Annotated in this window: 217 protein-coding genes, 2 tRNA genes, 22 pseudogenes and 1 other annotated feature; of the genes and pseudogenes, 146 read left to right on the forward strand and 95 right to left on the reverse strand. The window is 63.7% G+C overall.

The window, feature by feature from the left end:
- Positions 1-166: 166 nt before the first annotated feature.
- Positions 167-1,297, reverse strand: coding sequence for a trans-sulfuration enzyme family protein (locus tag JHW40_RS08045; RefSeq protein ID WP_090617414.1), 1,131 nt, complete (start codon positions 1,295-1,297; stop codon positions 167-169).
- Positions 1,298-1,396: 99 nt separating this feature from the next.
- On the opposite strand from JHW40_RS08045, the gene JHW40_RS08050 reads away from it, so the two are divergent.
- Complete coding sequence (locus JHW40_RS08050; RefSeq protein WP_090617416.1) at positions 1,397-1,999, forward strand: helix-turn-helix domain-containing protein; 603 nt, start codon at positions 1,397-1,399, stop codon at positions 1,997-1,999.
- Positions 2,000-2,032: 33 nt separating this feature from the next.
- On the opposite strand, the gene JHW40_RS08055 is transcribed toward JHW40_RS08050, so the two are convergent.
- From JHW40_RS08055 to JHW40_RS08075, 5 genes and pseudogenes are all read right to left on the reverse strand, one after another.
- Entirely contained in the window at positions 2,033-2,452 is a 420-nt protein-coding gene (locus JHW40_RS08055; RefSeq protein WP_090617418.1) for an L-lactate permease, read from the reverse strand.
- A 312-nt stretch (positions 2,453-2,764) separates the two neighbouring features.
- Positions 2,765-3,661, reverse strand: coding sequence for a dihydrodipicolinate synthase family protein (locus tag JHW40_RS08060; RefSeq protein ID WP_090617421.1), 897 nt, complete (start codon positions 3,659-3,661; stop codon positions 2,765-2,767).
- A gap of 13 nt (positions 3,662-3,674) precedes the next feature.
- Complete coding sequence (locus JHW40_RS08065; RefSeq protein WP_090617424.1) at positions 3,675-4,076, reverse strand: carbohydrate kinase family protein; 402 nt, start codon at positions 4,074-4,076, stop codon at positions 3,675-3,677.
- A gap of 47 nt (positions 4,077-4,123) precedes the next feature.
- Positions 4,124-4,519, reverse strand: a pseudogene (locus JHW40_RS08070) (fumarylacetoacetate hydrolase family protein); the annotation flags it as partial.
- A 115-nt stretch (positions 4,520-4,634) separates the two neighbouring features.
- Positions 4,635-5,579, reverse strand: a complete 945-nt coding sequence (locus JHW40_RS08075) for a LysR family transcriptional regulator (protein ID WP_272849088.1) — start codon at positions 5,577-5,579, stop codon at positions 4,635-4,637.
- Between the two features lie 180 nt (positions 5,580-5,759).
- On the opposite strand from JHW40_RS08075, the gene JHW40_RS08080 reads away from it, so the two are divergent.
- The 9 genes from JHW40_RS08080 to pcaD all read left to right on the forward strand — a co-directional run bounded on the left by JHW40_RS08080 (position 5,760) and on the right by pcaD (position 14,298).
- On the forward strand, positions 5,760-6,950 hold the full coding sequence (locus tag JHW40_RS08080; RefSeq protein ID WP_090617428.1) for a muconate/chloromuconate family cycloisomerase: 1,191 nt from the start codon (positions 5,760-5,762) through the stop codon (positions 6,948-6,950).
- Positions 6,951-6,952: 2 nt separating this feature from the next.
- On the forward strand, positions 6,953-7,243 hold the full coding sequence (gene catC / locus JHW40_RS08085) for a muconolactone Delta-isomerase (RefSeq protein WP_090617430.1): 291 nt from the start codon (positions 6,953-6,955) through the stop codon (positions 7,241-7,243).
- A gap of 69 nt (positions 7,244-7,312) precedes the next feature.
- Positions 7,313-8,251 carry a catechol 1,2-dioxygenase gene (gene catA / locus JHW40_RS08090; protein WP_090617432.1) on the forward strand — a complete coding sequence of 313 codons (939 nt, stop codon included), beginning with the start codon at positions 7,313-7,315 and terminating at the stop codon, positions 8,249-8,251.
- Between the two features lie 111 nt (positions 8,252-8,362).
- The gene (locus JHW40_RS08095; protein WP_090617435.1) at positions 8,363-9,715 is read left to right on the forward strand and encodes a Rieske 2Fe-2S domain-containing protein; all 1,353 of its coding nucleotides are present in this window, start codon (positions 8,363-8,365) and stop codon (positions 9,713-9,715) included.
- A complete protein-coding gene (gene benB / locus JHW40_RS08100) occupies positions 9,712-10,221 on the forward strand; it encodes a benzoate 1,2-dioxygenase small subunit (protein WP_090617437.1) in 510 nt (169 codons plus the stop codon). Before JHW40_RS08095 ends, benB begins: the two co-directional genes overlap by 4 nt.
- Before the next feature lie 39 nt (positions 10,222-10,260).
- Positions 10,261-11,289, forward strand: a complete 1,029-nt coding sequence (benC, locus tag JHW40_RS08105) for a benzoate 1,2-dioxygenase electron transfer component BenC (protein WP_090617439.1) — start codon at positions 10,261-10,263, stop codon at positions 11,287-11,289.
- Positions 11,286-12,071, forward strand: coding sequence for a benzoate diol dehydrogenase BenD (benD, locus tag JHW40_RS08110; RefSeq protein ID WP_090617441.1), 786 nt, complete (start codon positions 11,286-11,288; stop codon positions 12,069-12,071). The genes benC and benD overlap by 4 nt, the downstream gene beginning before the upstream one ends.
- 36 nt (positions 12,072-12,107) lie before the next feature.
- Positions 12,108-13,439, forward strand: coding sequence for an MFS transporter (locus JHW40_RS08115; protein ID WP_090617444.1), 1,332 nt, complete (start codon positions 12,108-12,110; stop codon positions 13,437-13,439).
- 61 nt (positions 13,440-13,500) lie between these two features.
- Positions 13,501-14,298 (forward strand): 3-oxoadipate enol-lactonase, encoded by a 798-nt coding sequence (gene pcaD, locus JHW40_RS08120; RefSeq protein ID WP_090617447.1) that lies wholly within the window; start codon positions 13,501-13,503, stop codon positions 14,296-14,298.
- A gap of 114 nt (positions 14,299-14,412) precedes the next feature.
- Here pcaD and JHW40_RS08125 read toward each other — a convergent pair.
- The 3 genes and pseudogenes from JHW40_RS08125 to JHW40_RS08135 all read right to left on the reverse strand — a co-directional run.
- Positions 14,413-15,003, reverse strand: a pseudogene (locus JHW40_RS08125) (Mu transposase domain-containing protein); the annotation flags it as partial.
- Positions 14,993-15,343: pseudogene (locus JHW40_RS08130) on the reverse strand (transposase); the annotation flags it as partial. The pseudogenes JHW40_RS08125 and JHW40_RS08130, both read right to left, overlap by 11 nt.
- Before the next feature lie 201 nt (positions 15,344-15,544).
- Positions 15,545-16,558: an IS110 family RNA-guided transposase gene (locus tag JHW40_RS08135; RefSeq protein WP_272849105.1), complete on the reverse strand. Its 1,014-nt coding sequence runs from the start codon at positions 16,556-16,558 to the stop codon at positions 15,545-15,547.
- Between the two features lie 200 nt (positions 16,559-16,758).
- Here JHW40_RS08135 and JHW40_RS08140 point away from each other — a divergent pair.
- The 3 genes and pseudogenes from JHW40_RS08140 to JHW40_RS08150 all read left to right on the forward strand — a co-directional run bounded on the left by JHW40_RS08140 (position 16,759) and on the right by JHW40_RS08150 (position 19,177).
- Positions 16,759-17,786 (forward strand): annotated as a pseudogene (locus JHW40_RS08140) (IS110 family RNA-guided transposase).
- Positions 17,787-18,032: 246 nt separating this feature from the next.
- Positions 18,033-18,173: pseudogene (locus JHW40_RS08145) on the forward strand (IS5/IS1182 family transposase); the annotation flags it as partial.
- Between the two features lie 116 nt (positions 18,174-18,289).
- Positions 18,290-19,177 carry a DMT family transporter gene (locus tag JHW40_RS08150; protein ID WP_090616940.1) on the forward strand — a complete coding sequence of 296 codons (888 nt, stop codon included), beginning with the start codon at positions 18,290-18,292 and terminating at the stop codon, positions 19,175-19,177.
- 8 nt (positions 19,178-19,185) lie between these two features.
- Here the strand turns inward: JHW40_RS08150 and JHW40_RS08155 are convergent, their stop codons facing one another.
- Positions 19,186-19,524, reverse strand: coding sequence for an ArsR/SmtB family transcription factor (locus JHW40_RS08155; protein WP_090616942.1), 339 nt, complete (start codon positions 19,522-19,524; stop codon positions 19,186-19,188).
- A 209-nt stretch (positions 19,525-19,733) separates the two neighbouring features.
- Positions 19,734-19,889, reverse strand: a complete 156-nt coding sequence (locus JHW40_RS08160; RefSeq protein WP_170851945.1) for a hypothetical protein — start codon at positions 19,887-19,889, stop codon at positions 19,734-19,736.
- Positions 19,890-19,963: 74 nt separating this feature from the next.
- On the opposite strand from JHW40_RS08160, the gene copM reads away from it, so the two are divergent.
- The 3 genes and pseudogenes from copM (at position 19,964) to cueR (ending at position 21,563) form a co-directional block, all read left to right on the forward strand.
- Positions 19,964-20,179 carry a CopM family metallochaperone gene (gene copM, locus JHW40_RS08165; protein WP_336390109.1) on the forward strand — a complete coding sequence of 72 codons (216 nt, stop codon included), beginning with the start codon at positions 19,964-19,966 and terminating at the stop codon, positions 20,177-20,179.
- A 197-nt stretch (positions 20,180-20,376) separates the two neighbouring features.
- Positions 20,377-21,113, forward strand: a pseudogene (locus JHW40_RS08170) (MauE/DoxX family redox-associated membrane protein).
- 15 nt (positions 21,114-21,128) lie between these two features.
- The gene (cueR, locus tag JHW40_RS08175; protein ID WP_090616946.1) at positions 21,129-21,563 is read left to right on the forward strand and encodes a Cu(I)-responsive transcriptional regulator; all 435 of its coding nucleotides are present in this window, start codon (positions 21,129-21,131) and stop codon (positions 21,561-21,563) included.
- 148 nt (positions 21,564-21,711) lie between these two features.
- On the opposite strand, the gene JHW40_RS08180 is transcribed toward cueR, so the two are convergent.
- Positions 21,712-22,029 carry a c-type cytochrome gene (locus tag JHW40_RS08180; RefSeq protein ID WP_170851946.1) on the reverse strand — a complete coding sequence of 106 codons (318 nt, stop codon included), beginning with the start codon at positions 22,027-22,029 and terminating at the stop codon, positions 21,712-21,714.
- Between the two features lie 388 nt (positions 22,030-22,417).
- Here JHW40_RS08180 and JHW40_RS08185 point away from each other — a divergent pair, with 388 nt between their 5' ends.
- Together JHW40_RS08185 and JHW40_RS08190 are read left to right on the forward strand one after the other, a co-directional pair.
- Complete coding sequence (locus JHW40_RS08185) at positions 22,418-22,702, forward strand: hypothetical protein (protein ID WP_211657410.1); 285 nt, start codon at positions 22,418-22,420, stop codon at positions 22,700-22,702.
- Positions 22,642-23,343 carry an MFS transporter gene (locus JHW40_RS08190; RefSeq protein ID WP_211657411.1) on the forward strand — a complete coding sequence of 234 codons (702 nt, stop codon included), beginning with the start codon at positions 22,642-22,644 and terminating at the stop codon, positions 23,341-23,343. Before JHW40_RS08185 ends, JHW40_RS08190 begins: the two co-directional genes overlap by 61 nt.
- Positions 23,344-23,454: 111 nt before the next feature.
- On the opposite strand, the gene JHW40_RS08195 is transcribed toward JHW40_RS08190, so the two are convergent.
- Positions 23,455-24,099 (reverse strand): DsbA family protein, encoded by a 645-nt coding sequence (locus tag JHW40_RS08195; RefSeq protein ID WP_090616950.1) that lies wholly within the window; start codon positions 24,097-24,099, stop codon positions 23,455-23,457.
- Positions 24,100-24,263: 164 nt separating this feature from the next.
- Here JHW40_RS08195 and JHW40_RS08200 point away from each other — a divergent pair, with 164 nt between their 5' ends.
- The gene (locus tag JHW40_RS08200; protein WP_090616952.1) at positions 24,264-24,965 is read left to right on the forward strand and encodes a L,D-transpeptidase; all 702 of its coding nucleotides are present in this window, start codon (positions 24,264-24,266) and stop codon (positions 24,963-24,965) included.
- 207 nt (positions 24,966-25,172) lie between these two features.
- Here the strand turns inward: JHW40_RS08200 and JHW40_RS08205 are convergent, their stop codons facing one another.
- Together JHW40_RS08205 and JHW40_RS08210 are read right to left on the reverse strand one after the other, a co-directional pair.
- Positions 25,173-26,546, reverse strand: coding sequence for a sensor histidine kinase (locus JHW40_RS08205; RefSeq protein ID WP_090616953.1), 1,374 nt, complete (start codon positions 26,544-26,546; stop codon positions 25,173-25,175).
- Complete coding sequence (locus JHW40_RS08210) at positions 26,543-27,214, reverse strand: winged helix-turn-helix domain-containing protein (protein WP_090616956.1); 672 nt, start codon at positions 27,212-27,214, stop codon at positions 26,543-26,545. Before JHW40_RS08210 ends, JHW40_RS08205 begins: the two co-directional genes overlap by 4 nt.
- Positions 27,215-27,311: 97 nt before the next feature.
- On the opposite strand from JHW40_RS08210, the gene dsbD reads away from it, so the two are divergent.
- From dsbD to JHW40_RS08230, 4 genes are read left to right on the forward strand one after another with little or no spacing between them, the layout of a single operon-like run.
- A complete protein-coding gene (gene dsbD / locus JHW40_RS08215; protein ID WP_090616958.1) occupies positions 27,312-29,084 on the forward strand; it encodes a protein-disulfide reductase DsbD in 1,773 nt (590 codons plus the stop codon).
- Positions 29,081-29,881, forward strand: a complete 801-nt coding sequence (locus JHW40_RS08220) for a TlpA disulfide reductase family protein (protein WP_090616960.1) — start codon at positions 29,081-29,083, stop codon at positions 29,879-29,881. Before dsbD ends, JHW40_RS08220 begins: the two co-directional genes overlap by 4 nt.
- A 2-nt stretch (positions 29,882-29,883) precedes the next feature.
- Positions 29,884-30,609 carry a L,D-transpeptidase gene (locus JHW40_RS08225; RefSeq protein ID WP_244519352.1) on the forward strand — a complete coding sequence of 242 codons (726 nt, stop codon included), beginning with the start codon at positions 29,884-29,886 and terminating at the stop codon, positions 30,607-30,609.
- A 14-nt stretch (positions 30,610-30,623) separates the two neighbouring features.
- Positions 30,624-31,262, forward strand: coding sequence for a DsbA family protein (locus JHW40_RS08230; protein WP_090616964.1), 639 nt, complete (start codon positions 30,624-30,626; stop codon positions 31,260-31,262).
- A 437-nt stretch (positions 31,263-31,699) separates the two neighbouring features.
- Here JHW40_RS08230 and JHW40_RS08235 read toward each other — a convergent pair whose 3' ends face one another.
- The 3 genes from JHW40_RS08235 to JHW40_RS08245 form a co-directional block, all read right to left on the reverse strand.
- Entirely contained in the window at positions 31,700-33,637 is a 1,938-nt protein-coding gene (locus JHW40_RS08235) for an ABC transporter permease (protein WP_090616974.1), read from the reverse strand.
- Positions 33,638-33,657: 20 nt separating this feature from the next.
- A complete protein-coding gene (locus JHW40_RS08240) occupies positions 33,658-34,617 on the reverse strand; it encodes a quaternary amine ABC transporter ATP-binding protein (RefSeq protein ID WP_419182464.1) in 960 nt (319 codons plus the stop codon).
- A gap of 159 nt (positions 34,618-34,776) precedes the next feature.
- Entirely contained in the window at positions 34,777-35,721 is a 945-nt protein-coding gene (locus JHW40_RS08245; RefSeq protein ID WP_090616965.1) for an ABC transporter substrate-binding protein, read from the reverse strand.
- 207 nt (positions 35,722-35,928) lie between these two features.
- Between JHW40_RS08245 and JHW40_RS08250 the strand changes: the two genes are divergently transcribed.
- The gene (locus JHW40_RS08250; protein WP_090616967.1) at positions 35,929-36,636 is read left to right on the forward strand and encodes a response regulator; all 708 of its coding nucleotides are present in this window, start codon (positions 35,929-35,931) and stop codon (positions 36,634-36,636) included.
- Here the strand turns inward: JHW40_RS08250 and JHW40_RS08255 are convergent.
- Entirely contained in the window at positions 36,617-39,484 is a 2,868-nt protein-coding gene (locus tag JHW40_RS08255; protein WP_170851947.1) for a response regulator, read from the reverse strand. The two genes, JHW40_RS08250 and JHW40_RS08255, sit on opposite strands and share 20 nt — an antisense overlap.
- 137 nt (positions 39,485-39,621) lie before the next feature.
- Between JHW40_RS08255 and torT the strand changes: the two genes are divergently transcribed.
- On the forward strand, positions 39,622-40,623 hold the full coding sequence (gene torT / locus JHW40_RS08260) for a TMAO reductase system periplasmic protein TorT (protein WP_272849089.1): 1,002 nt from the start codon (positions 39,622-39,624) through the stop codon (positions 40,621-40,623).
- A 45-nt stretch (positions 40,624-40,668) separates the two neighbouring features.
- Here the strand turns inward: torT and JHW40_RS24160 are convergent, their stop codons facing one another.
- The gene (locus JHW40_RS24160; RefSeq protein ID WP_139208255.1) at positions 40,669-41,040 is read right to left on the reverse strand and encodes a hypothetical protein; all 372 of its coding nucleotides are present in this window, start codon (positions 41,038-41,040) and stop codon (positions 40,669-40,671) included.
- A gap of 66 nt (positions 41,041-41,106) precedes the next feature.
- Positions 41,107-42,507, reverse strand: a pseudogene (locus tag JHW40_RS08270) (transposase).
- Between the two features lie 67 nt (positions 42,508-42,574).
- Between JHW40_RS08270 and JHW40_RS08275 the strand changes: the two are divergent.
- Positions 42,575-43,028: pseudogene (locus tag JHW40_RS08275) on the forward strand (transposase); the annotation flags it as partial.
- A gap of 67 nt (positions 43,029-43,095) precedes the next feature.
- Here the strand turns inward: JHW40_RS08275 and JHW40_RS08280 are convergent.
- Positions 43,096-43,521, reverse strand: a complete 426-nt coding sequence (locus tag JHW40_RS08280) for an FAD/NAD(P)-binding protein (protein WP_090618178.1) — start codon at positions 43,519-43,521, stop codon at positions 43,096-43,098.
- 354 nt (positions 43,522-43,875) lie between these two features.
- On the reverse strand, positions 43,876-44,889 hold the full coding sequence (locus JHW40_RS08285; protein ID WP_272848955.1) for an IS110 family RNA-guided transposase: 1,014 nt from the start codon (positions 44,887-44,889) through the stop codon (positions 43,876-43,878).
- 179 nt (positions 44,890-45,068) lie between these two features.
- On the opposite strand from JHW40_RS08285, the gene JHW40_RS08290 reads away from it, so the two are divergent.
- On the forward strand, positions 45,069-45,620 hold the full coding sequence (locus JHW40_RS08290) for a transposase (protein ID WP_272849090.1): 552 nt from the start codon (positions 45,069-45,071) through the stop codon (positions 45,618-45,620).
- Between the two features lie 62 nt (positions 45,621-45,682).
- Positions 45,683-46,240, forward strand: coding sequence for a transposase (locus JHW40_RS08295; protein WP_272849091.1), 558 nt, complete (start codon positions 45,683-45,685; stop codon positions 46,238-46,240).
- Between the two features lie 228 nt (positions 46,241-46,468).
- Here the strand turns inward: JHW40_RS08295 and JHW40_RS08300 are convergent.
- Positions 46,469-46,723, reverse strand: a pseudogene (locus JHW40_RS08300) (nuclear transport factor 2 family protein); the annotation flags it as partial.
- A gap of 210 nt (positions 46,724-46,933) precedes the next feature.
- Here JHW40_RS08300 and JHW40_RS08305 point away from each other — a divergent pair.
- The 3 genes from JHW40_RS08305 to JHW40_RS08315 all read left to right on the forward strand — a co-directional run bounded on the left by JHW40_RS08305 (position 46,934) and on the right by JHW40_RS08315 (position 50,432).
- Positions 46,934-47,950 carry a DUF4123 domain-containing protein gene (locus tag JHW40_RS08305; RefSeq protein WP_090616858.1) on the forward strand — a complete coding sequence of 339 codons (1,017 nt, stop codon included), beginning with the start codon at positions 46,934-46,936 and terminating at the stop codon, positions 47,948-47,950.
- Positions 47,947-49,323 (forward strand): DUF2515 family protein, encoded by a 1,377-nt coding sequence (locus JHW40_RS08310; RefSeq protein WP_090616857.1) that lies wholly within the window; start codon positions 47,947-47,949, stop codon positions 49,321-49,323. The genes JHW40_RS08305 and JHW40_RS08310 overlap by 4 nt, the downstream gene beginning before the upstream one ends.
- An 89-nt stretch (positions 49,324-49,412) precedes the next feature.
- Positions 49,413-50,432: a hypothetical protein gene (locus JHW40_RS08315; protein ID WP_090616855.1), complete on the forward strand. Its 1,020-nt coding sequence runs from the start codon at positions 49,413-49,415 to the stop codon at positions 50,430-50,432.
- 97 nt (positions 50,433-50,529) lie between these two features.
- On the opposite strand, the gene JHW40_RS08320 is transcribed toward JHW40_RS08315, so the two are convergent.
- Positions 50,530-51,375: a hypothetical protein gene (locus JHW40_RS08320; RefSeq protein WP_139208250.1), complete on the reverse strand. Its 846-nt coding sequence runs from the start codon at positions 51,373-51,375 to the stop codon at positions 50,530-50,532.
- Positions 51,376-51,396: 21 nt separating this feature from the next.
- Positions 51,397-52,134 (reverse strand): sulfite exporter TauE/SafE family protein, encoded by a 738-nt coding sequence (locus JHW40_RS08325; RefSeq protein ID WP_090616852.1) that lies wholly within the window; start codon positions 52,132-52,134, stop codon positions 51,397-51,399.
- Positions 52,135-52,231: 97 nt separating this feature from the next.
- On the opposite strand from JHW40_RS08325, the gene JHW40_RS08330 reads away from it, so the two are divergent.
- Complete coding sequence (locus JHW40_RS08330; RefSeq protein ID WP_090616850.1) at positions 52,232-53,125, forward strand: LysR family transcriptional regulator; 894 nt, start codon at positions 52,232-52,234, stop codon at positions 53,123-53,125.
- On the opposite strand, the gene JHW40_RS08335 is transcribed toward JHW40_RS08330, so the two are convergent.
- Positions 53,049-53,408, reverse strand: coding sequence for a hypothetical protein (locus JHW40_RS08335; protein WP_272849092.1), 360 nt, complete (start codon positions 53,406-53,408; stop codon positions 53,049-53,051). The two genes, JHW40_RS08330 and JHW40_RS08335, sit on opposite strands and share 77 nt — an antisense overlap.
- A gap of 115 nt (positions 53,409-53,523) precedes the next feature.
- Here JHW40_RS08335 and JHW40_RS08340 point away from each other — a divergent pair, with 115 nt between their 5' ends.
- From JHW40_RS08340 to JHW40_RS08365, 6 genes are all read left to right on the forward strand, one after another.
- Positions 53,524-54,309: a 3-ketoacyl-ACP reductase gene (locus JHW40_RS08340; RefSeq protein ID WP_090616849.1), complete on the forward strand. Its 786-nt coding sequence runs from the start codon at positions 53,524-53,526 to the stop codon at positions 54,307-54,309.
- Position 54,310: 1 nt separating this feature from the next.
- A complete protein-coding gene (locus JHW40_RS08345) occupies positions 54,311-55,102 on the forward strand; it encodes a shikimate dehydrogenase family protein (protein ID WP_170851941.1) in 792 nt (263 codons plus the stop codon).
- 37 nt (positions 55,103-55,139) lie between these two features.
- Positions 55,140-56,108, forward strand: coding sequence for a TRAP transporter substrate-binding protein (locus JHW40_RS08350; protein ID WP_090616845.1), 969 nt, complete (start codon positions 55,140-55,142; stop codon positions 56,106-56,108).
- A gap of 63 nt (positions 56,109-56,171) precedes the next feature.
- Entirely contained in the window at positions 56,172-56,672 is a 501-nt protein-coding gene (locus JHW40_RS08355; RefSeq protein ID WP_139208249.1) for a TRAP transporter small permease, read from the forward strand.
- 9 nt (positions 56,673-56,681) lie between these two features.
- Complete coding sequence (locus tag JHW40_RS08360) at positions 56,682-57,950, forward strand: TRAP transporter large permease (protein WP_090616842.1); 1,269 nt, start codon at positions 56,682-56,684, stop codon at positions 57,948-57,950.
- A 2-nt stretch (positions 57,951-57,952) separates the two neighbouring features.
- Positions 57,953-58,399 (forward strand): GlcG/HbpS family heme-binding protein, encoded by a 447-nt coding sequence (locus JHW40_RS08365; RefSeq protein ID WP_170851940.1) that lies wholly within the window; start codon positions 57,953-57,955, stop codon positions 58,397-58,399.
- Between the two features lie 6 nt (positions 58,400-58,405).
- On the opposite strand, the gene JHW40_RS08370 is transcribed toward JHW40_RS08365, so the two are convergent.
- The gene (locus JHW40_RS08370; protein ID WP_090616838.1) at positions 58,406-59,059 is read right to left on the reverse strand and encodes a TetR/AcrR family transcriptional regulator; all 654 of its coding nucleotides are present in this window, start codon (positions 59,057-59,059) and stop codon (positions 58,406-58,408) included.
- Positions 59,060-59,285: 226 nt separating this feature from the next.
- Here JHW40_RS08370 and JHW40_RS08375 point away from each other — a divergent pair, with 226 nt between their 5' ends.
- The 7 genes from JHW40_RS08375 (at position 59,286) to JHW40_RS08405 (ending at position 68,084) form a co-directional block, all read left to right on the forward strand.
- On the forward strand, positions 59,286-60,398 hold the full coding sequence (locus tag JHW40_RS08375; RefSeq protein ID WP_170851939.1) for a sugar ABC transporter substrate-binding protein: 1,113 nt from the start codon (positions 59,286-59,288) through the stop codon (positions 60,396-60,398).
- Between the two features lie 88 nt (positions 60,399-60,486).
- Complete coding sequence (locus tag JHW40_RS08380) at positions 60,487-61,452, forward strand: ABC transporter permease (RefSeq protein ID WP_090616834.1); 966 nt, start codon at positions 60,487-60,489, stop codon at positions 61,450-61,452.
- 7 nt (positions 61,453-61,459) lie between these two features.
- Complete coding sequence (locus tag JHW40_RS08385; protein WP_090616832.1) at positions 61,460-62,968, forward strand: sugar ABC transporter ATP-binding protein; 1,509 nt, start codon at positions 61,460-61,462, stop codon at positions 62,966-62,968.
- Between the two features lie 7 nt (positions 62,969-62,975).
- Positions 62,976-63,917: an ABC transporter permease gene (locus tag JHW40_RS08390; protein ID WP_090616830.1), complete on the forward strand. Its 942-nt coding sequence runs from the start codon at positions 62,976-62,978 to the stop codon at positions 63,915-63,917.
- A 7-nt stretch (positions 63,918-63,924) separates the two neighbouring features.
- A complete protein-coding gene (locus JHW40_RS08395; RefSeq protein ID WP_244519344.1) occupies positions 63,925-64,956 on the forward strand; it encodes a zinc-dependent alcohol dehydrogenase in 1,032 nt (343 codons plus the stop codon).
- A 30-nt stretch (positions 64,957-64,986) separates the two neighbouring features.
- Positions 64,987-66,483 carry an aldehyde dehydrogenase family protein gene (locus tag JHW40_RS08400; RefSeq protein WP_090616826.1) on the forward strand — a complete coding sequence of 499 codons (1,497 nt, stop codon included), beginning with the start codon at positions 64,987-64,989 and terminating at the stop codon, positions 66,481-66,483.
- A complete protein-coding gene (locus JHW40_RS08405) occupies positions 66,483-68,084 on the forward strand; it encodes a GMC family oxidoreductase (protein ID WP_170851938.1) in 1,602 nt (533 codons plus the stop codon). The genes JHW40_RS08400 and JHW40_RS08405 overlap by 1 nt, the downstream gene beginning before the upstream one ends.
- Before the next feature lie 33 nt (positions 68,085-68,117).
- On the opposite strand, the gene JHW40_RS08410 is transcribed toward JHW40_RS08405, so the two are convergent.
- A complete protein-coding gene (locus tag JHW40_RS08410; protein WP_244519343.1) occupies positions 68,118-68,939 on the reverse strand; it encodes an aldo/keto reductase in 822 nt (273 codons plus the stop codon).
- 123 nt (positions 68,940-69,062) lie between these two features.
- On the opposite strand from JHW40_RS08410, the gene JHW40_RS08415 reads away from it, so the two are divergent.
- From JHW40_RS08415 to JHW40_RS08425, 3 genes are read left to right on the forward strand one after another with little or no spacing between them, the layout of a single operon-like run.
- On the forward strand, positions 69,063-70,634 hold the full coding sequence (locus JHW40_RS08415) for an acyl CoA:acetate/3-ketoacid CoA transferase (RefSeq protein ID WP_090616822.1): 1,572 nt from the start codon (positions 69,063-69,065) through the stop codon (positions 70,632-70,634).
- Positions 70,631-71,425, forward strand: a complete 795-nt coding sequence (locus tag JHW40_RS08420; RefSeq protein ID WP_090616820.1) for an enoyl-CoA hydratase/isomerase family protein — start codon at positions 70,631-70,633, stop codon at positions 71,423-71,425. The genes JHW40_RS08415 and JHW40_RS08420 overlap by 4 nt, the downstream gene beginning before the upstream one ends.
- Positions 71,426-71,449: 24 nt before the next feature.
- On the forward strand, positions 71,450-72,709 hold the full coding sequence (locus tag JHW40_RS08425) for a glycerate kinase type-2 family protein (RefSeq protein ID WP_090616819.1): 1,260 nt from the start codon (positions 71,450-71,452) through the stop codon (positions 72,707-72,709).
- 45 nt (positions 72,710-72,754) lie between these two features.
- On the opposite strand, the gene JHW40_RS08430 is transcribed toward JHW40_RS08425, so the two are convergent.
- Positions 72,755-73,771, reverse strand: coding sequence for an aldo/keto reductase (locus tag JHW40_RS08430; RefSeq protein WP_090616817.1), 1,017 nt, complete (start codon positions 73,769-73,771; stop codon positions 72,755-72,757).
- Positions 73,772-73,929: 158 nt separating this feature from the next.
- Between JHW40_RS08430 and JHW40_RS08435 the strand changes: the two genes are divergently transcribed.
- The 10 genes from JHW40_RS08435 to JHW40_RS08480 all read left to right on the forward strand — a co-directional run bounded on the left by JHW40_RS08435 (position 73,930) and on the right by JHW40_RS08480 (position 83,326).
- Positions 73,930-75,072 carry an acyl-CoA dehydrogenase family protein gene (locus JHW40_RS08435; RefSeq protein ID WP_090616815.1) on the forward strand — a complete coding sequence of 381 codons (1,143 nt, stop codon included), beginning with the start codon at positions 73,930-73,932 and terminating at the stop codon, positions 75,070-75,072.
- Positions 75,069-75,836 (forward strand): 3-ketoacyl-ACP reductase, encoded by a 768-nt coding sequence (locus tag JHW40_RS08440; protein ID WP_090616814.1) that lies wholly within the window; start codon positions 75,069-75,071, stop codon positions 75,834-75,836. Before JHW40_RS08435 ends, JHW40_RS08440 begins: the two co-directional genes overlap by 4 nt.
- An 11-nt stretch (positions 75,837-75,847) precedes the next feature.
- Positions 75,848-76,996 carry a dihydrodipicolinate synthase family protein gene (locus tag JHW40_RS08445; protein WP_090616812.1) on the forward strand — a complete coding sequence of 383 codons (1,149 nt, stop codon included), beginning with the start codon at positions 75,848-75,850 and terminating at the stop codon, positions 76,994-76,996.
- 3 nt (positions 76,997-76,999) lie between these two features.
- Positions 77,000-77,857 (forward strand): sugar phosphate isomerase/epimerase family protein, encoded by an 858-nt coding sequence (locus tag JHW40_RS08450; RefSeq protein ID WP_272849093.1) that lies wholly within the window; start codon positions 77,000-77,002, stop codon positions 77,855-77,857.
- A gap of 19 nt (positions 77,858-77,876) precedes the next feature.
- On the forward strand, positions 77,877-78,635 hold the full coding sequence (locus JHW40_RS08455) for an electron transfer flavoprotein subunit beta/FixA family protein (RefSeq protein ID WP_272849007.1): 759 nt from the start codon (positions 77,877-77,879) through the stop codon (positions 78,633-78,635).
- Positions 78,635-79,561, forward strand: a complete 927-nt coding sequence (locus JHW40_RS08460) for an electron transfer flavoprotein subunit alpha/FixB family protein (protein WP_090610920.1) — start codon at positions 78,635-78,637, stop codon at positions 79,559-79,561. The genes JHW40_RS08455 and JHW40_RS08460 overlap by 1 nt, the downstream gene beginning before the upstream one ends.
- Before the next feature lie 251 nt (positions 79,562-79,812).
- On the forward strand, positions 79,813-80,037 hold the full coding sequence (locus JHW40_RS08465) for a hypothetical protein (RefSeq protein ID WP_211657445.1): 225 nt from the start codon (positions 79,813-79,815) through the stop codon (positions 80,035-80,037).
- A gap of 290 nt (positions 80,038-80,327) precedes the next feature.
- Positions 80,328-80,606: an SH3 domain-containing protein gene (locus JHW40_RS08470; protein WP_090617660.1), complete on the forward strand. Its 279-nt coding sequence runs from the start codon at positions 80,328-80,330 to the stop codon at positions 80,604-80,606.
- Positions 80,607-81,275: 669 nt separating this feature from the next.
- Positions 81,276-81,704: a hypothetical protein gene (locus tag JHW40_RS08475; protein ID WP_090617659.1), complete on the forward strand. Its 429-nt coding sequence runs from the start codon at positions 81,276-81,278 to the stop codon at positions 81,702-81,704.
- A 185-nt stretch (positions 81,705-81,889) separates the two neighbouring features.
- Complete coding sequence (locus JHW40_RS08480) at positions 81,890-83,326, forward strand: DUF6880 family protein (RefSeq protein ID WP_090617657.1); 1,437 nt, start codon at positions 81,890-81,892, stop codon at positions 83,324-83,326.
- 106 nt (positions 83,327-83,432) lie between these two features.
- Here the strand turns inward: JHW40_RS08480 and JHW40_RS08485 are convergent, their stop codons facing one another.
- Both JHW40_RS08485 and JHW40_RS08490 read right to left on the reverse strand, forming a co-directional pair.
- The gene (locus tag JHW40_RS08485) at positions 83,433-84,212 is read right to left on the reverse strand and encodes an SDR family oxidoreductase (RefSeq protein WP_090617655.1); all 780 of its coding nucleotides are present in this window, start codon (positions 84,210-84,212) and stop codon (positions 83,433-83,435) included.
- Positions 84,212-84,532, reverse strand: a complete 321-nt coding sequence (locus JHW40_RS08490) for a nuclear transport factor 2 family protein (protein WP_090617653.1) — start codon at positions 84,530-84,532, stop codon at positions 84,212-84,214. The genes JHW40_RS08485 and JHW40_RS08490 overlap by 1 nt, the downstream gene beginning before the upstream one ends.
- Before the next feature lie 101 nt (positions 84,533-84,633).
- On the opposite strand from JHW40_RS08490, the gene JHW40_RS08495 reads away from it, so the two are divergent.
- Complete coding sequence (locus tag JHW40_RS08495; protein WP_170851979.1) at positions 84,634-85,539, forward strand: LysR family transcriptional regulator; 906 nt, start codon at positions 84,634-84,636, stop codon at positions 85,537-85,539.
- Positions 85,540-85,554: 15 nt separating this feature from the next.
- On the opposite strand, the gene JHW40_RS08500 is transcribed toward JHW40_RS08495, so the two are convergent.
- On the reverse strand, positions 85,555-86,292 hold the full coding sequence (locus JHW40_RS08500; RefSeq protein ID WP_090617651.1) for an SDR family oxidoreductase: 738 nt from the start codon (positions 86,290-86,292) through the stop codon (positions 85,555-85,557).
- 99 nt (positions 86,293-86,391) lie between these two features.
- On the opposite strand from JHW40_RS08500, the gene JHW40_RS08505 reads away from it, so the two are divergent.
- Positions 86,392-87,297 (forward strand): AraC family transcriptional regulator, encoded by a 906-nt coding sequence (locus JHW40_RS08505; protein WP_090617649.1) that lies wholly within the window; start codon positions 86,392-86,394, stop codon positions 87,295-87,297.
- Positions 87,298-87,448: 151 nt separating this feature from the next.
- Positions 87,449-89,401, forward strand: coding sequence for a TniQ family protein (locus JHW40_RS08510; protein ID WP_090617648.1), 1,953 nt, complete (start codon positions 87,449-87,451; stop codon positions 89,399-89,401).
- A 420-nt stretch (positions 89,402-89,821) separates the two neighbouring features.
- Here the strand turns inward: JHW40_RS08510 and JHW40_RS08515 are convergent, their stop codons facing one another.
- From JHW40_RS08515 to JHW40_RS08570, 12 genes and pseudogenes are all read right to left on the reverse strand, one after another.
- Positions 89,822-91,117 carry a Hint domain-containing protein gene (locus JHW40_RS08515; RefSeq protein WP_244519389.1) on the reverse strand — a complete coding sequence of 432 codons (1,296 nt, stop codon included), beginning with the start codon at positions 91,115-91,117 and terminating at the stop codon, positions 89,822-89,824.
- Positions 91,118-91,478: 361 nt separating this feature from the next.
- Positions 91,479-91,838: a hypothetical protein gene (locus JHW40_RS08520; RefSeq protein ID WP_090617646.1), complete on the reverse strand. Its 360-nt coding sequence runs from the start codon at positions 91,836-91,838 to the stop codon at positions 91,479-91,481.
- 27 nt (positions 91,839-91,865) lie between these two features.
- A complete protein-coding gene (locus JHW40_RS08525) occupies positions 91,866-92,525 on the reverse strand; it encodes a peptidoglycan recognition protein family protein (RefSeq protein WP_090617644.1) in 660 nt (219 codons plus the stop codon).
- A gap of 72 nt (positions 92,526-92,597) precedes the next feature.
- Positions 92,598-92,849 (reverse strand): hypothetical protein, encoded by a 252-nt coding sequence (locus JHW40_RS08530; protein ID WP_090617642.1) that lies wholly within the window; start codon positions 92,847-92,849, stop codon positions 92,598-92,600.
- 123 nt (positions 92,850-92,972) lie between these two features.
- Positions 92,973-94,223 carry an IS256 family transposase gene (locus JHW40_RS08535; RefSeq protein WP_090618171.1) on the reverse strand — a complete coding sequence of 417 codons (1,251 nt, stop codon included), beginning with the start codon at positions 94,221-94,223 and terminating at the stop codon, positions 92,973-92,975.
- A complete protein-coding gene (locus JHW40_RS08540; RefSeq protein ID WP_272849094.1) occupies positions 94,163-95,986 on the reverse strand; it encodes a hypothetical protein in 1,824 nt (607 codons plus the stop codon). The genes JHW40_RS08535 and JHW40_RS08540 overlap by 61 nt, the downstream gene beginning before the upstream one ends.
- Entirely contained in the window at positions 95,986-96,222 is a 237-nt protein-coding gene (locus JHW40_RS08545; RefSeq protein WP_090613771.1) for a hypothetical protein, read from the reverse strand. Before JHW40_RS08545 ends, JHW40_RS08540 begins: the two co-directional genes overlap by 1 nt.
- A gap of 701 nt (positions 96,223-96,923) precedes the next feature.
- Complete coding sequence (locus tag JHW40_RS08550) at positions 96,924-97,367, reverse strand: hypothetical protein (protein WP_090617966.1); 444 nt, start codon at positions 97,365-97,367, stop codon at positions 96,924-96,926.
- Positions 97,360-97,692 carry a hypothetical protein gene (locus tag JHW40_RS08555; RefSeq protein ID WP_090617964.1) on the reverse strand — a complete coding sequence of 111 codons (333 nt, stop codon included), beginning with the start codon at positions 97,690-97,692 and terminating at the stop codon, positions 97,360-97,362. Before JHW40_RS08555 ends, JHW40_RS08550 begins: the two co-directional genes overlap by 8 nt.
- A 696-nt stretch (positions 97,693-98,388) precedes the next feature.
- A pseudogene (locus JHW40_RS24165) lies at positions 98,389-98,539 on the reverse strand (DapH/DapD/GlmU-related protein); the annotation flags it as partial.
- Positions 98,540-99,029: 490 nt separating this feature from the next.
- Positions 99,030-99,740, reverse strand: a complete 711-nt coding sequence (locus JHW40_RS08565; protein ID WP_090617960.1) for a hypothetical protein — start codon at positions 99,738-99,740, stop codon at positions 99,030-99,032.
- A 156-nt stretch (positions 99,741-99,896) separates the two neighbouring features.
- Positions 99,897-100,046, reverse strand: coding sequence for a hypothetical protein (locus JHW40_RS08570; protein WP_170851997.1), 150 nt, complete (start codon positions 100,044-100,046; stop codon positions 99,897-99,899).
- Between the two features lie 78 nt (positions 100,047-100,124).
- Here JHW40_RS08570 and JHW40_RS08575 point away from each other — a divergent pair.
- The 9 genes and pseudogenes from JHW40_RS08575 to JHW40_RS08615 form a co-directional block, all read left to right on the forward strand.
- Positions 100,125-100,906, forward strand: a protein-coding gene (locus tag JHW40_RS08575; protein ID WP_090617958.1) for an IS5-like element ISPpa6 family transposase whose coding sequence is annotated in 2 segments (ribosomal slippage) — positions 100,125-100,467 and positions 100,467-100,906 — 783 coding nt in all. Because the reading frame shifts where the segments join, the coding sequence is not laid out codon by codon here.
- 71 nt (positions 100,907-100,977) lie between these two features.
- Complete coding sequence (locus tag JHW40_RS08580; RefSeq protein WP_139208308.1) at positions 100,978-102,174, forward strand: IS701 family transposase; 1,197 nt, start codon at positions 100,978-100,980, stop codon at positions 102,172-102,174.
- A gap of 248 nt (positions 102,175-102,422) precedes the next feature.
- Positions 102,423-103,709 (forward strand): calcium-binding protein, encoded by a 1,287-nt coding sequence (locus JHW40_RS08585; protein WP_139208338.1) that lies wholly within the window; start codon positions 102,423-102,425, stop codon positions 103,707-103,709.
- A gap of 159 nt (positions 103,710-103,868) precedes the next feature.
- Positions 103,869-104,024 (forward strand): annotated as a pseudogene (locus JHW40_RS08590) (IS3 family transposase); the annotation flags it as partial.
- Positions 104,025-104,097: 73 nt separating this feature from the next.
- Positions 104,098-104,283, forward strand: a pseudogene (locus JHW40_RS08595) (transposase); the annotation flags it as partial.
- Between the two features lie 87 nt (positions 104,284-104,370).
- A complete protein-coding gene (locus tag JHW40_RS08600; RefSeq protein WP_272849106.1) occupies positions 104,371-105,384 on the forward strand; it encodes an IS110 family RNA-guided transposase in 1,014 nt (337 codons plus the stop codon).
- A gap of 325 nt (positions 105,385-105,709) precedes the next feature.
- On the forward strand, positions 105,710-106,144 hold the full coding sequence (locus JHW40_RS08605) for a transposase (protein ID WP_272849095.1): 435 nt from the start codon (positions 105,710-105,712) through the stop codon (positions 106,142-106,144).
- A gap of 79 nt (positions 106,145-106,223) precedes the next feature.
- Positions 106,224-107,162, forward strand: coding sequence for an IS110 family RNA-guided transposase (locus tag JHW40_RS08610; RefSeq protein WP_090618144.1), 939 nt, complete (start codon positions 106,224-106,226; stop codon positions 107,160-107,162).
- Positions 107,154-107,269 (forward strand) — a sequence feature (AL1L pseudoknot). Its footprint overlaps the gene before it by 9 nt.
- A pseudogene (locus JHW40_RS08615) lies at positions 107,177-108,100 on the forward strand (IS3 family transposase); the annotation flags it as partial. It overlaps the preceding feature by 93 nt.
- 316 nt (positions 108,101-108,416) lie before the next feature.
- On the opposite strand, the gene JHW40_RS08620 reads toward JHW40_RS08615, so the two are convergent.
- Positions 108,417-109,430: an IS110 family RNA-guided transposase gene (locus JHW40_RS08620; RefSeq protein ID WP_272849107.1), complete on the reverse strand. Its 1,014-nt coding sequence runs from the start codon at positions 109,428-109,430 to the stop codon at positions 108,417-108,419.
- Between JHW40_RS08620 and JHW40_RS08625 the strand changes: the two genes are divergently transcribed.
- Positions 109,414-109,782: a hypothetical protein gene (locus JHW40_RS08625; protein ID WP_244519398.1), complete on the forward strand. Its 369-nt coding sequence runs from the start codon at positions 109,414-109,416 to the stop codon at positions 109,780-109,782. The genes JHW40_RS08620 and JHW40_RS08625 overlap by 17 nt on opposite strands.
- A gap of 669 nt (positions 109,783-110,451) precedes the next feature.
- Positions 110,452-110,937, forward strand: a complete 486-nt coding sequence (locus JHW40_RS08630; protein ID WP_090617789.1) for a fasciclin domain-containing protein — start codon at positions 110,452-110,454, stop codon at positions 110,935-110,937.
- Between the two features lie 75 nt (positions 110,938-111,012).
- Here the strand turns inward: JHW40_RS08630 and JHW40_RS08635 are convergent, their stop codons facing one another.
- Genes JHW40_RS08635 through JHW40_RS08655 form a run of 5 tightly spaced genes read right to left on the reverse strand, consistent with a single transcriptional unit; the run spans position 111,013 to position 116,381 of the window.
- Complete coding sequence (locus JHW40_RS08635) at positions 111,013-111,723, reverse strand: hypothetical protein (RefSeq protein ID WP_090617786.1); 711 nt, start codon at positions 111,721-111,723, stop codon at positions 111,013-111,015.
- 1 nt (position 111,724) lies between these two features.
- A complete protein-coding gene (locus JHW40_RS08640) occupies positions 111,725-113,158 on the reverse strand; it encodes a cryptochrome/photolyase family protein (protein WP_090617784.1) in 1,434 nt (477 codons plus the stop codon).
- Positions 113,159-114,325, reverse strand: coding sequence for an SAM-dependent methyltransferase (locus JHW40_RS08645; RefSeq protein WP_090617782.1), 1,167 nt, complete (start codon positions 114,323-114,325; stop codon positions 113,159-113,161).
- Entirely contained in the window at positions 114,322-115,101 is a 780-nt protein-coding gene (locus JHW40_RS08650) for a DUF1365 domain-containing protein (protein WP_090617780.1), read from the reverse strand. Before JHW40_RS08650 ends, JHW40_RS08645 begins: the two co-directional genes overlap by 4 nt.
- Entirely contained in the window at positions 115,098-116,381 is a 1,284-nt protein-coding gene (locus JHW40_RS08655) for an NAD(P)/FAD-dependent oxidoreductase (protein WP_090617778.1), read from the reverse strand. The genes JHW40_RS08650 and JHW40_RS08655 overlap by 4 nt, the downstream gene beginning before the upstream one ends.
- A 169-nt stretch (positions 116,382-116,550) precedes the next feature.
- On the opposite strand from JHW40_RS08655, the gene JHW40_RS08660 reads away from it, so the two are divergent.
- The 3 genes from JHW40_RS08660 to JHW40_RS08670 are packed head-to-tail and all read left to right on the forward strand — an operon-like array spanning position 116,551 to position 118,526.
- Positions 116,551-117,159 carry a sigma-70 family RNA polymerase sigma factor gene (locus tag JHW40_RS08660; protein ID WP_244519397.1) on the forward strand — a complete coding sequence of 203 codons (609 nt, stop codon included), beginning with the start codon at positions 116,551-116,553 and terminating at the stop codon, positions 117,157-117,159.
- Positions 117,156-117,788 carry a ChrR family anti-sigma-E factor gene (locus tag JHW40_RS08665; RefSeq protein WP_090617774.1) on the forward strand — a complete coding sequence of 211 codons (633 nt, stop codon included), beginning with the start codon at positions 117,156-117,158 and terminating at the stop codon, positions 117,786-117,788. Before JHW40_RS08660 ends, JHW40_RS08665 begins: the two co-directional genes overlap by 4 nt.
- A 3-nt stretch (positions 117,789-117,791) precedes the next feature.
- Entirely contained in the window at positions 117,792-118,526 is a 735-nt protein-coding gene (locus JHW40_RS08670) for an SDR family NAD(P)-dependent oxidoreductase (RefSeq protein WP_062563581.1), read from the forward strand.
- Between the two features lie 4 nt (positions 118,527-118,530).
- Here JHW40_RS08670 and JHW40_RS08675 read toward each other — a convergent pair whose 3' ends face one another.
- The 5 genes from JHW40_RS08675 to istA all read right to left on the reverse strand — a co-directional run bounded on the left by JHW40_RS08675 (position 118,531) and on the right by istA (position 122,936).
- Positions 118,531-119,115, reverse strand: coding sequence for a DUF2177 family protein (locus tag JHW40_RS08675; protein WP_336390111.1), 585 nt, complete (start codon positions 119,113-119,115; stop codon positions 118,531-118,533).
- 126 nt (positions 119,116-119,241) lie between these two features.
- Positions 119,242-119,637 carry a DNA polymerase ligase N-terminal domain-containing protein gene (locus tag JHW40_RS08680; RefSeq protein ID WP_211657452.1) on the reverse strand — a complete coding sequence of 132 codons (396 nt, stop codon included), beginning with the start codon at positions 119,635-119,637 and terminating at the stop codon, positions 119,242-119,244.
- Between the two features lie 2 nt (positions 119,638-119,639).
- Positions 119,640-120,485: a non-homologous end joining protein Ku gene (gene ku, locus JHW40_RS08685; protein ID WP_272849096.1), complete on the reverse strand. Its 846-nt coding sequence runs from the start codon at positions 120,483-120,485 to the stop codon at positions 119,640-119,642.
- A 223-nt stretch (positions 120,486-120,708) separates the two neighbouring features.
- A complete protein-coding gene (gene istB / locus JHW40_RS08690) occupies positions 120,709-121,440 on the reverse strand; it encodes an IS21-like element helper ATPase IstB (protein ID WP_272849097.1) in 732 nt (243 codons plus the stop codon).
- Positions 121,437-122,936, reverse strand: coding sequence for an IS21 family transposase (istA, locus tag JHW40_RS08695; protein WP_139208278.1), 1,500 nt, complete (start codon positions 122,934-122,936; stop codon positions 121,437-121,439). The genes istB and istA overlap by 4 nt, the downstream gene beginning before the upstream one ends.
- Positions 122,937-123,055: 119 nt before the next feature.
- Between istA and JHW40_RS08700 the strand changes: the two genes are divergently transcribed.
- Complete coding sequence (locus JHW40_RS08700) at positions 123,056-123,763, forward strand: LysR substrate-binding domain-containing protein (RefSeq protein WP_090617506.1); 708 nt, start codon at positions 123,056-123,058, stop codon at positions 123,761-123,763.
- A gap of 287 nt (positions 123,764-124,050) precedes the next feature.
- On the opposite strand, the gene JHW40_RS08705 is transcribed toward JHW40_RS08700, so the two are convergent.
- From JHW40_RS08705 to JHW40_RS08725, 5 genes are read right to left on the reverse strand one after another with little or no spacing between them, the layout of a single operon-like run.
- Positions 124,051-124,980, reverse strand: coding sequence for a fumarylacetoacetate hydrolase family protein (locus tag JHW40_RS08705; protein WP_090617508.1), 930 nt, complete (start codon positions 124,978-124,980; stop codon positions 124,051-124,053).
- Positions 124,981-125,036: 56 nt separating this feature from the next.
- On the reverse strand, positions 125,037-126,188 hold the full coding sequence (locus JHW40_RS08710; RefSeq protein ID WP_090617510.1) for a mandelate racemase/muconate lactonizing enzyme family protein: 1,152 nt from the start codon (positions 126,186-126,188) through the stop codon (positions 125,037-125,039).
- A 37-nt stretch (positions 126,189-126,225) separates the two neighbouring features.
- Positions 126,226-127,704 (reverse strand): NAD-dependent succinate-semialdehyde dehydrogenase, encoded by a 1,479-nt coding sequence (locus JHW40_RS08715; RefSeq protein ID WP_090617513.1) that lies wholly within the window; start codon positions 127,702-127,704, stop codon positions 126,226-126,228.
- Positions 127,701-128,957: an iron-containing alcohol dehydrogenase gene (locus JHW40_RS08720; protein ID WP_090617515.1), complete on the reverse strand. Its 1,257-nt coding sequence runs from the start codon at positions 128,955-128,957 to the stop codon at positions 127,701-127,703. The genes JHW40_RS08715 and JHW40_RS08720 overlap by 4 nt, the downstream gene beginning before the upstream one ends.
- A gap of 25 nt (positions 128,958-128,982) precedes the next feature.
- A complete protein-coding gene (locus JHW40_RS08725; RefSeq protein WP_244519381.1) occupies positions 128,983-129,978 on the reverse strand; it encodes an Ldh family oxidoreductase in 996 nt (331 codons plus the stop codon).
- 92 nt (positions 129,979-130,070) lie between these two features.
- Between JHW40_RS08725 and JHW40_RS08730 the strand changes: the two genes are divergently transcribed.
- The 11 genes and pseudogenes from JHW40_RS08730 (at position 130,071) to tnpC (ending at position 139,248) form a co-directional block, all read left to right on the forward strand.
- A complete protein-coding gene (locus tag JHW40_RS08730) occupies positions 130,071-130,757 on the forward strand; it encodes a GntR family transcriptional regulator (RefSeq protein WP_090617520.1) in 687 nt (228 codons plus the stop codon).
- 80 nt (positions 130,758-130,837) lie between these two features.
- Positions 130,838-132,427 (forward strand): ABC transporter substrate-binding protein, encoded by a 1,590-nt coding sequence (locus tag JHW40_RS08735; protein ID WP_090617521.1) that lies wholly within the window; start codon positions 130,838-130,840, stop codon positions 132,425-132,427.
- A 17-nt stretch (positions 132,428-132,444) separates the two neighbouring features.
- Positions 132,445-133,380: an ABC transporter permease gene (locus JHW40_RS08740; protein WP_090617523.1), complete on the forward strand. Its 936-nt coding sequence runs from the start codon at positions 132,445-132,447 to the stop codon at positions 133,378-133,380.
- A complete protein-coding gene (locus JHW40_RS08745; RefSeq protein ID WP_090617526.1) occupies positions 133,380-134,252 on the forward strand; it encodes an ABC transporter permease in 873 nt (290 codons plus the stop codon). The genes JHW40_RS08740 and JHW40_RS08745 overlap by 1 nt, the downstream gene beginning before the upstream one ends.
- Entirely contained in the window at positions 134,252-135,250 is a 999-nt protein-coding gene (locus JHW40_RS08750) for an ABC transporter ATP-binding protein (protein ID WP_090617527.1), read from the forward strand. Before JHW40_RS08745 ends, JHW40_RS08750 begins: the two co-directional genes overlap by 1 nt.
- Entirely contained in the window at positions 135,247-136,236 is a 990-nt protein-coding gene (locus JHW40_RS08755; RefSeq protein ID WP_090617528.1) for an ABC transporter ATP-binding protein, read from the forward strand. Before JHW40_RS08750 ends, JHW40_RS08755 begins: the two co-directional genes overlap by 4 nt.
- A 7-nt stretch (positions 136,237-136,243) precedes the next feature.
- Positions 136,244-136,435: pseudogene (locus tag JHW40_RS08760) on the forward strand (transposase); the annotation flags it as partial.
- Between the two features lie 88 nt (positions 136,436-136,523).
- Positions 136,524-136,757, forward strand: a pseudogene (locus JHW40_RS08765) (transposase); the annotation flags it as partial.
- 87 nt (positions 136,758-136,844) lie between these two features.
- The gene (gene tnpA / locus JHW40_RS08770; protein WP_119752218.1) at positions 136,845-137,261 is read left to right on the forward strand and encodes an IS66-like element accessory protein TnpA; all 417 of its coding nucleotides are present in this window, start codon (positions 136,845-136,847) and stop codon (positions 137,259-137,261) included.
- Positions 137,261-137,614 (forward strand): IS66 family insertion sequence element accessory protein TnpB, encoded by a 354-nt coding sequence (tnpB, locus tag JHW40_RS08775; protein ID WP_119752217.1) that lies wholly within the window; start codon positions 137,261-137,263, stop codon positions 137,612-137,614. Before tnpA ends, tnpB begins: the two co-directional genes overlap by 1 nt.
- Before the next feature lie 68 nt (positions 137,615-137,682).
- Positions 137,683-139,248: an IS66 family transposase gene (gene tnpC, locus JHW40_RS08780; RefSeq protein WP_272848971.1), complete on the forward strand. Its 1,566-nt coding sequence runs from the start codon at positions 137,683-137,685 to the stop codon at positions 139,246-139,248.
- A 366-nt stretch (positions 139,249-139,614) separates the two neighbouring features.
- Here the strand turns inward: tnpC and JHW40_RS08785 are convergent, their stop codons facing one another.
- A complete protein-coding gene (locus JHW40_RS08785) occupies positions 139,615-141,033 on the reverse strand; it encodes a calcium-binding protein (RefSeq protein WP_090618131.1) in 1,419 nt (472 codons plus the stop codon).
- Between the two features lie 145 nt (positions 141,034-141,178).
- On the opposite strand from JHW40_RS08785, the gene JHW40_RS08790 reads away from it, so the two are divergent.
- From JHW40_RS08790 to JHW40_RS08800, 3 genes are all read left to right on the forward strand, one after another.
- Positions 141,179-141,484 carry a hypothetical protein gene (locus tag JHW40_RS08790; RefSeq protein ID WP_139208329.1) on the forward strand — a complete coding sequence of 102 codons (306 nt, stop codon included), beginning with the start codon at positions 141,179-141,181 and terminating at the stop codon, positions 141,482-141,484.
- A 255-nt stretch (positions 141,485-141,739) separates the two neighbouring features.
- Complete coding sequence (locus JHW40_RS08795) at positions 141,740-142,042, forward strand: ATP-binding protein (RefSeq protein ID WP_272849098.1); 303 nt, start codon at positions 141,740-141,742, stop codon at positions 142,040-142,042.
- A gap of 39 nt (positions 142,043-142,081) precedes the next feature.
- Entirely contained in the window at positions 142,082-143,014 is a 933-nt protein-coding gene (locus tag JHW40_RS08800) for an IS5 family transposase (RefSeq protein WP_272849099.1), read from the forward strand.
- A gap of 59 nt (positions 143,015-143,073) precedes the next feature.
- Here the strand turns inward: JHW40_RS08800 and JHW40_RS08805 are convergent.
- Positions 143,074-143,316, reverse strand: a pseudogene (locus JHW40_RS08805) (transposase); the annotation flags it as partial.
- A gap of 186 nt (positions 143,317-143,502) precedes the next feature.
- Positions 143,503-143,658: pseudogene (locus JHW40_RS08810) on the reverse strand (IS5/IS1182 family transposase); the annotation flags it as partial.
- 162 nt (positions 143,659-143,820) lie between these two features.
- Here JHW40_RS08810 and JHW40_RS08815 point away from each other — a divergent pair.
- A pseudogene (locus tag JHW40_RS08815) lies at positions 143,821-143,943 on the forward strand (IS5/IS1182 family transposase); the annotation flags it as partial.
- 24 nt (positions 143,944-143,967) lie between these two features.
- Here JHW40_RS08815 and JHW40_RS08820 read toward each other — a convergent pair.
- The gene (locus tag JHW40_RS08820; RefSeq protein ID WP_090617843.1) at positions 143,968-144,885 is read right to left on the reverse strand and encodes a LysR substrate-binding domain-containing protein; all 918 of its coding nucleotides are present in this window, start codon (positions 144,883-144,885) and stop codon (positions 143,968-143,970) included.
- A gap of 407 nt (positions 144,886-145,292) precedes the next feature.
- Here JHW40_RS08820 and JHW40_RS08825 point away from each other — a divergent pair, with 407 nt between their 5' ends.
- From JHW40_RS08825 to JHW40_RS08860, 8 genes are all read left to right on the forward strand, one after another.
- On the forward strand, positions 145,293-146,324 hold the full coding sequence (locus JHW40_RS08825; RefSeq protein WP_090617841.1) for an ABC transporter substrate-binding protein: 1,032 nt from the start codon (positions 145,293-145,295) through the stop codon (positions 146,322-146,324).
- 63 nt (positions 146,325-146,387) lie between these two features.
- The gene (locus JHW40_RS08830) at positions 146,388-147,458 is read left to right on the forward strand and encodes an ABC transporter ATP-binding protein (RefSeq protein WP_090617839.1); all 1,071 of its coding nucleotides are present in this window, start codon (positions 146,388-146,390) and stop codon (positions 147,456-147,458) included.
- Entirely contained in the window at positions 147,451-148,320 is an 870-nt protein-coding gene (locus tag JHW40_RS08835) for an ABC transporter permease (RefSeq protein ID WP_090617837.1), read from the forward strand. The genes JHW40_RS08830 and JHW40_RS08835 overlap by 8 nt, the downstream gene beginning before the upstream one ends.
- Complete coding sequence (locus JHW40_RS08840) at positions 148,317-149,126, forward strand: ABC transporter permease (RefSeq protein ID WP_090617836.1); 810 nt, start codon at positions 148,317-148,319, stop codon at positions 149,124-149,126. The genes JHW40_RS08835 and JHW40_RS08840 overlap by 4 nt, the downstream gene beginning before the upstream one ends.
- A 92-nt stretch (positions 149,127-149,218) precedes the next feature.
- Complete coding sequence (locus JHW40_RS08845) at positions 149,219-150,355, forward strand: NAD(P)/FAD-dependent oxidoreductase (RefSeq protein ID WP_090617845.1); 1,137 nt, start codon at positions 149,219-149,221, stop codon at positions 150,353-150,355.
- Positions 150,356-150,392: 37 nt separating this feature from the next.
- Positions 150,393-150,683 (forward strand): (2Fe-2S)-binding protein, encoded by a 291-nt coding sequence (locus JHW40_RS08850; protein ID WP_119899753.1) that lies wholly within the window; start codon positions 150,393-150,395, stop codon positions 150,681-150,683.
- On the forward strand, positions 150,673-152,034 hold the full coding sequence (locus JHW40_RS08855) for an FAD/NAD(P)-dependent oxidoreductase (protein ID WP_090617832.1): 1,362 nt from the start codon (positions 150,673-150,675) through the stop codon (positions 152,032-152,034). The genes JHW40_RS08850 and JHW40_RS08855 overlap by 11 nt, the downstream gene beginning before the upstream one ends.
- Before the next feature lie 29 nt (positions 152,035-152,063).
- Complete coding sequence (locus tag JHW40_RS08860) at positions 152,064-152,423, forward strand: RidA family protein (RefSeq protein ID WP_090617830.1); 360 nt, start codon at positions 152,064-152,066, stop codon at positions 152,421-152,423.
- A 418-nt stretch (positions 152,424-152,841) separates the two neighbouring features.
- Here JHW40_RS08860 and JHW40_RS08865 read toward each other — a convergent pair.
- Positions 152,842-153,273, reverse strand: a pseudogene (locus tag JHW40_RS08865) (integrase core domain-containing protein); the annotation flags it as partial.
- Between JHW40_RS08865 and JHW40_RS08870 the strand changes: the two are divergent.
- The gene (locus tag JHW40_RS08870; RefSeq protein WP_139208219.1) at positions 153,266-154,012 is read left to right on the forward strand and encodes a hypothetical protein; all 747 of its coding nucleotides are present in this window, start codon (positions 153,266-153,268) and stop codon (positions 154,010-154,012) included. The pseudogene JHW40_RS08865 and the gene JHW40_RS08870 overlap by 8 nt on opposite strands.
- 176 nt (positions 154,013-154,188) lie before the next feature.
- Here JHW40_RS08870 and JHW40_RS08875 read toward each other — a convergent pair.
- Positions 154,189-154,265, reverse strand: a tRNA-Arg gene (locus tag JHW40_RS08875).
- A gap of 103 nt (positions 154,266-154,368) precedes the next feature.
- On the opposite strand from JHW40_RS08875, the gene JHW40_RS08880 reads away from it, so the two are divergent.
- From JHW40_RS08880 to miaB, 14 genes are all read left to right on the forward strand, one after another.
- Positions 154,369-155,394, forward strand: coding sequence for a LacI family DNA-binding transcriptional regulator (locus JHW40_RS08880; protein ID WP_090615424.1), 1,026 nt, complete (start codon positions 154,369-154,371; stop codon positions 155,392-155,394).
- A gap of 45 nt (positions 155,395-155,439) precedes the next feature.
- Positions 155,440-156,234, forward strand: coding sequence for a S49 family peptidase (locus JHW40_RS08885; RefSeq protein ID WP_090615421.1), 795 nt, complete (start codon positions 155,440-155,442; stop codon positions 156,232-156,234).
- A 165-nt stretch (positions 156,235-156,399) separates the two neighbouring features.
- Entirely contained in the window at positions 156,400-157,125 is a 726-nt protein-coding gene (locus JHW40_RS08890) for an SDR family oxidoreductase (protein WP_244519304.1), read from the forward strand.
- A gap of 300 nt (positions 157,126-157,425) precedes the next feature.
- Positions 157,426-159,288 carry an excinuclease ABC subunit UvrC gene (gene uvrC, locus JHW40_RS08895; RefSeq protein WP_090615417.1) on the forward strand — a complete coding sequence of 621 codons (1,863 nt, stop codon included), beginning with the start codon at positions 157,426-157,428 and terminating at the stop codon, positions 159,286-159,288.
- A 313-nt stretch (positions 159,289-159,601) separates the two neighbouring features.
- Entirely contained in the window at positions 159,602-159,979 is a 378-nt protein-coding gene (locus tag JHW40_RS08900) for a hypothetical protein (protein ID WP_090615414.1), read from the forward strand.
- A 190-nt stretch (positions 159,980-160,169) separates the two neighbouring features.
- On the forward strand, positions 160,170-160,553 hold the full coding sequence (locus JHW40_RS08905) for a hypothetical protein (protein ID WP_090615409.1): 384 nt from the start codon (positions 160,170-160,172) through the stop codon (positions 160,551-160,553).
- A gap of 74 nt (positions 160,554-160,627) precedes the next feature.
- Positions 160,628-161,263: a CDP-diacylglycerol--glycerol-3-phosphate 3-phosphatidyltransferase gene (pgsA, locus tag JHW40_RS08910; RefSeq protein WP_090615405.1), complete on the forward strand. Its 636-nt coding sequence runs from the start codon at positions 160,628-160,630 to the stop codon at positions 161,261-161,263.
- Entirely contained in the window at positions 161,259-161,504 is a 246-nt protein-coding gene (gene moaD / locus JHW40_RS08915) for a molybdopterin converting factor subunit 1 (protein WP_170851903.1), read from the forward strand. The genes pgsA and moaD overlap by 5 nt, the downstream gene beginning before the upstream one ends.
- Before the next feature lie 3 nt (positions 161,505-161,507).
- A complete protein-coding gene (locus tag JHW40_RS08920; protein WP_090615401.1) occupies positions 161,508-161,942 on the forward strand; it encodes a molybdenum cofactor biosynthesis protein MoaE in 435 nt (144 codons plus the stop codon).
- 43 nt (positions 161,943-161,985) lie between these two features.
- Positions 161,986-162,492 (forward strand): hypothetical protein, encoded by a 507-nt coding sequence (locus tag JHW40_RS08925; protein ID WP_090615397.1) that lies wholly within the window; start codon positions 161,986-161,988, stop codon positions 162,490-162,492.
- A 71-nt stretch (positions 162,493-162,563) separates the two neighbouring features.
- Entirely contained in the window at positions 162,564-163,934 is a 1,371-nt protein-coding gene (locus JHW40_RS08930) for a glutamate--cysteine ligase (RefSeq protein ID WP_090615394.1), read from the forward strand.
- 64 nt (positions 163,935-163,998) lie between these two features.
- Positions 163,999-164,256, forward strand: coding sequence for a hypothetical protein (locus tag JHW40_RS08935; protein ID WP_090615391.1), 258 nt, complete (start codon positions 163,999-164,001; stop codon positions 164,254-164,256).
- A gap of 123 nt (positions 164,257-164,379) precedes the next feature.
- Positions 164,380-164,757 (forward strand): hypothetical protein, encoded by a 378-nt coding sequence (locus JHW40_RS08940; protein WP_139208218.1) that lies wholly within the window; start codon positions 164,380-164,382, stop codon positions 164,755-164,757.
- A gap of 87 nt (positions 164,758-164,844) precedes the next feature.
- Positions 164,845-166,203 (forward strand): tRNA (N6-isopentenyl adenosine(37)-C2)-methylthiotransferase MiaB, encoded by a 1,359-nt coding sequence (gene miaB / locus JHW40_RS08945; protein WP_090615385.1) that lies wholly within the window; start codon positions 164,845-164,847, stop codon positions 166,201-166,203.
- A 258-nt stretch (positions 166,204-166,461) separates the two neighbouring features.
- Here miaB and ccoP read toward each other — a convergent pair whose 3' ends face one another.
- From ccoP to ccoN, 4 genes are all read right to left on the reverse strand, one after another.
- Positions 166,462-167,340: a cytochrome-c oxidase, cbb3-type subunit III gene (gene ccoP, locus JHW40_RS08950; protein WP_244519303.1), complete on the reverse strand. Its 879-nt coding sequence runs from the start codon at positions 167,338-167,340 to the stop codon at positions 166,462-166,464.
- A 176-nt stretch (positions 167,341-167,516) separates the two neighbouring features.
- Entirely contained in the window at positions 167,517-167,705 is a 189-nt protein-coding gene (locus JHW40_RS08955) for a cbb3-type cytochrome c oxidase subunit 3 (RefSeq protein ID WP_090615378.1), read from the reverse strand.
- 18 nt (positions 167,706-167,723) lie between these two features.
- Positions 167,724-168,449, reverse strand: a complete 726-nt coding sequence (gene ccoO, locus JHW40_RS08960; RefSeq protein WP_090615374.1) for a cytochrome-c oxidase, cbb3-type subunit II — start codon at positions 168,447-168,449, stop codon at positions 167,724-167,726.
- Positions 168,450-168,461: 12 nt separating this feature from the next.
- Complete coding sequence (ccoN, locus tag JHW40_RS08965; RefSeq protein ID WP_090615371.1) at positions 168,462-170,066, reverse strand: cytochrome-c oxidase, cbb3-type subunit I; 1,605 nt, start codon at positions 170,064-170,066, stop codon at positions 168,462-168,464.
- A gap of 209 nt (positions 170,067-170,275) precedes the next feature.
- Here ccoN and JHW40_RS08970 point away from each other — a divergent pair, with 209 nt between their 5' ends.
- Positions 170,276-171,115 carry a universal stress protein gene (locus JHW40_RS08970; protein WP_090615367.1) on the forward strand — a complete coding sequence of 280 codons (840 nt, stop codon included), beginning with the start codon at positions 170,276-170,278 and terminating at the stop codon, positions 171,113-171,115.
- 27 nt (positions 171,116-171,142) lie between these two features.
- Here the strand turns inward: JHW40_RS08970 and fnrL are convergent, their stop codons facing one another.
- Entirely contained in the window at positions 171,143-171,859 is a 717-nt protein-coding gene (gene fnrL / locus JHW40_RS08975) for a transcriptional regulator FnrL (protein WP_090615452.1), read from the reverse strand.
- 80 nt (positions 171,860-171,939) lie between these two features.
- Between fnrL and hemN the strand changes: the two genes are divergently transcribed.
- Complete coding sequence (gene hemN / locus JHW40_RS08980; protein ID WP_090615363.1) at positions 171,940-173,292, forward strand: oxygen-independent coproporphyrinogen III oxidase; 1,353 nt, start codon at positions 171,940-171,942, stop codon at positions 173,290-173,292.
- Between the two features lie 5 nt (positions 173,293-173,297).
- On the opposite strand, the gene JHW40_RS08985 is transcribed toward hemN, so the two are convergent.
- The 5 genes from JHW40_RS08985 to JHW40_RS09005 form a co-directional block, all read right to left on the reverse strand.
- Positions 173,298-174,227: a cation diffusion facilitator family transporter gene (locus tag JHW40_RS08985; protein ID WP_090615359.1), complete on the reverse strand. Its 930-nt coding sequence runs from the start codon at positions 174,225-174,227 to the stop codon at positions 173,298-173,300.
- Positions 174,227-177,028, reverse strand: a complete 2,802-nt coding sequence (gene polA / locus JHW40_RS08990) for a DNA polymerase I (RefSeq protein WP_090615356.1) — start codon at positions 177,026-177,028, stop codon at positions 174,227-174,229. Before polA ends, JHW40_RS08985 begins: the two co-directional genes overlap by 1 nt.
- Positions 177,029-177,175: 147 nt before the next feature.
- Positions 177,176-178,915, reverse strand: a complete 1,740-nt coding sequence (gene recJ / locus JHW40_RS08995) for a single-stranded-DNA-specific exonuclease RecJ (RefSeq protein ID WP_090615353.1) — start codon at positions 178,913-178,915, stop codon at positions 177,176-177,178.
- Positions 178,916-179,005: 90 nt separating this feature from the next.
- Positions 179,006-179,971 (reverse strand): class II fructose-bisphosphatase, encoded by a 966-nt coding sequence (gene glpX, locus JHW40_RS09000; RefSeq protein ID WP_090615348.1) that lies wholly within the window; start codon positions 179,969-179,971, stop codon positions 179,006-179,008.
- Positions 179,972-180,054: 83 nt separating this feature from the next.
- Positions 180,055-180,306, reverse strand: a complete 252-nt coding sequence (locus tag JHW40_RS09005; RefSeq protein WP_090615345.1) for a BolA family protein — start codon at positions 180,304-180,306, stop codon at positions 180,055-180,057.
- A 78-nt stretch (positions 180,307-180,384) separates the two neighbouring features.
- Between JHW40_RS09005 and JHW40_RS09010 the strand changes: the two genes are divergently transcribed.
- Complete coding sequence (locus JHW40_RS09010; RefSeq protein WP_090615340.1) at positions 180,385-181,011, forward strand: J domain-containing protein; 627 nt, start codon at positions 180,385-180,387, stop codon at positions 181,009-181,011.
- A gap of 210 nt (positions 181,012-181,221) precedes the next feature.
- On the opposite strand, the gene lnt is transcribed toward JHW40_RS09010, so the two are convergent.
- Together lnt and JHW40_RS09020 are read right to left on the reverse strand one after the other, a co-directional pair.
- Positions 181,222-182,769, reverse strand: a complete 1,548-nt coding sequence (lnt, locus tag JHW40_RS09015) for an apolipoprotein N-acyltransferase (RefSeq protein WP_244519301.1) — start codon at positions 182,767-182,769, stop codon at positions 181,222-181,224.
- An 11-nt stretch (positions 182,770-182,780) separates the two neighbouring features.
- A complete protein-coding gene (locus JHW40_RS09020; RefSeq protein WP_090615336.1) occupies positions 182,781-184,913 on the reverse strand; it encodes a DEAD/DEAH box helicase in 2,133 nt (710 codons plus the stop codon).
- Between the two features lie 286 nt (positions 184,914-185,199).
- On the opposite strand from JHW40_RS09020, the gene argS reads away from it, so the two are divergent.
- From argS to JHW40_RS09055, 7 genes are all read left to right on the forward strand, one after another.
- On the forward strand, positions 185,200-186,942 hold the full coding sequence (gene argS, locus JHW40_RS09025; protein ID WP_090615444.1) for an arginine--tRNA ligase: 1,743 nt from the start codon (positions 185,200-185,202) through the stop codon (positions 186,940-186,942).
- A 73-nt stretch (positions 186,943-187,015) separates the two neighbouring features.
- Entirely contained in the window at positions 187,016-188,191 is a 1,176-nt protein-coding gene (locus JHW40_RS09030; protein ID WP_090615333.1) for an SPOR domain-containing protein, read from the forward strand.
- Between the two features lie 15 nt (positions 188,192-188,206).
- Complete coding sequence (locus tag JHW40_RS09035) at positions 188,207-189,196, forward strand: glycoside hydrolase family 3 N-terminal domain-containing protein (RefSeq protein ID WP_090615329.1); 990 nt, start codon at positions 188,207-188,209, stop codon at positions 189,194-189,196.
- 171 nt (positions 189,197-189,367) lie between these two features.
- Positions 189,368-190,180: a segregation and condensation protein A gene (locus tag JHW40_RS09040; RefSeq protein ID WP_090615441.1), complete on the forward strand. Its 813-nt coding sequence runs from the start codon at positions 189,368-189,370 to the stop codon at positions 190,178-190,180.
- Positions 190,173-190,871, forward strand: coding sequence for an SMC-Scp complex subunit ScpB (scpB, locus tag JHW40_RS09045; RefSeq protein WP_419182465.1), 699 nt, complete (start codon positions 190,173-190,175; stop codon positions 190,869-190,871). The genes JHW40_RS09040 and scpB overlap by 8 nt, the downstream gene beginning before the upstream one ends.
- Before the next feature lie 9 nt (positions 190,872-190,880).
- On the forward strand, positions 190,881-191,084 hold the full coding sequence (locus JHW40_RS09050) for a hypothetical protein (RefSeq protein WP_090615326.1): 204 nt from the start codon (positions 190,881-190,883) through the stop codon (positions 191,082-191,084).
- 42 nt (positions 191,085-191,126) lie between these two features.
- On the forward strand, positions 191,127-192,227 hold the full coding sequence (locus tag JHW40_RS09055) for a THUMP domain-containing class I SAM-dependent RNA methyltransferase (protein WP_090615323.1): 1,101 nt from the start codon (positions 191,127-191,129) through the stop codon (positions 192,225-192,227).
- Between the two features lie 80 nt (positions 192,228-192,307).
- On the opposite strand, the gene JHW40_RS09060 is transcribed toward JHW40_RS09055, so the two are convergent.
- From JHW40_RS09060 to ihfA, 4 genes are all read right to left on the reverse strand, one after another.
- Complete coding sequence (locus JHW40_RS09060; protein WP_090615319.1) at positions 192,308-193,375, reverse strand: 2'-deoxycytidine 5'-triphosphate deaminase; 1,068 nt, start codon at positions 193,373-193,375, stop codon at positions 192,308-192,310.
- A gap of 62 nt (positions 193,376-193,437) precedes the next feature.
- Positions 193,438-193,515: transfer RNA gene (locus JHW40_RS09065), tRNA-Pro, on the reverse strand.
- 79 nt (positions 193,516-193,594) lie between these two features.
- Positions 193,595-194,263: a MerR family transcriptional regulator gene (locus JHW40_RS09070; RefSeq protein ID WP_090615315.1), complete on the reverse strand. Its 669-nt coding sequence runs from the start codon at positions 194,261-194,263 to the stop codon at positions 193,595-193,597.
- A gap of 15 nt (positions 194,264-194,278) precedes the next feature.
- On the reverse strand, positions 194,279-194,581 hold the full coding sequence (gene ihfA, locus JHW40_RS09075) for an integration host factor subunit alpha (RefSeq protein ID WP_090615310.1): 303 nt from the start codon (positions 194,579-194,581) through the stop codon (positions 194,279-194,281).
- Between the two features lie 192 nt (positions 194,582-194,773).
- On the opposite strand from ihfA, the gene JHW40_RS09080 reads away from it, so the two are divergent.
- On the forward strand, positions 194,774-195,052 hold the full coding sequence (locus JHW40_RS09080; protein ID WP_090615307.1) for a DksA/TraR family C4-type zinc finger protein: 279 nt from the start codon (positions 194,774-194,776) through the stop codon (positions 195,050-195,052).
- Between the two features lie 58 nt (positions 195,053-195,110).
- Here the strand turns inward: JHW40_RS09080 and JHW40_RS09085 are convergent, their stop codons facing one another.
- The 4 genes from JHW40_RS09085 to JHW40_RS09100 form a co-directional block, all read right to left on the reverse strand.
- Entirely contained in the window at positions 195,111-196,079 is a 969-nt protein-coding gene (locus tag JHW40_RS09085) for a beta-ketoacyl-ACP synthase III (protein WP_090615302.1), read from the reverse strand.
- Positions 196,076-197,185, reverse strand: coding sequence for a phosphate acyltransferase PlsX (plsX, locus tag JHW40_RS09090; RefSeq protein ID WP_090615298.1), 1,110 nt, complete (start codon positions 197,183-197,185; stop codon positions 196,076-196,078). Before plsX ends, JHW40_RS09085 begins: the two co-directional genes overlap by 4 nt.
- A gap of 22 nt (positions 197,186-197,207) precedes the next feature.
- Complete coding sequence (gene rpmF / locus JHW40_RS09095; RefSeq protein WP_090615292.1) at positions 197,208-197,414, reverse strand: 50S ribosomal protein L32; 207 nt, start codon at positions 197,412-197,414, stop codon at positions 197,208-197,210.
- A gap of 250 nt (positions 197,415-197,664) precedes the next feature.
- Positions 197,665-198,189, reverse strand: coding sequence for a YceD family protein (locus JHW40_RS09100; protein ID WP_090615288.1), 525 nt, complete (start codon positions 198,187-198,189; stop codon positions 197,665-197,667).
- A 139-nt stretch (positions 198,190-198,328) separates the two neighbouring features.
- Here JHW40_RS09100 and JHW40_RS09105 point away from each other — a divergent pair, with 139 nt between their 5' ends.
- A complete protein-coding gene (locus tag JHW40_RS09105) occupies positions 198,329-198,784 on the forward strand; it encodes an outer membrane protein assembly factor BamE (RefSeq protein WP_090615284.1) in 456 nt (151 codons plus the stop codon).
- Positions 198,785-198,800: 16 nt separating this feature from the next.
- Here the strand turns inward: JHW40_RS09105 and JHW40_RS09110 are convergent, their stop codons facing one another.
- Entirely contained in the window at positions 198,801-199,796 is a 996-nt protein-coding gene (locus JHW40_RS09110) for a serine hydrolase domain-containing protein (RefSeq protein ID WP_090615281.1), read from the reverse strand.
- A 111-nt stretch (positions 199,797-199,907) separates the two neighbouring features.
- Here JHW40_RS09110 and JHW40_RS09115 point away from each other — a divergent pair, with 111 nt between their 5' ends.
- The 5 genes and pseudogenes from JHW40_RS09115 to JHW40_RS09135 all read left to right on the forward strand — a co-directional run.
- A complete protein-coding gene (locus JHW40_RS09115) occupies positions 199,908-200,705 on the forward strand; it encodes an SseB family protein (RefSeq protein ID WP_244519300.1) in 798 nt (265 codons plus the stop codon).
- A gap of 48 nt (positions 200,706-200,753) precedes the next feature.
- Positions 200,754-201,446 carry a CDP-alcohol phosphatidyltransferase family protein gene (locus JHW40_RS09120; RefSeq protein ID WP_090615277.1) on the forward strand — a complete coding sequence of 231 codons (693 nt, stop codon included), beginning with the start codon at positions 200,754-200,756 and terminating at the stop codon, positions 201,444-201,446.
- Between the two features lie 42 nt (positions 201,447-201,488).
- Positions 201,489-202,955, forward strand: a complete 1,467-nt coding sequence (locus JHW40_RS09125; RefSeq protein ID WP_090615275.1) for an ABC transporter substrate-binding protein — start codon at positions 201,489-201,491, stop codon at positions 202,953-202,955.
- A gap of 329 nt (positions 202,956-203,284) precedes the next feature.
- A protein-coding gene (locus JHW40_RS09130; RefSeq protein WP_272848946.1) for an IS630 family transposase occupies positions 203,285-204,243 on the forward strand; the annotation gives its coding sequence in 2 pieces (ribosomal slippage) (positions 203,285-203,626 and positions 203,629-204,243; 957 coding nt in all).
- 72 nt (positions 204,244-204,315) lie between these two features.
- Positions 204,316-204,534 (forward strand): annotated as a pseudogene (locus tag JHW40_RS09135) (IS481 family transposase); the annotation flags it as partial.
- A gap of 72 nt (positions 204,535-204,606) precedes the next feature.
- Here the strand turns inward: JHW40_RS09135 and JHW40_RS09140 are convergent.
- Entirely contained in the window at positions 204,607-205,539 is a 933-nt protein-coding gene (locus JHW40_RS09140) for an IS5 family transposase (RefSeq protein ID WP_272848947.1), read from the reverse strand.
- Positions 205,540-205,856: 317 nt separating this feature from the next.
- Positions 205,857-206,885, reverse strand: coding sequence for an IS110 family RNA-guided transposase (locus JHW40_RS09145; RefSeq protein ID WP_090618173.1), 1,029 nt, complete (start codon positions 206,883-206,885; stop codon positions 205,857-205,859).
- 80 nt (positions 206,886-206,965) lie between these two features.
- On the opposite strand from JHW40_RS09145, the pseudogene JHW40_RS09150 reads away from it, so the two are divergent.
- Together JHW40_RS09150 and JHW40_RS09155 are read left to right on the forward strand one after the other, a co-directional pair.
- A pseudogene (locus tag JHW40_RS09150) lies at positions 206,966-207,371 on the forward strand (IS5/IS1182 family transposase); the annotation flags it as partial.
- Between the two features lie 221 nt (positions 207,372-207,592).
- Positions 207,593-209,551, forward strand: a complete 1,959-nt coding sequence (locus JHW40_RS09155) for a protein meaA (RefSeq protein ID WP_090612552.1) — start codon at positions 207,593-207,595, stop codon at positions 209,549-209,551.
- Positions 209,552-209,597: 46 nt separating this feature from the next.
- Here JHW40_RS09155 and JHW40_RS09160 read toward each other — a convergent pair whose 3' ends face one another.
- Positions 209,598-209,981 (reverse strand): baeRF12 domain-containing protein, encoded by a 384-nt coding sequence (locus tag JHW40_RS09160; protein WP_170851820.1) that lies wholly within the window; start codon positions 209,979-209,981, stop codon positions 209,598-209,600.
- Positions 209,982-210,034: 53 nt separating this feature from the next.
- Positions 210,035-211,237 carry a pyridoxal phosphate-dependent aminotransferase gene (locus JHW40_RS09165; protein WP_090612708.1) on the reverse strand — a complete coding sequence of 401 codons (1,203 nt, stop codon included), beginning with the start codon at positions 211,235-211,237 and terminating at the stop codon, positions 210,035-210,037.
- Here JHW40_RS09165 and JHW40_RS09170 point away from each other — a divergent pair.
- Together JHW40_RS09170 and JHW40_RS09175 are read left to right on the forward strand one after the other, a co-directional pair.
- Complete coding sequence (locus JHW40_RS09170; RefSeq protein ID WP_419182434.1) at positions 211,236-211,625, forward strand: FAD assembly factor SdhE; 390 nt, start codon at positions 211,236-211,238, stop codon at positions 211,623-211,625. The genes JHW40_RS09165 and JHW40_RS09170 overlap by 2 nt on opposite strands.
- 215 nt (positions 211,626-211,840) lie before the next feature.
- The gene (locus JHW40_RS09175) at positions 211,841-212,254 is read left to right on the forward strand and encodes a MarR family winged helix-turn-helix transcriptional regulator (protein ID WP_244519207.1); all 414 of its coding nucleotides are present in this window, start codon (positions 211,841-211,843) and stop codon (positions 212,252-212,254) included.
- A gap of 161 nt (positions 212,255-212,415) precedes the next feature.
- On the opposite strand, the gene JHW40_RS09180 is transcribed toward JHW40_RS09175, so the two are convergent.
- Positions 212,416-212,844 (reverse strand): VOC family protein, encoded by a 429-nt coding sequence (locus JHW40_RS09180; protein ID WP_090612561.1) that lies wholly within the window; start codon positions 212,842-212,844, stop codon positions 212,416-212,418.
- A gap of 128 nt (positions 212,845-212,972) precedes the next feature.
- On the opposite strand from JHW40_RS09180, the gene thyX reads away from it, so the two are divergent.
- From thyX to JHW40_RS09210, 6 genes and pseudogenes are all read left to right on the forward strand, one after another.
- On the forward strand, positions 212,973-213,881 hold the full coding sequence (thyX, locus tag JHW40_RS09185; protein WP_090612563.1) for an FAD-dependent thymidylate synthase: 909 nt from the start codon (positions 212,973-212,975) through the stop codon (positions 213,879-213,881).
- A 174-nt stretch (positions 213,882-214,055) separates the two neighbouring features.
- The gene (locus JHW40_RS09190; RefSeq protein WP_272848948.1) at positions 214,056-214,349 is read left to right on the forward strand and encodes an ATP-binding cassette domain-containing protein; all 294 of its coding nucleotides are present in this window, start codon (positions 214,056-214,058) and stop codon (positions 214,347-214,349) included.
- Between the two features lie 82 nt (positions 214,350-214,431).
- Positions 214,432-214,488, forward strand: a pseudogene (locus JHW40_RS09195) (hypothetical protein); the annotation flags it as partial.
- Positions 214,489-214,494: 6 nt separating this feature from the next.
- Complete coding sequence (locus JHW40_RS09200) at positions 214,495-214,863, forward strand: hypothetical protein (protein ID WP_244519209.1); 369 nt, start codon at positions 214,495-214,497, stop codon at positions 214,861-214,863.
- Positions 214,863-215,648: an ABC transporter permease gene (locus JHW40_RS09205; RefSeq protein WP_090612565.1), complete on the forward strand. Its 786-nt coding sequence runs from the start codon at positions 214,863-214,865 to the stop codon at positions 215,646-215,648. The genes JHW40_RS09200 and JHW40_RS09205 overlap by 1 nt, the downstream gene beginning before the upstream one ends.
- A gap of 24 nt (positions 215,649-215,672) precedes the next feature.
- Positions 215,673-216,668 (forward strand): ABC transporter substrate-binding protein, encoded by a 996-nt coding sequence (locus JHW40_RS09210; protein ID WP_090612568.1) that lies wholly within the window; start codon positions 215,673-215,675, stop codon positions 216,666-216,668.
- Between the two features lie 46 nt (positions 216,669-216,714).
- Here JHW40_RS09210 and JHW40_RS09215 read toward each other — a convergent pair whose 3' ends face one another.
- Complete coding sequence (locus JHW40_RS09215) at positions 216,715-217,581, reverse strand: glycosyltransferase family 2 protein (protein ID WP_090612571.1); 867 nt, start codon at positions 217,579-217,581, stop codon at positions 216,715-216,717.
- The gene (locus tag JHW40_RS09220; RefSeq protein ID WP_211657303.1) at positions 217,578-218,273 is read right to left on the reverse strand and encodes a hypothetical protein; all 696 of its coding nucleotides are present in this window, start codon (positions 218,271-218,273) and stop codon (positions 217,578-217,580) included. Before JHW40_RS09220 ends, JHW40_RS09215 begins: the two co-directional genes overlap by 4 nt.
- 278 nt (positions 218,274-218,551) lie before the next feature.
- Here JHW40_RS09220 and infC point away from each other — a divergent pair, with 278 nt between their 5' ends.
- From infC to JHW40_RS09245, 5 genes are all read left to right on the forward strand, one after another.
- Positions 218,552-219,022, forward strand: coding sequence for a translation initiation factor IF-3 (gene infC, locus JHW40_RS09225; RefSeq protein WP_244519199.1), 471 nt, complete (start codon positions 218,552-218,554; stop codon positions 219,020-219,022).
- Between the two features lie 110 nt (positions 219,023-219,132).
- A complete protein-coding gene (dut, locus tag JHW40_RS09230) occupies positions 219,133-219,621 on the forward strand; it encodes a dUTP diphosphatase (protein ID WP_090612712.1) in 489 nt (162 codons plus the stop codon).
- Complete coding sequence (locus JHW40_RS09235) at positions 219,621-220,649, forward strand: HesA/MoeB/ThiF family protein (RefSeq protein WP_090612575.1); 1,029 nt, start codon at positions 219,621-219,623, stop codon at positions 220,647-220,649. The genes dut and JHW40_RS09235 overlap by 1 nt, the downstream gene beginning before the upstream one ends.
- A gap of 57 nt (positions 220,650-220,706) precedes the next feature.
- The gene (locus JHW40_RS09240; protein WP_090612578.1) at positions 220,707-222,731 is read left to right on the forward strand and encodes a M3 family metallopeptidase; all 2,025 of its coding nucleotides are present in this window, start codon (positions 220,707-220,709) and stop codon (positions 222,729-222,731) included.
- Positions 222,732-222,763: 32 nt separating this feature from the next.
- Positions 222,764-223,150, forward strand: coding sequence for a hypothetical protein (locus tag JHW40_RS09245; protein ID WP_090612581.1), 387 nt, complete (start codon positions 222,764-222,766; stop codon positions 223,148-223,150).
- Positions 223,151-223,239 lie beyond the last annotated feature (89 nt).

Here is a 223,239-nt window from a genome sequence, read left to right on the forward strand (position 1 = left end):
ACAGGCCGCCCCCGGGGATTGCCTGCGGCGGCCGCTCGTTCTGCCGAAAGATTGCCCGAATACTGGCGTGGCAGAAAGAACCAGTTGCGCGGAAAACACCCATTCCAGTTGGCTGCACTTTCCAGCTCCCGTCGACTGGTGAAGCGGTCGGGGGCCGGACATGGTTTTACGCCAGTCCGTCCAGAGCCTGGGTCAGGTCGTCGATGATGTCCTGAGGATGCTCCAGTCCGACCGATACGCGCAGCAGCCCCGCCGGCGCCATCGACTTCGGCCCCTCCACCGAGGCGCGATGCTCGATCAGGGAATGCGCCCCGCCGAGGCTGGTGGCCCGGACGATCAGGCGCAGCCGGCCGGCGACGGCCATCGCCGCCTCGGCCCCGCCCGCGACGATGAAGGAGAGCATGGCACCGTAACCGCTCATCTGGCGGGTGGCAAGCGCATGACCGGGATCATCCGGCAGGCCGGGGAACAGCACCTGTTTCACATGCCGATGCGCGTTCAGGGCATCAGCCACCTTGCGCGCGCCCTCGCAATGGGCCTCCATCCGCAGCGGCAGGGTTTGCAGCCCGCGCAACGCCAACCAGCAGTCGAACGGGGCCGCCACGCTGCCCTTGTGCCGCTGGATCATCCGCAGCGGCCGCTCCAGCGGCGAGCCTTCGGGAGTGACGACGACACCCGCCATCAGGTCGGAATGGCCGCCGATGTATTTCGTGGCCGAGTGCATGACCGCATCCGCGCCGAATTCCAGCGGGCGCTGGAGCACCGGCGTCGCCCAGGTATTGTCGACCACGGCCAGCGCCCCGGCCTCATTGGCGATCTGGCAGGCGGCGGCAATATCGACAACCCGGATCAACGGGTTGGAGGGGGTTTCGATCCAGACCAGGCCCGTATCCGCCCCGGTCACCGCGGTGTGCAGCGCATCCAGATCGCGCATGTCGACCGGCACGAAGTCGAAGCGGCGCCCAATGTCGGTCTCGTCCATCAGCGAGCGGATACCGAAATACATGTCATCCGGCACGACGATACGGCCCCTTGAGGGATGCCCCTCGATCACCGCCGAGATCGCCGCCATGCCGGAGGAAAAAGCGATGGCCTGATGCCCGCCTTCAAGGGCAGCCATCGCGGCCTCGAAGGCGTTGCGCGTCGGGTTGGCGTCGCGGGTGTACTCGAACCCCGACGGGAAGGCGCCGTCGGCCCCACGCTCGAAGGTCGTGCTGGTGTGAAGGGGGATCGAGACGGCTCCGGTCGAAGGATCGACGCCGCGCCCGATATGGATCGCTTTGGTCTGAAGACGCATTGGTAAGCTCGATGCCGTGGGGGTTGGCGCCGAAGGATTGCAGCCTGTTGCGCCGGTCATTATAGTGACCATATCCGGACCAGCGATAAAGTCAATATAATGACCGACACGACACTCCTTGCCGATGCCGAGCGGGAACTGGGCCTGACGCTGGCCTCGCATATCCGGGACATCCGGCAGAGGCAGAAGCTGAGCCTAGACGGCCTGGCCCGGCGCAGCGGGTTGTCGAAGGGCACCGTGGTCGCCCTCGAACAGGGCAAGGCCAACCCGAGCATCGGCATCCTGTGCCGGCTGGCTGCGGCCTTCTCGCTCTCGGTCACCGACCTGCTGGGTGATCCGCCCACTGGCGTCTCGGACAGCCCGATCGAGCGGACGGCTTCCAAGACCCTTTGGGAGAGCGCCGGCGGCAGCTTTGCGCGGCTGCACGCCTCTACCTCGGGCCGCACCATGTTCGAGTTGTGGTCGTGGAGGCTGATGCCGGGCGACGTGTTTCATTCGGATGCGCACAGCCCGGATACGCGCGAGCTGATTACTGTCGTGGAAGGCCGCCTTCAGATCACCGTCGGCAGCGAGACGCTGGTCCTCGCCGCGGGAGAAAGCGCGCGGCTCGTCACGGATCAGGCCCATTCCTACGCCGCCGCGGCGGACCAGCCTGCCGTCTTTAACATGTCCGTCTTGGAGCGTGGGGCAGCTTTGGGCTGAAACCGCCCTCGACCGCATAGTTGTTGAATCGGGTCAGATCACGCCGGAAATGATGAGAATTGCCGCTGCGAACAGGACGCCGACCACCACCATGGCGAAGGGCAGCATCACGCGATACATCTCGCGCTCGCGTCCGGGTGTTCCGGCCAGTCCGCAGACGATCGACATGCGGACCGGCCCGACCATGTTCAGCGAGAGCGCCGCAGCATGTTGCAGGGCGATGACCGCGGGGACGCTGAACCCCGCCTCGACCGCCAGGCTGACCTGGGAGGCCATGAACAAGCCGTTCGCCGCGTTTCCGCTGTTCGCCAGCGCGCCGAATACGGCCGAGAGCTGCGGTGTCAGAAGGATGGCCCAGTCCCCCATGGCTGCGAAGATCCCGACAGCCAGGCCATTCGCGATGCCCGAGCCGGACAGGAGTTCGGCCATCATCGAGAAGATGATGATGGACAAGACGGCGAGCTTTCCGGGTTTTCCAGGCGGTGCGGATCTCGGGTCCCAATGCCCGGGTGTGGGGTACCGTGCGCAGAGCCACGATCAGCGCCAGTCCGAGGCCGATGATCGAGGCTGCCAGTGTTCCCGCCTTGCCGGTGGCGATGACTCCGATGACGGCAAGCGCAGGCAGGGTCCAGATCAGGTATTGCAAGGTCTTTCCATTCTTGCCGTCGATTATCGAAAGGGGACCGGCGAGATGGAAAAGCCCTGTCCTGACATCCGCTTCATGGCGCTGACCGATCCGGGCGCGGGACCGGTCGGAAGCCTGGCTTACTTCGCCATGCCGGCCGGGAGACCGCGCAGCACGGCCGCTATGTCCTGTTTCCCCGCTTCGCAGACAGGCAGGATGGGGCGCGGCGGTTCCGCGTCGGAAAGCCCGAGCTGCCGGATGATCTCGTAGACCGTGCGCTGGCTGGTATATTTGCGGAACAGGCCCCAGACCGGCGCAAGCGCGGTATCGAGCCTCTGCGCCTCCACGAGGTCTTCCGCTTGGGCGGCTCGGGTGATGGCCAGACAGACCTTCGGGAGGGTTCCACCCAGCACACCATACCAGCAGTCGGCGCCGACCATCAGGGCCGTGGGGCAACACCAGTCGTCGCTGTAGCCGATGGAAAAGCCATCCGCCGTTCCCGACCGCTGATCCCGCAAATGCCGGACCATCTCGCCCTCGGGCGGCGGATTCTTGATGCCGACGATCCCCGGTACGCGCGACAGGCGAGACACCAGCTCGGGCATGAACGTGAAATGCGTGGTGCCGGGATTGTCATAGATGCAGATCGGCAGCCCGCTTTCCCGCGCCACCGCCGAGAAATGCTCGAACACCTCGTCCTGGCTCAGAGGCGCATAGGACACCGGAGAGAGCAGGCCGACCGCGGCTCCCATGGCCTTGGCATCCTGCGCGAGGCGGGCCGCATCACCGGTGCGCAGGGCGCCGACGCCGACCACCAACGGGGTCTTGCCGCATTGTTCCTGGGCGGCCTCCATTGCCCGACGCCGCTCCTCGCGGGTCAGATACATGTAGATGCCGGTGCTGCCCAGAAGGCCGATGGAGTCGACCCCCGCCGCCGTGAGCCGGTCGATCAGCCGGCGCTGCGCCACGGTATCGACGCGGCCCGCGGCATCGGCTGGAGTGATCGGAAAGGCGGAAAGCCCTTTGAGCGGGGACATGATCTGGCTCATGTCAGGGGGGCGAGGTGAAGGGGAAGCCGGCAAGCCGCATTTCCTCGGTACCAGCGGCTTCGGTGCGTGTGAGAACGGCATGGATTTCTGCGGTGGCCCGGGCTGCGGCCTTTGCCAGCGGAACACCCGCCGCCAGACGGGCCGCCAGCAGGCCGGTGAACAGATCGCCGGTGCCGCAGGGTCGAATGGGCAGGCGTTCGACCGTCGTGCGGGTGATTTCTCCGGCAGCGCAGGCGATGGTTTCCCCATGGCCGAGGGCGGTGTCCTCCAGCAAGCAGCCCGTCACTGCTGCGTCGATCTCCGGGCCGATGCCGCGGATCGCCGCGACATGCTCTTCGGGATTGCCGTCGGCCATCTCGATCGCGACGCGACTGTGACGACGGGCATAGGTACCTAGGTTCATTGCGCTTCCGAGAATTGCTGCATCCCGAGTTCGAGTGCTCGCGGTTGCTATCTGGTTTTGCCGATCCGGATCGTTTCAATCTTTTGGCTATGGGTTCGTCGGCTTCTCGCACATCTTTCCTCTGTGCCGGGTGACGATGCCCGCACCACCCTCCATCTCTGCTCGCCAAGCCCGGCCCCGCCCAAACTGACCTTATTGCCTTCGTGCAAATAGCAAGGGGGGCTCTGCGCGACACCGATCCCGGCGGGGGTTCCGGTCTGGATCACATCTCCCGGTTCCAGTGCCATATAGTCCGAGATATGCGCGATCAGTTCCGCGACCGGCCAGAGCATGTCGGAGGTCGATGCCTGCTGGATGCGTATGCCGTCGATCTCAAGCCACAGACCGATGTCTTGCGGATCAGGGATTTCGTCGGCGGTCACTATCCACGGACCCAACCGCGCAAAACCATCATGTCCCCGGCCCTTGACGCTTTCGCCGCCGTGGTGACGTTGGTGGTCACGTTCCTCGTTTCATGTAACAACATATGTTACGATTCGGCGGAGATGTCAAGACCGATCATCTTTCCGGTGGGTCCGGGTCTTGTTGCCCGCCAATGGGGGCGCGGAGGTTGTTGGCCTCGAGCCAAGCCGGGTTTTCGGCATACATGTCGCGGATCAGTTGCTTGACCAGAGCAAGATAGCGCGAAGCGTCGCCTGCGCGGTGATTGAGGATGACCGGCGAGATCGCCCGCGGGCTGTCGATCACTCGATATCTGACGTCTGAACGCATCTGCCGGGCCGATGAAGGGATGATGCAGATGCCCGAATCCGCCGCGACCAGCCCCAGCGCCGTCTGGATTTCGCGCACATCCAGCACATCAGAGGGGCGCACGTTTTCGTCTTGCAGCAGGCTCAGGACATGGTCGGCATAGCTGGGGCGAGGCTCCTTGGGATAGACGATCAGCTTCTGTCCGGCCAGCGCCGCCAGCGGCAGCGGTGCGGAATCACGCGCCAGAGGCGTGTCCAGAGGCAGGGCGGCCACAAGCCGTTCCTCGCGCAGGACGGTGCTGACGACATTCGGATCGCTGTGCCTGAGGCGGCCAAAGCCGACGTCGATCCGCCCCTCCTTCAGCGCGGGGATCTGCTGGATCGACAGCATTTCAAGCAGCTGGATGTCCAGGTCGGGCACATTCTGGCGCAGCTTCCGGACCAGCACCGGCAGGCCACCGTAAAGGGTCGATGCCACGAAACCGATGGACAGCACCGGGTTCCGGTTCAACCCGACCCGGCGCGTCGCCTCCTTCATCTGATCGACGCGCCCCAGCACCTGAAGCGCCTGTTCATAGAACAACCGCCCCGCATCGGTTAGCCTGATGGGGCGGGTCTTGCGCAGGATCAGGGTGACGCCCAGTTCTTCCTCCAGCAGCTGTATCTGGCGGCTGAGGGGTGGCTGGGCGATGTTCAGGGTCTCGGCCGCGCGGGTAAAGTTCCGCTCGCGCGCGACGGCGGTAAAATAGCGCAACTGTCGCAAATCCATCCTGATCCCCGGCTTGCAAGACCAAAATCAACGTTTGTTCTGGGTATTCTGCGGCGTAACAAGTGGCTGATGCGTCGGTTTTTCTCAGGTATAATACCCTCAGGGTATTCTTGTAAACCGAAACGGTGTTGGACAGACAAGGGTGCCCCGACGCAGATTTATGACATGAACCAGTCATTCGCCCCTCTCGCCCCGGTCACCGATATCCGCCCTGTCGTCTCGAAGGTGGAAACCGTGATCGTCGATCTTCCGACCATCCGGCCGCACAAACTGTCGGTCGCAACGATGAACGGGCAGGTGCTGATGCTTGTCCGCGTCCATTGCAGCGACGGGATCGTGGGCATCGGCGAGGGCACGACCATCGGCGGCCTCGCCTATGGCGGCGAAAGCCCGGAAAGCATGAAGACCAATATCGACAGCTGGTTTGCGCCGGTAATGGTCGGTCAGGATGCAACGCGGGTGCAGGCGCTGATGGCGCGCATCGGCAAGATGGTGCGCGAGAACCGCTTTGCCAAATCGGCGGTGGAAACGGCGCTGCTGGACGCGCAGGGCAAGCGGGTCGGTCTGCCGGTCAGCGAGCTTCTGGGCGGGCGTCGGCGCGACCGGCTGCCGGTGGCCTGGACGCTGGCCTCGGGCGACACCGCACGCGACATCGCCGAGGCCGAACAGATGCTGGATCTGCGCCGCCACCGCGTCTTCAAGCTGAAGATCGGCGCGCGCGGGATCCGTGACGACATCGCCCATGTGGCCGCGATCAAGGCCGCGCTTGGCGACCGCGCCGCGGTGCGGGTGGACGTGAACATGGCCTGGTCCGAGGGCGAGGCCGCATGGGGCATGGCGGCGCTGGCGGATGCGGGCTGCGAACTGGTGGAACAGCCTGTGGCGCAGGTCGCGGCCCTGATGCGGCTGGTGCGGCGTTTCCCTGTGGCGCTGATGGCAGATGAATCGCTGACCGGCCCCGAAAGCGCGTTCGAGATTGCCCGCGTGCAGGGTGCAGATGTCTTTGCCGTCAAGCTGGAGCAAAGCGGCGGCGCCTTCAACGCGCTGCGCGTCGCGGCCATCGCTGATGCCGCCGGGATCGGGCTTTACGGCGGCACCATGCTGGAAGGCGCTGTGGGGACCGCGATTTCGGCCCATGCGTTTTCCACCTTCGCCAATCTGCAATGGGGAACCGAGCTGTTCGGCCCATTGCTGCTGACCGAGGAAATCCAGACCGAGCCGCTGGATTACAGCGAATTCGAACTGACCGTCCCCAATGGCCCCGGCCTTGGCGTGACGCTAGACGAGGATCGCGTGGCCTTCTTCGCCCGCGACGGGATCCGCAAGACAATCAGCCTGCCCGGCGGAAAGGTGTGACAATGCTTTATCATGTGTTCATGGATGTGAAGATCCCGCGCGATCTGCCAGCCGAGGAAGCGGCAGAGATCATCGCCCGCGAAAAGGCCTATTCGCAGGATCTTCAGCGCAGCGGCAAGTGGCGCCATATCTGGCGGGTCGCGGGGCAATACGCAAATATCAGCATCTTCGATGTGCGCGACAATGCCGAGCTGCACGAGATCCTGTCGGGCCTGCCCTTGTTCCCGTTCATGGACATCAAGGTCACGCCGCTTTTGCGCCATCCGTCGGCTGTCAGGGAAGACGACAGCTGACCCAACACCCACGGGCAGGCGGAGGGGCCGGCCCAACCCAGTTTCCAAGTGAATCCAGGAGGAGAGACAATGACCGTCAAGATTTTCGACCGACCCGATACGCAGGCGTTCCTGAAAGAGCTGAGCGGGCTGAACAGCGACAGCGGCAGCCCCCGCGTCAAGGCGCTGATTCACCGGATCGTCTCGGACCTGTTCCGCACCATCGACGAGATGAACGTGACGCCGGACGAATACTGGACCGCCGTCGCATGGCTGAATGACATCGGCGCGGCAGGGCAGGCCGGGCTGATCTCGCCGGGTCTGGGCTTCGATCACTTCATCGACGAGCGGCTGGATGCCATCGACGATGCGCTGGGGATCGACAACCCGACGCCGCGCACCATCGAAGGCCCGCTCTATGTGGCAGGGGCCCCGGAATCGGTGAGCTTCGCGCGGCTGGATGATGGCACCGATGCGGACGGCCATACGCTGATCATGCACGGCACGGTTCACGGATCGGACGGCAAGCCGCTGCCCGGTGCCAAGGTCGAGGTGTGGCATTGCGACACCCGCGGCTTCTATTCGCATTTCGATCCGACCGGCAAGCAGGCGCCGTTCAACATGCGCCGCAGCATCATCGCGGACGAGAATGGCCGCTATAAATTCCAGAGCATCCTGCCCAGTGGCTATGGCGTGCCCCCCGGCAGCCCGACCGAGGCGCTGTTGTCGGCGCTTGGCCGCCATGGCCAGCGTCCGGCGCATATCCATTTCTTCGTCAGCGCCGACGACCACCGCAAGCTGACCACGCAGATCAACATCGAAGGCGATCCGCTGATCAACGACGACTTCGCCTATGCGACCCGCGAAGGGCTGGTGCCTTCGGTTATCGAGTGCACCGACGAGGCAAGCATCCACGGCAACAATCTCAACGGTCCCTTCGCCGAGATCGCCTTTGACATCCATCTGACCCCGCTGGTCGATGGCATCGACAATCAGGTCAACGAACAGCGCCGCCGCGCCGTCGCCTGATCTGCATCTCCGGGCGGCCCCGAGAAAGCCGCCGCCCGGCCCCAACCTTTCATCACCGACATCTGGCAGGGGGCTTGCCCGCGAAAGGCGCATCCCCCGGGGAGGAGACTTATGTCCGCGATTATCGAAAAGGCCCGTGATCTGGATCATCTGCTGGCAATCGCCGTGCAGGACGACAAGGAGGCCGAACTGTTCCGCTGCCGCCGCGACATCTTCACCAACGAGGATCTGTTCGCGCTGGAAATGAAACACATCTTCGAAAGCAACTGGGTCTATCTGGCGCATGAAAGCCAGATCCCGGAAAACAACGACTATTACACGACCTTCATCGGCCGCCAGCCGATCGTCATCACCCGCGACAAGACCGGCACGCTGAACGCCGTCATCAACGCCTGCGCCCACAAGGGCGCCATGCTGTGCCGCCGCAAGCAGGGCAACAAGGGCAGCTTCACCTGTCCGTTTCACGGCTGGACCTTCTCGAACACCGGCAAGCTGCTGAAGGTCAAGGATGCCAAAACCACGCAATATCCCGACCAGTTCGGCAAGGACGGATCGCACGACCTGACCCGCGTGGCGCGGTTCGAGTCCTATCGCGGCTTCCTGTTCGGCAGCCTGAACGCCGATGTGGCGCCGCTGGAGGAGTTTCTGGGTGAGACCAAGGTCATCATCGACCAGATCGTCGATCAGGCCCCCGAGGGGCTGGAGGTGCTGCGCGGCAACTCCTCCTACATCTATGACGGCAACTGGAAGTTGCAGATGGAGAACGGCTGCGACGGCTATCACGTCAGTTCGGTCCACTGGAACTATGCCACGACCATGGAGCGGCGCAGCGAGACCGGCACCAAGGCGGTGGACGCCAACAGCTGGAGCAAGTCGGTCGCCGGCGTCTATGGCTTCGAGAACGGCCATATCCTGCTGTGGACCAACACGAAAAACCCCGAGGTGCGTCCGGTCTGGAACCGACGCGAGGAAATCGCCGCCCGCGTGGGCGAGGAAAAGGCGGGTTTCATCGTCAACCAGACGCGCAATCTGGGCATCTATCCGAACGTGTTCCTGATGGACCAGTTCAGCACCCAGATCCGCGTCATCCGCCCGCTGGACGTGGGCAGGACCGAGGTCACCATTTTCTGCTTTGCCCCCAAGGGTGAAAGCGCCGAGGACCGCGCGCATCGCATCCGCCAATACGAGGATTTCTTCAACGTATCCGGCATGGGCACCTCGGACGATCTGGAAGAGTTCCGCGCCTGCCAGACCGCTTATTCCGCGCCCCTGTGGAACGACATGTCGCGCGGCGCACCCTTGTGGATCGAAGGGCCGGACGACAACGCCCGCCGCATGGGGCTGAACCCGCTTCTGTCGGGGGAACGCAGCGAGGATGAGGGTCTGTTCGTCTGCCAGCACGAATTCTGGGCCAAGTCGGTGCGCGATGCGCTTGCCGCCGAAAAGAAGGGAGAAGCAGCATGAGCCTTGATCATAACACCACTGGTCTGGATTACGCCGCCATCTGTGCCTTTCTCTATCGCGAGGCACGCCTGCTGGATGACCGGCAATGGGACGAATGGCTGACCTGCTATGCCCCGGATGTCACCTATTGGATGCCCGCCTGGGACGACAACGACCAGATCACCGAGGACCCGCAGTCGGAAATCTCGCTGATCTACTATCCCAGCCGCGAGGGGCTGGAAGACCGGGTATTCCGCATCAAGACCGAACGTTCGGGCGCATCCACGCCCGAGCCGCGGACCAGCCACACCGTCAGCAATGTCGAGGTGGTCGAGGATCGCGGGACCGAGGTGGATATCCGTTACAACTTCCACACGCTGAACCACCGCTACAAGGTCACCGACCAGTTTTTTGGAACCATGTTCGTGACCCTGCGCCGGACGGATGACGCTCTGCTGATCGCCAGCAAGAAGATCGTCCTGAAGAACGATTACATCCGGCAGGTCATCGACGTCTATCACGTCTGAGGCCGCCGGACCCAGCACAACCGCAAGGAGGAAGCGACCATGTGCTACAGGATCGCACTGAATTTCGAGGACGGGGTGACCCGCTTCGTCGATTGCAAGGCGGGCGAAAAGGTTCTCGATGCCGCGTTCCGCGGCAAGATCAACCTGCCGATGGATTGCTCGGACGGGGTCTGCGGCACCTGCAAGTGCCGTGCGGAAAGCGGCGCCTATGACATGGGCGACGATTACATCGAGGACGCCCTGACCGAGGATGAGGCCGCCGGGGGCCTCGTCCTGACCTGCCAGATGGTGCCGTCATCCGACTGCGTGCTGTCGGTGCCGGTCACGGCGGCGTCCTGCAAGACCGGCCAGCAGACATTCGCCGCCACCGTGACCCGGATCGAGCCGCACCATGATGCGGCCGTGGTTCTGGAACTGGCGGTGGATGATGGCGACGCCGCGCCCGCCTTCCTGCCCGGCCAATATGTCAATATCGACGTGCCGGGCAGCGGCGATCACCGGTCCTATTCCTTCAGCACCGCGCCGGGGGAACGGCAACTGGGCTTTCTGATCAAGAAGATCCCCGACGGGCTGATGGGCGGTTGGCTGGCGGGCGCGAAACCGGGCGACCGGCTGGAACTGACCGGGCCGATGGGCAGCTTCTATCTGCGCGACGGCGAAGGCCCGCTGCTGTTTCTGGCGGGCGGCACCGCTCTGGCACCATTCCTGTCAATGCTGGAGGTTCTGGCCCGCGCCGATTCGCAACGCCAGATCCATCTGATCTATGGCGTGACGCGCGATCTGGATCTGGTGCTGGTCGACGAGATCGCTGCCTATGCCGCCCGCCTGCCGAACTTTACTTTTGCGACTGTCGTGGCGGATCAGGCCTCGGACCATCCGCGCAAGGGCTGGGTCACGCAGCACATGCCCGAGGACATGCTGTCGGCGGGCGGGTTTGATGTCTACCTGTGCGGCCCGCCGCCGATGGTCGATGCCGTGCGCCATTATCTGGACGATCAGGGCATTCAGGCCGCCAGCTTCCATTACGAGAAGTTCACGCCGAACGTGCCGTTGAAGGCCATCGCATGACCGGGGCGGTTTTCGCGGGTCGCTTTTCCGGCAAGGTGCTGGTGGTGACCGGGGCGGCGCAGGGCATCGGCCGCGCCGTGGCCCTGCGCGCGGCGGCCGAGGGCGGCAAGGTGCTGTTCGTAGACCGGGCCGATTTCGTGACCGAGGTGGCGGCTGAGGCCGAAGGCGATACCGCCGCCTTTACCGCCGATCTGGAAAGCTGGGACGGCGCAGACGCCGCGATGCGCCATGCCGTGCAGACCTTTGGCGGCATCGACATCCTGATCAACAATGTCGGCGGCGCCATCCGCATGCGGCCCTTTGCCGAGTTCGAACCGACCCAGATCGACGCCGAGATCCGGCGGTCGCTGATGCCGACGCTCTATTGCTGCCGCGCCGTTCTGCCACATCTGACGACGCGCGGCGGCGGCACCATCGTCAACGTGTCCTCGAACGCGACGCGCGGCATCCACCGCGTGCCCTATTCGGCGGCCAAGGGGGGCGTCAACGCGCTGACCCAATCACTGGCGATGGAACTGGCCGCGCAGAACATCCGCGTGGTCGCCACCGCGCCCGGCGGAACCGAAGCGCCACCGCGCCGTATTCCGCGCAATACCGAAGGCGACAGCGCCACCGAGAAAGCCTGGATGGCCGAGGTCGTGGATCAGGTGACGCAATCGGCCTTCATGAAACGCTACGGCACCATCGGGGAACAGGCCGCGCCGATCCTGTTTCTGGCCTCGGACGAGGCCTCCTACATCACCGGCACCGTCCTGCCCGTCGCGGGAGGCGACACGGGCTGACCGGGCCTTCAGGCAAAAAACAAGGGAGGAACGACAATGCGAAACATAGACGTAAGCGAGGCGATAGATCAGGGCCCCTTCGGCAGCTTTCAATGGATGGTGGTCGCGCTGTGCGGTACGCTGCTGGTCGTTGACGGTTACGACGTATTCGTGGCGGGGACGGTTCTGCCGACGCTGATCACGGAATGGGGATTGACCAAGCCGCAGGCCGGCGCGCTTCAGGCCTGGGCACTGTTCGGGATGATGTTCGGGGCGCTGGTCTTGGGCCCGCTGGCCGACAAGATCGGCCGCAAGAAGGGCGTCGCCATCAGCTTCGTGCTGTTCACCTCGGCGACCGTTCTGACCGGCTTTGCCAATTCACCCGAGCAGTTCAAGACCTTCCGCTTTATCGCCGGTCTGGGCTGTGGCGGGCTGATGCCGAATGCGGTGGCGCTGATGAACGAATATGCGCCCAAACGGCTGCGCGGCACCATGGTCGCGCTGATGTTCTCGGGCTATTCGATCGGCGGCATGGTCGCAGCGGGGCTGGGGGTCGGGCTTATCCCCAGCTTTGGCTGGAAGCCGATGTTCTTCCTTGCTGCTGTGCCGTTGCTACTGCTGCCGCTGGTGCTGTGGAAGCTGCCGGAATCTCTGGGTTTTCTGATCCGTCAGGACAGGCAGGACGAGGCAAGGCGCATCTTTGCCAGAATCAGCCCCTCGACGCCGCTGGCCGCCGATGACCGGCTGGTCTTCAGCGAAACCAAGGGCGCCTCGGCCTCGGTCGCGGAACTGTTTCGCCACAATCGCACCCTGCGCACGCTGATGCTGTGGGTGTCGTTCTTTTGCTGCCTGCTGCTGGTCTATCTGCTGTCCTCCTGGCTGCCCAAGGTGCTGCAAGAGGCCGGTTATGCCGAACGCGCCAGCCTTCTTTCGCTGTTCTCGCTGAACTTCGGCGGCATGGCGGGGGCCATCGCCGGAGGGTGGATGGGCGACCGGTTCGGGCTGCCGAAGGTGGTGGTCGCCTTCTTCGCGGCGGCGGCGGCATCCATTGCGCTGATCGGCTTCAACCCGGCGCCCGGCCTGCTATTCCTGCTGGTCTTTGTCGCCGGCGCCACGACCATCGGCACGCAGATCCTGCTTTATGCAAGCGTGGCGCAGCTTTACAATCTGTCGGTCCGCTCGACCGGACTTGGCTGGGCTTCGGGCGTAGGACGGATCGGCGCGATCGTCGGGCCGACATTTGGCGGGGTGCTGCTGGCGCGGGAACTGCCGCTGGAGCAGAACTTCCTGATCTTCGCAATCCCGGCGGTGATTTCGGCCCTGGCGATGCTGGTCTTTGCGCTCAGCAACGCCGACAGGCGCGACACGGCGCGGCTTGCCGCCGCCTGAGAACCACAGCAACAAGGCGCGCGGCCGCAGTCGCGCGTCCCATCGTCATGAAAGGCCTGCCATGCCCTGTCTGGACCTGCCCACCCACCGCCTTCACTATCGCATCGACGGCGATTCCGAGGAAAAGCCGTGGCTGACCTTCTGCAATTCCCTGGGCACCGACATGCATATGTGGGACGCGCAGATCGCTGGTCTTTCAGACGACTTCCGGATCCTGCGCTATGATCGCCGCGGGCATGGCACGTCCGGAACCCCGACGCCGCCTTACAGCATGGCCGATCTGGGCGGCGACGTGATCGCGCTGTGGGATGCGCTGAGGATCGAGCGCACCCATTTCTGCGGGTTGTCCATTGGCGGGCTGACCGGGCAATGGCTGGCCATCCATGCCGGGGCACGTCTGGACCGTATCGCGCTCTGCGCCACTGCCGCCCGGATTGGCACCCCCGAAAGCTGGAGCGTCCGCATCGGCGAGGTCAGGGCAAACGGTCTGAACAGTCTGGTGCCCGCGACTGCGGAACGCTGGTTCACGCCCGCGTTTCGCACAGCCCGGCCGGATGTCGCGGGCGCGATCCTGACCAGCTTCGCCGCGACCTCGGTCGATGGCTATGCGGGGTGCTGCGCCGCGCTTGCCGGGACGGACCTGCGGGACCGGCTGCATCAGATCGCCATCCCGCTGCTGGCGATTTCCGGCGATGACGATCCGGTCTGCCCGCCCGACCAACTGAAAGCCATCGCGGATGGTGTACAATACGGACGTCACATATGCCTGCCGGGGCGGCATATCGTGAATCTGGAATCCGCCCCGCAGTTCAATACTGTTCTCAGGGACTTCCTGACCGATGCGTCTCCTTGCGCCTGAGGGGTTGTCCGGTAGCGCGTCGCGCCTCGCGTGACGCCCAGAAGAACAAGGCCAACCCTGCGGTCGATGCGGGCCAGGACATCAGGTATTTTCGGGCTTGAAGCGCAGCAGGCGCAGCGCGTTCAGGGTCTGGACCATTTGCCGGTCGCCGGTCGGCACCTTGCCCAGCTTGCGCTGAACGCGCCTGATCGCTGGCGGCAGTTCCCATTCCTTGAAGGGAGCTCCGTTCCGGAGTGCGTCGGGCTTGCGGGCCAGGACCGGAATGTAGTGCAGCGGATCGTAGATGGCCTTGTCGCGACCGAAGGCGCGTTCGTGCTGCCCGACGATCTTGCCGTCCTGCCAGAACTCGACGCGCTCGGCATAGGCGCGGATCTCAACCGGGCGGCCGACGGCACGCCCGTCGACCGAGTAGCGGTTCTTATCGAAGCGCACGAGACAGGTCTTGGAGACCGAGGCCGGCACGGCATGGAAGCCGTCGAAGGGACCGACATAGGGCACCAGACTCGGCCGCTCGTCCTGGAATACCTCCCAGATGGTGCGCTCGCGCAGCTCGGGATGCCGATGGGACTTCGCCCATGCGACACAGCGGTCCTCGAGCCAGACGTTGAGCTCCTCGTAGCTCTTGAACCGCGGACGTGGGACGAAGAACCGCCGCCGGACAACACCAACCTGGTTCTCGACTTGTCCCTTCTCCCACGGCCTGCACACGGCCATCTGCCATGCGATGCCGGTGGCCATCAGCGATGCGGACGCGGGTTGCGGCGAACTGGCAAGTCAGCCTGCCTTTGGTCCCGCGCCGCCAACTGACCTTCCGCCATTTTTCGTCCCCCAGCATCTGCTCGGCGGAAACGGCAACGCGATCGGGGAGGTGATATTTGCGGCGCCGACCGCGCCCGGCCTGGGGAAAGACCAGCCCGACATCTGCCGGATAGACGTTCTGGCGCCGCGACAGGCCGGCAGCCCAGGCGAGGCCCCGCGCGCTCAGAGCCTGGCGGAAAGGCCCGCTCGATTCGTAACCCGCATCGGCCAGCACACAGCTGAAGCGAAGCGCCACCTGCGGCGCCAAGGCCATGTCGTCGGGCGCAAGCGGGTGTGGGTTCACATCGGTTCAGAGAGCTGCATGCGCTCGAGCCCCGGGACTGAATCTTCCTGCCTTGAACTTCGAAGTCCGTGTCGCCTACTCCTCGTCGATCGCTCACCCCGGCCTTTCGGCCATGCCGTGCCGTCGCCCCTTTCCGGGCTCGGGTCACGCCATTCTGTAATCCTGTTCTTTTGTCGTCAGCGCCCAGATCATCCGGGCCATCTTGTTCGCCAGCGCAACGGCCGCGACCATCTTCGGCTTGCGCATCACCAGCGCGGCCAGCCAACGGTTCGCGCTGCCCCCCTTGCGGACGACCCAGCGGATCACACTCATGGCGCCGACGATCAGCAGGCGGCGGATATCGGTCTGCCCCATTTTGCTGACCGAACCCAGTCTGGTTTTTCCACCCGTCGACCTCTGTCTCGGCACCAGGCCGAGCCAAGCGGCGAAGTTGCGCCCACTGTCGAACGTGGCAAGATCCGGTGCGAATGCCGCAACAGCTCCGGCGGTGACCGGGCCGATCCCGGGGATGGTGCACAGCCGACGAAGTTGCGTATCTGTCCTTGATGCGGCCTCGAGCTCCTCCGCCAGTCGTCCGATCACCTCTGTCAGCCTCGCGATCTGCTCGACGTAGATCGCGCCCATCTCCCGGACAGGACTTGGCACATCGCTGGCCGGATCTGCCAGTGCATTCTCCAGAACCTTCAGGCTCGCGGGCCCCTTCGGCGCCACCAGCCCGAACTCGGCCAGATGTCCGCGGAGGGCGTTGATGAGCTGCGTGCGCTGCCTGACCAAGCATTGATGCGTCCGAAACGCCACTGCGCGGCCCTGCGTCTCGGCACTCTTCACGGCCACGAACCGCATGGTCGGGCGCGACGCGGCCTCGGCGATGGCTTCGGCATCCGCCTTGTCGTTTTTCTGTCGTTTCACGAACGGTTTCACATACACCGCTGGCACCAGACGCACCTCGTGACCGTGGGACTGCGCCACCCGGCCCCAGTAATGCGACGTGGCGCAGGCCTCCATCGCCACCACGCAGGCCGACTGTTCGGCAAGGAGATTCGTCAGACGGGTCCGCGACAGCACACGGTTATATAGAACCGCCCCATCCAGCCCGATCGCGCAGACCTGGAAACTGCCCTTCGCCAAGTCGATCGCCAACATGCTGATCGTTGTCATCATTGATGTGCCCTCCGTTCGGTTTCGATGCAACCATCATGGCATAAGAGATGCCGATGGGTGGGGACATCCACATGGAGTAATCGCGGGAGCGATTCGCCCTTGATCAAGTTGTGTTTTGGGGGTGGCTGCTCCCCGATAGGATGGAAATACGGGCTCACGACTGGACGCCGGGCCCACACATCGAATGGAGAACAGCCATGGAAGAATATATCGGTCTGGACGTGTCCATGAAAGAGACGGCGGTGTCGATCCGCCGTGATGGCAAGCGCGTCTGGCGTGGGAAATGCGCCTCTGACCCAAAAGTCATTGCCAACGTGATCCGCAAGCGAGCGCCGGTCGCAAAGCGCGTGGTGTTCGAGACCGGCCCCATGTCGATTTGGTTCTATCATGCGCTTTGTGCCGAAGGGTTGCCCGCGATCTGCATTGATGCCCGGCATGCCAAAGCGGCACTCGACATGGCACCGAACAAGACGGATGCGAATGACGCCGATGGTCTGGCCCATCTCGCTGAGGCGGGATTTTATCGTGAAGTGCGTGTAAAGGAGTTCGACAGCATGCTGACGCGCTCGCTCGTCGCCGCGCGCAGTCGGCTGGTTCGTATCATTACCGAGCTTTCCAACCATATCCGCGGGGTGATGAAAACATTCGGCCTGCTCGTTCCCGCTGGAAAAGGAAGCACATTCGAGAACAATGTACGAAACCTGCTTGACGATCATGCGCCCCTTGCCGGCATTATCTTGCCGCTTCTGGACAGCTGGCTGATCATTCGCAGACGTATGGCGGAACTGGGGCGTCGGTTGGTCCTGCATGCGCAGCAAAACCAGGCTTGCCGTATCCTCATGTCAATTCCCGGCATCGGCGCAATCACGGCCACCTCTTTCGCCGCAGCGATCGAAGATCCGGGCAACTTCAGAAAATCACGGTCTGTGGGTGCTTGGATAGGGCTGACGACGCGCCGCTACCAATCTGGAGAAGTGGATTATGACGGCCATATATCTCGACGCGGCGACAATCATCTGCGGGGACTGCTCTATGAAGCAGCGGCGGTCATTCTGACACGTAGCGCAACCGACAGCAGCTTGCGCAGATGGGGTCTCGGGCTGCGAGAGAGAGAGTTGGCTTCAAACGAGCTGCAGTGGCGGTGGCACGCAAACTGGCGGTGATCATGCATACGATGCTCAAGACCGGCGAACTCTTCGATCCGAAGGCGGGACAGGCATTGTGACATCTACGGGATAGCGTTCAGTGTCTGAGCGCTAGAGGCGTCCCGACCGGGACGTGGGCAGAGCCATTCCGTTGATGCGGTTGCACCGTCGATCCGGCGAAGTGCGTCATCCACATTGAAGGCTCGGTCGCGAAGCTCCATCATGCGGCGACCGATGTCGACCGCGAAGACAACCATGCAGCCGGTCGTGTCGTTTTAAAAGAGCCGCCGCTTGACGCAACGCTTGCGATTAGACAACCGCATCAGTACACCCTGCTCTGCGCCTGCGGTCACAACATCCGAAAGATCCTCGCCCATATCAGGGCTCTTTGGGCCGTCGTCATCCGCTTCATCCGCGCCATCGTTGAGCGAACAGACGGATCCCTCCGGGGACTCACCGCAGCATAACCGCCTTGTTCAGCGGCGACTCTATGAGGCGGCGGCCTTCCAATCCTTCGCGCAACGTCGCAAGGTATGCCCCGGGCCAAGATGCCTGCCCTGGTTTCCGCTTCCCGAGAACGATCATGACCAATACGCCGGATTTGCTACGACTGATCGCGACAGTCTTCATCGCGGTGACCTGCGTGGTCATCGGAGATACGGCGGGAAAACTGCTGACCGGCGGCGGGGTGGATCCCTTTATCGTGGCATGGTCGCGATTTTTCCTGGCCGCGCTGATGCTGCTTCCGTTCAGCGGATTGACCCGGCAGGAATTGCCCGCCTTGCTGGACTGGCGCGTCCTGCTGCGGGCGGGGCTTATCGCCAGCGGCATATGCTGCATCCTGACGGCCCTAAAGACGGAACCCATCGCCAATGTCTTCGGCGCCTTCTTCGTCGGCCCGGTCGTGTCCTATGTTCTGGCGATCCTGTTTCTGGGCGAGAGGCCATCGTTACAAAGAAGTCTCTTGCTGGGACTTGGCTTCGCGGGCGTGATGCTGGTGGTCAAACCCGGTTTCGGCAGTTCCGCCGGCATGGGCTTCGCCCTGGCGGCGGGAACGTTCTACGGCGCCTATCTGGTCATGACCCGTACCCTGGCGGGAACATTCCGGCCGCGATTCCTGCTGATCTCGCAACTGCTGATCGGGGCCGTGGTCTTGACGCCCCTCGGGTTGCAAGCCTATTTTCCCCTGCCGGACATGTCCTTGCTGGTGCTGCTTCTGGTCAGCGCCGTCGGTTCGGCCTTGGGCAACTTCCTGCTGGTCATGGCCAGCAGGAAGGCCGAGGCCAGCCTGATCGCGCCTCTGGTCTACAGCCAGCTGATTTCGGCCACGGCGCTGGGGATCGTCGTCTTCGGCGAATGGCCCGATCTGGTTTCGCTGGCCGGTCTGGCGCTGATCGCGGTATCGGGACTGGGCTCGCTGCTGGTTCACCAGCGTGCGGGCAAGGCGCGGCTGTCCGGGACGGGCGCCTAGATCCGCGCTCAGCTTTCGTGATCCTCTTCGGCGATATGGGTGGCCATGTCCCGCAGGACATGGCTGACATGGTGGTCGGCGATCTCGTAGAAGATCTGCCTGGATTGCCGTAGCCCCTTTACCAGCCGCGCGCCGCGCAGCAGGCGCAGATGGTGGCTGACCAGCGAGACCGACAGGTCAAGCCGTTCGCCGATATCGCTGACTGGGATCGGCCCGTCCAGGCAGCACAGCACGATCCGCAGCCGCGACGGATCGCCCAGCAGGCGAAAGGTCTCGGCCAGGATCGTCACCTCGTTCCGGGACAGTGAGACGGGCCGGTTGCAGTCAGGCCCTGTGGCGGCGTCCATGTTTCACATGCTTTTGATCGCGTGGGTAAAGGAAATCTAGCGATGGTGAAGGCAAAGCGCAATGAAGTCGAACTTCCATTGCGGTTATGCATATGATTTCCAATGGAATCTGTCCTTGCACCAGAGCGAGCGGCTTCGGCCATACCTGTCTTTCCCGGCGCCTCGCGTTTCCGGCCGCTGACCCCTTGGCCTTCCAACGGTGGGAAGCCCTACATCAGGAACCTGAAACGCAAATCAGGAGGGTTTTTCATGAAATTCCACGTTTCCGACATGGCCTGCGGCGGCTGCGCGCGCTCGGTCGCCGCGGCCATCGCCGTGCTGGACGCGCAGGCGAAGGTCAAGGCGGATACCGCATTGCGGACCATCTGGTCGACACCACACCGGCACCAGCGGGGCCGACAGCCCCTCGACCGTTACCTATGTCGAGGGGATGGAGAAGATGCACCAGGAAATGATGATCGACTATACCGGCGATGCCGATGTCGATTTCATGCGTGGCATGATCCCGCATCATCAGGGCGCCATCGACATGGCGCGAATCGGATTGGAGCATGGCACGGACCCGCAGGTGCGCCAACTGGCCGAGGAGGTGATCGAGGCACGGGAGGCCGAAATCGCCATGATGCGCAAATGGCTGGCGGATCGCGGACAATAGGCGCGAACCAGACGGGGCCGGCTTGCAGGGCCGACCATTCCTGCCCGCGGGTGAGCATCTGGGAAACCGCTTCCCGCCGGACCGATTGTCTTTGGACGAGGGGCCGCTCACCCGAACATGATCGCCAGCCTGCCGCGCGGCGATCCTGAAAGGAGAAGATCATGGCAGAGACCCCGAAACGCGCCGAACTTTACCGGATGGTGACCGCGGAACATACCTGCCCCTTCGGGCTGAAATCGCTCGACCTGCTGAAGCGCGAGGGCTACGAGGTTGAGGATCACTACCTGACCGACCGGGCTGCGAGGGACGCCTTCAAGGCGCAACATGGTGTCGAGACCACGCCCCAGAGTTTCATCGACGGAAAACGCATCGGCGGCTATGACGACCTTCTGGCCTTCTTCGGCAAGCAGGTGCAGGACAAGGGCGCCCCGACCTACCGGCCGGTGATCGCGCTTCTCGCGATGGCCGCGGTGATGGCGTTGGCGACAAGCTGGGCCGCTCTCGGCAGCCTGGTGACGGTGCAGGCGGCGGAATGGTTCGTCGCCATCGCCATGTGCCTGCTGGCGCTGCAGAAGCTGAAGGATGTCGAGGGCTTCTCGACCATGTTCTTGAACTACCACCTGCTGGCGCAGCGATGGGTGCGCTATGGCTATGTCTATCCCTTCGCCGAGGCGCTGGCGGGCATCCTGATGGTCGCGGGCGCGATGATGTGGCTGTCTGGCTGTCGATCCCGGTCGCGCTGTTCATCGGCACGGTGGGTGCGGTATCGGTTTTCAAGGCGGTCTATATCGACAAGCGCGAGTTGAAATGCGCCTGTGTCGGTGGCGACAGCAACGTGCCTTTGGGCTTCGTGTCGCTGACCGAGAACCTGATGATGGTCGCCATGGCGCTGTGGATGCTGCTCAAGCCGATGGGCGTCGGACTGGGTCATTAGGGAAGAAATGGCAGGATGAATATCAGTCAGGCGGCGAAAGCCTCGGGCGTATCGGCCAAGATGATCCGCTATTACGAGCAGACCGGTCTGATCCCCCCGGCGGATCGCACCGTCTCGGGCTATCGCGACTATTCCGGCAAGGACGTGCATATGCTGCGCTTCATCCGCCGGGCGCGCGACCTCGGTTTTTCCGTGGCAGAGATCGACGGATTGCTGGGCCTCTGGTGCGACAAGTCACGCCAAAACAGCGAGGTCAAGAGCATCGCCCGCGACCATATCGCCGCGCGGGTGAGCAATATCCGCAACCTCCAGGAGATGACGGGAACGCTGAAGGACCTCGTCCGCTCCTGCCGGGGCGATCACCGCCCGGACTGCCCGATCCTCGAACGACTGGAGACGGATCAGCCGGATGAAGACCTGACCATCCGCCCACGAAGCGGCGCCGTCTGAACGACTGCGGTGTCGGGGTTGCCTGAACCTTCTTCCGGTCGCGCCACGGGGCAGGGCAGGCGAACCGGTTGGCCCGGATGCTGGTCACGCTGACCCACCGGCAAGGCGGACAGGCGCAATAAGTTGAAAGGCGGATGATGCGGTTCCTCTAGCCATTTGTGTCGGGTGCCGGATTCTTCAGGAATTCGATCATCGGCCCGATATCTTCGTCGGCCAGCCCCTCGAACCTCATGCGCGAGCCGGGCACAACCCCGTATGGATCGGCCAGGAAGTCGCGAAGCGTCGCTTCGTCCCAGGTCAACCCGCTGTCCCGCATCGCCTGGGAATAGGGGTAATCCGTGCTTGCCACGGGCTTGCCGACGATCCCGGTCAGCTGTGGTCCAGAGGTGGCGCGCGCGCCCTCGCCGACCTGATGGCAATGGGCGCAAGGCTCGAATATCCGGGCGAAGGTTTCCGGCGGGGGCAACCCCGGTGCCGCCGTCGCCTGCGCGGTTTCCGGCCGGGTTTCGGCGGCGCTGTTATGCGCGGCCGAAACCCGGTGACGATCAGCGCGATCCCCGCGCCGAGAATGGCCACAGCGGCGATCCCAAGCAGCAATTTTCGCAAAGCCACGTCTTCCGTGTTCCTGTCATTCTTGCCGAGGCACTTCTTCTAACGGATGACATGCAGCCGGCCAACCGCCGCAAGCGACAAAAACCCTGTTGATATCGACAGCTTGTCGATGGGGATCAAACCCACGGCCAAACCGGAAACCACCGCCAGTCCGGGCTTGACCTTCCAATCGTATTACACCCGCCGGGATTTGGCGCGATTCGCCCCCTTGGCCATCGCGAGACAGCAAAAGGAATCCGTTCATGTCCACGGAGACACAGCCCAAAACCGAAGGGCTCGGCCTGCCGCTGGCCGTCATCGCGACGGCCCAGCTTATGGTCGCGCTTGACGATACGATCGCTAATATCGTCCTGCCCACGATCCAGAACGACCTTGATATTTCGGCGGCGAACCTGCCCTGGGTCAGCAACGCATATATCTTGGCCTTAGCGATCTCTATGGCCGGCGGCGCATCCTGCAGGCCGGCATGGCGATCTTCACCATCGGCTCGCTTCTGGTCGGATTGGCGCAGGACGCGGTCAGCGTGATCGGCGCGCGCGGGTTGCAAGGGGTGGGCGCGGCCCTGACCTCGCCCAATGCGCTGGCCCTGATCGCCACGACATTCCGCGAGGGCAAGGCGCGCAACGGCGCCATGGCCGTCTATGGCGCGATGTCTGGCCTGGGGATCGTCGCGGGGCTGATCCTGGGCGGATTGCCGACCGGATTGCTGGGCTGGCGCTGGGCCTTCTATATCAACATTCCCATCGGCCTTGCGGTGCTGGCGGGGTCCAGGACGCTGGTCGAAGCCGAACTGCACACGGGCCGCATCGACCTTCCCGGCGCCGTCACCAGCATCGGCGGCATAGCCGCGCTGGTCTATGTGATCACCAGCGGCGGCGAACATGGCTGGACCGACGGCATTACTCTGGCTGCCTTCTTCGTCGCCGCCATCCTGCTGCCGTCGTTCCTGATCATTCAGTCCCGCAGTCAGGATCCGCTTTTGCCCCTGTATCTGTTCGGCGACCGCAATCGGGCCGGATCCTACCTGTCCATATTGCTTCTGGGCTTTGGTCCGATGGGGATGCTGTATCTGCTGACGCTCTATCTGCAGCATGTTTTGGGCTATGATCCGATCACGACCGCGCTGGTGAATGCCCGCAGGGGCCAGGTGCCGGCACCGGCGCACTGATGGAATGCGCAGGGCTCGGGTGCCGGTCGGTGCCACGCGGTTGGGCCTGCGCGCCATGCCCAACCGCGCGCTAATCATTATGCTGATGGCGATGTCGAACCTTGCGATGAGCTACGAACGGCTTCGGCGCACCGCTGCGATCATCGAGCGAAGCTCGTCCAGCGATTGCTTGCCGAATGCGCCGAAGTCCCCGGCGATGAAGGTGGGCGTGCCGGCCAGCCCCATTTTCTCGGCCAGAATCCAGGAATGTTCGATCTGCCGGGCGATCACGATGCCCTCCATATCCGCGCGCAGGCGGTTCCTGTCCAGCCCGACGACTTCGGCGACAGCAAGGGCGCTCTTGTCATCCGCCTGGCCCTCGATGCCCATCAGCCCCGCATGGAACTGCCAGAACTTCTGCTGCCGCAACGACGCCAGCGAGGCGCGGGCGCAGTAAAGCGATGCTGCGCCCAAGACCGGCCATTCCCGTAACACGACCCGCAGGCGCGGATCTTCCCAGATCAGCTGGCGGATATCGGGGACCGAGGCGCGGCAATAGGGGCAGTTGTAATCGAAGAACTCGGTCAGCGTGACGTCGCCCGAGGGGTTGCCCAGGACCGCGCCAAGCTGTTCCTGCTCCAGGGCCTGCCGCAGGTCCGGGGGCATCGGATTGTCCTGCGCACGCGCGGATATCCCGCCGGCTGCCAGGATGCTTGCGGCGATGCCGGTCCGCAGGAAACGCCGGCGGGCGGGATCGGGTCTGTTGCTCTGTGCCATGGACCTGTCCTTTTTCGGATCTGCCGCGCGTCGATAGGCGCCAGAGCTTAACCCAACCTTAAGAGACTGTCCTGTCTGCGCCCGCACGCCCTTAAGCTGCGCTTAAGCTTGGCCGGCCATCCGGGATGCGGGGTAATGCCCCTGAACGACTGGAGCATGAAACTATGGACCAATCTTGTCATCCACGCCTGTCCGGGCCGCGCAAACAGGCTGACGCTTCCGGCGGCGGAACGGGCAGGCGCGCTTTTCTGGGCGGATTGCTGGCCGGCGGACTGGCGCTGCCGCGCATCGCATCGGCGCAGGCGGTCGACCCTACCATCGGGCACGCCCTCTACGGCGCATCGGCTGCGGGGCAGGCTCCCGATATGAGCGTCGATCAGATCAATCCGGCGCAAGACGCACGGCGAAACATATCGTCCTTCAGGGGCCTCGACTGGCGGGATTTCTATCCGACGCCGGGCAAGGGCGTTATCCTGGCGGATGTGACGTCGCGCACGCTGCATTTCTGGTCGGGCGACGAAAACACCTATCTGGTTTTCCCGTCCTCGATCCCGGTTTCGGAGGAACTGACCAAGCGCGGCAAGACCGAGGTCGTGCGCAAGGCGGAGCGTCCATCCTGGACCCCGACCCCCAGCATGCGGGAACGCGACCCGACCTTGCCGCAACGGGTCGAAGGCGGGGCCGCGGACAACCCCCTGGGCGTCTACGCGCTTTACCTTTCGTGGCCCGCCTACCTGATCCACGGCACCCATAACACGCGCAAGATAGGGCGCAAGTCGTCCAGCGGCTGCTACGGGCTTTACAACGAACATATCGCCCGTCTTTACCCGCTGGTTGAGGTGGGAACGCAGGTGACCATCTTCTGAGGGGCGTGGGGCGTGGGGCGTGGGGCGTGGGGCGGCTGGCGGACCGGCGCCCTGCTGTCTTGTGCTCTGCGCTGGACCGAGCCGCGATTGAAGCGCGTGATGGGGGTGGTCTGCCTCGCTAATGCCGGTGCCTGGGGCGGTTCTGCGTCTGACAGAACGGCCGGCCGCCGGGTGGCAGCATATCCCAGCCTGAACAGCCCCCGCCTCTCACGAAGGTGAGGCCTGCGCCTCGCCCGGCAGGATGATTTCGGCCCGTTCGCCGCCGCCTTCACGGGGGGTGAGGGACAGTTCCCCGCCCATCGCCTTGACGGCTGCGGCGGTGATCGACAGGCCCAGTCCGCTGCCGCCGCCCGAGGGGCTGGCCGCGCCGCGATAGAAGCGCTCGGTGACATGGGGGCGGTCGGTCTCGCTGATGCCGGGGCCGCGGTCCAGCACGCTGAAGCGGATCCTGCCTTCGTCGCGCGCCAGCCGCGCCTCGACGGTGGTGCCCATGGGCGAGGCGAGGATGGCGTTTTCCAGCAGGTTGCGCAGGGCCGGGGCCAGCAGCGCCGCCTGCGTGCTGCGCCATTCGGTCTCGCCGGTTTCCAGCCGCAGGGTGACGCCGCGCGACCCGGCCAGCCCGCCAAGCGCCCCGGCCACATCGGCGAGGATCTTCGCGCCATCCTCGGGCGGGGCGGCGCTGTCGATGGGGTTCTCGGTCGCGGTCATGTCCAGAAGCTGGCGCACCATGCGGTCGGTGCGGTCCACGCCCTGCGCGATCTGCGCCAGCGCCCGGTCGCGGGTCGCGGCATCGGGGGAGAGCGTCGCGATCTGCGCCTGCGTTTTCAGCCCGGCCAGCGGAGTCTTCAGCTCATGCGCGGCAAAGGCGGTGAAGCTGCGCTCGCGCTCGCGCAACCCCTCGACGCGGTGAAACAGCCCGTTCAGCGCCTCGATCATCGGGCGCAGTTCCGCGGGCGCACGGGTTTCTCCCAGCGGGCTGAGGTCGGTCGCCGGGCGGCGCGACAGCGCCTGGGCCAGCCGGTCCAGCGGCGCCAGCCCGCCGCGCACCGCCAGCCAGATCAACGCGGCCAGCAGCGGCAGGACCAGCATGGCCGGGGCCAGAAGCCCCATCGCCACCCCATGCACCAGCCGCTCGCGCATGAAACGCGCATCGCCGACCATGACGCGGATGCCCAACTCCGTGTCGACATGGGTATAGACGCGCCAGACCTCACCATCGACCTCGCGCTCACTGAAGCCTTCCTGGTCGGCGAGTTGCCCGGACGGTGCGCCGTCGGATTCGCTTTTCAACTGGCCGTCGAAGCCCCAGACTTGGCAGATCAGCTGGCGGGCGACGTCGTGGCGGCCGGTATTGGGCGAGGCGGGGGCGTCACCCACCAGCGATGCCGCGTCCGGCCCGGCGATGCCGCCGTTGCGCCGGATCAGCGAGGCGACCATCTGCGCCGATTCCTGCAAGCGCCGGTCCAGCACATGGCCGACCTCGGTGCGGGTCGAATGCTGGATCCAGATCACGGCGAAGAGCCAGATCGCCCCGGTTCCGGCCAGCAGGATGATGAGCAGCCGCCTGCGGATCGAACTCATGCCTCGCGCCCCCTGTCCTCCAGCCGGTATCCCGCCCCGCGCAGGGTCTGGATGAAGTCCCGGCCCAGCTTGGCGCGCAGGTGGTGGATATGAACCTCGACGGTATTGCTTTCGACGTCCTCCTGCCAGCCGTAAAGCCGTTCCTCAAGTTGCGTCTTGGACAGGATGCGGCCCGGATGTTCGGCCAGCGCATGCAGGACGGCGAATTCGCGGCGCGAAAAGCGCAACTCGCGGTCCTCGATGCGCCCGGACTGCGTTGCTGGGTCCAGCCGCAGCCCGTTCCATTCGATCACCGCCGCGGCGCGGCCTTCCTGCCGGCGCAGTATGGCGCGGATACGGGCGGCGAGTTCCTCCAGATCGAAGGGCTTGCCCAGGTAGTCGTCCGCCCCCGCGTTCAGCCCCGACACTCGGTCGCGCACCCGGTCGCGGGCGGTCAGCAGCAGCACCGGCAGCTGCGATCCCGTCCCGCGCAAATCGGCCAGCAGGTCAAGGCCCGAGCCATCGGGCAGCATGATGTCCAGCACCATGCCCGCAAAGCCGCCGCCCTCCAGCGCCGCGCGGGCATCGGCCAGCGTGCCCACCGCATCGGCGGTGAAGCCCGACAGGCCCAGCCCGACGGCGATCCCATCGGACAGGACCGGGTCGTCCTCGACAATCAGCAGGCGCATGGCGTGTTCCTTTCGGCCTTGTCGATCACGCTTTCGTCGATGAAGCTTAAGCTGGGCTTAAGGTGGCGTCTCTAGCAAGCCCGGCATGATGACGAGAATGTTTGCCGCCCTGATCTTTGCCCTGCTGCTGCTTGCCGGTTTCCTGACGGCAGCGCAGGCGCAGCCCCTGCAACCCGAGGACGCTTTCGCCCTGACTGTCAGCCAAGGCGAGGGTGATGCGCTGGTCCTGAACTGGCGCATCGCCGATGGCTATTACCTCTATCGCAGCAGCTTCGCGGCAGAGGTGGACGGCCAGAGCCTGCCGCTGTCCCTGCCCGAGGGCGAGGTCTACGAGGATCCCTATTTCGGCGAGGGGCAGATCTATCGCGGTGCGGTCACGGCAAGGCTTGAGAACCTGGGCAAGCCGGTCATCCTGCATTGGCAGGGCTGCCAGCAGGACGGCATCTGCTATGCCCCGCAAAGCGTCCGGCTGGACGGCGACGGCGCGGTGCTGGCGGATGACACCGCCGCCAGCGGGTGGAGCCCGCAGCCGCAGGACGCGTCCGGTCCAGCCGATGCGGCGCAGACCGGATTGACGCTGGCGCAGGATCAGGGGGTGGTGCAGGGGCTGGCCGCGCGTGGCGGCGGGGCGCTGGTGATCGCGGGATTCCTCGGCTTCGGGCTGCTGCTGGCCTTTACGCCTTGCGTCTTTCCGATGTTCCCCATCGTCGCCGGAATGCTGGCCTGGCAGGGGCAGTCCCTGACCGCCAGGCGCGGCCTGGCCCTGACGGGCGCCTATGTGCTGGCGATGGCCGCCGCCTTCGGCCTGCTGGGTATCGCCGCGGCATGGTCGGGGGCGAATTTGCAGATGGCATTGCAATCGCCCATCGCCATCGGCCTGATCGCGGTGATTTTCGTCGCGCTGGCCCTGTCTATGTTCGGCTTCTACGAATTGCAGATGCCGATGGCCCTGCAGGCCCGGCTTGGGCGTATCGGCGGCAGGCGCGGATCGGTCGGCGGTTCGATGGTGCTGGGCTTTACCTCGGCGCTGATCGTCGGGCCCTGCGTGACCGCGCCGCTGGCCGGGGCGCTGCTCTATATCGCGCAGACCGGCGACGTGATGCTGGGGGCGGCGGCGCTGTTCGCGCTGGGGCAGGGGCAGGGGGTGCCGCTGCTGGCCATCGGGGTCTTCGGCCCGCGCATCTTGCCCCCCAGCGGCGGCTGGATGGAGGTCGCGAAGCGCGCCTTCGGCGTGATCTTCCTCGGTTTCGCGATCTGGCTGGCGGGGCGGGTGCTGCCGGGGCCGGTCACGCTGACGCTGTGGGCCGCGCTGCTGGTGGGGACGGCGGTGTTCCTGGGCGCGCTGGACCGGCTGGAGCGCGATGCGACCCGCAACCGCCGCCTTGGCGCGGCGCTTGGCGTGCTGCTGCTGTTCGCCGGGCTGTTGCAGGGCTTCGGCGCGGCGCTTGGCGCGCATGATCCGCTGCGGCCGCTGGCGCCGCTGGCAAGCGGCGCGGGACCCGCGCAGCCGCAGGCGCAATTCGCCGAGGTGACCACGCGCGAGGGACTGGACCGGGCGCTGGCCTCGGCTGAGGGCAGGTCGGCGCTGCTCTATCTGACCGCTGACTGGTGCGTGACCTGCCGTGCCATCGAGCGCGGTCCGCTGACCGACCCGGCGGTCCATGCCGCGCTGGCCGATATGGCTGCGATCAAACTGGATGTGAGCGATTTCAACGCCGAGGCGCAGGCGCTGATGCAGGATCTGGCCGCCGCCGGTCCGCCGACGATGATCTTCCTCGACGCGGCCCGCGCCGAGGCAGCCGGCAGCCGGCTGATCGGCGACCTGGACAGCGCGGCGCTCCTGGCCTCGATCGGCAAGGTCAGCCCATGAACGCGGTCTCGATCGGCCCGCTGGTATTCGACGGCACGCGCTTCGCCGCCGTCGTTGGCCTGCTCTCGTTCTTCGCCGTGGCCGAGATCATGGCGCGGCTGCAAAAGAGCGATGCGGCGCGATGGGCGGGATTCGCCGTGCTGGCCTGGATCGCCGCCGCGCGCGTGGGTTTCGTGGCCGCGAACTGGCCCGCCTTCGCCGCCCATCCGCTGGACGCGTTGAAGCTGTGGCAAAGCGGTTTCCTACCCGCCGCGGGCTGGGCGGGCGGCATTGCCGTCCTGCTGGCGGCACTGCTGCGCAGGGCACGGGCCGCGGTTCTGCCGCTGGCGCTTGGCGGCGTGGCGGCGCTGGCCGCGCATCAGGCCGTCACTGCCGCGCTGACGCGCCCGGCGGTCACGATTCCCGACATGCAGCTGATCGCGCTGGACGGCAGCGCGGTGCAACTGGCCGGGCGCGACTGGCCGGTGGTGCTGAACCTCTGGGCGACATGGTGCCCGCCCTGCCGGCGCGAGATGCCGATGATGACCGAACTGGCCGCCAATACGCCCGGCGTGGATTTCGTCTTCGCCAATCAGGGCGAGGATGCCGGACAGGTCCTGGCCTTTCTGGAGGCCGAGGGCCTGCCCGCCGAGGGCATGATCCGCGATCCGCGCAACCGGCTGATGGCGGAACTGGACGCCATCGGCCTGCCCGCGACGCTGGTTTTTGATGCGAAGGGCCGGATGGTCGCGGCGCATACGGGCGAGATCTCGCGCGCCGCCCTGACCCGGATGATCGCGCAAGCGACAGGAGAATGACGATGAACCCGATACGAACCACATTGGCGGGTGCGGCGCTGCTGACGCTGGCGGCCTGCGCCTCGACCGAACCGGCGGCCCCCGCCGATCCGCCCCCGCCTGCCGCCAGCCCAGAGGTCGCCGCGATGTATGGCGCGATGGACGATAACGGCCACCATATCCCCGCTGTCGATCCCAACCTTCTGACCGGGGACAAGGCGCGGCGGGTGGTGGATTACTGGACGGATGAGAGGCCGGGCACGATCATCGTCGATCCCCATGCGCGCTACCTTTATCAGGTGCAGCGTGGCAACAAGGCGATGCGCTATACCGTGGCGGTGGGTGCGGCAGGCTACGGCTTCACCGGCGAGGCGCATATCCCCTATCAGCGCGACTGGCCAAGCTGGAAGCCTACCGACAACATGGTCGCGACCCAGCCCGAGCTTTACGGCCCGGTCGAGGCCGGGCTGGAAGGCGGTCCCGACAACCCAATGGGCGCCCGCGCGCTTTATCTGCATAACAGCGGGGGCGATACCTTCTATCGCATCCACGGCACGATGGACCCGGCCTCGATCGGGCGCTCGGACACGGCGGGCTGCATTCGCCTCTTCAATCAGGACATCATCCACTTGGCCGAACAGACCGGCAGCATGACCAAGGTGATCGTGCTGAGCGAGGCGGAATCGGGCAAGGGCACCGTGCCGCCCCGCCAGCCGCTGCCACAACCAGCCATGATGGCCGCCAGCTAGACAGGAGGAATGATATGAGCATCACCCGACGCGAGATTCTTGCCCTTACCGCCGGGGCCGGGCTTGCGGGAATCGCAGGTGGGGCTGTCCTGTGGACCAGGGGCCGCGGAACCGAGACGGCCGGCCTGACCATCGAGGACGTGCTGCACGACCCCGACAACCCGGTCCTGGGCAACCCCGAGGGCGCGCTGACCATCGTCGAATATTTCGACTACCAATGCCCTTACTGCAAGATGGGCCATTCGATGTTGACCGGGGCGGTGGCCGAGGATGGCGATATCCGGCTGGTGATGAAGGACTGGCCGATCTTCGGCGAGCCCTCCGTTCGTGCCAGCCAGTTAGTTTTCGGGGCGGCATCATTGGGGGCTTACGAACAGGCCCATGAGGCGCTGATGGCGACCCGGGCGCGGCTGACCGAGGATGAGGTCCGGCAGGTCTTGGGGGACGGCGGCATCGACACCGATGCGGCGCTGGCCGCCTATCGCGCCGAACGCGGCAAATGGGACGGGCTTCTGGGCCGCAATTCGGCGCAGGCCGCCGAACTGGGCTTGCAGGGCACGCCCGCCTTCATCATCGGCGCCCGCATCCATCCCGGCGCGCTGGACGAAACCCGCTTGCGTGCGGCTATCGCCGAGGTCCGGCAAGCGTCGTGAGCCCTTTTCCAGCAGCACCACGGAAAGCTCGGGGTTCACCTGCTTGAGCCGGATCGCCCCCTACGATCACCACGTCGTAATCCATCGACTCGCCTTCTGGCTGGTCGAGCATGGTCCAGCCTCCGTCAGATCCCGAGATCACGATAGGCGTTTGCCACCTCTTCGATCACCAGCACATAGCCGGCACGGCGAAGCGATCCCCTGACCGGCTGCATTATCCTGCGGGGCCGGATGCCGTCGCACTGGCCCGGCCCGGATGACCTGTCGGCTGGCGACAGGCGGTCAATCACCTGCGCGATGTCAGCCGGGTTGCCTGACGAACGGGCTGAGATCGTTGCATCTGTCGAGCACTGAGTCAGATGCATCGCTTTTCGCTCCAGCCTCGGCTTGGAAGCGAAAATCCAATGGGGTGCGCCGCCGCACGCGAACAACTGAAATCAGTGGACTTCTGCCTGTTTCCGGTTTTGTGCCCAGGTCGTGATAAGATGATCGACCATCAGACCCATTGCGGCGACCGCGCCTCCCAGCACGAAGCCTTTGCCGACATCAGCCACGGACAGGGCGCGTTGCATTTCCTGACCCAGATCCTGCGTTCCGATAAATGCCGCGATGATCACCATGAACAGCGAGAACATGACTGACTGGTTCACGCCAACCATGATTGTGGGCAGGGCTGTCGGGATCGCTACGTGGCGCAGAATCTGCCGCTGTGTCGCACCGCTCATTTGTGCGGCTTCGATAAGCTCGGGGCTGACGTTGCGCAGGCCTTCTATCGTATAGCGCACCAGCGGCACCGCGGCAAAAACGACGACGGCAGAGATCACGGCGACATCGTTGACGCCGAAAAGCATGATGACCGGGATGAGATAGATGAAACTTGGGAAGGTTTGCAGCGAATCGCAGATCAACAGGGCTTTTTGCGACCGCGCCCCGGTCCCGGCACCCCAGATGCCAAGGGGAAAACCGACAAGGCAGGCGACAAAGACCGAGAAACCGACCATATAGACGGTGATCATCGCGCGATCCCACCAGCCGGACAGGGCGATAAACCCGAAATAGCCCAGACAGATGAGGGCCGAGCGGCGCCCGCCGATGGCCCAGCCGAGTGCGGCAAGGCCAAGCAGCACCGTCGCATAAGGCAGTGAAAGCGTGAAGTCCCGCAGCGGGATCAGCACCCAGGAGATCAGGAACCATCGCAGGAACTGCGTCACCGGCGACAGCACCGTAATGAGTCCGTCCATCAGGTGGTCCAGAGGGCCCGCGATGCTCAGGGCCTGACTGCGCGGGACGATGTGAAGGTAAGGAAAATATGCCGCAAGTGCTGCCGCAACCGCGACCGATGCCACCCAGATCAGCAGCAGGCGATGGCGCTTGCCCCATGTCATGCCAAGGTCGTCATGCGTGGGCAGCCTGGTGGCCCAGGCCTTGGAGAGCCGGTCCATCATCACCGCCAGCAGGACGATGGTGATGCCGATCTCGATCGACAGGCCAATTCGCAGCGATTGCAGAAGTTGCAGCAGTTTCTGGCCCAACCCCGGCATGCCGATGAAACTGGCCAGAACCACCATCGCAAGGCATTGCATGATGACCTGGTTGACGCCGATCAGAATCTCGGTCCGGGCGGTGGGCAGGCGGACACGGGTCAGAAGCTGCCAGCGGTCGGCACCGCTCATCCTGCCGCTTTCGATGACCTCGGGCGGGACCTTCTTCAGACCCAGCAGCGTCATGCGGACCATCGGGGGGACCGAGAATATGATGGTCACGATGGCGCCCGCTTTTGGTCCGACGCCGATGAACACCACGACGGGGATCATATAGGTGAAATGCGGCAGCGACTGGGCGATGTTTAGCATTGGGTTCAGAACGCGCTCGAACCGTTCCCAGCGCCAGGCCAGAATGCCGGTGACGAGACCAAGCAGCACCGAAACCGGGGCCGCGACGATGATGACCGACAGGGTCTCCATGGCCCATTGCCATTGTCCCATCAAGGCGATCCACGCGAATGTGCCGCCCCCGAGCAATGCCAGCCGCAACCCGCCAAGCGCATAGCCCGCCATGGCGGCGCTGACGGCGATCACGCTCCAGGGGATGGGGCCGAGCCGTGGCCAGCGCACCTTGCCGTAAAGCAGGTTGGCGGTCACATCGAGACACCACTGGACCATATCGGCAAACGCACGGGTCAGGGCCATCAGGCCAAGATCGTCGCGAACAAAGGCGAAAGCGGAATTGATCCAGCCGGCAAAGGGAAGGACCGCCCAATCCGGAGGACGTATCAGGCCAGCGGGCAAAAGCCCTTTGCCAAGGGCCAGTGCGGCGGCGACCGCCAGCAAAAGCCATGCGGTCTGCCGGGCGGTGATGGCGGTCCGGGATGTCATAACGGGGCGGGCGGCATCGGTCACGTCGCCCCTCCCAGCAATATGTCCAGGGCCTTTTCGCGATCCATGACACCCAGCAACCGGCCGTCGCTTCCGGCGACGGGGATTTCGGCGCGGGTGTCGGTCACGATCTGCCGTCCCAGATCGCGGACGGTTTTCGTTCCGGCGACGGCCTCACCGTCCGGCAGGGCGCCGCTTGGCGGCCGGGCAATGCCGGCAGCACGCACTACACGGGCGCGATCTATATCGGCGGTGAACCTGGCCACATATTCGGTCGCCGGATGCAGCACGATGCGGTCGGGGGTATCGCATTGCTCGATCGCGCCGTTTTTCATGATCGCGATGCGGTCTGCCAGCCGCAAGGCCTCGTCGAAATCATGTGTGATGAAGACGATGGTCTTGTTCAGCAGGCCCTTGAGCCGCAGAAATTCGTCCTGCATTTCGCGGCGGATCAGCGGGTCCAGCGCAGAGAAGGGTTCGTCCAGAAACCAGATGTCGGGTTCGATCACCAGAGAACGGGCAATACCGACGCGTTGCTGCTGTCCGCCTGACAATTCGCGCGGGAAATAACCCTCGCGGCCCTTGAGCCCGACCAGTTCCAGCATTTCGCCCGCGCGGGCATAGCGAGCCCTGCGATCCTGCCCCCGCATCTCCAGCGGGAAGGCCACATTGTCCAGAATGGTGCGATGCGGCAGAAGTCCGAAGCTTTGAAAGACCATGCCCATCTTGCGGCGGCGCAGTTCGATCAGGCCGGTCTCGTCCAGCGTGCCGATGTCGCGACCCTCGACGCTGACCGTACCGCCGGTTATCCGGATCAGCCGCGACAGGCAACGCACCAGTGTCGATTTGCCTGAACCCGAAAGCCCCATGATGACCAGCATCTCGCCCGGTGCGATGTCCAGCGTCACATCGCGCACTGCGGTGACGTGCTGGTCGCGTTGCGCGGGGTCGGGCAGGGCACCGTTCTTTTGGTCGGCCATATGTTGCGCGGGGTTGGGGCCAAAGATCTTCCAGACGTTCCGGCATGAAATAACAGGACTTGATATGGTCACGGGACAGTCCTCATCAGAGAATTTCATATCTGCGATTCCCCATCCGGACAGGGCCGGATGGGGACGGGAAACAAGACAGGGCCGCGATTACTCGGTCCAGGGTTTCCAGATATCGGGATGCGTTTCTATCCAGACGGCAGCCGCGTCTTCCGGTTCCATCCCGTCGATATCGACCAGCTTGGCCATTTCGGAAATCAACGGATTGGGGATGTCCACCTTTGACAGCACCTCATAGGCGCGGGGCCATTTCTCCTGCATGCCGTCCCAGGCCGCGATTTTCAGATAGCCATCGGCCGGATTTCCGCAATCGTAAACCTTGTCGGGGATGGGGCCGACGGCGGGATCGGTGTCGCACCCCTCGACCCATTCGGGAAATTCGACGAATTCACCTTCCCAGACGGCTTCGGCGAAGTTCGGCGTCCAGTTGAACAGAACGATCGGAGTTTCGTTTCTTTCGGCAGCCGCCAGTTCCGCCCAGAGCGCGGCAGCCGAGCCTGCGTTCACGACCACGAAATTCATGTCCAGCGCGTCAACCTTTTCGGCGTCATGCTTCAGCCAGTCCACCGGACCGCCCAGAAAGCGCCCCTTGTCGCCGGTCTCGGGCGTGGCGAAAACGGCGGCACAGTCGTTCAGTGCCTGCCAGTCGGGCAGTCCGGGGCAGGCATTCTTGGTCCACATCGGATACCACCAGTCTTCGCGAGTGACGGCATCATGGCTGCCCGCTTCGTGAATCCCACCCTTTGCAACCGCGGCATCGAAGGACGCGCCAAAGGCGCCTTCCCACACCTCGACCTCCAGCGTGGCATCGCCCAGGCGGATCGCCTCATAGACGGCCTGGCTGTCGGTCGAAACATATTCCACGGAATTGCCAAGGGATTCAAATATCTGGCCAACAACATGACTCATCACGATCTGGCTGGACCAGTTGTGAATGGGGATCACGATCGGGTCGGAGGAATCCTGTGCCCAGCCCTGTGCCGCGATCATCGTAAGCGCCGTCGCGCCGAAAAGAAGCTTTCCGGTATTGTTCATGTGATGTTCCCTGTTGTCGCCCCGCGATATGGGGGCTGTCAGCGGAAAGTCGTCTGCTTTCCTGCAATCCAGTCTATGAGCAGGTTGTGAATGAGTAAGGTCCCGACCATGAACAGATTGAACTAAGTTATGAAAAAATGTTAACTGTGAGGAATATTCCGCACTGAAATAGCCCGCCTGTTCCCTTGACCTGTCGAAAGCCGCGCTGTGAACCTCAGGCCAGCCCATATCCTTCTGATCGAAGACGAGCCAGTCACGCGAATGACGCTGGCCACCTATCTCGAGTCGTTCGGCTATCGCGTTTCGGAATGTGATACGGCAGCCGAAGCCGAAAAGCTGTTGTCGGAACAGGAAGCGGATCTGCTGATCGTCGATATCAATCTGGCGGGCAAGGACGGGCTGGAGATTACGCGCGAACAGCGTGCGCGCTCGGAGATCGGCATCATCCTGCTCAGCGGGCGAACGGATGATGTTGACCGGATCGTCGGGCTGGAACTGGGGGCGGACGATTATGTCTGCAAGCCCTTCAACCGCCGCGAGCTGCTGGCGCGCGTCAAGAATTTACTGCGCCGCACATTGGCGATGAAGCATCTCAGCCGACGTGTCTTCCTTTTCAGCGGCTTCAGTTTCGACGTTCCGCAGCGCAGCCTTGTGGGGCCGGATGGCGAAGCGATCGCGCTGACCCGGGCCGAGTTCGAACTGTTGCGGGTTTTCGTCGTCAATCCCGGCGTGGTCATGGATCGCGAGCGGCTGACGCAGGCGATCACCCATCGCAACGGCGCCGCCGCAAATCCGCGAACCATAGATGTTCTGGTGCGCCGGTTGCGCCGCAAGCTGGGGGATGATTCACGGCAGAAGCGTATTTTTTCGACATCGCACGGCGAAGGATATGTATTCACTGCGATGCTGGAATAACCTCGCTTTCCTCGATCACCGCCAGCGCGGCGGCCAGATCTTCGCGCGCGACAGCCGCAATCTTCTCCAGTCGCGAGATGTCCCGACAGCACGCCGCCCGGTCCTGCCGGTCAGCCGCAACCTCAAGGCTGCGCAGGCAAGAGACCAGCGAAGCCAGATCAAGGTTCCCGGCGGCGCCTTTCATCCGGTGGGCGGCCCGATGCGTGGCTTGAAAATCATGCGAGGCATGGGCCTGGGTGATCTCTGCCAGATCGGTCTGCATCTGCTGCATGAAGATGCGCCCGATGGCGAGGCCGCGCTCGGCGCCGATATCGGCCAGCATGGATCGCAGCGGATTGCGTGCTTCAGGCCGGGCGGGCAGCGTTGACAATGCGGAACTCAGGCGTTCGGGGGTCAGGGGCTTGGCCAGCACCACGGACATGCCCGCATTCAGGTTTTCAGCGACATGCGTTTCCTGCACATGGGCGGAAATGCCGATAATCGGCACCGATGCCTGTTGCCTGTCGGGCAGGTTGCGAATCTGGCGGGTGGCCTCTGTTCCCGACAATCCGGGCAGGTTCACATCCATCAGGACGACATCGAAATTCCCTGCCGCCACCTTCGCCACTGCGGCTTCTCCCGTTTCTGCGATCTGCCAGTTGTGACCCGCATGTTCCAGATAGGATTCAACCACCATACGGTTGATCGCGTGATCCTCGACGATCAGAACCGAAAGAGGGCGGACCGGCCCAAGGTCATCGACCCCTGACCCCGGCAGATCTTCGACCCGACCGGGTCTGAAACTGATGGCCAGCGTGAATACCGAACCGATTCCGGGCCTGCTTTCAACGCTGAGGTCGGCGCCCAGCACCGCCGCGAAACCACGGCAGATCGCCAGTCCCAACCCGGTGCCGCCATATTGGCGGGCGGTGGCGGGGCTTTCCTGTTCGAAAACCTCGAAGATGCGTTCGCGTGCCTGTTCGGAAATTCCCCTGCCTGTATCCTGAACGCTGATGTTGAAAGGATACCCGCCATCTTGCATCGATCCGGCCTCGACGCGCAAAACCACCTCGCCTATGGCGGTGAATTTCAGCGCATTCCCCACAAGGTTGAACAGGATCTGACGCAGCTTGGCCATATCGCCCTGAACAGCCGGGGGTAGATCGTCGGGAAGGTCGAGACGAAAGGCCAGACCCTTTTCGTGGGCGATGGGCGACATGAGAAAGCCGATATCCTGTATCAGCCCGGCCAGAGAAAACGTGGTGACGGTATTCACGATCCGCCCGGATTCGCTCAGCGGAAAAAAGAGGATGTCGTTCAGGATCGCCATCAGCCCATTGCCCGAGGTCTGCGCTGCCCGCAGGCAGGATCGCTGACGCTCGGTCAGGTCGTCGCGCTCCAGACTGCGCAGCATCCCCAGCACCCCGTTCATCGGTGTGCGCAACTCATGGCTCATCATCGCCAGAAATTCGGACTTCGCATGATCGGCGGCTTCGGCGCGGCTGCGGGCCTCGGCATGGGCCGCCACTTCGCCGCGAAGTTGTTCGGTCTGATCGTCCACAAGTTGCTGCAGCTGATTGCGATGCTGGCTGAGTTCTTCCAGATGACGGGTGCGCTCTTGCTCAAGCTGGCGGTTCTCGATGGCCTGCTGGCGGAATATCTCGACCGCGCTTTCCATGCGTGCGATTTCGTCATTGCCTGTCGGAAGGACGGGTTCCTGAGTGTCTCCCCCCGCCAGCCGGGCCATGGTTACGGACAGCGCATCCAGCCGCCGCGTGATATTGCCACGAACGTAAAACCACAGAACGGCCAGAGAAATGACAAGCGCCGCCACGACCCCAAGTGTTGTCAGCTGCCGGGCAAACCGGATGGTTGCGCTGCCTTCGGCGCCCGAAACCACGGCACTGGCATGGATCTCGTTGGCAAGGGCTTCGGCTTCCCTGTCCATCTGCGTGGCGGCGACCCGGACGGCGGCCTCGACCGAGGCGATCCTTGCATTCATCTCCAATACGCGCGCCGACACGGCATACAGATCGTTGCCCGCATCGGATACCGGCGCAATCAGGTTCAGCAGACGCAGGGCATGCTGTGCGCGGACGGGATCCTGAACCGAACGGATGCGGCGGGCGATGATATTGCTGCGGCGTTCCAGATCCTGCTGCGCCGATTGCAGCACCTCTGCGGATTCCGCCGCTGCCATGCGCGACAGGGTCAGCCCGATTTCGGCCGTATGGGCGCGAAGCTCGAACATCAGCCCCAGTTGGAACAGATCCACCTCCAGAAGTTTGTCGAGGGCTTCGAACCGCTCTTGCCGGGACGCCGGTTCGGTTCCGAAATCGTAAAGATTGGTGATGACGGCCGAGGTCCCCATTTCCGCGTTGGCGACCAGCGTGTCGGCGATATCCAGCAACTCGGCCGTCGCCGCCAATCCCGCCTCATGCTGGCGCCGCCGATCGTTCAGCGCCATGATCCGCCGCTGGACCAGCACATCCAGCACGCCGATATTGTTGCGCATATCCATCAGGGTGCGCGACAGTCCATAGGGTGGGCTGTTGTCGTGCTGACGGTGCCGTTCCAGCCGCTGGTGAAGGGTATCGACCTGCCCCAACAGAAAGGCGGCGCGGCGGGCGCGGTCAGGCTCTCGCGTGACGGCGGCGAATTCCGGGGCCATGGCGGCCACGCGGCTGCTGACTTCCGTAAAGCCGCGCACGTCGATGATCGCGGGCAGCGTCCGGTTGATCAGCCCATCCTGATTGCGCGCGACGTCGGCAAGTTTGACCCATCCCCACAGCCCGGTCAGCGCGGGAAGTCCCGCGATGACCAGAAAGGCCAGCAGAAGCCTGCGCCCGAGGCTGGAGCCATATGCCATATCCTGCTTGCCCTTCCCCCTCGTCTGGCGCCAGATTGATCTACCTATAGCCGAGTCGAGGAGGCAGCGGAACGCGGATGAACACGCTGACGGGATTGCTGCGGGCCATTGCGCTGATCCTGGCAGCATCGCCTGCCATGGCCGAGGAATGGTTGCTTGAAAAGCACAGCCAACCCTTTGACGACAGCAGCCCGACCGAAACGATCACCTATCGTCCTGTTGACCACGCCAGCCGCCCGCTGCGGTTCTGCGTGCTCTATCCCCATCTCAAGGACGCTTACTGGCTCAGCGTCAATTACGGCATGGTCGAGGAGGCGCACCGGCTGGGGGTGGGGTTCGAACTGTTCGAGGCAGGCGGCTATCCCAATCAATCCCGGCAGGCGGAACAGATCGAAAGTTGTGGTGAGGGCGGTTTCGACGCCATGATCATCGGCACGGTCTCTTACGACGGATTGACCCCGTTGATCCGCAAGGTGGCGAAAAACATCCCGGTTATCGCGGTGGTGAACGACATCCACCCCGATGGCATCACCGCGAAGGCCAGCGTATCCTGGCGCAACATGGCGGCGGATGCCGGTCGTTTTCTTGCCGAACGGCACCCAAAAGGCAGTCCGCCTGTAAAGGTGGCGTGGTTTCCCGGCCCGGAAAACGCGGGATGGGTCAGTTTTGTTGAAGACGGTTTCCAAGAGGCCATCCGCGACAGTTCCGCCGAAATCGTTGTGACAAGATATGGGGATACGGGCCGCGAAGAGCAGGTACTGCTGATCGAGGAGGTCCTGGACGAGTTCGAGGATATCGACTATTTCGTCGGCAATGGTCCAATGGCCGAGGCTGCCGTATCCATCACGCGTGCGCACGGACTGACAGACCGGATCGGCGTGATTTCGACCTATATGACGCACGGCGTCTTTCGCGGAATCTGGCGCGGGCGCATCCTTGCCGCCCCCAATGATTTCCCGGTCCTGCAGGGAAGGCTGGCGATAGAGCAGGCAGTGCGGGCGGTCGAGGGGCAATTGGACATACCACATGCCGGTCCGATGGTTGTCGTCATGACGCCAAAGACCATCGGGCGCTATGGTGTCAGTAATTCGCTGACACCTGCCAGTTTCATCCCGTACTTTGAGGTCTCCGGGAAATAGTTTCCCTATGGAAGAACGTAGAGTCAGTTCCTATAAGTTTCTGTTTTATGCCAGCGTGTTGAGTATTTCACGCTGGTCATGAGCATGAGAGACCAGCGACCCTTCCGGCTGAGTGCGCGACAGATGCAACGACTTCGGCCTTTCTTTCCCAAGGTGCTGGGCTGAGCGCGATCCGACGACTGCAAGGTGCTGAGCGGGATCATCTGGGTCAAGCGCCATTGGCTGCGATGGCAGGATGCGCTTTCTGTCAAGACGCTCTATAACCGGTTTGCCCGCTGGTCCTGGCTGGGCAATTTCGCCCGGATATTTCAGGAGCTGACACAGCCCGGCGGCCAGGGCGACACGCTGATGATCGACATCGAGCCGATCCTGCCCCATCGGTTCGAGCAGGACCGGCGAGGGTTCATGAAAACGCAACGCAGCAAGCCTTTGAGAGTCCGAGCATCAGGAAACGATCCGGTGGGGGCTGTTGAAAAAGTTGTTTCAGGCTGCCGCCGGGTTTGGTCGGACTGCGCGGATTTCGATGATCGAACAGAGCAACAGCATCATTGCGGCTGCCAGTTTCTTGAGGTTCATGGCGATGGCCGTCAGAAGGGCCTGCATCCTCATGTTCTCGAGCCCCCTGCGGATGGCTCTGGCAAGTTCGTGGAGCGTCTTGGCGGTGCCGTGGGTGCCTTCGACGCGCCAGCGATGCCGGGTGTATATCGCATGGCCGTCCTTTCCCCATGCCAGGCGTTTGCGTCGAGCGCGCAAGATGGCCGCGTGGTTTGTCACGATATGCACCCTGCGGGATGGCGCGCCCCGGGGCAGGCATTGCGCCTTGAGAGGACAGCGCGCGCAGTCATGCCGGTCGGCGCGATACCATTGCCCGGATTTTGTGACGTTTCTCGGGGTCAGCCGCCTCCTCGCCGGACAGCGGACCACATCATGATGGGGATCGAACTTGAACCGCTCGGTCGGAAAGCCCTGCGCCCCCTTGCGACGGGGGGCACGAAGAGGCGGGATGACGGCTGCTATCCTGCGGTCTTCAAGGGCGGCGTAAATCCGGCCAATGCCATAGAGCCTGTCCGCCGTGATCCGGCCCGGGGTAACCCCAGGGGTCGCTTCGATCGCTTCCAGGCGCTCGTCGAACCGGCCCGTGTCATGTTCTTCGCCGGTCACAATCTCCACATCGACGACGACGCCCGCAAAATCGTCAACGGCCGTGTGCTGCTTGTAGGCCGGGCGCAGCGGCGCCCTGGAGGATGTCGCGTCGCCAGCGGTGCTCGAACCGATGGCGCATCCGCTGGCAACTCGCGTCCGGGTCTGTGCGGCAGAGCTTCTTGAACTTGCCGCTCGTGCGCGCGTCCCGCTCGGCGCCATTGGCGTCGTCGTGGGCGGCCTCGACCGCATCCAGATGGCGCGAAACCAGTGCGTCCATGCTGACATTCGCCCGGATCAGGCTGGCGTCAATGTGGACGGTGTCAGTCGAAACCAGGCCCGCCGCCTGGCACTGTCGCACGACATGTATGAAGATCTGGCGGAAAACATCTGCGCCCCAACGCTGCCGGATGCGCGTCAGCGAGGAGTGATCCGGCAAGGCCTCGTGCAAGGCGTAACCGACGAACCAGCGGATCGCGAGATTGACCTGCGCTTCACGCATCAGCCGCCGGTCTTGAACGATCCCAAGCGAGGCAAACCCGCCAGCATCAGCCGCATGGCTACCTCGGGATCGATACCGGGACGGCCATTGTCGGCACAATAGAGATCGGCCACTTCAGCGCGCAGCCACCCAAGATCAAGAACCTGATCGACCCTCACCAGCACATGGTCATCAGGGATCAGCCCCCGCAGCGACCCCGTGATGAAAAGCTCCAGTTGCCCGCGTTCTTTCCGACCCAGCATCGCTGCCCCAATATCTCTGTTCAGCCAAGTGAATCAGAGACATCGGACTTCTTCAACAGCCCCCAGTGGACGGTTTCGCCCGGGAACGAATTCCAGGCTGCACATGCTCAGCGACGGCAAAGGGCGACCGCTGGAGGTCTTTCTCTCCCCCGGCTAGATGGCCGACAGTCGGGGTGCCTCGTGCGGCTGCGCCGTCTGCCGAAAGCGAAGCGCTTCCTGGGTGACAAGGCTTATGGTGCCGACTGGCTGCGCGACGGCCTCAAGGACCGCAGTATTCGCCCCTGCATCCCGTCCGAGGCAAGAAGCGCAGAAAACCCGCCAGATACAACAAGTGCCTCAATCGCAAGCGCTACCGCATCGAGAATGCCCTTCGGTCGTCTGAAGGACGGGTCAATCGTCGGGAAAACAGTCCCCGGACTGTTTTCTGATCCTCCTCATGCGTCGCAAACCGCTATGAGAGGTGCGGGGACACCTTCCTCAACGCCATCATCCTGGCCGCCATCATCATCTGCTGGATCTGAAATTTATAGCGATGGGCCCCAGGCCGCCGCGTGGCTGCATTTGGAGCGTCGTTGACACTTGCGTATTTCAGACGCGCTCTGCACGTGCGCTTGCCAGAGGTGAACGACTGGCAAGATTGGCGGCGAGCCGCTCGGCGACCAGTTCGGCATGAGCTGTCACTTCGGGGATGCCCATCAGTTCGCCGACATGTCCTCGTGCCAGGGGGCCCGCGATCCACAACCCACCGACGGGCCAGCCAGATCCGCCCACCGCGCGACAGTCATCCGCCACCGAAAGGCTGAGGCCAAGCTGGTCGGCAGCCAATAGCCCTGCCTGCCGAGCCGAGGAAAGCAGGGGCGATCCGACAATGATCCGGTCATGGGCCGGACCCGTGGTCAGGATCACGCGGTCGAAGGCATCGGTGCGCAACGGCTGCCGACGCGGCGACCAGATGACGGTGATGCCTGTCGGATCTGCGGCCGCATGCTGCAACCGTCCGGCCCGGATGCGCAAGCGACCCTCGGCGATCAGGCGATCGAGAACTGTCTCGACCTGTGGAGCGATACGGAACCGGTAAACCCGGGGCGTGTGTGGATACCCCCGGTTTGGCAAGCTAAATCTTCGGTTTGTCGGCGGGGTCTTCGATCGGACGTGTGTCAGGCCTCTCAGCGTGGCCTTCCACGACGCCACGGGCCGGTATGCTGTTCGGAAGGCTGGGTTCACATCGGTTCAGAGAGCTGCATGCGCTCGAGCCCCGGGACTGAATCTTCCTGCCTTGAACTTCGAAGTCCGTGTCGCCTACTCCTCGTCGATCGCTCACCCCGGCCTTTCGGCCATGCCGTGCCGTCGCCCCTTTCCGGGCTCGGGTCACGCCATTCTGTAATCCTGTTCTTTTGTCGTCAGCGCCCAGATCATCCGGGCCATCTTGTTCGCCAGCGCAACGGCCGCGACCATCTTCGGTTTGCGCATCACCAGCGCGGCCAGCCAACGGTTCGCGCTGCCCCCCTTGCGGACAACCCAGCGGATCACACTCATGGCACCGACGATCAGCAGGCGGCGGATATCGGTCTGCCCCATTTTGCTGACCGAACCCAGTCTGGTTTTTCCACCCGTCGACCTCTGTTTCGGCACCAGGCCGAGCCAAGCGGCAAAATTGCGCCCACTGTCGAACGTGGCAAGATCCGGTGCGAATGCCGCAACAGCTCCGGCGGTGACCGGGCCGATCCCGGGGATGGTGCACAGCCGACGAAGTTGCGTATCTGTCCTTGATGCGGCCTCGAGTTCTTCCGCCAGTCGTCCGATCACCTCTGTCAACCTCGCGATCTGCTCGACGTAGATCGCGCCCATCTCCCGAACATGGCCTGGCACATCGCTGGCCGGATCTGCCAGTGCATTCTCCAGAACCTTCAGGCTCGCGGGCCCCTTCGGCGCCACCAGCCCGAACTCGGCCAGATGTCCGCGGAGGGCGTTGATGAGCTGCGTGCGCTGCCGCACCAGACATTGATGCGTCCGAAACGCCACTGCGCGGCCCTGCGTCTCGGCACTCTTCACGGCCACGAACCGCATGGTCGGGCGCGACGCGGCCTCGGCGATGGCTTCGGCATCCGCCTTGTCGTTTTTCTGTCGTTTCACGAACGGTTTCACATACACCGCTGGCACCAGACGCACCTCGTGACCGTGGGACTGCGCCACCCGGCCCCAGTAATGCGACGTGGCGCAGGCCTCCATCGCCACCACGCAGGCCGACTGTTCGGCAAGGAGATTCGTCAGACGGGTCCGCGACAGCACACGGTTATATAGAACCGCCCCGTCCAGCCCGATCGCGCAGACCTGGAAACTGCCCTTCGCCAAGTCGATCGCCAACATGCTGATCGTTGTCATCATTGATGTGCCCTCCGTTCGGTTTCGATGCAACCATCATGGCATAAGAGATGCCGATGGGTGGGGGCATCCACCGCATCAGTTCATCCCGTCTATCTTCGGCAAGGTCACCCGTAGCCCCGCACCGTAGGAAAGGGTGAGCGCAGCACGATATTTGAGCCCGGGCCCGGGTGGAGGACATGTCCGGAGAGGAGCATCTTCTGTGGCCAGTGCTGCGACCGCTGCTCTCTGTCCACGAACATGTCTGTGGCGAGCTGGATGGGCTGGACCGGCGGGTTCGCCAACTCGCCAGGGAGGACGAGACCACCCGCCGACTGATGACGGTGCCGGGGATCGGCGTGGTAACGGCGCTCACCTTCCGCCACACGATCGACGATCCCTCGCGGTTCCGCAACGCGGCGACGGTCGGCGCCTATCTCGGGTTGACCCCGCGCCGCAGGCAATCCGGCGAAACCGACACCAACGGCCATGTGTCGCGATGGGGCGACCGGCTGCTGCGAACCTATCTGTTCGAGGCGGCCAGTGTCCTGCTGCATCGTACCAGGAGATGGTGCGCGCTGAAGGCATGGGGCCTGCGCCTTGCCAAGCGTAACGGGATGAAGAAGGCCCAGGTCGCGGTGGCCCGGAAGCTGGCCGTGATCCTCCATTGCATCTGGGTCGACGGCACGGTCTTCGAATGGGGGAAAGAAATGACGGTTCATCCCGTCTATCTTCGGCAAGGTCACCCGTAGCCCCGCACCGTAGGAAAGGGTGAGCGCAGCACGATATTTGAGCCCGGGCCCGGGTGGAGGACATGTCCGGAGAGGAGCATCTTCTGTGGCCAGTGCTGCGACCGCTGCTCTCTGTCCACGAACATGTCTGTGGCGAGCTGGATGGGCTGGACCGGCGGGTTCGCCAACTCGCCAGGGAGGACGAGACCACCCGCCGACTGATGACGGTGCCGGGGATCGGCGTGGTAACGGCGCTCACCTTCCGCCACACGATCGACGATCCCTCGCGGTTCCGCAACGCGGCGACGGTCGGCGCCTATCTCGGGTTGACCCCGCGCCGCAGGCAATCCGGCGAAACCGACACCAACGGCCATGTGTCGCGATGGGGCGACCGGCTGCTGCGAACCTATCTGTTCGAGGCGGCCAGTGTCCTGCTGCATCGTACCAGGAGATGGTGCGCGCTGAAGGCATGGGGCCTGCGCCTTGCCAAGCGTAACGGGATGAAGAAGGCCCAGGTCGCGGTGGCCCGGAAGCTGGCCGTGATCCTCCATTGCATCTGGGTCGACGGCACGGTCTTCGAATGGGGGAAAGAAATGACGGCATCACCTCCGCCTGATCCGACCCCGAGATTGCAGGCCTGACGCCAGACCTGTGATGTCCCGCCGGGACGGTGGTCGCGGTGACCTCGTTCAATCGGCTGCAGGCCCGCAAGGCACCTGCGATGCGTACGTTGAGGCCCCGACCCGGACATCAACATGAGGCCATGACCCCGGCACGGACAGAGAAAGTCGCTTGACGAAGACCCGCAATTAAAGGGCCGATTGACACTCTCAGCCACAATCCGCGCCTTCACCGCGTCAGGCCAGCGCCGGTTTGGTGCAGAGTTCGGGGCCGCCCTCGCGCGCTATCAGGTCGCGGGCAAAATCAACTGGTTCCCAGCCCAGCTGACGCACGATGGCGCCCTGGTCGCGGACCAGCCATTCATCAGTGATCTGATCGGCCTGCACGAAGCAGTCGGCGATGATGCGATAGGTCAGTTTCTTGCCCGTCGGCTGCCCGCAAACGCTGGGACGGCGGTGCGTTGCTGTCGACCGCACGCGGTGTGACGACAGCAGGCCCTCATCGTTGCCTTGGCATCTTGCTCCGAGTGCGAGCAGTCAGACTGCATACAGCCATGGCAATGGTGAGCTGGACACGGATGCGTTTCATGTTGGGCAGCATCGTCTGGGGCGAGAGGCAAAGGCCTCGATGCTTGCCTGCGACGTCGAAGGCCGTGTAGTATCACGGCATTCAAGAAAGATTTAATCAACCACCGCGCGAATTTGATTCCGACCATGCTTATCGATAACGATGATCCTTGGCTTCTCCGATTCAGTCTGGAAGAGAAATCCCCAGCGAATTCAGCGCCGGTAATGACGTTGTTCGAGGGGGTTGCACCCTTGGATGCCCAGTTCGGTCAATGGCCGCGCAAATCGATCCCGGACGTGCTGCACGAACATGTGCTGGGTGCGGACGGCTTGCAGGGCTATGCGCTTGTCGATGCAGCATTGCTCCCCGATCTGGAGGTTCGCCTGGCGAGAAGCGGCCTGCCCGGCAGTTGCCTGTTCGACGGTGCGGCCTCGGGGCAGCTTGGTGCCGTCGCTCCCTGGCTGGTATCGCTGGGGGAAGACGATGAACTGACCCGAAGCCTGTTCACCCGCGGCCGACCCAACCAGTCGCTATGGGATGCAGGGGCAGCGGTGTTCATCCGCTCGGACATGTCGCTCGACGATGTGCGGCATCAGCTTCGCAAGCTCACTCAGGTGCCGGACAAGGACGGTCACTGGATGTTCTTGCGGTTCTGGAATCCGCTTTTCGCCCGATATCTGCTGACATACGGATCGCCCTACACAAGAATGCGGCTTTTGGCGGCCGGCCCGATGATGATGCGCGGTGCGGATCCAGACAGTTTCCTGATCTGGTCGCTTCCCGAAGAGGCGCACGGGCGAAAACCGCCCAGTCCGTTCGTTCTGCAGCCAGAGGATCACCATGCCTTGCGGCTGGCGACGATGGATGCATTCGCCGGCCGTGTTCTCGACTGGCTGAATTCGGCATATGGGTTTCTGCCGGGATCTCTTGACGCGCAGCGTTTCGTTCTGGAACTTTGCCACCATGCAAGGGCGCGGCTTGGTCTTCGTTCCGAACGCGAGGTCAGCGATTACATCGCCGCATCCTGGCTGCTGCGCGAACCCGCCGAACGCCGGCAGGATTGCAGACCGCTAGCCCACGAAATTCCCCAGGCGACATGGGCAAGGATTCACGATACGGCATTCGAGATCGCCCGAAACCAGCACCCGGAGGCGGCTGAATGATTTTTTCCTTCCTTGATCAGCATGGGAAAATACTCAGGCAAATCGCCGAACCGACCGGCCGGGCCCAGAACAGCTTCTCAACCCGGCGTGCTGCTGGCGGCGCAGAACCCCTGGAATGCCACCGCTGCGAGTGTGAACAGCTCTACGATGAGATCATGCGGCGTGTTCTGCGGGTCAAGAACCTCTGTTCGGATGCAGGAAGCAGCTGCTCGGTCGAGAATTTCGCGGCTTTTCGGCGCCGGAACAGGGCGATCTCGGCGGATTATGCCCGGATCTACATGCGGCCGACCGGCGAAGCCAAGCGCCTGAAATTCGCAGGCGGTGCCGCGCTGGGATCGACGCATATCGGGTACGCATTGGATGCCGCGGCAGACGCGCTGAAGGGATGGGGGAGCCGCGCCGCACCGGGACAGCCGGCCGATCTGGTGCTGGAGGACGGCCGCGGAATCGTCAATGATGGTAATCTGGCCAATCTGCTCGACTGGCAGGAAATCGTCTCACGCCTGTGGATCGACGTCGGCTATGAAGAAACCCGCATTGGTCTGCGGCGGCTGGTTTACGGCAATCTGGCGATCTACATGGATCTTGGTGCGGTGCTGCATTTTTGCCAGATGCACGAGGAGCGCTTCAATTTCTTCAAGCAGGGCAAGGTCGAGGAATTCATCGAATGCTTCGACCGCTTTGTCGAACATGTCAAGGATCGCCATGCGCAGGAGCATGCAGTCTATGGTCCGCAAGGAACCTTCGGATCCTTCGACGCGGGTTATCTGCGCAACGGATTGCGGGCGATTGCCCGAAACGACATCGAAAGCGCATTGACCATCATTGATCACGAGCAACGCCATATCCTCGAGAACTACATGTACCGGCTGCGTCCCAACTTCGTTCCCGAGCCGGACTTCAGCGCGCTTGGCGGTCAGGCTGGCGATGCAGCATTTCGCCGCTTCATCAATGCCCTGGAAAGGGTGATCGAGCGTATCGGAAACCGCAATGGCCCGACGACTTCGCTGTCGGGAATAAGGGCGCTGCTTTCGGCAACAAAGCTGCCCTACATGGTGCAGGCGATGTCGCGCAGTGCCCCGATACCGGTTCCGGTCGCGGGTCCCGGCATGGCGCAACCCTTCGTCTTTCACTTTACAGGCGGGGATTTCACCGATCCGAATGTCAGGACGCCATGGTTCAAGGAGGTTGTCCGGCATTTCATCCGTGCGGAGAAGGAAGAGTTCGACTGGCCGAGTGGAAACAGCCTCATCTCTTATGTTTTCAGCAAGCCGGGAGAGTGGCGGTCGGGTGAGATGATTTCCGCGGCGACCCCCCCGAAACTGAAGCCTCTGCTGTATGCCGAGATAACAAGCGTGATGGGTGCAGGTTGAAGAAAGCAGCTGTCATCGCAACGGTTGCGCTGGTCGCCGTGGCGGCCATGATACATGGCATGTCGTGGGGTCGAGGGCAGGAGCGGGATGTGCTGGAACTTGACATACAGGCCGGCGAGCCTTTCGGCGACGCCATGGCGCGGTCCTCGCTGAAACACGATGTCGGCATTCCCCTGGACATGCAACGATTGGGCTTGCCGCGTGACGACACATGGAATGGCGAACGTTTTCAGGTCGCGCTGCGAGGCTCGGAAGAACGGCGCGCGGTCATTCCCTGGACCCCGGCCCAGGGCGTGCTGTGGATGAATGCGGGGGTCGTCGACGAGATCAGCCTGGAGTTCGTCAACTTCCACAGAACACGGGCCGACAGTCCCGACTGGACCCCGCCCGAGATGACACATGACGCTCCGCCGGGCCCCCTGGACGATGAGATCGAGGCGATCGTCGAGATATACGAGAGCGTTCTTTCGCTGGCGCATCAGCCAGCCGAGCCCGTCAATTGCTATCGCAACAGTCTGGAGATCCCGCGCGGTGCCTGCGAGCGCGTGACGATGGCGCCCGGCCGCCTCTCACCGGACGAATTGCGCGCCACCCTGCGGAGATTCCATGCCAAATTCACCCATGATTGGCAGAACGACCCGGCAGAGCGCAACAAGGTCGCGCAGACCCTGAATCTTGGCCAATGGTGGCTGCCGAACGGCAGCCTGATGATGCTGATCGTGATGCCGAACCGTAATTTCGGCCTCGGCGAGGATTCCGACCGTCATCCTCCGGGTCTTGCGCTTTCCCTGAATGTCGCCGAGTTCTTCCGTGCCGGCCTGTCGCGACTGATCCCGGCCTGCTACGACCAGCAAGCGATATTCCCGGACAGGATGGTCTATTCGCAGGCGCAGGCGGCGGATATCTTCCACGGTCTCTACGACGACTTCTATCCGCCGACGGTGGACGGCAGGACCATGACCGACCCGATCGAGCTTGCCCGGCTGGACTGGGGCCAGTTCTCCGCCGGTTACTGGAGCGACCCTGCGACGCGGCGCGGCTTCTGCGAACTCCTGCGAGAACTGGAGCTGGAAGCAGGTTATGAGGGACCTTTCGCACCGTTCCGGTAGCTGCCTGTGAGGAACACACGGTCAGTGGCATTCCCCGTCGGTGCGATGGAGCATATCGGAGAAGGCGTTCACATCCTCACGGTGATATGCGGATCGCCTAGTAGAAGCAGGGTAGGGGGAGTTTGAGCGCGCTCGACATTGCGAAGCAGTGTCCAATTCGAGCCCCCGCAACCAACACTAATTCTTCAATATTATCAATGGCCTCGTGGTTTCCGCCCGAGGCCGCGTTCGCATGTCCGCCCTTCGCGGCCGCATGCGCGGGCCGACCGGTCGCCAGCCGCAGCAACCCGGCCAGGGCGCCATGCAGGTCGATCACCAGGCCCTCGCCATCCGGCTTTGGCGACAGCACGATCATTTCGACCAGCGCCCGAAGTGCCTCCTTGGCCTCATCGATTTCTCCGGCATGCGACATGCCGCGGATCAACTGGCCGATGCGGTCGCGATAGGTCTTGGCCATGCTCGGGTGAAACCGGACCGGGTCCGGGGCTGGGGAGGCCGACAGCTGTCGTTCCAGGTCTTTCCGGCGGTTGTCCAACTCGATCATCCGGTCCTTGACCTGGTCGGCCGGGACCCCGGCGATGATCGCATCGACCAGCTTCTTGTGGTCGCCCGTGACCTGACGCAGCTCCTTTTCCAACCCGGTGCGACCGGCATTGGCCTGGGCCTGCAGGCGATTGCGTTCCGCCGCATATTCCTCGCAGAAGATCTGTACCACCTCCGGATCCATCAGGTGATGTTCGAGGGCGTTCAGCACCGCGCCATCCAGGTCTTCGCGACGGATCACCGCCATGTTCGTGCAGACCGCCGGGCCCTTCTTGCGCGCCGCCGAGCAGCCGAAGGTACGGTCCTTTGCCGCCGACTGGGTCGAATGGGGTATTGCAACGCAGCACTTGAACCGGCCATTCGTGCCTGTAGCGGCATCTCGCCCTGATCCGCGTCTCATCAACTTGCTGCTTACGCCGTTTCACACCACGCCACGCAACAGCATCTCCCCTCCCAGCAGAGCGAGCATGATCAGGAACCAGCGCCGGAAGGCCGCCGGGCTGACGGCCCGGCGCAGGACCTGCCCCGCCCACATGCCGATCAGCGCTGGGGCGACGGCCAGCACGGGAAGCCCAAGCTGATCGATCTGCCAGATCTGATGCGAGGCCAGACCAAGCGCCAGAGCGATGGTCGATGTCGTGAACGACATGCCGAGCGCCTGGACCAGGTCGTCCTTTTCCAGGCCAAGTGCCTGCAGGTAAGGAACGGCCGGAATGACGAATACGCCGGTCGCTCCCGCAATCATTCCGGTGATCAGGCCGATCAGGGGCGACAGCCAGCCTTCGCTGGCCTGCGGCACCCGAAACGGCGGCGCGAACAGGGTATAAAGCGCATAGGCGATCAGGGTGGCGCCGAGTGCCGTCGTCGCTCCACTCTTCCCGCCGGTCAGCAGCGGGGCGGCAACCAGTGTGCCGACCACGCTGGCCGCCATCATCGACCAGAGCCGCCGGGCCAATACGCCGATGCGGGGACCGGCCAGAAGCTGCCAGAGATTGGTGACCATGGAGGGCACGATCAGCAGGCTCGCAGCAGCCAGAGGCGACAGCAGCGCGCCAAGAACACCCATGGCGAGTGTGGGCAGGCCCATGCCGGTGACGCCCTTGACGATCCCGGCGGCAAGGAAGGTAAAGGCGATCAGTGGAATGGTCAAATCTGTCATCGGTCCTGCATAGAGGAAGAGCAGCACCCGGCAATGCGGAACTGCCGCAGTCAGGCTTCGGCTGTTCCGAAGGCTGGTTCTGCGTTACGCTGTGCATATGCGCTTCGATCTGACCGACCTTCGCCTGTTTCTTGCCGTGGCCGACGCCGGCAGCATCACCCATGGCGCTGCAGATGCCGGACTGTCGCTGCCCGCCGCCAGCGAGCGGCTGCGGGACATGGAACTGTCCGGCGGCGTCAGGCTGCTGGAACGCGGGCGGCGCGGCGTGACACTGACCGAGGCGGGCGAGGCGCTGGTCCATCATGCGCGGCTGATCACCCGCCAGATGGCCATGATGCGCGGGGAACTCGGCGAATATGCGACCGGCCTGCGCTCGACCGTCCGGCTGTTGGCGAATACCGCCACCATGGCCGAACTGCTGCCGCAGCGACTTGCCGGGTGGATGGGGGCCAATCCGCGCGTGGATCTCGATCTGAAGGAGCGCCAGAGCACCGAGATCGCCCGCAGCGTGGCGGCGGGCTTTGCCGATATCGGCATCCTGTCAGACAGGGCGGCACAGGACGGATTGGTCCTGCGCCCCTTTGCCCAGGACCGGCTGGTCGTCGTCACGGCGCAGGATGATGCGCTGGCGGGGTCGCGGCAGGTTCGCCTTGCCGATCTCGCCGGGCGCTATTTCATCGGGCTGTCCGGCAGCGCGCTTCAGGATCACATCGCGGCGCAGGCGGCGGCGATGGGATGGCAGTTGCGCTATCGCGTCAGGTTGCGGAGCTTCGAGGCCATCTGCCGCATGGCCGGTGCGGGCACCGGCATCGGCATCGTGCCCCAGACCGCCGCCCGGCGCATGAAGCGGAGCTCGGGCATCGCGATCATCCGGCTGGCTGACGGTTGGGCGCTGCGGCGCCTGTCGGTCTGCATCAGGGCCGGCACCGAGCTTTCCGCTCCGGCGCAGAGCCTGTTTCGCCATCTGACCGAGACCCCACCCGCAGCGTGACGTGATGCGGCCAGGGGTTGCGCCCGTCCCGCAACCAGATCAGCGTCTCGCGCCAAAAGCCCTGTGCATGGCTGTCGTGGAACAGGCTGAAATGGCCGATCGCCTGCCGCCCGTAATCGGCGGGACGCAGCAGCACAGTGGTGCGCTCCGCGCCGGTATAATAGCCAAGCGTGCGGCGGATCGCAGGCATGGTCGCCAACTCGTCATCCGCAACCACGACCGCAAGGACAGCAAAGCCACAGGCCTGAAAGCTGTTGGCGCAGCGATTCTGCCGTAATGACAAAAATCTTGACGTGTCGTTCTCTCATATGTAACCAGCTAGATAGTTACTTATGGGGAGGGATCAATGAGTGGCTTATCCAACCGATCGCGCTTGGTTGTGAAGCAGAGGTAATCGGATGGGGAGGAGTGAGGCGCACCCAGGCGCAGTCTTGGTGACCGGATCGACGCGAGGGATCGGATTCGCGATCGCTTTGAAGCTGGCTGCCCGCGGCTTTGCTGTTGCGATTAACGGGCGTGAGCAGGGGACCAGCATGTCCCGCGCGCTTGAAGCCGTCCGCGCAACCGGCGCCAGCGCAATCTCCGTTGCGGGAGACATGGCGAGGCCTGAAAACCACCGACCCGTTCTGGATCAGGTCGAGATGCAGCTTGGGCCGATTGTCTCTCTTGTCTGCAACGCCGGTGTGGGCCCGCTTCGCAGGTCCGATATTTTGGATGTCGAACCGGACAGCTTCGATCACTGCATGGCGGCGAATGCGCGTGGCCCGTTCTTCCTTGCGCAGGAATTTGCCCGGCGGCTTGCCGGTCGCGACGACGAGGGGCGGCATCGCTCGCTGATCTTCATCTCCTCGGCCAATGCCGAGGCGGCATCGCTGAACAAGGCGGAATATTGCGTCTCGAAAGCGGCCGTCGCGATGGTCGCCAAGGCCTTCGCGCTGAAGCTGTCGTCCTTGGGGGTGCAGGTCGCCGATATCCGGCCGGGCATTATCGAGACCGACCTTTCCGCGCCGGTCATCGAGGAATACGCGCGCCGCATCCGGGAGGAGGGCCTGACCCTGTCGCCCCGCGTGGGCCGGCCCGATGATGTTGCCCATGCGGTCGCGGCGATTGCTGCGGGCGATCTGCCCTATGTGACCGGCGCCGTCCTGCCGGTCGATGGCGGATTGTCCATGGCGAGGCTGTAGCATGAAAATCGATGGAAAAACCGCGCTGTATCTGGTCGCCGGCGATCCGATCGCGCAGGTCAAGTCGCCGGGGCTCTATACGGAGTGGTGCGTGGCGCATGGCGTGAACGCGGTCTTTGTCCCGTTCCATATCGACGCCGCCGAGGGGGCGCCTGTCCTCGACGCCCTGCGGCATGTCCCGAACCTTGCCGGCCTGATCGTCACTATCCCGTTCAAGCCTCTGGCCGCCGATCATTGCCAGATGCTGTCGCCGCGTGCCCGCGCGGCGGGCGCAGTGAATGTCGTCCGTCCCATCGGGGGCGGGCAATGGGCCGGGGATGCGCTGGACGGCATCGGCTGCGTGGCCGCCCTGCGGGCGCGCGGAATCGCGGTTTCCGGCGCGACGGTCCAGCTTGTCGGGGCAGGGGGCGCGGGCGCCTCGGTCGCGGCGGCGCTGGCCGAGGCGGGGGCCGCGCGCCTGTCGGTCGATGATCTGGACCCCGGCCGCGCCGCCGATCTGGCCGGCCGGCTGCGGCGCGAGTTTCCCGGGGTCGAGACCGGCATCGGGCGGATCGACCCGCAGGAGGTGACGATCTTCGTCAACGCCTCGCCGGCCGGAATGGCCGAGGGCGATCCGCTGCCTATCGACCCCGGCGATCTTGGTCCCGGCAAGCTGCTGGTCGAGATGATCATGCAACCTGCGCGCACACGGTTGCTTGCGGCGGCCGAGGCGGCGGGCTGCGTCGTCGTGCCCGGACGCGAGGTCCTTGACGGGCAAGTCACCGAAACCTTGAGGTTTTTCGATCTGAACTGAAGCAACCCCCGCGTGGCGGGATGGGAGGAGGACGACCATGATGCACACGAAACTGGCTGCCGTTGGCTTGACGCTGGCGCTGAGCACGACCCATGCGACGGCGCTTGAACTGACCGCCGCGCATGTGAACCCGCCGGGCGAGCCCTCGAATGTCGCGTTCCAGGAACTGGCGAAACGGCTGAACGAGGGCGAAACCGGCATCACCCTGCAGGTTTTCCCGCAAGGCCAGATCGGCGGCGAGACGGACGCGCTTGAACAGGTGCGCTTCGGCGCGCTGTCGATGACGACTCTGGCGACGGCTTCGCTGTCGTCCTTTGCGCCTTCTGCCGGCATTTACGATCTGCCCTATCTGTTCCGCGATGGCGACGAACATCCCTGGATCGTCGCGGATGGCGAGATCGGTCAGGAGATCCAGGCGAAGATCGAGGCCGAAACCGGGCTTGAGGTCCTCGGCTGGTGGAGCGGCGGCTTGCGCCATGTTTTTACCCGTGGAACGCCCGTCACCTCGCCCGACGACATCGCCGGGCGCAAGCTGCGCGTGATCGGCAGCCAGGTCTATCTGGACAGTTTCAACGCGATGGGTGCGCTGGCCACGGCCATGCCCTATGGCGAGGTCTATACATCGCTGGCGACCGGCGCGATCGACGGGGCCGAGAACGACACCTCGGGCTATCGCAACGTCAAGTTCTACGAACAGGCGCCCAATCTCAGCCTGACGGGGCATTTCTTCCTGTTCAAGCCGGTTATGGCCAATCGCCGCGCGATGGAGGCCCTGTCGCCCGAGCAGCGCGAGGAATTCGACCGGATCTTCGCCGAAGTGTCCGAGATGCAGCGCGACCTGTTCCGGACCAATTTCGAAGGCGACATCGAATATCTGAAAGAGAACGGCGTCAACGTGGTCGAAGTCGACCGCGACGCCTTCGCGGCCAAGGTTCAGCCGGTCGTGGACAGGCTGTCCGAGACCTATGGCGTCGATCTCGTCCAGCGGATCCGCGATGCGCAGTAATCCCGAACGCGCAAATGGCCAGATGACGACCGCCTTGTGCGGTCGTCGGAAAGCGGGGGTCTGATGTCGAAAACCATTGGCGAAATCGAGGATTGGGTGGTCCGCCTTGAAGGACTGATCCTGTTCTGCGCGCTTTTCGGGCTGATCGCGATGCTGGCGATGCAGGTTCTGTTCCGCTTCGTGTTGCAGGCCCCGCTGGCATTTACCGAAGAGGCCGGAAGGTTGCTGTTCGCGTGGCTGATCTTCGTCGGCGCGGCGCGGGCCTTGTATGTCTCGCAGCATTTCATGGTGGATATCCTTTACAACCATGTGCCTGCGCCGCTGCAGAAGCTGTTCGGCTATGTCTCGGACGTGGCCTCGATCGGGCTTGCCGTCATCCTTGCCTATGCGGGGTTCAAGATGATGTCGCATGGCGGGCAGATCCTGCCGGTGCTGGGCATTCCCGCCTGGACCCAGATGGCGGCGCTGCCGGTCGGCATGACGCTTCTGGCCTTCCATGCGATGTGCTTCGTTCTGCGCGGGCAGCATGTCGGCGACGGCGCGCAACCTGATTTTGAAGAGTAGGAGCGGGATATGATCAGTTGGGTCCTGTTGGCGATCCTCGTCCTTATCGTCATTCGTGCCCCCATCTTCGTGGCGCTTGGCGCGCCGGCGGTGGCCTATCTGTGGCTGCGCGGCATACCGCTGGAACTGGCGCCGCAGCGGATGCTGGGCACCGTGAACGAATCCATCCTGCTGGCGGTGCCGATGTTCCTGCTGGCGGGCGCGCTGATGAACCGTTACGGGGCCACGGCGCGGATCTTCGATTTCGCGCAGGCGGTGATCGGGCATGTCAGGGGCGGCCTTGGTTATGTGGCGGTGCTGGCCTCGATGGTCTTTTCGGCCATGTCGGGTTCGGCCGCCGCCGATGCGGTCGGGGTCGGAAAGATGACCGTTTCCGCGATGCGCGAGCGGGGCTATGACGCGAATTTCGCCGCTGCCGTCACGCTGAGTTCGGCGACGATGGCACCCGTCATCCCGCCCTCGATCATCATGATCATCTATGGGGCGACGGCCAATGTCTCGATCGGCAAGATGTTTCTGGGCGGGGTGGTGCCGGGTCTTCTCATGGCCGCTTCGCTGATGATCACGGTGGGCTGGCTGAGTGCGCGCCGGGGCTATGGCCGGGGCGAGCCGTTCTCGTTTCACCGGATGCTGACGACCTTCTGGCGCGCCTCGCTGGTGATGCTGACCCCGGTTCTGGTGATCGGCGGCATCTTCTCGGGCGCGCTGACACCGACCGAGGCGAGCGCCATCGCCGTCGTCTATGTCATCTTTCTTGGCATCGTCTATCGCAAGCTGAACTTCGGCGATTTCTATCGCAGTCTGGTCCATACCGCCACCGCCGTCGGGGCGCTGATGCTGGTGGTTTCGGTTTCGGGGCTGGATGCCTGGATCATCGCGCGCGAGCAGATTCCGATGATGCTGGCGCAGAACGTCTCGGACATGGTGTCAAGCCCGATGCTGGTGTTCATTGCCATTCTGCTGGTGGTGCTGGTGCTGGGACTGTTCATGGACGCCACGCCGATCATCCTGATGCTGGTTCCGGCCATTACCCCGCTGGTTGCTGCCTTCGGAATCGATCCTCTGCATCTGGGTGTGCTGTTCTGCATCGTTTGCGTGCTGGGCCTGATTACCCCGCCCGTCGGCGTGGCCCTGTATGGCGTGGCGCTGGTGTCGCGGTTGCCGATGGAACGGGTCTTTATGGCGACCATCCCCTTCTTCATCATGCTTCTGGTGCTGGTGGCGATCATGGTCGTGTTTCCGCCGATCATCACCTGGCTTCCCAGCAAATGGGGCTAGGCGTGGAGGGCAACGCGAGCCTGATCGAGATGAAGCCGGTGCTGAGATCGGCACCGGCTTTGCAACTGGTTCATCATGTGCTCGACCATGCCGCGTCCCGCGGCTGGTCGGTGGCCGTGGTCGTAGCCGATCCCGGCGGAGAGGTGCTGGCCTCGGCGCGCATGGACGGGGTGGCGCCTGCGACGCTGGGTTTCGCGGCCGACAAGGCGTTCACGGCCGCCACGATGCGACGCTCGACGCGGGATTTCTTCACGCGGATGAATGGCACCGACGAGCTTCGGGTGGGGCTGGCGAACCGGCCCCGGCTGATCACCTGGCAGGGCGGCCTGCCCATCTGTCACGAGAAGGCCGTCATCGGTGGGATCGGTGTGTCGGGGGCGCAGGGACACGAGGATGCGGAATGCGCCGAGGCGGCGCTTCGCAGCCTCGGCCTGTCCAGCGGAATCTGAAGCCGGTCAGGCGCTGACCAGGCGCAGGATCGTGTCGATATTGAAGCGGAGGCGCTCCTCGAGCGCCTCTTTCGCCATCAGGTCGCGCTCGAAGATGATCGAGCCGGTGTAGCGGTTGGTCAGATAATAATAACCGATGGCGGCGATGGTGATGTTCAACTGAACCGGATCGATGCCGGACCTGAACTCACCACTGGCGATCCCGCGCTTCAGGATCGTATCGACCATCGACACGAAGCGGCGGCTGTAGATCTTGACGATCTCGGATTTCTTCAGGTGCTTGGCCCGGTGCAGGTTCTCGCTGTTGACCAGCGTGATGAATTCGGGGTGTTTCAGGTAATATTCCCAGGTGAAGCGGACAAGCCGTTCCAGCGCCTCTTTCGGGGGCAGGTGGTCCAGATCCAGCTTCTGCTCGGCGTCGCGGATGGCGATATAGGCGTTTTCCAGCACGGTCTGGAACAACTCTTCCTTGCTGCCGAAATAGTGATACAGCATCCGCTTGTTCGCGCTTGCCTTGTCGGCGATCACGTCCACCCGCGCACCACCCAGGCCATTGCGGGAAAACTCGTTCAGCGCGGCCTTGAGGATTCGCGCCTTGGTCGCTTCGGCGTCGCGGATGCGGGGCTTGGTGCGCTGTTGCGGCTTGGCTTCTGCGGTCACGCTGCGTCTCCGATAATTCTTTGCTCGTCCAATGTCGTCCCTGCGAAAGTTATAGCAGTCCATGCCCGGTGCAAGGCGTTGGCGCCAAATTAATGCACTATCCGGTTAATGATTTTTCTTGACTCGCGTTGCGAATAACAAGTAACCAGTTAGTGCATAGATTGGTCGTGTCTGCCATCCGTGGGTCTGAGGAGAGACCTTGGCGGCGCTTTAGGGGAGGCTGGGAATGTCCACGTTCATCAAGGATTTTATCGACCATGAGGTCATGAGCCGTCGCAAGCTGTTGTTGGCCGGTGCGGCTGGCATGGCGACGATGGCGGTTCCAGGCGCATTCGGCCGCGGTCAGGCGCGCGCCGCGCTGACCGATCCGACCATCGCCTGGAGCTATCGCGACCGTGCATCCGCATATTGGAACTCGGTCCTGTCGGGCGGCGAAGCCTTCGTCGAGTCCATCGGGCGCAGCAAGTCCGATCTGGTCAGCCTGATCAGCGAAGGATCATCCGAGAAGTCGCTGTCCGACATCCGGACCTTCCTGGCCCGCACGAACGGCAACTGCGCCATCGCCTGCGATCCGAACGACAGCCCGAACGCGCGCCCGATCGTCGAATCCGTGGCGGCGGCGGGGGCCTATATCTCGACCATCTGGAACAAGACCGACGATCTGCACCCCTGGGATTTCGGCGACAACTATGTCAGCCACATGACCTGGTCGGACGAGCAGCCGGCCGAGCAGACCGCCCGCATCCTGTTCGAGGCAATGGGCGGCAGCGGCGGCGTCGTGCATCTGGGCGGCATCGCCGCCAACAACCCGGCGGTCGAGCGGCTGGCCGGGCTGCATAACGCGCTGGCGGACTTCCCCGAGATCGAACTTCTGGACGCCCAGCCCGCAGATTGGGACACCACCAAGGCCGCGCAACTGATGTCGTCCTTCCTGACTCGCTATGGCGACCGGATCACCGGGGTTCATTGCGCCGCCGACAACATCGCCTATGGCGTGATCGAGGCGCTGCGGGCCGAAGGCATCACCGATATGCCTATCGTCGCTTATGACGGGAACCCCGAGGCGGTGAAGCTGGTGATGGACGGTCAGCTTCTGGCGACGGTCTTTACCAATCCCTTCTGGGGCGGCGGTATCTCGGCGGCGCTGGCCTATCATGCGGCCATCGGCACGTTCAAGCCGTCCGAGGAACCGCAGGAACATCGCGAATTCTATGGTCCGACGGTGCTGATCACGCAAGCCGACGCGGCAGAGTTCCAGGCGCAATATCTGGATTCCACGCCGGAATATGACTGGGAAGACTTCTGGGGCCCCAGCAACGGCCAGATCCAGTATCGCTGATATCTGAAAACCCATGGGTCGACCGCGTGCCGGTCTTCCCCGCCGCCCTGTCCGGGCGCGCGGCAGGGCAGTGTTGAGGAGAACTGCGTTGAATAGCAAGCTCACCCGCGAGAATGTCATCCGATGGGCGCCGGCGCTGGTATTGCTGGGGCTGGTCGTCCTGTTCACGGCGATCAACCCGGCCTTTCTGACGCAGCGCAACCTTGCCCGGATCGCGCTGGCCGCGACGCCGCCGATGATGGTGGCGCTTGGCGTGACCTTCATCATCGTCATGGGTTCCATCGACCTGTCGATGGAGGGGGCGGTGTCGCTGTGCGCGGTGCTGTTCTGCCTGATCTTCCTGAAACTGGGCGGATCCCTGGGCGCGGGCGCGTGGCTGGCCATTCCGGCGATCCTGATCTGCGGGGCCCTATACGGCTTGCTGACGGGCTATGTGCATGTGCGGCTGCAAATCCCGTCCTTCATGGCCAGTCTGGCGATGGGTTTTGTCGGCACTGGCGCGGCAGTGCTGGTCACAGGGGGCGATATTGTGCGCATCAATGACGATGTGTTCCGCGCCCTGCTGACCTGGCGGATCCTTGGCTTTCCGCTGATGGTCCATATCGCCATCCTGCTGATCCTGCTGGCATGGTTCATCCAGAACCACACGACGCTTGGCCGCAATTTCTATGCCGTCGGCGGCGGCGAGGAACTGGCCCATGCCTCGGGCGTGAATGTCCGCCGGGTGCGTCTTGCGGGCTTTGCGCTGGCCGGGGTCTTCTATGCCATCGCGGCGATTTTCCAGGTGGCGCGGCTGGGACAGGCGGAATCGGTGACCGGCGCGAACCTGATGTTCATCGCCATCACCTCGGTCGTCGTGGGCGGCGTCGCGCTGTGGGGCGGGATCGGCGGCGTCCTGAACGCGGTCGTCGGCGTGCTGATCGTCAATGTCATCGGCAACGGCATGGTCGTGATCGGCCTGCCCAGCTACCTGCAGGACGGCTTGCTGGGCGTCCTTGTCATCATCGCGGTCGTGCTGTCCACCGACCGTCGCCTTGTCAGTTTCGCGAAGTGAGGCCGCCATGTATCAGCTGAGCTCGGTCGACAAGAAATTCCCCGGCGTCCACGCGTTGAAATCCATCGACTTCCACATCAAGCGCGGCGAGATCGTCGGGCTGGTGGGCGAGAACGGCGCCGGGAAATCGACGCTGATGAAGGTGATCTACGGCGCCTATCAGCCCGATGGCGGCCAGATCCTGATCGACGGCAAGCCGGTGCATTTCGCCAATCCCCGTCAGGCGATGAAGCGCGGCATCGGCATGGTGTTTCAGGAGCAATCCCTGATCCCGAACCTGACGGTGATGGAGAACATCTTTCTGGGTTACGAGGCGCAGTTCACCCGTCTTGGCGTGGTGAACTGGAAGGCGATGGCCGAGGCGGCGAAGAAGCAGCTGGCCAAGGTGCGGCTGGACATCGACCCGGCCATGACCACCTCGGCCCTGTCCTTCGCGCAGCGGCAACTGGTGGAACTGGCCAAGGTGCTGACGCTGGAGGAACGGGTCGAGGGCGATCTGGTCATCCTGCTGGACGAGCCGACCTCGGTCCTGTCCGAGGAAGAGGTGAAGCTGCTGTTCAAGCTGGTCCGCGAACTGACCAGCCGGGCGTCCTTCATCTTCGTCAGCCACCGCATGGACGAGGTGATGGAGTTGTCCGACCGCATCTATGTGATGAAGGACGGGCAGGTGATGGATGTCGTCGGCAAGGCAGAGGCCAGTGCCGAGGCGATCCAGCACAAGATGGTCGGCCGCCATGTGGATCGCGAATATTACCGTGAACAGCGCCAGAAGCCCTATGACGCTGCACGCAAGCTGTTCGATATGCGCGATGTCGTCTTGCCGGGTGGCCGTCCGCACAAACTGAACCTGACGTTGCACGCAGGCGAGGTGTTGTGTCTGGTCGGCACCGAAGGCTCGGGCCGCGAGGCGATCCTGCGCACGATCTATGGGATGCTGACGCCGGTTTCGGGCCGTTTCGAGATGAAAGGGCAGGCGCTTCGCGGCTTCAACCCCCGCCGCTCGGTCGCGATGGGCGTGGGCTATGTGCCGCGCGAACGCAAGGTCGAGGGCATCGTGGCGGGCATGAACGTCTATGAGAACATGACCCTGTCTCAGCTTGGCCGCTATTCCAAGGCGGGCGTGATCGATGTCGGGCGCGAAAAGGCGCTGGCGCGGGACTGGATCGGCAAGCTGTCGATCAAGGCGCATTCCGAATTCGCCGATTGTGGCAATCTGTCGGGCGGCAACCAGCAGAAGGTGGTGCTGTCGAAATGGCGCTCGGGTGGGTCCGATATCATGCTGCTGGATCACCCGACGCGGGGTCTGGATATCGGCGCCAAGGAAGACGTCTATGACATGATCCGCGACATGAGCGACGACGGCGTCGGTATCGTGCTGGTGGCCGACACGCTGGAAGAGGCCATAGGCCTGTCCCACACCATCGTTGTCCTGAAGGATGGCGAGATCCAGCAGCGTTTCGACTGTCAACCGGGCGCCAAGCCGTCGCTTTTCGACCTTCTCCATCACATGATCTGAGGCGCAGATGACCATGCAACGCATCAAACCGCATCTTCCCTGGATCACCCTTCTGGTCCTGACCGCCATCGTCGGCATCGTCGATCCGAACTTCCTCCGCCCGGTGAACCTGCTGAACCTCGCAGGCGATATCGTGCCCCTGTTCATCATGGCGCTGGGGCTGACCTTCGCGATCTATATCGGCGGGATCGACCTGTCGGTGCAGTCGATGGCCAACATGATCACGGTCATCGCCTCGGTCTATCTGGCCTCGATGGGCGCATGGGTGGCGGTGCTGTGCATCGCGGCGGGTTTCGGGCTTGGCATGTTGTCGGGCTTCCTGACCACGCGGATGTTCGTGCCGTCCTTCATCTCGACGCTGGCCGTGGGCGGGATCTGCTTTTCGGTGGCGCAATGGCTGTCGGGCAACCGGGCGCTGAACATGGATGCCGAGCAGCGCAATGCCGTTTTCGGCTGGATGATCGGCCGCACCGGCATCGTCCCGAACGAGCTGCTTCTGGCCGCCGCCCTGCTGGCATTGTGCCTGTTCATCGAACGCCGCACCATCCTTGGCCGGGTGCTGAAGGCCGTCGGCGCGGGCGAGCCTGCGGCGAAGGCTTCGGGGATCAATGTCGGGCGCTACAAGATGCTGGCCTTCGCGATTTCCGGGGCGCTGGCGGCGATTGCGGGGCTGCTGTTCTCGGTCAAGCTGTCGGGCGGCGCGCCGACCATCGCCAACGGCTTCCTTCTGCCTGCCATCGTTGCGGTTCTGGTCGGCGGCACGCCCCTGACCGGCGGCGTCGGCGGGGTGCTGAACACGCTGATCGGCACGCTGATCGTGGCGGTGATCCGGGCCTCGATGCTCTATCTGGGGATCGAGGCGACCCAGCAGCAGATGCTGTTCGGGCTGGTCCTGATCGCGGCCATCGCGCTGACCATCGACCGATCCAAGCTGCGCACGGCGAAATGAGATGACCATGATGCAAGCCGCCGTCCTTGTCGCCCCGCACCGTTTCGAGCTGCGCGAGGTGCCGCGCCCGCAGATCGGCCCCGACGAGGTGCTGATCCGCGTGACCCGGACCGGCATCTGTGGCACCGACCTGCACATGTTCCATGGCCGTTACGCGGCGGACGACCTGCCGATCATTCCCGGCCATGAATTCTGCGGCACCATCGAACAGGTCGGCGCGAACCAGCGCCACCTGACCCCCGGCCAGATGGTGGTGGCCGACATCAATATCGGCTGCGGGCACTGCTACTGGTGCCGTCGCAACGAGGTGCTGAACTGCCCGGACATGGCGCAGCTTGGCATCACCCGCGATGGCGCCTTCGCCGAATTCGTGGCGCTGCCGGGGCGGCTGGTCATTCCGGCCCCGGAAGATGTCGCGCCCGAAATCCTCGCCCTGACCGAGCCGGTCGCCTGCGTCGTCCGCGCCGCCCGCAAGGCGGGCGCGGGTATCGCGCAATCGGTCGTGGTGCTGGGCGCGGGGCCGGTCGGCAACCTGCATGTGCAGATGATGCGGCTGGTCGGCGCCGCGCCGATCATCGTGGCCGACCTGTCGTCTGAGCGCTGCGCGATGGCGCTTGAGGCCGGCGCGGATGCCGCGATCAGCGATCCCGCGCAACTGAAACCCGCCGTTCTGGACCTGACCGATGGAAGGGGCGCGGATCTGGTGATCGAAAGCGTCGGCCACCCGGCGCTTTACGCCACCGCCTTCGATCTGATCCGCAAGGGCGGCCATGTCGCCTTCTTCGGTCTGACCGGTCCCGAGGCCGCCGTTCCGGTGCCGATCCTGCGCACGATTCTTGAGGAAAACAGCCTCAAGGGCTCGGTCGCGGGGATGGGGCAGGACATGCATGATGCGCTGGCGCTGCTGGCGCATGGGCGCTTCCGCACCGATGCCTTCACCACCGCATCCTATCCGCTGGACCGCATTCAGGAGGCGTTCGAGACCCTGGCCGACCGGCCCGCCGACCTGAAGACCCAGATCGTCATTTCGCAAGACTGACACCGCAGCATTCCCGAGGAACCTGAAACGATGGACCAGATCGCCCGCACCCTTTCCCTGCCCGAGACCCCGCGCGAGTTCGGCTTTTTCATCGACGGCGAATGGCGCCACGGCCGCGAATTGGCCGAACAACGCTCGCCCGCGCATGGCGTGCCGGTGACGCGGGTGGCGCGCTGCACCACCGACGACCTGAACGATGCCGTTGCCGCCGCGCGTCGCGCCTTCGAGGATCGCAGCTGGGCCGGGATCTCGGGCGGCGAACGCGCGGGCGTGCTGCTGCGCGCGGCCGAAATCCTGCGCCGGCGCCGCGACGAGGTCGCCTATTGGGAGGTGCTGGAAAACGGCAAGCCCATCGCCCAGGCCCGCGCCGAGATCGAAGGCTGCATCGCCTGTTTCGAGACCGCCGCCGGTGCCGCCCGCCTGCTGCATGGCGACAGCTTCAACTCGCTGGGGGACGGGCTCTTCGGCATGGTCCTGCGCGAGCCCATCGGCGTCGTCGGTCTGATCACGCCGTGGAACTTCCCCTTCCTGATCCTGTGCGAGCGGGTGCCCTTCATCCTCGCCTCGGGCTGCACGATGGTGGTGAAGCCGTCCGAGGTGACCAGCGCCACCACGCTGATCCTTGCCGAGATCCTGACCGAGGTCGGGTTGCCGAAGGGCGTCTACAACGTCGTCACCGGACCCGGCCGCAGCGTCGGGCAGGCGATGGCCGAGCACGCGGATATCGACATGCTGTCCTTCACCGGCTCGACCGGGATGGGGCGGTCCTGCGTCCATGCCGCCGCCGACAGCAATTTCAAGAAGCTGGGGCTGGAACTGGGCGGCAAGAACCCGATCATCGTCTTTGCCGACAGCGATCTTGAGGACGCCGCCGACGCCGCCGCCTTCGGGATCAGCTTCAATACCGGGCAATGCTGCGTCTCCTCCAGCCGGCTGATCGTCGAGGCCTCGGTCGCCGATGAATTCGAGCGCCTGCTGGTCGAGAAGATGGCCCGCATCCGCATCGGCGATCCGCTGGATGAGGCCACCCAGGTCGGCGCCATCACCACCGAGGCGCAGAACCGCACGATCCTCGATTATATCGCCAAGGGCCGCGACGAGGGTGCGCGCCTGCTGACCGGCGGCGAGGTGCTGGAGATCGGCGCGGGCCGCTTCATCGCGCCGACGCTGTTTTCCGGCGTGCGCCGCGACATGGCCATCGCGCGGGACGAGATCTTCGGCCCGGTCCTGTCGTCCTTCCGCTTCGAGACGGTGGACGAGGCCATCGCCATCGCCAATGATACGGTCTACGGGCTGGCGGCCTCGCTGTGGACCAAGGATCTGGACAAGGCGCTGGTGGTGACGCGGCGGGTCAGCGCCGGGCGGTTCTGGGTCAACACGATCATGGCGGGCGGCCCGGAAATGCCCTTGGGCGGGTTCAAGCAATCGGGCTGGGGCCGCGAGGCCGGGGTTTACGGCGTCGAGGAATATACGCAGATCAAGTCGGTCCATGTCGAGATCGGCAAGCGCAAGCACTGGATCGGATGATGGAGACGGGCTTTGACTATGTGATCGTCGGCGGCGGCTCGGCCGGTTGCGTCATGGCGGCGCGGCTGTCAGAAAACCCCGAGGCGCGGGTCTGCCTGATCGAGGCCGGGGGCCGTGACAGCCATCCGCTGATCCACATGCCGGTGGGCTTTGCCAAGATGACCACCGGGCCGCTGACCTGGGGGCTGACCACCGCGCCGCAGCGCCACGCCAACAACCGCGAAATCCCCTATGCGCAGGCGCGGGTTCTGGGTGGCGGCTCGTCGATCAATGCCGAGGTGTTCACGCGCGGCCATCCTTCGGATTACGACCGCTGGGTCGAGGAAGGGGCCGAGGGCTGGGGCGCGGAAGAAGTCCGGCACTATTTCCGCAAGTCCGAGGGCAATTCGATCCTGTCGGGCGAATGGCACGGCACGGACGGGCCCCTGGGCGTGTCGAACCTGCCGCATCCGAACGTGCTCAGCCGGGCTTTCGTGCAAAGCTGTCAGGAAATCGGCATCCCCCATAATCCCGATTTCAACGGCCCGCATCAGGAAGGGGCGGGGCTCTATCAGACGACGACGCGCGACAACCGCCGCTGCTCGACCGCGGTGGGCTATCTGCGCCCCGCGCTGTCGCGCCCCAACCTGACGCTGCTGATCGGGGCGGCGGTGCTGCGGCTGGTCTTCGAGGGGCGGCGCGCGGTCGGCGTCGAATATGTGCTGGGCAAGGGCCGCCAGCCGGTGGTGGCGCGCGCGGCGCAAGAGGTTCTCGTGACCTCGGGCGCCATCGGCACGCCCAAGCTGATGATGCTGTCGGGGATCGGGCCCGCCGATCACCTGCGCAGCCACGGGATCGAGGTGATGCAGGACCTGCCCGGCGTGGGTCAGAACCTTCAGGATCATTTCGGCATCGACATCGTGGCGGAACTGAAGGGGCACGAAAGCCTCGACCGCTATGGCAAGCCGCATTGGATGCTGTGGGCGGGGCTGCAATATGCGCTTTTCAGATCCGGGCCGGTGACCTCGAACGTGGTCGAGGCGGGGGCCTTCTGGTATGCCGACCGCGACGCGCCTTGCCCGGACCTGCAATTCCATTTCCTTGCCGGGGCGGGGGCCGAGGCCGGCGTGCCCTCGGTGCCGAAGGGGTCTTCGGGGATCACGCTGAACAGCTATACGCTGCGGCCGAAATCGCGGGGGACGGTGACGCTGCGGTCTTCCGATCCGCGCGATGCGCCGGTGGTCGATCCGAACTTCCTGGCCGAGCCAGAGGATCTGCGCATCTCGACCGAGGGTATCAGGATCAGCCGCGAGATCTTCAGCCAGCATTCGCTGGGGAAATACATCCGCGAGACCCGCTTTCCCGCTGCAAATGTGCGCACGCAGGCGGATTACGAGGCCTATGCCCGCCAATATGGCCGCACCTCCTATCACCCGACCTGCACCTGCAAGATGGGGCGCGACGAGATGGCGGTGGTCGATCCGCAGCTGCGGGTCCACGGGCTGGACGGGCTGCGGATCTGCGACAGTTCGGTCATGCCGTCGCTGGTCGGATCGAATACCAACGCGCCGACGATCATGATCGCGGAACGCGCCTCGGACCTGATCCGGGGCAATCGCTGACAGGGGCGCGGCTGCCGTCGCGCCCCTGTCGTGTCAGTCCCATTCGGGCGCGAAGGGCACCCGGTCACGGTCCACGATCCGGTAGTTTGTCGCCCCCAGCGCGTCGATCCGCGCCATGTCCTCCGCCGACAGCGTGAAATCCAGGATGTCGAAATTCGCCCGGATGTTTTCCGGCTTGGTGGACATGGTATTCATCGCCAGCCCCTTCTGCGCGATCCAGCGCAGCGCGACCTGAGCGGCGGATTTGCCATATGCAGCGCCGATTTTGGCCATCAGCGGGTATTTGAAGATCTCGCCCCGCGCCAGCGAGCAATAGGAAGACAGCGGGATGCCCGTATCTTTCGCCGCCGCCAGCAGCCGCGACTGATCCAGCAGCGGGTGAAACTCGACCTGATTCGTGACCAGCGGCGCGTCGACCAGCGCCTTCGCCGCGCGCATCATGGCTGCGGTATAGTTCGACACGCCGATATGGGCGGCCAGCCCGGCCTCGCGGGCCTTTTGCAGCAACCGCAGCGACGGCGCGATATCGCCGCCCGCCGGCGGCCAGTGCAGCAGCAGGAGATCGACCCGCTCGACCCGCAAGGCCCGCAGGCTGTCCTCGACAGAAGGCAGAAAGCCCGATTCGTCGAAATTCTCGGGCCGCACCTTGGTGGTGATGCAAAGCTGGTCGCGCGGAATGCCGCAATCGGCCAGCGCGGCGCCGGTATCGGCTTCGTTCGCGTAACTTTGCGCGGTGTCGAAGGCGCGATAGCCGACCTCGATGGCGGCATGGACCGCCTCGCGCAGCGCGCCGCCGGTCAACGGATAGGTGCCGAATCCGCGCTGGAATTCGGGCCGCATCAGGATGTTCGTCACGTTTTTCCTCCCATGTTTTCGAGCTCTCCGGACCGGGACAGTTTACCCTTGCCGGATGGCTCCGCCATAGCTATGTTTATAACTGGATAGTTACTTAAGATGCAATTGCGAAGGAGGAGCGCAATGTCCAAGATCCGAACCGCCCGCGAGGCTGCGGGGCTGGTCCGCGATGGGGCGACGGTGGCGGTCAACTCGTCTTCGGGGCTGCTTTGCCCCGACCATGTGCTGAAAGCCCTGGGCGAACGGTTCGAGGACGAGGGCGCCCCCCGGAACCTGACCACCATTCACCCGATTGCGGCGGGCGACATGTTCGGCACGCCCGGCGTGGATCACATCGCCCATCCGGGGATGATCACCCGCATCATCGGCGGGTCCTACCCGTCGGGTCCGTCGAACGCCGAGCCGCCGAAAATCTGGCAGCGCATCCTGGCCGAGGAGGTCGCGGCCTATAACGTGCCCTCGGGGATCGTCTTCGACATGCTGCGCGAAGGCGCGGCGCAGCGCCCCGGCGTACTGACCAAGGTCGGCATGGAGACCTTCGCCGATCCCGAGCTTGAAGGCTGCGCGATGAACGACAGTGCCCGCGCCGCGCCCATCGTCCGGCGGGTGGAGTTCGACGGTGACACATGGCTGCACTTCCCGGCGCTGCGTCCCGACGTGGCGCTGATCCGGGCCACCACGGCGGATGAAAACGGCAACCTGACCTTCGAGGACGAGGGCGCGACCCTTGGTGCCATGGAAATGGCACTGGCGGCGCATAACTGCGGCGGCATCGTCATCGCTCAGGTCCGGCGCGTGGCAGCACAGGGCACGCTGAAGCCGCATGACGTCAAGGTTCCGGGGATCTTGGTCGACGTGATCGTCGAGGCGCCGGACCAGTTGCAGACCACCGCGACCCCGCATGACCCGGCGATCTCGGGCGAGGTGTTCCGGCCGCTGTCCAGTTTCAGCCTTGCCGCCTTCAACCCCGGCAAGATCATGGCGCGCCGCGTGGCGCAGGAATTGCGCCAGGGCTGGGCGGTCAATATCGGCTTTGGCATCTCGGCCAATGTGCCGCGCATCCTGATCGAGGAAGGGCAGCACGGCGCCGTCACCTGGGTGATCGAACAGGGGCCGGTGGGCGGCGTGCCGCTCTTGGATTTCAAGTTCGGCTGCGCCAGCAATGCCGAGGCCTTCGTCGCCTCGCCGCATCAGTTCAGCTATTTCCAGGCGGGCGGGTTCGATTGCTCGCTGCTGTCCTTCCTCGAAATCGACGCCGAAGGTTCGGTCAATGTCAGCCGTCTGGCCGCGACGCCGCACCGGACAGCGGGGGCGGGGGGCTTCGTGGACATCACGGCGCGCGCGAAGAAGATCGTGTTCTCGGGCAATTTCAACGCCGGCGCGAAGATGCGGATCGAGGATGGCAGGCTGGTCATCGACCGCGAGGGCAAGGTGGCCAAGATCGTGCCGAAGGTCGATCAGGTCAGCTTCTCGGGTCCCCGCGCCATCGCGCAGGGGCAGGAGATCACCTATGTGACCGAGCGTTGCGTGCTGCGGCTGCTGCCCGAGGGGCTGACCGTGACCGAGATCGCGCCGGGCATCGATCTGCAGCGCGACGTGCTGGATCAGGCGGCGACGCCATTGCGGGTGGCCGACGACCTGAAGGTGATGGACGCGGCGCTGTTCCGCGACACGCCGATGGGGCTGGCGTTGTGAGCGCGGATCCGCGTCTCGATCTGCGGATCGAGGCTGGTATCGCGCGACTGACGATCCGCCGCCCGGACAAGCTGAACGCGCTGGATGCGGAGATGGTGGAGGCGCTGCTGCCGCTCTGCCGCCGGATCGAGCGATCCGATGCGCGGGTGGTGATCCTGACCGGCGAGGGTGGGCGGTCCTTTTGCGCCGGTGGCGACATTGCCGCATGGTCGCAACTGTCGCCCGAGGATTTCAGCCGCCGCTGGCTGCGAGATGGTCATGCGGCTTTCGACGCGCTGACGCGGCTTGCGCAGCCGGTGATCGCGGTGCTGAATGGCCATTGTCTGGGCGGTGGGCTGGAACTGGCCGCTTGCGCCGATTACCGGCTGGCCGAGGCGCATGTGCGGATCGGATTGCCCGAAACCTCGCTTGGCATCATCCCCGGCTGGTCGGGCACGCAACGGGCGGTGCGCCGCTTCGGTGCCGGGCCGGTGCGCCGGATGGCGCTGTTCGGCGAGGTTTTCGGCGCCGATGAGGCGCAGCGCCTTGGGCTGGTGGATCGCGTCGTTCCGACCGGCGAAGGCATGGCCGCCGCCAAGGCGCTGGCCGCGCAGGTGATCGCCCGCGCCCCGCGCGCGACCGAGATCACCAAGATGCTGATCAATGCCGCCGAGGGCGAGGAACGCGAGCGTGTGCTGGAGGCGCTGGCCGGAAGCGTGGCCGCCGCATCCGACGACCTGCGCGAAGGGCTTGCGGCGTTCCGCGAAAAACGCTCTGCAAGGTTCGGGGAAATGGGCTCGTCGCGGGCCTGAGGGGACAGTTTGGAAGGGGACAGGATGACGGCTGAGGATCGCGATTTCCTCACGGCGCTTTTCGATGCGGCGGTGGCTGCCGCCGATCCCGAGATCGCGCTGCGGGCCTGCCTGCCGGCGCGTCCCAAGGGGCGCACGGTGGTGATCGGCGCGGGCAAGGGGGCCGCGCAACTGGCGGCGGCGTTTGAACGGCTTTGGGACGGGCCGGTCGAGGGCGTGGTGGTCACGCGCTATGGCTATGGCTGCGAAACACGCAGCATCCGCGTGCTGGAGGCGGCCCATCCGGTGCCCGATGCGGCGGGGCTTGCGGCGACCGAGGCGCTGTTCGAGGCCGTCGGCGGCTTGACCGAGGACGATCTGGTCGTCGCGCTGGTCTGCGGCGGTGGTTCGGCCCTGCTGCCGGCGCCGCCCGAGGGACTGGCGCTGGAGGACGAGATCGAGCTGAACCGCATCCTGCTGGCCAGCGGCGCGCCGATCTCGGTCATGAACGCGATCCGCAAGCAGGTCTCGCGCATCAAGGGTGGCAGGCTGGCCGCTGCTGCCCATCCCGCGCGGGTGGTGTCGCTGGTCGTGTCGGACGTGCCGGGCGATGATCCGGCGCAGGTGGCGTCGGGTCCGACGGTACCGGATGCGGCGACGCGCGAGGATGCGCGCCGCCTGCTGGACAACTGGCGGATCGAATTGCCCGCGTCCCTGCGCGACTGGTTCGCGGGCGACGACGGCCAGCCGCCGCAGCCCGATGATCCGGTCTTCGCCCGCCATGAGGTGCGGCTGATCGCATCGGCCCGGCTGTCGCTTGAGGCCGCTGCCGCCAGGGCCGAAGCCGCAGGCATCCCGGCCGTCATCTTGTCGGATGCGATCGAGGGCGAGGCTCGCGATGTGGCCCATGTCCATGCCGCCATCGCGCGCGAGATCGCGACGCGCGACCGCCCCTTTGCCCGGCCCGTGGTGATCCTGTCAGGGGGCGAGACCACCGTGACCCTTCGCGGCAAGGGTCGCGGCGGGCGCAACAGCGAGTTCCTTCTGGGGCTGGCTCTGGGCATCGAGGGGCTGCCGGTCTCGGCGCTGGCTGCCGATACCGATGGCATCGACGGCTCCGAGGACAATGCCGGCGCCTTCGCCGATGGCAACAGCATGGCGCGGCTGCGGGCACTGGGTAGCGATCCGATGGCGATGCTGGCCGGAAACGACGCCTGGTCGGCCTTCGAGAAACTGGGTGATCTGTTCAGCCCCGGCCCGACCGGTACGAATGTGAATGACTTCCGCGCCATCCTGATCCGCTGAGGTCGAAGAAAAGGCGGCAGGGTCATCTCGCCGCCTTGGTCGTGTTTACGCAGGCACCGGCGCGTCCCCGCGCAGCAGGCCCTTGTCCTTTAGCGCCTGCCAGAACGCGGCCGGGATCGGGTGATTCATCCATGCAAGGTTCTGCTCCAACTGCTGAACGGTCCGCGTGCCTGCGCAGAAGGACGGCACCGCCGGATGCGCCACGACGAATTGCAGCGCCGCAGCGGGCAGCGGCACCTCGTATTCGGCGCAGACTGCCTCGATCTTCGTCACCCGATCCATGATCTCGGCCGGGGCGGGGACATAGTTGTATTTCGCCCCCGGCTTCGCGCCCGTCGCCAGAATGCCCGAGTTGAAGCCGCCGCCGACGACCACCGCCGCGCCGCGTTCCTCGCAAAGCGGCAGGAACTCGTCCAGCGCATCCTGCTCCAGCAGGGTATAGCGCCCGGCCAGCAGGAAGCAGTCGAAATCGCGCTGTTTCAGCGCCTCATGGCAGACCTGCCATTCGTTCACGCCGACGCCGATGGCCGCGACCACCCTTTCGTCGCGCAGCCGTTCCAGCGCCTTCCAGCAGCCATCCATCGCCTGCCGGAAGACCTCGGGCTGTTCGGCGCCGCGCGTATAGACGTCGATGTCGTGGATGAACAGGATGTCGATCCGCTCCAGCGCCAGCCGTTGCAGGCTGTCCTCGAAGGCGCGCATGGTGCCGTCATAGCTATAGTCGAATTCGGACCGGAAGGGCGCCGCATTGACCCAGGGCGCAAAGTCGATGCTGTCGCGCCGCGCCGGGCGCAGCAGGCGGCCCACCTTTGAGGACAGCACGAAATCGTCGCGGTTGCGCCAGCGCAACGCCTCGGACGTGCGCAGCTCGGACAGGCCGTGGCCATACATCGGCGCGGTGTCGAAATAGCGCACGCCCGCATCCCAGGCATGATCGAACATCGCGCGCGAGGTCTGGTCGTCGATTTCGCGGAAAATATTGCCGACGGGCGCGGTGCCGAAGGCGAAGCCGGTCACCTCCAGATCCGTGCGACCGAACTTGCGTTTTTCGGATGGTTTCATCGGTTCCCCCTCCTTAAGTAACCAATTAGTTATGATTGGCACGATTCCACATCGCCTATCAAGCAGATTCCCGCAGGGTCCGCGGTTTTCCGGCTTGACGGCCGAAAGCCGTTTCGATTAAAGTAACTGGATAGTTACATGCCGGGAGGGGATTCGAGATGTATCTGAACGAGACCCAGCTGCAGGTGCGCGACATGGCCCGCGCATTCGCCGATGAGGTCATCCGGCCCGCAGCCGAGGCGCTGGACCGCGAAGAACGTTTTGCCGCCGAGATCTTTGACGAGATGGCGAAGCTGGGCCTGTTCGGCATCGGCGTGCCGGATGAGATGGGCGGGCCGGGCTTCGACACGCTGACCTATGCCGTGGTGATGGAGGAATTGTCGCGCGGCTATGCCAGCGTCGCCGACCAATGTGGGCTGCTGGAGCTGATCTCGTCCCTGCTGGTGCGCCACGGCACGGATGCGCAGCGCAAGCTGCTGCCCGAGATCCTGGCGATGCGCCAGAAGGTCGCCTATTGCATCACCGAACCCGACGCGGGGACCGATGTGTCCGGCATCCGCACCACGGCGGTGCGCGATGGCGACGGCTGGGTGCTGAACGGCGGCAAGATCTGGATCCACAATGCGCCGGTCGCGGATCTAGGCTTCGTGCTGGCCCGCACCGACAAGGAAGCAGGCAATCGCGGCATGTCGATCTTCATCGTCGATCTGCACGCGGCGGGGGTCGAGCGCGGCCCCAAGGAACACAAGATGGGCCAGCGCGCCAGCCAGGTGGGCGCGCTGAACTTCACCGATGTGCGGCTGGGTGCCGACGCATTGCTGGGCGACCAGAATCGCGGCTTCCACATGATGATGAGCGTGCTGGACAAGGGGCGCGTCGGCATTGCCGCGCTGGCGGTCGGTATCGGGCAGGCGGGGCTGGAGGCCGCGCTGGAATATGCCGGGACGCGCAAGCAGTTCGGCAAGCAGATCGCCGAGTTCCAGGGCGTGCAGTGGCTGCTGGCCGACATGGCCAAGGATATCGAGGCCGCGCGGCTGCTGGTTCATTCCGCCGCTAGCAAGATCGACAACGGGCAGGATGCCACCAAGGCCTGCTCGATGGCGAAATGCTTTGCCGGCGACATGGCGGTGGCGCGCACGGCGGATGCGGTGCAGGTCTTTGGCGGCTCGGGCTATATCCGGGGCTTCGAGGTCGAGCGGCTGTATCGCGACGCCAAGATCACCCAGATCTATGAGGGCACGAACCAGATCCAGCGCATGATCATTGCCCGCGAATTGCTGAAGAAAGGCGCGCAGGCATGAGACAGGTCGCCCTTGTCACTGGCTCGTCCCGAGGGATCGGCCTGGCCGCCGCCGAGGCGCTGGCCCGCGAAGGTTTCGCCATTGCCGTGAATGGTCCCGCCGATGACGCGGAATTGCGCGCGGTGGTCGAACACATCGCCGCGCTTGGCGTGCCGGTCGTCGCTGCGCCCTTCGACGTGACCGACATCGCCGGCCATGACGCGGCCCTGCAACGGATCGAGGATGCGATTGGCCCCCTGACCACGCTGGTCAACAACGCGGGCGTGGGTGTGTTGCAACGCGGCGACCTGCTGGAAGTCAGCGAAGCAAGCTGGGACCGCTGCCTGACCGTCAACAGCAAGGCGATGTTCTTCCTGTCGCAAGCCTTCGCCCGCCGCCTGCTGGCGCGGGACCGCGCCCCGACGCTGTTCCACGCCATCGTCAACGTCACCTCGTCCAACGCGGTGGCGGTGGCGGTGCAGCGGTCGGAATATTGCGCCTCCAAGGCCGCCGCCGCGATGGTGTCCAAGGCCTTGGCCGTCAGGCTCGGGCCGGAGAACATCGCCGTCTATGACGTGCAGCCCGGCCTGATCGCGACCGAGATGACCGCTCCCGTGATCGACGCCTATCGCCAGCGCGCGGAAGAAGGGCTGACCCTGTTCCCCCGCGTCGGCCAGCCCGCCGACATGGGCGCCATCATCGCATCGCTGGCCTCGGGCCGGCTTCCCTATACCACGGGACAGGCGATCTCGGCCGATGCCGGGATGCTGGTTCCGCGTTTCTGAAAGCTGCTGTCATGAAAATCGCACTTCCCGACACGCAAGGCCGCATGGCCGACTATACGCTGACCGGCACCCCCATCGCGCAGGCCGTGCTGCCCGCGAACCCGGCCCGCATCGTCTATTCCGCCGCCCATGTGGTGGCCGATCCCTTCACTGACAACGACCCTTCGGGGCGCGCGGCGGTGGACTGGGACAAGACGATGGAGTTCCGCCGCTATCTGGCCAGCCTTGGCCTTGGCATCGCCGAGGCGATGGATACCGCGCAACGCGGCATGGGGCTCGACTGGCCCGGCGCGCTGGAGCTGATCCGCCGGACCAGGGCCGAACTGCCCGACGCGCTGGTCGGCAATGGCTGCGGCACCGATCATCTGGATCCCGCCGATGCGAAGACGCTGGACGACGTGATCCGCGCCTATCTGGAGCAGGTCGAGGCGATCCAGGCCGTCGGCGGCCGCATCGTGCTGATGGCCAGCCGCGCGCTGGCCCGCGTCGCGACCCGCCCCGAGGATTACCTGCATGTCTACGCACAGGTGCTGTCGGCCTGCGACCAGCCGGTGATCCTGCACTGGCTGGGCGAGATGTTCGACCCCGCGCTGGCCGGTTACTGGGGCAGCTCGGATTTCGACGCCACGCTGGAGACCGTGCTGGCGGTGATCGAACAGAACATCGCCAAGGTGGACGGCATCAAGATGTCGCTTCTGGACAAGGACAAGGAGATCACCCTGCGCCGCCGCCTGCCTGCGGGCGTGAAGATGTATACCGGCGACGATTTCAACTATCCCGAACTGATCGAGGGCGACGATCAGGGCTACAGCCACGCCCTGCTGGGTATCTTCGATCCGCTGGCCCCCGCCGCCGCCTTTGCGGTGAACAAGCTGGCCGAGGGCGACAATGCCGCCTTCCGCGCCACGCTGGACCCGACCGTGCCGCTGGCGCGCACGATCTTTCGCGCGCCGACGCAGTATTACAAGACCGGCGTGGTGTTCCTGGCCTGGCTCAACGGCTTCCAGGATCATTTCATCATGCTGAACGGCCATCACGCCATGCGGCCCTTGCCCTACTTCACCGAGGTCTTCCGCCAGTCGGATGCCTGCGGGTTGCTGCGCGATCCCGAACTGGCGGTGCGGCGGATGAAATCGCTGCTGGCCGTCTACGGCGCCTGACCCATGCGCGACTTCAGCCGTGACATCTCCGCGCTGGCGCTGAACACCGCGACCCTCGGCCATAATGTCGAGGGCGCCGGCGCCGGCTGGTCGCCCGAGCGCACCATCGACGCCTGCGCCGAGCGCGGCTATGGCGGCATCGTCTTCTGGCGGCGCGAGATCGGCGCGCGGGCGGCCCGGATTGCCGCCCATGCCCGCGCCGCCGGGCTGACGGTGGCGGGCCTCTGCCGGACGCCCTTCCTCGTCGGCCCGCTGGCGCCGCAGGGCAGGCAGGCGGTGATGGACGATGTACATGCCTTGATCGACATGGCGGCGGAACTGGGCGCGCCGGTCCTGACCATCGTCACCGGCGGGGTTCAGCCCGGAACGCGCGGCGTCACCGACAGCCTGCGCCTGGTGACCGACCGTGTGGCCGAGGCCGCCCCCTACGCCGCCTCGCGCGGCGTCAGGCTGGCGCTCGAGCCGCTGAACCCGGTCTATGGCGGCGACCGCTCCTGCCTGACCACCCTGCGCGACGCGCTGGACATCTGCGATGCCGTCGGCGCGCCCAATCTCGGCGTGGCGGTCGATGTCTATCATGTCTGGTGGGACACCGACCTGCCGCGCCAGCTGGCCCGCGCGGGCGACCGTATCCTCGGCTATCATCTCTGCGACTGGCTGGCCGATACCTCGGATGTGCTGCTGGATCGCGGCATGATGGGCGACGGCGTGGCCGATCTGAAGGCCATCCGCTCCGCGGTCGAGGCGGCGGGCTATGAAGGTCTCTGCGAGGTTGAAATCTTCTCGGCAGACGATTGGTGGAAGCGCGATCCAGCCGAGGTGCTGGATATGATCGTCACGCGTTTTCGGTCAGTTTGCTGATCTGTAACTGGAGGAAATCATGAAGGTTCTCGTGCCGGTCAAGCGAGTGATCGACTACAACGTTAAGGCTCGGGTCAAGGCTGATGGGTCCGGTGTCGATCTTGCGAACGTCAAGATGTCGATGAACCCGTTTGACGAGATCGCGGTGGAAGAGGCGATCCGGCTGAAGGAAAAGGGCGTCGCGGAAGAGGTGATCGCGGTTTCCATCGGTGTCAAACAGGCGGCCGAGACGCTGCGCACGGCGCTGGCGATGGGCGCGGACCGGGCGATTCTGGTCGTGGCTGCCGATGACGTACATCAGGATATCGAGCCGCTGGCGGTGGCCAAGATCCTCGCCAAGGTCGTGGAAGCCGAAGCCCCGGGCCTCGTGATCGCCGGCAAGCAGGCGATCGACAACGACATGAACGCCACCGGCCAGATGCTCTCGGCGCTGCTGGGCTGGAGCCAGGCGGCCTTTGCCAGCAAGATCGAGATCGAGGGCGAGGCGGCGAAAGTCACCCGCGAGGTCGATGGCGGGTTGCAGACCATCGAGGTGAAACTGCCCGCCATCGTCACCGCCGATCTGCGCCTGAACGAGCCGCGCTATGCCAGCCTGCCCAACATCATGAAGGCGAAGAAGAAGCCGCTCGATGAAAAGACCGCCGCCGATTACGGCGTCGATGTAAGCCCGCGTCTGGAGATCGTCTCCACCCGCGAGCCCGAGGGCCGCAAGGCCGGCATCAAGGTCGGCTCGGTGGATGAACTGGTCGGCAAACTGAAAGAAGCGGGGGTGATCTGATGGCTGTTCTGCTGCTTGGAGAAGTCACGAATGGCGTGCTGAACCGCGACGCCACGGCGAAGACGGTAGCTGCGGTGACGGCGCTTGGCGAGGTGACGGTGCTCTGCGCCGGGGCCTCGGCGCGCGATGCCGCCACCGAGGCCGCGACGATCGAGGGCGTCGCGAAGGTGCTGGTGGCCGAGGATGCGCGCTATGGCCACCGTCTGGCCGAACCCACAGCCGCGCTGCTGGTCAGCCTTGCGGGCGATTACGACCACATCGTCGCCCCCGCCACGACCGATGCGAAAAACGTCATGCCGCGTGTGGCGGCGCTGCTGGATGCGATGATCATCTCGGACGCCTCGAAAATCGTCGATGCCGAGACGTTCGAGCGCCCGGTCTATGCCGGCAACGCCATCCAGGTGGTGAAATCGCGCGATGCCAAGAAGGTGCTGACCATCCGCGTGGCCAGCTTCGACGCGGCCCCCGATGGCGGCAACGCCCCGGTCTCGGATGCCGCACTGGCCGATGACCCCGCCCTGTCGAAATGGGTGGGCGACGAGGTCGCGGCCTCGGACCGCCCCGAACTGACCTCGGCGGGCCGGGTGGTCTCGGGCGGTCGCGGTGTAGGTTCCAAGGAACAGTTCGCGATCATCGAGGCTTTGGCCGACAAGCTGGGTGCCGCGGTCGGCGCCTCCCGCGCGGCGGTGGACAGCGGTTACGCCCCGAACGACTGGCAGGTCGGCCAGACCGGCAAGGTGGTCGCTCCCGAGCTTTACGTGGCGGTGGGCATCTCTGGCGCCATCCAGCACCTCGCCGGCATGAAGGACAGCAAGGTGATCGTCGCCATCAACAAGGACGAGGAAGCCCCCATCTTCCAGATCGCCGATTACGGCCTCGTCGGTGACCTCTTCACAACCGTCCCGGAACTCACCGAAAAACTCTGACGGCTTCTTCATTGAACATTTTCTGCAGGGCCTTGGTGCGTTGTTAATCCGCCGCTATAGGGGAGATTGAGCGCACTGGTCATTGCGAAGCAGTGTCCAATTCGAGCCCCCGCAACCAATCACGACCTCAACTGCCGAGGAGGAAGCCGCCACGATGATGGTTCTCCGCTGACCTGGCAGCAGGCGATGGTGACCTTTGGCTGTTCCTTGGCATCGCGCTGTTCGGGCTGGGCATCGGCAACGCCACATCCTTGCCGCCGCTGATCGCGCAGCAGGAGTTTTCTCCGTCTGCGACCGCCCGCGTGGTGCCGCTGATCGTCGCCATCGGTCAGGCGGGCTATGCCTTTGCACCAGCGGCGTTCGACTTGCTGCGTACCAATGGAGGTGCCGATGTTGGCGGAACCGAAACGCTGTTCCTCTGTGCCGCCGCCATTCAGATGGCTGCGATCGGTTGCATGCTTGCCGGGCGAGGCTGATGTCGGGTTGTCCAGGACCAAAGGTAAACAGGGTCGGGGACGTATGGGGATGCAGCGCGAGGCCCGGCCCAGAACCGCTCGTCGGACGCACCCCATGCTGCGTGGCCGCATTCTCCGAAGCTGCCATTCGACTGGCGCCGCGGCGAAATCCTGACCGGAATCGCCGCTCTATGGGACGGAACGGGCCTTCAATGGCTGGTCTTGGCAACCCTTTATCGGCGTCCGGCACCTGCCTGCTGTCATTCAGCGTGATGGTGTCGTAGTGATGGCAAAACGATTCAGGTCAGGCAATGCGAACTCATTTTGCTGCTCTTCTCGCTCTCATGGTCGCCACCGGATGCGCGGTCGGTTCTGGTGCAGTGGTCAAGGGCGTCGGGCCAGATGATCTCCTGAAGCTTCGCGAAGGCCCTGGCCTCAACCACAACATCATCATCGGCCTGCCCGACGGAACGCGCCTCACCCGTCAGAACTGCGTGGCGAATAACGGCAAGGTTTGGTGCAGAGTCTCGCTCACCGACAGGCCTGGCATTTCGGGTTACGTTTCAGCGGATTATCTGGCGCATCGCTGACAGCAATATGGTCGACCCGAAGCTGCCAGTCAGGTGCAAACTTCGCTGCGATGCCGCGTTCCATGAGGCTGCCGCTCAAGCGCCGTGCAGCGACGTTCTCGCCGAGCTGGTAGCGATGCGGTCAAAGCGGCCAATAGGCAGACTATGGGCAACGTGGACGACAAGGCGTGGCAGGCTGTTAATATCAGAATGATTTTTACGCCCTGCGCGTAATAAATCCGATGGAGACCCACCGTGACCCTCTACCAGAAGGCGTGGCTTTTTGCCGGCTGGACTGTTCTGTTCCTGTTGGTCATTGCCGCTCTTCCATCTTCGATAGGCTCCGGCTCGATTACTGCACTGGCAATAATCTGGCTGGCCCATGGCGGGGTCGCGCTATTCGTATTCGTGTGCCCGGACTGTGGTCTTTCGTTGTTCCGCGGCGGGTTCGGCTTGCTAGCGACGAACCAGCCTTGGCCCCGTCGGTGCTGCGGTGCGTGCGGCAGGGATCATGGTCGCAAGGCGTAGGGCTCTTCGCGTCAATCTGCGGGCAACATCTGGGGGCTGCTGAATTCGAGCCTGGGGCCGCCCACAGGTGAGGCGCGGACCGCGTGGCGAGGCCACCATTGGCAGTCGGAGATCATTGGCGTAACAGGCACACGGAACCCGCTGGCAACAGGATCAATAATAATGAAAATCTACGCATCCGCAGGATCCTTGTCGCGCGTACACCGTGCAACCTTGGGCATTTTCGCCAGTCTATGTCCCATTGTCGCCTCTCCGGCTCATGGGGACGTTATTTCTACGATCCAGACGCCGCCAAGCCAGGTCATTGAAGACCTGTCCACGTCTGAAACCCTGTACGAGCTTTCGCTGGCGAATCTCATTGCCACCAACTGCGAAATCGAAGGCGTGAAGGCCGGGGACGCCGCGCTGATCGCTGGTACGGCTCAAACCGTTGCCAGTCACATGGGCCTGAGCGTCGACGATTACTTTTCGACCTATCTTCAGCCTGCGCTGCAGGAAATCAGTGCGCCTGATGCCTGTGAAAAACATGCTGAGACAACGCGGGACATTGCCCTGAAGCTCCAGGAACTTGGCGGATCTGTCATCGAGTAGTGACCGGCCGCTCGGGACTCGAAATGTTACGCTGCAGATCACCGACATCACCACATCGCTGGCGAATCACGTGGGTTTGCCTCATGGCGAGGTTTGCCCGAACCGGTCATCCATGCTTGTTGCAGCGTGACATGTGAGGCACTGTCGGCGCCGCAGCACAGGAACCAGGCTCAGATACCACGACAATGTCCAGAAAGACCCTGAACAAGGCGAACCTCGAAAAGCTGGGGGCGGAAAAGCTCGCGGCTCTGGTCATCGACCTGGTGCAGGGCAGTGCAGCCCTGCAGCGTCGTGCGCGGATGGAACTCAGCGCCGCCCAGGGCCCGAAGGAGGTCGCCGCCGATATCCGCAAGCGGTTCGCTTCGCTCCGACGCTCATCCAGCTTCGTCGACTGGAGCAAGCAGCGGGCGCTGGTCAAGGACCTCAACGGCTTGCTGGGGATGATCGAGGCCACGATCGCGCCGCATGATGCCGATGAGGCATTCGAACTGCTCTGGTCCTTCCTGCAACTGGCCCCGTCTATTCATGAGCGCACGGATGACAGCAACGGATCGGTCGGCGATGTCATGGGAGAGGCCGTGGACATCATCTCGAAGCTGTCGCCCAGGATCTCCGTGAACCCCAGCGTGCTGGCGGAGAGGATCCTCGATGCCGTCGCCGAGGCAGGCTATGGCGAGTTCGACGGCATCATTCCGGTGATGGCGGACGCGCTCGGCCCGGAGGGCCTCGAACATCTCAAGCGGATCACCGAGGCATGGGCGGCGACGCCCGCCAGCGAACATGAGCTGGCGAGATATCAGGGCTTCGGCCTTTCGTTCTCTCCCGAAGACAGCGTTCAGCGCAGCAAGCAAAGCACAAGGTCGATCGTCCTCGCGGATGTCGCCGACGCACAGGGCGATGTCGACGCCTATATGGCCCGGTATTCTGCGGAACAGCTGACTTACGGCACCATCGCGCCCGATGTTGCCCGCAGATTGCTTGATGCGAGCCGCGTCGACGAGGCCTTCGATATCGTCAATCGCGCCCGCGCTGCCGAAGACGGCAAAGCGTTCAGGATGTTCCGCTATGACCTCGATGAGGTCTATGAGGAATGCCTCGAGAAATTGGGCAGGTTTGATGAGCTCAAGGCACATCTGTGGGACACGTTCGAACAGATCCTGAGCGAGCGCAGTTTGCGGAAATACCTGCAATTACTGCCGGACTTCGACGACATCGAGGCCGAAGAAAAGGCGCTCGGGCTTGCTGAAACCCACCCCCATCTCGGCGCTGCGATCGGCTTTCTGGTCGGCTGGCCCAGCCATGAGCGCGCGGCGCGGGTCGTGACGGCACGGGCGGACGAACTGGACGGAAATGCCTACCATATGCTCTCGACGGCAGCTGACGCTCTTCAGGCCAGATACCCGCTTGCGGCCACGCTGATGCGCCGGGCAATGATTCAGGACAGCCTGGATGGCGGGAAAGCCAAGCGGTACCGCTACGCCGCCCGCCACCTTGCCGAATGCCGGGCAAGCGAGCAGGTCATCGACGATCACGGGGGTTTCCCCACACATGAACAATTCGTCGCCGCACTCAGGCAGAAGCACGGGCGGAAGTATGGGTTTTGGCAATTGGTCGATGGGTGAGGAGCGGCCCTAAGCGGCCGGTCCGCGTTGATGCAGCCCTACTGTGCGGTTTCTGCGAAGCAGCCAATCCGACTCGGCGCGGCCTTTCCGGTTCGGCCTCCCTGGATCACGCTGTCGGCACGGTTCCTCCATCGATCACATATTCCGTTCCGGTGATGGTGGTTGCGCGATCCGACGCCAGAAAGGCGATCAGATCGGCGATCTCGGCCGGTTTCGCGGGGCGGCCGAGGGGAATGCCGCCAAGGGCGTCCATGATGATGCGCTTGCCGCCCTCATAGTCGGTGCCCGCCTCCTGCGCCAGCCGTTCGGCCAGTCGGACCGAAGCCTCGGTTTCGATCCAGCCGGGGGCGACGCGGACCACACGTACGCCCTTGGGCGAAACCTCCTTTGACAGGCTCTTGCTGTAGACCGACAGCGCCGCCTTGGCGGCGGCATAACCCGTCGTTGCTTCGGGCAACGGCAGCAGGTGCTGGATCGAGGTGACATGGATCACCACGCCCGATCCCTGCGCGACCATCCCCGGAACAAGCGCGCGGTCCAGCCGGACGGCGGGCAGAAGGTTCAGGTTCAGCTCGGCCTGCCATTCCGCCTCACCCAGGGCCGCAACGCCGCCGCCGGGCGCAGAGGAGCCGCCCAGCATATGAACGATGACATCTACGCCGCCCAAACGGTTGCGCGCGGCCTCGGCCAGGATGTCGCATCCCTGCAGAGTGGTCAGGTCGGCGGCGACGAACATGTCATTGGGCAGGCTTTCGGGGCGGCTGCGGGCCGTGGTCAGCACCTGCGCGCCAAGGTCGCGGAACAGCGCCACGGTGGCCGCGCCCGCGCCCTGCGTGCCGCCGGTGATCAGGGCACGCTTGCCGTTCAGCGTCAGGAAGCCCGTCATCAGCCGATCTCCAGATCGGTGATCCGATCGCCCGCCAGCCCGAAGGTGAAGGTCAGGACAGCCGGGCTGCCGGGGAAATCGCCGCTGACCCTTGCGCGGATCACCGCCTTGCCGGCCGTGTCGGTCAGGTCCAGGGGTTCGGCCCTGTGGCGATACTTCGCCCTGGCGGCCTGCCACCAGGCGCGGATCTCGTCCGGGCCGCGATGGATGTGGCCCTCGTCATGGACGGTGGCCTCCGGCGCGAAGGCCGCGGCGAAGGCTTCCGCATCCTGCGGAGGTTCGGCGCTGAAATAGGTCTGGATCGGTGCGGGAAGCTTCATGGGGAGCAGTCCTTTCCTTGCTGCCCCGGAACATAGCGCTCGACCGCCGCAATAATAATCGGGATAAACTGGCATCTGAGGATGACGGAATCGGGACAATTATGGATACGGGACTGAAAGGACTGGAGGCGGTGCTGGCCATCGCCCGCCGGGGTTCGTTCCGGGCGGCGGCGATCGAGCTTGGCATGTCGACGACCGCGCTGTCGCATACCATCGGCCGGCTGGAGGCCGGCCTGGGCGTGCGGCTGTTCAACCGGACGACGCGCAGCGTGTCGCTCAGCGATGCCGGGCGGGATTTCGTCGAACGGATCGGCCCGGCGCTGGCCGAGATCCGTGGCGCGATGGACAGTGCGCGTTCGCAGCGCGAGACGCCATCGGGCTTGCTGCGCATCAACGCCTCGGTCCAGGCGGGGCGCGAGATCGCGCCGGTGGTGCTGGCCTTCCTGCGCCGCTATCCCGAGATGCAGGTTGATCTGGTGACCGAGGGACGGCTGGTCGATATCGTGGCCGAGGGCTTCGATCTGGGCATCCGTCCCGCCGATCTGGTGCCGCGCGACATGATCGCGCTGCCCTTGGGCAAGCCGCAACGATATGCCGTTGTCGCCTCGCCGACCTGGCTGGCGGCAAACCCGGTGCCGCTGACCCCCGCCGATCTGCCCGCGCAGGACTGCATCCGCGTGCGCCTGCCGAACGGGGCGCTGTTTCGCTGGCCGTTCGAGCGGGATGGCGAGCAGGTTCTGGTCGACGCCAGGGGCCGCCTGACGCTGGACGAGGCCGCCATCGCCCGCGCCGCCGTGCTGGACGGGGCGGGCATCGGCTTCTTCATCGAACAGGATGTCGCCGACGACATCGCCGCCGGCCGCCTGATCCGTTTGCTGGAAGACTGGACTCCGCCGCGCCCCGGCTTCTGCCTCTACTATCCCGGTCGGCGAAACCCGTCGGCGGGGTTCGCGGCCTTCCTCGCAATGGTGCGAGAAAGGGCCGCGCGGATGGAGGTACGCGGGTAACCCCCAGCTGACAGGTCATCCTGCCCGGGCCAGCGCGACGGCATCCGGCCCGGCCGGATAATGCAGCCGGTCGGAAGCGTCATTCGCCGCCAGCCAGACCGCCTCGGCCACATCGCTTTCCTTCGTGGTCAAGGACGGGCTGGCGAAGGCCTCGAAGATCGGGCGGGCGAAATCGGCATAGGGCTCGGGGATCATCTCCTCGATGGAGAAGTCGATGTTCTGCGCGAAGCGCGTGGTCGGGGCATAGCCGGGCTCTACCAGTTTCACCCGCACGTCAAACGCCCCCAATTCATGCGTCAGCGATCCGGTGAAACCTTCGACCGCCTGCTTGCTGGCGGTATAGGCGGCGGCCAGCGGCATCGGCGCCAGCGTCACGCTGGAGGTGACGTTGACGATCACGCCCGAACGCCGCGCCCGCATCTGCGGGATTACCGCCTGCACCATCGCCATGGTGCCGAAGGTATTGGTCTCGAAAATCTTGCGAACGTAATCCATCGGCGCAGCCTCGAAGGCGCCGACCAACCCGATGCCGGCGTTGTTGACCAGCACGTCTATGGGGCCGGCGGCCTCGATGGCGGCGGTGATGCTGGCCGGGTCAGTGACGTCCAGCGTCAGCAGCCGCACGCCCTCGGGCAGCAGCCCCTCGCGCGGGGTCCGCATGGTGGCGATGACATCCCAGCCCTGCGCGTGGAAATGGCGGGCGGTCTCGAACCCGTAGCCCGACGAGCTGCCGGTGATGAGGACGGTTTTCATGGCGGTCTCCTGTGTGTTCTGGTTGACACGAGGGATGTAGCGCGCATGATCAGGACGATCATCAATCCTGAGTCTCAAATGAGTTTGCGATAGTCCTGAATGCCTGATCCGCTGACCCAGGTGATCGAACTGCTGCGCCCGCAGGCGGTGTTCTCGAAAGGGATCAGCGGCGCCGGGGCTTGGGCGGTGCGATATGTCGATTTCGGCCGCCCCGCCTTTGCCGCGATGACCCTCGGCAGTTGCCGCCTTGCTGTCGAAGGCGAAGACCCGGTGGTGGTCGAGGAGGGCGATTTCGTCCTGCTGCCCGCCACGCCGACCTTCAGCATGTCCAGCCTCGCGCCCGCGCCGGTGCAGCGCATCAACGCCAGGTCCGCGCCACCGCAGCACGAGGTTCGCCATGGTCGCCAGGACGGCCCGCCCGAGATGCGGCAGGTCGGCGGCTGGTTCACCTTCGGCATGCCCGACGCGGCGCTGTTGGTGACGCTGCTGGCCCGGATGATCCATATCCGCGGCGTCCCCCGACTGACGCAATTGGTGCGGATGCTGGGCGACGAGGCCGCCCGGGATGAGGTTGGCAGCGAACTGATCCTGGAACGGCTGGTCGAGATCCTGCTGATCGAGGCCTTGCGCGCCGCCCCCGCCCGCGCGACGCATCCGGGCCTCTTGCGCGGGCTTGCCGATCCGCGCATCGCCAGCGCCCTGCGCGGCCTGCATGGCGATATCACCCGGCCCTGGACCATCCCCGATCTTGCAGGCGAAGCAAGCATGTCCCGTTCGGCCTTCATCGCGCGGTTCACCCGGATGGTCGGCTCGCGACCGATCGAATACCTGACCGCCTGGCGCATGGCCGTCGCCAGGGACCTGCTGCGCCGCGGCGGCATCGCGCTGAACGAGGTGGCGGCGAAGGTCGGCTACGGCTCCGCCAGCACCTTCAGCACCGCCTTCAGCCGCCATACCGGCCAGCCGCCGGGGCGGTTCATGAAGGCAGCGGTCGGGGAAGAATAGGAAAATCGGCCCTTTGTGGACGGTCGACCTCCCTCCATGCTTCTAGATGGAGTTCTTCGAATCAGCCGTTCAGGCGGTCCCGCAGCGAAGTCTTCACTATTATGGCACCAAAGATCTCGCTTGACGTGAAGACCAACGTTTCCGGGACACAATGAAATTTCTATGGACAACGCCTGCCTATTCTAAGAAAAACTTCCACCTTCTCTGCATTGCCGAACCCGTGTCTAAACTGTTCCCACGACTTCGCCCTGTCGATCGAGAGACGCTGCCCTCCTTGCTGTCGCGTCTGGCGGCAAGCAAGGGCGTGAAGGCCCCCGATCTGGCGCTGGACATGGGGTTCTCCTTCAAACGGTTGCTGACCCAGGATGATGAGGCGCTGGAGCGCCTGCAAGGTTGGGGCAAGCTGTCCGATGACGAACTCGCCCAGCTTCGCTCCTGGACAGGTGCGCATGCCGGTAAGGTCACGACGCTGTTTCGTGGTGAGGTCTTCGGATCCCGGGCCCTGTGCAGCCCGGTGGTGCGTGGCTGTCCGATCTGCCTGCAAGAGGATTCGGCGGCGCATCCGGGTGATCCGCTGGCGGCCATGGCCATGCGCGGGCATTGGCAGTTGCGCGAGGTGACCATCTGCCTGCGGCATCTTCACCCGCTGGTTGCCCTCTGGGAGGAGGATGATCCGGTGAAGCGGCTGGATATCCAGTCGCAACTCGGCAGGATTGCCGATTATATCCTCGACGGCTCGCTCCGGCAGTCGCAGCTGATACCGTCAACTTATGATGTCTGGCTGGATCATCGGCTGGAAACCGGTGAGGATCCGACCCGGCTTGCCCGGCACACGCTCTATGCCGCCACGGTTTTCTGTCGGTTGTTCGGTGGTGAGCTGCTGCGCCCGCGGGACATCGGCTATCGGCAGGCCGAGGTGGATCTTCGCGCCGCGCAGGCGGCGGGCTTTGAACAAGCACGGCAGGGCGAGGCCGCGATCCGTCAGGCGCTGGAGGAACTGGCGGTGACGGCCAGCCGGGCACTCGTCGAGGCGCCGACAGCCTTCGGATGGCTCTTCGTCAAACTGAGCCATGATTATCGTGATCTACGCGAATTCGACATCTTCCGGGATATCCTGCGCGAGGTCATCCTCTCGGTCTGGCCGGTCGCTGCCGGTGAATTTCTGCTGTGTCGCGAGGTGTCCGAGCGGCGCCTGCACTCGGTCAGAACCGCCTCTCTGGAAACCGGTGTCGGGGAAGTGGCGCTGGAACAGTTCCTGACCGAGGCAGGCGCTTTCACCCCGGGCGATGACCGACCGCGCAGCCGCAGGACCTTTCCCGCCAACATCTACGCGCCATTGCTGGCCGAGGTTGCGTCGCTGGTCACCGCCATCAGCTTGGCACAGGCCATGGGCGCGAGCAAGGGCGAGGTCGAGGCGCTGATCCGGGGAGGGGTTCTGACACCGCGAACACAAAACGCGTCGATCAAGCTGAAATGGCGGATCCAGGATGGTCTGGCCCTGAACGCCGAGTTGCAGGCGCTGGCGGTGCCGATCCCCTCAGGCGGGCAGGGATGGGAGCGCCTGCAGGCGGCGAGCGCCCGGGCGCATATGCCGGTCGGCGACATCATCTCGGCCATCCGTGCGGGCGAGCTGCAGGTCGGCCGGGTGGCGGCAGACGAGGGCTATCACGGGTTCTCGGTCCTGAAGTCGTCGGTGGATCGTTGGCGGAAAGCCCGTGCCGATCACGCGATGCGCGCGGTTGACGCCTTGCCCGGCGTCATGTCCGCGGCGGAATTCGCACGCTCCATAGGCTTTCGGGACAAGGGCCGGATTGAGGCGCTGATCGAGGCCGGCCATGCGGAGGCGCTGGAGACGCTGCATCCCGTCACCCGGCGGACACAGCTTCGGATGACGGAGGCGCATATCGCCTCGTTCCACGAAAAATTCCTGACCCTGACCACCATGCAGACAGAAACCGGCCTTCACCGGAACTCGATTCTGTCGCTGTTGAGGACAGCCAGCGTCGGGGTGTTCGCTCCGGAGGGGCTCGATTTCGGCCCCATCTATCTGCGCCAGGAGGCGATGCCGGTCCTCCTCACGGCGTCTGGTAGGGAAAAGCGGTGAAATGACCGTGGCAGGCTTGAAATCCGGACACCAGCCAACTCACATAAAAATATCACTATAAATCAACGCAATATTCTGATCGATTCGTCGTTCTGGGGTTCGCGCTTGACAGGGGTGTGCACGAAAAACCCCGGAATCGTGCACTCTTATGCCTCGTTAGCAGCAGTTTGATTTTATGGTGACCCCGGCAGGATTCGAACCTGCAACCTGCCCCTTAGGAGGGACTGGCACCCCGCGCAGATACTGAGAATCTGTGCAAATAAGCAGCCCCTAAAGCAGGCGCGTTCCCGGTTTGTGCAGTCAGAACGCGCCTGCGCAGGTTCAGCGAACCAAAGAGCAAACCCCAAGAATTGGATAGGGCAGGGCTCTTCAGAATAAGGCAAGGCAGCGGCGATTGCGTGACGCCGCTGCCGACGGTAGTTACATCACAAGGTCTTGGCCGTTCTGCACATGGCGAACCGCAAGTTTTCGTCCCTGACGGCCTGAAAGCAGCGGGCGGGCAGGCTCAGAAATGTAATCTCGTTGACGCAGTTCCGGGAAGAGTATGAATATCTCCTGAACCGCCTGACGGCCCACTGACTTGAGCGCCTCAGGGCCCGTATAGAGCGATTCGGTTTCGGCCCCGTTCGAAATGACCACTTCATGCTGTTCAAACAGCATGTGGAAATACTCTACCTCGGTCAGGTCCGTCGCGATATCGATCCCGTCCACTTGAAGCAATTGCTTGGCCGCGACCAGGACTTCAGTTGTGCCGAACATGCGCTGAGCGATGCGCGAACGTACGAGCACACGGTGCTGCGGGGATACGATCAAATCCTGCTTGGGCGAGTTCTTGCCAAGAGAACCTGCGGAAATACGGATGGGGCGAAGATTGTCGGGGATGCTAATGTTGGGGGATCCAATCCGTGTGGAGCCGATCCAGCGAATGGGCTGCTCACCGTTGTCACGGGTAATGACCATGTCACCTTCCCTCAAGTCTTCGACGGCAACCTCTCCGCGATTGGTAAGAAGACGGGTTCCACGCGCAAAGCAAACAATTTCGCCCGGAAATGTGAAAGTGCCGCCGCTGAGATAGTCGCCTTGGTTCGCAAGAAAGAGGTCGAATTGGTTCTGAGACATGGGGACTTCGACATGGACTTTCGGGGTCAGTACGCCGCCACCGGTTTCAAGATGCAAGACGCCGTTCCTATAGGCCGTTGCAGGACCGCCAAGGAATGTCGTGTCAAGGGAAAGTGTCTTTCCATCGACTATAAACTGATCGGTAGCTTCCATGCCCGTGGTGTTGAAAGTGATGGGATTAAGGGCGCTCAGTAGAGAAACGGTGGGCGGATCGTAGAAGAAAGTACCGGTGTGATTTTCACCAGAAAATTCAACGTTATGATCCGCATTCAGCAACGTGCCAAGCGCACCCAGATCGATACCGGAAGCGTCAACATTGACGGTACTGTTATCTCCGACCTTGTAAGTCGTTGAGGTCAATGCGCTGACCGCGAGAAGACCTTGGTCGACGTTGAGTGTACCACCGTTTTCAGCTGCAAATGTTGCGTTAGCACCAGCTGAAACACCGGCAACGCTGTTAATCGTCGCTTCGACACCGTCGACGGTTAGGGTGCTATTGCCCAAGCCGGATATGTTCACGACGTTTGTTTCGTCGGCATTACTTGCATTAATAACTACGTCGTTATTATTCAGCAAATCAAGGTTCAGGATAGCCATAAAGTCCCTCGTACATGATCAACGCCAGAATTTTCTGGCCGCTACGCGTACCGACGTGCGTAAATTTATGTACCAGGGAAAAAACAGACAGCTTCCGCACATCGCACCGAATCAGCGGATAACCGCGATATGATCGGCATTTTCTTGCTTACAAAGTAAAAGTTGAGCTTGCAACTCATAGTTGCCTAGAGATGCTCCTATTTCGCCTAGTTGAGTTCACCCTTCATGCCACGCCACCAGACACCGCAGCGCGATCCCCGGCAGCGCCTCGCGCGGGATGACCAGCACGGCTTTGCCGACGTGCCAGACTGTCATCCCCTCGCGCGTGATCGAGTAGGTCGCGGGAGGGGCAACCGGCGCTTCACCGCGCGATGGCATTGTGCAGCGCGCCCGTCAGCATGTCCTGCGCGTCCTTCAGCTTCGCCTCGGCGAGGTTCTGAAGCACCGCCGGGTTCGGCTTAAGCGCCCCGATCGCATCCGGCACGCTGCTGCGCACATAGCCGAGGACCAGATCCAGCGCCGCCCGGCCGGTAAGCTCACGGGCAATGGCCAGCTGCGCACCTGTCATCAGAGCGGAATGCAGCGCGTCACGATGGCGGGCGGCGATGTCGATGCCCCATTTCTGGCGCGCCGTGGTGGCGGCCCAGCCGATGATGCCGGTCAGCGCGAGGCCGAGGATCTCGAGCAGGTGCGGCATCGCCGCGTTGATGATGGTTTGCATTTTCAGGCTCCTTTATTCAGTTTCTATTCAGCCCAGCAGCACGGCCCAGCTTTTCGGGCCGATGATGCCGTCGGCGCTCAGGCCGTTGGCGCGCTGGAATTGGCGGGTGGCGGCCTCGGTCTGCGGACCGAAGATGCCGTCGGGGGCCACGTCATAGCCCCGGGCCTGCATGCGGCGCTGCGCGGTAATGACGTGCTGGCCGCGCGAGCTGCGCCGGATCGTCGGCGGAATCTCGGGGGTGGTGACGGTGCTGGCGCTGCCGGTATCGACCGAGGCCCACCAGCTGCGCACATCGAAGCCGGGGCATAGCGTCGGGGCGAGATCGCGGTGACCGACCACCTGGGCGCCGGGGTGTGTGGCCAGCAGATCGCGCACCAGCCGGATCGTCGCGGCCTTCTGTGCATCCGTGCGATTATCGACGCCGACATTCGGCCCGGTGGCGCGCTCCAGCCCGCCGATGCAGCAGATGCCGAGGCTGCCGGTGTTGTGGCCTGCGACATGGGCGCCGACAGCGCTATCGGCCCGGCCTTTCTGGACGGTGCCGTCGCGCTTGATGATGTAGTGGTAGCCGACGTCATTCCAGCCGCGGTCGAGATGCATCTTGCGGATGTCCTCGACGCCCAGATCCTGATCGGCATAGGTCGAACTATAGTGCAGCACGATGAAGCGCACCGGTGCGTTGGTCATTGTCATCACTCCATGAAAAAACCCGCCGGTGAGGGCGGGTTGGGTTGGGTCAGCGTGGCGGCGGCTGTCTGGTCAGGCCTCGGCCCTCGCAATCGCCGCCTGCGCCTCTGCCCGCATGGCAGCTCGGCCCCCCTCATCAGGGATTTCCTGCGCGTAGGCCACGAACGCGAAACGAACGTCATAATTGTCTCCGATGAGCGCAACGGTTGAGAGATTGTCCAATCCCTCGGGGTCCATCTCGGGGTAGTCGTTAAGATCGTGAACGATATCGTTACCGTCCCCGCGCATCGTTATAACGGTTCCCTCGACCATGAGTTCGACCACATGCCATCCCTCTGTATTAGGTGCTGACTGTGCTACCAATTCCGCCAATGGCCACGGTGCCCCGACAAGCATAACCCCTGCGATCCAGCCATGGAGATATCGCCGAAAGTTGGTGACGCCGGATCAGGCGGCGTTTTGAAGTTGGCGCAGGCCGTCGCGGAACTCAACCCCTTGGATGATCTCGGGCAACCGGTTCCGGCCATCGAGCTTGCGCCATTTGCCCTGCGCGGCGATCATCAGCTTGAACGCCATGGCGAGGCCGGTCTGGCGGCTTAGGCACCCCTTGGTGCGTTTCGTCCGGTGGCGGACCGTGGCGAAGGTGCTTTCGATCGGGTTTGATGTCCGGATGTGCTTCCAGTGTTCGGCCGGGTAGTCGTAAAAAGTCAGCAGCGCGCTGCGATCCTTGACCAACTTGTCGACCGCCTTGTCCCATTTGACGCCGTAGGTTTCGACGAAGAAATCGAAGGCCGCCTCCGCCTCGGCGCGGGTCCCGGCCTGCCAGATGTCGTGCAGATGACCCTTCGCCTTGGCCTGCACCGATTGCGGCAACGCATTGAGAACGTTCATCGTTTTATGGACCCAGCACCGTTGTTCCCGCGTCGAGGCGAAGACCTCCCGCAGGGCCGCCCAAAACCCCAGGGCGCCGTCGCCGATGGCCAGTTTCGGATCCTGTTTCAGACCACGCCGCCTCAGATCCAGCAGCACCTCGCGCCAGCTTTGCGTGCTTTCACGAAAGCCGTCTGTCATCGCCAGCAGCTCCTTGCGGCCATATTCATCGGCGCCCACGATCACCAGAACGCATTGTTTTTCCTCAGCCATCCGCGGCTTGAAGTAGACGCCGTCGGCCCAGATGTAGAGGAAACGACGCGCATCAAGGTCGCGTTTCTGCCAGGCCTCGTAGTCGTGCCACCAGTCGGCCTTCAGCCGCGTGATCGTCGTGGCCGACAGCCCCTTGGCGTTCGGTCCCAAGAGCGCCGCCAGCGCCTCGGTGAAATCGCCCGTGGAGACGCCCTTGAGGTAAAGCCATGGCAACAACTCCTCGACCGATTTCGCCTTGCGAAGGTAGCGCGGCAGGATGCTGGGGGTGAAACTGATCTTGTCCTCGCCGGGACCCCGGTCGCGCAGGCGCGGCACCTTCACCGCAACCGGTCCGATCCCGGTCAGCACCTCGCGCTCGGGCAAGGTTCCGTGGCGCACCAGCCGGGCTCGGCCATCGCCGAGCTTCTCGTCTGAAAAGGTGGCCAAGAGCGCCGCCATTTCCGCCTCGATCGCCTGCTCAATGAGTTTGCGCGCGCCAGCCCTGATCACTTCGGTCAGCGCGTCTGCCGCGAAACCCGATGGATCGGGCAGTCGGGTGATGGTATCGTCGTGCATGTGGCATATCCCTTTCTCCGCTGAGAATTGACGGCGTCTGAACACCGCCATGATATGCCGCCCCTCCGGGCATCACCAACTTTCGCGCGTTTCTCCCAGCCATGCACCACAGTGTTGTATTCAATATCCATGCGGGGGTTGGTCCACATCCCCGCACCAGTCCTGCGGATTTGCAGAGCGCCGAATCCATCAGCATCATCGGCAATGGCCCCATTCCACACAGCTACACATATGTAATTCGTGCCGCTCTCATTAGGGGCGGCAATCGTCGTGTCGCTGGTGAATGTGTAGGCACCATCAACCAGTGATGGGAGTGCCGTCGATGGCGTTGGGCCGTCATACCCAGAGCCGTCATTGTTCAGAATAAACACCGTATCCGGCATTTCACCCGGCTCGGGTTCCGGGTCTGGGTCAGGGTTCGGGTCGGTATCCGGGTCGGCCAGCGTCCAGTTCGGCATTGGGTCGCCATCGGATGGTTGCCACCGCAACGCCGCGCCCTCAGTTCCGCCCATCCCGACAGGTTCATATGCGGTCGCAATTTCCCATGCGATCTGCCAGAAATACTCAGCCAGAGCCTGCGGCACGGCAGGGTGTGGCCCATCGTGGTTTTCCCATTCTGGGGTGATATAGACGTTTTCAGCCTCGGTCAGATTGACCTGATACAGGCAGGTCGCCACGAGGCACGACAGGCCATAACATGCGGTAGTGTCGGGATGAATACCATCCCCGAACAGTTCCTGAATATCCGTGATGCCCGGCACCAGCTCATTCTGAATGTCGTCGTAAACACGTTCCATCCATTTGTGGCCGGGGAACAGCCAGACGCGCCAATCCTCGGGCAGCGACGGGTAAAGCTGGTGCATTTTCCACGTCGCATAATCTGCCATGTATTTGAAACTGTTTTCATATTCAGGCAGACCGGTGCGGAATGTGAACCCCGTCCATTCAGCGGGAGGTTCTGCGCCACCGGGGCCATTCAGGTCGGGCCAGATCGACCACAGAATAACCTCGTTGCCTGCCCCATTCTCGACGGTGTTGGCAGCGAACCGGCAGAGATAATCCAGCGTGTTGACCATACCTTCGCTGGTCGTGCGCGGGGGTGGGCCGCCCTCGGTGATCATCAGGGTGTGGAATTGGTCGATATCTTCTACAGCGCGTTCGCCCTCGCCGATCTCGTCATCGTGATCCCACCGCCAGTAAAGGGTGCTACCGGGGATCGTTGACTTGATAACATTGCCCCACGTATCCATATAGCCGATAGACTCCAGGATAGCCCTCATATTGCCGGGGAATGGTCCGATATGCACATAGGAGTCGGTCAGGCTGTGGCCGCTGTGGATCGAGCGAGTGGAATTGGTGGAAGCGGTGCGGGCGAAGTCGCCGGGTTCGACAGGCTCATCCGCCGCGACGACCGGCCCGAGCGCCACACCCCGCACCCATCCGCTCTGCCCGGCCGCGTTCTGGGCGCGGACGTTCGGCGCGATCAGCCGCCCGATATCATCCTCATCCAGCGTGATGCTGGCGGTGCCGCGGGCGGGCGGGTAGCCGGTCCATGTCTCGCCGTCATCCGACCACAGCCACCGCTGCGTCACCTCGATGGGCGCCGTGCCCGACCACAGGCCAGCCGTGGCCGTCAGCGCCTCGCCCACCTGCGGGGTGCCGGTCGCGACAGGGGGCGCGGTATTGACCGGCGGCTGCGCAGGCACGGGATCGCCATTGAGGCCGACGCGGATCCGGAAGGGTGGCCAGAAGCTGTTCATCATCAAAACCCCCTCACAACGGTCAGCGCACTGCTGCCATGAAATGTACTGCGGGCGACAATCGTCACCGCATCATCGACCTGAAACGCGCCGGCGTAGCCCGGCAGCCGCAGCCGGTTCGCCTCGTCCGGCTCGCCCGGGCAGATGTCGATCGGGTGCGGGCTGTGATTCTGGACGATGTCCCCCGCTTGCAGCGAGATCGGGTCGGACCAGCTGTCGGTGATCGGATAGACGGGCATGTGAGCCTCCATGTGAAAAAGCCCGCGCGAGGCGGGCGATGATTGAACGGCTGATATTTCGTGCTATGGATGTGATGCCTCGCGCGCGCACATTTTTTTGCGAGGCCGGGCCAAGGTCACATTGAGCTTTTTGCGGCATCAGGGATCTTGGCCCAACCCTCGGGCAGACGCGGCATGGCGATGACGTTCGCCCTATCCACAAACCGCCAGACAACCAGATGTGATGGGACACAGCCGGGCATCTGAAATAAAGCTTGCCGGAAATCAGGAGGGTGAGGATGTCTCTCATTTCGAAAGTTGCGGTTCATGTCGGGATTATCGGCGTCTTATTCGCAACCTCCGCAGTTGCGGAGCCGGGTCGGGGCCACGGGCATCAGCGGGCGCAATCCCATATTGGGCACTGCCCGCCTGGCCTCGCGAAGAAGAACCCACCTTGCGTCCCCCCTGGTCAGGCGAGGAAAAACGGTTTCCACTACGGAAATCGCGTTGGCGAAATCCTCCGGGCCGGCGACTATGTGTTGATCCGAGATCCGCGCCGATATGATCTTCAACGCCGTCAAGGTTGGAGCTACTATCGTGACGGCAACAGGGCATATCGCGTGGACAGCGAAACTCGTCAAATCTTGGCCATCCTCAACCTGATCGACACATTTTCGAATTAGGCTGCGTATCAGACGCGGAGTGGGTGGCAGAAGCCTCTCTCACTCCGGCTTCGTCACCCCCGAACAGAACGGCCCGAAATACCGCTGCCGTCCGCTGTCGCTGGCGACCGAGAACCGCGAGCAGACCCGGTAGATATCGAGCGGCGGGCTGCACCGCACGAATGCCTGTATGCGCCACATGCGCTTGCGCTCGCCCAGCCAGCTGTTGTGATGCTCGGCCGAGCAGAGGATCGCGCCGCCCTCATCCTCGATCGTGTTGATCCGGACCCCTCTGGCCGTGCCGCGCGTCAGGGTCAGATCCTCGACTAGGATCGCGCCGGTGCTGCCCTGCATGACGGTCAGCTGATTGTCGATCCACGGCTCACCCCGGATCGTGTCCCACATGCGCGGGCCGAACACGATCATCGCGCAGACGAGGATCACCAGCGAACCGGGCGTGCTGTGTCGTTGCACCGCCCCGCGCAGATTGGTCAGGTCACCCATTCTTTCCGCCTCCCAAGCGCTTGACGAGGATATCCCGAAGAACCGCCCGATCGGCGACGATGGAGGTCGCCACATCGAGCAGCAGATAGCCGCAGGACGAAAGCAGGATCACGGCCAGCGCCTCGCTGATCCCGGCCCAGGCCGCTGCATCGGGACCGAAGGAATAGGCCATCATGCCGCTGATCCCCGCCTCGATCACGCGTGACAGGCGCGAGGGGTGCTGCGACTTGCGGTAGACATAGAGCGTGCCGGCGATCAGCGCGATCCAGACTTCAGGAGACCGGGCGCCCGCGATCGAGCGCCACAGGTTGGGATCGTCGGCCATCGCGGCTCCTATCGATGTGCAGATATGTCGCGGCAAGACCTGCCTTTGGTCAGCTTGGAATATTCGCCACCATAGGTAAGGTTTTCCTTACCAGCGATTCGGCAACCTTCCCGCACGGCCGCTGGCAGCCCGGCTCAGGTACCGTCAATTCTATGAGCCGGGCGCTATTTTAGGACCATGGTGCTTGTGCATTTCGGTCTGATTGGATGGAACTCATGTGGCGCCAATATATTGACGTCTATAAAATAATAAACTTTTCCCAATCGTTAATTTTATCAGTAAAAATTATTTTCCCGCGCGGCGTGGCGCAAACATACTTGTCGCCGACCTGAACAGAAACAGTGCCATCACCATTGCGCTGAATTTTTGCTTCATTTGACGCCAAATCAACTGGGACTCTATTTGAAAAATTCCAATAATCTTTGTCGCATGACCAAAGGCCGTCAGAATATCTTAGAACTCCTGATTGCGTGCTATATAGGCTTCCAGAATCAACCAACTTGTTGGTGGATATGGCGCGAAATGCACCATAGTCTGCATCCTCAAGATCATTAAGGCGATCTGAAAAATCTTTAACGAATTTTTCTGGATCAGAGAAATCAAGACCAGCGGCCATCATGGATTCCAAGTCATAATTCCACCACTGTATTTCTTCTAAACCCTCCGAGACCCAAGGCGTGTATCGCGTCTTGAATACTTGAGCAGGGTTCCCACCAACCACGGTGTAAGGATCAACATTCTTTGTAACAACACTGTGTGCTGCGACGATGGCGCCGTTGCCAATTCTTACTCCGCGCGCAATTTTAACATTGCTGCCGATCCAAACGTCATGGCCGATCTCGACATTCTTTGACCGTTGAACACTGGGCCAACTCTTTTCTACAATGGGCCGGTTCAATTTTTTCTTTTTATCGCTAAATTACGAAGCAACATATTCTCTATGATGATTGTATATGGCAGAATTTTGACAAACAAATTCTATTGGATGCCTAAATCCAGAAATCTGAACATGTGGGGCAATGCTGCAATATCGTCCAGTTCTAACATTTGCATCAAATGCGGATGCACAGGAAGTAAATGCGCCTACAGTAAACAGAGAATTTCCATCTGCAATTGTGGAGTATTTTTCAAGGATCACGTTAGAACTTGACTTAATAATATCTCCAGTTTTCCATCTGAATTTAGGGCTCGCTGGCCTTCCCAGCATTCCCGTTCGCCTTTCGTAGATTCTATTGTCGGACAAAATTTTTCTTACGTTCGAATCGTAAGTTAAAGAAAAATCTATTGGTTTTATTTTCATAATCTTGCGTGACCTATTATATCATTTGGCTGGTTCTCTAACCATTTACCCACGCTCGGATGGCATTGCGATGCTCGACTGACAGCTCGCCTGTGTTACAGATGATCATGCGTGAAACATTCTGAACGCAACTTGTGACGTTCGAGGGGTCCCCCACCACCAAGTATTCGCCAGACATCGCAGCATCCGCAAATCCGATGGCGGCCGGACCGCTACCGTTGATTGTGAGTGTGGCTGGCGCGGTACCTTGTTTTTCGAAAACAATGGTGTTCCAGCCCATCATGTCGCCGAGCGTCGATGTGATCTGTCCGGTGCTGCCTAGACCTGCCCACTGCCACCGCGGCGGCGACATGGTTGCTCTGAAATAGAACTCACCGCTGCCAGCGACGAAAACCTTCTGAAAATTGACGGATTGGTCGGCGTAATAAGCGCGGGTTGCGAATACCAAGCCGGAAAACGGCACTGACGCCCCGGTTGCATCGTTGACGAATGCCTTTGAAGTTTGACCAAAGCGAAGGACCGGACGGCCGTCTTGGGACGCCAGAGTGGGTGCGGACCCGGCCGCCGCTGGTAGGATGGTGCCCGACCCGACGCGCGCCGCCCAGGCTCCTGACCCGCTATAATCTCTGGCATCCCATGCGCCCAGCAGTCCGGGAATTTGGGCAATGGTATCATCCAAGGACGGAAGGTCCGGAAAAAACGCGCTATCGGGATATGCGCTCGCATCACCTGTGAAATTGATGGGCATCTGGAATCCTCACAGTTGAAGGGTATAGCCGAGAGCGGGACGCAATACGCGCTTCCCGCTCAAGAACAACGATGGCGCCTCGAAACCATCGCGAATGGCGCCCGTGCTGATCGCCCAAATATCCGACACGTCCTGCGCGTCTTGTTCTCGCCACGCTTAGGCGAGCATCTGGCCAGCGGGGCTCGCGCTGCATTGCAGGGTGATCTGCCGCTGGCCGGTCTGGGTGACTGATTGAACGGTGATCGAGCCATCGCCAATCTTGAAACCGGCATCGGGTCGGACCTTGCAGAACGTCCAGTCGATCATTAGCGGCGCTAGGGTGTGTTGACAAAAAGGATTCCCCTGCGCGGTCGGCTGTGATTCAAGCTCATCTCTACATGGGAGATGAGCTTGGCACGCAACCTGATGTCCGACGACGAATGGGCATTCTTTGAGGGCTTCATCCGAGCGGCTCGGCATCCGAACGGGCGCAAGCCTACGGACCATCGACTTGTTCTGGATGGTATTTTCTGGGTCGCGCGGACCGGTGCGCCCTGGCGGGACCTGCCAGAGGAGTTTGGCAAGTGGTCATCGGTCTATCGGCAGTTCCGGCGCTGGACGCTCGCCGGGCTGTGGGAGGACATCCTGGATGTCTTGAACCACGCGAAGCTTGCGCCCGACAAGCTCCAGATGATCGACAGCACCGTGATCAGGGCCCACCACCATGCGGCGGGCGCAAAAGGGGGGCTCCGAAAGAGGCTCTTGGCCGTTCAAGAGGTGGGTTCTCGACCAAAATCCATCTCCGCGTTAACGGCGCTGGCCTCCCGATGAGGACCGAGATCACGCCCGGGCAGCATTCAGACTACACGGGCTATGATCTGGTGATGGCCGACAACCTGCCGCAGCCCGCCGTGTTGGTCGCCGACAGGGGTTATGACGCTGATAAAATTCGAGAAGACATCGAGAGCCGTAACGCGCTGCCCATGATCCCGATGCGAAAGAACCGCAGGGTGCGCAAGGTGGTCGACATGACGATCTATACCCTGCGCAACATGGTCGAGCGGTGCTTCAACAAACTCAAGAACAGTCGCCGCTTGGCAACCCGCTACGACAAAACCGCAGACAGTTTCCTCGGCTTCATCGATATCGCCTGCATCAGGCTCTGGCTTCGCCATTTGTCAACATGACCTAACATTACAGTTGCGTTTCCATCTCATCTCTGAATCAATGGGTTACCATGATTTGGATGAGGTCATGGATGTCGGAATTGCCTGTCGAGGAAACGCTTGAACTGTGGGCTTTGTCGCTTCGGGATGTGAAGTCGCGGATGCGGGTGCTGTTCACACAGGAACGGGTTGCGGTATCGGCTGGTCAGTTTCTCGATGGTCTGCTGGGAGACGAACGGCGCAAGACCGGATGGATGCGGGCGGAAGCCGCTGGCGACAAGGGTCCGTGGCGGCAGCAGGCGATCCTCGGTCGGGTTCCTTGGGATGCCGATGCCTTGCGCGACATCGTGCGCGACTATGCGCTGGAAACGCTGGCCGATCCGGATGCGGTGCTGGTGATTGATGAGACCGGATTTCTGAAACAGGGACATGCCTCCTGTGGTGTTGCACGCCAATACACCGGCTCGGCGGGCAAGATCACCAATTGCCAGATCGGGGTCTTTGCCGCTTATGTCTCGCACCATGGGCACGCCTTCATCGACCGGGCGCTCTATCTGCCGAAGGCCTGGACGGACGATCCCGACCGGCGCGGCAAGGCCCATGTGCCGCAGGAACTCGGCTTTGCCACCAAACCCGCGATTGCCCGCACCATGATCGAGCGGGCGCTGGCTGCGGATGTGCCGTTTTCCTGGGTAGCGGCGGACAGCGTCTATGGGGTCGGCGATATCGAGATGGCGCTGCGGCGTGCTGGCAAGGGATATGTGCTTGGGGTCAGCGCAAAGCATGCGTTCAACTCCTGGGGCAAGCCCTATGCCGTTGCCGGAACCGCGAAGGATATCGCCGCGGACCTACCCCCGGTTGCCTGGCGACGCCTTTCGGCGGGGTCAGGTACCAAGGGAGAACGCCTCCATGACTGGGCCTATATCGAACTGGCCGATCTCGATGCCGAAGATTTCGACGCGAAATTCAGCGGGCTCTGGACACGAGGCCTGCTGATCCGCCGCAATATCTCTGACGGCGATCTGGCCTTCTTCTCAACCTGGTGTCCGCAGGGCACGTCTATGGAAACACTGGTGCGGATCGAGGGCCACCGATGGGCGATCGAGGACAGCTTCGAGACCGCGAAGAACGAGCTTGGCCTCGATCACAACGAGACGCGCTCCTGGCACGGCTGGCACCGCCATGTTTCCCTGGTCATGCTGGCCTTCGCCATGATGGCCGTCATCCGTCATCATGCCAATGCCGCACCGCCCCCAAAAACAATGCGCAGGCCTCATCGCCACCCCTGATCCGATGGTCTGTCCAGGAAATCCGCCGCATCGCCAACCGCATGGCACAGCGTCAAATCCAGCCCGCACAGATCATCGCATGGTCGCTTTGGCGGCGAGCGCATCAAGCCGCAGCAAGACAGGCTCATATCAAACTGAAAACGCAACTGTAATGCTAAGCTACTCGTTGCACCTGCTGATCGGGGTGATTTTGAACCGGTACGCCGCAAAAACACTGGCATAAGAAACCATTCGGATTAGATTTGTGGTTGCCGGTTATCGGCAACATCAGCGTTAAGGTATTGGATATGGCATACATTATAGGCACTGAAGCCGGCGACCTGCTGAACGGAACCGAACAAGGCGACAATATCAGCGGGATGGGTGGGAATGACACCGTCAACGGAGGAAAAGGCAACGACACGCTGGTTGGCGGAGCCGGGCGTGATATTCTGCGCGGGGGCGCGGGCAATGACCTTTTCATCGCAGATGGTGCCGACCTTGCCCAGGATCGCTTTCTTGGCGGCGCGGGCCGGGACAGGATCGAGCTGTGGAGCGACATTTCTTTGTCCAAGTTGATTTTTCCCAGCAACCGTTTTGATAGTATTGAAGAACTGGACTTCGCGTTTGGAAACGTGTCGGGAACACGCCAGGACGACCGGTTCGATTTCAGCGGGCTGAGCATGATTGCCAACTATAATCGCGCCATCGACCTGAAAGGTGGAAACGATCATTTCCTCGGCTGGTCCGGGCCCGACCATGTGAATGGCGGGGCGGGGAATGATCTGTTGGAGGGTCGTGGCGGCGTTGACGCGCTGCATGGGAATGGCGGACACGACACGCTTCTGGGCGGTGCCGGAAACGATCAGTTGCTCGGTGGGGAGGGGAATGATTCACTCGTCGGCGGCAGCGGTGGTGACTATCTGCATGGCAATGCCGGCACCGACACGCTGGATGGCGGGGCGGGCAATGACAGCCTATTGGGCGGAGGCGGGAATGACCTGTTGCGCGGCGGTAACGGGCATGACCTTCTGGACGGTGGACCTGGTGCCGACACACTGCGCGGCGGTAACGGAAGTGATACGTTGAAGGGGGGAGACGGGCATGATCGTCTGTTCGGGGATGCCGGCACCGACTTGCTTGAAGGCGGCAAAGGGAATGATCTGCTCAATGGCGGTGCCGGGACCGACACATTATTCGGCGGGGCGGGGAATGACACTCTGCTTGGAATGGCGGGGAATGACAGCCTGAATGGCGGTGCCGGAAAGGACTTTCTGGACGGCGGGGCGGGGAATGATACGCTGACGGGCGGCGCTGGAGTTGACACCTTTGTCTTCCGTGCGGGGCGCGACCTGATCCTTGACTTCGAGCGTGACAGAGACTTCCTTCAGATCGATTCCGGATTGCTGCGCGAGGCCAATCCCACGCTGGACGACCTCGCAACATATGCGAACGACCTGACCACTGGGCTGCATCTGGTTTTCGGGAACGGCAATCGCCTTCATATCCCCGGAGAGCAATTCGACTGGATCAGGGATCATATCGAACTGATCTGACCTACGTTTTACCGGGCGCTCAAGGCGTGCATACATGCACGCCTTGAGCCCGTCCAGCGCATCGCGGAAATAGGCATCCTGCTGATCACGGCTCATGGCTTCGGGCGATGAAGTATTCCAGCCCGTGGACGGCATTGGCCCTGATCTTGTCCGGGGCATGGCCGCCAGTTCCGGCTGCTGAACGTACTGGATGATTTTAACCGCGAAGGGCTGGGCATCGAGGTCGACTTTTCGCTGCCCGCCGAACAGGTTATCCGCAGCCTGGACAGGATCATAGAATGGCGCGGCAAACCCGGCAGCATAAGGGTCGACAACGTCCTAGGGTGTGTTGACAAAAAGGATTCCCCTGCGCGGTCGGCTGTGATTCAAGCTCATCTCTACATGGGAGATGAGCTTGGCACGCAACCTGATGTCCGACGACGAATGGGCATTCTTTGAGGGCTTCATCCGAGCGGCTCGGCATCCGAACGGGCGCAAGCCTACGGACCATCGACTTGTTCTGGATGGTATTTTCTGGGTCGCGCGGACCGGTGCGCCCTGGCGGGACCTGCCAGAGGAGTTTGGCAAGTGGTCATTGAACTGATGCGGTGGATGCCCCCACCCATCGGCATCTCTTATGCCATGATGGTTGCATCGAAACCGAACGGAGGGCACATCAATGATGACAACGATCAGCATGTTGGCGATCGACTTGGCGAAGGGCAGTTTCCAGGTCTGCGCGATCGGGCTGGACGGGGCGGTTCTATATAACCGTGTGCTGTCGCGGACCCGTCTGACGAATCTCCTTGCCGAACAGTCGGCCTGCGTGGTGGCGATGGAGGCCTGCGCCACGTCGCATTACTGGGGCCGGGTGGCGCAGTCCCACGGTCACGAGGTGCGTCTGGTGCCAGCGGTGTATGTGAAACCGTTCGTGAAACGACAGAAAAACGACAAGGCGGATGCCGAAGCCATCGCCGAGGCCGCGTCGCGCCCGACCATGCGGTTCGTGGCCGTGAAGAGTGCCGAGACGCAGGGCCGCGCAGTGGCGTTTCGGACGCATCAATGTCTGGTGCGGCAGCGCACGCAGCTCATCAACGCCCTCCGCGGACATCTGGCCGAGTTCGGGCTGGTGGCGCCGAAGGGGCCCGCGAGCCTGAAGGTTCTGGAGAATGCACTGGCAGATCCGGCCAGCGATGTGCCAGGCCATGTTCGGGAGATGGGCGCGATCTACGTCGAGCAGATCGCGAGGTTGACAGAGGTGATCGGACGACTGGCGGAAGAACTCGAGGCCGCATCAAGGACAGATACGCAACTTCGTCGGCTGTGCACCATCCCCGGGATCGGCCCGGTCACCGCCGGAGCTGTTGCGGCATTCGCACCGGATCTTGCCACGTTCGACAGTGGGCGCAATTTTGCCGCTTGGCTCGGCCTGGTGCCGAAACAGAGGTCGACGGGTGGAAAAACCAGACTGGGTTCGGTCAGCAAAATGGGGCAGACCGATATCCGCCGCCTGCTGATCGTCGGTGCCATGAGTGTGATCCGCTGGGTTGTCCGCAAGGGGGGCAGCGCGAACCGTTGGCTGGCCGCGCTGGTGATGCGCAAACCGAAGATGGTCGCGGCCGTTGCGCTGGCGAACAAGAGGGCCCGGATGATCTGGGCGCTGACGACAAAAGAACAGGATTACAGAATGGCGTGACCCGAGCCCGGAAAGGGGCGACGGCACGGCATGGCCGAAAGGCCGGGGTGAGCGATCGACGAGGAGTAGGCGACACGGACTTCGAAGTTCAAGGCAGGAAGATTCAGTCCCGGGGCTCGAGCGCATGCAGCTCTCTGAACCGATGTGAACCCAGCCTTCCGAACAGCATACCGGCCCGTGGCGTCGTGGAAGGCCACGCTGAGAGGCCTGACACACGTCCGATCGAAGACCCCGCCGACAAACCGAAGATTTAGCTTGCCAAACCGGGGGTATCCACACACGCCCCGGGTTTACCGGAGAGTAAAACACTCAAAGGATGAGCCCTATGACACAGCCGAGATTCACCCCCGCCTATCCTGCCGAGCTTCGCGAACGCGGTGTTCGGCTTTTCAGAGAGAACCGCGCCGACTACGCCAGCGACACGGCCGCCTACAAGGCGATCGCGCCGAAGCTTGGCTGTTCGCCCGATAGCCTGCGCGTCTGGTGCCAGCAGGCCGAACGTGACGCCGGACAGCGCGGCGGGCTGACGAGTGCGGAGAAGGACCGGATCAAGGAGTTGGAGCGCGAGAACCGGGAATTGCGCACGGCCAATGAGATCCTGAAGAAGGCCAGCGCATATTTCGCTGCGGCGGAGCTTGTCTTATGGGATTCCCGGCTCCCAAGGCAAAAGGGAGCCGCTGCCCAGCACCGCAAACTGCGGGGCAGCGGCGGGGGTGGCGTCGTGCGGAGCTTGGTCTTGCAGGACCGCGGTCGAGTTTGACGAGCCCCCGTCTTTTCTAGCGACCTGAACGGATACGTGGGCTGCGGGCCCGAACGACAAGCATAGGTAGGAAGAAAAGATGGCCAAGGATACCATCGGCATCGACGTGTCGAAAGACCGTCTTGACGCGTTCTGGCATTCCCGGACCGAGGCACGCTGCCTGCCCAATACGCCCGAGGGTTTCGGGCAATTGTGCGACTGGCTGGGAAAGGAGGAAGACGTTCTCATCGTCTTCGAGGCGACTGGTGCCTATCACCGGGGGCTCGAGCGACATCTGAGTCTGGCGGGGCTGCCTTTCATCAAAGTTAATCCAAAGCAGGCGCGGCGCTTTGCGCAAGCTATTGGGCGATTGGCAAAAACCGATAGCGTCGACGCCAGAATGCTGGCACGCATGGGCGTTGTGCTTGAGTTGACGCCTCAAGACGTCGAAGGCGAAGATGTTCATGATCTCAGAGAGTTGCTGACTGCGCGCCGCGCTTTGGTCAAAGATCAGGTGACCGCGAAGACGCGGCTTGCCACTGCACTGAACCCACTCGTGCGAGAACAGCTTGGACGCCGCATTGAGGACATCGGTGCCGATATCCAGGCACTTGACGAGATCATCGCGCAGATCGCCAAGCAGCGCGGCACCCTTGAAGAGCGTATTCGTCGTTTGATGACCATCCCGGGAATTGGTCGTCTGACCGCGACCACCATGCTGATCGACATGCCGGAACTTGGGCATCTCGACGGTAAGAAGATCACCGCTCTGGCCGGACTCGCGCCAATGACGCAGCAGTCTGGAAAGTGGCAGGGCAAGGAGCGGATCACCGGGGGGCGATCATCCATTCGGCGCGCGATCTATATGCCTGCGCTTGTCGCCATCCGCTTTAACAGAGATCTTCACGACAAGTATCAGCAGCTGCTCAAGGCCGGCAAGGCGAAGAAGGTCGCCATTACCGCCATCATGCGGCGCATCATAATCCTCGCAAACACCTTGCTGCGAGAGAGGCGCGATTGGCTGCCTGACCGCCCTTGACCAAGACGGATACTCGACCGCCCGTTCCGCAAATGATCGCATTTCTCGATGATCACCGTGGCGTCTTTGGTGTCGGGCCGATCTGCCGGGTTCTGGGGATCGCACCATCGACGTTCTACAGCTTCAAGGCTGTGGAGCGTGATCCCGCCCTGGCATCGGATCGGGCCAGGCAGGACCGGAAGGACATGACCGCCATCAAGCAGATATTCGACGGCAGCAGAGGCCGATATGGCGCGCGTAAGGTTTGGCACCAGTTGCGCCGCGAGGGGCGCGACATTGCCCGCTGCACGGTGGAGCGGCTGATGAAAGTCATGGGATTGCAAGGCGTTGTGCGCGGCAAGAAGGTCGTCACGACCAATCCCGATGCCGTACAGCCTTGCCCGGACGACAAGGTGAACCGAGTCTTCGTCGCCGATATGCCGAACCAGCTGTGGGTCAGCGATTTCACCTATGTCTCCAGCTGGCAGGGCATGGTGTATGTCGCCTTTGTCATCGACGTCTTCGCCCGAAAGATCGTCGGTTGGCGCGTCTCGACATCGATGGCGACCGGCTTCGTCCTCGATGCCCTGAACCAGGCCATCTGCCAGCGTGCGCCGGGCGAGGCCGATAAGCTGATCCATCACAGTGATCGGGGCAGCCAGTATCTGTCGATCCGATACACCGAGAGACTGGCTGAGGCAGGCATCGATACCTCGGTCGGCAGCGTCGGGGATTCCTATGACAATGCCCTGGCCGAAAGCATCATCGGCCTGTTCAAGACCGAGGTCATCAAGTTCCTGGGCCCCTGGAAATCCGTGGGCCAGGTCGAGTGGGAAACCCTGAAGTGGGTCGACTGGTATAACAAGACGCGCCTGCACAGCGCCATCGGTTACATCACCCCCAACGAAGCAGAGGAGAAATTCTACGCAAGCTTGAACGCTGCCCAAAAAGCAGCCTAATCATTGAACCAGAAACTCTCCGGTAAACCCGGGGCGTGTGTGGATACCCCCGGTTTGGCAAGCTAAATCTTCGGTTTGTCGGCGGGGTCTTCGATCGGACGTGTGTCAGGCCTCTCAGCGTGGCCTTCCACGACGCCACGGGCCGGTATGCTGTTCGGAAGGCTGGGTTCACATCGGTTCAGAGAGCTGCATGCGCTCGAGCCCCGGGACTGAATCTTCCTGCCTTGAACTTCGAAGTCCGTGTCGCCTACTCCTCGTCGATCGCTCACCCCGGCCTTTCGGCCATGCCGTGCCGTCGCCCCTTTCCGGGCTCGGGTCACGCCATTCTGTAATCCTGTTCTTTTGTCGTCAGCGCCCAGATCATCCGGGCCATCTTGTTCGCCAGCGCAACGGCCGCGACCATCTTCGGCTTGCGCATCACCAGCGCGGCCAGCCAACGGTTCGCGCTGCCCCCCTTGCGGACGACCCAGCGGATCACACTCATGGCGCCGACGATCAGCAGGCGGCGGATATCGGTCTGCCCCATTTTGCTGACCGAACCCAGTCTGGTTTTTCCACCCGTCGACCTCTGTCTCGGCACCAGGCCGAGCCAAGCGGCGAAGTTGCGCCCACTGTCGAACGTGGCAAGATCCGGTGCGAATGCCGCAACAGCTCCGGCGGTGACCGGGCCGATCCCGGGGATGGTGCACAGCCGACGAAGTTGCGTATCTGTCCTTGATGCGGCCTCGAGTTCTTCCGCCAGTCGTCCGATCACCTCTGTCAACCTCGCGATCTGCTCGACGTAGATCGCGCCCATCTCCCGAACATGGCCTGGCACATCGCTGGCCGGATCTGCCAGTGCATTCTCCAGAACCTTCAGGCTCGCGGGCCCCTTCGGCGCCACCAGCCCGAACTCGGCCAGATGTCCGCGGAGGGCGTTGATGAGCTGCGTGCGCTGCCGCACCAGACATTGATGCGTCCGAAACGCCACTGCGCGGCCCTGCGTCTCGGCACTCTTCACGGCCACGAACCGCATGGTCGGGCGCGACGCGGCCTCGGCGATGGCTTCGGCATCCGCCTTGTCGTTTTTCTGTCGTTTCACGAACGGTTTCACATACACCGCTGGCACCAGACGCACCTCGTGACCGTGGGACTGCGCCACCCGGCCCCAGTAATGCGACGTGGCGCAGGCCTCCATCGCCACCACGCAGGCCGACTGTTCGGCAAGGAGATTCGTCAGACGGGTCCGCGACAGCACACGGTTATATAGAACCGCCCCATCCAGCCCGATCGCGCAGACCTGGAAACTGCCCTTCGCCAAGTCGATCGCCAACATGCTGATCGTTGTCATCATTGATGTGCCCTCCGTTCGGTTTCGATGCAACCATCATGGCATAAGAGATGCCGATGGGTGGGGGCATCCACCGCATCAGTTCAGGGCGGCGGTGATCGGCGGGCTCCTCAGCGGGATCGCCACGAGCCCATGGATGCGGGCGGCGCTGCGCTACGGAGCCATCGCGCTGGCAGTGCTCCTGTTCCTGCTTTCGCTTCGGCGCTCCGGGGAGCGAGCGGGACGCCTCGCCGAACGCCTTGAAACCATGGAGAAGGCCAATGATGTCCAACGCCGGATGCTGGAAGTGGCGGCTCGCCGTCCTCGCGATCACCACGAGCTTGCTGAACGGCTGCGGGACGGTTCGTTCTGAGGACGGCAGGCTCGCGACGTGCCCGCCCGTGGTCGAGTATGGCCGGGAGTTCCAGGCGCGGGCAGCCGAGGAACTGGCCCGGCTACCGGAGGGATCAATGATCGCGGAAATACTGAGCGAATACGCTGTCACGCGCGACCAGGCGCGCGCGTGCCACTGAAAACCGGACCGGGCAGTGGCATTGAAGGAAGCGCCAGACGCCTCGACCGCAGGGCACCGCCCGGCCAATCTCAAAGATTCACGATGTAAAAAAGCGGCAGGGCGACGATGGCAGTTGCGGCGCCACATGTCGCGTGCGGAAATGGGCACAAATGTTCACCAAGCGTGAGCCTGTCACACGTTACGGCCGCACGGCGCCATGGTGCCATAGATCGAGATGAATTCAGGTCGAATCGACCTGAATTCATAAGCGCGATCTATTCCAAAGAGATAGAGCAGGATGCGGGCGGAAAACCGCTTCACACTTTTCCTCATCCCGCTCTAGTGCCAGGGAATGTCTGACACACCTGCTGCTTCCGGCATGATCTGGTCGATTTGGACATCCGCGCACGCAAATCGAATTTTTCCTGTCCGCAAGTTTGATCCGTCCGGGGGCGACCTGCGTAATGACGATGGAGGGTACGGATATTGTCCTCTGCGAAACACTACTTGACACAATGGAGAAACGGAATGCTACGCAAGTTTCTGATGGGGGCTGCGGCAACGACCATGCTGGCAGGTGCCGCCATGGCGCAAGATGCGACCTCGGACATTGTTGATACGGCAGTTGCCGCGGGCGATTTCACGACGCTGGTTGCTGCGGTTCAGGCGGCCGGGCTGGTGGACACGCTGAAAGGTGAAGGTCCCTTCACTGTCTTCGCGCCGACGGACGCGGCCTTTGCGGCCCTTCCCGAAGGGACCGTGGACACGCTGCTGAAGCCGGAAAACAAGGATCAACTGGTCTCGATCCTGACCTATCACGTGGTTCCGGGTGCGGTCATGTCTTCGGATCTGACCGAGGGGATGTCGGCAGCCACGGTTCAGGGCGGCGAGGTGACCTTCACGCTTGATGGCGGCGCGAAAGTCAATGACGCCAACATCACCACGGCCGATATCGCGGCCTCGAACGGAGTGATTCATGTCATCGACGCGGTGATCATGCCTCCTGCCAACTGAGGCGAATGGCACAGTTGATCATATGTAAACCAGATAGACCCCGGCTGTATCAGCCGGGGTAGCGTTTTATAGCGATCAGCCGCGGCTGGATTTGGGGATGAACCGGTCGAACATTGCGAGCATGATGATTCCCGCGCCGCAGATCATGGCGATCAGCCAGTCGCCGGCGCCCGCATTGGCCACAATGACGCCGAACAATGCCCAGATGACACCGGCGCGATAGGACCAGACGTGCGGACGGACGAAGGCGACCGCAACAGCCGCAATCAGGACGCAAATGATCAGCGCAATGGCGGCTGTTCGCGGCGGCAATATGCCATATCCCGTCGCCACCACCGACAGGGCGACCCCTGATGCAGCCGTCAGCCAGCCGGTGTATAGCCCGATGGGTGCCCATTCGCGCCAGCCGGGCCCGACCCGCAGCATCGCCATGATCGCAGCCGCCGCCATCACCAGGATCATCGCCGTGGCGATCGATGGGGAACGGAGGGCAGCCTCGATCCAGAACACGCCGATGAACAGGCTGATGCCATGGGGCCAGGCAGCGCGCCCCCAGCCCGGCATGGTTTCAGGGCGCCAAAGAGCCCATACCGAGGCAAGAATCAGCCCCAAATAGATCAGCCCCCAGATTGAAAAGGCCCATCCAACGGGTTGGGCGGGCCAGCGGTCCACCTGCACGGGAAAGCTTTCCGTGTAAAAGCCGCCAAAGCCATTCGACAGGACGGGCGAAACGGCAAAACCCACAGCCAACAGCAGTATGATGATCCTTGCGTTGCGGTCATTCATTTCAGGTCTCCGATATGGTGGCGCGAAACTGTGCCAAGGCCGCCAGCGCGGCATTGCGCCCCTTGGCCAGCATGGATGGGGGACCGGGGAGCCAAGGTCCGCGGTTCCACGCCGGTGGAATGCTTTGCAGCCAGACCTCAGCCTCTGGGTAAGAGGCAACGTCAAATCCAGCAAGCCAGCGCCGGCGATAATCGCCCTGAGGGTCGTATTGTTCCGCCTGCCTCTCGGGGTTGAAGATGCGGAAATAGGGCGCCGCATCGGGGCCGCAGCCCGCCACCCATTGCCAGTTCATCGCATTGGCGGCCGGGTCCCAATCGGTCAGGCAATCGGCGAAATGCGCCAGCCCCGCGCGCCAGTCGATCAGCAGATGCTTGGTCAGCCAGCTTGCAACCACCATGCGCACGCGGTTGTGCATCCGGCCCGTCAACCACATCTGGCGCAATCCGGCATCGACCAGCGCCACCCCGGTTTCCGCCCGCTGCCAGCCGATCAGCTCGGGGGCGTCTTTGCGCCAGGGAAAGCCCTCCCATTCGGGACGGCAGCAGGCAACCGGCATCTGCGGGAACTCGATCAGCAGATGCCAGGAAAAGTCGCGCCAGATCACTTCGGACAGGAACTTGCCGATGCCGGCTGCGTGTTCGGGCGACACCTCGGCCCTCAGCATGGCTCTGGCCCAGACCACGCGTGGACTGATTTCTCCCACCGCAAGATGATCGGAGAGGCCGGAAGTCGCGTCGAGATCGGGGCGATCACGCCCGCCGGGATAGGCAGAGGCTCGGTCGAGAAAGTCGTCCAGCCGGGCAAGCGCGGCGCCTTCGCCCGCAGGCGGGGCAAACTGCTCCAAGGCGGCGCGGCCACGGTGCAGGTCCGGAGCGAGATCCAGTTTCAGTGGATCAAGCCCCTGAAGCGGCTCGGTGCAAGCTGTGATCCGCCGCGGCGCGTCAGCGGCGGGCCGATCGGGGCCGAGCTGCCGCACTGCCCGCGCAAAGGGGGAATAGACCCGATAGGCGCCCCCATTGCCTGTTCGGATCGCCCGGGGGTGCACCAGAAGATGGCCCGGATGCAGGACCAGCTCGGCACCCGCAGGCCGCAGGGCCGCCCGCATGCGGCCTTGCAGCGTCCGCATTTCGGATGTGGGCCAGTCGGACTGGTGCAGCCTGCGCACTCCCAGCCGCTTCATCAACGGTGGCAGGATCTCATCCGCCTCGCCGCGCAGGATCGTGATGCCCTTGCCGCCGGTGCGTTGCCGAAGGGTGGCATCCAGCGATTGCAGCGCGCGCATCAGCCGCCAGCGGCTGGCCGCGCCCTGCGTCATGGTCAGCCGGTCGATGATGAAAACCGGCAGCAGTGGACCATCGGCAATGGCGGCCTGAAGCGCGGGGTTGTCATGCAGACGAAAATCACGGGTCAGCCAGAGGATGCCGGGCGCCGTCATTCAAGCCGCCGCATCCGCGTGGTCAAGCGTCACCTGCACCACATCGCAGCGCCCTGTGGCAAAGGCAGCGGCGCAGCCCTCCAGATAGAACTGCCAGCCGCGCAGGAACGCGTCACCATAGCCAAGCCGCTCGATGCGCGGGCGCTGTTGCATCATCCTCTCGCACCAGATCCGGCAGGTGCGGGCATAATCCGGGCCGAAAGCGTGGCTGTCTTGGACGCGCAGCCCGGCCTTTGCGGCCTCATGGATGATGATCGCAGAACAGGGCAGCATGCCGCCGGGAAAGACATGCTGACGGATGAAATCCGAGCGGCGGCGATATACCGAAAACTCGGCATCAGGCACGGTGATCGCCTGCAAGACCGCCCGCCCACCCGGTGCCAGCCGCGCCTTGAGGGTGGCGAAATAGGTCGGCCAATAGCGTTCTCCCACCGCCTCGATCATCTCGATCGACACGATGTTGTCAAAGCTGCCCGTCACCTGACGGTAATCCTGAAGCCGCACCTCGGCGCGGCCATCCAGCCGGGCATCGGCATAGCCCTTTTGCGAGGGCGACAGCGTGATCGCGGTCACGTCATGGCCGTGATCCGCAGCAGCTTCGGCGAACCCGCCCCAGCCGCAGCCGATTTCCAGCAGGCTTTCGCCCGGTGTCAGTTGCGCCAGGATGCGCGCGTTCTTGCGGGCCTGCGCGCGCGGCAGATCATCGCCTTCACCAAACAGTGCCGAGGAATAGGTCATGCCGGGATCAAGCCACAACTGGTAGAACTCGTTCCCCACATCGTAATGCGCGCGGATATTGCGCCGCGATCCACGCAGACTGTTTGGCCGCATCAGTCGGTCGACCAGCCGCATTCGCATGGCCTGAAGCCGCCCCGGCTCTCCCCAACCGGCCCGAAGGCCAAGGTTGCGCAGGGCCAGCGACAGCGTCCCCTCCAGCGTCTCGCTGTGCCACTCGCCGGCGATCCAGCCTTCGCCCAAGCCCACATCGCCGCGCAGCGCCAGACGCGGAAGCAGCCGCCAGTCGCGGATCTGCAAGTCCGCCTCGGGGCCGGCGCTGCCAAAGCGGTGGCGCGTGCCCTCGGGCGTGGTAAGGGTCAGGATTCCATCGCCGATCCCTTCAAGGGCGGAAAGAAAGCGGGACTTGAGGGAGCGTGTCGCAAGGCTCATCGACTGATTTCCTGATCGGGTGGGGTGGGAACGCGGCGATAGGCAGCGCCTTTGAGTTTCAGGCGCAGCGCGTGCCAATAGATCTGGGCAATCACCCGCAGCGCACCGCCCGGCCGGCGAAAACTTGTTGCAAGAACCCCGAGGGTGGTCAGCGGCACCAGGCGCCCTGTCATGGCGGTGTCGATGCCGCCCGCGCCGTCCTGTTGTGCGATGCGGATGGCGATGCGGTCGGGGTGCAGGGCAAAGCGGAAATGATACTCCCCCGCCACGTCCTGAAAGGGCGAGACGTGAAACACCTTGCGCGCGGTCAGTTCCGTTTCAGCGGTAATCGGCGCAAGGTCGGGGCGGGCCAGCAGATAACTGTGGCGTTGGCCGAAGGTGTTGTTGACCTCGGCAATCGCGGCGATCAGCGCGTCGCCCTGGATCAGCATCCAGAAGCTGACTGGGTTGAACCAGTAGCCCAAGAAACGTGGCTGCGTCACCAGCACCAGCACCAGCCCCGGACGGCGGGCGATCCCGGCCGCGCCGAACTGCGCCCAGGCCCAGTGGGCGCCGGTGCCCGCGCCACGCGGGCCGCCGTGGTCGGAGTCGTAAAAGGCGATCAGGCCAAACCTGTTATGCCCCATCAGCCGGGGCGGGTGAAAATGTTCAGGCGCCAGCAGCAGATGATCGGCATGGGTACGGAATGTGTGGCGCAGGGCACCGCGCCGGGCATGGGTCACCAGCGCGGGCATCGCCAGCACCTCACCCGCCTCAAGCCGCGCGGCGAGGGTCATGGCAGCACCGCCACAGGCAGCAACCGCCGCGCGATGCGCATGGCGCTGGCAAAGCCGTCTTCGTGAAAGCCGTTGCGCAGCCATGCTCCAGCAAACCAGGTGTTGCGATTGCCCTGCATCGCGGCAATCCGCGCCTGTGCGTCCAACGCCGTAAGATCAAAGATCGGATGACGGAAGGTTACCTGATCGTAGATCAAACGCGGGTCGATCCCGTCACCCGCGTTCAGCGTGACAAACAGCGGATCGTCGTCCGGGATATTCTGCAGCCTGTTCATCCAATAGGTGACGGCCACACCCGCTCGCCCGGTATCGCCCCGGCTGACCCATGAACTCCAACATCTACGGCGGCGCGGCATCACGGATGGGTCTGCGTGAAGGACAGCGTGGTTGGGCTGGAACCGGATTGCCGAAAGGGCGGCCTGTTCGGTCCCGTCAGCATCACTCAGCATCGCGAGCGCCTGATCGGCATGGGTTGCAAGGATGACATGATCGAAACTTTCGGCCTCTGCCCCTTTGGCGCGCAGGGTTACGGTCTCGCCGCTGCGCGTGACCGCCCCCACGGAAGTGCCGGGGCGCAGATCGACTCCGGCCTGCACCAGCGCCGCCAACAGGCGCTCGACATAGGAGATCGAGCCGCCGTCCACCGTCCACCACGGGTGATGCTGGCCGCGCGACAATAGCCCGTGGTTGCGCATGAACCGCACCATCGCACGGGCCGGGAAGGCCCCGATGTCGTGATCGGGCGTGGACCAGATCGCCCCGCAGAACGGATAAAGGTAATGGTCGCGAAATCGTGCACCCAGACGCATCCGCGCGATCAGGGCGGCGATGGTCATCTCGGGCGCTGCCGCCACTTCGGCCTCGGCCCCGGCATTGAAGCGCAGGATGTCGCGGATCATCAGGTGAAAGCGCGGGTCCACGATGTTGCGGCGCTGGCCGAACAGCGCATTGCCGGACCGCAGCGCATATTCCACCCCGCCAGCGTCCAGCGAGACGCCAAAGCTCATGTCGCTTTTGGCGATTGGCACGTCAAGGTCGCGAAACATCGCCGTCAGATGCGGGTAATTGACATGGTTGAACACGATGAACCCGGTATCGACCGGCTGATCGCCCCGCTTGCCGGCAAGGACCGTGCGCGCGTGGCCGCCAAGCCGGATCGCTTCTTCGTATAACGTAACATGATGGTGGCGCGACAGAACCCATGCGCAAGCCAGGCCCGATATGCCCCCGCCGACGATGGCAATTCGCTGCGGCGCGCCGTTGGTGATGTCAAAAGGCATCTGGACTCCACTAACTCTTCGACAAGCTTACGCGTGGAACCTGGCCTTGGATCAATCAAACCGAAAAATTGCCGTAAGAATGATCTGCTACGCCTTGTCACCCGTATTGCATGGCATGAACACTGCATTTGCACCTGTCGAGCCTTGCACTTATAGAACGCTCAGTCCGATGGCACCGCCACTGGTCGATAGCGGTGCCGTGGGTGCCACAGTGGTGAGTCAGCAGCCGATGGGTGATCTTTCCGAGTTGAGTCGAGATTTGATCGCTGTCCGCGACAGCCGTGACCGCGCGGCGTTCGGACGGCTCTTTGACCATTTTGCCCCAAGGATCAAGGCGATGATGCTGCGCGGCGGGCTGCGCGACGGCACTGCCGAGGATGTGGTGCAGGATGTGATGCTTGCGGTCTGGCACAAGGCAGGGCAGTTTGACCCGCATCGCGCCGACGCGGCCGGTTGGATCTATGGCATTGCCCGGAACCGGCGCATCGACATGGCGCGCCGCCGCCCGCTGGCACAACCCGACGAGATGCCCGAGCTTGAGAGCCTGGAACCCGACGCAGACCAGATCATCGCTCTGCAGCAGGAGGCGCGCCACCTGGCCGAGGCACTTGCGCGACTCGCTCCCGAACAGGTCGAGGCGCTGCGCGCCGCCTATTTCGATGACGTTCCCCATAGCCGTATCAGTGAAATGACGGGCTTGCCGCTTGGCACCATCAAGTCCCGCATCCGCCTTGGCCTTGAACGCCTCCGGCACGAGCTGAAGAAGATAGCACCATGACCGCCATCCGCCACCACATCCCCGACGACATGCTTGACGCGTATCGCGCTGGAACCTTGCCACATGCCTTCGGCGTGGTCGTGGCTGCGCATCTGTCACTTTGCGACCAATGCCGCGCCCGCCACGAGGCGGCAGACATGATCGGCGGCGCGTTTTTGCTGGGTGCAGAGGGTGCAAACCTGCGCGCCGATGCACGCGACCGTATGATGGCGGCACTGGACGCACCGGCGCCGAAACCGCCCCCGCGCGCCTCTGGCCCGTTTCCCTCGGCTGTGATGCACGAATTGGGCGGAAGGCCGCCGCACTGGCGCATGATGGGCGGTGGCATCCGCCAGCAGATCCTGACCACCGATCGTGAAGGCTCGCTGCGGTTGTTGTATATCCCGCCGGGCAAGGCCGTGCCCGAACACGGGCATAGCGGGCAGGAATTGACGCTGGTGCTGCAGGGCAGCTTTTCCGACAGTGCGGGCGCATTTCATCGCGGCGACGTAGAAGTGGCGCATGACGAGATCGACCACCAACCCGTGGCCGGCCCAGGCGAGCCTTGCATCTGCCTGGCGGCAACAGATGCGCCCCTGCGCTTTCGCGCGCTGATCCCGCGGCTGTTGCAGCCGATCTTCCGGATTTGAAGGATGGGCCATGCAGGCCGCCGCATCTGGATCATTGGTGCCAGCGCCGGGATCGGCGCTGCACTTGCCCGGGCGCTGGCCGGGCAAGGTGCGCAGCTGATCCTTTCCGCCCGCGATGGTGACGCGCTGGAGGTGCTGGCCACGGAATGCGGCGGTGCGCAGGCCCTGCCGCTGGATCTGGGACAACCCGAAACGCTGGCAGCGGTGGTGAAGCGGCTTGCGCTTGAGGCGCCGCTCGATGCGATCATCTGCACCGCCGCGCTTTATGATCCCGGTCGCGTCGCCGACATCGACCCCGCCCAAGCCGAGGCGATGGTGCGGGTCAACATCCTGGGCATGATCGAGGTCGCCCGCCAATGCCCCCCGCTGCTGCGCGACGGTGGACAGTTGGTGCTGTTCGGCTCGGTTGCGGGCTATATCGGTCTGCCGGGGGGGCAGCCTTATTCAGCGACCAAGGCTGCGGTGAACAACCTGGCCGAAACGCTTGCGGTCGAACTAGCACCGCGCGTGGACGTGCGGCTGGTCTGTCCTGGCTTCGTCCAGACCAGATTGACAGCAAGAAACGACTTTGCCATGCCCGCAATCATCACTCCCGAGCAGGCGGCAGAGGCGGTGCTGCGCGGGATGCAGCGGCGGGGATTCGAGATCCATTTCCCGCGCCGCTTCACCTGGGTGATGAAGCTGGTGCGGGCCTTGCCTTATGCGCTCTCGCTGCGCCTGTTGCGACGCTTGGGCTGATCGTTCAGTTAAATCGCCCCGAAAGTGCCAGAACGCCAATCCAGGCTGAAAATCCGGTCAGCAGCATGCCCCACAATCCATCGATGATGACCTGCTCCCACGACCAGTCGGCGAGCGTGGCGTAATTGGTCATCTCATAGGTACCATAACACATCAGCCCGATGACCATGCCTCCGATCAACGCCTGCAGGGGATCGTTGCCCTTCAGCGCGGGCCAGGAAACCAGCCACACAAGCCCGGCGATATATCCCAGATAGAACAGCGCTGCCGGACCAAGCCGCAGCGGATCGGCAAGAAGATGGCCGACATTGCGCTCGAACACCGGCCGGATGAGAAACCGGATCCCTATCGCATCCAGAGCGAGAAACACCGCGGCGGTTGCAGTATAGAGAAGCGCGACTTGAAGCATGGGGAGTCCCTTGAAATTCTTGAGCTGCCAGTTGTCGTCCAGCCGCCGCAGATAGGGCGAACCTTCTGCTATTCGGGCCATCTTCTTTGCTTTACGCACATAACCTCGCAGCAGATCAATTTTTGCGTGCAGAACGGCAGACTGATCGTCCCTCATTATAGACGACAGCGCCGAGCGCATTCGGGCCCCAGGGACGGTGTGGACGTCAACCTCCGCTGACACCTGACGGCATAACAATGCGCCAAACCAATGCTTTCCAAGCACGATCTGAGATCGTGTTCAACAAAATATAATACAATCAATGCGTTACAATTGGAGAAGGTTGTCTTTCAGGCCCTTTCCCTCCTTCGCATAGCCCCGATCGGGATCGGCCACGGTGTTCCAGCTGCCGCGATCCCAGACAATCACCGCACCTGCACCATACTGCCCCTTTGGAATCGTACCCTCGAAGCCGCCATAGTCCAACGGATGATCTTCGACATGGATCGCAAGGCGTTTGTCATCGGGGTTCAGGCTTGGCCCCTTGGTGACGGCCCAGCTTTTCAGCACGCCATCCATCTCCAGCCGCAGATCGTAATGCAGCCGTGTCGCCGCATGTTTCTGAATGACGAAGGAGTTGCCTTTCTTGTGGGATTTCCGCCCGCGAGGCTCGGACGTGGCCTTGAAGTCCCGCTTCTTGCGATAGGTTTCCAGTGCCGCCATGGTCAGCCTGCCTTCTTGCGGCTGGTGGCCGGTTTTGCCTTGCTTTCCGACCGTGATTTGCGCGGCTTCTTGTCAGTTACCCCCGCGCTTTCACGCAGGGCTTCCATCAGATCGACCACCTTGCCGCGTTTTTGCACCTTCACCGGGGTGATCTTGCGGCCTTCCAGCTTGGCTCTGACCAGATCGGCCAGCGCAGCATCATAGCGGTCGTCGAAATCATTCGGATCGAATTCACCCATTTTCGTGCCAATGATATGCTTGGCCAGATCCAGCATCTCGCCCTTGATCTTCACATCGGGGATATCATCGAAAGCCTCGGTCGCCGAACGCACCTGATGGTCGAAATTCAGCGTCGTCGCGATCAGCCCCGCGCCGTGCGCGCGGATCAACACGCTCCGGACGCGACGGAACAGGACCGTCCGGGCCAGCGCCGCCACCTTTCGCGCACGCATCGCCTCGCGGATCAGGGCAAAGGCCTCTTGCCCCGTGGGATCCGACGGGGCAAGATAATAGGGCCTGTCGAAATAGACGGTGTCGATATCGACGCAACCGATGAAGGCCGAGACTACCAGCACCTTGTCGCTGTCGGGCACGGCCGAGGCGATTTCCTCGGGTTGCAGCACCACATATTCCCCTGCGCTGGTCTCATATCCCTTGACCTGATCGTCGCGCCCGACCGGCTTTCCCGTCTCATTGTCCACGAGTTGACGGCGCACCCGGTGGCCGGTCTTGCGGTTCAGCGTATGAAAGACGATGCGATCCGAGGTCGAGGCTGCGGTATAAAGCGCAACCGGACAGCCGACCTCGCCGATCTTCAGGACTCCCTTCCAGTTCGCTCTGGGCGCCATGATTGCCTCCCTGCCAATGGGCTCAGGGTGAACCGCCGGCAGCGCGGATTGTTCCGGCGGCGAAGGAGGCCGCCTCGATCCGGGCCTGATCGCGCCTGTCAATGAGCGTTCAAAACTGACCCGGCTTCAGCATTTGATTTTGACCCGCCTTTCGGATGGCAAAGCCCCCAGGCGGGCCGCCCTCATATAGCGAGTCCGTCTGGGGGCTTTGTCTGCGTCGCGGTTATTTTTCTGTGCGGCGTTTGCTCTGCGCGAAGCGGTATGACCTGTTGCCAGTTTCGATGATGGCGCAGTGGTGCGTGACGCGATCCAAGAGCGCGGTTGTCATCTTGGCATCGCCGAAGACAGCGACCCATTCACCGAACTCCAGGTTGGTGGTGATGATGACGCTGGTCTTCTCATAGAGCTTGCTGATCAGGTGGAACAGCAGTGCGCCGCCGGATTTCGGGAACGGGATGTAGCCCAATTCGTCGATGATGACGCAATCCAGAGCCGACAGTTGCCGGATGATCTTCCCGGCATTGCCATCGGCTTGTTCCTTGATCAGGGCATTGATCAGATCGACCGCGTTGAAGAAGCGGGCCTTCTTGCCGTTGTTGATCAATGTGGTTCCAAGCGCGATAGCGATATGGGTTTTGCCTGTCCCGGTTCCGCCCACCAGGATGAGGTTGTGCGCCTCCTCGGTGAACTGGCCCGTGCAGAAGGGTTCGATCTGGGCCTTGGTGACGGCTGCTGCGCCGTAATCGAAGGTGGCAAAATCCTTGTGATGCGGGAACTTCGCGATGCGCATTTGATACTGGATGGAGCGCACCCGGCGCTCTACAGTCTCCGCGTCGATCAGTTGTTTTATCGCAGTGGTCAGACTTGGCGGCTTGCGCGCGGACAGCAAATCATGTGCGCAAGCTGCCATTCCATGCAGCCTCAGGACGGTCAGTTGATCGATGAGGGCGTTCATGCGGGGGCCTCCTCGGCGGAGCACAGTGTCTCATAGCGCTTGCAATCGGCTTCCGGGCGCATGGTCAGCTGCGGATAGGTGTAGGGCTCGCCCAGGGGGGTGATGACCGGCTCGACCAGCTGGTTGATCAGATTGACGATAGCCGGCAGGCGCAGAGTATTTTGCTCCACCGCCAGATCACACGCAATCTCGACGACCTCGATCCCGTGGTCCTGAGCCAGAAGAAGCAGGTCGACAAACTCCCGATCTCCGCCTTTGCCGGCCATGTAATGTTCCCTGATCCGATGCATGGCATCGGGCAGTTGCCAGTCCACAAAGGGGGCGCCGTCGCGCAGGGCGCCGGGCTTGCGATCCAGCAGAGGGACAAAATGCCACGGCTCAAAATAGCTGACATTGCGGGTGAAGCGGCGCTTGTGCTCGGCAATGACATCCTGGCCCGACACCAGCACGATCCGGCTCGCATAGGCGCGCAAGGAGACATGCTGGCCGGCAAACTGGGACGGCACGCTGTAGCGATTGCTGGCATATTGAACCAGGCAGGTGGAACGGACCCGCACCGTCTTTTCCACATAGCCGTCAAAAGCCCGCCCCAGGGGGCGCAGCTCGGCGCGCTCATCTTCAAAAACCTCTGCAATCGTGCGGGTCGATTGTTCAGGGTGGGCGCGATTTGCCAATTCCTCGCAGCGCAGGCGCAACCAGTCGTTCAGCCCGTCCAGATCATCAAAGGCTGGCATGGGAGCAAACAATCGGCCTCGTAAAAACTGGACCTGGTTCTCGACCTGCCCCTTCTCCCAACCCGACGCGGGGGTGCAGGCAACCGGCTCCATCACATAATGGTTCATCAAGGCCAGGAACCGCGGATGGAATATCCGGTCCCTCGAGCGGGAGACATAGGTCACCATCGTTTTGGGATTGTCGATGATCACCCGTCGCGGGACCCCGCCGTAGAAGGACAGCGCGCGAACAAAGGCATCCAACACCATCTCCTGGCTCTCGCCAGGATAGGCGACCACAAAAGGCTTGCGACTATGGCACAGGCGGAAGTGAGCAACCTTCACCTTCTGCTCAACACCGCCCAGGACAACGCGCTCTTCGCTCCAGTCAAACTGGAGCGCATCAACGGCAGCAAAGTGCAGGGGGATGAATGCATCTCCCGATCCGGTGTCGGCACGCTTGAGGTCTCGGATAAATCGCTGAACCGGCGAATAGGACCCGGTATACCCCTCCGAGACAAGCTGTTCGTAAAGCTTCTGCGCTGTCCGCCGCTCCCGGCGCGGGCGCTTTTGATCCTGCTCGAAAAGCTCCTGAAGCCGCGTGTCAAATCCATCGCACAGCTTATGCCGGGCCGGTGGCGCTTGCCGCTGATAGCTTGGCGGGCTGTTGTCCTTCAGATACTTCTTCACCGTGTTCCGCGACAAACCCGTTGCCCGCGCCACAGATCGGATACTGCGACCCTCAACCAATATCCAACGACGGATCTTCGATACACTTTCCATCAATATCACCTGCTCATTCCTCCGCGCTATTCGGCGCGGATGCTAACGTGGCAGGTGGGTCAATTTTACTCGCTCATAACCCACCCAAGTGGGTCAATTTTGCACGCCGATTCACAGCCATGGGCACGGTTTCCATCTCATTGCCTCCGTCTCTGAGTATGCTGGTTAGTATTCCATTGGCCGAAACGCTGCGGCTCGAAGCACCGGGCATCAAGCTGCATCTCTCCGAAGGACTTACTGGTCACATCCTCGAATGGATCGAGGAGGAGCAGATTGATCTTGGCTTCGTCTACAGCCCGCCCCCAAGTGCAACCTTCCAAAGCGATGCGATACTTGAGGAGGAAATTTTTGTCGTCGCGGCCGAAGACAATATTCCGGTGCCCCCAAATGGTGATGGAACCTACTCTATCAATGCATCAGACTTGCCCATTCTACCGCTGGTCATGCCGGGGCAGCCGCACAGTGCGCGCGGTGCGATCGAGCGTTTTGCCAAAGCCAACGGGATCAAACTGAATATCATCGTCGAAATGGATTCGCTATCCCAGATCGTCGAGATGGTCTCCCGCGCCAGCGCCTATTCAGTGCTGCCACACGCTGCGGTCGCGGTCGCGGTTGCCTCGGGCAAGCTGGCGCTGATTCGGATCAAGAACCCCACCTTCCACCGTACTGCCTATCTGACCCGTAAGCGCAACCGGCCGGTGTCGATGGCCAGCCTGACGGTCGAAGGGACCGTTTTACAGATCCTCCGAGAAATGGTGGAGCGTTATGATCTGCATGCGCGATATCTGGGTGAGGCGAACGCAACCCTAATCCCGCAGCCTGCCTGATCTTCTGTGATTACCGTCCATTGTGCAAGGGCTTCCGACTTCTGCTGGGACCCTGATGCTCATCCGGCTGAGGCCGGTGAACGGATTTTGGCGTGCATAAAGAAGGGGCGCTCTTCCGACAAGAAAGCGGTGCGAATTTCCCGCCATCCCCAAGCGCTACTGGGGTTACCACACTGGGGCAGGGGGTATTTAACAACAACTGTCTAAGACATCGTACCTCAGGACCCCGAAAATCATATCGCTCATTCTACCGGCGTCAACCGGTAGTGGTTTAGTGCTCCCAGTTTCTATCTGGTTTTGCCCCATTCGGCTCGTGTCAATCTTTTGGCTATAGGGTCGTCGGCCTCTCGCACATCTTTCCCCTGTGCCGGGTTGCATGCCCGCACCACCCTGCATTTCTGCTCGCCAAGCCCGGTCCCGCCCAAACTGACCAGATTGCCTTCGCGCAGAAAGCGCGGCGGCTTCTGCGCGATGCCGATTCCGGCGGGGGTTCCGGTCTGGATCACGTCTCCGGGCTCCAGCGCCATATAGTCCGAGACATGCGCGATCAGTTCCGCGACCGGCCAGAGCATGTCGGAGGTCGATGCCTGCTGGATGCGTATGCCGTCGATCTCAAGCCACAGATCGATGTCTTGCGGATCAGGGATTTCGTCGGCCGTCACCATCCACGGACCCAACCGCGCGAAACCATCATGTCCCCGGCCCTTGACGCTTTCGCCGCCGTGGTGACGTTGGTGGTCACGTTCCGACAGGTCATTGGCAAGGCAGTATCCCGCAACATGACCCAAGGCCCGCTGTGGCGAAACATGCTTTGCATATGTTCCGATGACGGCGGCAAGCTCGACCTCCCAGTCGGTGGCGGTCGAACCGTGCGGCAGGGTGATGTCATCATCCGGCCCCGCCAGCGCCGAGCTTGGCTTGATCGCGATCGAGGGCGCTTCGGGGTGCGGCACGCCCAGTTCGATCATCGTGCTGGTATAGTTCAACCCGACGCAGATGATCTTGCCGGGGTGAGCCGTGCAGGCGCCGAAGCGGGTGCCTTCGGGCAGCAGCGGCAGGCTTCGGGCGTCAAGTGCCGCCAGTCGCGCCAATCCCTGCGGCGAAAGTGTTCCGGCGTCAAAATCGGAGATGACCGATGAGAGGTCGCGCATACCGCCCGACCCATCGAACAATCCCGGTCGTTCCAGAGCGGGCGGGCCGTGTCGGAAAAGTCTCATCGGTCATCTCCGTTGCGTGTTTGTCGTCCAGTTTCGTGCCGAACGAGAAAGGCAGGTCAATATTGCCCGCTGGCGGGAGGGCGCTGTTCCTGGGCGACTGTGATCGCTGTCGCGCGACTGGCGAGTTCGTCTTCGTCCACGATGATGCCGAGACCGGGCGCGTCGCTCAGGGTAAAGTGACCGTTGACCGGCTCGGCAGGGTTGCGGAAAACGGGGCGCCCGCGATCCCATCTGTCGGCCAGTTCCACGGGCTTGGTCATGTGCATGATCGTGGACAGCACATGAATATTCGCGAAATGGCCCACGGCGGGCTGGGTCTGATGGGGCACAAGCTCGACCCCATGGGCATGGGTCAGGGCTGCGCATTGCATCATCCCGGTGATTCCGCCCATCTTCACGATGTCGGGCTGCACCATGCGCACGCCGGACAGGATCAGATCCTTCAGCGCCTGAAGCGTATAGGTTTGCTCACCGGCGGATACGGTGATGTCCAGCCGTTGCGCGACCTCGCCCATGGCGCCGACATGATAATGCTGCACCGGTTCCTCGAACCAGCTATAACCCAGATCCTCCAGCGCCCGGCCCATGCGGATGGCGCCGCCGACTGAATAGCCGTTATTGGCGTCGAACCCGATCACCGCATCTGGGCCAAGCAGGTCCCGCACAGCCTTCGCCTTGGCGATGTCGCCGAGGATATCGACATCGCAGCGGGTGCGGTCGCCATCCCAGCGGATCTTGACGGCGGCCGGCTGCTCGGCCTCGACCCGGCGCGCGACCTCGCGCACCACCTCGTCCACGCTGCGCGCGGCATTCCCACCGATCGAGCTGTAGCAGGGCAGCCGCGTCCGCCACGCCCCCCCAAGTAATTTATAAACCGGCCGGCCCAGCAGTTTGCCCTTCAGGTCCCACAAGGCGATGTCACAGGCGGCCAGTGCGGCCGTGGCGATGCCTTCAGGCCCCAACTTGACCAGCCGGTGCATCAGCGTGTCGAGCAGGACCGCGTGGTCGAGCACCTCCTTGCCTTCCAGAAATGGGGCGATGTCACGCGCGACGACGCCCAGGGACGCGATGCCCCCCAGCATCGGTGAGGCCTCGCCCCAGCCGACGGTGCCATCTTCGGCGGTGATGCGCACGAAGGCGCTGTTGGGCATCCAGCCCGTGCCGTCGCCCATGGCCACGCTCAATGCCTCGACTTGCGCGATTTTCATGCTGCGTTCCTTTCGTTGATGCTGTGGTTGGTCCCGATCACCAGTTCGCGGCGATATACTGGACCTCGCAGAATTCGAGGATGCCGTGATGCGCGCCTTCCCGGCCAAGCCCGCTTTGCTTGGTGCCGCCGAATGGTGCCGCCGGGTCCGAGACCACGCCGCGATTGAGGCCGACCATCCCGCTGTCAAGTTGCTCGGACACCCGCAATCCGCGCGCCAGATCTGCGGTGAAGACGTAAGAGATCAGCCCGTATTCGGTGGAATTAGCGCGGGCGATGGCCTCTTCCTCGGTCTCGAAGGTCGAAAGGGCTGCGACGGGGCCGAATATCTCTTCGCCGGTGATCTCTGCCTCGGGCGGCACATCGGTCAGAACGGTCGGCGGGAAGTAAAAACCCGGCCCGTCAACGGGGCGACCGCCGGTCAGGGTTTTCGCGCCGTGGCCTTCGGCATCGGCGACCAGACCCGCGATGCGATCAAGCGCCTCACGATTGATCAGCGGACCGCAGAGGGTTTCCCCGGCATAGCCTGCCCCCAGTGTCATGGCCTTCATCCGTGCGGCAAGCCCTTCAGCGAATGCGGGCGCGATGCCCTTCTGCACCAGGAAACGGTTGGCCGCGGTGCAGGCTTCGCCGCCATTACGCATCTTGGCGACCATCGCACCCTCGATCGCCAGATCCAGATCGGCATCGTCAAAGACGATGAAGGGCGCGTTGCCACCCAGCTCCATCGAGCAGGAAATGACCGTATCCGCCGCCTCGTGCAGAAGCCTGCGCCCCACCTCGGTCGAGCCGGTGAAGCTGAGCTTGCGGACGCGCGGATCGTGCAGCATCGCGCTGACCGTCGCGCCCGAGCGGCTGGTGGTCAGCACGTTGACCACGCCCGCCGGCACCCCGGCCTCGGCATAGATCTCGGCCAGGGCATAGGCGGTCAGCGGGGTCTCGGTCGCGGGCTTCAGCACGCAGGTGCAGCCCGCCGCCAGCGCGGGCGCGATCTTGCGGGTGGCCATGGCGGCAGGGAAGTTCCAGGGCGTGACCATCACCGCGACCCCGATCGGGCGATGGGTGACGATGATGCGGTTCGCGCCCGACGGCGCAGTATACAGCTCACCGTTCAGCCGCACCGCCTCTTCGGCGAACCAGCGGAAGAATTCGGCAGCATACAGCACCTCGCCCTGCGCGTCTGGCAGCGCCTTGCCATTTTCCAGGCTGATCAGCCGGGCCAGCATATCCTTGCGCTGGATCATCAGATCATAGCAGCGGCGCAGGATTTCGGATTTCATGCGGGGCGGGGTCGCGGTCCAGCCGGGCAGCGCGGCCTCGGCGGCGGCGACGGCATCCATGGCGTCGTCGATGCTGGCGTTTTCGATCTGCGTGATCGTGTTCCCGGTCGAGGGGTCGATGACCGGGATCGGATCGCCGCCGCGACCTTTTCGCCAGCGGCCGTCGATCCATAAATCGCCGCGCAGCGCCTGCGGGTCAAAGCCGAGTTCATGCGAGATGGTATCGTGATAGCTCATTGTAGTGCAGCCTTTCGGGGCGATGTGGCGGTCAGAAGGTCGAGATCGCCCGAATGCGCGGCCCGGACGATCCGCTTCATGCCTTCGGCGTCAAGCATACGCGGGTTATTCTTGATCAGCCGCTCGGCGCTGAGCGCCAGTTGGCCGATTTCGTCCAGCCGGTCCTCGGGAACGCCAAGCTCGGCGATGGTGGCAGGAATGCCCACCTGCGCGAAAAGCGCGGCGATGGCGGAAATCGCAGCCTCGGCCTGCCGGGTCTGGTCGCCGGTCGCCGAAAGGCCCATTGCCGCGCCGATCCGGGCGAATTCGGCCTCGCAGTTCGGGCGGTTCCATGCCATGACATAGGGCATCAAGGTGGCGACCCCGAGCCCATGCGCGGTATGCGTCATGGCACCGACCGGATACTGGATCGCATGGGCCGCGGCGGTTCCGGCCACACCAAAGGCCAGCCCGGCCAGGGTCGAGCCAAGCATCATCGCGCTGCGCGCCTCCAGATCGTCTCCGTGACTGACACAGCGGGCCAGATTGGCGGCGATCAGGCGGATCGCCTCGAGTCCCAGACTGTCGCTGATGGCATTCTTGCCGATAAAGACGTGATCCAGCGACAGGCCGGGCTCGGGGGCGCGGCGCAGGGTCGTGAACGACTCGATCGCATGTGTCATGGCGTCTGCGCCCGAGGCCGCGGTCAGACCCGGCGGGCAGCTGATCGTCAGTTCCGGGTCGCAGATCGCGATCTCGGGGATCAGATACGGGCTGGCAATGCCGATCTTCATGGCACGCTGCGGATCGTCCAGCACGGCAACCGGGGTCACCTCGGATCCCGTCCCCGAAGTGGTGGGCAACAGGATCAGCGGCACGATCGGACCGGGGACCTTGTATTCGCCGTAATAGTCCTGCGGCGCCCCGCCATGCGTCAGTAGGGCGCCGATGACCTTGGCTGCATCCAGACAACTGCCGCCGCCGATGCCGATGATCATCTGCGCGTCGGCCATTCGTCCGGCCTCGGCCCCGGTTTCGATGCACGACAACGGCAATTCCGCGGCCACGCCGTCGAAGACCTGCGTGGCGATGCCCTGCGCCTCCAGGGCCTGCCGCATCTGCAGAAAGCTTTCGTCTTGCGCCATGCGGACATCGGTGACGATCAGTGCGCGCGTGCCGAATGCACTGGCGTAACGCGGCAGCGAGCCGCGCTGACCCGCGCCAAAGACCAGATGTCGCGGCGCGCGCATGACGCCCAAATTCATGAAATCCATTCCTGTCCTCCCAATTATCCTGCCGCTAGCGGGCGAGATCGCATATTTCCCGCCAAAGCGGCTCGGGCAGATCAACCCCGTCGCGCAGACGCTGGTCGCGCGCTGCCCGGCCCCGTTCGCCAGGGATCGTCACCTGAGTGAAACCTTCCGCGGGCGCCTCCTCCCGCAATGCCTGAAGATAGGGTCGAAGGTCATGGCCCGGCCCGTCGATCAGGATGAACAGATCGCCCTTGTTGCATGTGGCTGTATCGTCCAGCGTGCCTGACACGTCCCGCCCGATGGCAGCACGGGAAAGGCTTGTCACCAACAGTTCGAACGCCAGTCCCAGAGCATAGCCCTTGGCCTTTCCGAAAGGCGCGATGGCGCCCGCCTTGGCGGCGCTGGCGTCGGTGGTCGGGCGGCCCTCGGCATCCAGCGCCCAATCCTCGGGAATGGGCAGATCGCGATTGGCATGATCGTGGATTTCACCCATGGAAACAAGGCTGGTCGCCGCGTCCATCATGAATACATCGGCCTGGCCCTTCTGGCCCGCGGGCAGACCGATGGCGATGGGATTGGTGCCGATCATCGCGCGTCGTCCGCCCCAGGGGTGAACCAGCGCCTCGCTTGTGGTCAGCGCGATCATGGTCAGACCCTTCAGCGCCGCGCGTTCTGCGTAATAGCCCAGCATCCCCAAATGGTTCGAGTTGCGAATGGCGGCCACTGCGACCCCGGTTTCGGAAATCCGGCTTTCCAGCGCGCCGATCGCTGCGTTGGCCACGACCGGGCCAAGGCCATCACATCCCTCCACCTGCAACAATGCACTGCCGCGCCAGGCGTGCTGGCCCGTTTGCGCGGGATCGGCCGCGCCATTGCGGATGCGACGGATGATTCGCGGCAGTCGCAGCATCCCGTGCGAGGCGACGCCGCGCAGGTCTGCCTCCAGCAGCAGATCAACCTGTTGGGCGGCGTTTTCCTGAGAGGTCAGCTTTGACAGCGCCGTCATCGCTGTGCGTTCCAGCTGTTTTACATTGATTTTCATGTCATGTTTCCGATCCGATCGGATATTTGATTGCGAGGTCATGGGTAAATTGCTATTACCGAATCGTCAAGGCACACCGAACGGACAGAACGATGACAAGTCGCACCAAGGATCAGTCCCGGCAGAAAGGACGCTCGATCCAGCGCCCCGGCAGGCTGGGGGATGAAGTGTATGAAGCCCTTTATGCACAGCTCATGGCGCTGGAAATTCCGCCCGGCGCGCGGATTTCGGTAGACAATCTCGTTCGGGAACTTGGCGTGTCGCAGACCCCGATCCGCGAGGCGCTGTCACGGCTGGAGGCGCAGGGACTGGTGGTCAAGACCCACCTGATCGGCTACAGCGCCGCGTCCCAGATTGATGAGCAGCGGCTGGAGCAGCTTTATGATCTGCGCCTGCTGCTGGAGCCCTATGCGGCGGGACGCGCTGCGATGAATATGGATGATGAGGACATCGCGCGATTGGTGGCGCTGGATGCCCGCATGGACGAAATTCACCCAGACGGCAAGGAGAGCTATGGCGAGTTCGCCGCGGCGGACGGGCAGTTCCACGACCTGATCGCGCAAGGCAGCGGCAATGAACTGGTGCGCGATGCCCTGTCCCGTCTTTACACGCATGTGCATCTGTTCCGGCTGTTCTATCTCGCCAGCGTAACGGCCGAGGCGAATGATGAACATGCAGCCATCGTCGCAGCCATTGTCGCCCGCGACCGCGCCGCCGCAGAGGAGGCGATGCGACGGCATGTCGTGGAATCAAGGAAGCGTTTCACCGGCAGACGTTAGCCAATACCCATCGGTTCGCGATCACAGGAGAGATCCGGCCAGATGGAATCAGCCCCGAAGGGGTAGCAAGGGAGGAATATATGCTGATCAATCGTCGCAGAATCCTGCACATGTCCGTCGCTGCGGCGGCGGCAAGTTTTGCCAGTCCGGGGCTGCTGCGCGCGCAGGGATCGGACCGTCCGATCCGTATCGCGCTTGCCGCCACGTCGCCGCGTGTGATCGACCCGATTTTCAGCACGCTCGGGGCCGACAACTGGGTCAATCTTCAGGTGTATGAACACCTTGTTTCCCCTCCGAACGGGAAATTCGCGACGCAGGACGACGAGTATCGCCCGATGCTTGCCGAATCCTGGGACAAGTCCGACGACGCCAGAACATGGACCTTCAAGCTGCGCAAGGATGTCCCGTTTCATGGCGATTATGGTACGCTGACCGCCGAAGATGTCGTATTTTCATTCGAGCGCGCCAAGCGTGAGGGGATCGCCACGGCATCCTACGCCAATGTGCAGAGCATCGTGGCCTCGGGTCCCGATGAGGTGACATTTACGCTGAATGGACCGGATCCGTTTTTCCTCGGGGGCGTGATCTCGATCCCGACGTCGCAGATCGTATGCAAGAACGCGGTCGAGGAGAAGGGCGAGAATTTCGGCAAGGAGCCCGTCGGCACCGGCCCCTATGCGGTCGAGCGCCTGTCGAGCAGCGGCGTCAACACCCTGCGTTTCGACGGATATTGGGGAGAGACCCCGAAGACCGCTCGGATCGACTTCCTTTATACCTCGGATACGACCTCGCGCACGCTTTCAATGATGTCGGGCGACGTGGACATGATCGAGGCGGTGCGCGCGCCCGGATGGGTGCAGCAGATCCGGCAGCAGAACGACGCGCTGATAGTCGATCAAACGCAGCCGGGGTCCTTCAACACCCTTTTCTTCAACCTGACCAAAGCACCTTTCGACAATCCTTTGGTGCGCAAGGCGGTCGCCACCGCGATCGACAGTGCGGTGGTCGCCCAGGCGCTGGCTCCGTTCGGCGCGCAGACATGGACACTTTCACCGCCCGAATATCCCTCTGGCTGGTCCGCGGAAGACCTGTCCGACGATTTGCGCTATGATTACGATCCCGATCGCGCCCGCGAATTGCTGACCGAGGCTGGTCACGGCAACGGCCTGAGTTTCACCGCCGGCATCAGCCAGCGCGAGGATTACCGCTCGATCATGCTGATCCTGCAAGAGCTGATGCGCCCGGCCGGCATCAACATGAACCTGAACATCATGGATCATGCGGCCTTCCATGGCGCCAATCGGCAGGATGCGAACTCGCTGGTGCTGTATTCGCAAAGTCTTCCCCCGGTGCCGCTGGAATACATGTCACGCTATCTGTCCAGCGCGGCGGTGGTGAAATCCGACGGAACCGGCGGCGACAACTTCAGCCATTACGGCATCGCCATGCCCGGCGTCGATGATCAGATAGAGACGATGCGACAGGCCACCACCATCGAAGAATATTCGTCGATCGGACGTGAGATCGAGAAGAAGGTGCAAGAGGACCTGCCCCTGATGGGGATCGGCAACCTTGGCTATGCGATCGTCCGCAATCCCGAAGTCGATCTCGGCTATGAGGTCGAAAGCGGTTATGCGCGCTGGCGCCTGGATTTGGCGCAGCGCGCCTGAGCGCGACCGGAGGTTATATGGCACGCTATATTCTGACACGGCTGTTTGATGCCGTGCCGACCATGCTGTTGGTCCTGACGCTGGTCTTTCTGGCCATGCGCGTTCTGCCCGGTGATCCGGCGCTGGCCGCGCTTGGTGATGGCGCCCAGCCCGAGGCCATCGCGCAATTCCGCGAACGCTTTGGCCTGAACGATCCGTTGTGGCTGCAATATCTGCATTTCATGCGTGATATGCTGACCTTCGATTTCGGCACGTCGCTGATGTCGGGCGAACGGGTGGCCCAACTGCTGCTCTCGAACCTTGGCTATACGGTCGAACTAACCATCGCAGCGGTTCTTCTGGGCATCATGGGCGGTATTCCCCTGGGCGTCATGGCTGCGCTCAATCGCAACCGCGCGCTCGATGCGGGATTTCGGGTGTTTTCCCTGCTGGGCTATGCGATCCCGGATTTCTATCTTGGCGCGGTGCTGCTGATCGTCTTCTCGCTGTCGCTGGGTTGGTTTCCCATCAGCGGGGCCGGTGACGGTTTCGCCGACCGGATGCATCACCTGGTCCTTCCCGCTCTGACGCTGGCACTCTTGAAGGTCGCCTTTCTTGGCCGCCTGACCCGCACCGCGCTGCTTGAGGTGCTGGGCCGCGACTTCGTGCGCACGGCCCGTGCGAAGGGCGCCCGAGAAAACCGGGTGATCTATCGCCACGCGCTGCGCAATGCCCTGCTGCCGCTCTCGACCGGGCTGGGCCTGTCGATCCTCTCTACGCTGTCGGGTTCGGTCGCGGTCGAACTGGTGTTCAATCGCCCCGGTCTGGGCAAGCTGCTGATCACCGCGATCACCGAGCGTGACTATCCGATCGTTCAGGCGGGTGTCGTGGTCTTCGCCGCCGCCGTCGTCATCGTAAACCTGTTGATGGAACTGGTCTACGTCGTCATCGATCCCAGAATCCGGGTGCAATAATGGCCAATTCAGAAGCAATCCCGCTGCCCGAAGCCCCTAAACTGCGCCGTCTGGCGGGTGACGTGGTGGCCGGACGGCCCGCCGTCATCATTTCTCTGGTTACGGTGCTTGTCTTTGCCGTCATTGCCATCCTGGCGCCATGGATCGCACCCAAGGATCCGATGTCGCAAAGTTTTATCGCCATCAACGCGAAGCCCTCGTCCGAATATCTGCTGGGCACCGACCAGTTCGGTCGCGATCTGCTGTCGCGATTGGTCTATGGTTCGCGCAATTCGCTGATATTCGGCCTCTTGTCGCCGGTTTTCGCGGCCATCGCGGGCACGTTCCTTGGCGTCACCGCAGGTTATTTCGGCGGCTGGATCGACCGGTTCGTCACCCGCATCATTGATATGCTGCTGGCCTTTCCCGAGCTGTTGCTGGCAATTCTGGTGGCGGCGGCGCTTGGCGGCGGGTTCTGGAACGTGGTCGCCGTCCTGACCATTGCCTTCACGCCCGGCTTCGCGCGTGTTGCCCGCGCATCAACGCTGGCCGTCAAGCAGGAACCCTATATCGAGGCCGCGATCGCCTCGGGCGTCTCCACGCCGGTGATCATCTTCCGTCATGTCGTTCCCAATATCTCGGCGCCGATCGTGGTGCTGATGACATTGTGGAGCGCCTCGGCCATCCGGCTTGAGGCCACGCTCAGTTTCCTTGGCATCGGCACGCAACCGCCCGCGCCGTCATGGGGCAACATCATCCGCGAGGGCCTCGGCAACATGTTCGCCACGCCCTGGCCGATCCTGACCGGGGGGCTTGCGATCACCATCGTCGTGCTGGCGATCTCAACCATCGGTGACGCCGTGCGCGACGCACTGGATCCGGAGATCAAATAATGGCTGAACCACTGCTTGAAATATCCGATCTGACGCTGGAATTTGGTCCGATCAGCAATCCGGTGCGTGTGCTCAATCACGTCAGCCTGTCAGTCGTGGCCGGCGAGGCGGTCGGGTTGGTCGGCGAAAGCGGATCGGGTAAGTCGATGACATCGCTTGCGACGATGCGCCTTCTGCCTGCGTCGGCCCGCCTGACCAGTGGCCAGATTCGACTAGAGGGAAATGGCGACCTGCTTGCGCTGCCACCAGAGCGGATGCCAGACATCCGTGGTCGCGACATCGCCATGATCTTTCAGGAACCGATGAGTTCGCTGAATCCGGTGATGACGGTCGAGGCTCAGATCGCCGAGGCAATCATGCTGCACCAGCAAATGTCGCGGGAAGACAGGCGTGCGCGCGTGGTCGAACTGTTGCGCCTTGTGGGCATTCCTGATCCCGAGGCCCGGTTGAAGGCCTATCCGCACCAGATGTCCGGGGGGATGCGCCAGCGGGTCATGATCGCCATCGCCGTCGCCTGCAACCCGCGCTTGCTGATCGCAGATGAACCGACCACCGCGCTGGACGTGACAATTCAGGCGCAGGTCCTCGATCTGCTGCGTGAAGTGCGGCAGCGGCTGGGCACGGCGGTGCTGATGATATCGCATGATCTCGGTGTGATCTCAGAGCTTTGCGACCGAATCGTGGTCATGTATGCGGGCCATGTGGTCGAGACTGCGACAGTCGACGATCTGTTCGACAATCCGCAGCATCCCTATACCCGGGGTCTTCTGCGCGCGGTGCCTTCACTGGAAGCCAGCGAGCGACGGCTTTATCAGATACCGGGCTCTGTTCCGCCACCAGGCACCATCAAGGCAGGCTGCCCCTTTGCGCCGCGTTGCGACCTGAAACGCGATATCTGCACACGGGAAATGCCGGATCTAACCCCGCGTGGCCCGGATCAGCGGGCAGCCTGCTGGGTCACCGCAGACGCCCCAATGAAAACGGAGACAATCGCATGACCGCGGACACTCTCAGGGTTGAAGGTCTGGCCAAGACCTTTGAAAGCAACGGTGGCCTGCTGGGCCGAAAAGGTGCTGCCGTAAGGGCGGTTGACGGCATTGATCTGACGATGAAGGCCGGCGAAACGCTGGCCGTTGTGGGCGAATCCGGCTGCGGGAAATCCACCCTTGGCCGCTTGCTTCTTCGTCTGATCGAACCAAGCGAGGGAAAAATCTGGCTGGACGATACCGAGATCACCGGCCTGTCGCGCAGGCAGATGCGTCAGTTCCGCCGCCATGCGCAGATGGTGTTTCAGGACCCCTATGGCTCGCTGTCGCCGCGCCGGACGATCGCGCAGATCATCGCCGAACCGATGGAGGTCTTCGGCACTGTCACCGGCAAGCGCGACCGGCGCGAAAAGGTCGCAGAGCTTCTGCGTCAGGTCGGCTTGCCGACATCAGTCATGGATCGCAATCCGCGGCAGTTCTCGGGTGGGCAGCGCCAGCGGATCTGCATCGCCCGCGCCATCTCGGTATCGCCGCGTTTCATCGTGGCGGATGAGCCCGTATCGGCGCTGGATGTGTCTATTCAGGCGCAGATCATCAATCTGATGCAGGATCTGCAGGTCGAAAAGGGCTTTGCATCCCTGTTCATCGCCCATGACCTGGCCGTGGTGCGTCATATCGCCGACCGCGTGGCGGTAATGTATCTGGGGCGCATCGTCGAAATCGGCCCGAAAGAGCAGATCTACGAGGCGCCGCAGCATCCATATACACAGGCGCTGCTGTCTGCCGCGCCGGAAATCGGCCGGATAAAGCGCCGCAAGCGGCTGATCCTCGGCGGAGACGTACCCAGCCCGACGAAGATCCCCTCTGGTTGCAGCTTTCATACGCGCTGTCCCATCGCGCAGGAAAGGTGTCGAATGGAAAGGCCTGCGTTGGCAACCGTCGCAGGCCCGCAGCAGGCAGCGTGTCACTTTGCGAAGCCACATCCCATACCGGTGTAGAGAAGGGTACCTGCCGCCGTATTCGCCTGACCTGAACCCCATCGAAATGGCATTTGCAAAGCTCAAGGCGCATCTCAGACGCATCGCAGCGCGCAGCTTTATCCAAGTCTTCGACGCCATCGGAAAGGTCTGCGACATGTTCGACCCAACCGAATGCTGGAACTATTTCGTCTGTTCTGAACAAGCTGGAACGGTTTGATATTGTGGGATGATCTGTTGGTTTTGTTGGTGTTTTCTTGCAGGATTTTGTAATCTTGACGCAGAAACCCTGCAATTTGTGATCGCCAATGAAGCCCCATTCCCGGACCGCCGAACAGGATGATCTTCTGCGCCCCAGGCTGGTGGATATGATCGATCTGCGCCACGAATTGGTGCAGCTCGCGGCGCTGATCGACTGGGAGTTCTTCGAGCGGGAATGGGCCGGGTTCTTCCCCTCGGCGACGGGGCGCCCGGCGACTTCTCCGCGTCTGATCGCCGGGCTGATGTATCTGCAGCATGCGTTCAAGCGTAAGCGCGACGCCGATCCCCTCCTGCCATTTTTGAGTTGATGCCTTCATTCTCCACGCACATGTGCGGCGGAGGTTTTGGATTTGGAGAGAGACGGCAAAATGGGCGTCCAATTGGACGGCTCTATAGGCGTCGGGGTCTCGCGGCTTGAGGTGATCGGGGGGCCAAGCGGTCGTCGGCGGCGGACGAAGGCAGAGCGGGCGCGGATCGCGGCGGAGAGCATGATGCCCGGGGTGACGGTCGCAGATACTGCGCGCAAGCACGGCACGACCCGCTGGCAGATTTACGATTGGCGCAAGCAGATACGCAAAGGTAATTTGGTGGTGCCCGAAAGCGTGGCGGCCTTGCCGTTCTTCGCGGAACTGGTGGTTGATGACAGCGCGACTGAGGCTTCGGCGGCCGTCCCCGGGTCTGATCTCGAAATCGTGGTGGGCGACATCGTCATCCGCGCGGGTCCTGGTGTCGACGAGGGCCAACTGACCCGGGCAATCCGCGCGGCACGGGCAGCGGCGTCGTGATGTTCGGCCAGGGCGGCCCGGTGAAGGTCTTCGTGGCGACCCGGCCTGTCGACTTTCGCAAGGGGATCGACGGTCTGGCACTGGCGGTGCAGGAGATGTTCGGGATGGACCCGTTCTGCGGAGCCGCCTTTGTGTTCCGAGCGAAGCGGGCGGATCGGATCAAGCTCTTGATCTGGGATCAGACCGGGATGGTGCTGGTTCACAAGCGGCTCGAGGGCGGCAAGTTCGTCTGGCCACAGGTGCGCGACGGGGTCATGCGCATGTCCGGAGCGCAGTTTGCAGCGCTGTTTGAGGGCGTGGATTGGCGGCTGGTCCGACCCGAACGGGCGCGGCGCCCGCTGGCGGCGGGGTGACTGGCAGGCTGCGTCGAAACGCCTGTTTTTGCTGGCCTGCAAGGGCATCCTGTGATTCACTTCCCGCCATGGAAACAGCTGATCTTGCGCGCGAAAACGCCCTGCTGAAGGCCCGCCTCGCCGAGGTGGAGGCGACGCTGGCCGAGACGCAAGAGGCCAATCGGCGGCTGCAGGATATCCTGCACGCGGCGCAGCGCGAGAAATTCGGCAAGCGCTCCGAAAAGCTCTCGCCCGACCAGTTCAACCTGCCCCTGGAAGATGCCGAATTTGCTCAAGGTGTGCTCGAGGCAGCACAAGAAAAGGCCGAAGCGGCGATGCAGCGGGCGCGCGGGGAAACACCCCGCAAGCCCAAGCGCAACCGCGGGCATCTGCCGTCCCATCTGCCTCGGGTTGAGCGCGTGATCGAGCCTGCCAGCACGCTCTGTCCCTGCGGTTGCGGCGAGATGTCCAGGATCGGGGAAGACGTGTCCGAACGTCTCGACGTGATCCCCGCCCAGTTCCGGGTGCTGGTCACGCGGCGCCCGAAATACGCCTGCCGCCGTTGCTCGCAAGCTGTCGCGCAGGCCCATGCCCCCGAGCATGTCGTGCCCGGCGGGCTGCCCACGGAACTCTTCATCGCCTGGATTATCGTCTCGAAGTTCGGTGACCACCTGCCGTTTTATCGGCAGGCCGAGATCTTCAAGCGGCAAGGGATCGATCTGGACCGCGGCACACTCGGCAACTGGGTCGGGCGCGCCTGTTTCCACCTGATGCCCGTCATCAACCAGATGCGTGCCCATCTGCGTGGCGCAGACCGCATCTTCGTGGATGAAACCCGCGCGCCGGTGCTGGAACCGGGCCTGAAACGCACCAAGAGCGGATTCTTCTGGGCCGTCGTATCCGATGATCGCGGCCATGGCGGGGCTGGCCCACCCATCGTGCTCTTCCACTATGCCCCTGGCCGGGGTAAGGCGCATCCGCTGAACTTCCTCGCCGGATACCACGGCCGCTTCCTGCAATGCGACGCCTACCAGTCCTACAACGCGATGACCGAGATCGCGCGCGACAATGGCCCGTGGCAACTGGTCTATTGCTGGACCCATGTCCGCCGCCGCTTCGTAAAGCGCTTCGAGAGCGATGGTTCACCCATTGCCGAGGAAATGCTGCGCCAGATCGCGCTGCTTTATCAGATCGAGAAGTCCGTGCGGAGCAAGGAGGCCGCTATGCGCCTTGCTGCCCGGCGTGAGCATTCGGCCCCGATCATCGCGGCGCTGAAACCCTGGCTGGAAGCCCAACTCTCGCGCATACCGCAGAAATCCCAGCTTGCCGAAGACATCCGCTACTCCCTCGCGCACTGGCCCGGACTGATCCGCTTCCTCGAGCACGGCATGCTGGAACTCGACACCAACCCGGTCGAGAACCAGATCAGGCCGATTGCCCTGACAAGAAAAAATGCACTCTTCGCCGGGAATGAAGTCGGCGCCGAAAACTGGGCTATGCTCGCCTCGCTGGTCGCTACCTGCAAGATGTCCGACGTGAACCCGGTCGACTATCTCGCCGCCACACTGCGCGCCATCCTCGACGGTCACCCACAAAGCGGTATCGAAGACCTCATGCCATGGCGCTTCAACCAGCCGTCAAGCCTCGCAGCATAGGGCCGCAACGTCGCGCTTACACCTGATTGCCCAGGGCTGGGCGCTGGCCGAACGCCTGATGGGCCGGACCCGCGTCGTCTGGTCGCGTCCGCAGGCCGTCGAGGCTGCCCGGGAAGCCGACGCCCTGTCGAAGGCGCTCCGCGATGCCGGCGCGCTTTGAGGGGGCGGAGGATCTGGCCTAGGTGGCGCCTGACCATGTGGCGACGCCTGCGACGTTCTCGATCACCAGGGATGGGATGACGGTCTGGCGGGCTGGGCAGCCGATCCTGCATGTGTCGCGCGATGCGCTGCCGGGGATTGCCCTGCGGTGTTTGGTGGCGTGGCATGAGGGGTGACGGAGACGCCATCCCTCTGCACGCTTCACAGTCAGAGCATAAAGTCAGCCTCTGAAATGCCGCCCAGACCGAATAGCTCGATGGCGAAGTCCGCGCGACCATCGCCATCGACATCGCCCCTAACAGTCACACTATCACCAGTTCGCGCATACCATACCGAATGCGCCGCAGCTGATGTTCCAGAAAAACTGAGGCTTTGATTACCTGTCTCGCTGGTATCGGCGTCGATTGAGCGAAGATCCAAACGATCGAAACCGCGTTGGAAGTCCATAATCCGGTCACGTCCGGCGCCGACAGGGCTGTCACCAGGATTTCGGAACACGAAGACATCTGCCCCAGCACCTCCATAAAGCACATCACTTCCTGCGCCGCCGATTATTCGGTCCTGACCTGCACCGCCACGTAGCGTATCGTTGCCGACCCCGCCGTCCAGCAGATCATTACTCGCACCACCTTCAAGAATATCGTTGCCTGCTTGCCCAAAAAGTCGATCAACGCCGTTGCCACCTAGCAGGCGATCTGCGCCCTGGCCGCCATAAAGGCTGTCATTTCCATTGCCGCCAAGCAGCGTGTCTTTGCCACCACCCCCTTGCAGGAGATCGTTCCCAGCCCCACCTTCTAGCCTGTCATGGCCCGCGTCACCACGAAGTGTATCGTGTCCTGCGCCTCCGCGCAGGAGGTCATTTCCAGCACTTCCGCGCAGTAGGTCATTGCCGCCGCCGCCATCCAAGGTGTCGTTCCCCGCATCCCCTTGCAGGTAGTCATTCCCCGCCTGTCCGAACAGACGATCATCGCCTGCCCCGCCATATAGCGAATCCCGTCCGTCGCCCCCATAAAGGACATCATTTCCAGCATTTCCGTACAAAGCGTCGTTTCCAGCCTGTCCATATATCAGGTCGGACCCATTGCCTCCGCGGATCGTGTCGTTGCCAGCGCCGGCCCAAACTGTATCGTTTCCATCCCCACTAAATACGTTGTCATTTCCGCCGTAGAGATACAGAAGATCATTTCCCCGCATATTTAAAAGGACACCATCGACTGATCGGGAAGTGGTTTCGAGGATGTCTGCTGAAGTTGAGCCGTGATATTCATAGTTGAGATTAAGTAGAAGCTTTTCAATGGCTGCTCGATCAGTGCCGGATGCTTCCCGCTGTATCGCAGTATAGATATCCGCGCCATCCAGATTGATATTTCTTGTCTCGATGATTTTCGTTGTTCCATCGAATATATCCAATCCCAATACCAGGCCGCCCACCAGATACGCTGCGCCCGACACTTGAGCAAACTCCAAATCTCTACCCGTCAGGACGAATCGATACCCGCCGTCGTGCAAAACGGCCTCAGTTGAGTTGTAAGAGGTCACAACGGCGTCAAATGCAATTCGGTCGATCGCGTCCACGAAAGTGGCGAGGCCGTTGTTAACTCCAGGGGCTATTCTGATAGTTGGCATGTCGAGACCTCCAAAGGGGTATGCATGAAGCGGATCGGCTGCTGAGCGGCTGAGCGCTTTCGACAACGCTTCGCGCTATGTTTCGAAGTTTGATGAAATCTTTCTAGATTCGGCAAGCCTTTAGTGATGGCGATGGCGCGACAGCATGAGTGCGATGGGGGCGCAGGCCGACGCACTACTAATCGAAAGCGAGGCAAAGCGGCGTCTGGCCGATGAATACGATGCGGCGCAGGAGAGGGGTGAGGTTGTCGGACATGGCGGCGACCGAGTTAGCAAGGTTTCCGGCAGGAACCTTGCTCCCGCAACCGCCGCGGATCTGGGATTGTCGAAAAAGCAAGTCCACGAAGCTCGCCAGATCCGTGATGCGGAGGCCACGCAGCCCGGCATCGTCAAACAGACGCTGGACCGGGCCATTGCGGATCGTCGTGAGCCGACGCGGGCATCTCCATAGATGCCCTTCCGCATTTGGGGGCTGCCTCCTCGACGGCGGCGAGGGAACCCATCCGTTGTCGGTTAGTTTTCGCAGTTCCCGAAACCGGCCTTCTTGGCGGCGAAATCTGCCGGCTATCGTCAATCTGATCAACCAGCTGGTCGAGCCGGTCATCACCCCCCTGGGCGAGCCCTACACCTATCCGCAGCTGACCATGCGCCCGGAAGCCGATTGCAAGCGCTATGAGACACTGTGCTCCGCCGAGGAGGCCCCCGCATGAACGCCCTCATCGATCAACTGACCGTCCTGAGGCTGCATGGAATGGCAGCTTGCGCACATGATTTGCTGTCCGCGCGCAAGCCGCCAAGTCTGACCACTGCGATAAAACAACTGATCGACGCGGAGACTGTAGAGCGCCGGGTGCGCTCCATCCAGTATCAAATGCGCATCGCGAAGTTCCCGCATCACAAGGATTTTGCCACCTTCGATTACGGCGCAGCAGCCGTCACCAAGGCCCAGATCGAACCCTTCTGCACGGGCCAGTTCACCGAGGAGGGGCTTTGTTGCGCAAATGGCTGACGGGATTCATCTTGCGAAACCAGTGTGCTAGCAGGGAGCATGAGCAACTGGACCCCAACGAGATACAAGACCACGAACTGGTCGTCCTATAATTCTGCCCTGAAGCGACGTGGCTCGCTGACGATCTGGTTTGATCCGTCGATGATCTGGTCGCCGCCTCCGAGCGGCAAACGAGGCCGCCAGCAAGCTTACAGCGATGCGGCCATCCAGGCTTGCCTGACGCTGAAAGTGCAGTTTGGCATGCCGTTGCGGCAGGTGACGGGCTTTGTCGAAAGTCTGCTCGGTCTGGCGGGGCTGGACTGGGCGGTTCCGGATTACAGCACGCTATGCCGCCGACAGAAGACCCTGACGGTGGATATTCCCTATCGGGGTGGCCACGGCCCGTTACACCTGCTGATCGACAGCACCGGCATCAAGGCGGAGGGCGAAGGCGAGTGGAATGCCCGCAAGCACGGTGGCACCAAGCGGCGCATCTGGCGCAAGGTTCACATCGCGGTCGATGAGGAAACGCTGGAGGTGCGGGCCGTCGAGGCGACCGGGAGCGATATCGGTGATGCGCCGATGTTACCGGAATTGCTCAGCCAGATCCCACCCGATGAGGACATCGGCTCCGTGACTGGCGACGGGGCTTTTGATACCCGCAAGTGCCATGACGCAATTGCGGATCGAGGGGCAGAGGCGATCATCCCGCCGCGCAAGAATGCCCAACCCTGGAAGCCGACAACTGCCGGCGCGTGCGCCCGCAACGAAATCCTCCGGGCCGTCAAATATCTCGGTCCGGCGATCTGGCGACGATGGAGCGGGTACCACCGCCGAAGCCGCATCGAGGCAAAGATGCATTGTGTAAAACGTCTGGGTCAGAGCCTCATGGCGCGGGACTTCGACCGGCAGGTCGCCGAGATCCAAATCCGCTGCGCCGTCATGAACCGTTACACGGCTCTCGGCACGCCCACGACAATGGCCGCAGGATAAGTCTGTCCAAGGAAAGGGGAACTATACCCAAAGCACCTTTTGCGCAACAAAGCCTGCTCGGCCTCGAAAAGCCTGATGAAAACATCGGCTTTGACCCAGTCGCGGTATCGCTTGAAGACGGTGTTCCAGTTGCCGAAGAATGCGGGCAGGTCACGCCACGGACTGCCCGTGCGCACCACCCATAGCACCGCTTCGAGAAACCGTCGGTTGTCGCTACCGCTGCGTCCCGGGTCCGTCGGCTTGCCCAGACAATGCGGCTCCATCTTCGCCCACTGGGCGTCAGTCAGTACGAATCGTTCCATCCGAAGCTTGAATCACAATCAAGCTTGGACCGGAAACCTGAATCTCAACAGGCCTTAGGCAGGCTTCTGGTTGATTATGGCGGCTACGGAACGCGCAGCGAAGGGCGCTGAAAATGTGGCTTGAGGGCATCCTGCGTGGTGCATTGCGTCGAATAGCGTCTCGATATGGCCGCGCTGATGGGCAAGCTGGTTCGTGACCTCGTGCGTGACGATGATGTGGGTCTCGGTATCGACGGCACTCTGGACGTTGTAGCCGAGCATGCCGCGATGCCGGGTACTGGTTGCCATGGGGCGGGCATCGGGATCGGTCAGGGAAATCTGGCCGACCGGGGTATCGGCCAAGGCCTTGTCCATCCCTTCAGCCGCGCGATCTCCTGCAGGATACGACCGTAGCGGCGGGCGAGGTGCCGCACCTTCTCGACGCGGGCTTCGCCTTCCTCCTGCCGGTCAATACGCACCATCGTAACTGGTCGGCTACCTTCTGACTGGCTGAGCGCGCGACAGATGCAACGACTTCAGCCCTTCTTTCCCAAGATGCCGGGGTGGGCGAGATCTGACGACTGCGAGGTGCTGAGCGGGATCATCTACGTCATGCGCTATGGGTTGGTGTGGGCCAGCTGCAACGCAACAGGGGCCCGTTTCAGCGCGAGATCAACCGCCGACCGTGGGGTTCAAGATCTCGTCCAGATCGCGCTTAACGATATCGCTCAGTGCGGCGGAGAACAGTGCGATTATCCTGTCGTCCTGCCTCCCGGGGTGAAAGACCAGAAAGCCACGATGCTTGATTGCGGGCAGGAATGGTCGAGTGATCACATCGCTGGCTTTGTATTCAAACGCCGCGAGTGGGTTGACGATGGCCACGCCAAGCTGCTGCGCAACAAGCGCACATGTGACAAGGCTGTAGGATGTCTTGAGATTAACTCGGCGTGATACGACAGCTTCGGCGAAAAGTTCGTCAATCTCGGAGCGGCCGAACTCGTTCTGGGGCGGAGAGATAAACGGCTCATCGGCCAGATCATCTGGGGTGATGATCTTTTTTTTTGCAAGGCGATGCTCGCGAGGCATAACGCAAACGGCGTCAACCTCATATAACTTCTCACTCTGCAGTCCGTAGGCTTCGCTCACCTGCGATACGATCCCCATGTCCGATGTCTGGTCATCGACCCATTGCGCAACGTCGGATGAGTGTCCGATGTTGACCGAAATGCTGGCTTCCGGAAAATCCTCCACAAATTTCTTGATCGCCCGCGGAACAAGGCCCAACGCCAGTATCTGCACCGCAGCGATTGATAGCGATCCGCCGCTGAACCGACGAATTCGTGCGGCGGCTTCCTCAAGATAGCGTAGACCGTTGAAGCTTCTTTGAACCTCCTTGAAGAAGGCCAATCCCTCACCTGTGGGAACGAGTCGGCCGGGCAGGCGCTCGAAAAGGCGCAGCCCGGTCAACTTTTCAAGCTGGGCGATGGACCGGCTGACATTGGGTTGCGAGGTGTGCAGGACTTTCGCTGCGGTGGTCGTTGATCCCGACATCATCACCGCCCGAAATGCCTCGACATGCGAAAACCGCATCCATGATTCTCCGCGAATGATCCGTCATCGATTTCCCATGTTCCGCAATATGGCAAGAGAGGGCGCCCGACGACAAGCAGGACAATGGGCCATCTCATCCCCAAGGCGTCGGCAGGCAGGCCATCGGACAGCTTGCCGGAACAGGAACCGAGAAAGTTCTGTCTGCGGCGCATGAATTCTTAATTGATATGCGTTTTCCGATCAAGGGCTGTGCGCATGGGCTGTGCTGTGACGATATTTCAGGCAATGATGGCATCTTTGCGCAGAAGCCATATCATTTATGCATGACCCCTCCCCAACTTTCGATTTGCCCCAAGGGGGGCGGAACCCTTAGCGTTCCAGCTGTCGCATGAAGCTGCGGGACGTGGCTTCCGGACGGCAAACAAGAAAAACGACAGGGAGATGTCATGAAACGGATCAGCGTTCTCGCCATGCTGGCGGCATCTGTAGCTGCCTCGCCGCTTGCCGCGCAAGAGACCTTGTATTTCGCGGGCTATTCTGGGGATTTCCAGACGATGTTCGAAAACGAGATCGCGCCCGGCTTCGAGGCGGAGCATGATGTCAATATCGTCTTTGTGCCGGGGAACTCCAGCCAGACGATCGCGAAGCTGCAGGCGCAGAGGAACAATCAGGAAATCAGCGTCGCGCTGGTGGATGACGGGCCGATGCAGATGGCGGTGCAGTTCGGATTGTGTGACAGCGTCAGCGATGCCGACGCCTATGCCGAACTCTACGATATGGCAAAGCCGGAAGCCTTCGAGGGCAGGGCAGTGGGCATCGGTCTGGTTGCGACCGGAATCGCCTATAACAAGGAAAAATTCGACGGCCAGGGTTGGGACGTCCCGACCTCGTGGAACGATCTTACGGATGACAGGTTCGACAAGCGGGTGACATCCAACCCGATCAGCGGCACATTTGGTCTGAATTCACTTCTGATGTTCGCCCGCATGAATGGCGGCAGCGAAGAGAATATCCAGCCGGGTATGGATGCGATCCGCGAGAGACTGGCACCGAAAGTGGTCACCTGGTCGTCGTCGAATGCCGAGATGGCGCAGATGTTCCAGAATGGCGATATCGACTTGGGCGTCTGGGGCAGCAATCGCACAGTCGCGCTGAGGAATACCGGCTTTCCCGTGGAATTCGTTTATCCCGACGAGGGTGCGCCCGCCATCATAGCCTCGGCTTGCGCCGTTACGGACGGCCCGCAGGCCGAACTGGCTCAGCAATTGCTGGTTTATCTCGTCTCGCCCGCAGTGCAGCAGAAGCTGGCGACGGAGGGTTTCGGACCCACCAACCGCGAAACCATACTGGACGCCGATATCGCCGAGGACGTTCCTTACGGAGAAGAGAAGTTGTCGAAGATGATCAGCCTGGACTGGGATGTCATCAACGCAAACCGGGCGGATTGGACCAGGGAATGGACCCGCACCGTTGAATAAGGGGGCGCGCCCTGCGCGCTTTCGCCCGCGGCAGTCAGACAACAACCCAAGCCAGGCAGAGACATGAGCACACTCACCCTACGGGGCCTTGCGAAGACCTATGCGCCGAATGTGCGGGCCGTCAAGAGCATCGATCTTGAGGTCCAAAGCGGTGAGTTCGTCTCGCTGCTGGGCTCTTCGGGCTGCGGCAAGACCACGACACTTCAGATGGTCGCGGGATTCGTTGCCCCCACAGCCGGGCAGGTTCTGCTGGATGGTAGGGACGTCACCTATCTGGAGCCTGACAAGCGGGACATGGGCGTCGTCTTTCAAAGCTATGCACTGTTTCCACATATGACCGTCACGCAGAACGTGCGCTTCGGCCTTGAGATGCGCAGGCTTCCGGAAAGCGAGATCAAAGAACGAGTCGCCGAGGCGCTGTCGATGGTCCGGCTTGCCGGGCTGGACGACCGCTATCCAAGTGAACTGTCCGGAGGACAACGCCAGCGCGTCGCGATCGCGCGTGTGCTGGCCATCCGTCCGCGCGTCCTTCTGCTGGACGAGCCGATGTCCAATCTGGACGCAAAACTGCGAGGCGAGATGCATGTCGAGCTGCGCGGCTTGCAGAGGCGATTGGGCATTACCACGATCCTCGTCACCCACGATCAGGTCGAGGCGATGACCATGAGCGACAGAATCGCCGTGATGGCGAACGGCACCATTGCCGAGCTTGGCACCCCGCAAGAGGTCTATGACATCCCGGCAACCGAATTCGCCTTCAATTTCCTTGGCCAGTCGAACACGATCACCGGCAAGGTGCTGGGCCATGACGACAGTTTCACGCAAGTGCGCGTCGGGTCGAGCACGATCAACATTCCGCAGCGGAATGCCGGGCTGGCGGGTGATGTGCGGTTCTTTATCCGGCCAGAGCGGCTTATGCTGACATCACCGGAGACAGGGATCATCACGGGCCGCGTCGCCACGCGGCTTTTCCTTGGAAATACCTGGACCTACGAGATCGACAGCCCTTTGGGCCGGCTGCGGGTGTTCAAGGTGAACACAAGGGGCGGTCAGCCCCAAGAGGGGGATCAGGTCGGAATCAAATGGAACGAGGCGGATATGCAATCCGCATCCGAGGAAATCGCCCATGTCTGACGCATCCGCCAGGACGGGCAGCCAGCCCTGGCTGTTATCCTTTCCATCGATCGCCCTGTTTCTGGGACTTCTGGTGGTGCCGCTGGCACTGACCGCGATCCTGTCCTTCAACGTTTTCGATTCGATGGCGGGGACACAGGACGAATTCACCGCTGACAATTACATCGAGATACTCACCGATCGATACTATTTCGAACTGTTCCTGCGGACGGCCCTGATGTCGGGTGGAGTGACGCTGCTGTGCATCCTTGTGGGCGTGCCGGAAACGATCATTCTGTCAAGGATGCAGCCACGCTATCAGGGAATCTTCTTCGTGATGATCCTAGGACCTCTGCTGATATCGGTCGTGGTCCGTACCCTTGGCTGGTCCATCCTGCTGGGGCGCGAGGGGCTGATCAATCGGGCACTTGTCGAGCTGGGGCTGATCCAGACACCCTTGCAGCTGATGTATTCCATGACCGGCGTAGTGATCGCGCTGACCCATGTGATGCTGCCCTTCATGGTCATCGCCGTCTGGAGCACGCTGCAAAAGCTGGACGGGCAGGTCGCGGATGCCGCCCGTTCGCTTGGGGCGGGATCCTTTACCACTTTCCGGCGGGTGATCCTGCCGCAGCTTCTGCCGGGGATTCTGTCCGGTTCGATCATCGTCTTCACCTTGTCGGCCTCTGCCTTCGCAACCCCTGCCCTGATCGGTGGGCGCCGCGTGAAGGTCGTGACGACATCGATCTATGACGAATTTCTCAGCACGATGAACTGGCCGCTGGGCGCAGCCATCGCGATCCTGCTGCTGATCGGCATCGCCTGCGTGGTCATGGGCAGCAATCGCATCATTGAGCGCAAATTCAAGCAGGTGTTCTCATGAAAGACAAAGGTCTTGGTTCCAACGGCATTGGTTCCCTCATCTTCCATACGCTGTTCATGATCTTCATCATCGCACCGCTTGCGGTCATCATCCTCGTGTCGTTTTCCGATAAGGGCTATATCTCGATGCCTTTCGATGGCGTGTCCCTGCGCTGGTATCGGGCGATCCTCGATGCGCCGGAATTGATGAACGCGCTCTGGATCTCGATCTGGATCGGGCTTGGTGCGGCGACCGTCGCGTCGCTGGTGGCGGTTCCGGCGGCCATCGCCATCGCGCGATACCGCTTTGCCGGACGCGATGCGCTGATGGCGCTGTTGCTGTCACCGCTGATGATCCCGCATGTCGTTCTGGGGGTGGCTTTCCTACGCTTCTTTTCCCTGATGGGATGGAGCGGGTCGTTCATGGCGCTGTTGCTGGTCCATGCCTTGATCGTCGTCCCCTTCTCGTTGCGGTTGACCCTGGGGGCGATCATTGGGCTTAGCCGCGATGCCGAACTGGCGGCACGATCCTTGGGGGCGTCGCGGTGGATCGCCTTCCGGCGCATCCTGCTGCCGCTGATCCTGCCCGGCGTCGCGGGTGGATGGGTGCTGTCGTTCATCCAGAGCTTTGATGAGGTCACAATGACTGTTTTCATCGCGACTCCCGGTATGACCACGCTTCCGGTGGCGCTGTATCATCGCGTCTCGATGCTGACGGACCCGGTGACCACCTCGGTCTCGGCCATCATGATCGTCGGCACGATGGTCATGATGTTCATTCTGGACCGGCTTGTCGGGATCGACAGGGTGCTGATCGGCAAGAAGTAGATCGCTTCAATCAGGGTGACGGGGCTGCCTGCCGCATTGCGGCGGACGGGAAAGGCTTGCCCGATGACATGGGCACCGAAAGGCTGGAGAAAATGATTTCAAATCAAGTGACGGTTGTCGGCGGAGGGCTGGTCGGGGCCGCTATCGCCTACGGGGCGGCCCGTCGCGGACTGTCCGTCAGGGTGCTGGACCAGGGCGATACCGCGTTTCGCGCCTCGCGGGGGAATTTCGGTCTGGTCTGGCTTTCCAGTAAGGGCGGGGGGATGCCGGAATATGCCCGCTGGACGCGGGAGGCAGTTGGCCTTTGGGGCGGCTTCCATCAGGAATTGCTGGATCTGACCGGGGTCGATAGCGGGCTGGTCCAGCAAGGCGGGTTCTGGCTGGGTTTCAGCGATGAGGAAGTGCAGAAGCGCGCCGATCTGCTTGCGAAGATCGACCGAGAGGCGGGCGGCATCCCGTTTCGCATGATGGAGCCCGCTGAGATCCGGCAATACCTGCCCGATATCGGCCCGAAAGTGGCGGGTGGCAGTTGGGGCGCGCATGACGGCATGGCAAACCCCTTGTTTCTGCTGCGCGCCCTGCATTCGGGGCTGAAGAAATGTGGCGCGGACATCATTGCGGGCGTCGATATCACCGCGATTGAACATGATGCGGCGGCGGGGCGTTTTACCGCGCGAAGCCGCGACGGGCAAAGCTGGACCAGCGGCCGGATCGTCATTGCGGCGGGACTCGGGGTGTCTGGTCTGGCCGAGCAGGTGGGCATCCACGCGCCGGTTGTGACGACGCGGGGACAGGTGCTGATTACCGAACGCCTGAAGCCGTTCATGGATTATCCGACGAACAAGGCGCGCCAGACCGCGGAAGGGACCGTCCAGATCGGCTCGACGACCGAGGATGTGGGGCTGGACGACGGCACGACGGTCGAGAAGATCGAATGGCTGGCCCGGCGGGCCGTGGACACGTTTCCGCATCTGGCCCATGCGCGGCTTGTCCGGGCTTGGGGGGCGTTGCGGCCGCTGACCCCGGATGGATATCCGATCTATCAGGAATCCGAGACCTGCCCGGGCGCCTTCGCGGCGGTCTGCCATAGCGGCGTCACCCTTGCCGCCATCCATGCCAATATCCTCGGTCCGTGGATGGGCGGGCTGATGGATGCTCCCGCCGGCGTCGCCCGGTTTTGCGGCTCGCGCTTCCTTGGCAAGAACACGAGGTATGCAAGTGACCACTGAGACGCTTTTCTCAATTCCCGCAAGCGCCGGCCAGAAGATGGTCAGAATCGAGTTCGAGGGCGAGACCTTTCAGGTGCCCGAGGGGATCAGCGTGGCCGCCGCGCTGCTGAGCAATGGCCGGGGCGCATTCCGCACCAGCATCGTCGGCGGCGCGCCGCGCGCGCCCTATTGCATGATGGGCATCTGCTTCGAATGTCTGGTCGAGATCGACGGGATCCCTGCGCGGCAAGGCTGCATGACCCCCGTCCGCAACGGGATGATCATCAGGCGCCAACCGGGGGCGCCGTCCCTGAAGGCGCTGGCTTCGGGAGGCAGGAATGAACACTGAGACAACCGACCTGATCGTTATCGGTTCCGGTCCCGCCGGAATGGCGGCCGCAGCCGAGGCCCGCGCGCTCGGCATGTCGGTCTGCGTGCTGGACGAGCAGGGTGCGATCGGCGGGCAGATCTATCGGCGCATCGAGGATACGCCCGAGGCGCTGCAGATGATCCTCGGCAAGGATTACGCTGCGGGCAGCGCGCTGGCAGATGAGTTCCGGCGCAGCGGCGCGGATTACCGTCCCGGCGCCACCGTCTGGAACCTGTCCGGGGACGGGGTGGTCGATTATGTGGCCGATGGCGCATCGCGGACGATCTCGGCCACCAACGTGCTGATTGCGACCGGCGCGATGGAGCGTCCTTTCCCGATCCCGGGCTGGACCTTGCCCGGCGTGATGGGGGCCGGGGCGGCGCAGATCATGCTCAAGGGCGCGGATGCACGACCCTCCGGTCCCATCGTTCTGGCGGGATGCGGGCCGCTTCTTTACCTGCTGGCCTGGCAATATCTGCGTGCGGGGGTGCAGCTTGCCGGTTTGGTCGACACGACGCCATTTTCGGCCTATGTCGCGGCCCTTGGTAAAATTCAGGGCGCGGTGCGGGGAAGAAAGGACCTGATCAAGGGGCTTGGTCTGGTCTCGCAGGTGCGGCTTGCGCGCGTTCCCGTCTATTCCGGCGCGAAAAGCCTTGAGATCCTGGGCCGGGACATGGCCGAGGGCATCCGCTTCCAGCACAAGGGTAAATCCCGCGAAATGGCCGCCGGACTGGTCCTGCTGCATCAGGGAGTGGTGCCGAATACGCAACTGAGCTGGTCGTTGCGCGCGCCCCATGGTTGGGATGCCGGGCAGTTGTGCTGGACACCCGTGACGGACGAGGCGGGCCGCCTTGGCCAGACCGCTGTCTATGTCGCGGGAGACAGCCGGGGGATCGTGGGCGCAATTGCCTCGGCGGTGCAGGGCCGGCTTGCAGCACTCGCAATGCATGAACGCTCGGGCGGCAGGGAGCCGCCCGGACGCAGGGCCGGGCTTGAGCGGCAATTTGCGCGGCATGTCTCGCTCCGGCCGTTTCTGGACAGGCTTTACCGGCCGCTGGACGAACACCGCATCCCCGCCGACTATGTCATCGTCTGCCGCTGCGAAGAGGTCACGGCCGGGGATCTGCGCAGCTATGTCGATCTGGGCTGCCTGGGGCCGAACCAGGCCAAAAGCTTTGGCCGCTGCGGTATGGGGCCCTGTCAGGGCCGTTTGTGCGGGCTGACCGTGACTGAAGTGATCGCCGCCGCCCGCAAGGTCGCGCCGGAGCAGGTCGGCTATTATCGCATCCGCCCGCCTATCAAGCCGATCCATCTCGGCAGTTTTTCCTGATGCTCTGATCCCTAAGGAAGGTTATAAACATGAGCCATATCACCCGCATCGAAACCGATCCGCGCCGCAGCCGGGCCGTCGTCTATAACGGCATGGTCTTCGTCGGCGGCATGACCGCCGATGACCGCAGCCTCGACATTACCGGGCAGACCAGACAGACGCTGGAAAAGATCGAGGCTTATCTTGCGAAGGCCGGAACCGACAAAAGCAGGGTGCTGACCGCACAGATCTGGATCAAGGATCTCGACCGGGATTTCGCGGCGATGAATGAGGTCTGGAATGCTTGGACCGCGCCGGATGCGGCCCCCACGCGGGCGACAGCGCAATGCGAGATGGGCGCACCCGATATTCTGGTCGAGATCATTGTGACCGCTGCGGTCGAAGACTAAGCTTTCCATAATAGCGGACCCAAGCCCAAAGCGTGTTGATCGCGTGTCGAGCTGCATGTGACGGTACGGTGCAGTAGCCGATTGAACTGATGCGGTTATCTAATCGCAAGCGTTGCGTCAAGCGGCGGCTCTTTTAAAACGACACGACCGGCTGCATGGTTGTCTTCGCGGTCGACATCGGTCGCCGCATGATGGAGCTTCGCGACCGAGCCTTCAATGTGGATGACGCACTTCGCCGGATCGACGGTGCAACCGCATCAACGGAATGGCTCTGCCCACGTCCCGGTCGGGACGCCTCTAGTGATCACCAACTTCTGCGCATATCTCGCTGGTTGGAAGAACATGTAGGGAGCCACGTGGGCGGCAAGGCCTATGGGGAAGGTTTGATCAGCCCCACTTGAGTGGTCCATTTTAAAAGTTAGTGCATCGCCGGTCTTTGGTCCATCGGAAGGATGGTTTCCGGGGCTGGCGGGCGATAGCCCAATGCGCTGTGTGGTCGTTTCGTGTTGTAGTGCTTCCTCCATTGCTCGATCAGTATTTGTGCCTCGCGGAGGCTGTAGAAGACTTCTCCATTCAGCATTTCATCGCGGAAGCGGGCGTTAAAGCTCTCGCAATAACCATTCTCCCAGGGCGATCCGGGCTCGATGTAAGCCGTTTTTGCACCGACGGCGCTGATCCAGTCCCGAACGGCTTGGGCGATGAACTCCGGGCCATTGTCGGAGCGGATGAAGGCGGGAACGCCGCGCAAGATGAACAGGTCGGTCAGTGCATCGATCACATCTGTTGAGTTCAACTTGCGCCGCACCCTGATCGTCAGGCATTCGCGGCTGAACTCATCAAGGATGTTCACCGCCATCAGCCTGGCACAGGCCATGGGCGCGACCAGAGCCGAGGTCGAGGCGCTGATCCGGGGAGGGGTTCTGACACCGCGGACACAAAACGCGTCGATCAGGCTGAAATGGCGGATTCAGGATGCTCTGGCCCTGAACGCCGAGTTGCAGGCGCTGGCGGTGCCGATCCCCTCAGGCGGGCAGGGATGGGAACGCCTGCAGGCGGCGAGCGCCCGGGCGCACATGCCGGTCGGCGACATCATCTCGGCCATCCGTGCGGGCGAGTTGCAGGTCGGCCAGGTTGCAGCAGACGAGGGCTATCACGGATTCTCGGTCCGGAAGTCGTCGGTGGATCGTTGGCGGAAAGCCCGTGTCGATCACGCGATGCGCGCGGTTGACGCCTTGCCCGGCGTCATGTCCGCGGCGGAATTCGCGCGCTCCATCGGCTTGCGGGACAAGCGGCGGTTTCAGGCGCTGATCGAGGCCAGCCATGCGGAAGCGCTGGAGACGGTACACCCCGTCACCCGGCGGATGCAGCTTCGGATGACGGAAGCGCAGATCGCCTCGTTCCACGAAAAATTCCTGACCCTGACATCCATGCAGGCTGAAACGGGTCTTCACCGGAACACGATTCTGTCGCTGTTGAGGACAGCCAGAGTCGGGGTGTTCGCCCCGGAGGGGCTCGATTTCGGCCCCATCTATCTGCGCCAGGAGGCGATGCCGGTCCTCCTCACGGCGTCTGGTCGGGAAAAGCGGTGAAATGGCCTTCGCAGGCCTGAAATCCGAACACCAGCCAATTCATATGAAAATATCAATACAAAACAAACAGATATTCTGATCTCTTCGTCGTTCTGGGGTTCGCACTTGACTGGGGTGTGCACGAAAAACCCCGGAATCGTGCACTCTTATGCCTCGTTAGCAAGTGTTTGATTTTATGGTGACCCCGGCAGGATTCGAACCTGCAACCTGCCCCTTAGGAGGGGGCTGCTCTATCCAGTTGAGCCACGGGGCCGTTGCGGTTCTTTTGAACGCAGATGAGGGTTTTGGCAAGGTTGTGGCGGGCGCTGTCCTTCGCTAACATCGGCGATCATCATTTTCCTGAATGTGTTTCATCAATGACGCCTCCTCGCCCCCGCCGCCCCCTGACCTTGCGTGATGTTTCGGAGGCGTCGGGTGTGTCCGAAATGACCGTCAGCCGGGTGCTGCGAAATCGTGGCGATGTCTCGGCTGCGACGCGCGAAAAGGTGCTGACGGCGGCCAAGACGCTTGGCTATGTGCCCAACAAGATCGCCGGGGGATTGGCCAGTCAGCGGGTCAATCTGGTGGCGGTGGTCATTCCGTCGCTGTCCAATCTGGTCTTTCCCGATGTGCTGGGCGGGATTTCGGCCGAGTTGGACGATACCGGGCTGCAACCGGTGATCGGCGTCACCAACTATTCCCCCGCGCGAGAGGAAATGGTGCTGTATGACATGCTGTCCTGGCGGCCCTCGGGGGTGATCCTGGCCGGGCTGGAACACAGCAAGGCGTCCTGCGCGATGCTGGGCAATGCCGGTATCCCGGTGGTCGAGATCATGGATATCGACGGCGAGGGGATCGATACGCTGGTGGGGATTTCCCACATCCGGGCCGGGCGCGAAATGGCCGCGCGGATCATTGCCGCGGGCTATCGTCGCATCGGCTTTGTCGGCACCCACATGCCCGAGGATCATCGCGCCCGCAAACGGCTGGTGGGTTTCGAGGAGTGTCTGGCCGAGGCCGGGCTGCATCTGGAGGCGCGGGAATATTATCAGGGCGGATCGTCGCTGCTGAAGGGGCGCGAACTGACCCAGCGTATCCTGACCCGCGCGCCGGATCTGGATTTCCTCTATTTCTCGAATGACATGATCGGGGCGGGGGGGCTGCTGCACTGTCTGGACAAGGGTTACGACATTTCGGGCCAGATCGGTCTGGCGGGGTTCAATGGTGTCGATCTGCTGGACGGGCTGCCGGTGCGGCTGACCACCACCGACGCCCGCCGGGTCGAGATCGGGCGCCGCGCGGCGCGGATCGTGGCGGGCAAGGACATCACGCCCCCGGACCGGATCGTCGCGTTGCAGCCGACCTTCATCGCCGGAGAGACGATCCGCGAGATCAAGCCCTGATTCAGGTCGCTTGCGGGGGCCGCGCGCTGCGGATATGTCTGCCGGATGCGTATTCCCTTTATGAGATCCGGGCCGCGTGTGGCGGTCATCCGCCTGCAAGGCACCATTGGCGGAATGGGGCGGGGCGGGCTGTCCGATGCCGGGCTGGCCCCGGTGATCGAACGGGCCTTCCGCCGCGGCAAGCCCGTGGCCGTCGCGCTGGCGATCAACTCGCCCGGCGGCTCTCCGGTTCAGTCTTCGCTGATTGCGGCGCGGATCAGGCGGCTGGCGGGGGAAACCGGCGTGCCGGTCCATGCCTTTGTCGAGGATGTGGCGGCCTCGGGCGGGTATTGGCTGGCCTGCGCGGCGGATCATATCTGGGCGGATGAAAGCTCGATTCTGGGGTCGATCGGGGTGATTTCCGCGGGGTTCGGCTTTCATGACCTGATCTCTCGCTGGGGGATCGAGCGGCGGGTACATACGGCCGGACGGTCGAAATCGACGCTGGACCCGTTCCGGCCCGAAAAGCCCGAGGATATCGAGCGGTTGCGCGGGATATTGGAGCCGATCCACGGCGCCTTCAAGGATCACGTCACGGCGCGGCGCGGCAACCGGCTGGCCGAAGGGCGCGACCTGTTCACCGGAGAATTCTGGGCCGGGCGTCAGGCGGTGGAGCTGGGGCTGGCCGATGGCATCGCCCATCTGGTGCCCAAGATGAAGGCGCTGCATGGCGACAAGACCCGCTTTGCCGTTTACGGGGTGCGCCAGCCGTGGCTGCGCCGGATTGGCCTGTCCGCCGATCTGCTGCTGGATGCCGCCGAGGAAAGGGCCGCCTTTTCGCGCTTTGGTGCCGGGGGATGAGTATTCGCGCCGTCCTGCTATTTCTGCTGATCATGATCGCCATCGCGATTGCTGCCGGGCCGGGCTTCCGCCGCTTCATGGCCCGGATGCTGGGGATTTCGCGCCGTGACCGCTGATCGGGGCGTGGCGTTGGTAACCGGGGGCGCGCGGCGTCTGGGCCGGGCGATGGCACTGTATCTGGCCGGGCGCGGTTACGACGTGGCGATTCATTACGACCGTTCGGAAGCCGAGGCCGAGGACACGGCGCGCGAGGCGCGTGATCTGGGCGTCAGGGCAGGGGTGTTCCGGGCCGATCTGCTGGACCCCGAGGCGACGGCGGCGCTGGTGCCGCAGGTGGCGGGGCAGATGGGGCGGCTGTCGGTGCTGGTCAACAACGCCTCGATCTTTGAATATGACAATATCGTCAGTGCCACGATGCAGGGGTGGGAGCGTCACATCGGCTCGAACCTGCGGGCGCCCTTTCAGCTGATCCAGTCCTTTGCCGCGCAGGCAGCCCCCGTGGGGCAAGAGGGCGGAGAGTCCGTCTCCACCGGGCTGGTCATCAACATGGTCGATCAGCGGGTGCTGAAGCCGACGCCGGAATTCATGACCTATTCGCTGGCCAAGGCCGGGCTGTGGTCGCTGACCCGGACCGCCGCGCAGGCGCTGGCGCCCTCGATCCGCGTCAACGCGATCGGTCCCGGCCCGACCATGATCGGTGCCCGCCAGACCGAGGCCCATTTCGCCGCACAGCGCGCCAGCACCATTCTGCAACGGGGTGCCGATCCACAGGATGTCACGGCGGCGCTGGGTTATCTGCTGGATGCCCGCGCGGTCACCGGGCAGTTGATCTGCGTCGATGGCGGCCAGCATCTGGGTTGGAAAACCCCCGATATCCAGGGGCGGGAATAGGCGCGGAACTGGCCATCCGCGTCGAATTTGTCCACCGCCGATGGGAATTTAACCTGCGTCACCGAATCTTGACACGAAATCAGAGCTTTGCGGCAATCACATAAAAAAACCTTGCAAAACAACGGGCTGAATGGGTGCCTAAATTTGAGGCAATATTACAGAAGTGTAACGAACATTGGACAAAGCCTGCTTTTTCCGCCAGTCGCCCACAGGGTTATCCACAGATTCTGTTGACAGCTTGAACCTTGCATTCGCGGGCAGGAACTTGCAGCCAGACCGGGGAATCACTTTCTTAATGGCATGAACCAGACGACGCCTTCCAGAACGGGTCACGCGCTGATCCAAAGCTATTTGCGCACGCTTGACAGCAGCCCCGGCGTCTATCGGATGCTGGATGCTCAGGGCGCGGTTCTCTATGTCGGCAAGGCGCGGGAACTGAAGGCGCGGGTGTCGAACTATGCCCGGCCCTCGGGGCATTCGGCGCGGATCGCCCGGATGATCCGCGAGACCGCCAGCATGATGTTCCTGACCACGCGCACGGAAACCGAGGCGCTGCTGCTGGAACAGAACCTGATCAAGCAACTGAAGCCGCGCTATAATGTGCTGCTGCGTGACGACAAGTCCTTCCCCAACATCCTGGTCGCCAAAAGCCACGAGTTTCCGCAGATCAAGAAGCATCGCGGCGCCAAATCGGAAAAGGGCGATTATTACGGTCCTTTCGCCAGCGCCGGGGCGGTGAACCGGACGCTGAACCAGTTGCAACGGGTGTTCCTGCTGCGCAACTGCACCGATTCCGTGTTTGAATCGCGGACCCGGCCCTGTCTGCTGTATCAGATCAAGCGATGCAGCGCGCCCTGCGTCGGGCGGATCTCCGCATCCGACTATGGCCGGCTGGTCGGCGATGCCGAGCGTTTTCTGCAAGGCAAGACCACCGCGATTCAGGCCGGGCTGGCGGCCGAGATGTCGCTGGCCTCCGAGGCGATGGAATATGAACGCGCCGCCGCCCTGCGCGACCGGATCAAGGCGCTGACCGCCGTGCAATCGGTGCAGGCGATCAACCCCCGCCGCGTCCCCGAGGCCGATATCGTCGCGCTGCATATGGAAGGCGGGCTGGCCTGCGTTCAGGTGTTCTTCATCCGTGGCAATCAAAGCTGGGGGAACCGCGATTTCTATCCCCGTCTGGGCGGCGCGGAATCGCCCGATGAGGTGATGCAGGCCTTCCTGATGCAGTTCTATGATGACAAGCCGCCGCCCCGGATGATCCTGCTGTCCCACGCGCCCGAGGATCCTGGGCTGACCGCCGAGGTCATGTCGGAACGGGCCGGGCGCCGGGTGGTGATCGGCGTGCCGCAGAGGGGCGAGAAGTTCGAGCTGGTGACGAATGCCCTGCGCAACGCCCGCGAAAGCCTTGCCCGCCGCATGTCCGAAAGCGCGGCGCAGGTGCGGCTGCTGGAGGGCATCGCCGGCGCCTTCGATCTGCCCGCCCCCCCGCGCCGGATCGAGGTCTATGACAACAGCCATATTCAGGGCACCAATGCCGTCGGCGGCATGATCGTGGCCGGGGCCGAGGGCTTTATCAAAAGCCAGTATCGCAAGTTCAACATCAAGGGGACCGAGATCACCCCCGGCGACGATTTCGGCATGATGAAAGAGGTGCTGACCCGCCGCTTTACCCGCCTGCTGAAAGAGGATCCCGACCGCGAGTCCGAGGCATGGCCCGACCTGTTGCTGATCGACGGCGGCGCGGGGCAGGTCTCGGCTGTGGACGGGATCCTTGCCGATCTGGGGGTCGAGGATATCCCGATCATCGGCGTCGCCAAGGGCGTGGATCGCGATCACGGCAAGGAAGAGTTCCATCGCCCCGGCCGTGCGCCCTTTGCGTTGCGGATGAATGATCCGGTGCTGTATTTCGTCCAGCGGCTGCGGGACGAGGCGCACCGTTGGGCCATCGGTACTCACCGCGCCAAGCGCGCCAAATCGGTCATGGCCAATCCGCTGGACGAGATCGCGGGCATCGGCGCGGCCCGCAAGCGTGCGCTGCTGGCGCATTTCGGCAGCGCCAAGGCCGTCAGCCGCGCCGGTCTGGCCGACCTTCAGGCGGTCGAGGGGATTTCGGCGGCGATGGCGCAAAAGGTCTATGACCATTTCAACGCGCGGGGATGATCCGCATGGCAGGCGGGGCAGGGCGGTGATTCGGCCCGATCGGGGCCGCTTTGGCCAAATCACGACTTTCCAACTGTAGAATTATCTTCTTTTCTGCATGGGCCGGTGATTTTCCTCGCTCGGACGCCGCCACGAATTTCCTTAGGCGGCAGGCAGGCTTGGCCGGAACAGCTGGCAAAATGGACAAGGATGGTTCTGCGCCGCGGCGCGGTTGCGGTAATATTACACCGCTGAATGCGGTGCTGGTCGCGTTACGGTTGCGCACTGCCAAACCTCAAGACCACTTTCAACCCCACGACCAAAGGAGGCCCTCATGCCCCGTTTGCCCGTTCAAGGCATCGTTTCCGGCCGGACCCCCGTCTATCCGTTCATCGGTGAATCCGATGACGATACATGGTCCGAGTTCAAGGACAAACTGAGCCAGATCCATGCCCGGATCACCGACAACTATATCGACGGCAGCGACCCGGTTCTGCATGTTCGCAGCAGCGATGGCCGCAACTGGACCATCGAGCTGGCGAATCGTTCGCGCAACGAAGCGGTCGGCCTGACCGCCGCCGCCGCCATGCCCGGCGACAGGATCAGCGTGACCGGACGTCGCACCCGCCATTTCGGCGAATATCGCATCAAGGCGCTGCGGCTGACCATCGGCAACCGGACCTATGATCTCTATCCGGATGCAATCGCCTGAAAATCCCGCCTGCGGCGCGCAAGGGTGCAGAACGGTCCCCCTGCGCGCCGCCCAACTGATTCGCGACATATCGAAGCAGGTAAATCCATAAAATCCAGTTATCTTTCGGTTAGGTGGAATGTTACCGCCATCATCACGACGGGTCACGGTATGGTTGATTTCTGCTCATCGATAACTGAAGGAGGCTGCCATGCAGTATTTCCCCCTTTCAGGTCGGATTGCCTTGCGTTCCCGCACCCACGCCCGTGACGATATTCTGGCACATGAAAGCTGGTCGGCTTTCGAAGCGGAAACCACCATACTTGAGGCAACCGTCATTGATAACAACATCACCGGTTCGGACCGCACGTTGCAGGTCCGTGCCGCAGACGGATACAACTGGACCATCGAACTGGCCGACAGGGCCCGTAACGAAGAGGTGGGACTGGACAATGGCTCGGCCGCGACCGGCGATACGGTCGTCGTGGTCGGGATGCGCGCACAGCATTTCGGTGAAAACCGGATCAAGGCTGTGCAACTGACCATTGGTGATAAGGACTATGCGCTTTACCCCGAATTGCTGGAAAGCGCCTGACAACCGACGGCGGCGGGACGCTTTCGCTTCCGCCGCCTCTTTCCAAGCCGCGCGGCAATGGCTAGCTTGCGGCTATGCGCTGGACCATTCCCAATATCCTGACCCTGATGCGGTTGATAGCGGCCCCCGCGGTGCCGCTGATGTTTCTTTATTTTCAGCGTCCCTGGGCGGATTTCGCGGCCCTGACCCTGTTCCTGCTGGCGGCCATCACCGACTGGTTCGATGGCTATCTGGCGCGGGCCTGGCAGCAGGAAAGCCGCTTTGGCGCCGCCATGGATCCGATCGCCGACAAGGCGATGGTGGTGATCGCGATCGTGGTCATCACCGGCTATTCCGGGATGAACCCGTGGCTGATCCTGCCCGCGACGGTGATTCTGTTCCGCGAGGTGTTCGTGTCCGGCCTGCGGGAGTTTCTGGGCGGCAATGCCCGCCTGCTGAAGGTGACCAATCTGGCCAAGTGGAAGACCACCACCCAGATGGTCGCGATTGCCGTGCTGTTTCTGGGCACCGGGCTGGCCTTCGTCGAACGCGGCCGCGCCCCGGTGGTCGGAGAGCCGCATCTGCCGTGGTTCTCGGCCAGCTGGGCCGATCTGGCGACGCAGATGGGACTGGCGATGGTCTGGATCGCGGCGGGGCTGACGGCATGGACCGGCTGGGATTATTTCGTGAAGGCGCGCCCCTATCTGCGCGATGATGGCCATGACCATTGATATTCTCTATTTCGCATGGTTGCGCGACCGTATCGGCCAGCCGCGCGAGACGTTGACGACCTCGGCTGCGACGGTGCGCGACCTGATTGCGGAACTGGTCGCGCGGGACGAGGGCCATGCCGCCGCCTTTGCCGATCTGGCGGTGGTTCGCTGCGCCGTCGATCAGCAGCTGGCCGATCTGGATGCACCGCTGGCGGATGCGCGAGAGGTGGCCTTTTTCCCGCCGATGACGGGGGGTTAGGTCATGGCTGCGCGTGTGCAGGAGGGCCCTTTCGATCCGGCGCAGGAATTGGCGGGATTCGGCGCGGGCGCGGGTGCCATCGTCACTTTCACCGGCCTTGTGCGCGACGATACCGGCCAGATGCAGGGGCTGGAGATCGAGCATTATCCCGGCATGACCCAGCGTCTGCTGAACGATTACGGCGACAGGGCGGCGGCGCGTTTCGGCCTGACCGACTGGCTGATCCTGCACCGCTATGGCCGCCTTGCGGTGGGCCAGCCGATCATGATGGTCGCCACCGCCGCGCGGCATCGGCGGGCGGCCTTTGACGCGGCGGATTTCCTGATGGACTGGCTGAAATCCCGCGCACCCTTCTGGAAACGCGAGATCGGGCCGGACGGCAACGGCCATTGGGTCGCGGCCAAGGAAAGCGACGAAACATCGCTTGATCGCTGGTGATCGTGCCGGCAGCGCCGCAGCCCCGCGCGGTCGGAGGCCCCCGATGATCCGCCCCGATCTGCGCGATTGGCTTGGCCGCCATTCGGAACCTCTGGTCGCGGGGGCGATCCTGCTGGCGGGGATCTGGGTGCTGCTGCGCGGCGGCTGGTTCTTTGGCGTGCTGGGCGGGCTGGCGGCGCTGGTCGGGGCCTCGTTGCTGATCGGCGCGTTGCGGCGCATGGCCTTTCGCCGCGACATCGCCTCGCCCGGCGTGGTCGAGGTGGATGAGGGCGCCATCCGCTATTACGGCGCGCAGATGCTGGGCGGAGAGATCGGGCTGAACGATCTGGTCGAGATCCGTCTGCTGTCGCTGAACGGCCACGCCCACTGGCGGCTGCGCAACCAGCAGGGCGAGGCGCTGCTGATTCCCACCGATGCCGCCGGGGCCGAGGGGCTGGCCCATGCCTTTACCGCGCTGCCCGATTTGGACATGGGGACGGTCACGGCGGGCTTGCAGATGTTGTCAAGCGGCAGGGCGACGATGCGCACCGTTTGGATGAGGCGAATCTAAGGCGGCTTGACTTGGCCCGGTCCGCTTGCCACCTGTGACCGACGCGCTTCCGCCAGAAAGGCCACAACAATATGTCAGTTCCTCAGCAGGGCGGTGGCCCGATCGAAAGCCGGGACCAGCTTGCCGATTATATCGCCTCGGGCGAAAAGCCGCGCGAGGCGTGGCGCATCGGCACCGAACACGAGAAATTCGGCTATGCCCATGCCGATCACCTGCCGCTGCCCTATGACGGTCCCTGTTCGATCAGGGCGATGCTGACCGGCTTGCAGGAACGCTTTGGCTGGCAGCCGGTGCTGGAGCAGGGCAATATCATTGGGCTGGAGCGCGACGGCGCGAATATCAGCCTTGAACCCGGCGGCCAGCTGGAGCTGTCGGGCGCCCCGCTGGAGACGATCCACCAGACCTGCGACGAGGTGAACCAGCATCTGGCCGAGGTCAAAGAGGTCGCCGACCGCATCGGCGCCGGTTTCATCGGCCTTGGCGCCGCGCCGATCTGGTCGCTGGATCAGATGCCGATGATGCCCAAGGGCCGCTATCGGCTGATGACCGATTACATGGGCCGCGTCGGCACGATGGGCACCGACATGATGTATCGCACCTGCACCGTGCAGGTGAATCTGGATTTCGCCTCCGAGTCCGACATGGTGCAGAAGCTGCGCGTGGCGCTGGCGCTGCAACCCGTTGCCACGGCGCTGTTCGCCAATTCGCCCTTTCTGGACAACAAGCCCAATGGCATGAAAAGCTGGCGCAGCCATATCTGGCAGAACCTTGACGACGCGCGCACCGGGATGCTGCCCTTCGTGTTCCAGGACGGGTTCGGCTATGACGCATGGGTGGACTATGTGCTTGATGTGCCGATGTATTTTGTCTATCGAGACGGCAAGTACATCGACGCTCTGGGCCAGTCCTTCCGCGACTTCCTGCGCGGCGAACTGCCCGCGCTGCCCGGTGAGATCCCGACGCTGTCCGACTGGGCCGATCACCTGACCACGGTGTTCCCCGAAGCCCGGGTCAAGAAATTCATCGAGATGCGCGGCGCCGATGGTGGCCCCTGGCGGCGTCTTTGCGCGCTGCCTGCGCTGTGGGTCGGGCTGACCTATGACCAGACCGCGCTGGACGCCGCATGGGATCTGGTCAAGGGCTGGGACGATGAAACCCGCGAGGGGCTGCGTCGCGCCGCCGCGCGCGATGCGCTGGCCGGAGAGGCGGGCGGCATCCGCATCCACGATCTGGCGCGCGAAGTTCTGGCCATCGCCGATCAGGGGCTGAAGAACCGCGCGCAGCCCGGCGCCGGTGGTCTGGTCCCCGACGAGACGCATTTCCTCAACGCCTTGAAGGAAAGCGTCGATTCGGGCAAGGTTCCCGCAGATGAGTTGCTGGAAAGGTATCACGGCGACTTGCAGGGCGACCTGTCGCGCGTCTATGCCGAATATTCCTATTGATCACGCCTCTGTCGCAAGCCTGTGCCAGCTTTCAAGGGGCATTCCATAAAGACAGGAGATTGCAATGCGTGACTTTTTCATCCTCTGGATGGAGCGGATCATCAATGTGGTGGTCGTCATCGGCGCGGTGGTGGTGCTGATTGCCGCCGTCGCCACCATGTTCAACGCCCAGGGCGGGTTTCTGGCCGGGATCGGGATACTGGTGGGCGGTGCGCTCTATCTGATCCTGATGGCCGGGATGATCTATCTGGGCCTTGGCATTTATGCCAATACCAGACGCACCGCCGACGCGGTCGAGGAACTGGCCCGGCGCCAGCCCTGACGCCCGCGCACGAGATTATGACCGCGGGCGCGGCGGGGCAGGGTTGAAAAACCGTCCCGCCGATGGCACCCGATCCCAAGGAAACAACACCGACTGATCGGGGCAGATATGCGGGCGGATGCTATGGTCTGGGTTCAGCGCGTGACCGGCGCGGTTTTCGCGATTGGCGTGGTGGCGCTGATCGCGGCGGTTGTGACGATGGCGATGCGGGCTGACAGCGTGCCGCCTTTGCCGATCTATGCCGGGATTCTGGGGCTGGTGGCGCTGATCCTGCTGGCCGGGGCCTGCATGGCGCTGATCTCGATCGCGATCAGCGCGCGGCGCGGGTCCGAGGCCCTGTGGCGTCTGGCCAAACAGGGCGGCACCACAACCGCCGCCATCGGCCCGGCGCGCCCGTTCAGCGCGCAACCGCTGCGCGAGGCGGCTCAGCCCGAGCCCGCGGAACCGGCCAGCACGCGGCCGCCGCGCCCCTCTGGCCGCAGGCTGGTTGCCGAACGCTAGGGCCGGTCTGTCGCCGAAATCGCGGCTTCGGCTTTCCAAAGGCCGCGCTTTGCTGTATCAGCACGCGGATTCCAAGGACAGCACGGTATGAGCGACCAAGCCAAGACCCCGGCCCCCACTCCGGCAACCAAGAAGCTTTTCATCAAGACTTATGGCTGCCAGATGAACGTCTATGACAGTCAGCGCATGGCCGAGGCCATGGGCGCCGAGGGCTATGTCCTGACCGAGGACCAATCGGACGCCGATATGGTGCTGCTGAACACCTGCCATATCCGTGAAAAGGCGGCTGAAAAGCTGTATTCCGATCTTGGCCGCCTGAAGCCGCTGAAGGCCGAAAAGCCCGATCTGAAGATCGGCGTGGCAGGCTGCGTGGCGCAGGCCGAGGGCGAAGAGATCATCCGCCGGATGCCGCTGGTCGATCTGGTTGTCGGGCCGCAGACCTATCACCGGCTGCCGGCGATGGTCCGGGGCGAGGCGCCCGCGATCATCACCGACTTCCCCGAAGAGGACAAGTTCGACCATCTGCCGCAGCGCCGCGCCACCCGCCGCGCACCCGCCGCCTTTCTGACCGTGCAGGAGGGCTGCGACAAGTTCTGCGCCTTCTGCGTCGTCCCCTATACCCGCGGGGCCGAGGTCAGCCGCCCGGTGGACCGCATCCTGCGCGAGGCCCGCGATCTGGTGGAACGCGGCGTGCGCGAGATCACCCTGCTGGGCCAGAACGTGAATGGCTGGCATGGCGAGGGCCCCTCGACGCAAGGGCAGGGCGGCGAATGGGGCTTTGGCCGCCTGATCCGCGCGCTTGGCGAGATCGAGGGGCTGGACCGCATCCGCTATACCACCAGCCACCCCAACGACATGGCCGACGACCTGATCACGGCGCATCGCGACGTGCCGCAGCTGATGCCCTATCTGCATCTGCCGGTGCAGTCGGGCAGCGACCGGATCCTGAAGGCGATGAACCGCAAGCATACGGCGGACCAGTATCTGCGCCTGATCGACCGCATCCGCGAGGCGCGTCCCGATATCATGCTGACCAGCGATTTCATCGTCGGCTTTCCGGGCGAGAGCGATCAGGACCACGCCGATACCCTGCGCCTGATCGAGCAGGTGAATTTCGGAACCGCCTTCAGCTTCAAATACTCGCCACGTCCCGGCACCCCGGCCTATGAAAAGCCGGAAGTGGACAGCGCGGTGGCCGATGCGCGTTTGCAGGAATTGCAGGCGCTGCTGAGCCGCCAGCAGAAGGCCGCCCAGATCGGCATGGTCGGGCGCAGTCTTGGCGTGCTGTTTGAAAAGCCGGGGCGCGAGGCCGGGCAGATGGTCGGCAAATCGGACTATCTGCATTCGGTTTTTGTTGAGGCGCCCGACGCGCAGATCGGTGATCTGGTGCAGGTGCGGATCGTGGAAAGCGCGCCCAACTCCCTGCGCGGAGAACTGATCGGCTGAATGGTGCCGTCCGGGGGGACAACCGGTCTCTGCGGAACGCGCGAACAGAAACAGAGACCGGCCCCCTTCGCACCGCCATCGGGCGGGGCGAAACGCGGTGGATCGTGCCGTCAGCCTGCCCGACTGGACAGATTGCTGTGGACGGCATGATCCGGTAATTCTGGAAACCGGCCCCCCCAAGGAACGCGCGAACAGGATGGGGGGGCCGGCCCTTCCCGCGGACTGTCCAGGACACGCGGGAAACCGGGGGGAAGCGGCTTACTCGCCGCCACCCAAAGCGTGGACATAGGCGGTCACCGCGCGGATATCGGCATCCGACAGGCGCGAGGACCAGGCGGGCATCACGCCGAAGGGTCCCTCTGTCACGATCCGCGTCACCGTTTCGCGGTCGCTGCCATACAGCCAGACCGCGTCGGTCAGATCGGGCGCGCCCTGATCGCGGTCGCCGGTGCCGTCATCCATGTGACAGGCAGCGCAGAAATCGGCATAGACCTCTGCGCCCGCCTCGGCGCTGGTGGCGCTGTGCGGCAGATCGGCCAGCGCCAGCACATGATCGACGACCTGGGTGATCTGCTGACGCTCCAGCAAACCATCCGCCCCGAAGCGCGGCATCTCGGAATAGCGGGTGTCGGGATCCTGCGGGTCGCGGATGCCGTGGCGGATGGTCAGATGGATATCCTCCAGCGAGCCACCCCACAGCCAGACGTTGTCCAGAAGGTTCGGATAGCCCGGCGCACCCGCCGCGCCCGAACCGTGACACTGGGCGCACCATGTGCGAAACACCGCGCCGCCCGCGTTCATGGCATAGTTCGACAGTTCCGCATCATCGGGAATGTCCTGCAATGCGACCTCGGTCATGCGGGCCTGAATGGGGGCGTTGGCCTCGTCAAAGCGCTGGATCTCGGCCGCGACCTCCTTGCGGAAACTGGTGCCCAGCAGACCCTGCGTCGCGCCGTTGACCAGCGGGATGGCCGGATAGGCGATCAGATAGCCGATCGCCCAGACGATGGTGGCATAGAAGGTCCACAGCCACCAGCGCGGCATCGGGTTGTCGTATTCGGTGATCCCGTCCCAGCTGTGCCCGGTCGAGCCGACCTCTTGCACCAGACCCTTCTTGCGCCGCGACTGCTGACGCATCCGGGGCGCGACCGGGGCGTCGGGCCGGGTGCGCTCGGGGATCTCGCCCGCGATCTTGGCGGCATGTTCGGAATCGGCCGACTGACGCTCCAGATCGATCTGGTTGTCGGGATTGGCGGGGTCGGAAACTGGATCCTTTTCCGGGCCGCCCTCGGGCTTGTCCTTGTCTTCGGCCATCACTGGGCCTCCTTCTCATCCGCGGCTGCGGGGCGGGTCTCGTGACGGAAGATGCTTTCGGCGGCTTGTTTCTGCGAGGCGCGCCCGCCGGGGCGAAAGACGAACAGGATCACGCCCACGAAGAACAGCGTCAGCAGCAGCAACGCCCAGCTGTCGGCAAGCTGACGAAGAAAACTATAGGTTTCCATGTTCAGATACCTCGTTTCTCAGCGGGTGGGATCGGGCTCGAAGGTCGAGAAATCGACCATCGTGCCAAGCACTTGCAGATAGGCGATCAGCGCGTCCATCTCGGTCGTCTGCGGCTGGCGGTCGAAGTTGCGCGCCTGCGCACCGGGATAGCGTTCCTGAAGGCCCGCGACATCGCCGAAGGGATCGGTCTGGGTCCGGAAATCGGCCACCGCGTTCTGGATCATCTCATCGCTATAGGGCACGCCCGTCCTGCGGTCGGCCCGCAGGCGCTGCTGGATGTGCTGCGGCGTGATGGTCCGGTTCAGCAGAAAACCGTATTTCGGCATGATCGATTCCGGCACCACCGATTGCGGGTCGCGCAGGTGGTCGATATGCCATTCGTCCGAATATCGCCCGCCGACACGCGCCAGATCCGGCCCGGTGCGTTTCGACCCCCATTGGAACGGGTGGTCATACATCGACTCGGCGGCAAGGCTGTAATGGCCGTAACGTTCCACCTCGTCGCGCATCGGGCGGATCATCTGGCTGTGGCAGACATAGCAGCCCTCGCGCACATAGATGTCGCGCCCGACCAGTTCCAGCGGCGTATAGGGGCGGACCCCCTCGACCTTTTCGATGGTGTTTTCCAGATAGAACAGCGGCGTGATCTGCACGATGCCGCCGATGGTGACGACAAGGAACGAGAAGATCAGCAGAAGCGTCGCGTTCTTTTCAAGGATCTTGTGCTTTTCAAGAATTTGCATGGCTGGCTTCCCTTATTCCGCCGGCACGGCGATGGCCGTCGAATGGGCCTTGGGCTGCCTGGCGACGGTGGCCCACAGGTTCCAGGCCATGATGATCCCGCCGGTCAGGTACAGAACCCCGCCAAGGGCGCGCACGACGTTCATGGCGAACTTGGCCTCGACCGTGTCGGCGAAGGCGTTGACCAGGAAGCCCTGGCTGTCCACTTCGCGCCACATCAGGCCCTCCATGATCCCCGACACCCACATCGAGGCGGCGTAGAGAACCAGCCCGATGGTCGCCAGCCAGAAGTGCCAGCTGACCAGCGGCAGGCTGTAGAGGCGTTCACGCCCCCACAGACGCGGCACCAGATAGTAAAGCGCGCCGAAGGTAATCATCCCGTTCCAGCCAAGCGCGCCGGAATGGACGTGGCCGATGGTCCAGTCGGTATAATGCGACAGGCTGTTGACGGCCTTGATCGACATCATCGGCCCCTCGAAGGTCGCCATGCCATAGAAGCCGACGGCCACCACCATCATGCGGATGATCGGGTCGGTGCGCAGCTTGTCCCAGGCGCCCGACAGCGTCATCAGCCCGTTGATCATGCCGCCCCAGCTGGGCATCCACAGCATGATCGAGAACACCATCCCCAGCGTCGCCGCCCAGTCGGGCAGGGCGGTATAATGCAGGTGGTGCGGACCGGCCCAGATATAGAGGAAGATCAGCGCCCAGAAGTGGATGATCGACAGCTTGTAGCTATAGACCGGACGCTCGGCCTGTTTGGGGATGAAGTAATACATCATCCCCAGAAAACCCGCGGTCAGGAAGAAGCCGACGGCGTTGTGGCCATACCACCATTGCACCATCGCGTCCTGCACACCGGCAAAGACCTGCACCGACTTGCTGCCGAAGATGCTGACCGGGATCGACAGGTTGTTGACCACATGCAGCATCGCAATGGTGACGATGAAGGCCAGATAGAACCAGTTGGCCACATAGATGTGGGGTTCCTTGCGCTTGATGATCGTGCCCAGAAACACCGCCAGATAGGCCAGCCAGACCACGGTCAGCCACCAGTCCACATACCATTCCGGTTCGGCATATTCCTTGGACTGCGTGGCACCGAGGATATAGCCCGAGGCCGCCAGCAGGATGAACAGGTTATAGCCCCAGAACACGAACCACGCCGTATTGCCGCCCCACAGACGCGCGGCCGAGGTGCGTTGGACGACATAGAAAGAGGTCGCGATCAGCGCATTGCCGCCAAAGGCAAAGATCACCGCGCTGGTATGCAGCGGGCGCAGCTTGCCGAAATTCAGATAGCCATGCGCCAGATCGCTGAAATTCAGCGCCGGAAAGGCCAGCTGAAAGGCGATGACGACGCCGACCAGAAAGCCCACGACGCCCCAGAATGTGGTGGCGATCACCCCGGCGCGGACCACGCCGTCCATATATTCGTTGGGGTTGGGCGGCGTCACCGGCTCGTCGATGGTGCGCAGCACCCAGATGAACATGCCCCCGGCGACGAACATCACCATCAGGGCATTGACCATATAGGCCAGATCATGTGCCAGGTTCGCGCCGATCGCAGCCATCAGCGCGACGCCTCCCAACAAAAACAGCTTGATGTAATTCCACATGGTTCGCGTTGTTCCTTTGGCTGACCCCGTGCCAGCACGCCGCGAATCACGAATCGCGGGCGCTTGTCCGGGGCTTCCTGAGGGCAGGGAATAAGGCCGGGCGGATCACCGAACCTTGATCTGGGTCAACATGCGGGTTTGACGCGGATCAATGTCGGCGCGATACTTTCAGGCATAGGCTGCCAGAAATGCCATCAACGGAGGCTGTCATGGCGTATAAGACAATCCTGACGATCGTGACCGACACGCGCGAATTGCAGCAGCTGGATGCCGCCGCCGACATGGCGATTCGCGAGGACGGGCACCTTGAGGTGCTGTGTCTGGGGATCAACCCGATCGAGGCCGGATATTTCTTTCCGGGCGGCGCCCCCTATGCGTTTCAGGAAACCATCGCGCAGGCGATGGAGGACGCCCGGACACTGGAAACCGCCGTGCGCGAACGTCTGGGTTCCAGCACCGAACTGCGGTGGAGCATCGATTCGGCTGCTGTCCAGTCGGGCGGTCTGTCCTCGCTGATCGGGCTGCGGGCGCGGTTTTCCGATCTGACGGTGCTGCCGCGCCCCTATGGCACCGATGCCGGTGTTGCCGCCGAGGCCGTGACCGAGGCCGCGCTGTTCGAAGGCGGCTGCCCGGTTCTGGTGCTGGCTGACGGCACCTTGCCCGCCCATCCGCCGCGCCGGGTGCTGGTGGCATGGAACCAGTCGCTGGAGGCTCTGGCGGCGGTGCGTCGCGCGCTGCCCATGCTGAAGGCCGCGGGCGCGGTCGAGATCACGGTGATCGACCCGCGCCGCGCAGGTGCCGAACGTTCCGATCCGGGCGGGGCGCTGGCGCAGATGCTGATCCGGCACGGCGTCAAGGCCGAGATCGCGGTGCTGGCCCGGACCGAACCGACGATCAGCGAAGAGCTGAACCGCCGCGCCACGGAAATCGGCGCGGATCTGATCGTGATGGGTGCCTATGGCCATTCGCGGTTCCGCGAGGCGATCTTGGGCGGGGCGACCCGGAACATGCTGGAAAAGGCGCGGGTGCCGGTACTGATGGCGCGCTAGGTGCCGGTTGCTGGTGCTGAACGGGTTTCAGGCCAGCAGCCCGCCATCGGCATCGTCGCCGGATTCGCCAACCAGCCGGGCAAAGTCATGCAGGATCACGCCGCGCTTGCCGTTCAGCGTGATCACGCCATCCTTTTTCAGCGCACTGACCTGGCGGCTGACGGTTTCCAGCGTCAGGCCCAGATAATCGGCCATGGCATCGCGGGTCAGCGGCAACTCGATCTCCATTCGGCCACCGGGGCGGCTTTTGCGCAGGGCGGCCTCTCTGCGGGCGATGATGGTGATGAACGAGGCGATCTTCTCGCGTGCGGTCTTGCGGCCCAGCAGCAGCATCCATTCACGCGCCGCGTCCAGCTCGTCCAGGGTCATTTCCAGCAGGCGATGGGCGATATGCGGCATCGTGCGCATCAATTCGTCAAAGGGCTTGCGGCGGAAACAGCACAGCACGACCTTGCTGGTCGCCGAGGCGTTATAGGCGGCGTGGTCGCGTCCCGGACGGCCCAGAAAATCGCTTGGCAGCAGCAGCCCGACCATCTGGGTGCGCCCGTCCTCCAGCGTCTGGGTCAGCGTGGCGACGCCGATCACGACCGACGCGACGAAATCCATCCGGTCGCCTTCCCAGACGATGGGCTGCCCGGGCTCAAAGCTGCGATAGAACTTCATCCCCTCCAGCAGCGACAACTCGTCCGATTCGCATTGCGCGCAAACCGCACGATAGCGAATAGGGCATTCCACACAGCGCATTTCGCCGTGGCGTCCCGTCTCGGAAGCGGGTTTGATCTGGGTCAAGGAATTCGCGCGCATCTTGCCTCATACATAGCTGCATGAGCACGATTTCGCAACTTCGCAGCCTGGGACTGTTTGACGCGCGTGTGCCGCGCTATACCAGCTATCCTCCGGCCAATCATTTCACGGCTTCGGTCGCTGCCGATCAGGCCGCCGACTGGATCGGCATGATCCCCAAAGGGGCCGAAATCTCACTGTATCTGCATGTGCCCTTCTGTCGGCGCCTGTGCTGGTTTTGCGCCTGCCGGACGCAGGGAACGCAAAGCCTTGACCCGGTGCGCGCCTATGTCGAGACCTTGCTGGCCGAGATCCGCATGCTGCGCCAGCGGCTGCCGGGTGTCCGCCTGTCGCGGCTGCATTGGGGCGGGGGCACGCCGACGCTGCTGCCGCCCGATCTGATCGAGCGGCTGGCGGTCGCGGTTTTCGACGCCTTCCCGCTGATTCGCGATGGCGAATTCTCGGTCGAGATCGACCCTTCGGAAATCGACCCGGCGCGGATGGCGGCGCTGGCGGCGGTGGGGATGAACCGGGCCTCGATCGGGGTGCAGGATTTCGACCCGCTGATCCAGCAGACCATCGGGCGGATGCAAAGCTTCGAGATCACCGCGCAGGCCGTGCAGATGATTCGGGATGCCGGGGTGGACAGCGTGAATGCCGACATCCTGTATGGGCTGCCGCATCAGGACCAGCGGCGAATGTCGGAAACCGTGCAGAAGCTGCTGGCGCTGTCGCCCGACCGGGTGGCGCTTTACGGCTATGCTCATGTGCCGTGGATGTCCAAGCGGCAGGTGATGATTCCCGACGACACGCTGCCCGGCAACGAAGAGCGCCTGCATCTGTTCGAGACTGCCCGCGATCTGTTCCGCGCCGATGGCTATCTGGATATCGGCATCGACCATTTTGCCCGTCATCGCGACCGGCTGGCACGGGCGCGGGATCGGGGCAGGCTGCGGCGGAACTTTCAGGGCTATACCGATGACCGCGCGGTTCACCTGATCGGGTTGGGGGCCTCGTCGATCTCGCGCTTTCCGCAGGGCTATGCGCAGAATGCCCCGGCGACGGGCGCCTATACCGCCCGCATCCGCGCGGGGCAGCTGGCCACCACGCGCGGCCATGCCTTCACCGCCGAGGATCACTGGCGCGGCCGCATGATCGAGTCGTTGATGTGCGATTTCCGCATCTCTTCGGCCGAGATGAAGAAGGATTTCGGACTGGACGAGGCGCAGTTGCAGGCGACCTTTGCCCCGCTGGTGGCGCGTTTCGGTCAGGTGGTCGAATTGCGTCCCGACGGGCTGTTGATCCGCCCCGAGGCCCGCGCCCTGACCCGGCTGATTGCGCAGATGCTGGACGGGTACGAGGCCCCGTCGGGCGGCCACAGTCTGGCGATCTGACGGCGTCAGGCGTGGCTGTGATCGGGCAGGTTGTCGGCGCAGGCATTGGGTGGCTCGACCTCGACCGTGGCGTGGCTGATGCCGAAATCGCGTGACAGCATCCGCTTGGCGGCTCGGGTGACGGGCAGGTAATCCGGCCCCGGCACCACCAGATGCACCGACGCGGCCACGCGCTTTTCGTCGATCTGCCACAGATGCAGGTGATGGGCGCTGGCGACGCCCTCCAGATCGTTCAGCGCGTTCAGGATCGCGCCCGGATCGCTGCCCGGAGGCGCGGCCAGCATCAGCATCCGAAAGACCGGGCCGATCTCCAGCGCGATATGCCACAGGATGACGGCGGAAATCCCCAGCGTCAGGATCGGGTCGGCAAGGTTCCAGCCAAAGGCCCAGATCAGCGCCCCGCCAAGGATCACCGCGACGGATACCCCGGCATCGGCCAGATTGTGCAGGAAGGCCGCGCGGATATTCACGCTGTCCTTCGATTGCCGCCAGACCAGCGCCGCCGTGGCCAGATCGATCACCAGCGCGAAGCCGGCCAGCGCCATGACCAGCCCGCCCGCGACCTGCGGCGGATCGGCTAGCCGCCCGATCGCCTCGACCGCCAGCCAGAGTGACACGGCGATCAGCGCCAGATAGTTGACGAAGGCCGCGACGATCTCGGCCCGGCCCCAGCCGAAACTCCATTCCGGCGTCGCCGCGCGGCGCGCCAGCCGACGCGCGCCAAAGGCCAGCACCAGCGCCAGCGCGTCAGAGAGGTTGTGGATCCCGTCTGCGATCAGCGCGGTGGATCCGGCGATCAGCCCGCCCACGATCTGCGCCACCGTCAGCGCCAGATTGACGGCGACCGCCCAGCCTATGGCGCTGTCACCGTCAAGGAAATGGTGGTGATGTCCATGCCCGTGCTTGTGGTTATGATGGTGGTGGGCATGTCCCATCAATGCGCCTCGGCCCAGTTCATGCCTTGGCCCGCATCCACCACCAGCGGCACGTTCAGCTTCACCGCAGGCTCTGCCGCGCCTTCCATGATCCGGCGGGCGGCGGCGATCAGGTCATCGACGGCGCTTTCCTCAACCTCGAAGACCAGTTCGTCATGGACCTGCAACAGCATCCGCGCGGGCAGGTCGCGGATTGCGTCGGGCATGCGGATCATGGCGCGGCGGATGATGTCGGCGGCGGCACCCTGAATGGGGGCGTTGATGGCCGCCCGCCGCGCACCGCCCGCCGCGGGGCCGGACTGGTTGATGCCCGGCGTATTGATCCGCCGACCGAAGAGGGTGCGCACATGGCCATCCTGTTTCGCATCGGCCACTGTCTTGTCCATATAGGCGCGGATTTCGGGGAAACGCTGGAAATAGGTGTCGATGAAGGCCTGCGCCTCGGCGCGCGGGATGCGCAGGTTGCGCGACAGCCCGAAGCCCGAGATGCCATAGATCACCCCGAAATTGATCGCCTTGGCGCGGCGGCGGATCATCGGATCCATGCCCTCGACCGGGACGCCGAACATCTGGCTGGCGGTCATGGCGTGAATGTCGATGCCGTCGAGGAAGGCCTGCTTCAGCGCCGGGATATCGGCGACATGGGCCAGAATACGCAGCTCGATCTGGCTGTAGTCCAGACTGACCAGCCGGTGGCCGGGGGTGGCAAGGAAGGCCTCGCGGATGCGGCGGCCCTCTTCGGTGCGCACGGGGATATTTTGCAGGTTGGGATCGGTCGAGGCCAGACGCCCGGTCTGTGCCCCGGTGATGGAATAGCTGGTATGGACCCGGCCCGTATCGGGATCGACATGGGTTTGCAGCGCGTCGGTATAGGTCGATTTCAGCTTGGATATCTGGCGCCAGTCAAGGATGCGGGCGGGCAGGTCATGGCCCTCGGCCGCCAGATCCTCCAGCACATCGGCGCTGGTCGAATAGGCGCCGGTCTTGCCCTGCTTGCCGCCTGCAAGGCTCATCTTGTCGAACAGGATCTCGCCCAGTTGCTTGGGACTGCCGACGTTGAATTTCTCGCCCGCCAGTTCGTGGATCTCGTCCTCCAGCGCGGCCATCTTCTGCGCGAAGGCATTGGACATGCGCTTGAGCGTGTCGGTATCGACCTTGATCCCGGCCAGTTCCATATCGGCCAGAACCGGGATCATCGGGCGTTCCAGCAATTCATAGGCGGTGGTGACGCGCTGGTCGGACAGCATCGGGGTGAAATGGTCGTAAAGCCGCAGCGTGATTTCGGCATCCTCGGCGGCATAGGGCGCGGCCTTGTCGATGGCGACCCGATCGAAGGTGATCTGCGATTTGCCCGAACCGATCAGCTCCTTGATGGGGATACATTTATGGCCCAGATAACGCTCGGCCAGTTCGTCCATGCCGTGATTGTGGCTGCCCGCGTTCAGTGCATAGGACATCAGCATCGTATCGGCCAGCGACGCCATGCGGATGCCGTGGCGGGCGAAGATCTTCCAGTCATATTTCAGGTTCTGGCCGATCTTGAGGATGGCGGGATCCTCCAGCACCGGTTTCAGCGCCGCCAGAACCTGATCCTGCGGCAACTGGCCCTCGACCAGCATGGCCTGACCGAACAGGTCGTCGCTGCCCGCGACATGGCCCACCGGGATATAGCAGGCCCGCCCCGGAACGACGGCCAGAGAGATGCCGACCAGCTTCGCCTGCATTTCGTCTAGGCTGGTTGTCTCGCAGTCGATGGCGACCTGTCCGGCCTCGGTGATGGCGGCGATCCAGTCACCCAGCGCGGCCATCTCGGTCACGGTCTGATAACCCGCATGGTCGATGGCAGGCAGTTCCGGCGCAGCAGGGGCGCTCGAGGGCGGGGCCGAGGTGACGGCGGGGGCCTCGGCGCCCAGACGTTCGGCCACCCGCGCGGTCAGGGTGCGGAACTCCATATCGGCCAGAAAGCCCAGCAGCGCGTCGGGGTCGGGGTCGCGGATTTCCAGATCCTGCAAGCTGCCTTCCAGCGGCGTGTCGCAGTCCAGCGTGACCAGCCGTTTCGAGATGCGGATCTGTTCGGCATGGTCGATCAGGGTCTGGCGGCGCTTGGGTTGCTTGATTTCGGACGCGCGTTCCAGCAGCGTTTCCAGATCGCCATATTCGTTGATCAGCTGCGCGGCGGTCTTGATGCCGATGCCCGGCGCGCCGGGGACGTTATCGACCGAATCGCCCGCCAGCGCCTGCACGTCGATCACCCGGTCGGGGCCGACGCCGAATTTCTCGGCGACCTCTTCGGGGCCGATCAGCTTGCCCTTGATCGGGTCCAGCATCCGCACGCCATCGCCGACCAGCTGCATCAGGTCCTTGTCGCTGCTGACAATGGTAACGCTGCCGCCCGCGTCGCGGGCCTGACAGGCAAGGGCGGCGATGATGTCATCGGCCTCATAGCCCTCGGTCTCGATGCAGGAGACGTTGAAGGCGCGGGTGGCGTCGCGCGTCAGGGGGAATTGCGGGCGCAGATCCTCGGGCGGTTCGGGGCGGTTGGCCTTGTAGGCGGGATAGATCTCGTTGCGGAAGGTTTTCGAGGAATGGTCGAAGATCACCGCCGCATGGGTCGGTGCGTCGCTGCCATGTTCGTCGGTGACATATTTCCACAGCATGTTGCAGAACCCGGCCACCGCGCCGACCGGCAGCCCGTCGGATTTGCGGGTCAGCGGCGGCAGCGCGTGATAGGCGCGGAAGATGAAGGCCGAGCCGTCGATCAGGTGGAGATGGCAGCCTTTGCCGAAGCTGGTCGGGGTCATGTCCGGGTCCTTTCACGCAGTCGCCCCGTTGTGGCAGAAAGCGGGGCCGGGGCAAAGGGGGGCGAGGCCGGGCTTTGCGTCCCGCGATGGCCGGGGGCTGTCTGCCCCCGGACCCCCGAGGATATTTGCGCACCAGAGATGAGGCGGTTATGCGGGGGCGGCGTCGTCGAGGCGCAGACGCAGGCGTTCGCGTCCGCCCCAGGTCGAGAGTTCCAGTTTGCCCGCGAGGTGGAAATGGCGCCCCTTGGCACCGATCAGCGAGGGGCCGAGCGGGCCGCTCATCGCCCCCCATGCCACGGCCTCGATCACCGGGCTGCCGGGGCTGCGGAAGCCGAGCCGCAGGTGATTGTCGCCCATGGTCGAGGCGCTGTCGATCAGTTGGTGGGCGAATGCGAAACGCGGGGCGGGGGCGGCCTGTCCGAAGGGGCCTGCATCCTCGAGCATCCGGAACATGTCGGTCGTGGCGCCCGAGGGCTCCAGAAGGCCCGAGATCCGCAGGTCGCGGGTGCCGCTGCGGCTGGCGAGGTCGGCAGAGAGGAGGTCGGCCAGACGGTCCATCGCCGCGCCGATGCGGTCGGCCTGAACGGTCAGACCCGCCGCCATTTCGTGGCCGCCGCCCTTCAGCAGCAGGCCCTCGGTGGCGAGGCGCTGGATGGCGCGGCCCAGATCGACACCGGGGACCGAGCGGGCGGAGCCCTTGCCGATGCCGTTTTCCACCCCGATGACCACCGAGGGCAGGTCTGTGGCCTCTTTGACGCGGGCGGCGACGATGCCGACCACGCCGGGATGCCAGCCGTCGCCCGCCGCCCATGACAGGCGGCTGTCGCCGCGGGCCTCGACCTGGGCCAGTGCCTCTTCGCGGACGGCGGCCTCGATCGCGCGGCGTTCGCGGTTGAGGTTGTCGAGCTCGGATGCCAGTTTTCCGGCGTCCTGCGGGTTGGTGGCGGCGAGGCAGAGTGCGCCCAGATCGGCGCGACCGACCCGGCCGCCTGCATTGATGCGGGGGCCCAGAAGAAAGCCCAGATGGAAGGAACTGGGCGGGCCGTCGAGCCGCGCGATATCGGACAGCGCGACCAGTCCGGGGCGCTGGCGGCGGGCCATGACCGCCAGACCCTGACGCACGAAGGCGCGGTTAACGCCGGTCAGGGGGGCCACGTCGGCGACGGTCGCAAGCGCCACCAGATCCAGCATCGCCATCAGGTCGGGTTCGGGCCGACCCATGCGGCGCAGGATGCGGCCTGCCTGCACCAGCACCAGAAAGACCACGGCGGCAGCACAGAGATGGCCGAGGCTGCCGTCCTCGTCGGCGCGGTTGGGATTGACCACCGCCAGCGCCGGGGGCAGGGTTTCGCCGCCCAGATGGTGGTCCAGCACCAGCACATCGGTGCCCTTGGCGGCCTCCAGCGCCTCATGCGCCAGGGTGCCGCAATCGACGCAGATGATCAGGTCATGGGCGGCGGCCAGCCCGGCCATGGCGGCGGGATTGGGGCCATAGCCTTCGTCGATACGGTCGGGGATATAGAGCGTTGCCTGCCGCCCCTGCTGACGCAGCCAGTCCAGCAGCAGGGCGGCGGAACTGCCGCCGTCCACGTCGTAATCGGCGAAGATGGCGATGCGCTGGCCGCGGGTGGCGGCATCGACCAGCCGCTCGGCCGCAGGTTCCATGTCGCGCAGGCACAGCGGATCGGGCAGCAGGTCGCGTAGTTTCGGGGTCAGGAAGGCCGGCGCCTGTTCCGCCGGGACACCGCGTTCGGCAAGGATACGGGCGATGGCAAGGGGCAGGGCGGCGCGCTGCGACAGGCCCTCGGCCAGACGTTCAAGCGCGGCGTCGGGGCCGGTCCAGCGACGACCGGAAAGCGAGGATTCGATACCAAGAAAAGCGTTCATGCCCTGCTATGGCCCGAAAAGCCGGTCGGGGGGAAGCCCTGACAACCCCATCGAGGGGCCGTCAGGGCTGGGCATCCGCCCGCGCCGCGCTTAGCGGATCGGGTTGCGATAGATCATCCGCCGGACCGAGCCGGTCTTCGAGCGCATCAGGATGGTCTCGGTCTGCAGGTAATGCGGTTCGCGCTTGACCCCCGCCACGATCGAGCCGTTGGTGACGCCGGTCGCGGCAAAGATCACATCGGCGGTCACCAGTTCATCGCGCGAATAGACGCGGTCGAGATCGGTGATCCCGGCCTTGGCGGCGCGGCCACGTTCGTCATCGTTGCGAAACAGCAGCTTGCCCCACATCTGCCCGCCCATGCATTTCAGCGCCGATGCCGCCAGCACCCCTTCGGGCGCGCCGCCGGAACCCATATACATGTCGATGCCGGTCAGCGCGGCCTCGGCGCAATGGATCACGCCCGCCACGTCGCCATCGGTGATCAGCCGGATCGCGGCGCCGGTGGCGCGGACCTCGGCGATCAGATCCTCGTGCCGGGGGCGTTCGAGGATGCAGACGGTGATGTCGCTGTCCCTGATACCACGCGCGCGGGCCAACGCCCGGACCCGTTCCGAGGGCGACATGTCGAGGCTGACCACGTCCTTCTCGTAGCCCGGCCCGATGGCCAGCTTTTCCATATAGACATCGGGGGCATGCAGCAACGTGCCGCGCGGGGCCATGGCGATGACGGTCAGCGCGTTCGGCATGTCCTTGGCGGTCAGCGTCGTGCCTTCCAGCGGGTCCAGCGCGATATCGACCTCGGGGCCATCGCCGGTGCCGACCTCTTCGCCGATGAACAGCATCGGCGCCTCGTCGCGCTCACCCTCGCCGATGACGACGACGCCCTTGATGTCCAGCATGTTCAGCTGATCGCGCATGGCGTTCACGGCGGCCTGATCGGCGGCCTTTTCGTCGCCGCGGCCGATCAACTGGGCCGAGGCATGTGCGGCGGCCTCGCTGACGCGGGCCAGCCCCAGCGAGAGCATGCGGTCATTGAAATCCCGGGGCTTGGTCATTTAGGCAGTCCTTCCTGTCCCATCATCTGCCGCGGCTTCTACGCGCCGGGCCGGGGCGCGACAAGCCTGACGGCGCTAACGGCTCAGCTTTCGGCCAGTTCCAGCGCCAGGGCGTGAATGCGGGGCACGATGTCGCCAAGGGTCCGGTGAACCAGCCGGTGGCGCTGCACCCGACCCAGCCCGGCAAAGGCGGGACTGACCATGCGGATACGGAAATGGCTTTCGCCGCCCTCGCGGAAACCGGCATGGCCACGATGGCTTTCGCTTTCGTCGATCACCTCCAGTCGGGTGGGGGTCAGGCTGGCCAGCCTCACGCGCATTTCATCCGCAATCATGCTTCATCTCCGTCAAGACCTTCCATGTTTCGTGAAATAGCCTATGCTCCCGGTCCCGAGTCGCAAAGGTGCCCCGATATGAGCAGTAACGACCCGTTCGATTTCGATCTTTCGGCCGCAAAAGACAAGAAGCGCCGCGCCAAGGGTCGGCGTGGCATGTCTGGCGCGTTCGAAACCTCGACCCGGCGCTGTGACAAGCAGGGCTGCGATGAGCCGGGCCAGTATCGCGCGCCGAAAAGTCCGCGCAACCTCGAGGATTACTTCTGGTTCTGCAAGGACCATGTGCGCGAATACAATCTGAACTGGAACTATTTCCAGGGCCAGTCCGAGGAGGAGTTCCAGGAATTCCTGTCCAATGCGACGGTCTGGGAACGGCCCACCAAACCCTTCGGCCGCGCGACCGAGGAACAGAAATGGGCGCGCCATGGCGTCAGCGATCCGCTGGAAATCCTCGGGGCGAACGGCACCTCGCCCGAGGCGCGGGCCAAGATCGGGCGCAAGCTGCCGCCCACCGAACGGCGCGCGCTGGAGATCCTCGAGGCCCGGGACACTTGGAGCCGCGCTGAAATCCGCAAGCAATACAAGTCGCTGGTCAAGGATCTGCATCCCGACATGAATGGCGGCGACCGCTCGGACGAGGATCGGCTGGCCGAAGTCGTCTGGGCATGGGATCAGGTCAAGGAAAGCCGTTTCTTTCGCGATTGAACGCAGAAAAGGGGGCTCGCCGCCCCCCGATTGGCCTGCGGCCAAGCCCCGGCGCATGGCGCCGCGCCTTCGTCGCTGAAAAAGGTCCGCCGGACCTTTTTCGGACGCTCCTCACCCCCCCCGCAGGTATTTTGAAGGAGTGCGAGGGGCAGGTTCACGCGCCCCTTCGCCCCCTCGCACTCCTTGGAAAATACCTCGGGGGACGCCGCGTCAGCGGCGGGGGGCAGCGCCCCCATAGCGCCGGATAAGCCCGTGCACCGCGATCACGATCAGGATGAACAGGCAGGGCAGAATGATGGGCAGGGGACCTCGCTCGGTCCAGACGGTCGGGGGCAGCATGCCGGGCAGGGCGGCGTCGATCTTGCCCGCGGCGCCTAGCTCGAGATGATCGCGCAGACGACCGTAAGGATCGATCACCGCGCTGGTTCCGGTATTTGCCGCGCGGATCAGCGGCAGGCCGGTCTCGATGGCACGCAGTCGTGCTTGCGCCAGATGCTGGTGCGGGCCTGAGAAGCGGCCGAACCACGCGTCATTCGTGACCTGCAGCAGCCATTCGGGGCGGTCCTCGAGGGTGCGCAGATGCTGGGGAAAGATCGCTTCATAGCAGATCAGCGGCTGGAAAGCGGGAAGCCCCGGCAGGCTCATCAGTTGCGGACCCGGCCCGGCAGAGTAGCCATTACCGTTCTGTGCCGCGAAGGCGCCGATGCCGATTCGCGCCAGCGTGTCGCCCCAGGGGATATATTCGCCGAAGGGAACAAGGTGGAATTTGTCATAGATGGCGATGCTGTCGCCCTGATCATCCAGCGCGGCCAGACTGTTGAAATAGCGTTCGCCCTCGCGCCGCTGGATGCCCAGCAACAGGGGCGCGCCGGCGGCCTCGGCCATATAGGGGGTGATCTCGGCTGCGTCGTTCAGCAGGAAGTTCACCGCCGTTTCCGGCCAGATGACCAGATCGCGGCGACCGGGCTGGGCGGACAGGTCGATCAGGCGCTGAAAGAACACCTGCGACCATTCCGGGTCCCATTTTAGGTGCTGTTCGGCGTTGGGCTGCACGATGCGGACGATCAGGTCGCGATCCGGGGGCAGGGGTTGGTCAAGGCGGGCAAGGCCGGCCGTCCAGATCGCGGCTCCGGCAAGGCATGCGATTATGGTGCCGGGCACAATGCCCCAGCGCGATCCGTTGCGTGTCAGCAGGCTGGGCAGCGCCGCCAGCGTCAGGGTCAGCGCGCTGAGTCCGATGGCGCCGATCCAGGCGGCGGATTGCGCGATGGGGGTGTCGATCCAGACATGGCCGATCAGCGCCCAGGGAAAGCCGGTAAAGATCCAGCCGCGCAGCCAGTCCGACAGGATCAGCGCGGCGGCGATGGCCAGGATGCGGCGGCGAGGGCCGGGTGCCAGCCGGGATCCCAGCCAGACCGGGATCGCCCAGAACAACGCCCCGCCCACAGCCATCAAGATCAGGGCGAAGGGGGCCATCCAGCCATAGATCTCGGGTTCGACCAGAAACGGTTCGACGATCCAGACAAGGCCCAGCCCGAACCAGCCGATCCCCGCCGCCAGACCGCGCTGGAAGGCCAGCGCCGGGCTGCACCGCGACAGGCGGGCCAGCAGGACCGCCAGCGCGATCAGCGTGACGGTCCAGATCTCGAACGGGGCAAGGCCAAGCGCCGCCGCCGCCCCCAGCATCAGATCCGGAAGCAAACGCCCCAGCCGCAGCCGCGAGCGGCGGTGCTGAGGCGGGTTGTCAAGGTCGCGCATGGGCGCGGGCCTCACGCCTCGGAGTCGGCGGTGCTGTCGGTCGGGGTTGTGACCGGGCTTTCGGTCGTGCTGTCCTCGGCCGTGTCGGTTTTCTTGCGCCGCGTGCGTCTGGGCTTGGGCGCCGGGGCGTCCTCGGCGGCGGTCGCCTCTGGTTCGGCCTTCTTGCGGCGGGTGCGCGTGGACTTGGGGGCTGGGGCTTCCTCTGCTGCGACCTCTGCGGCGGCGGCTTCGGCCTCGGGCGCAGTTTCCACCTTTTTGGCGCGGCTGCGGCGCGGTTTGGGCGCCGGGGCCTCTGCCGGGGTTTCGGCCTCGGCGGTGGGTGCTGCATCGGCAGGCGCCGGTTCGACCTTCTTGCGGCGCGAACGCGTCGGCTTGGGTGCGACTTCCGCTGCCGGTTCCGGTTGAGCGGGGGCTTCGGTGACCTGGACAGGTGCTTCAGGGGCAGCAGCTTCGGCGACGGGCGCTTCGGTTACAGATACTTCCGCAGCAGCAGCTTCCGCAGCAGGTGCCTCTTCGGTGCCGGATGCGGGTTCGGTTGCGGGTTGCGCTTCGGGTGCGGACTGGGTGGTTTCCTTGCGGCGGCGAGAGCGGCGGGGCGTTTTGGTGGGCGCTTCTGCCGGGGCCTCGGCCACGGGGGTGTCGTCGGTCACATCTGCCTGATCCGAAGTTTCGGCGCTGGCAAGGGCAGGGCGCAGCTCGACCAGCATGAAGCCCGGAACGTGATCGCCCATGCCGATGATGGCGGGACCGCGCGAATCGTCGCGGCCACGGCCCCGACGTTGATCGTGGCGGGTGTCACGGCTGCTGCGGCTGTCATCGCGACGGCTTTCCTCGCGCCGGGCCGCGGGTTGCGGCTGGGGTGCGGGGGCCTCGGCGGGTTGCGGTTCAGGCGCGCGGTCGTCATCGCGGCGGCGGCGACCATTGCCACTGCGGCTACCGCCTTTGCGGTCGTCGCGCGGACGCGAGGCCGCGCCGGTGGATTCGGTTGGGGTAAAGCCTTCGGGCGCGGGGCTGCGGGGCAATGCCTGCTTGACCAGATTCTCGATCGCCGACAGCAGCTTTTCATCAGCGGGCGTCCCGATCGAGATCGCGGTGCCCTTGCGGCCAGCGCGACCGGTGCGGCCGATGCGGTGGACATAATCCTCGGCATGGCTGGGCAGGTCGAAGTTGAACACATGGCTGACGGCGGGAATGTCCAGCCCGCGCGCGGCCACGTCCGAGGCGATCAGCAGTTTCAGCTTGCCATCGCGGAAGCCGTCCAGCGTGCGGGTGCGGTGGCTCTGGTCCAGATCACCGTGGATCGGGGCCGCGTCATAGCCGTGCGATTTCAGCGACTTGGCAAGGATATCCACATCGGTCTTGCGGTTGCAGAAGATGATGGCGTTGGTCAGCGCCTCGCCCTCGCCGTCGATGATGGCGCGCAGCAATTCGCGCTTCTGCTTCGAGGTCTGATCCTTGCGGGTGGGGGTCAGCTCGACCAGCTTCTGGGTGATCGTCTCGCTGGTGGTGGCCTGACGCGCGACCTCGATCCGTTCGGGGGCGTGCAGGAAGGTGTTGGTGATCCGCTCGATCTCGGGGGCCATGGTGGCGCTGAAGAACAGCGTCTGACGGGTGAAGGGCGTCAGCTGGAAGATGCGTTCGATATCGGGGATGAAACCCATGTCCAGCATCCGGTCGGCCTCGTCCACGACCATGATCTGCACGCCGGTCAGCAGCAGCTTGCCACGTTCGAAATGATCCAGCAGCCGGCCCGGGGTCGCGATCAGCACATCGACGCCACGGTCGATCAGCTTGTCCTGTTCCGAAAACGACACGCCGCCAATCAGCAGCGCCTTGGTCAGGCGGGTATGCTTGGCATAGATGTCGAAATTCTCGGCCACCTGCGCGGCCAGTTCCCGCGTCGGGCACAGCACGAGGCTGCGCGGCATACGCGCGCGCGCGCGGCCACGGCCCAGCAGGGTGATCATCGGCAGGGTAAAGCTGGCGGTCTTGCCGGTGCCGGTCTGGGCGATTCCCAGCACGTCGCGGCCTTCCAGCGCCGGGGGGATCGCGCCCGCCTGAATCGGGGTCGGGGTTTCATAACCCGCCTCGGCGATGGCGGTCAGGACCTTCGGGTCCAGCTTGAGGTCGGAGAATTTCGTCATTAAGGGCTTTCCATTGTGCCGCGTATAGTCGCCACGCGTTGCGTTCCATAGCCGCGCGCCGGTACTGGCGCTGTCGTCTGGGACGCAATTTCCGCACGCCCCTCCGTGGTCCCGCCGGATGCGAGACTCGCACCGCCTAGACCAATCGCGGCGCAACGTCAATATTTTGCCCGAAATCAACTGCCGGAACGCGGCGTTCTGGCGACAGGTGCTGCTGAAGGGGCTTTCTGTTGACCTTTCCCATATGCAGGCGTTAACCCGTCGCAATCAAGCAGGAAGCCTTATGATGAATCTTTTCACCGATCTTCGCGGCCGCGTCCTTGATGCGCTGGACCAGATGACGCAGGCGGGCGAGTTGCCCGCGGGGCTGGATTTCGCCAATGTCACGGTCGAGCCGCCGCGCGATCCGGCGCATGGCGACATGGCGACCAATGCCGCGATGGTGCTGGCCAAGCCTGCCGGGATGAAACCGCGCGACATCGCCGAGAAGCTGGCCGCGCGGCTGACCGACGACCGGATCACCTCGGCCGAGGTGGCGGGGCCGGGCTTTCTGAACCTGCGGCTGGGTGCCTCGGTCTGGCACGAGGTGATCGGGCGGGCCATCGGCGCGGGGGCGGATTATGGCCGCTCGACCATGGGTGCGGGGCAGAAGGTGAATGTGGAATTCGTCAGCGCCAACCCCACCGGCCCGATGCATGTCGGCCATGTGCGCGGCGCGGTCTTTGGCGATGCGCTGGCCAACCTGCTGGCCTTTTCCGGCCACGAGGTCACGCGCGAATACTATATCAACGACGGCGGCGCGCAGGTCGATGTGCTGGCGCGTTCCGCCTATGAGCGTTACCGCGAGGCCAACGGGCTGGAACCCGCGATCCGCGAGGGGCTGTATCCCGGCGATTACCTGATCCCGGTCGGCGAGGCGCTGAAGGAGAAATACGGCGACAGCCTGCTGGACCGCCCCGAAGAGGACTGGCTGGCCGATCTGCGCGATTTCGCGACCGAGGCGATGATGGGGATGATCCGTCAGGATCTGGCCGCGCTTGGCGTGCGCATGGACGTCTATTCCAGCGAAAAGGCGCTTTATGGCACCGGCCGGATCGAGGCCGCGATTGCCCGGCTGGAAAGCATGGGGCTGATCTATCGCGGTGTGCTGGAGCCGCCCAAGGGCAAGCTGCCCGAGGACTGGGAAGAGCGTGAGCAACTGCTGTTCCGCTCGACCGCGCATGGCGACGACGTGGACCGGCCGATCCAGAAATCGGACGGAAGCTGGACCTATTTCGCGCCCGATATCGCCTATCACTGGGACAAGATCGAGCGCGGTTTCGATCAGCTGATCGACGTGTTCGGGGCCGATCACGGCGGCTATGTCAAGCGGATGCAGGCGGCGGTCAAGGCGCTGTCGAACGGGCGCGTGCCGCTGGACATCAAGCTGATCCAGCTGGTCAAGCTGTTCAGGAATGGCGAGCCCTTCAAGATGTCGAAACGCGCGGGCACCTTTGTTACGCTGCGCGACGTGGTGGAACAGGCGGGGGCGGATGTGACCCGCTTCGTCATGCTGACCCGCAAGAACGATGCGGCGCTGGATTTCGACTTTGCCCGCGTGCTCGAGCAATCCAAGGACAACCCGGTCTGGTATGTCCAATATGCCAGCGCCCGGATCCATTCGGTGCTGCGCCGCGCGACCGAGGCGGGAATCGACGTGTCCGATTCGTCGCTGCTGTCGGCGGATCTGTCCCGCATCAGCCACCCGGTCGAGCTGGATCTGGCCCGCAAGGTGGCCGAATGGCCACGGCTGGTCGAACATGCCGCCCGCGCGCACGAGCCTCATCGCGTCGCATTCTTCCTCTATGAGATCGCTTCCGACCTGCATTCGCTGTGGAATCGCGGCAATGACGACACGTCGCTGCGCTTCGTCCAGGATGGCGATTCCGACACGACCCGCGCAAAAATTGCATTGGTGCGGGCTGTTGGCGTTGTCATTTCAAGTGGTTTCGGTATCTTGGGGGTCACGCCGGCAGAAGAAATGCGCTGATCAGAAGGTGCCTCTGCCGGGGTGAGAAGAGCAGTGAACAGTTAAGCCGGAACAACCGGCAGGCAGGCAGGCTATGGCAGTGATGGACTTCCGCGAAGGCGGGTACGTTTTCTCGCGTCACAAGGTGCGTCGCGAGTTCGCTTACGATTCCGGCGAATGGGAAGAGGCCGAACCCGGCTATCAGGGCGACCCGCGCTATGCGGCGGACCCGGCGGCGGGCGATGGCATTGCCACCCGGATCGCACGGCTGACGCATTATCTGGGCGCGCTGGCGTCTGTCGGGCTGATGGTCGGGCTGCTGGCCTGGGGTTGGCAGCTGGTGTCGCGCGACGTGTCCGGCGTGCCGGTGATCCGCGCCATCGAGGGCGAGGCCCGTTCCGCCCCCGACAATCCCGGCGGCGAACTGGCCAATTACAGCGGCCTGACGGTGAACGAGGTCGCGGCAGGCGCTGCGTCCGCACCCGTGCAGGAACTGGCGCTGGCCCCCTCGGCATCCGAACTGACCGGCGACGATGTCGCGATGGGCGCCCTCGGGGTAGAGGCGCGCGAACCCTCGAACCGCTCGGACGTGCCGCTAACCTTCGACGGAGAGCCGATCACACCGCTGTCCGACCGCGAGGCACTGGCCATGGCCGAGGCCGCCGCTGCCGCCGCCGCGCAACTGGCCGCCGCCGATGACGCGGTCTCGCAGGCGACGATCAGCGATGCTCCGGCGCTGGAAGGCCCGGTGACTAACGTCCTGACCGATGAGAACGGCGCCCCCGCCGATGACGCCATCGCCGCCGCTCTGGCCGAGGCACAGTCCGTCGCCAATCCGGCGTCGCTGCGGGCTTCCAGCCGCCCGGCGCCGCGTCCGCGCGAAACCCGCGTCGCATCGGCCCCCGCCACGACCCGGACCGACGCCGCGCCGCAGGCCGCCGCCCCGGTTCCGGCACCCGCCGCCCGCCCGGCCGAGGCACCTGCTGCCGATCAGCCGGTGCAGCAGGTCCAGCCCAGCTCGGGCGCACAACTGGTCCAGATCGGCGCCTTCGACAGCAATTCCATCGCCCAAAGCGAATGGAGCCGCCTGTCCAACAAGCATGGCAGCCTGTTCTCGGGACGCGGTCAGGTGATCCAGCAGCACCAGTCCAATGGCCGCACCTTCTGGCGCCTGCGGGCCGCGGGTTTCGAAAGCCGCGCCCAGGCGCAGGAATTCTGCGCCGCGCTCAAGGCCGGGGGTACCGACTGCATCCCGATTGCCGCCCAGTAACGCGCGGCAGAAAACGTGACCCACGGGGCGACGATTCTCGGCGGCATCGCCGGAACCAGACTGACCCGGTCCGAGCGGGACTTCTTCCGCTCGGCCGATCCCTGGGGCTTCATCCTCTTTGGCCGCAATGTCGAATCGCCCGAACAACTGCGCCGCCTGACTGCCGATCTGCGCGGATCGGTCGGGCGCGACGCGGTCATCACCATCGATCAGGAAGGCGGGCGGGTGCAGCGGCTGCGCGGACCCCACTGGACCGACTGGCCGGCGCCGCTGGATCAGACCCCGGCGGGCCCACGCGCCATGTGGCTGCGCTATGCATTGATCGGGGCCGAATTGCGCGACGTGGGCATCGATTCCAATTGTGCACCGACGCTGGACGTGGCGCAGCCCGACACCCATCCCTTCCTGCGCAATCGCTGCCTCGGCACCGACCCCGAAACCGTCGCCATCCTTGGCCGCGCCGCCGCCGATGGCCTGCTGGCCGCCGGGGTCCTGCCGGTGATGAAACACATGCCCGGCCACGGACGCGCCATCGCCGACAGCCATCACCACCTGCCCACGGTCGCGGCCTCCGCCGCCGATCTCGATACGCTCGATTTCGCACCGTTCCGGGCGCTGAACGACCTGCCGATGGGCATGACCGCCCATATCCGCTTCACCGCGCTGGACGACGCTCCCGCGACCGCATCCCCCCGCATGATCGGACTGATCCGCCAGCAGATCGGCTTTGACGGGCTGCTGATGACCGACGACATCACCATGAATGCGCTTGGCGGCTCCGAGCCCGAACGCGCCGCCGCCTCGATCGCCGCGGGCTGCGATCTGGTCCTGCATTGCAACGGCACCATCGCCTCGATGGAACCCGTTGCCGCCGCCGCAGGCACGATGACCCCCGATGCCCAACGCCGCGCTGCCGTCGCCCTCGACCAGCGCCGTGCCGCAGCCGATCTGGACCGCCCGGCGTTGATGGCCGAATGGCAGCGCCTGATGACGCCCCTCTCCTGACCCGACCCATCTTTGGTGCGCAAATATCCTCGGGGGAGTCCCGCAGGGACGGGGGCGGAAGCCCCCATGCCCGATCGCAACGCTTGACTCGCCGCCCGCTTGCCCGGACTCTGACCACCTGCCAGCAACCCCGGAGGCCCCGTGGCCCGTCCCCCGTCCGATATCCCCTATCTGCGCGCCGTTCCCGATCCCGCGCCCAATCCCGACTTCGATGCCGAGGCGGTGGCGCAGCGCCGCGCGGATGAGGCGCTGATCGTCGATGTGGATGGCTATGAGGGGCCGCTGGACCTGCTTCTGACACTGGCGCGGACCCAGAAGGTCGATCTGATGAAGATCTCGGTCCTGCATCTGGCGGAACAATATCTGGTCTTCGTCGAACAGGCGCGCGCCCTGCGCATCGAACTGGCCGCCGATTATCTGGTCATGGCCGCCTGGCTGGCCTTTCTCAAATCGCGCCTGCTGCTGCCTCCCGACCCCGAGGCCGAAGGCCCCAGCGCCGAGGACATGGCCGCCCATCTGGCCTTTCAGCTGGAACGGCTGGCGGCGATGCGGCAGGCGGCGGAACGGCTGATGGGCCGCGACCGGCTGGGCATCAGCCGGTTTCAGCGCGGCGCGCCGCAGACCATCGCACGCCGCCGCCGCACCGAATGGCAGGCGGGGCTGATCGACCTGATGCGGGCCTATGCAAGGCTGCGCACGCGCGACGAATTCCGCCCCTATGCCTTCGACCGGCAGGATGTCTTTACCATGGAGCAGGCGCTGGACCGGATGCGCAAGCTGATCGGCTTTACCGGCGACTGGACCGATCTGGCCGATTTCCTGCCCGATGGCTGGGAAGAGGACGGGCCGCGCCGCCGCTCGGCCACCGCCGCGACCTTCGCCGCCTCGCTTGAACTTGCGCGGCAGGGCCGGATCGAGATACGCCAGACCGACACATTCGCCCCGATCTCCTATCGACGCAAACCTTCATCGGACAATGACTGACGTGACCGAATTGACCGATCTGACGCCGCAAGACCCGATACGGGCGGAAACCCCGGATTTCCCGCCTCCGCCCCTGCACGAGCAAGAGCGGATGGTCGAGGCGATCCTGTTCGCCGCCGCCCAGCCGGTCAGCCTGCGCGAACTGACCGCGCGCCTGCCCGTCGGCTGCGACGCGGGCGAGGCTTTGGCGGCGCTGCGCCGCCGCTATGACGGGCGCGGCGTGGTGCTGGAACGGATCGGCGATGGTTATGCCATGCGCACCGCGCCCGATCTGTCCTTCCTGATGCAGACCGAGACCGTCGAGCAGCGCCGCCTGTCGCGCGCGGCGGTGGAGACGCTGGCGATCATCGCCTATCACCAGCCCGTTACCCGCGCCGAGATCGAGGAAATCCGCGGCGTCGCCGTCAGCCGCGGCACGCTGGATCAACTGATCGAGATGGAATGGGTCCGCATGGGCCGTCGCCGCATGACGCCGGGCCGGCCCGCGACCTTCGTGGTCACCGAGACGTTTCTGGACCATTTCGGGCTGGAATCGGCGCGCGACCTGCCGGGCCTGTCGGAACTGCGCGCGGCGGGCCTGCTGGACTCGCGCCCTCCCGGCGAAGGTTTGCAGATCCCCCTTGCGCCGGGCCGGGACGATGACGATATCGAATCGGGTGATCCGGCCGAGGATCTGTTCGAGGATGAATAGGGGGCCGCAATGAACCTGAACCAGCTTGTGAACATGATTGCCCGGATGCTGACCCGACGCGCGGTCAACTGGAGCATCAAGAAGGGCACCAGACAGGCCACGCGCGGCAAGGGCCAGCAGACCGCCGCCAACCGCCAGCAGGCCAAGGTGACACGCGAGGCCACCAAGCGCGCCCGACAGGCCGCGCGGCTGGCCCGGCGGATCGGACGCTAGACGCCTCTGGCCGCCGTCTTCCGCCCGCGCTAGTGAAGCGCGATGGATAACCAATTCGAGATTTTCCTTGTCGCCACGCCGGGGCTGGAGGCGCCACTGGCCGCCGAGGTGGCAGAGCTTGGCTGGCAACCCGTGACCCAGCCCGGCGGCGTCACCATTCATGGCGGCTGGCCGGATGTCTGGCGCGCCAATCTGATGCTGCGCGGGGCCACGCGGGTTCTGGCGCGCGTGGGCAGTTTCCGGGCCATGCATCTGGCACAACTGGACAAGCGGGCGCGGAAATTCCCGTGGAATCAGGTGCTGCGCCCCGATCTGCCGGTCCGGGTCGAGGCCACTTGCCGCGCCAGCCGCATCTATCATGCAGGCGCGGCCACGCAACGGATCGAACGCGCGATTGCCGAGGAATTGGGCGCACCCATCGTCGCCGATGCCGCGATCGTGGTGAAACTGCGGATCGAGGATGATCTGGCGACGATCAGCCTCGATACCACCGGCGAATCGCTGCACAAGCGCGGGCACAAGGAGGCCGTCGCCAAGGCGCCCATGCGCGAGACGATGGCGGCGATGTTCCTGCGGGAGATGGGCTTTGACGGCAGCCAGGTGGTGCTGGACCCGATGTGCGGCTCGGGCACATTCGTGATCGAGGCCGCCGAGATCGCCTCCGGGCTGGCTGCGGGCCGCTCGCGGGGCTTTGCCTTCGAGCAACTGGCGAGTTTCGATGCAGGCGCATGGGCCGCGATGCGGGCAGGGGTGACGGCCCGTCCGCCGACGCAGTGCTTTTTCGGCAGCGACCGGGATGCAGGCGCGATCCGGATGAGCCTTGCCAATGCCGCGCGTGCAGGGGTAGGCGATGTCATCCGCTTCACCTGCCATTCCGTCAGCGACCTTCAGCGCCCCGACTGCGCGCCGGGGATCATCATCGTGAATCCGCCCTATGGCGCCCGAATCGGCAACAAGGGTCCGCTTTTCGGCCTCTATGCCGCGATGGGAGAGGTGTTTCGCAACCGCTTTGGCGGCTGGCGCGTGGGGATCATCACCAGCGAGGGCGGGCTGGCCAAGGCGACCGGGTTGTCGCTGGTGCCGGGACCGATCGTCGCACATGGCGGGCTGAAGGTCCGTCTGTGGCAGACCGCTGTGCTGTGACGCCAAAAAAGGGGGCGCTTCGTCCCCCGTCCCTTCGGGACTCCCCCCGAGGATATTTGCGCACCAAAGATGAGGCGGGTTCAGGCGAATTGCTTGGCCAGTTTCAGCCCCTGACCCTGATAGTTCGAAGCGATGCCCGCGCCATACAGGCTCCGGGGGCGGGCCGCCATGCGTTCATAGACCAGACGGCCGACGACCTGGCCGTGTTCCAGAACGAAGGGGGCCTCGTGGCAGCGGACCTCGAGCACGCCGCGCGCGCCCGCGCCCGCTTGTCCGATGCCGAATCCGGGGTCGAAGAAACCCGCATAATGGACGCGGAACTCGCCGACCATCGCCAGATAGGGGGCCATTTCGGCGGCGTAATCGGCTGGGATCGCCACCGATTCGCGGCTGACGAGGATATAGAAGGCGCCTGGGTCGAGGATCAGGCGGCCCTCGGTCGTGTGCAATTCGTCCCAGAATTCCTGTGCGGCATATTGGCCGATCCGGTCCAGATCGATCACCCCGCTGTGCGGGCGGGCGCGATAGCCGACCAAGTCGCTGCTGTCAGGGCGCAGATCGACGGAAAAGCCCAGCCCGTGGTCGATCAGCGCCGGGCCTCCGACCAGCGGTTCGCGCGCATTCAGGTCGCGCAGCTCGGCATCCGACAGCACCGCCTGCCCGCGCCGCAATCGCAACTGGTTCAGGCGCATCCCGGGTCGCACCAGAACCGAGAAACTGCGCGGGCAGATTTCGGCGTAAAGCGGGCCATCATAGTTTTCCGGCAACCGATCGAATTCGGTGCCGCCATCGGCGACCAGTCGGGTCAGTAGATCCAGCCGCCCGGTCGAGGATTTGGCATTGGCCACCGCGCTCAGCCCGGCAGGCAGGCGGACCCGCTCCATCAGCGGCACCAGATAGACGCAGCCGCGTTCCAGCACCGCGCCGCCCGACAGGTCCATCTGATGCATTTGCAGATCGGCCAGCCGGTCCGTGACACGCCGCCCGCGCCCGGCCAGAAAACTGGCCCGCAGCCGATAGGCCGTCGCGCCCAGCCGCAGGTCCAGACTGGCGGGCTGGATCTGTTCGGGAATGATCGCGGGATCGGCAGAGATCGCGCCGCTTTCGATCAGACCGCGGATCTCACTGTCAGGCAGAACGCCGTTCATGCCGCAACCCCCTTTGACAAAAAGGAAACGCCCACCCCGCAAGGGGATGGGCGTTTTCGGAATGGTCGGGCCGGCGAGATTCGAACTCGCGGCCTTCCGCCCCCCAGACGGACGCGCTAACCAGGCTGCGCCACGGCCCGACGCGCATCGTATAGAGCGATCTGCGGGGGCTGCACAAGGGCCAGCTTGCGGAAATCTGCGTGAAAATCCACGCGAGGCCTAATCAAGTGCAAGGATCGCATCGCGCAGCCGTGTTGCAGCTGCATGCAGGCCTGGATGATGCGCCTGTCCGTTGCGTGTGCGCAGCGCGGCGGAGAGGCCGATCATCCGGGCCAGCCAGACGGGTTGGGCATCTGCGCGGCGTTCGAGATCTGGAAACAGCGGCAAGGCCGCGTCGTCATGGGGGTGACGGCGGCGGCGGTGACGCGATCGGGGTGGATGGCTGGGCATGTCCGAAGCCTCTTCGGCAGGGGCGGGGTCCGTATCCTCGATGGGCACGAAGTCAGTATCTGCCAGCGCCCCGTCACCAGCTTCGACAGAGGTCGCAGCCCAGACCTCGACTGGCTGTTCGGTTCCAACATCTGCAGGCGCGGTGACGCCCAGGATCTGGTCCAGACGGGCGGCGCCGCGCTCTCGTACGGCCTCGCCCCGGTCGCGCGCCATCAGTTTCTTGGCGCCCCGAATTGTCAGCCCTTCTTCGCGCAGGATCTCGCACAGACCGGCGACAAGGCGCACGTCCTCTGGCCGGTAATAACGCCGCCCATCGGGCCGCTTCATCGGCTTCAGCTGCGAAAACTGGGTTTCCCAATAGCGCAGGACATGCGGAGCAACCCCGACCAGCTTGGCGACCTCGCCAATCGAACGGAATGCCTCTGCGCCTTTCTTCATGCCATTTTCAGCGCCCTATCGCTTGTTGCCGGCCGCCACGCGGTCCTTCATCAGATGCGAGGGGCGGAACGACAGCACCCGGCGCGGGGTGATCGGCACTTCCTCGCCGGTCTTGGGGTTGCGGCCCATCCTCTCGTTCTTGTCGCGCACGCTGAACGTGCCGAAGGACGAGATCTTGACCTGCTCGCCGCGCACAAGGGCGCTTGAGATATGTTCCAGCACGGATTCGACCAGCTGCGCCGATTCGTGACGGGACAGGCCCACATCTCGAAAAACGGCCTCAGCCAAATCCATCCGGGTCAGCGTCTTGTCGCCCATGGTTTTTCCTCTTTCTTACCAGCAGGATGGTGGTATTTCCCAATGCTGTCAACGAGTCGGCAAGCGAAATCGTTCCTTGCCTTCCGGCAGTGCGCGGAACATCGCGGATAGACCCATTACCCAGAGACCGCGCCACGGGCTTTGAAACCGGCCATGGGATGCCTATCTTCGGGGCAATGAAAGGAGATCGCCATGGCCGGAGGTTGGGCCCGCGACGACGCGGTGAATGATCAGATCGAAGTCAGCACGCAAGAGGCCGTCGCCCGCGCCCGCCTGAAGGCTGCCCGTCAGGCGGCGGTGGGCGAATCGGCTCATGTCTGCGCGGAATGCGACGAGCCGATTCCCGAGCCACGGCGGCAGGCTATCCCCGGCGTGCAGTTCTGCGTGTCCTGCCAAAGCGGGCGTGACCGCAACCAGCGCAGCATTGGCGGCATGAACCGGCGCGCCAGCAAGGATTCACTTCTGAAGTGATCGCCCCATCTTTGGTGCGGGAAATATCCCGGGCTGGGGGCAGAGCCCCCGGCGCGACCTACCAGCGCAGCACCACGGATCCCCAGCTGAGTCCACCGCCGATGGCTTCGGTGACGATGACATCGCCCTGTTGAAAACGCCCTTCGGCGGCGGCGACCGACAGCGCCAGCGGGATCGAGGCGGCAGAGGTGTTGCCGTGATCGGCGACGGTCAGCACGACCTTTTCCATCGGCAGGCCCATCTTCTGTGCCGTGGCCGAGATGATGCGCATATTCGCCTGATGCGGCACCAGCCAATCGACCTGATCCTGCGCCAGCCCGGCCTTGTCCAGCGCGGCATGGGCAGTCTTTGCCAGTTTCTCGACCGCGTGGCGGAAGACCAGATTGCCCTGCATCCGCAGATGACCCGCCGTGCCGGTCGAGGACACGCCGCCATCGACATAGAGCAATTCGCGATAACGCCCGTCGCTGTTCAGATCGCAGGCCAGAATGCCGCGATCGGTCTGACCGGCATCGGCCGCTTCGAGGATGACCGCCCCGGCGCCGTCGCCGAACAGCACGCAGGTGCCCCGGTCGGTCCAGTCCATGATCCGCGAGAATGTTTCCGCACCGATCACCAGCACCCGCTCGGCCAGCCCGCCGCGGATCATCGCATCGGCATTGGCCAGCGCAAAGACGAAACCGGCGCAGACGGCCTGCACGTCATAGGCAAAGCCGCGACTGGTCCCCAGACCGGCCTGCACCATCGTCGCGACGGCGGGAAAGGTGAAATCGGGGGTCGAGGTCGCCACCACGATCCCATCCAGATCCTCGGGCGTCAGCCCGGCATTTTCCAGCGCGGCCCGTGCGGCGCGGATCGCCAGATCGCTGGTGGTCTGGCCTTCGGCGGCGAAATGGCGCCGCTCGATCCCGGTGCGGGTGCGGATCCATTCGTCCGTGGTGTCCAGCTTGTCCTCGAACCAGCTGTTTTCGACGATGCGTTCGGGCAGGTAATGGCCGACCCCGCAGATGAGCGCGCGGCGCGTCACGTTGCGGCCTCGCGCGATTCGCCCTGATCGACGCTGGCGGCGCCCTGGGCCACGCGGGCGGCAAGGCGGTTCTGGAAATCGGATTTGGCCAGCGTGAAGGCCAGCTTGATCGCCGCCGAGACGCCGGTGGCATCGGCCGATCCGTGGGATTTGATGACGGTGCCGTTCAGACCCAGAAAGATGCCGCCATTCACGCGGCGCGGATCGATCCGCTTCTGCAGGCGCTTCAGCGAGGTCATGGCAAGAAGGGCGGCGAATTTGGACATGATGGAATTGGCGAAAGCGTCCTTGAGGAAAGCGCCGACCAGCTTGGCCGTGCCTTCGCCGGTCTTCAAGGCGATATTGCCGGTAAATCCATCCGTTACGATCACATCGGCTCTCGAAGAGGGGAGATCGCCGCCTTCGACGAAGCCCACATATTCGAACTGACCCGATTCGGCCGCCGCAGCGATCAGGTCATTGGCCTGTTTCAGCTCTGCCCGGCCCTTGTGTTCCTCGGTTCCGACATTCAGCAGACCGATGCGGGGGCGGCTGAGCTCCAGCCCGTTGCGCGCATAGGACGTGCCCATCAGCGCATATTGCAGCAGGTCATGCGCATCGGCGCGGATATCGGCACCGACATCCAGCATGATGTTGAAACCCTGCGGATTGACCGAAGGCCACAGACAGGCGATCGCCGGACGGTTCACCCCCGGCAGTTTGCGCAGCCGCAGCATCGACATCGCCATCAGCGCGCCGGTATTGCCGCAGGACACCGCCGCCTGGGCATCACCCGTGCGCACTGATTCGATGGCGGACCACATCGAGGTGTCGCTGCCCTTGCGCACGATCTGGCTGGGCTTGTCCTCCATCGTCACCACGCCTTCGGCATGGTGGATGTCGCAACGACCGGCCAGCGCCTTGCGCCGCGCGATGAGGCGGCTCAGTTCGTCCCGATTGCCATGGACGATGAAGCGGATCTCGGGGTTCTTGGCGGCGCTTTGCGCCATGCCGGCCACCACCGCCGACGGGCCGCGATCGCCGCCCATCGCATCAACCGAAATCACCACGCTGCCGCCTGATTCAGAGGCGCGCGGTGTCGGACTGGTCGCAGATTCCGCTGTCATCTGAACGTGCTGCCGGCCCGGGTCAGGCTGCGTCGTCGTCCAGGTCGATCTCATTCGCCTGCGCCACGACTTCGCGATCACCGTAATGGCCGCAGGACGGGCAGACGTGATGCGGACGCTTCAGTTCGCCGCAATTGGTGCATTCGTTGGGATTGCCCGCGACCAGCGCATCATGCGCGCGGCGCATGTTGCGTTTCGAGCGGGTCACGCGATTCTGAGGGACAGCCATGTCAAGACCTCGGTTGTCTGGGCAGGACGGCTGATCGCCGCACTGCCGGGAGATTGGAATTCGTAAATGAACCGCGCAGATACGCCAAGACGGCCATGCCCGCAAGCCCCAGCCGCCAAGCAATCACCGTTAAAGCGCGCTTGCGGCACGACGGACCCCGCAGATAGGGGCAAACACCGTCCGGGGCAAGGTGATTCCCGCCAGTTGCGCGGATTCGCTGTGGCGGGGCTGCAACGGCATCAGTTGCCCCTCAGTCCTTGCCGCGCAGCAACTGGTCCAGCCCGGCGAAGGGGCGGCGGGTGTCGGCACCGGGTTCTTCATCCTTGGCGGGGTTGCCCAGATCGGCCCCCTCGGCGCGGGGATATTCGGGCAGGGCCAGTGCCAGTTCCTCGACCATGACGGCGGAGACATCGATGAACTGGCCCAGAGGCTCCAGCTCGTCATCGGGCATCTCGACCTCATCGCCCTCGGGCATGGCCAGATGCGGCGTATAAAGGCGACGGGCTTGCGTCTCCAGCGTGGTTTTCACCGGCTTCAGCGTGACCACGCAGGCCTGGGTGACGCGGGCGGTCAGGGTGCCCTGCAACTCCCATGCTTCGCCCGAAGTGGCGCGAACCTGTCCCTCGAAGCCCAGCCGGGGCAGGCCGATCAGATCCAGTTCCTGCGCAATGGCCGCCCGCGTATCGGCATCGGGGCGCAGCGCGAAGGAATTGGGCCGGTGCGGGTCCAGATGGGCGACGCGCAGGCGCAGGGGATGGCCGGATATATCGGTCATCGGCGGATTCCGGGTTGCAGTTCGATGCGGATCAAGTGTTTGTCTTTCCTTCGGGTCGATGGCCTGCTTGAGCGTGCGGTCCGAGTTTGCTAAGCCGTGCAGGCCGCGTCAACCGCCCCAGCGAGAGGGACAAGATTTCATGGCAGCCATCCGGCAGATGCTGATCCTGGCCTTTGTGGCCATTCTGGGGCTGGCGGCCTGTGCGCCAATCTATCGTAACCACGGCTTCGTGCCACCCGATATCGATCTGGCTCAGGTCGAGGTCGGACGGACCACGATGGAGGATCTGCCCGGCCTGATCGGGCGGCCTTCGGCGCAGGGACTGCTGACCGGGTCGGGCTGGTATTACGTCGGCTCTCGCTGGCGCCACTACGGTGCGACCCGCCCGCAAGAGGTGCAGCGTCAGGTCGTCGCCGTCTCGTTCGCGCCCAATGGCACCGTCAGCAATGTCGAGCGTTTCGGGCTGGAGCGTGGCCGCGTCGTCACCCTGTCGCGTCGCGTGACCGAAGGCAGCGTGACCGAGATTTCGCTGATCGGCCAGTTGCTTGGCAACCTTGGCAATTTCCAGGCTGGCGACATCATCGACAACTACTGATCGGATGACGGGCGCGTCACAGCGCCCTGACCATCCGCCCGGCCAGTTCATGCAGTGCCGCGCGATAGCCGGTTCTGGCCGAGGGCCGGTCGGGGTCCGAGGTGATCGCGATGACCGCCGCGGGCTGGCGGCGCGTGGCGGGAAAGACATAGACCATCTGCCCGCCATAGCCCCAGCCATAGCGCACCTCGCGCCCGCCCAGTTCGGAAATGAACCAGCCATAACCGTAACCCTGCCCGCTGAAGATCGAGGCGGTGCGCCGCCGCCAGCTGTCCGCGATCCAGCCTGGCGGCACCACCTGCTGCCCGCCCGCGCGGCCCTGCTGTGCATAAAGGGTGCCGAAGGCCAGCAGCGAACGGGTGCTCATCGCCATCTGGTTGCCGCCCAGATAGATGCCCTGCGGGTCGCGTTCCCAGCCGGTGATCGCGAATCCCGGCACCGGTGCCAGCCAGTCTCGCGCCAGATCCAGCGTCGTCCGCCCCGTCACCCGCGTCAGGATGGCCGAGACCAGATGCGTCGAGGCGGTCGAATACTGCATCCGGCCGCCGGGCGACTGGGTGAAGGGCGCGGCCAGCGCGGCGCGGACCCAGTTCGGCGTGCTGACCCAGCGGCCGTAATTCGCCCCCGACTGCCGCTCCAGCCCGGCCTGCATCGACAGCAGGTGGCCGATGGTCAGCTCGGCCATGCGCGGATCGGGATCGCCGGGCAGATCGGCGCTGAGAATCGGGACTACGGGCTGATCCGCCCCTTGCAGATCGCCGCGCCCGATGGCGATTCCCGTCAGTGCCGAGATCACCGATTTCGAGGCCGATTTGATATTCGTGGGCCGGTCGGGCGTCCAGCCGCCAAAGCCGCGCGCGACCCGTTCGGCCCCGTCATGCCAGATTGCGATGGCGCGCAACCCGTCAAGGCTCTCGGCCCCGCTCAGCAGGTCGGTCAGGTTGTCGGCGCGGGCGATGGCGGGCAGGCCGATCACGGCGCTGGCGGAGGTCAGGAAAAAGCGTCGGTTCATGGGTGCTATATTGCGGGGCTGCGGCTGGCTGCGAAATCACGCTTGCGTCAGGGCGGGCTTGCCTGCCGCGCATCGGCGCACTAGGGCAGGGCGATGCCCGGAGAAACGCCCATGACCGCCCAGCCGACCGCCGATCTGACCGCGCTTGACGAACTGGCCAGCCGACCGTTCCACGATGCCGATGCGCCGCTGCGTGCGCGGATGCTGTCGCGGCTGGCCGATACCGAACTGTCGGTCGCGCTGACGGGCGAGCCTGTGGGCGACCGGGTCGAGTTGCGCATCTTCCCGCTGGAGACCGGCCCGGTCGCGCTGGCCTTCGATGCCGAGGACCGGCTGGCGGGTTTTCTTGGCGGGCCGGTGGCCTATGCCGCGATGCCGGGGCGGGTGCTGGCCGGGCTGCTGCTGACCGAGGGCGCGGGGCTGCTGGTCAATCCCGGACATCGTTCCGAGATGCTGCTGGATGCCGCGATGCTGGACTGGTTGCAGGATGCGCTGTCCGCCGCGCCCGAACAGGCCGAGGCCCGGCTGCGCCTGACCGCCCCCGCACCCGCCACGGTCGAGGCATTGGCGGGCGCGCTGGCCGAACGGCTGGGCGATATGCGCGGGCTGATCGCGGGCGCCTCGCTGGCGGGTGTTGCCGGGCTGGACGGGGCAGGGCTGGGCGCGACGGGGCAGGGCGATGCCCCGGCCTCGCATCTGCTGCTGATTCAGGGCGCCGATCCCGACCGCCAGCCCGCCATCGCCAAGGCGCTGGCCGAGGCGCTGGCCTTTCTGCCGCCGCAGCCGGGCGGGGTCGATATCAGTTTTGCCGACACCGACGCCCCGGCGGTTGCGTTGCGTTTTGATCTGTCACTGCCCGAAGCCCCGGCGCAGCCTCCGCGTCCCAAGGGCCCGCCGATCCTGCGCTGAGGTCCAAACGCAGTTGCACGACGCCGCGCAACCTGCAAAAAAGGCCGGATGCGATTGCAAACCAAGGCCCTGCTTGTCCACCTTCTGACCGCCTCGGGCGCTGTCCTGTCGATGCTGGCGATGCTGGCAGCGGTGTCGGAAGAGTGGTCGCTGATGTTCATGTGGCTGGTCGTGGCCTTTGTCGTCGATGGCGTCGATGGCCCTCTGGCCCGCCGCTATCAGGTCAAGAAGAACTGGCCCGCCTATGACGGCGTGCTGATGGACCTGATTATCGATTACCTGACCTATGTGTTCATCCCGGCCTTCGCGCTGTTCGAATCGGGGCTGCTGTCGGGCTGGACCGGCTGGTTTGCGATCATCGTCATCGTCTATGGCAGCGTGGTCTATTTCGCCGATACGCGGATGAAGACCCGGGACAACAGTTTTGCGGGCTTTCCCGGCTGCTGGAACATGGTGATTCTGGTGCTGTTCGCGGTCGAGCCGCACTGGATGGTGATTCTGGCGATCGTCATCGTGCTGACCATCACCATGTTCACCAATATCAAATTCGTCCACCCGGTCCGCACCGAACGCTGGCGCGCGGTCACACTGCCGGTCGCCGGGCTGTGGGTGGCCTGTGCCAGTGTCGCGGCATACAGCAACTTCCATTCGGACAACTGGGTCGTGTGGGGGCTTGTCGCCAGCTCTCTCTGGCTGCTGTTCGCGGGCGCGTTGCAGCAGTTGATGCCGGCCCGGCGCTGACCGGGCGCCAGTCAAATCCGATAGAAGCGGTGGGGAATTGCCATGACAGAACTGCTGAAATCCTCGGTTGTCGCGCTTGGGCTGATGGCCTCGGCGGCGGCGGCGCAGGACGCGATCACGCTGGGAATGGTGCTGGAACCCCCGACGCTGGACCCCACCGCCAATGCCGCCGCCGCCATTGACGAGGTCGTCTATGCCAATCTGTTCGAAGGCCTGACCCGTTTCGGCCCCGATGGCAGCGTCCAGCCCGCGCTGGCCCACAGCTGGGATGCCGAACAGGACGGGCGCGTCTGGGTCTTTCATTTGCAGGATGGGGTGAGCTTCCATGACGGGGCGGATTTCACCGCCGAGGATGTGGTCTTTACACTGGACCGCGCCCGGGCCGACGATTCCACCAATGCCCAGAAGATCCTCTTCGAGGGCATCGAATCGGTCGAGGCCGCCGACCCGCTGACCGTCCGCGTCACGCTGGCCGCGCCCGATGGCAATTTTCCCTTCAAGATGGCGTGGGGCGATGCGGTGATGCTGGACCCGGCCAGCGCCGACAGCCTTGCCAATGCCCCCGTCGGCACCGGGCCGTTCCGCTTTGACCAATGGGTGCAGGGCGACCGGATCACGCTGACCGCATGGGACGGCTACTGGGGCGAGAAACCGGCGCTGAACCGCGCCACCTTCCGCTTCATCAGCGATCCGTCCGCGGCCTTTGCCGCCGTGATGGCGGGCGACGTCGATGCCTTCCCGAACTTTCCCGCCCCCGAAACCCTGTCCCAGATCGAGGCCGACCCGCGTTTCCGCGTCATCGTCGGCACCACCGAGGGCGAGACGATTCTGGCGATGAACAACGCCCGCCCGCCGCTGGATGATGCCCGGCTGCGCAAGGCCATCGCCCATGCGATCAACCGCGACGACATCATCGACGGCGCAATGTTCGGTTACGGCACGCCCATCGGCAGCCATTTCGCCCCGCATCACCCCGATTACGTCGATCTGACCCAGCAGTCGGATTATGACCCCGAACTGTCGAAACAGCTGCTGGCCGAGATCGGCGAGCCCGTCCGCCTGCGTCTGGCGCTGCCGCCCCCCTCTTACGCCCGGCGCGGAGGAGAGATCATCGCCGCCCAGCTGCGCGCCGTGGGGATCGAGACCGAGATCACCAATGTCGAATGGGCCGGCTGGCTGGAAACCGTCTTCGGCGCCGCCGATTTCGACCTGACGGTAATCAGCCATACCGAGCCGCTGGATATAGATATCTATGCCCGCCCCGATTACTATTTCGGTTACGCAAAGCCGGAATTCGTGGCCCTGATGGACGCGATCCAGCGCGCGACCGATCCGGGCGAACGCAGCGACCTCTACCGACAGGCGCAAGAGATGATCGCCGCCGACAATGTGAACGCGTTCCTGTTTCAGCTGCCCAAGACCGGCGTGGCCGATGCCCGGATCAAGGGCCTGTGGGAAAACGCCCCCACGCAGGCCAACGACCTGACCGGGGTCAGCTGGGCCGAGTGATCACATCGACCTAGGGTGCTGCGGTCGTCGTCGCACGTTATGCTATCGATACGGTTGCCAACAGCAGCGAACGACTGGCGCCGGCAACGAGCCGTCACAATCCATACCCCGAGATTCCGGCTCGGGACTGATACTATGACGCCCTTCCCGTACGGTCGCGATGTGCCAGGGTGGGTCTGTAACGATTCACAAGAAGCCGCTAAGCCATGCCCTTGTCTTGCCGAAGGACGGCTCACTTTCGGAGCTAAAGCATTTCTACTGAACCCTAAATCGTTTGGGGTTCCGTCGCAGCGCGGATCGTGATTCCCTTCTGTCTGGGAGGATAGATCATGTCAGCACCATTGCCGTCGGCCCTCCGGACGCGGTTTCAGCGATATATCGAGGAGGGTTTAAGCGGTCGGGCGGCGGCGCTGCGGCTGAAACTCTCGCCGGCGACCGGAGCACGTTGGGGCCGGGCGATCAGGACCAGGGGGCATGCCGAACCATTGCCCCAGGGACGTCCCAAAGGGCATGGAAAGCTTGCCCCGCACCGGGCCTTTTTCGAGGAACTGCTCGCACAGGATCCCGACATCACGCTGTTCGAACTCAGGGACGCGCTGGTCGCAGCGGAAGGCGTTCGTGTCCATCACTCGTCCATTGCCAGTCTGCTGTCTCGCCTTGGGTTCACCTATAAAAAAAGTCGCTGGTGGCCGCCGAACGCCGCGGTGCCAGGGTAAGACAGCGGCGAACCGACTGGTTCGAGCATCGCTTGCCAACCATCGCGGATCGGCCGGAACGCGTGGTTTTCATAGACGAGACCTCGGTGAAGACCAATCTCACCCGTCTGCGGGGTCGTGCCCTGCGCGGCACACGCCTGACCATGGATGCGCCCTTCGGCAGCTGGGGAACACAGACCCTGATCGCCGGGCTCACACCGGATGCCCTGATTGCGCCCTGGTGCATCCGGGGCGCAATGGACGGCCCCGCCTTCGCAGCCTGGGTTCGCGAGGTCCTGATCCCGGAGATCGAGCCGGGAACCGTGGTGATCCTCGACAACCTTGCCACCCACCACAACAAGCAGGCTGCTGAGGCTCTGCGTGCCCATCGCTGCTGGTTTCTCTATCTGCCGCCATATTCGCCGGACCTGAACCCCATCGAAATGGCATTCGCAAAACTCAAGGCGCACCTGCGCAGGATCGGGGCAAGAACATTTACCGACGTCTTCAAGGCCATCGGCGAAGTCTGTGATCTCTTCGATCCCGGCGAATGTTGGAACTACTTCAAGGCCGCAGGATATGTCGCAGGTTAAAACAGAAATGCTTTAGGGTTTGAACCCGCATTTTGATGGTGCAATCTTTTCTCATGAATGGAAGGATGCGTTATGGGCCAAGTTCAGCACGGGAGCGCCCCGGTAACAGCGGCAGTCCGTCGAGCGATACAACATGGTCAAGAGAGCCTGAGGCCATTGGCGAAACGCTACGGGATCAATCGGAAGCCCATGGCAAAGTGGAAGAAGCGGACCTCGGTGGCCGACCTTCCAACCGGGCCGCAAGATCCGCACTCGTCGGTGCTGTCGTTGGAGGAGGAGGCGATCATCGTTACATCGCTGCTTGCAACCGGCATTGTTGCAGAAGTCGTTTTCAGGACATAATGCCGCTTTTCCCGGCTGAGTTCATGCCACGCGTTCGATCTGGGCGGTGCCGAGGGCATTGAAGCGGTTCATCAGGGCCACGCGGATGTGGATCTCGGCTGTCTGACGGTCGGGGTCCCTCGAGGCGATCCGCTCGCCGAAGGATTTCAGGTTCCTCATCCGGGCCTCGACCCGGCTGCGGACATGGTCGCCGGACCATCTTTTCCAAATCGTCCGGCCGAGGCGCCGGGTTGCCCTCAGGATGTCGTTGCGGGCCAGGGCAGCGGGGCAATCTTCTTTCCAGAGGCGGCCATTTCTGCGGATGAGAATGATCCCTGTGCCACCGCGCGCGAGGATCGCCGAATGGCAACGGCGGGTGCCTTCGGCGCCATCACCGGTAACGGTGCCGATTTCCTCGTCTTCCGGGATCTGGTCCAGAAGATCAGGGAGAACGGGGCTGTCGCCCTCACGGCTGGAGGTGAATTCCACCGCCCGGACGTTGCCGGTCGCCGTGTCCATCGCCAGATGGACCTTGCGGTACTGGCGCCGGCGGTGGGTGCCATGCTTCCTCGCCAGCCACTCTCCGTCGCCCAGGAACTTGATCCCGGTGCTATCCACCCGCAGGTTCAGAGGGCCCGGAGCCCGGCGCGACGAAAGCTGGACCGCGATTGTCTTCTGGCGGCGGCTGAGCGTGGAGAAGTCCGGGACCGGCCAGTCCAGACCAGCCATCTCAAGGATGCTGGCGACCAGTCCGGTCGTTTGCCGAAGCGGCAGGCCGAAGGGCACCTTCATCATCAGGCAGAACTGGATGGTGGCGTCGGAGAAGACCGGCGGACGTCCGGGCTTGCCTGCCTTCGGCGCAGGCCAGTCCATGTCCCGGTCTAGCCAGACGAGCAGAGATCCGCGCCGCTTCAGCGCGTCGTTATAGGATTGCCAGTTGGTCGTACCGTAGCGGGCAGGTTCGGGCTTGCTCATGGCAGGCTCTTAACCCACCAGATTCACGCCGTGAATCCCGGATGATGATCAGTTCTGCAACATGTATAACCGCCCCTTGCGCAAGAGGGTTTGTGGATCAGTTTCGCGCGCTGTCGGGTGCTGACATGTATCCGGCCTCTGTTGCGGCCATCGTCATGCCGCCGGCCCGTATGGTGTTCGCGGATCAGGTCCCAAATCAACGCCGCGTGCTCGAAGGCACTTTGTTGCAGGCTGGTTCCTCTGATCCCGTCTCACGACCGTTGCGCCAAACGTCTCCTTGCCCTCTTTTGCTCCGACGTCCTCGCGACCTTGACGGCTTATGCCGCTGCGGCCGGAGCTTTGTAGACGTCACCGTGGGCCATCAAAGCCCAGACGATGCGCGCCATCTTGTTCGCCAGCGCTACCCGCACCAGCATGGGTGGCTTGCGCGTCAGCATTCCGCCCAACCAGGTGCCTGGCCGAGCCGAGGCATGAACGTGCCGCTTGATGACCACGCTGTTGGCGCCGATGATCATCAAGCGCCGCAGGGACCGTTCCCCCATCTTCGTCGTGGCGCCAAGCCGCTGTTTGCCGCCCGTCGAGTGCTGGCGGGGCGTGAGCCCGAGCCATGCTGCAAAGTCCCGCCCCTTCCGGAAGAGTTCAGGCGGGGGAGCAAGTGTGGCGATGGCCGTTGCGATCAGGGGGCCGATGCCCGGGATTGTCATCAAGCGCCGCGCGACTTCGTTATCCTTGGCCCGCCGGCTGATCTCGGCGTCCAGCTTCCCGATCTCCGCTTCGAGGTGTCGGAGCGCCGCGACCAGCACATCAAGTGTGGCGATGGCATCGGCGGGCAGACCGCTGTCGGGGTCCTCGATGATCGCAATCAGCCGAGCCGCGTTGCCAGCACCCTGCGGCACGATCTGACCGAACTCGCCCAAATGCCCACGCAGGGCGTTGATTGCCTGTGTGCGCTGCCGGATCAGAAGTTCCCGGATGCGGAAGACCATTGCCGCCCCCTGGGTCTCCTCACTCTTTACGGGCACAAAACGCATCGTCGGGCGTGTCGCCGCTTCGCAGATGGCCTCGGCATCGGCCATGTCGTTCTTCTGGCGCTTGACGAAGGGTTTGACATAGGCAGGCGGGATCAGCCGCACCTCGTGCCCGAGCTTGCCAAGCTCGCGGCCCCAGAAGTGCGCGCCACCGCAAGCTTCCATCGCGACAACGCAGCTCGGCTGCTGGCTGAAAAACGGCAGAACCTGATCCCGCCTCAGTTTCTTGCGAAAAAGAACACGCCCCAAGGCATCAGCCCCGTGAGCCTGGAACACATTCTTCGCCAGATCGAGCCCGACAGTGATAACCTCCGACATGACCGCTCTCCTATGTGGATCATCGCAAACCCACCCTGGCACACAGATGCCGTCGGGGGGCGGTTACACCATCAACGCCCAGGGTCAGCCTCGCGACCACCCTCGACGGCGGCCTCATAGTCGGCGCCCGCAGCTTTCCCGGCAACCCCTATGATGGCCACACCCTGGCAACGGCGCTGGAGCAGGTCGCGCTCCTGACCGATACGAGGCCCAGCCTCGCCCTGGTCGACCGCGGCTATCGCGGGCATGGCGTCGAGACCACCCGCGTCCTGATCAGTGGCCAGAGGCGCGGCATCACCCCGGTATTGGCAAAGCTCCTCAAACGACGCAGCGCCATCGAGCCTGAGATCGGCCATATGAGGATGGACGGCAGATTGGCCAGATGTCCGCTGAAGGGCAGGATCGATGATGCCATCTTCGCCCTGCTCTGCGCCAGCGGTTACAACATCCGAAAGATCCTCGCCCATATCAGGGCTCTTTGGGCCGTCGTTATCCGCTTCATCCGCGCCATCGTTGAGCGAACAGACGGATCCCTCCGGGGGCTCACCGCAGCAAAACCGCCTTGTTCAGCGGCGACTGATTGCCCTACGGATCACAAATGTCCGGCATGCTGTGCGAAATGATCTTTGCCGCGCTGCGGCGAATTGACGGGGCATGAATGTTTCGGTATCGGTTGCCGTGTTGAAATATTGTTTCGAGGGCAATCGATGGCCGAGAAAGACAAACCCTGGTTGTTCCGCACCTATGCGGGACACTCGACCGCCGCAAAGTCGAATGAGCTTTATCGGTCCAACCTGTCCAAGGGGCAGACCGGGCTGTCGGTGGCGTTCGATCTGCCGACCCAGACAGGATATGACAGCGATCATATCCTGTCGCGCGGCGAGGTCGGCAAGGTCGGTGTGCCGGTCTGCCATCTGGGTGACATGCGGGCGCTGTTCGACCAGATTCCACTGGAGCAGATGAACACCTCGATGACCATCAACGCGACGGCGCCGTGGCTGCTGTCGCTGTATATCGCGGTGGCGGAAGAGCAGGGGGCGGATGTCGGCAAGCTGCAGGGCACGGTGCAGAACGACCTGATCAAGGAATATCTGTCGCGCGGCACCTATATCTGCCCGCCGAAGCCCAGTCTGGCGATGATTACCGACGTTGCCGCCTATACGCGCGAGCATCTGCCGAAATGGAACCCGATGAACGTGTGTTCCTATCACCTGCAAGAGGCCGGGGCGACGCCGCAGCAGGAGCTGGCCTATGCGCTGGCCACCGCCATCGCGGTGCTGGACGACCTGAAGGGCAAGGTGCCCGAGGACAGCTTCCCCAATATGGTCGGGCGGATCAGCTTTTTCGTGAATGCGGGCATCCGTTTCGTGACCGAAATGTGCAAGATGCGCGCCTTTACCGAATTGTGGGACGAGATCACGGCCGAGCGTTACGGCATCGAGGATCCGAAATACCGCCGTTTCCGCTATGGCGTGCAGGTCAACAGCCTTGGCCTGACCGAGCAGCAGCCGGAAAACAACGTCTATCGCATCCTGCTGGAGATGCTGGCGGTCACGCTGTCCAAGAACGCGCGGGCGCGGGCGGTGCAGCTGCCTGCCTGGAACGAGGCGCTTGGCCTGCCGCGGCCATGGGATCAGCAATGGTCGCTGCGGATGCAGCAGATCGTCGCCTATGAAACCGATCTGCTGGAATATGGCGATCTGTTCGACGGCAACCCGGCGGTGGCGGCCAAGGTGGCGGAACTGAAGCAGGGCGCGCGCGACGAGCTGAAGCTGCTGGACGAGATGGGCGGCGCCATCGCCTCGATCGATTACATGAAATCGCGGCTGGTCGAATCGAATGCAGCGCGGTTGAACCGGATCGAGGCGAATGAGACCGTGGTCGTCGGCGTCAACCGCTGGCAGCAGGGAGAGCCTTCGCCGCTGGTGTCCGGGGATGGCGGCATCATGGTCGTCGATCCGGCGGTCGAACAGGACCAGATCGGCCGGTTGCAGGCGTGGCGCGAGGCTCGCGACGAGGGGGCCGTCGAGGCCGCCCTCGCCGCGCTGCGCGATGCCGCGCAGAGGGGCGCGAACATCATGCCCTGCTCCATCGCGGCGGCGAAGGCGGGGGTCACGACCGGCGAATGGGCCGGGGTGATGCGGCAGGTTCATGGCGAATATCGCGGCCCGACCGGCGTCTCGGACAGCCCGTCGAACCGCACCGAGGGGCTGGAGCCGATCCGCGAGGCGGTGGATGCGGTCAGTGCCCGGCTGGGGCGGCGGCTGAAATTCGTCGTCGGCAAGCCGGGGTTGGATGGCCATTCCAACGGCGCCGAGCAGATCGCCTTCCGCGCCCGCGACTGCGGCATGGACATCACCTATGAAGGCATCCGCCTGACGCCCGAGCAGATCGTCGCCCGCGCGCAGGAAGAGGACGCCCATGTCGTCGGGCTGTCGATCCTGTCGGGCAGCCACCTGCCGCTGATCGAGGATCTGATGGCGCGGATGCGCGAGGCCGGGCTGGACGACCGCCCGGTGATCGTCGGCGGCATCATCCCCGACGAGGACGCCAAACGCCTGCTGTCGATGGGGGTGGCGCGGGTCTATACGCCCAAGGATTTCCAGCTGAACACGATCATGATGGATATCGTGGCGCTGGTCGAACCGGGGGCCGAAGCCGCCTGACCATCACGCCCCTGCGCCTCATTTTCGGGCGCGCAGGGGCCGGCGATTACTGCAACGCTGCCTCGATGGTTTTCAGATCGGCATTGGTCAGGTTCTTGGCGACTTCCTGTTTCAGCCGCTGCTCAAGCTCCTTGTGGTATTTCTTGCGCATTTCCCCCAGCGTCGAAGGGTCGGCGATGATGGCGAGTTCCTCGACCTTCTGTTTCAGCACCAGCCCGTTCAGGTAATCCGCCAGCCGCGCGGCAAAGGCGGCCTCGTCGATATCGCGGCTGGAGTTCTCGACCAGTTCGCCATCGGTCAGATCCTGCTGGGTCAGCTGCCCTGTCTGTTTCAGCGTCACGCCGTTTCGGGCACGGTTGCGCAGCAGCGTCGCCATATGGCCATCCGCGACGACGACCAGAGCGTTCCGGGCAAGGGAGGGCGAGATCATGGCGTCTCCTTCTGTCAGGTGTTGGTGAAGTTCCTCAACGCCCGACCGCCCGATCAGTTGCAGCCCTCGCATAACCGGCGGATTCGCGCCATCGCATCATGCAGCTGTTCGTCACTGGTGGCATAGGAAATGCGGAAATGCGGCGACAGGCCGAAGGCGGCGCCAAAGACCACGGCCACGCCTTCCTCGTCCAGCAGTGCATTGGCGAAGGCTTCGTCGCTGTCGATCCGCGCGCCTCCGGCCGAGGTCCGGCCGATCAGCCCCGCGATGGATGGATAGACATAGAAGGCACCCTGCGGCACCGGACAGTCGATCCCGGGGCAGGCGTTCAGCCCGGCCACGACCAGATCCCGGCGGCGCTGGAACACGGCGCGGCTGTCGGCGATGTAATCCTGCGGCCCCTCCAGCGCGGCCTCGGCGGCATATTGGCTGATCGACGACGGGTTCGAGGTCGATTGCGATTGCAGCTTGGCCATCGCCCGGATCAGCACCTCTGGCCCGGCGCCATAGCCGATGCGCCAGCCGGTCATCGCATAGGCCTTGCTGACGCCGTTCATGGTCAGCACCCGGTCCTTCAGGCGCGGCTCGACCTGCGCCGGGGTGACGAATTCGAAGCCGTCAAAGACCAGATGCTCATAGATATCGTCCGACAGCACCCAGACCTGCGGATGATCCAGCAGCACCTCGGTCAGCGCCTGCATCTGCGCCCGGTCATAGCCCGCGCCGGACGGGTTCGAGGGCGAATTCAGGATCAGCCATTTCGTTTTCGGCGTGATCGCATCGGCCAGTGCCTGCGGCGTCAGCCGAAAGCCGTCACCGATCCCGCATTCGACGATCACCGGCACCCCGCCCGCCAGCAGCACCATATCGGGATAGCTGACCCAATAGGGCGCGGGAATGATCACCTCGTCGCCCTCGTTCAGCGTCGCCACCAGCGCGTTATAGAGGATATGTTTGCCCCCGCTGCCCACCGTGACCTGCGAGGGGGTATAATCCAGCCCGTTTTCCCGCGCGAATTTCGCCGCAATGGCGCGTTTCAGCGCGGGCGTTCCGTCCACTGCGGTATAGCGCGTATGGCCCTGATCTATTGCGGATTTGGCGGCCTCGCGGATATGTTCGGGCGTGTCGAAATCGGGCTCTCCGGCGGACAATCCGATGATGTCGCGGCCAGCAGCGCGCAATTCCGCCGCGCGGGTGGTCATGGCGATGGTCGGCGATGGCTTGACCCGCGCCAGTCTGTCCGAAAGAAAGCCCATGAAAACGCCCCCGCTGCTGATATCGACCGATGGCATAAGCCTTGATCCGGGTTCAGGCAAGCAGGGCAAGGGAAAAGGAGCCGTCATGGCCGGGGAAACACCACAGATCAGGCTGCGGCGTCTGCGGATGCGCAGTTGGCGGCGCGGAATGAAGGAAATGGACCTGATCCTTGGCCATTTCTCGGATGATGAATTGGCCGGGCTGAGCGGGGCCGAACTGGACGCATACGAGGCGCTGCTGTCGGAAAACGATCAAGATCTGTATCTGTGGGTGACGGCGCGTTTGCCGGGCCGCGACGGGGCGCCCGATTCGGCGCCGCAGGCGCTGGATGCGCTGCTGTCGCGCATCGCGTCCCACGCGGCGGCGCGGCTGGGGCCGGATACCTAAAATTTTCGGCAATCGGCGACGGGATATTGCGTCGGATTAACTGAAATTTGGTCATTTCGGTTCAGTCTGCCCTCATGAGCAAGAGGACAGGACATAATCCCGAAATGTTGGCCCAATCTTCACAAGATGTCCGGTCGGCCGGCGACGCTCTGGTCCCGGATCAGGGGTCGGACAATTCGCAGGCCTATCTGGAGACATTGCAACTGCTGGAGCGGATGCACCGGCTGATGCTGGATCTGGTCAAGGATGAATTCGAACGGCTGCGGCGAAACGATCTGACACCCGTGCAGGCGCTGCTGCTGTATAATCTGGGCGAGGCCGAGGTGACGGCGGGGGAATTGCGATCCCGCGGCATGTATCAGGGTTCGAATGTCAGCTATAACCTGAAAAAGCTGGTGGCGATGGGCTATGTCAGCCATGAACGCTGCGACATGGATCGCCGCGCGGTGCGTGTCAGGCTGACCCCGGCGGGGCAGGAGGTGCGCGATATCGTCCGCAGGCTGTTCATGCGCCACGCCGACGGGCTGGCCATGTCCGGGGTGCTGGACGATCCGCCGATCGAACTGGTCAATCTGCAAACCCGCCGGATCGAGCGTTTCTGGACCGATCAGATCCGTTACATCTATTGACCCCGACAGGTGATCCGGATGCCGGCGGCGGTCCCGTCCCTCGACCGCCCCGGCCTCCAGAGGGGGTGGCGCGCCCGGTGAGGGGGTGCGCCACCCGTTTCATCGCCGACAGGGCGACCCGGCCAAGGCGCGGCTGGTCGAACCGGTGGTCCGCGCCGCGCTTACCAGTGGCCGGTGTTTTCCATGCTGGACCACGGCTCTTGCGGGGGCAGGGCGTCGCCTTGCTGCAAAAGCTCGATCGAGACGTTGTCGGGGCTGCGCACGAAGGCCATGTGGCCGTCACGCGGCGGGCGGTTGATGGTGACGCCGGCATCCATCAGCGTCTGGCACAGATCATAGATATTGCCCACGCGATAGGCCAGATGGCCGAAATGGCGGCTGTCCGAAGGCAGGCCCTCATCGCCGTCCCAGTTCCAGGTCAGTTCGACCGGGCATTCCGGCTGATCGGGGGGCGCCATGAATACCAGCGTGAAGCGGGCCTTGTCGTTTTCCACACGGCGCGTTTCCTCCAGCCCCAGCAGCCTGAAAAAGGCGATGGTCTTGTCCAGATCCAGCACCCGGACCATGGTGTGAAGATAGCGGATAGTCATCGGATCGCTCCTGTTGTGGCTGCGTTTGCGCCCAGCCTGTCACGGCGGGTTTCAGATCACAACCGGGTGCTGGACGTGGCCCGCGTGGCGTGGCAAATGGAACCCCCAACAGCCCCGAGGAGACCGCCATGCCCGTCACCCCCGAACAGCAGGCCGAAATCGACGCGCTGCGCGAGGCTCCGCGCGAAACGCTGCGCACCGTGTCCGAGGGGATGGAGCGCCATCTCTATGTCCCGCATCAGGTGCTGGATCACGGTTTTGTCCGGGTGGTGGATTACATGGGCGACGACGCCGCGATCTGTCAGGCGGCGCGGGTCAGCTATGGTCGCGGCACCAAGTCGGTGCAGAATGACGAGGGGCTGATCCGTTACCTGATGCGGCACTGGCACTCGACCCCCTTCGAGATGTGCGAGGTCAAGTTCCACGTCAAGCTGCCGGTTTTCGTGGCCCGCCAGTGGATCCGCCACCGCACCGCCAATGTGAACGAATATTCCGCGCGCTATTCGATCCTCGATCGCGAGTTCTATATTCCTGCGCCCGAACATCTGGCGGCGCAGTCAGGGGTGAACAATCAGGGTCGCGGAGAGGTGTTGCAGGGCGAAGAGGCGCAGCGCGTCCTGAACCTGCTGCGCGAGGATGCGATGCGCAGCTATGACCATTACGAGGCGATGCTGGCGCAGGACGACAACCAGCAGGGGCTGGCGCGAGAGTTGGCGCGGATGAACCTGCCCGCCAATATCTATACGCAATGGTACTGGAAGGTGGACCTGCACAACCTGCTGCATTTTCTGCGCCTGCGCGCCGATGCCCATGCGCAATACGAGATCCGCGCCTATGCCGATGCCATGTGCCGGATCGCGGCGGACTGGGTTCCGGCGGCCTTTGCCGCCTTCCGCGATTACCGCATGGACGCGGTCAGCCTGTCGGCGCAAGCCGTCGCCGCGCTGAAACGCCGCCTTGCCGGAGAGGTCGTGACCCAGGAAAATTCCGGCATGGCCGCGCGGGAATGGCGCGAGTTTCAGGAGGTCTGGGGCTGACAGCCGACAGGCCCCGGCTATCCTTCGAAGGCCGGGCCGAAGGGGCACCGCGAATCGGGCTTGCCGATCTTGTCACCCGTTCTTACACAGCGCTAACATTGCTGCGGGCTTCCTGATGTGGCGAAAGGCCGGTTCCGAAGTCCCGCGCGGAAGTCGGAATAAGGGGAGAGCTGCATGGAGTCAGCCGTTCATCTCAAGGCTGTGGACATCAGCTTTGCCGTCAAGGGCAAGCCACCCTTCCGGGCCGTGGCGGGTGCTGATCTGCGTGTGGCCGAGGGAGAGTTCGTTGCCATCGTCGGCCCGACCGGATCGGGGAAATCGACGCTGCTGAACGCGGCTGCGGGACTGTTGCAGCCCTCAAGCGGTGTGGTCGAGATCGGGGGCCGTGCACTGGAGGGGCTGAACCGCAGCGCGGGCTATCTGTTTCAGGCCGATGCGCTGATGCCGTGGAAGACCCTCTCGCGATAATGTCGCCATCTCGCTGGAAATCGCCGGAACGCCCCGGCGCGAGGCGCTGGAGCGTGCCGATCACTGGCTGGAGCGCGTCGGCCTGCGCGGTTTCGGCGACCGCTATCCGCATATGCTGTCGGGCGGGCAACGCAAGCGCGTGGCCATGGCGCAGGTGCTGATCCGCGATCCGGCGATCCTGCTGATGGACGAACCGTTCGGGCCGCTGGACGCGCAGACCCGGCTGATCATGGGCGATCTGCTGCTGGGCCTGTGGCAGCAGGACCGCAAGGCGGTGATGTTCGTGACCCATGATCTGGAAGAGGCGATCTCGCTGTCGGACCGGGTGGTGATCCTGTCCACCGGGCCGGATGCACGGATCATCGGCGATTTTCCGATCCCGCTGGAGCGCCCGCGCGACGTGGCCGAGATCAAGCTGACGACCGAGTTCCAGCAACTGCACCGCGACATCTGGCTGATCCTGAAGGAACAGGTGCTTAACGCCTATGGCTATGGCACGAAGGAGCAAGCCTGATGCCCAGAATCCTGCTGCTGACGCTTCAGATCCTTGTTGCGGTCGTCTGCATCGCCTTTTGGTGGGTGCTGACCGAGACCCCGCTGTTCGGCGATCCCTCGCGGATCCAGTTCTTCTTTTCGACGCCGATGGATGTGCTGAACCAGATCATCCGCTGGTTTTCGTCCGGGCAGATCTGGTATCACCTGTGGATCACCCTGATCGAGGCGGCCCTGGCCTTCGTCATCGGCACCGTCGCCGCGCTGATCCTGGGGTTCTGGCTGGCGCGCAGGCCGAAACTGGCGGCGGTTTTCGACCCCTATGTCAAGGCCGCCAATGCCCTGCCGCGCGTGGTTCTGGCGCCGATCTTTACCCTGTGGTTCGGTCTGGGCATCTGGTCCAAGGTCGCGCTGGGGGTCACGCTGGTCTTTTTCATCGTCTTCTTCAACGTCTATCAGGGCGTGAAAGAGGTGAACCGCACCGTGCTTCAGAACGCCCGGATGCTGGGCATGACCGAGCGGCAGTTGCTGCGCCATGTCTATCTGCCCTCGGCGCTCAGCTGGGTGTTTTCATCGCTGCATGTCTCGATCGGTTTCGCGGTCGTGGGTGCCGTGGTGGGTGAATATCTGGGTTCGGCCGCGGGACTGGGCTATCTGATCGCGCAGGCCGAGGGGATGTTTGACATCGCAGGCGTTTTCGCGGGCATGTTCGTGCTGTCGGCCTTCGTGCTGATTATCGACGGGCTGGTGACCGTCGTCGAACGCCGCCTGCTGGTCTGGCAACCCGACAATGACCACCATCGCTGAGATCCATTCATGGGAGGAGACAACATGAGCCTGAAAACGATACTTGCCGCCGCGCTGGCGCTGGGGGCGGCGGGGGCCGCCTCGGCGGATACGGTCAGGATCGCGATTGGCGGATCAAGCTGCATCTGCTATCTGCCGACGGTTCTGGCCGAACATCTGGGCAATTACGAAAAGCATGGCGTCGATGTCGAGCTGATCGACTTCAAGGGCGGTTCGGCGGCGCTGAAGGCCGTGGTCGGCGGCAGCGCCGATGTCGTGTCGGGCTATTACGAACATACGATCAGCCTTGCCGCGAAGAACCAGCAGATGGCCGCCTTCGTGGTGCTGGACCGTTTGCCGGGTATCGCCCTGACCGTCGCGCCGGGCAAAGAGGATCAGGTGACCAGCGTCAAAGATCTGGAAGGCCAGACGGTCGGCGTGTCGGCACCGGGGTCGTCCACCGATTTCTTCCTGAAATACATGCTGTCGCGCGAAGGACTTGATCCGAATTCGGCCTCGGTCGTGGGCGTGGGCGTGGGTGCGACCTCGGTTGCGGCGCTGGAGCAGGGGCGCATCGCCGCCGCCGTCACGCTGGACCCGGCGATCACGCAGCTGAAGGCCCGCCATCCCGACCTGAAACTGCTGGTCGATACGCGGCAAGAGGCCGATACCCGCGATCTGTTCGGTGCGGATTACGCGGGCGGTGCGCTCTATACCCGTCAGGAATGGATCGACGCCAATCCCGAACAGGCGCAGGCGCTGGCCTCGGCCATCGTGGAAACGCTGCACTATATCCACGAGACCGACCCGGCCGAGATTGCCGCCCAGATGCCCCCGAACCTGATCGGAGAGCCGGAGCTGTATATCGAATCGCTGAAGGCCAGCCTTGAGATGATCTCGACCGACGGCGTCATGGACCCGGCGGCGGCCGAGGCCGTGCTGAAGGTGATGAGCTTCAACTCGGCCGAGATTGCCGATGCCGATATCGACCTGTCGAAGACCTATACCAACGAATTCGTGGAAAAGGCTGCGGCGGAATGATGCAAAAGGCCCCCGGATCGGGTCCGGGGGCCTTTTCAGCGACCTGTCAGAACCATTGCCCCGGTTCGGTCAGGCCCAGATCCATCAGTTGCTGCGACGACCACTCGAAGCGGTGCGAGCTGCGCCAGACAAAGCTGCCGATCTGATCGCGTGAACCCGGATTTTTCACCAGCGCCTTGGCAACCCGGAAAGAGGCGATGGCCCCGGTCAGGTTGTGGTGCCACTGGCAGGAATAGGTGTTGTATTCCTGAATGTTGAAGCGGTGATCGGCGGTCACGGACAGGTCAGGCCGGGCGCGGAACAGCCCGATCCGGTCGATGCGGCGGCGATTGGCGGGCACGAATTCCTCGAACCGCCAGCGCAGCCCGCCGTGGAAATCCAGCTGCCGTTCCAGCGGGTGGCCGTTCGGGCCCATGCGGCCAAGCGCGTAATAGCCGGTGCGGTCGAACATCGCCTGTTCCAGATCCACGGCATCGGGGCATACGGTCAGGTCGGGCGCATAGAGATCGACCACATAGGTCAGCATCGCGTCGCGCCGTTCCTCGACATGGAAGGTCAGCATCTCGCCCACGCGGCGGCTTTCCGAGAAGGGGAAGAACAGGAATTCGGCATTATAGCAGTAATAAAGCCAGGTGCCCGGCGCGACCGCCTTCGAGACCGCGTTCACCGCGCCGACATGGGCGTCGGGCAGGCGGGTGTTCCAGATCAGATTGGTGATGCGCCCCTTGGGATCGTCGGGCAGGGCAACGGGTTCGGGCGACAAGGCAAGGATGTGGCGAAAGCCCAGCCGCAGGTGATGCAGCAGGGTTTCGGCGACAGCGGCGGCATCCTCGATCAGGATGATGGCGATGGGGCCCTTGATCAGGGATTCGGGCTGGCTGGCCAGATATTCCTCAAGTGCCCTTGCCGTCATTGCATCACCTCTTTCACCCGCTCCAGCGCCTGTCGCAGCAGGTCGGGATTGTCGCCTGCCGTTTCGACCAGCCGGTGCAGTGTCTGTTTCTGCGTGTCGGAAATGGCGGATTCGTCGATGATCCGGCGCACTTCGGCTGCGTCGAAACCGTCGGGGCGCAGCAGTGATTCGATATTGGCGGCGGTGACGGCGGCATCGGCGGCCTCGGTGGTGGCGTCGGCTGCGTCGCGGGCGGCCTGTGCGGCGGCGGATGCTGCGGCCTCGCCGGTGGCGGCGACCTGTCCGGCCACATCCGAGGCGATGCCTGCTGCCGCATCGGCGGCGCGGGCGGCGGCATCAAGCGCGGCTTCGGCGGCGGCTTCGGCCTCTTGCGCGGCCTCGCTGGCTTCGGGCAGGCCGGTCTGGTCCGAGGCGCGGGCGGCCTCGGCCGCGGCATCGGCGGCAATCGCTGCTGCGTCGGCGGCCGCGTCGGCTGCGGCATTGGCGGCGGCTTCGCGTTCGGCCCGCGCGGCCTCTTCGTCGGGCGATTCCGCCGGGGGCTCGGGCGTGGTTTCTGCCGGGGCTTCGGGTGCCTCGGTGGCGGCGCTGTCCTGCGGCTGTTGCTGGGTTCGTACCGATTGCGAGCCGTTCCACCACAGCAGGCCCCCAAGGATCAGAACCAGAATCACGATGACGGGCAGAATCTTGCGCATGGGGCGTCCTTCAGGGCTGAAAAGGCTGTGGCGCATCTATCGCATAGCGGCGCGCGCGGGAAAAGCCGCCAAACCGCCCTGCTGCCTGCGTGTCATTGTCATGAAAAGGGGCTTTCAAGGCGTTTATCCCTATCAAATCTGGTTGAATTCACGGGCCGCAAGCCTTATTTTCCGTCCACTACTGCCAAGGCCATACAAGGAGCAACACCATAGCCCGCAGACCGCATAATGCACCGCCCACCCGTGACACCGGCCCACGCACCAACGAACGCATTCGCGTGGCCGAAATCCGCCTGATCGGCCCTGACGGAGAAAATGTCGGCGTCGTGCCGCCGTCCGTCGGGATGCAGATGGCTCAGGACAGCGGGTTGGACCTGGTCGAGATTTCGCCGAATGCGAGCCCGCCTGTCTGCAAGGTGATGGACCTCGGCAAGTTCAAATACGAACAGCAGAAACGCGAAGCCGAGGCGCGCAAGAAGCAAAAGGTCATCGACGTCAAGGAGGTCAAGTTCCGTCCGGGGACTGACGACCATGACTATGATGTCAAGATGCGCAATGTGATGAGGTTTCTTGAAGGCGGCGACAAGGTCAAGATCACCCTGCGCTTCCGTGGTCGCGAAATGGCGCACCAGGAGCTGGGGCTGGAACTGTTGAACCGCGTCAAGGGCGATGTGGGCGAGACCGGCAAGGTCGAATCCATGCCCAAGCTGGAAGGCCGCCAGATGGTGATGATGATCTCGCCCCGTTAAGAAGGGGCCTGATCTGGATCGTTTTGCAGGCCGCGCTGTCGATCAGCGCGGCCTTTGCCTTTCGTGGCCGGGGCTGCCACAAGATATGTCTGAAACATTCGGGGGACCATATGGCCAAAGGACCAGTCATCAGGATCAAGCGGGTTCCGGGCGCGGATCACACGCAGCCCTTGCCGCGATACGAGACGTCGGGCGCGGCGGGCGCCGATCTGCGCGCCGATCTGCCAGCCGATCTGCGCGCGGCGGGCATCGTGCTGGCACCGGGCCAGCGCCAGTTGATCCAGACCGGTCTGGTGCTGGAAATCCCCGAGGGCTGGGAGGTTCAAGTCAGGCCGCGTTCCGGGCTGGCGCTGAAACACGGCATCGCTCTGGTCAATGCGCCCGGCACCATTGACAGCGATTATCGCGGCCCGCTGGGGGTGATCCTGATCAATCTGGGGCAAGAGCCGTGGCGCATCGGGCATGGCGACCGGATCGCGCAGATGATCGTCGCCCCCGCGCCTCAGGCCGTGTTCGAGGAAGCGGACGAATTGTCCGATACCGCGCGCGGGGCGGGGGGCTTTGGCTCGACCGGCGCGGGCGAGGTTCTGCGCGGCTGATGGCGGGGTTGTGGCTCTTTGCAGCCATCGGGGTGGCGGCTTTTCTGGGCCTGTCGCGACGGATTGCGGCGCTGATGGCGGTGGCGCTGTGGCTGGGCATTGTGGCCCTGCATGGCGCAGCGCCGGGCAGTCGCGCGGCGGCGATGGCCGGGGGCGATATCCGCGTCTGGCTGCTGCTGGGCGGGATCGTCGCGCTGATCCTTGGCTATCGCGCTGTGCTGCGCCGTCTCGGCGCCCATGCGATCACGCCCGAAGCGCCGCCACCCGCGCCCGATGTCATGAGCGACACCGAGATCGAACGTTACGCCCGCCATCTGGTGCTGCGCGATATCGGCGGGGCGGGCCAGCAGCGGCTGCGCGATGCGCGGGTGCTGATCGTCGGCGCAGGTGGGCTGGGCGCGCCGGTCGGGCTCTATCTGGCGGCGGCGGGGGTGGGGCGGATCACCATTGCCGATGGCGATACGGTCGGCCTGTCCAACCTGCAACGGCAGGTGATCTTTCGCAGCGACCAATGCGGTCAGGACAAGGCCCGCGCCGCCGCCGCCAATCTGGCGGAACTGAACCCGCATGTGCGCGTGACCCCCATCGGGCCGGTAACCCCCGATGATGCGGCGCTGGTCGCGGCGCATGATCTGGTGCTGGACGGGACCGACAGCCATGCCAGCCGCGAGATCGTCAACCGGCTGTGCGTGCAGGCGGGGGTGCCGCTGATCGCGGGCTCGATCGCGCAATGGGACGGGCAGGTGACGCTTTATGACCCCGCGCGCGGCGGCCCCTGCATGGCCTGCCTGTTTCCGCAGGCCCCCGATCCGGCGCTGGCGCCGCCCTGTGCCGAGGTGGGCGTCATCGGCCCCTTGCCCGGCGTCATCGGCAGCATGATGGCGATGGAGGCGATCAAGCATCTGACCGGCGCGGGGCAGGGGCTGCGTGGCCGGATGCTGATCTTTGACGGGCTTTACGGTGAAAGCCGGATGATCGGCGTCACCCCGCGCAAAGATTGCGATATTTGCGGATGCGTCAATTCGTGACTGGTATATGACCGCCGTGCTTCCTAAGTAAGCGGTTGAAACGGAACGAGGTCTTTTATGAATCCCGAACTGATCCGCTGGACCGGCCCCGAAGGTCTGCCGCGTTTTGACCTGATCGCGGACAAGGATTTCGCCCCCGCATTCGACACCGCCTTGGCGCAGGCCGAGGCCGCGATGGAGGCGATTGCCGCCAATCCCGCCGCGCCCGATTTCGACAATACGCTGGCCGCGATGGAACTGGCCGAAGAGCCGCTGAACCGGGTTCTGTCGATCTTCTATACGCTGGCGGCGGTCGATTCGAACGACCTGCGCCAGTCCTTGCAGCGCGATTTCGCGCCGCGTCTGGCGGCCTATGGCAGCAAGACCGGCATGGATCCCCGGCTTTATGCGCGGGTGAGGGCGGTGGCGGAAGGGGCCGATACGCTGGAGCCGCAGGATGCGCGGATCACCACTCTGGCGCTGCGCGACCTGACCCGCTCGGGTGCCGGGCTGGAGGGCGCAGCGCGTCAGCGGATGACCGAGATCCGAGGCCGGATGGCCGAACTGACCACACAGTTTTCCCAGAACGTGCTGGCGGATGAGCGTGATTTCGTGCTGCCGGTCGCGGATGATCGGCTGGACGGCCTGCCCGACTGGCTGATCCGGGCGATGCGGGCGGCGGCGAAAGAGCGCGGCTTGCAGGGTCAGGTTGTGACGCTGAACCGTTCGCTGATCGTGCCCTTTCTGGAACATGCCACGGACCGCGCGCTGCGCGAGGTGGCGTTTCGCGCATGGGCCGCACGCGGATCGGGGCAGGGCGCGAATGGCGCCGAAACCGACAACCTGCCGATTGCCGCCGAGATCCTGTCGCTGCGCCATGAACGCGCGCAACTGCTGGGATACGAGGATTTCGCCGCCTGGAAGCTGGAGCCTGAAATGGCGGGCAGCGCCGAGCGGGTCGAAGATCTGCTGCGGCAGGTCTGGGACGCCGCGCGCCGTCGCGCCGGGGATGACGAGGCAAGGCTGGCCGCAATGCTGCATGCCGATGGTGTCAACGACCGTTTGCAGCCTTGGGACTGGCGGCTTTATGCGGAACGGCTGCGCAAGGAAACGCATGATTTCGACGCCGCCCGGATCAAGCCCTATCTGACGCTGGATGCCATGCTGGGGGCGGTCTTTGACGTGGCCAACCGTCTGTTCGGGTTGGAATTTCAACCGCTCCGGGCCCCGCTCTGGGCCGATGACGTGCGGGCGTGGAAGGTGACGCGCGATGGCCGCCTGATGGCGATCTTCGTCGGCGATTATTTTGCGCGACCTTCGAAACGGTCGGGGGCGTGGTGTTCGGCGTTGCAGGTCCAGCACCGGATCGGGCAGGGGCAGCGCCCCATCGTGGTCAATGTCTGCAACTTCACCCCGCCCGAACAGGCGGGCGCGCCTGCCTTTCTGTCATGGGACGATGCGCGCACGCTGTTTCACGAATTCGGCCATGCCACCCATCATATCCTGTCGGATGTGAAATGGCCCTCGATTTCCGGCACCTCGGTCGCGCAGGATTTCGTCGAACTGCCCAGCCAGCTGTATGAGCATTGGCTGGAACAGCCGCAGGTGCTGGACGCCCATGCCCGCCATTGCCAGACGGGGGAGCCTCTGCCCGCCGATCTGCGCGACCGGCTGCTGGCGGCGGGCAAGGCCGATGCGGGGTTCTCGACCACCGAATATCTGGAAAGCGCGCTGGTCGATCTGGCCTTTCATCGCGGCCAGCCGCCCGCCGATGTCATGGCGCGCCAATCCGCCATCCTTGGGGCACTGTCCGCGCCCGGTGCCATTCCGATGCGCCACGCCACGCCGCATTTCGCCCATATCTTCAGCGGCGACAGCTATGCCAGCGGCTATTACAGCTATATGTGGTCCGAGGTGATGGATGCTGACGCCTTCGCCGCGTTCGAGGAAACCGGCGACATCTTCGACCCGGCCACCGCCCGGCGGCTGGAGGAAACCATCCTGTCACGTGGCGGATCTCTGCCGGCGGATGAATTATGGATCGCCTTCCGGGAACGGATGCCGGGGGTCGAGGCGTTACTGCGTGGGCGCGGATTGAACTGAACCGACCGCACCAAAAGCTGGAGAGAGACGCGATGAAGACTTCAGGCCCCGCCCTGATCCTGTCGGTATTTGCCATCGCCGCCTGTGTACCGGACGCCGCACCAGACAGCGGATCGGACCCGGCGCCGGGCGATACCGTCCCGGTGATCGACGGGCGATACGATCTTGATGCCGCGCAATGCGGCGACGCCAATTCGCAGACCAGAATGGCGGTCCAGGGCGACGGCTTCGATTTCTATGAATCGAGCTGCACTTTCGGGCGCCGGGGCGGCCAGTCCGGCGCATCCGAGGGCGTGCTGATCTGCATGGGCGAAGGCCGCCGTTTCACCCGCGACATCCGTCTGGAAAGCCGCGCCGACGGGCTGACAATCCACGAAAACGGCACGGTGCTGGCCTATGACCGCTGCCCGGCGGCGTGATGTGATTCTTGCAGTCGCATTCCAGTCCTGTTTCAGAATCGATGGATTCCTCTAGCATGGTTGGCGTTCCGGTGTCCGGGCTGCTCGGC

Source organism: Paracoccus alcaliphilus (genome assembly GCF_028553725.1).
Lineage (GTDB): Bacteria > Pseudomonadota > Alphaproteobacteria > Rhodobacterales > Rhodobacteraceae > Paracoccus > Paracoccus alcaliphilus.

Coding starts and splice junctions, on each gene's coding strand:
- JHW40_RS08305 (WP_090616858.1), top strand. CDS start 46,934: ATGCTTATCGATAACGATGATCCTTGGCTTCTCCGATTCAGTCTGGAA.
- JHW40_RS08220 (WP_090616960.1), top strand. CDS start 29,081: ATGAACGCGGTCTCGATCGGCCCGCTGGTATTCGACGGCACGCGCTTC.
- JHW40_RS08065 (WP_090617424.1), bottom strand. CDS start 4,076: ATGAACCTAGGTACCTATGCCCGTCGTCACAGTCGCGTCGCGATCGAG.
- JHW40_RS09020 (WP_090615336.1), bottom strand. CDS start 184,913: ATGACGAAATTCTCCGACCTCAAGCTGGACCCGAAGGTCCTGACCGCC.
- JHW40_RS08625 (WP_244519398.1), top strand. CDS start 109,414: ATGCTGATCGTTGTCATCATTGATGTGCCCTCCGTTCGGTTTCGATGC.
- JHW40_RS09160 (WP_170851820.1), bottom strand. CDS start 209,981: ATGATCTCGCCCTCCCTTGCCCGGAACGCTCTGGTCGTCGTCGCGGAT.
- JHW40_RS08670 (WP_062563581.1), top strand. CDS start 117,792: ATGGGCCATGCAGGCCGCCGCATCTGGATCATTGGTGCCAGCGCCGGG.
- JHW40_RS08985 (WP_090615359.1), bottom strand. CDS start 174,227: ATGGGACATGCCCACCACCATCATAACCACAAGCACGGGCATGGACAT.
- hemN (WP_090615363.1), top strand. CDS start 171,940: ATGAGCACGATTTCGCAACTTCGCAGCCTGGGACTGTTTGACGCGCGT.
- JHW40_RS08925 (WP_090615397.1), top strand. CDS start 161,986: ATGATCCGCCCCGATCTGCGCGATTGGCTTGGCCGCCATTCGGAACCT.
- JHW40_RS09110 (WP_090615281.1), bottom strand. CDS start 199,796: ATGAACCGACGCTTTTTCCTGACCTCCGCCAGCGCCGTGATCGGCCTG.
- JHW40_RS08435 (WP_090616815.1), top strand. CDS start 73,930: ATGTATCTGAACGAGACCCAGCTGCAGGTGCGCGACATGGCCCGCGCA.
- JHW40_RS08495 (WP_170851979.1), top strand. CDS start 84,634: ATGGATACGGGACTGAAAGGACTGGAGGCGGTGCTGGCCATCGCCCGC.
- plsX (WP_090615298.1), bottom strand. CDS start 197,185: ATGACAGCGGAATCTGCGACCAGTCCGACACCGCGCGCCTCTGAATCA.
- JHW40_RS08385 (WP_090616832.1), top strand. CDS start 61,460: ATGTATCAGCTGAGCTCGGTCGACAAGAAATTCCCCGGCGTCCACGCG.
- JHW40_RS08390 (WP_090616830.1), top strand. CDS start 62,976: ATGACCATGCAACGCATCAAACCGCATCTTCCCTGGATCACCCTTCTG.
- JHW40_RS09030 (WP_090615333.1), top strand. CDS start 187,016: ATGGCAGTGATGGACTTCCGCGAAGGCGGGTACGTTTTCTCGCGTCAC.
- JHW40_RS08605 (WP_272849095.1), top strand. CDS start 105,710: ATGACACAGCCGAGATTCACCCCCGCCTATCCTGCCGAGCTTCGCGAA.
- JHW40_RS08660 (WP_244519397.1), top strand. CDS start 116,551: ATGGCACCGCCACTGGTCGATAGCGGTGCCGTGGGTGCCACAGTGGTG.
- JHW40_RS08635 (WP_090617786.1), bottom strand. CDS start 111,723: ATGAATGACCGCAACGCAAGGATCATCATACTGCTGTTGGCTGTGGGT.
- JHW40_RS08650 (WP_090617780.1), bottom strand. CDS start 115,101: ATGACCCTCGCCGCGCGGCTTGAGGCGGGTGAGGTGCTGGCGATGCCC.
- rpmF (WP_090615292.1), bottom strand. CDS start 197,414: ATGGCTGTCCCTCAGAATCGCGTGACCCGCTCGAAACGCAACATGCGC.
- JHW40_RS08160 (WP_170851945.1), bottom strand. CDS start 19,889: ATGGTCCGCAATGCGGTATCCGCCTTGACCTTCGCCTGCGCGTCCAGC.
- JHW40_RS08295 (WP_272849091.1), top strand. CDS start 45,683: ATGTCCGGAGAGGAGCATCTTCTGTGGCCAGTGCTGCGACCGCTGCTC.
- uvrC (WP_090615417.1), top strand. CDS start 157,426: ATGAACCAGACGACGCCTTCCAGAACGGGTCACGCGCTGATCCAAAGC.
- JHW40_RS08890 (WP_244519304.1), top strand. CDS start 156,400: ATGGCACTGTATCTGGCCGGGCGCGGTTACGACGTGGCGATTCATTAC.
- JHW40_RS08880 (WP_090615424.1), top strand. CDS start 154,369: ATGACGCCTCCTCGCCCCCGCCGCCCCCTGACCTTGCGTGATGTTTCG.
- JHW40_RS08350 (WP_090616845.1), top strand. CDS start 55,140: ATGATGCACACGAAACTGGCTGCCGTTGGCTTGACGCTGGCGCTGAGC.
- JHW40_RS08840 (WP_090617836.1), top strand. CDS start 148,317: ATGAAAGACAAAGGTCTTGGTTCCAACGGCATTGGTTCCCTCATCTTC.
- JHW40_RS08490 (WP_090617653.1), bottom strand. CDS start 84,532: ATGAAGCTTCCCGCACCGATCCAGACCTATTTCAGCGCCGAACCTCCG.
- tnpB (WP_119752217.1), top strand. CDS start 137,261: ATGTTCGGCCAGGGCGGCCCGGTGAAGGTCTTCGTGGCGACCCGGCCT.
- istA (WP_139208278.1), bottom strand. CDS start 122,936: ATGGAAAGTGTATCGAAGATCCGTCGTTGGATATTGGTTGAGGGTCGC.
- JHW40_RS08835 (WP_090617837.1), top strand. CDS start 147,451: ATGTCTGACGCATCCGCCAGGACGGGCAGCCAGCCCTGGCTGTTATCC.
- JHW40_RS08680 (WP_211657452.1), bottom strand. CDS start 119,637: ATGGCGGCACTGGAAACCTATCGCAAGAAGCGGGACTTCAAGGCCACG.
- JHW40_RS08135 (WP_272849105.1), bottom strand. CDS start 16,558: ATGACAACGATCAGCATGTTGGCGATCGACTTGGCGAAGGGCAGTTTC.
- JHW40_RS08320 (WP_139208250.1), bottom strand. CDS start 51,375: ATGAGACGCGGATCAGGGCGAGATGCCGCTACAGGCACGAATGGCCGG.
- JHW40_RS08360 (WP_090616842.1), top strand. CDS start 56,682: ATGATCAGTTGGGTCCTGTTGGCGATCCTCGTCCTTATCGTCATTCGT.
- copM (WP_336390109.1), top strand. CDS start 19,964: ATGCACCAGGAAATGATGATCGACTATACCGGCGATGCCGATGTCGAT.
- JHW40_RS08755 (WP_090617528.1), top strand. CDS start 135,247: ATGACCGCGGACACTCTCAGGGTTGAAGGTCTGGCCAAGACCTTTGAA.
- JHW40_RS08905 (WP_090615409.1), top strand. CDS start 160,170: ATGCAGTATTTCCCCCTTTCAGGTCGGATTGCCTTGCGTTCCCGCACC.
- JHW40_RS08555 (WP_090617964.1), bottom strand. CDS start 97,692: ATGGCCGACGATCCCAACCTGTGGCGCTCGATCGCGGGCGCCCGGTCT.
- JHW40_RS08050 (WP_090617416.1), top strand. CDS start 1,397: ATGACCGACACGACACTCCTTGCCGATGCCGAGCGGGAACTGGGCCTG.
- JHW40_RS08640 (WP_090617784.1), bottom strand. CDS start 113,158: ATGACGGCGCCCGGCATCCTCTGGCTGACCCGTGATTTTCGTCTGCAT.
- JHW40_RS09180 (WP_090612561.1), bottom strand. CDS start 212,844: ATGACTATCCGCTATCTTCACACCATGGTCCGGGTGCTGGATCTGGAC.
- JHW40_RS08535 (WP_090618171.1), bottom strand. CDS start 94,223: ATGCACGACGATACCATCACCCGACTGCCCGATCCATCGGGTTTCGCG.
- JHW40_RS09215 (WP_090612571.1), bottom strand. CDS start 217,581: ATGACGGCAAGGGCACTTGAGGAATATCTGGCCAGCCAGCCCGAATCC.
- catC (WP_090617430.1), top strand. CDS start 6,953: ATGCTTTATCATGTGTTCATGGATGTGAAGATCCCGCGCGATCTGCCA.
- JHW40_RS08655 (WP_090617778.1), bottom strand. CDS start 116,381: ATGCCTTTTGACATCACCAACGGCGCGCCGCAGCGAATTGCCATCGTC.
- JHW40_RS08550 (WP_090617966.1), bottom strand. CDS start 97,367: ATGGGTGACCTGACCAATCTGCGCGGGGCGGTGCAACGACACAGCACG.
- JHW40_RS08255 (WP_170851947.1), bottom strand. CDS start 39,484: ATGGCATATGGCTCCAGCCTCGGGCGCAGGCTTCTGCTGGCCTTTCTG.
- JHW40_RS08095 (WP_090617435.1), top strand. CDS start 8,363: ATGTCCGCGATTATCGAAAAGGCCCGTGATCTGGATCATCTGCTGGCA.
- ccoN (WP_090615371.1), bottom strand. CDS start 170,066: ATGTGGAATTACATCAAGCTGTTTTTGTTGGGAGGCGTCGCGCTGATG.
- JHW40_RS08510 (WP_090617648.1), top strand. CDS start 87,449: ATGAAATTTCTATGGACAACGCCTGCCTATTCTAAGAAAAACTTCCAC.
- JHW40_RS08515 (WP_244519389.1), bottom strand. CDS start 91,117: ATGGCTATCCTGAACCTTGATTTGCTGAATAATAACGACGTAGTTATT.
- JHW40_RS08505 (WP_090617649.1), top strand. CDS start 86,392: ATGCCTGATCCGCTGACCCAGGTGATCGAACTGCTGCGCCCGCAGGCG.
- JHW40_RS09245 (WP_090612581.1), top strand. CDS start 222,764: ATGAAGACTTCAGGCCCCGCCCTGATCCTGTCGGTATTTGCCATCGCC.
- JHW40_RS08860 (WP_090617830.1), top strand. CDS start 152,064: ATGAGCCATATCACCCGCATCGAAACCGATCCGCGCCGCAGCCGGGCC.
- lnt (WP_244519301.1), bottom strand. CDS start 182,769: ATGCGCGACCTTGACAACCCGCCTCAGCACCGCCGCTCGCGGCTGCGG.
- JHW40_RS09145 (WP_090618173.1), bottom strand. CDS start 206,885: ATGTCGGAGGTTATCACTGTCGGGCTCGATCTGGCGAAGAATGTGTTC.
- ku (WP_272849096.1), bottom strand. CDS start 120,485: ATGGCGCCCAGAGCGAACTGGAAGGGAGTCCTGAAGATCGGCGAGGTC.
- JHW40_RS08940 (WP_139208218.1), top strand. CDS start 164,380: ATGGTCTGGGTTCAGCGCGTGACCGGCGCGGTTTTCGCGATTGGCGTG.
- JHW40_RS08620 (WP_272849107.1), bottom strand. CDS start 109,430: ATGACAACGATCAGCATGTTGGCGATCGACTTGGCGAAGGGCAGTTTC.
- JHW40_RS08190 (WP_211657411.1), top strand. CDS start 22,642: ATGGCGATCTTCACCATCGGCTCGCTTCTGGTCGGATTGGCGCAGGAC.
- JHW40_RS08185 (WP_211657410.1), top strand. CDS start 22,418: ATGTCCACGGAGACACAGCCCAAAACCGAAGGGCTCGGCCTGCCGCTG.
- pcaD (WP_090617447.1), top strand. CDS start 13,501: ATGCCCTGTCTGGACCTGCCCACCCACCGCCTTCACTATCGCATCGAC.
- JHW40_RS08400 (WP_090616826.1), top strand. CDS start 64,987: ATGGACCAGATCGCCCGCACCCTTTCCCTGCCCGAGACCCCGCGCGAG.
- JHW40_RS08675 (WP_336390111.1), bottom strand. CDS start 119,115: ATGCGCTCGGCGCTGTCGTCTATAATGAGGGACGATCAGTCTGCCGTT.
- benD (WP_090617441.1), top strand. CDS start 11,286: ATGACCGGGGCGGTTTTCGCGGGTCGCTTTTCCGGCAAGGTGCTGGTG.
- JHW40_RS08750 (WP_090617527.1), top strand. CDS start 134,252: ATGGCTGAACCACTGCTTGAAATATCCGATCTGACGCTGGAATTTGGT.
- tnpA (WP_119752218.1), top strand. CDS start 136,845: ATGGGCGTCCAATTGGACGGCTCTATAGGCGTCGGGGTCTCGCGGCTT.
- glpX (WP_090615348.1), bottom strand. CDS start 179,971: ATGACCAAGCCCCGGGATTTCAATGACCGCATGCTCTCGCTGGGGCTG.
- JHW40_RS08850 (WP_119899753.1), top strand. CDS start 150,393: ATGGTCAGAATCGAGTTCGAGGGCGAGACCTTTCAGGTGCCCGAGGGG.
- catA (WP_090617432.1), top strand. CDS start 7,313: ATGACCGTCAAGATTTTCGACCGACCCGATACGCAGGCGTTCCTGAAA.
- JHW40_RS09200 (WP_244519209.1), top strand. CDS start 214,495: ATGGCGCAGGTGCTGATCCGCGATCCGGCGATCCTGCTGATGGACGAA.
- JHW40_RS08445 (WP_090616812.1), top strand. CDS start 75,848: ATGAAAATCGCACTTCCCGACACGCAAGGCCGCATGGCCGACTATACG.
- recJ (WP_090615353.1), bottom strand. CDS start 178,915: ATGAACGCTTTTCTTGGTATCGAATCCTCGCTTTCCGGTCGTCGCTGG.
- JHW40_RS08900 (WP_090615414.1), top strand. CDS start 159,602: ATGCCCCGTTTGCCCGTTCAAGGCATCGTTTCCGGCCGGACCCCCGTC.
- JHW40_RS09165 (WP_090612708.1), bottom strand. CDS start 211,237: ATGGGCTTTCTTTCGGACAGACTGGCGCGGGTCAAGCCATCGCCGACC.
- JHW40_RS08450 (WP_272849093.1), top strand. CDS start 77,000: ATGCGCGACTTCAGCCGTGACATCTCCGCGCTGGCGCTGAACACCGCG.
- JHW40_RS09115 (WP_244519300.1), top strand. CDS start 199,908: ATGACCGCCCAGCCGACCGCCGATCTGACCGCGCTTGACGAACTGGCC.
- JHW40_RS09175 (WP_244519207.1), top strand. CDS start 211,841: ATGCACCGGCTGATGCTGGATCTGGTCAAGGATGAATTCGAACGGCTG.
- JHW40_RS09140 (WP_272848947.1), bottom strand. CDS start 205,539: ATGAGCAAGCCCGAACCTGCCCGCTACGGTACGACCAACTGGCAATCC.
- JHW40_RS08870 (WP_139208219.1), top strand. CDS start 153,266: ATGTTCACCGCCATCAGCCTGGCACAGGCCATGGGCGCGACCAGAGCC.
- JHW40_RS08405 (WP_170851938.1), top strand. CDS start 66,483: ATGGAGACGGGCTTTGACTATGTGATCGTCGGCGGCGGCTCGGCCGGT.
- JHW40_RS08565 (WP_090617960.1), bottom strand. CDS start 99,740: ATGCCCATCAATTTCACAGGTGATGCGAGCGCATATCCCGATAGCGCG.
- JHW40_RS08060 (WP_090617421.1), bottom strand. CDS start 3,661: ATGTCCCCGCTCAAAGGGCTTTCCGCCTTTCCGATCACTCCAGCCGAT.
- tnpC (WP_272848971.1), top strand. CDS start 137,683: ATGGAAACAGCTGATCTTGCGCGCGAAAACGCCCTGCTGAAGGCCCGC.
- JHW40_RS09170 (WP_419182434.1), top strand. CDS start 211,236: ATGAAAACGCCCCCGCTGCTGATATCGACCGATGGCATAAGCCTTGAT.
- ccoO (WP_090615374.1), bottom strand. CDS start 168,449: ATGCAAATTCTTGAAAAGCACAAGATCCTTGAAAAGAACGCGACGCTT.
- JHW40_RS08475 (WP_090617659.1), top strand. CDS start 81,276: ATGAAAATCTACGCATCCGCAGGATCCTTGTCGCGCGTACACCGTGCA.
- JHW40_RS08520 (WP_090617646.1), bottom strand. CDS start 91,838: ATGCAAACCATCATCAACGCGGCGATGCCGCACCTGCTCGAGATCCTC.
- JHW40_RS08645 (WP_090617782.1), bottom strand. CDS start 114,325: ATGAGCCTTGCGACACGCTCCCTCAAGTCCCGCTTTCTTTCCGCCCTT.
- JHW40_RS08115 (WP_090617444.1), top strand. CDS start 12,108: ATGCGAAACATAGACGTAAGCGAGGCGATAGATCAGGGCCCCTTCGGC.
- JHW40_RS08580 (WP_139208308.1), top strand. CDS start 100,978: ATGTCGGAATTGCCTGTCGAGGAAACGCTTGAACTGTGGGCTTTGTCG.
- JHW40_RS08630 (WP_090617789.1), top strand. CDS start 110,452: ATGCTACGCAAGTTTCTGATGGGGGCTGCGGCAACGACCATGCTGGCA.
- JHW40_RS09060 (WP_090615319.1), bottom strand. CDS start 193,375: ATGAACGGCGTTCTGCCTGACAGTGAGATCCGCGGTCTGATCGAAAGC.
- JHW40_RS08210 (WP_090616956.1), bottom strand. CDS start 27,214: ATGCGCCTGCTGATTGTCGAGGACGACCCGGTCCTGTCCGATGGGATC.
- argS (WP_090615444.1), top strand. CDS start 185,200: ATGAATCTTTTCACCGATCTTCGCGGCCGCGTCCTTGATGCGCTGGAC.
- JHW40_RS08230 (WP_090616964.1), top strand. CDS start 30,624: ATGAGCATCACCCGACGCGAGATTCTTGCCCTTACCGCCGGGGCCGGG.
- scpB (WP_419182465.1), top strand. CDS start 190,173: ATGACTGACGTGACCGAATTGACCGATCTGACGCCGCAAGACCCGATA.
- JHW40_RS09010 (WP_090615340.1), top strand. CDS start 180,385: ATGAGCAGTAACGACCCGTTCGATTTCGATCTTTCGGCCGCAAAAGAC.
- JHW40_RS08930 (WP_090615394.1), top strand. CDS start 162,564: ATGTCAGTTCCTCAGCAGGGCGGTGGCCCGATCGAAAGCCGGGACCAG.
- JHW40_RS08790 (WP_139208329.1), top strand. CDS start 141,179: ATGAGTGCGATGGGGGCGCAGGCCGACGCACTACTAATCGAAAGCGAG.
- JHW40_RS08455 (WP_272849007.1), top strand. CDS start 77,877: ATGAAGGTTCTCGTGCCGGTCAAGCGAGTGATCGACTACAACGTTAAG.
- JHW40_RS08785 (WP_090618131.1), bottom strand. CDS start 141,033: ATGCCAACTATCAGAATAGCCCCTGGAGTTAACAACGGCCTCGCCACT.
- JHW40_RS08935 (WP_090615391.1), top strand. CDS start 163,999: ATGCGTGACTTTTTCATCCTCTGGATGGAGCGGATCATCAATGTGGTG.
- JHW40_RS08205 (WP_090616953.1), bottom strand. CDS start 26,546: ATGAGTTCGATCCGCAGGCGGCTGCTCATCATCCTGCTGGCCGGAACC.
- JHW40_RS08245 (WP_090616965.1), bottom strand. CDS start 35,721: ATGAACAATACCGGAAAGCTTCTTTTCGGCGCGACGGCGCTTACGATG.
- dut (WP_090612712.1), top strand. CDS start 219,133: ATGGCCAAAGGACCAGTCATCAGGATCAAGCGGGTTCCGGGCGCGGAT.
- JHW40_RS08080 (WP_090617428.1), top strand. CDS start 5,760: ATGAACCAGTCATTCGCCCCTCTCGCCCCGGTCACCGATATCCGCCCT.
- JHW40_RS08375 (WP_170851939.1), top strand. CDS start 59,286: ATGTCCACGTTCATCAAGGATTTTATCGACCATGAGGTCATGAGCCGT.
- JHW40_RS08700 (WP_090617506.1), top strand. CDS start 123,056: ATGGGCACGGTTTCCATCTCATTGCCTCCGTCTCTGAGTATGCTGGTT.
- JHW40_RS09240 (WP_090612578.1), top strand. CDS start 220,707: ATGAATCCCGAACTGATCCGCTGGACCGGCCCCGAAGGTCTGCCGCGT.
- JHW40_RS08310 (WP_090616857.1), top strand. CDS start 47,947: ATGATTTTTTCCTTCCTTGATCAGCATGGGAAAATACTCAGGCAAATC.
- JHW40_RS08340 (WP_090616849.1), top strand. CDS start 53,524: ATGGGGAGGAGTGAGGCGCACCCAGGCGCAGTCTTGGTGACCGGATCG.
- JHW40_RS08540 (WP_272849094.1), bottom strand. CDS start 95,986: ATGATGAACAGCTTCTGGCCACCCTTCCGGATCCGCGTCGGCCTCAAT.
- JHW40_RS08195 (WP_090616950.1), bottom strand. CDS start 24,099: ATGGCACAGAGCAACAGACCCGATCCCGCCCGCCGGCGTTTCCTGCGG.
- JHW40_RS08970 (WP_090615367.1), top strand. CDS start 170,276: ATGGCGTATAAGACAATCCTGACGATCGTGACCGACACGCGCGAATTG.
- JHW40_RS09120 (WP_090615277.1), top strand. CDS start 200,754: ATGCGATTGCAAACCAAGGCCCTGCTTGTCCACCTTCTGACCGCCTCG.
- JHW40_RS08830 (WP_090617839.1), top strand. CDS start 146,388: ATGAGCACACTCACCCTACGGGGCCTTGCGAAGACCTATGCGCCGAAT.
- JHW40_RS09105 (WP_090615284.1), top strand. CDS start 198,329: ATGGCAGCCATCCGGCAGATGCTGATCCTGGCCTTTGTGGCCATTCTG.
- JHW40_RS09005 (WP_090615345.1), bottom strand. CDS start 180,306: ATGATTGCGGATGAAATGCGCGTGAGGCTGGCCAGCCTGACCCCCACC.
- JHW40_RS09155 (WP_090612552.1), top strand. CDS start 207,593: ATGGCCGAGAAAGACAAACCCTGGTTGTTCCGCACCTATGCGGGACAC.
- JHW40_RS08225 (WP_244519352.1), top strand. CDS start 29,884: ATGAACCCGATACGAACCACATTGGCGGGTGCGGCGCTGCTGACGCTG.
- JHW40_RS09210 (WP_090612568.1), top strand. CDS start 215,673: ATGAGCCTGAAAACGATACTTGCCGCCGCGCTGGCGCTGGGGGCGGCG.
- torT (WP_272849089.1), top strand. CDS start 39,622: ATGGCCGAGGAATGGTTGCTTGAAAAGCACAGCCAACCCTTTGACGAC.
- pgsA (WP_090615405.1), top strand. CDS start 160,628: ATGCGCTGGACCATTCCCAATATCCTGACCCTGATGCGGTTGATAGCG.
- JHW40_RS08955 (WP_090615378.1), bottom strand. CDS start 167,705: ATGGAAACCTATAGTTTTCTTCGTCAGCTTGCCGACAGCTGGGCGTTG.
- JHW40_RS08200 (WP_090616952.1), top strand. CDS start 24,264: ATGGACCAATCTTGTCATCCACGCCTGTCCGGGCCGCGCAAACAGGCT.
- benB (WP_090617437.1), top strand. CDS start 9,712: ATGAGCCTTGATCATAACACCACTGGTCTGGATTACGCCGCCATCTGT.
- JHW40_RS09220 (WP_211657303.1), bottom strand. CDS start 218,273: ATGCGCAAGATTCTGCCCGTCATCGTGATTCTGGTTCTGATCCTTGGG.
- JHW40_RS09050 (WP_090615326.1), top strand. CDS start 190,881: ATGAACCTGAACCAGCTTGTGAACATGATTGCCCGGATGCTGACCCGA.
- JHW40_RS09100 (WP_090615288.1), bottom strand. CDS start 198,189: ATGACCGATATATCCGGCCATCCCCTGCGCCTGCGCGTCGCCCATCTG.
- fnrL (WP_090615452.1), bottom strand. CDS start 171,859: ATGCGCTGTGTGGAATGCCCTATTCGCTATCGTGCGGTTTGCGCGCAA.
- JHW40_RS08795 (WP_272849098.1), top strand. CDS start 141,740: ATGAACGCCCTCATCGATCAACTGACCGTCCTGAGGCTGCATGGAATG.
- JHW40_RS09070 (WP_090615315.1), bottom strand. CDS start 194,263: ATGAAGAAAGGCGCAGAGGCATTCCGTTCGATTGGCGAGGTCGCCAAG.
- JHW40_RS08440 (WP_090616814.1), top strand. CDS start 75,069: ATGAGACAGGTCGCCCTTGTCACTGGCTCGTCCCGAGGGATCGGCCTG.
- JHW40_RS09205 (WP_090612565.1), top strand. CDS start 214,863: ATGCCCAGAATCCTGCTGCTGACGCTTCAGATCCTTGTTGCGGTCGTC.
- JHW40_RS09055 (WP_090615323.1), top strand. CDS start 191,127: ATGGATAACCAATTCGAGATTTTCCTTGTCGCCACGCCGGGGCTGGAG.
- JHW40_RS09125 (WP_090615275.1), top strand. CDS start 201,489: ATGACAGAACTGCTGAAATCCTCGGTTGTCGCGCTTGGGCTGATGGCC.
- JHW40_RS08500 (WP_090617651.1), bottom strand. CDS start 86,292: ATGAAAACCGTCCTCATCACCGGCAGCTCGTCGGGCTACGGGTTCGAG.
- ccoP (WP_244519303.1), bottom strand. CDS start 167,340: ATGCGTCAGCAGTCGCGGCGCAAGAAGGGTCTGGTGCAAGAGGTCGGC.
- JHW40_RS08820 (WP_090617843.1), bottom strand. CDS start 144,885: ATGCGGTTTTCGCATGTCGAGGCATTTCGGGCGGTGATGATGTCGGGA.
- JHW40_RS08920 (WP_090615401.1), top strand. CDS start 161,508: ATGGCTGCGCGTGTGCAGGAGGGCCCTTTCGATCCGGCGCAGGAATTG.
- JHW40_RS08600 (WP_272849106.1), top strand. CDS start 104,371: ATGACAACGATCAGCATGTTGGCGATCGACTTGGCGAAGGGCAGTTTC.
- JHW40_RS08735 (WP_090617521.1), top strand. CDS start 130,838: ATGCTGATCAATCGTCGCAGAATCCTGCACATGTCCGTCGCTGCGGCG.
- JHW40_RS08485 (WP_090617655.1), bottom strand. CDS start 84,212: ATGACGGGCTTCCTGACGCTGAACGGCAAGCGTGCCCTGATCACCGGC.
- JHW40_RS08460 (WP_090610920.1), top strand. CDS start 78,635: ATGGCTGTTCTGCTGCTTGGAGAAGTCACGAATGGCGTGCTGAACCGC.
- JHW40_RS08470 (WP_090617660.1), top strand. CDS start 80,328: ATGCGAACTCATTTTGCTGCTCTTCTCGCTCTCATGGTCGCCACCGGA.
- JHW40_RS08330 (WP_090616850.1), top strand. CDS start 52,232: ATGCGCTTCGATCTGACCGACCTTCGCCTGTTTCTTGCCGTGGCCGAC.
- JHW40_RS08720 (WP_090617515.1), bottom strand. CDS start 128,957: ATGGATTTCATGAATTTGGGCGTCATGCGCGCGCCGCGACATCTGGTC.
- JHW40_RS08425 (WP_090616819.1), top strand. CDS start 71,450: ATGACGGCTGAGGATCGCGATTTCCTCACGGCGCTTTTCGATGCGGCG.
- benC (WP_090617439.1), top strand. CDS start 10,261: ATGTGCTACAGGATCGCACTGAATTTCGAGGACGGGGTGACCCGCTTC.
- cueR (WP_090616946.1), top strand. CDS start 21,129: ATGAATATCAGTCAGGCGGCGAAAGCCTCGGGCGTATCGGCCAAGATG.
- JHW40_RS08855 (WP_090617832.1), top strand. CDS start 150,673: ATGAACACTGAGACAACCGACCTGATCGTTATCGGTTCCGGTCCCGCC.
- JHW40_RS08240 (WP_419182464.1), bottom strand. CDS start 34,617: ATGGCCGACCAAAAGAACGGTGCCCTGCCCGACCCCGCGCAACGCGAC.
- JHW40_RS08740 (WP_090617523.1), top strand. CDS start 132,445: ATGGCACGCTATATTCTGACACGGCTGTTTGATGCCGTGCCGACCATG.
- JHW40_RS08710 (WP_090617510.1), bottom strand. CDS start 126,188: ATGAAAATCGCGCAAGTCGAGGCATTGAGCGTGGCCATGGGCGACGGC.
- JHW40_RS08885 (WP_090615421.1), top strand. CDS start 155,440: ATGCGTATTCCCTTTATGAGATCCGGGCCGCGTGTGGCGGTCATCCGC.
- dsbD (WP_090616958.1), top strand. CDS start 27,312: ATGTTTGCCGCCCTGATCTTTGCCCTGCTGCTGCTTGCCGGTTTCCTG.
- miaB (WP_090615385.1), top strand. CDS start 164,845: ATGAGCGACCAAGCCAAGACCCCGGCCCCCACTCCGGCAACCAAGAAG.
- JHW40_RS08155 (WP_090616942.1), bottom strand. CDS start 19,524: ATGGACGCCGCCACAGGGCCTGACTGCAACCGGCCCGTCTCACTGTCC.
- JHW40_RS08545 (WP_090613771.1), bottom strand. CDS start 96,222: ATGCCCGTCTATCCGATCACCGACAGCTGGTCCGACCCGATCTCGCTG.
- JHW40_RS09190 (WP_272848948.1), top strand. CDS start 214,056: ATGGAGTCAGCCGTTCATCTCAAGGCTGTGGACATCAGCTTTGCCGTC.
- thyX (WP_090612563.1), top strand. CDS start 212,973: ATGCCCGTCACCCCCGAACAGCAGGCCGAAATCGACGCGCTGCGCGAG.
- JHW40_RS08825 (WP_090617841.1), top strand. CDS start 145,293: ATGAAACGGATCAGCGTTCTCGCCATGCTGGCGGCATCTGTAGCTGCC.
- JHW40_RS08345 (WP_170851941.1), top strand. CDS start 54,311: ATGAAAATCGATGGAAAAACCGCGCTGTATCTGGTCGCCGGCGATCCG.
- JHW40_RS08715 (WP_090617513.1), bottom strand. CDS start 127,704: ATGAGCTATCACGATACCATCTCGCATGAACTCGGCTTTGACCCGCAG.
- JHW40_RS08610 (WP_090618144.1), top strand. CDS start 106,224: ATGGCCAAGGATACCATCGGCATCGACGTGTCGAAAGACCGTCTTGAC.
- JHW40_RS08845 (WP_090617845.1), top strand. CDS start 149,219: ATGATTTCAAATCAAGTGACGGTTGTCGGCGGAGGGCTGGTCGGGGCC.
- JHW40_RS08800 (WP_272849099.1), top strand. CDS start 142,082: ATGAGCAACTGGACCCCAACGAGATACAAGACCACGAACTGGTCGTCC.
- ihfA (WP_090615310.1), bottom strand. CDS start 194,581: ATGGGCGACAAGACGCTGACCCGGATGGATTTGGCTGAGGCCGTTTTT.
- JHW40_RS08355 (WP_139208249.1), top strand. CDS start 56,172: ATGTCGAAAACCATTGGCGAAATCGAGGATTGGGTGGTCCGCCTTGAA.
- JHW40_RS09080 (WP_090615307.1), top strand. CDS start 194,774: ATGGCCGGAGGTTGGGCCCGCGACGACGCGGTGAATGATCAGATCGAA.
- JHW40_RS08395 (WP_244519344.1), top strand. CDS start 63,925: ATGATGCAAGCCGCCGTCCTTGTCGCCCCGCACCGTTTCGAGCTGCGC.
- JHW40_RS08725 (WP_244519381.1), bottom strand. CDS start 129,978: ATGAAAATCAATGTAAAACAGCTGGAACGCACAGCGATGACGGCGCTG.
- JHW40_RS08430 (WP_090616817.1), bottom strand. CDS start 73,771: ATGAAACCATCCGAAAAACGCAAGTTCGGTCGCACGGATCTGGAGGTG.
- JHW40_RS08525 (WP_090617644.1), bottom strand. CDS start 92,525: ATGACCAACGCACCGGTGCGCTTCATCGTGCTGCACTATAGTTCGACC.
- JHW40_RS08415 (WP_090616822.1), top strand. CDS start 69,063: ATGTCCAAGATCCGAACCGCCCGCGAGGCTGCGGGGCTGGTCCGCGAT.
- JHW40_RS08745 (WP_090617526.1), top strand. CDS start 133,380: ATGGCCAATTCAGAAGCAATCCCGCTGCCCGAAGCCCCTAAACTGCGC.
- JHW40_RS08285 (WP_272848955.1), bottom strand. CDS start 44,889: ATGACAACGATCAGCATGTTGGCGATCGACTTGGCGAAGGGCAGTTTC.
- JHW40_RS08150 (WP_090616940.1), top strand. CDS start 18,290: ATGACCAATACGCCGGATTTGCTACGACTGATCGCGACAGTCTTCATC.
- polA (WP_090615356.1), bottom strand. CDS start 177,028: ATGACCCCGACCAGCTTCGGCAAAGGCTGCCATCTCCACCTGATCGAC.
- JHW40_RS08290 (WP_272849090.1), top strand. CDS start 45,069: ATGTCCGGAGAGGAGCATCTTCTGTGGCCAGTGCTGCGACCGCTGCTC.
- JHW40_RS08235 (WP_090616974.1), bottom strand. CDS start 33,637: ATGACATCCCGGACCGCCATCACCGCCCGGCAGACCGCATGGCTTTTG.
- JHW40_RS08705 (WP_090617508.1), bottom strand. CDS start 124,980: ATGAGACTTTTCCGACACGGCCCGCCCGCTCTGGAACGACCGGGATTG.
- JHW40_RS08325 (WP_090616852.1), bottom strand. CDS start 52,134: ATGACAGATTTGACCATTCCACTGATCGCCTTTACCTTCCTTGCCGCC.
- JHW40_RS09235 (WP_090612575.1), top strand. CDS start 219,621: ATGGCGGGGTTGTGGCTCTTTGCAGCCATCGGGGTGGCGGCTTTTCTG.
- JHW40_RS08730 (WP_090617520.1), top strand. CDS start 130,071: ATGACAAGTCGCACCAAGGATCAGTCCCGGCAGAAAGGACGCTCGATC.
- JHW40_RS08480 (WP_090617657.1), top strand. CDS start 81,890: ATGTCCAGAAAGACCCTGAACAAGGCGAACCTCGAAAAGCTGGGGGCG.
- istB (WP_272849097.1), bottom strand. CDS start 121,440: ATGAACGCCCTCATCGATCAACTGACCGTCCTGAGGCTGCATGGAATG.
- JHW40_RS08570 (WP_170851997.1), bottom strand. CDS start 100,046: ATGATCGACTGGACGTTCTGCAAGGTCCGACCCGATGCCGGTTTCAAG.
- JHW40_RS08665 (WP_090617774.1), top strand. CDS start 117,156: ATGACCGCCATCCGCCACCACATCCCCGACGACATGCTTGACGCGTAT.
- JHW40_RS08045 (WP_090617414.1), bottom strand. CDS start 1,297: ATGCGTCTTCAGACCAAAGCGATCCATATCGGGCGCGGCGTCGATCCT.